Annotated in this window: 207 protein-coding genes, 4 tRNA genes, 1 other RNA gene and 2 pseudogenes (1 of these 214 running past the window's edge); 84 read left to right on the forward strand and 130 right to left on the reverse strand. The window is 64.5% G+C overall.

Going from position 1 to position 226181, the window contains the following annotated elements:
• Positions 1–254: 254 nt before the first annotated feature.
• The 5 genes from NJG22_RS10760 to colR form a co-directional block, all read right to left on the reverse strand.
• Entirely contained in the window at positions 255–485 is a 231-nt protein-coding gene (locus tag NJG22_RS10760) for a hypothetical protein (protein WP_217853062.1), read from the reverse strand.
• A complete protein-coding gene (locus tag NJG22_RS10765; protein ID WP_253094454.1) occupies positions 482–1183 on the reverse strand; it encodes a lipopolysaccharide kinase InaA family protein in 702 nt (233 codons plus the stop codon). The genes NJG22_RS10760 and NJG22_RS10765 overlap by 4 nt, the downstream gene beginning before the upstream one ends.
• 6 nt (positions 1184–1189) lie before the next feature.
• Positions 1190–1870, reverse strand: coding sequence for a class I SAM-dependent methyltransferase (locus tag NJG22_RS10770; protein ID WP_253094456.1), 681 nt, complete (start codon positions 1868–1870; stop codon positions 1190–1192).
• Between the two features lie 108 nt (positions 1871–1978).
• Positions 1979–3307, reverse strand: coding sequence for a HAMP domain-containing sensor histidine kinase (locus tag NJG22_RS10775; RefSeq protein ID WP_253094458.1), 1329 nt, complete (start codon positions 3305–3307; stop codon positions 1979–1981).
• Positions 3297–3980 carry a two-component system response regulator ColR gene (colR, locus tag NJG22_RS10780; protein ID WP_003255215.1) on the reverse strand — a complete coding sequence of 228 codons (684 nt, stop codon included), beginning with the start codon at positions 3978–3980 and terminating at the stop codon, positions 3297–3299. Before colR ends, NJG22_RS10775 begins: the two co-directional genes overlap by 11 nt.
• A 191-nt stretch (positions 3981–4171) precedes the next feature.
• Here colR and NJG22_RS10785 point away from each other — a divergent pair, with 191 nt between their 5' ends.
• Positions 4172–4900 carry a phosphatase PAP2 family protein gene (locus NJG22_RS10785; protein WP_253094461.1) on the forward strand — a complete coding sequence of 243 codons (729 nt, stop codon included), beginning with the start codon at positions 4172–4174 and terminating at the stop codon, positions 4898–4900.
• Positions 4901–5048: 148 nt separating this feature from the next.
• Here NJG22_RS10785 and groL read toward each other — a convergent pair whose 3' ends face one another.
• The 5 genes from groL to NJG22_RS10810 all read right to left on the reverse strand — a co-directional run bounded on the left by groL (position 5049) and on the right by NJG22_RS10810 (position 9794).
• Positions 5049–6692: a chaperonin GroEL gene (gene groL, locus NJG22_RS10790; RefSeq protein WP_253094463.1), complete on the reverse strand. Its 1644-nt coding sequence runs from the start codon at positions 6690–6692 to the stop codon at positions 5049–5051.
• 49 nt (positions 6693–6741) lie between these two features.
• The gene (locus NJG22_RS10795; RefSeq protein WP_003260750.1) at positions 6742–7035 is read right to left on the reverse strand and encodes a co-chaperone GroES; all 294 of its coding nucleotides are present in this window, start codon (positions 7033–7035) and stop codon (positions 6742–6744) included.
• Between the two features lie 249 nt (positions 7036–7284).
• Entirely contained in the window at positions 7285–7746 is a 462-nt protein-coding gene (locus tag NJG22_RS10800) for an FxsA family protein (RefSeq protein ID WP_253094465.1), read from the reverse strand.
• A 66-nt stretch (positions 7747–7812) separates the two neighbouring features.
• Positions 7813–8544: a DUF2470 domain-containing protein gene (locus NJG22_RS10805; protein WP_253094467.1), complete on the reverse strand. Its 732-nt coding sequence runs from the start codon at positions 8542–8544 to the stop codon at positions 7813–7815.
• Positions 8545–8786: 242 nt separating this feature from the next.
• Entirely contained in the window at positions 8787–9794 is a 1008-nt protein-coding gene (locus NJG22_RS10810; RefSeq protein WP_253094468.1) for a DUF481 domain-containing protein, read from the reverse strand.
• 152 nt (positions 9795–9946) lie between these two features.
• On the opposite strand from NJG22_RS10810, the gene NJG22_RS10815 reads away from it, so the two are divergent.
• The gene (locus NJG22_RS10815; RefSeq protein ID WP_253094470.1) at positions 9947–10300 is read left to right on the forward strand and encodes an MGMT family protein; all 354 of its coding nucleotides are present in this window, start codon (positions 9947–9949) and stop codon (positions 10298–10300) included.
• Between the two features lie 44 nt (positions 10301–10344).
• Complete coding sequence (locus tag NJG22_RS10820; RefSeq protein WP_253094472.1) at positions 10345–11892, forward strand: AmpG family muropeptide MFS transporter; 1548 nt, start codon at positions 10345–10347, stop codon at positions 11890–11892.
• Between the two features lie 81 nt (positions 11893–11973).
• On the opposite strand, the gene NJG22_RS10825 is transcribed toward NJG22_RS10820, so the two are convergent.
• From NJG22_RS10825 to NJG22_RS10835, 3 genes are all read right to left on the reverse strand, one after another.
• Positions 11974–13218 carry an MFS transporter gene (locus NJG22_RS10825; RefSeq protein ID WP_253094474.1) on the reverse strand — a complete coding sequence of 415 codons (1245 nt, stop codon included), beginning with the start codon at positions 13216–13218 and terminating at the stop codon, positions 11974–11976.
• A 167-nt stretch (positions 13219–13385) separates the two neighbouring features.
• A complete protein-coding gene (locus NJG22_RS10830) occupies positions 13386–14225 on the reverse strand; it encodes a mechanosensitive ion channel family protein (RefSeq protein ID WP_253094476.1) in 840 nt (279 codons plus the stop codon).
• A 111-nt stretch (positions 14226–14336) separates the two neighbouring features.
• Entirely contained in the window at positions 14337–14822 is a 486-nt protein-coding gene (locus tag NJG22_RS10835; protein WP_011535522.1) for a YajQ family cyclic di-GMP-binding protein, read from the reverse strand.
• Positions 14823–14922: 100 nt separating this feature from the next.
• On the opposite strand from NJG22_RS10835, the gene NJG22_RS10840 reads away from it, so the two are divergent.
• The 3 genes from NJG22_RS10840 to NJG22_RS10850 are packed head-to-tail and all read left to right on the forward strand — an operon-like array spanning position 14923 to position 18472.
• Positions 14923–15840, forward strand: a complete 918-nt coding sequence (locus NJG22_RS10840; RefSeq protein ID WP_253094478.1) for a putative 2-dehydropantoate 2-reductase — start codon at positions 14923–14925, stop codon at positions 15838–15840.
• Between the two features lie 36 nt (positions 15841–15876).
• Entirely contained in the window at positions 15877–17904 is a 2028-nt protein-coding gene (locus NJG22_RS10845) for an ATP-binding protein (protein ID WP_253094480.1), read from the forward strand.
• A 1-nt stretch (position 17905) separates the two neighbouring features.
• A complete protein-coding gene (locus NJG22_RS10850; RefSeq protein WP_253094481.1) occupies positions 17906–18472 on the forward strand; it encodes a cob(I)yrinic acid a,c-diamide adenosyltransferase in 567 nt (188 codons plus the stop codon).
• Positions 18473–18574: 102 nt separating this feature from the next.
• On the opposite strand, the gene NJG22_RS10855 is transcribed toward NJG22_RS10850, so the two are convergent.
• The 4 genes from NJG22_RS10855 to secA all read right to left on the reverse strand — a co-directional run bounded on the left by NJG22_RS10855 (position 18575) and on the right by secA (position 24380).
• Positions 18575–19519 carry a Nudix family hydrolase gene (locus NJG22_RS10855; protein ID WP_253094482.1) on the reverse strand — a complete coding sequence of 315 codons (945 nt, stop codon included), beginning with the start codon at positions 19517–19519 and terminating at the stop codon, positions 18575–18577.
• The gene (locus NJG22_RS10860; RefSeq protein ID WP_253094483.1) at positions 19516–20148 is read right to left on the reverse strand and encodes a glutathione S-transferase family protein; all 633 of its coding nucleotides are present in this window, start codon (positions 20146–20148) and stop codon (positions 19516–19518) included. Before NJG22_RS10860 ends, NJG22_RS10855 begins: the two co-directional genes overlap by 4 nt.
• A gap of 91 nt (positions 20149–20239) precedes the next feature.
• Positions 20240–21457 carry a bifunctional glutamate N-acetyltransferase/amino-acid acetyltransferase ArgJ gene (gene argJ / locus NJG22_RS10865; protein ID WP_217853022.1) on the reverse strand — a complete coding sequence of 406 codons (1218 nt, stop codon included), beginning with the start codon at positions 21455–21457 and terminating at the stop codon, positions 20240–20242.
• A gap of 187 nt (positions 21458–21644) precedes the next feature.
• Positions 21645–24380: a preprotein translocase subunit SecA gene (gene secA, locus NJG22_RS10870; protein WP_253094484.1), complete on the reverse strand. Its 2736-nt coding sequence runs from the start codon at positions 24378–24380 to the stop codon at positions 21645–21647.
• 315 nt (positions 24381–24695) lie between these two features.
• Here secA and NJG22_RS10875 point away from each other — a divergent pair, with 315 nt between their 5' ends.
• On the forward strand, positions 24696–25151 hold the full coding sequence (locus tag NJG22_RS10875) for a DciA family protein (RefSeq protein ID WP_217853018.1): 456 nt from the start codon (positions 24696–24698) through the stop codon (positions 25149–25151).
• Between the two features lie 210 nt (positions 25152–25361).
• Here the strand turns inward: NJG22_RS10875 and lpxC are convergent, their stop codons facing one another.
• The 18 genes from lpxC to rsmI all read right to left on the reverse strand — a co-directional run bounded on the left by lpxC (position 25362) and on the right by rsmI (position 44760).
• Positions 25362–26273, reverse strand: a complete 912-nt coding sequence (gene lpxC, locus NJG22_RS10880) for a UDP-3-O-acyl-N-acetylglucosamine deacetylase (protein WP_217853016.1) — start codon at positions 26271–26273, stop codon at positions 25362–25364.
• Positions 26274–26385: 112 nt separating this feature from the next.
• Positions 26386–27582, reverse strand: coding sequence for a cell division protein FtsZ (gene ftsZ, locus NJG22_RS10885; protein ID WP_134691050.1), 1197 nt, complete (start codon positions 27580–27582; stop codon positions 26386–26388).
• A gap of 55 nt (positions 27583–27637) precedes the next feature.
• Positions 27638–28906 (reverse strand): cell division protein FtsA, encoded by a 1269-nt coding sequence (gene ftsA, locus NJG22_RS10890; RefSeq protein WP_134691051.1) that lies wholly within the window; start codon positions 28904–28906, stop codon positions 27638–27640.
• 14 nt (positions 28907–28920) lie between these two features.
• Positions 28921–29790: a cell division protein FtsQ/DivIB gene (locus NJG22_RS10895; protein ID WP_253094487.1), complete on the reverse strand. Its 870-nt coding sequence runs from the start codon at positions 29788–29790 to the stop codon at positions 28921–28923.
• Positions 29791–29796: 6 nt separating this feature from the next.
• Positions 29797–30753, reverse strand: a complete 957-nt coding sequence (locus NJG22_RS10900; protein WP_253094492.1) for a D-alanine--D-alanine ligase — start codon at positions 30751–30753, stop codon at positions 29797–29799.
• The gene (gene murC / locus NJG22_RS10905) at positions 30750–32198 is read right to left on the reverse strand and encodes a UDP-N-acetylmuramate--L-alanine ligase (protein WP_134691057.1); all 1449 of its coding nucleotides are present in this window, start codon (positions 32196–32198) and stop codon (positions 30750–30752) included. Before murC ends, NJG22_RS10900 begins: the two co-directional genes overlap by 4 nt.
• Positions 32191–33270, reverse strand: a complete 1080-nt coding sequence (gene murG / locus NJG22_RS10910) for an undecaprenyldiphospho-muramoylpentapeptide beta-N-acetylglucosaminyltransferase (RefSeq protein ID WP_253094493.1) — start codon at positions 33268–33270, stop codon at positions 32191–32193. Before murG ends, murC begins: the two co-directional genes overlap by 8 nt.
• Positions 33260–34471 (reverse strand): putative lipid II flippase FtsW, encoded by a 1212-nt coding sequence (gene ftsW / locus NJG22_RS10915; RefSeq protein ID WP_177414214.1) that lies wholly within the window; start codon positions 34469–34471, stop codon positions 33260–33262. Before ftsW ends, murG begins: the two co-directional genes overlap by 11 nt.
• A complete protein-coding gene (gene murD / locus NJG22_RS10920) occupies positions 34471–35817 on the reverse strand; it encodes a UDP-N-acetylmuramoyl-L-alanine--D-glutamate ligase (RefSeq protein ID WP_253094495.1) in 1347 nt (448 codons plus the stop codon). The genes ftsW and murD overlap by 1 nt, the downstream gene beginning before the upstream one ends.
• Before the next feature lie 6 nt (positions 35818–35823).
• Positions 35824–36906 carry a phospho-N-acetylmuramoyl-pentapeptide-transferase gene (mraY, locus tag NJG22_RS10925; RefSeq protein WP_134691063.1) on the reverse strand — a complete coding sequence of 361 codons (1083 nt, stop codon included), beginning with the start codon at positions 36904–36906 and terminating at the stop codon, positions 35824–35826.
• On the reverse strand, positions 36906–38273 hold the full coding sequence (murF, locus tag NJG22_RS10930) for a UDP-N-acetylmuramoyl-tripeptide--D-alanyl-D-alanine ligase (protein WP_253094497.1): 1368 nt from the start codon (positions 38271–38273) through the stop codon (positions 36906–36908). The genes mraY and murF overlap by 1 nt, the downstream gene beginning before the upstream one ends.
• On the reverse strand, positions 38266–39729 hold the full coding sequence (locus NJG22_RS10935) for a UDP-N-acetylmuramoyl-L-alanyl-D-glutamate--2,6-diaminopimelate ligase (RefSeq protein WP_253094498.1): 1464 nt from the start codon (positions 39727–39729) through the stop codon (positions 38266–38268). Before NJG22_RS10935 ends, murF begins: the two co-directional genes overlap by 8 nt.
• Positions 39729–41459: a penicillin-binding protein 2 gene (locus NJG22_RS10940; protein WP_253094730.1), complete on the reverse strand. Its 1731-nt coding sequence runs from the start codon at positions 41457–41459 to the stop codon at positions 39729–39731. Before NJG22_RS10940 ends, NJG22_RS10935 begins: the two co-directional genes overlap by 1 nt.
• Positions 41459–41752 carry a cell division protein FtsL gene (ftsL, locus tag NJG22_RS10945; protein WP_134691069.1) on the reverse strand — a complete coding sequence of 98 codons (294 nt, stop codon included), beginning with the start codon at positions 41750–41752 and terminating at the stop codon, positions 41459–41461. Before ftsL ends, NJG22_RS10940 begins: the two co-directional genes overlap by 1 nt.
• Positions 41749–42690: a 16S rRNA (cytosine(1402)-N(4))-methyltransferase RsmH gene (rsmH, locus tag NJG22_RS10950; protein ID WP_253094732.1), complete on the reverse strand. Its 942-nt coding sequence runs from the start codon at positions 42688–42690 to the stop codon at positions 41749–41751. Before rsmH ends, ftsL begins: the two co-directional genes overlap by 4 nt.
• A gap of 2 nt (positions 42691–42692) precedes the next feature.
• Complete coding sequence (gene mraZ / locus NJG22_RS10955) at positions 42693–43148, reverse strand: division/cell wall cluster transcriptional repressor MraZ (protein WP_011535546.1); 456 nt, start codon at positions 43146–43148, stop codon at positions 42693–42695.
• Positions 43149–43457: 309 nt separating this feature from the next.
• Positions 43458–43817: RNase P RNA component class A (gene rnpB / locus NJG22_RS10960), an RNA gene on the reverse strand.
• A 67-nt stretch (positions 43818–43884) separates the two neighbouring features.
• Positions 43885–44760, reverse strand: coding sequence for a 16S rRNA (cytidine(1402)-2'-O)-methyltransferase (gene rsmI / locus NJG22_RS10965; RefSeq protein WP_366518794.1), 876 nt, complete (start codon positions 44758–44760; stop codon positions 43885–43887).
• A gap of 189 nt (positions 44761–44949) precedes the next feature.
• On the opposite strand from rsmI, the gene NJG22_RS10970 reads away from it, so the two are divergent.
• From NJG22_RS10970 to NJG22_RS10990, 5 genes are all read left to right on the forward strand, one after another.
• Positions 44950–46767, forward strand: a complete 1818-nt coding sequence (locus NJG22_RS10970; protein ID WP_253094499.1) for a penicillin-binding protein activator — start codon at positions 44950–44952, stop codon at positions 46765–46767.
• On the forward strand, positions 46767–47138 hold the full coding sequence (locus NJG22_RS10975; protein ID WP_253094500.1) for a YraN family protein: 372 nt from the start codon (positions 46767–46769) through the stop codon (positions 47136–47138). Before NJG22_RS10970 ends, NJG22_RS10975 begins: the two co-directional genes overlap by 1 nt.
• Positions 47139–47226: 88 nt before the next feature.
• On the forward strand, positions 47227–47820 hold the full coding sequence (locus NJG22_RS10980) for a phosphoheptose isomerase (RefSeq protein ID WP_134691079.1): 594 nt from the start codon (positions 47227–47229) through the stop codon (positions 47818–47820).
• Entirely contained in the window at positions 47817–48395 is a 579-nt protein-coding gene (locus NJG22_RS10985; RefSeq protein ID WP_134691081.1) for a BON domain-containing protein, read from the forward strand. The genes NJG22_RS10980 and NJG22_RS10985 overlap by 4 nt, the downstream gene beginning before the upstream one ends.
• A gap of 46 nt (positions 48396–48441) precedes the next feature.
• A complete protein-coding gene (locus tag NJG22_RS10990) occupies positions 48442–48660 on the forward strand; it encodes a YgdI/YgdR family lipoprotein (RefSeq protein ID WP_253094502.1) in 219 nt (72 codons plus the stop codon).
• 48 nt (positions 48661–48708) lie between these two features.
• Here NJG22_RS10990 and NJG22_RS10995 read toward each other — a convergent pair whose 3' ends face one another.
• The 7 genes from NJG22_RS10995 to rplM form a co-directional block, all read right to left on the reverse strand.
• Positions 48709–49143, reverse strand: a complete 435-nt coding sequence (locus tag NJG22_RS10995) for a ClpXP protease specificity-enhancing factor (protein WP_253094503.1) — start codon at positions 49141–49143, stop codon at positions 48709–48711.
• Positions 49144–49155: 12 nt separating this feature from the next.
• The gene (locus NJG22_RS11000; protein ID WP_253094505.1) at positions 49156–49779 is read right to left on the reverse strand and encodes a glutathione S-transferase N-terminal domain-containing protein; all 624 of its coding nucleotides are present in this window, start codon (positions 49777–49779) and stop codon (positions 49156–49158) included.
• Between the two features lie 117 nt (positions 49780–49896).
• The gene (locus NJG22_RS11005; RefSeq protein ID WP_253094507.1) at positions 49897–50676 is read right to left on the reverse strand and encodes a cytochrome c1; all 780 of its coding nucleotides are present in this window, start codon (positions 50674–50676) and stop codon (positions 49897–49899) included.
• Positions 50676–51887, reverse strand: coding sequence for a cytochrome bc complex cytochrome b subunit (locus tag NJG22_RS11010; RefSeq protein ID WP_046857021.1), 1212 nt, complete (start codon positions 51885–51887; stop codon positions 50676–50678). The genes NJG22_RS11005 and NJG22_RS11010 overlap by 1 nt, the downstream gene beginning before the upstream one ends.
• Positions 51887–52480, reverse strand: coding sequence for a ubiquinol-cytochrome c reductase iron-sulfur subunit (gene petA, locus NJG22_RS11015; protein WP_134691091.1), 594 nt, complete (start codon positions 52478–52480; stop codon positions 51887–51889). Before petA ends, NJG22_RS11010 begins: the two co-directional genes overlap by 1 nt.
• Positions 52481–52746: 266 nt before the next feature.
• Positions 52747–53139, reverse strand: a complete 393-nt coding sequence (rpsI, locus tag NJG22_RS11020) for a 30S ribosomal protein S9 (protein ID WP_003260797.1) — start codon at positions 53137–53139, stop codon at positions 52747–52749.
• Positions 53140–53153: 14 nt separating this feature from the next.
• Positions 53154–53582: a 50S ribosomal protein L13 gene (gene rplM, locus NJG22_RS11025; protein ID WP_008097538.1), complete on the reverse strand. Its 429-nt coding sequence runs from the start codon at positions 53580–53582 to the stop codon at positions 53154–53156.
• A 257-nt stretch (positions 53583–53839) separates the two neighbouring features.
• On the opposite strand from rplM, the gene NJG22_RS11030 reads away from it, so the two are divergent.
• A complete protein-coding gene (locus NJG22_RS11030) occupies positions 53840–54880 on the forward strand; it encodes an NADP(H)-dependent aldo-keto reductase (RefSeq protein ID WP_217852988.1) in 1041 nt (346 codons plus the stop codon).
• Between the two features lie 234 nt (positions 54881–55114).
• The gene (locus tag NJG22_RS11035) at positions 55115–56011 is read left to right on the forward strand and encodes a GlxA family transcriptional regulator (protein WP_167659464.1); all 897 of its coding nucleotides are present in this window, start codon (positions 55115–55117) and stop codon (positions 56009–56011) included.
• 116 nt (positions 56012–56127) lie between these two features.
• Here NJG22_RS11035 and zapE read toward each other — a convergent pair whose 3' ends face one another.
• The 3 genes from zapE to NJG22_RS11050 form a co-directional block, all read right to left on the reverse strand.
• A complete protein-coding gene (gene zapE, locus NJG22_RS11040) occupies positions 56128–57222 on the reverse strand; it encodes a cell division protein ZapE (RefSeq protein ID WP_253094509.1) in 1095 nt (364 codons plus the stop codon).
• 244 nt (positions 57223–57466) lie between these two features.
• Positions 57467–58816, reverse strand: a complete 1350-nt coding sequence (locus NJG22_RS11045) for a tryptophan--tRNA ligase (RefSeq protein ID WP_253094511.1) — start codon at positions 58814–58816, stop codon at positions 57467–57469.
• A gap of 24 nt (positions 58817–58840) precedes the next feature.
• Positions 58841–59476, reverse strand: coding sequence for an alpha/beta fold hydrolase (locus tag NJG22_RS11050; RefSeq protein ID WP_253094513.1), 636 nt, complete (start codon positions 59474–59476; stop codon positions 58841–58843).
• Positions 59477–59611: 135 nt separating this feature from the next.
• Here NJG22_RS11050 and NJG22_RS11055 point away from each other — a divergent pair, with 135 nt between their 5' ends.
• The gene (locus NJG22_RS11055) at positions 59612–60049 is read left to right on the forward strand and encodes a DUF1043 family protein (RefSeq protein WP_217852980.1); all 438 of its coding nucleotides are present in this window, start codon (positions 59612–59614) and stop codon (positions 60047–60049) included.
• Positions 60050–60108: 59 nt separating this feature from the next.
• Here the strand turns inward: NJG22_RS11055 and mdeB are convergent, their stop codons facing one another.
• Together mdeB and NJG22_RS11065 are read right to left on the reverse strand one after the other, a co-directional pair.
• The gene (gene mdeB / locus NJG22_RS11060) at positions 60109–62790 is read right to left on the reverse strand and encodes an alpha-ketoglutarate dehydrogenase (RefSeq protein WP_253094515.1); all 2682 of its coding nucleotides are present in this window, start codon (positions 62788–62790) and stop codon (positions 60109–60111) included.
• A gap of 33 nt (positions 62791–62823) precedes the next feature.
• Positions 62824–64020, reverse strand: a complete 1197-nt coding sequence (locus NJG22_RS11065; protein WP_253094517.1) for a methionine gamma-lyase — start codon at positions 64018–64020, stop codon at positions 62824–62826.
• A 127-nt stretch (positions 64021–64147) separates the two neighbouring features.
• Between NJG22_RS11065 and NJG22_RS11070 the strand changes: the two genes are divergently transcribed.
• Positions 64148–64627 (forward strand): Lrp/AsnC family transcriptional regulator, encoded by a 480-nt coding sequence (locus NJG22_RS11070; protein WP_253094519.1) that lies wholly within the window; start codon positions 64148–64150, stop codon positions 64625–64627.
• A gap of 171 nt (positions 64628–64798) precedes the next feature.
• On the opposite strand, the gene cysN is transcribed toward NJG22_RS11070, so the two are convergent.
• The 3 genes from cysN to NJG22_RS11085 form a co-directional block, all read right to left on the reverse strand.
• Complete coding sequence (gene cysN, locus NJG22_RS11075) at positions 64799–66700, reverse strand: sulfate adenylyltransferase subunit CysN (protein WP_253094525.1); 1902 nt, start codon at positions 66698–66700, stop codon at positions 64799–64801.
• 16 nt (positions 66701–66716) lie between these two features.
• Positions 66717–67634, reverse strand: coding sequence for a sulfate adenylyltransferase subunit CysD (gene cysD / locus NJG22_RS11080; RefSeq protein WP_134691113.1), 918 nt, complete (start codon positions 67632–67634; stop codon positions 66717–66719).
• A gap of 282 nt (positions 67635–67916) precedes the next feature.
• Positions 67917–68675 (reverse strand): Nif3-like dinuclear metal center hexameric protein, encoded by a 759-nt coding sequence (locus tag NJG22_RS11085; protein WP_134691115.1) that lies wholly within the window; start codon positions 68673–68675, stop codon positions 67917–67919.
• Between the two features lie 270 nt (positions 68676–68945).
• Between NJG22_RS11085 and algW the strand changes: the two genes are divergently transcribed.
• Entirely contained in the window at positions 68946–70106 is a 1161-nt protein-coding gene (gene algW / locus NJG22_RS11090; RefSeq protein ID WP_253094527.1) for a Do family serine endopeptidase AlgW, read from the forward strand.
• 164 nt (positions 70107–70270) lie between these two features.
• Here algW and NJG22_RS11095 read toward each other — a convergent pair whose 3' ends face one another.
• The 4 genes from NJG22_RS11095 to NJG22_RS11110 form a co-directional block, all read right to left on the reverse strand.
• Positions 70271–71035, reverse strand: coding sequence for an amino acid ABC transporter ATP-binding protein (locus NJG22_RS11095; RefSeq protein ID WP_253094529.1), 765 nt, complete (start codon positions 71033–71035; stop codon positions 70271–70273).
• 10 nt (positions 71036–71045) lie between these two features.
• Complete coding sequence (locus NJG22_RS11100) at positions 71046–72143, reverse strand: amino acid ABC transporter permease (RefSeq protein WP_253094531.1); 1098 nt, start codon at positions 72141–72143, stop codon at positions 71046–71048.
• Between the two features lie 10 nt (positions 72144–72153).
• Positions 72154–73332 (reverse strand): amino acid ABC transporter permease, encoded by a 1179-nt coding sequence (locus NJG22_RS11105; protein ID WP_253094533.1) that lies wholly within the window; start codon positions 73330–73332, stop codon positions 72154–72156.
• A gap of 67 nt (positions 73333–73399) precedes the next feature.
• Entirely contained in the window at positions 73400–74428 is a 1029-nt protein-coding gene (locus NJG22_RS11110; RefSeq protein ID WP_253094535.1) for an amino acid ABC transporter substrate-binding protein, read from the reverse strand.
• 334 nt (positions 74429–74762) lie between these two features.
• On the opposite strand from NJG22_RS11110, the gene NJG22_RS11115 reads away from it, so the two are divergent.
• Both NJG22_RS11115 and rhlB read left to right on the forward strand, forming a co-directional pair.
• Positions 74763–75419 (forward strand): alpha/beta fold hydrolase, encoded by a 657-nt coding sequence (locus NJG22_RS11115; protein WP_253094537.1) that lies wholly within the window; start codon positions 74763–74765, stop codon positions 75417–75419.
• A gap of 92 nt (positions 75420–75511) precedes the next feature.
• Entirely contained in the window at positions 75512–76987 is a 1476-nt protein-coding gene (gene rhlB, locus NJG22_RS11120) for an ATP-dependent RNA helicase RhlB (protein WP_253094539.1), read from the forward strand.
• A 153-nt stretch (positions 76988–77140) separates the two neighbouring features.
• On the opposite strand, the gene moaE is transcribed toward rhlB, so the two are convergent.
• From moaE to NJG22_RS11145, 5 genes are all read right to left on the reverse strand, one after another.
• Positions 77141–77593, reverse strand: coding sequence for a molybdopterin synthase catalytic subunit MoaE (moaE, locus tag NJG22_RS11125; protein WP_253094541.1), 453 nt, complete (start codon positions 77591–77593; stop codon positions 77141–77143).
• 2 nt (positions 77594–77595) lie between these two features.
• Positions 77596–77841: a MoaD/ThiS family protein gene (locus NJG22_RS11130; protein WP_217852955.1), complete on the reverse strand. Its 246-nt coding sequence runs from the start codon at positions 77839–77841 to the stop codon at positions 77596–77598.
• Complete coding sequence (gene moaC, locus NJG22_RS11135; protein WP_253094543.1) at positions 77841–78311, reverse strand: cyclic pyranopterin monophosphate synthase MoaC; 471 nt, start codon at positions 78309–78311, stop codon at positions 77841–77843. The genes NJG22_RS11130 and moaC overlap by 1 nt, the downstream gene beginning before the upstream one ends.
• Positions 78312–78464: 153 nt before the next feature.
• Positions 78465–79859, reverse strand: coding sequence for a PhoH family protein (locus tag NJG22_RS11140; protein ID WP_217852951.1), 1395 nt, complete (start codon positions 79857–79859; stop codon positions 78465–78467).
• Positions 79860–80158: 299 nt separating this feature from the next.
• Positions 80159–81277, reverse strand: coding sequence for a polysaccharide deacetylase family protein (locus NJG22_RS11145; RefSeq protein WP_253094545.1), 1119 nt, complete (start codon positions 81275–81277; stop codon positions 80159–80161).
• Between the two features lie 137 nt (positions 81278–81414).
• On the opposite strand from NJG22_RS11145, the gene yaaA reads away from it, so the two are divergent.
• The 16 genes from yaaA to NJG22_RS11225 all read left to right on the forward strand — a co-directional run bounded on the left by yaaA (position 81415) and on the right by NJG22_RS11225 (position 101714).
• Positions 81415–82194 carry a peroxide stress protein YaaA gene (gene yaaA, locus NJG22_RS11150; RefSeq protein WP_253094547.1) on the forward strand — a complete coding sequence of 260 codons (780 nt, stop codon included), beginning with the start codon at positions 81415–81417 and terminating at the stop codon, positions 82192–82194.
• 784 nt (positions 82195–82978) lie between these two features.
• A complete protein-coding gene (locus NJG22_RS11155) occupies positions 82979–84295 on the forward strand; it encodes a UDP-glucose/GDP-mannose dehydrogenase family protein (protein WP_253094549.1) in 1317 nt (438 codons plus the stop codon).
• Between the two features lie 71 nt (positions 84296–84366).
• Complete coding sequence (locus NJG22_RS11160) at positions 84367–85848, forward strand: glycosyltransferase family 2 protein (RefSeq protein WP_253094550.1); 1482 nt, start codon at positions 84367–84369, stop codon at positions 85846–85848.
• Positions 85849–85882: 34 nt separating this feature from the next.
• Positions 85883–87049, forward strand: a complete 1167-nt coding sequence (locus NJG22_RS11165) for an alginate biosynthesis protein Alg44 (RefSeq protein WP_253094553.1) — start codon at positions 85883–85885, stop codon at positions 87047–87049.
• A gap of 10 nt (positions 87050–87059) precedes the next feature.
• Positions 87060–88571 carry an alginate biosynthesis TPR repeat lipoprotein AlgK gene (gene algK / locus NJG22_RS11170; RefSeq protein WP_253094554.1) on the forward strand — a complete coding sequence of 504 codons (1512 nt, stop codon included), beginning with the start codon at positions 87060–87062 and terminating at the stop codon, positions 88569–88571.
• Entirely contained in the window at positions 88568–90046 is a 1479-nt protein-coding gene (locus NJG22_RS11175) for an alginate export family protein (RefSeq protein ID WP_253094556.1), read from the forward strand. Before algK ends, NJG22_RS11175 begins: the two co-directional genes overlap by 4 nt.
• Positions 90047–90064: 18 nt before the next feature.
• On the forward strand, positions 90065–91624 hold the full coding sequence (gene algG / locus NJG22_RS11180) for a mannuronan 5-epimerase AlgG (protein WP_217852937.1): 1560 nt from the start codon (positions 90065–90067) through the stop codon (positions 91622–91624).
• 13 nt (positions 91625–91637) lie between these two features.
• A complete protein-coding gene (locus NJG22_RS11185) occupies positions 91638–93080 on the forward strand; it encodes an alginate O-acetyltransferase (protein WP_253094558.1) in 1443 nt (480 codons plus the stop codon).
• A gap of 7 nt (positions 93081–93087) precedes the next feature.
• Positions 93088–94191, forward strand: a complete 1104-nt coding sequence (locus NJG22_RS11190) for a mannuronate-specific alginate lyase (protein WP_253094559.1) — start codon at positions 93088–93090, stop codon at positions 94189–94191.
• Positions 94192–94405: 214 nt separating this feature from the next.
• Positions 94406–95863, forward strand: coding sequence for an MBOAT family protein (locus NJG22_RS11195; protein WP_253094560.1), 1458 nt, complete (start codon positions 94406–94408; stop codon positions 95861–95863).
• Between the two features lie 10 nt (positions 95864–95873).
• Positions 95874–97031 carry an alginate O-acetyltransferase gene (locus tag NJG22_RS11200; protein WP_253094561.1) on the forward strand — a complete coding sequence of 386 codons (1158 nt, stop codon included), beginning with the start codon at positions 95874–95876 and terminating at the stop codon, positions 97029–97031.
• Between the two features lie 20 nt (positions 97032–97051).
• On the forward strand, positions 97052–97699 hold the full coding sequence (locus NJG22_RS11205) for an alginate O-acetyltransferase AlgF (RefSeq protein ID WP_253094562.1): 648 nt from the start codon (positions 97052–97054) through the stop codon (positions 97697–97699).
• 36 nt (positions 97700–97735) lie between these two features.
• Complete coding sequence (locus NJG22_RS11210; protein WP_253094564.1) at positions 97736–99190, forward strand: mannose-1-phosphate guanylyltransferase/mannose-6-phosphate isomerase; 1455 nt, start codon at positions 97736–97738, stop codon at positions 99188–99190.
• Positions 99191–99333: 143 nt separating this feature from the next.
• Complete coding sequence (locus NJG22_RS11215) at positions 99334–99798, forward strand: multidrug transporter (protein WP_253094566.1); 465 nt, start codon at positions 99334–99336, stop codon at positions 99796–99798.
• A 129-nt stretch (positions 99799–99927) separates the two neighbouring features.
• Positions 99928–100740, forward strand: a complete 813-nt coding sequence (locus NJG22_RS11220; RefSeq protein WP_253094568.1) for an SDR family oxidoreductase — start codon at positions 99928–99930, stop codon at positions 100738–100740.
• Between the two features lie 296 nt (positions 100741–101036).
• A complete protein-coding gene (locus NJG22_RS11225; RefSeq protein ID WP_253094570.1) occupies positions 101037–101714 on the forward strand; it encodes a TetR/AcrR family transcriptional regulator in 678 nt (225 codons plus the stop codon).
• Here NJG22_RS11225 and NJG22_RS11230 read toward each other — a convergent pair.
• Entirely contained in the window at positions 101694–102608 is a 915-nt protein-coding gene (locus tag NJG22_RS11230) for a CoA ester lyase (RefSeq protein WP_217852921.1), read from the reverse strand. The genes NJG22_RS11225 and NJG22_RS11230 overlap by 21 nt on opposite strands.
• A gap of 46 nt (positions 102609–102654) precedes the next feature.
• On the reverse strand, positions 102655–103395 hold the full coding sequence (locus NJG22_RS11235; protein WP_253094572.1) for an SDR family NAD(P)-dependent oxidoreductase: 741 nt from the start codon (positions 103393–103395) through the stop codon (positions 102655–102657).
• 504 nt (positions 103396–103899) lie between these two features.
• Between NJG22_RS11235 and NJG22_RS11240 the strand changes: the two genes are divergently transcribed.
• The 4 genes from NJG22_RS11240 (at position 103900) to NJG22_RS11255 (ending at position 108750) form a co-directional block, all read left to right on the forward strand.
• Entirely contained in the window at positions 103900–104313 is a 414-nt protein-coding gene (locus NJG22_RS11240) for an acyl-CoA thioesterase (protein ID WP_253094574.1), read from the forward strand.
• Positions 104314–104385: 72 nt separating this feature from the next.
• Positions 104386–105528: an acyl-CoA dehydrogenase family protein gene (locus NJG22_RS11245; RefSeq protein WP_253094575.1), complete on the forward strand. Its 1143-nt coding sequence runs from the start codon at positions 104386–104388 to the stop codon at positions 105526–105528.
• 153 nt (positions 105529–105681) lie between these two features.
• Entirely contained in the window at positions 105682–107013 is a 1332-nt protein-coding gene (gene paaK / locus NJG22_RS11250; RefSeq protein ID WP_253094736.1) for a phenylacetate--CoA ligase PaaK, read from the forward strand.
• 45 nt (positions 107014–107058) lie between these two features.
• The gene (locus tag NJG22_RS11255; protein ID WP_253094576.1) at positions 107059–108750 is read left to right on the forward strand and encodes a thiamine pyrophosphate-binding protein; all 1692 of its coding nucleotides are present in this window, start codon (positions 107059–107061) and stop codon (positions 108748–108750) included.
• Positions 108751–108883: 133 nt separating this feature from the next.
• Here NJG22_RS11255 and NJG22_RS11260 read toward each other — a convergent pair whose 3' ends face one another.
• The 5 genes from NJG22_RS11260 to NJG22_RS11280 all read right to left on the reverse strand — a co-directional run bounded on the left by NJG22_RS11260 (position 108884) and on the right by NJG22_RS11280 (position 115055).
• The gene (locus tag NJG22_RS11260) at positions 108884–109678 is read right to left on the reverse strand and encodes an SDR family oxidoreductase (protein WP_253094577.1); all 795 of its coding nucleotides are present in this window, start codon (positions 109676–109678) and stop codon (positions 108884–108886) included.
• 103 nt (positions 109679–109781) lie between these two features.
• Positions 109782–111248, reverse strand: coding sequence for an efflux transporter outer membrane subunit (locus NJG22_RS11265; RefSeq protein WP_217852912.1), 1467 nt, complete (start codon positions 111246–111248; stop codon positions 109782–109784).
• Complete coding sequence (locus tag NJG22_RS11270; RefSeq protein ID WP_253094578.1) at positions 111245–112333, reverse strand: HlyD family secretion protein; 1089 nt, start codon at positions 112331–112333, stop codon at positions 111245–111247. The genes NJG22_RS11265 and NJG22_RS11270 overlap by 4 nt, the downstream gene beginning before the upstream one ends.
• A 26-nt stretch (positions 112334–112359) precedes the next feature.
• A complete protein-coding gene (locus NJG22_RS11275; protein WP_253094579.1) occupies positions 112360–113916 on the reverse strand; it encodes an MFS transporter in 1557 nt (518 codons plus the stop codon).
• A gap of 233 nt (positions 113917–114149) precedes the next feature.
• Entirely contained in the window at positions 114150–115055 is a 906-nt protein-coding gene (locus NJG22_RS11280) for a LysR family transcriptional regulator (RefSeq protein ID WP_134691164.1), read from the reverse strand.
• 170 nt (positions 115056–115225) lie between these two features.
• On the opposite strand from NJG22_RS11280, the gene NJG22_RS11285 reads away from it, so the two are divergent.
• Both NJG22_RS11285 and NJG22_RS11290 read left to right on the forward strand, forming a co-directional pair.
• A complete protein-coding gene (locus NJG22_RS11285) occupies positions 115226–115690 on the forward strand; it encodes a universal stress protein (protein WP_217852906.1) in 465 nt (154 codons plus the stop codon).
• Between the two features lie 15 nt (positions 115691–115705).
• On the forward strand, positions 115706–116482 hold the full coding sequence (locus NJG22_RS11290; protein ID WP_253094580.1) for an enoyl-CoA hydratase: 777 nt from the start codon (positions 115706–115708) through the stop codon (positions 116480–116482).
• A 93-nt stretch (positions 116483–116575) separates the two neighbouring features.
• On the opposite strand, the gene NJG22_RS11295 is transcribed toward NJG22_RS11290, so the two are convergent.
• The 4 genes from NJG22_RS11295 to NJG22_RS11310 are packed head-to-tail and all read right to left on the reverse strand — an operon-like array spanning position 116576 to position 121337.
• Positions 116576–117436 (reverse strand): HlyD family secretion protein, encoded by an 861-nt coding sequence (locus NJG22_RS11295; RefSeq protein WP_253094581.1) that lies wholly within the window; start codon positions 117434–117436, stop codon positions 116576–116578.
• A 10-nt stretch (positions 117437–117446) separates the two neighbouring features.
• Positions 117447–117647 (reverse strand): DUF1656 domain-containing protein, encoded by a 201-nt coding sequence (locus NJG22_RS11300; RefSeq protein ID WP_253094582.1) that lies wholly within the window; start codon positions 117645–117647, stop codon positions 117447–117449.
• On the reverse strand, positions 117637–119814 hold the full coding sequence (locus NJG22_RS11305) for an FUSC family protein (protein ID WP_253094583.1): 2178 nt from the start codon (positions 119812–119814) through the stop codon (positions 117637–117639). The genes NJG22_RS11300 and NJG22_RS11305 overlap by 11 nt, the downstream gene beginning before the upstream one ends.
• Entirely contained in the window at positions 119811–121337 is a 1527-nt protein-coding gene (locus NJG22_RS11310) for an efflux transporter outer membrane subunit (protein ID WP_253094585.1), read from the reverse strand. The genes NJG22_RS11305 and NJG22_RS11310 overlap by 4 nt, the downstream gene beginning before the upstream one ends.
• Before the next feature lie 180 nt (positions 121338–121517).
• On the opposite strand from NJG22_RS11310, the gene NJG22_RS11315 reads away from it, so the two are divergent.
• Complete coding sequence (locus NJG22_RS11315) at positions 121518–122465, forward strand: LysR family transcriptional regulator (protein WP_253094587.1); 948 nt, start codon at positions 121518–121520, stop codon at positions 122463–122465.
• Between the two features lie 115 nt (positions 122466–122580).
• On the forward strand, positions 122581–123555 hold the full coding sequence (locus NJG22_RS11320; protein ID WP_253094589.1) for a D-glycerate dehydrogenase: 975 nt from the start codon (positions 122581–122583) through the stop codon (positions 123553–123555).
• 165 nt (positions 123556–123720) lie between these two features.
• On the opposite strand, the gene NJG22_RS11325 is transcribed toward NJG22_RS11320, so the two are convergent.
• Positions 123721–124620, reverse strand: coding sequence for an EamA family transporter (locus tag NJG22_RS11325; RefSeq protein WP_253094591.1), 900 nt, complete (start codon positions 124618–124620; stop codon positions 123721–123723).
• Positions 124621–124850: 230 nt separating this feature from the next.
• On the opposite strand from NJG22_RS11325, the gene NJG22_RS11330 reads away from it, so the two are divergent.
• The gene (locus NJG22_RS11330; RefSeq protein ID WP_253094592.1) at positions 124851–125726 is read left to right on the forward strand and encodes an AraC family transcriptional regulator; all 876 of its coding nucleotides are present in this window, start codon (positions 124851–124853) and stop codon (positions 125724–125726) included.
• A gap of 85 nt (positions 125727–125811) precedes the next feature.
• On the opposite strand, the gene NJG22_RS11335 is transcribed toward NJG22_RS11330, so the two are convergent.
• The 6 genes from NJG22_RS11335 to NJG22_RS11360 form a co-directional block, all read right to left on the reverse strand.
• Entirely contained in the window at positions 125812–128202 is a 2391-nt protein-coding gene (locus NJG22_RS11335) for a TonB-dependent receptor (RefSeq protein ID WP_253094593.1), read from the reverse strand.
• A 200-nt stretch (positions 128203–128402) separates the two neighbouring features.
• Positions 128403–129374: a FecR domain-containing protein gene (locus tag NJG22_RS11340; RefSeq protein WP_253094594.1), complete on the reverse strand. Its 972-nt coding sequence runs from the start codon at positions 129372–129374 to the stop codon at positions 128403–128405.
• Positions 129371–129943, reverse strand: coding sequence for a sigma-70 family RNA polymerase sigma factor (locus tag NJG22_RS11345; RefSeq protein ID WP_253094596.1), 573 nt, complete (start codon positions 129941–129943; stop codon positions 129371–129373). Before NJG22_RS11345 ends, NJG22_RS11340 begins: the two co-directional genes overlap by 4 nt.
• 4 nt (positions 129944–129947) lie before the next feature.
• Positions 129948–130274: a DUF3325 domain-containing protein gene (locus NJG22_RS11350; protein ID WP_253094598.1), complete on the reverse strand. Its 327-nt coding sequence runs from the start codon at positions 130272–130274 to the stop codon at positions 129948–129950.
• Complete coding sequence (locus NJG22_RS11355) at positions 130268–131836, reverse strand: PepSY-associated TM helix domain-containing protein (RefSeq protein WP_253094600.1); 1569 nt, start codon at positions 131834–131836, stop codon at positions 130268–130270. Before NJG22_RS11355 ends, NJG22_RS11350 begins: the two co-directional genes overlap by 7 nt.
• Positions 131833–132138, reverse strand: a complete 306-nt coding sequence (locus tag NJG22_RS11360) for a DUF3649 domain-containing protein (RefSeq protein WP_253094602.1) — start codon at positions 132136–132138, stop codon at positions 131833–131835. Before NJG22_RS11360 ends, NJG22_RS11355 begins: the two co-directional genes overlap by 4 nt.
• A 182-nt stretch (positions 132139–132320) precedes the next feature.
• On the opposite strand from NJG22_RS11360, the gene NJG22_RS11365 reads away from it, so the two are divergent.
• The 5 genes from NJG22_RS11365 to NJG22_RS11385 all read left to right on the forward strand — a co-directional run bounded on the left by NJG22_RS11365 (position 132321) and on the right by NJG22_RS11385 (position 137201).
• Complete coding sequence (locus NJG22_RS11365) at positions 132321–132815, forward strand: sigma-70 family RNA polymerase sigma factor (RefSeq protein WP_217852879.1); 495 nt, start codon at positions 132321–132323, stop codon at positions 132813–132815.
• Positions 132812–133741, forward strand: a complete 930-nt coding sequence (locus NJG22_RS11370) for a FecR family protein (protein ID WP_253094604.1) — start codon at positions 132812–132814, stop codon at positions 133739–133741. Before NJG22_RS11365 ends, NJG22_RS11370 begins: the two co-directional genes overlap by 4 nt.
• A gap of 201 nt (positions 133742–133942) precedes the next feature.
• Complete coding sequence (gene fecA, locus NJG22_RS11375) at positions 133943–136246, forward strand: TonB-dependent Fe(3+) dicitrate receptor FecA (protein ID WP_253094606.1); 2304 nt, start codon at positions 133943–133945, stop codon at positions 136244–136246.
• A 177-nt stretch (positions 136247–136423) separates the two neighbouring features.
• Positions 136424–136771 (forward strand): HPF/RaiA family ribosome-associated protein, encoded by a 348-nt coding sequence (locus NJG22_RS11380; protein ID WP_253094608.1) that lies wholly within the window; start codon positions 136424–136426, stop codon positions 136769–136771.
• A 130-nt stretch (positions 136772–136901) separates the two neighbouring features.
• The gene (locus NJG22_RS11385) at positions 136902–137201 is read left to right on the forward strand and encodes a DUF3509 domain-containing protein (RefSeq protein ID WP_253094609.1); all 300 of its coding nucleotides are present in this window, start codon (positions 136902–136904) and stop codon (positions 137199–137201) included.
• A gap of 3 nt (positions 137202–137204) precedes the next feature.
• On the opposite strand, the gene NJG22_RS11390 is transcribed toward NJG22_RS11385, so the two are convergent.
• A complete protein-coding gene (locus NJG22_RS11390) occupies positions 137205–137675 on the reverse strand; it encodes a phosphate-starvation-inducible PsiE family protein (protein WP_031315617.1) in 471 nt (156 codons plus the stop codon).
• Positions 137676–137895: 220 nt separating this feature from the next.
• Between NJG22_RS11390 and NJG22_RS11395 the strand changes: the two genes are divergently transcribed.
• Positions 137896–138159: a YebG family protein gene (locus NJG22_RS11395; protein ID WP_217852871.1), complete on the forward strand. Its 264-nt coding sequence runs from the start codon at positions 137896–137898 to the stop codon at positions 138157–138159.
• Positions 138160–138240: 81 nt separating this feature from the next.
• Here the strand turns inward: NJG22_RS11395 and NJG22_RS11400 are convergent, their stop codons facing one another.
• The gene (locus NJG22_RS11400) at positions 138241–139260 is read right to left on the reverse strand and encodes a Glu/Leu/Phe/Val dehydrogenase dimerization domain-containing protein (RefSeq protein WP_217852869.1); all 1020 of its coding nucleotides are present in this window, start codon (positions 139258–139260) and stop codon (positions 138241–138243) included.
• A 123-nt stretch (positions 139261–139383) separates the two neighbouring features.
• Between NJG22_RS11400 and NJG22_RS11405 the strand changes: the two genes are divergently transcribed.
• Entirely contained in the window at positions 139384–140190 is an 807-nt protein-coding gene (locus tag NJG22_RS11405) for a tetratricopeptide repeat protein (RefSeq protein ID WP_253094610.1), read from the forward strand.
• Here the strand turns inward: NJG22_RS11405 and NJG22_RS11410 are convergent.
• From NJG22_RS11410 to hmgA, 4 genes are all read right to left on the reverse strand, one after another.
• Entirely contained in the window at positions 140179–141528 is a 1350-nt protein-coding gene (locus tag NJG22_RS11410) for an aromatic acid/H+ symport family MFS transporter (RefSeq protein ID WP_253094611.1), read from the reverse strand. The two genes, NJG22_RS11405 and NJG22_RS11410, sit on opposite strands and share 12 nt — an antisense overlap.
• A gap of 176 nt (positions 141529–141704) precedes the next feature.
• The gene (gene maiA / locus NJG22_RS11415; protein ID WP_253094612.1) at positions 141705–142334 is read right to left on the reverse strand and encodes a maleylacetoacetate isomerase; all 630 of its coding nucleotides are present in this window, start codon (positions 142332–142334) and stop codon (positions 141705–141707) included.
• A gap of 13 nt (positions 142335–142347) precedes the next feature.
• Positions 142348–143640 carry a fumarylacetoacetase gene (fahA, locus tag NJG22_RS11420; protein ID WP_253094613.1) on the reverse strand — a complete coding sequence of 431 codons (1293 nt, stop codon included), beginning with the start codon at positions 143638–143640 and terminating at the stop codon, positions 142348–142350.
• A 3-nt stretch (positions 143641–143643) separates the two neighbouring features.
• Positions 143644–144945 (reverse strand): homogentisate 1,2-dioxygenase, encoded by a 1302-nt coding sequence (hmgA, locus tag NJG22_RS11425; RefSeq protein WP_253094614.1) that lies wholly within the window; start codon positions 144943–144945, stop codon positions 143644–143646.
• A gap of 189 nt (positions 144946–145134) precedes the next feature.
• Between hmgA and NJG22_RS11430 the strand changes: the two genes are divergently transcribed.
• The gene (locus NJG22_RS11430) at positions 145135–145917 is read left to right on the forward strand and encodes an IclR family transcriptional regulator (RefSeq protein WP_253094616.1); all 783 of its coding nucleotides are present in this window, start codon (positions 145135–145137) and stop codon (positions 145915–145917) included.
• A gap of 14 nt (positions 145918–145931) precedes the next feature.
• Here the strand turns inward: NJG22_RS11430 and NJG22_RS11435 are convergent, their stop codons facing one another.
• The 5 genes from NJG22_RS11435 to NJG22_RS11455 form a co-directional block, all read right to left on the reverse strand.
• Positions 145932–149090, reverse strand: a complete 3159-nt coding sequence (locus tag NJG22_RS11435; protein WP_253094618.1) for a DUF6543 domain-containing protein — start codon at positions 149088–149090, stop codon at positions 145932–145934.
• 385 nt (positions 149091–149475) lie between these two features.
• Positions 149476–150390 (reverse strand): SDR family oxidoreductase, encoded by a 915-nt coding sequence (locus tag NJG22_RS11440; RefSeq protein WP_253094619.1) that lies wholly within the window; start codon positions 150388–150390, stop codon positions 149476–149478.
• Between the two features lie 117 nt (positions 150391–150507).
• Positions 150508–151413, reverse strand: coding sequence for an alpha/beta hydrolase (locus NJG22_RS11445; RefSeq protein WP_253094622.1), 906 nt, complete (start codon positions 151411–151413; stop codon positions 150508–150510).
• A gap of 171 nt (positions 151414–151584) precedes the next feature.
• Positions 151585–152271, reverse strand: coding sequence for an LrgB family protein (locus tag NJG22_RS11450; RefSeq protein WP_253094624.1), 687 nt, complete (start codon positions 152269–152271; stop codon positions 151585–151587).
• Entirely contained in the window at positions 152261–152647 is a 387-nt protein-coding gene (locus tag NJG22_RS11455) for a CidA/LrgA family protein (RefSeq protein ID WP_253094626.1), read from the reverse strand. The genes NJG22_RS11450 and NJG22_RS11455 overlap by 11 nt, the downstream gene beginning before the upstream one ends.
• 102 nt (positions 152648–152749) lie before the next feature.
• On the opposite strand from NJG22_RS11455, the gene NJG22_RS11460 reads away from it, so the two are divergent.
• Complete coding sequence (locus NJG22_RS11460; protein WP_253094628.1) at positions 152750–153637, forward strand: LysR family transcriptional regulator; 888 nt, start codon at positions 152750–152752, stop codon at positions 153635–153637.
• Between the two features lie 290 nt (positions 153638–153927).
• Here NJG22_RS11460 and NJG22_RS11465 read toward each other — a convergent pair whose 3' ends face one another.
• A complete protein-coding gene (locus tag NJG22_RS11465; protein WP_253094630.1) occupies positions 153928–154383 on the reverse strand; it encodes a flavodoxin in 456 nt (151 codons plus the stop codon).
• A gap of 194 nt (positions 154384–154577) precedes the next feature.
• Between NJG22_RS11465 and NJG22_RS11470 the strand changes: the two genes are divergently transcribed.
• The 5 genes from NJG22_RS11470 (at position 154578) to NJG22_RS11490 (ending at position 157330) form a co-directional block, all read left to right on the forward strand.
• Positions 154578–155201 carry a hypothetical protein gene (locus NJG22_RS11470; RefSeq protein ID WP_217852842.1) on the forward strand — a complete coding sequence of 208 codons (624 nt, stop codon included), beginning with the start codon at positions 154578–154580 and terminating at the stop codon, positions 155199–155201.
• A 148-nt stretch (positions 155202–155349) separates the two neighbouring features.
• Complete coding sequence (locus tag NJG22_RS11475) at positions 155350–155919, forward strand: antibiotic biosynthesis monooxygenase (protein ID WP_253094631.1); 570 nt, start codon at positions 155350–155352, stop codon at positions 155917–155919.
• Positions 155920–155995: 76 nt separating this feature from the next.
• Positions 155996–156688: a dihydromonapterin reductase gene (gene folM, locus NJG22_RS11480; RefSeq protein WP_253094633.1), complete on the forward strand. Its 693-nt coding sequence runs from the start codon at positions 155996–155998 to the stop codon at positions 156686–156688.
• Positions 156689–156699: 11 nt separating this feature from the next.
• Positions 156700–156996: a DUF1244 domain-containing protein gene (locus tag NJG22_RS11485; RefSeq protein WP_050706872.1), complete on the forward strand. Its 297-nt coding sequence runs from the start codon at positions 156700–156702 to the stop codon at positions 156994–156996.
• Positions 156989–157330 carry a HopJ type III effector protein gene (locus NJG22_RS11490; RefSeq protein ID WP_253094634.1) on the forward strand — a complete coding sequence of 114 codons (342 nt, stop codon included), beginning with the start codon at positions 156989–156991 and terminating at the stop codon, positions 157328–157330. Before NJG22_RS11485 ends, NJG22_RS11490 begins: the two co-directional genes overlap by 8 nt.
• A gap of 58 nt (positions 157331–157388) precedes the next feature.
• On the opposite strand, the gene NJG22_RS11495 is transcribed toward NJG22_RS11490, so the two are convergent.
• From NJG22_RS11495 to NJG22_RS11510, 4 genes are all read right to left on the reverse strand, one after another.
• Entirely contained in the window at positions 157389–158297 is a 909-nt protein-coding gene (locus NJG22_RS11495) for an alpha/beta fold hydrolase (protein WP_253094635.1), read from the reverse strand.
• Positions 158298–158451: 154 nt separating this feature from the next.
• Complete coding sequence (locus NJG22_RS11500; protein WP_253094636.1) at positions 158452–159138, reverse strand: N-acetyltransferase; 687 nt, start codon at positions 159136–159138, stop codon at positions 158452–158454.
• A gap of 165 nt (positions 159139–159303) precedes the next feature.
• On the reverse strand, positions 159304–160503 hold the full coding sequence (gene fabV, locus NJG22_RS11505; protein ID WP_217852830.1) for an enoyl-ACP reductase FabV: 1200 nt from the start codon (positions 160501–160503) through the stop codon (positions 159304–159306).
• Between the two features lie 110 nt (positions 160504–160613).
• On the reverse strand, positions 160614–161513 hold the full coding sequence (locus NJG22_RS11510; RefSeq protein ID WP_253094637.1) for a LysR substrate-binding domain-containing protein: 900 nt from the start codon (positions 161511–161513) through the stop codon (positions 160614–160616).
• 133 nt (positions 161514–161646) lie between these two features.
• Here NJG22_RS11510 and NJG22_RS11515 point away from each other — a divergent pair, with 133 nt between their 5' ends.
• From NJG22_RS11515 to NJG22_RS11530, 4 genes are read left to right on the forward strand one after another with little or no spacing between them, the layout of a single operon-like run.
• Entirely contained in the window at positions 161647–162702 is a 1056-nt protein-coding gene (locus NJG22_RS11515; protein WP_253094638.1) for an agmatine/peptidylarginine deiminase, read from the forward strand.
• Complete coding sequence (gene aguB, locus NJG22_RS11520; RefSeq protein ID WP_253094639.1) at positions 162699–163595, forward strand: N-carbamoylputrescine amidase; 897 nt, start codon at positions 162699–162701, stop codon at positions 163593–163595. The genes NJG22_RS11515 and aguB overlap by 4 nt, the downstream gene beginning before the upstream one ends.
• Positions 163596–163598: 3 nt before the next feature.
• Positions 163599–164693 carry an extracellular solute-binding protein gene (locus NJG22_RS11525; RefSeq protein ID WP_253094641.1) on the forward strand — a complete coding sequence of 365 codons (1095 nt, stop codon included), beginning with the start codon at positions 163599–163601 and terminating at the stop codon, positions 164691–164693.
• A gap of 5 nt (positions 164694–164698) precedes the next feature.
• On the forward strand, positions 164699–165823 hold the full coding sequence (locus tag NJG22_RS11530) for an agmatine/peptidylarginine deiminase (RefSeq protein WP_253094643.1): 1125 nt from the start codon (positions 164699–164701) through the stop codon (positions 165821–165823).
• Between the two features lie 101 nt (positions 165824–165924).
• Here NJG22_RS11530 and NJG22_RS11535 read toward each other — a convergent pair whose 3' ends face one another.
• Both NJG22_RS11535 and NJG22_RS11540 read right to left on the reverse strand, forming a co-directional pair.
• Positions 165925–166458 (reverse strand): cytochrome b/b6 domain-containing protein, encoded by a 534-nt coding sequence (locus tag NJG22_RS11535; protein WP_217852819.1) that lies wholly within the window; start codon positions 166456–166458, stop codon positions 165925–165927.
• Complete coding sequence (locus NJG22_RS11540; RefSeq protein WP_253094645.1) at positions 166455–166727, reverse strand: PepSY domain-containing protein; 273 nt, start codon at positions 166725–166727, stop codon at positions 166455–166457. Before NJG22_RS11540 ends, NJG22_RS11535 begins: the two co-directional genes overlap by 4 nt.
• A gap of 273 nt (positions 166728–167000) precedes the next feature.
• On the opposite strand from NJG22_RS11540, the gene NJG22_RS11545 reads away from it, so the two are divergent.
• On the forward strand, positions 167001–168182 hold the full coding sequence (locus NJG22_RS11545) for an acetyl-CoA C-acetyltransferase (protein WP_253094647.1): 1182 nt from the start codon (positions 167001–167003) through the stop codon (positions 168180–168182).
• Between the two features lie 93 nt (positions 168183–168275).
• On the opposite strand, the gene NJG22_RS11550 is transcribed toward NJG22_RS11545, so the two are convergent.
• Positions 168276–168983, reverse strand: a complete 708-nt coding sequence (locus NJG22_RS11550) for an SDR family oxidoreductase (RefSeq protein WP_253094648.1) — start codon at positions 168981–168983, stop codon at positions 168276–168278.
• A gap of 76 nt (positions 168984–169059) precedes the next feature.
• Between NJG22_RS11550 and NJG22_RS11555 the strand changes: the two genes are divergently transcribed.
• The gene (locus tag NJG22_RS11555) at positions 169060–170016 is read left to right on the forward strand and encodes a bile acid:sodium symporter (protein WP_253094649.1); all 957 of its coding nucleotides are present in this window, start codon (positions 169060–169062) and stop codon (positions 170014–170016) included.
• A gap of 145 nt (positions 170017–170161) precedes the next feature.
• Here NJG22_RS11555 and NJG22_RS11560 read toward each other — a convergent pair whose 3' ends face one another.
• Positions 170162–170686 carry a histidine phosphatase family protein gene (locus NJG22_RS11560; protein WP_253094650.1) on the reverse strand — a complete coding sequence of 175 codons (525 nt, stop codon included), beginning with the start codon at positions 170684–170686 and terminating at the stop codon, positions 170162–170164.
• Between the two features lie 141 nt (positions 170687–170827).
• Positions 170828–173116 (reverse strand): 5-methyltetrahydropteroyltriglutamate--homocysteine S-methyltransferase, encoded by a 2289-nt coding sequence (gene metE, locus NJG22_RS11565; RefSeq protein ID WP_253094651.1) that lies wholly within the window; start codon positions 173114–173116, stop codon positions 170828–170830.
• A 371-nt stretch (positions 173117–173487) separates the two neighbouring features.
• Here metE and NJG22_RS11570 point away from each other — a divergent pair.
• A pseudogene (locus NJG22_RS11570) lies at positions 173488–174912 on the forward strand (methylenetetrahydrofolate reductase C-terminal domain-containing protein); the annotation flags it as partial.
• An 81-nt stretch (positions 174913–174993) separates the two neighbouring features.
• Here NJG22_RS11570 and NJG22_RS11575 read toward each other — a convergent pair.
• Positions 174994–175500 (reverse strand): hypothetical protein, encoded by a 507-nt coding sequence (locus NJG22_RS11575; protein WP_253094653.1) that lies wholly within the window; start codon positions 175498–175500, stop codon positions 174994–174996.
• 468 nt (positions 175501–175968) lie between these two features.
• Between NJG22_RS11575 and NJG22_RS11580 the strand changes: the two genes are divergently transcribed.
• On the forward strand, positions 175969–176634 hold the full coding sequence (locus NJG22_RS11580; protein WP_253094654.1) for a TIGR02466 family protein: 666 nt from the start codon (positions 175969–175971) through the stop codon (positions 176632–176634).
• A gap of 62 nt (positions 176635–176696) precedes the next feature.
• On the opposite strand, the gene NJG22_RS11585 is transcribed toward NJG22_RS11580, so the two are convergent.
• Both NJG22_RS11585 and NJG22_RS11590 read right to left on the reverse strand, forming a co-directional pair.
• Entirely contained in the window at positions 176697–179768 is a 3072-nt protein-coding gene (locus NJG22_RS11585; protein ID WP_253094656.1) for an autotransporter serine protease, read from the reverse strand.
• Positions 179769–179839: 71 nt separating this feature from the next.
• Positions 179840–182830 carry an autotransporter serine protease gene (locus NJG22_RS11590; RefSeq protein ID WP_253094658.1) on the reverse strand — a complete coding sequence of 997 codons (2991 nt, stop codon included), beginning with the start codon at positions 182828–182830 and terminating at the stop codon, positions 179840–179842.
• A 331-nt stretch (positions 182831–183161) separates the two neighbouring features.
• Here NJG22_RS11590 and NJG22_RS11595 point away from each other — a divergent pair, with 331 nt between their 5' ends.
• The 4 genes from NJG22_RS11595 to NJG22_RS11610 all read left to right on the forward strand — a co-directional run bounded on the left by NJG22_RS11595 (position 183162) and on the right by NJG22_RS11610 (position 185413).
• On the forward strand, positions 183162–183470 hold the full coding sequence (locus NJG22_RS11595) for a hypothetical protein (RefSeq protein WP_253094660.1): 309 nt from the start codon (positions 183162–183164) through the stop codon (positions 183468–183470).
• An 11-nt stretch (positions 183471–183481) separates the two neighbouring features.
• Positions 183482–183724 carry a hypothetical protein gene (locus NJG22_RS11600; RefSeq protein WP_253094662.1) on the forward strand — a complete coding sequence of 81 codons (243 nt, stop codon included), beginning with the start codon at positions 183482–183484 and terminating at the stop codon, positions 183722–183724.
• Positions 183725–183802: 78 nt separating this feature from the next.
• A complete protein-coding gene (locus NJG22_RS11605) occupies positions 183803–184585 on the forward strand; it encodes a hypothetical protein (RefSeq protein ID WP_253094664.1) in 783 nt (260 codons plus the stop codon).
• A 231-nt stretch (positions 184586–184816) separates the two neighbouring features.
• Positions 184817–185413: a hypothetical protein gene (locus NJG22_RS11610; protein WP_290444777.1), complete on the forward strand. Its 597-nt coding sequence runs from the start codon at positions 184817–184819 to the stop codon at positions 185411–185413.
• A gap of 247 nt (positions 185414–185660) precedes the next feature.
• On the opposite strand, the gene NJG22_RS11615 is transcribed toward NJG22_RS11610, so the two are convergent.
• The 3 genes from NJG22_RS11615 to NJG22_RS11625 form a co-directional block, all read right to left on the reverse strand.
• Positions 185661–186674 carry an alpha/beta hydrolase gene (locus NJG22_RS11615; protein WP_253094666.1) on the reverse strand — a complete coding sequence of 338 codons (1014 nt, stop codon included), beginning with the start codon at positions 186672–186674 and terminating at the stop codon, positions 185661–185663.
• Positions 186675–186713: 39 nt separating this feature from the next.
• Positions 186714–187100, reverse strand: coding sequence for an AraC family transcriptional regulator (locus NJG22_RS11620; protein ID WP_253094668.1), 387 nt, complete (start codon positions 187098–187100; stop codon positions 186714–186716).
• Positions 187101–187263: 163 nt separating this feature from the next.
• Positions 187264–187947 (reverse strand): hydrolase, encoded by a 684-nt coding sequence (locus NJG22_RS11625; protein WP_028689876.1) that lies wholly within the window; start codon positions 187945–187947, stop codon positions 187264–187266.
• A 244-nt stretch (positions 187948–188191) separates the two neighbouring features.
• On the opposite strand from NJG22_RS11625, the gene NJG22_RS11630 reads away from it, so the two are divergent.
• On the forward strand, positions 188192–188653 hold the full coding sequence (locus tag NJG22_RS11630) for a Rid family hydrolase (RefSeq protein WP_253094669.1): 462 nt from the start codon (positions 188192–188194) through the stop codon (positions 188651–188653).
• Positions 188654–188672: 19 nt separating this feature from the next.
• On the opposite strand, the gene NJG22_RS11635 is transcribed toward NJG22_RS11630, so the two are convergent.
• Positions 188673–189641 (reverse strand): LysR family transcriptional regulator, encoded by a 969-nt coding sequence (locus NJG22_RS11635; RefSeq protein WP_253094672.1) that lies wholly within the window; start codon positions 189639–189641, stop codon positions 188673–188675.
• Between the two features lie 161 nt (positions 189642–189802).
• Complete coding sequence (locus NJG22_RS11640; protein WP_253094674.1) at positions 189803–190033, reverse strand: hypothetical protein; 231 nt, start codon at positions 190031–190033, stop codon at positions 189803–189805.
• Positions 190034–190983: 950 nt separating this feature from the next.
• On the opposite strand from NJG22_RS11640, the gene NJG22_RS11645 reads away from it, so the two are divergent.
• Together NJG22_RS11645 and NJG22_RS11650 are read left to right on the forward strand one after the other, a co-directional pair.
• Positions 190984–195087 carry a HigA family addiction module antitoxin gene (locus NJG22_RS11645; protein ID WP_253094676.1) on the forward strand — a complete coding sequence of 1368 codons (4104 nt, stop codon included), beginning with the start codon at positions 190984–190986 and terminating at the stop codon, positions 195085–195087.
• Positions 195088–195615: 528 nt separating this feature from the next.
• Positions 195616–196173: a hypothetical protein gene (locus NJG22_RS11650; protein ID WP_253094678.1), complete on the forward strand. Its 558-nt coding sequence runs from the start codon at positions 195616–195618 to the stop codon at positions 196171–196173.
• A gap of 923 nt (positions 196174–197096) precedes the next feature.
• On the opposite strand, the gene NJG22_RS11655 is transcribed toward NJG22_RS11650, so the two are convergent.
• The 6 genes and pseudogenes from NJG22_RS11655 to NJG22_RS11680 form a co-directional block, all read right to left on the reverse strand.
• Complete coding sequence (locus NJG22_RS11655) at positions 197097–198008, reverse strand: hypothetical protein (protein ID WP_253094680.1); 912 nt, start codon at positions 198006–198008, stop codon at positions 197097–197099.
• 113 nt (positions 198009–198121) lie between these two features.
• Positions 198122–199714: an AAA family ATPase gene (locus tag NJG22_RS11660; RefSeq protein WP_253094682.1), complete on the reverse strand. Its 1593-nt coding sequence runs from the start codon at positions 199712–199714 to the stop codon at positions 198122–198124.
• 302 nt (positions 199715–200016) lie between these two features.
• Positions 200017–200476, reverse strand: a pseudogene (locus NJG22_RS11665) (integrase); the annotation flags it as partial.
• Between the two features lie 893 nt (positions 200477–201369).
• A complete protein-coding gene (locus tag NJG22_RS11670) occupies positions 201370–202698 on the reverse strand; it encodes an integrase arm-type DNA-binding domain-containing protein (protein ID WP_253094684.1) in 1329 nt (442 codons plus the stop codon).
• Between the two features lie 164 nt (positions 202699–202862).
• A tRNA-Thr gene (locus NJG22_RS11675) sits at positions 202863–202938 on the reverse strand.
• Positions 202939–202996: 58 nt separating this feature from the next.
• A complete protein-coding gene (locus tag NJG22_RS11680) occupies positions 202997–203407 on the reverse strand; it encodes a pilin (RefSeq protein WP_088852781.1) in 411 nt (136 codons plus the stop codon).
• Positions 203408–203634: 227 nt separating this feature from the next.
• On the opposite strand from NJG22_RS11680, the gene NJG22_RS11685 reads away from it, so the two are divergent.
• Genes NJG22_RS11685 through yacG form a run of 4 tightly spaced genes read left to right on the forward strand, consistent with a single transcriptional unit; the run spans position 203635 to position 206532 of the window.
• Positions 203635–204843 carry a type II secretion system F family protein gene (locus NJG22_RS11685; protein WP_253094686.1) on the forward strand — a complete coding sequence of 403 codons (1209 nt, stop codon included), beginning with the start codon at positions 203635–203637 and terminating at the stop codon, positions 204841–204843.
• A gap of 2 nt (positions 204844–204845) precedes the next feature.
• On the forward strand, positions 204846–205712 hold the full coding sequence (locus NJG22_RS11690) for an A24 family peptidase (protein WP_253094688.1): 867 nt from the start codon (positions 204846–204848) through the stop codon (positions 205710–205712).
• Positions 205712–206335 (forward strand): dephospho-CoA kinase, encoded by a 624-nt coding sequence (coaE, locus tag NJG22_RS11695; RefSeq protein WP_253094690.1) that lies wholly within the window; start codon positions 205712–205714, stop codon positions 206333–206335. The genes NJG22_RS11690 and coaE overlap by 1 nt, the downstream gene beginning before the upstream one ends.
• A complete protein-coding gene (yacG, locus tag NJG22_RS11700; RefSeq protein WP_011535705.1) occupies positions 206332–206532 on the forward strand; it encodes a DNA gyrase inhibitor YacG in 201 nt (66 codons plus the stop codon). Before coaE ends, yacG begins: the two co-directional genes overlap by 4 nt.
• A 151-nt stretch (positions 206533–206683) precedes the next feature.
• Here yacG and NJG22_RS11705 read toward each other — a convergent pair whose 3' ends face one another.
• Complete coding sequence (locus NJG22_RS11705) at positions 206684–207391, reverse strand: energy-coupling factor ABC transporter permease (protein WP_253094692.1); 708 nt, start codon at positions 207389–207391, stop codon at positions 206684–206686.
• Between the two features lie 86 nt (positions 207392–207477).
• Between NJG22_RS11705 and NJG22_RS11710 the strand changes: the two genes are divergently transcribed.
• From NJG22_RS11710 to NJG22_RS11725, 4 genes are all read left to right on the forward strand, one after another.
• Complete coding sequence (locus tag NJG22_RS11710; protein ID WP_253094694.1) at positions 207478–207909, forward strand: hypothetical protein; 432 nt, start codon at positions 207478–207480, stop codon at positions 207907–207909.
• A 55-nt stretch (positions 207910–207964) separates the two neighbouring features.
• The gene (locus tag NJG22_RS11715) at positions 207965–208594 is read left to right on the forward strand and encodes a DUF1780 domain-containing protein (protein WP_186662695.1); all 630 of its coding nucleotides are present in this window, start codon (positions 207965–207967) and stop codon (positions 208592–208594) included.
• 132 nt (positions 208595–208726) lie between these two features.
• The gene (locus NJG22_RS11720; RefSeq protein ID WP_023631877.1) at positions 208727–208900 is read left to right on the forward strand and encodes a DUF3094 family protein; all 174 of its coding nucleotides are present in this window, start codon (positions 208727–208729) and stop codon (positions 208898–208900) included.
• Between the two features lie 84 nt (positions 208901–208984).
• Complete coding sequence (locus NJG22_RS11725) at positions 208985–210280, forward strand: NAD(P)/FAD-dependent oxidoreductase (protein WP_253094696.1); 1296 nt, start codon at positions 208985–208987, stop codon at positions 210278–210280.
• A gap of 124 nt (positions 210281–210404) precedes the next feature.
• On the opposite strand, the gene NJG22_RS11730 is transcribed toward NJG22_RS11725, so the two are convergent.
• From NJG22_RS11730 to rluD, 7 genes are all read right to left on the reverse strand, one after another.
• On the reverse strand, positions 210405–210941 hold the full coding sequence (locus NJG22_RS11730; protein WP_253094698.1) for a dihydrofolate reductase family protein: 537 nt from the start codon (positions 210939–210941) through the stop codon (positions 210405–210407).
• A gap of 103 nt (positions 210942–211044) precedes the next feature.
• Positions 211045–211120 (reverse strand) — tRNA-Lys (locus tag NJG22_RS11735).
• A 6-nt stretch (positions 211121–211126) separates the two neighbouring features.
• Positions 211127–211203 (reverse strand) — tRNA-Pro (locus NJG22_RS11740).
• A 4-nt stretch (positions 211204–211207) separates the two neighbouring features.
• Positions 211208–211283: transfer RNA gene (locus NJG22_RS11745), tRNA-Asn, on the reverse strand.
• 381 nt (positions 211284–211664) lie between these two features.
• The gene (clpB, locus tag NJG22_RS11750; RefSeq protein ID WP_253094699.1) at positions 211665–214229 is read right to left on the reverse strand and encodes an ATP-dependent chaperone ClpB; all 2565 of its coding nucleotides are present in this window, start codon (positions 214227–214229) and stop codon (positions 211665–211667) included.
• Positions 214230–214479: 250 nt separating this feature from the next.
• The gene (gene pgeF / locus NJG22_RS11755) at positions 214480–215217 is read right to left on the reverse strand and encodes a peptidoglycan editing factor PgeF (RefSeq protein ID WP_253094701.1); all 738 of its coding nucleotides are present in this window, start codon (positions 215215–215217) and stop codon (positions 214480–214482) included.
• On the reverse strand, positions 215214–216176 hold the full coding sequence (rluD, locus tag NJG22_RS11760; RefSeq protein WP_253094702.1) for a 23S rRNA pseudouridine(1911/1915/1917) synthase RluD: 963 nt from the start codon (positions 216174–216176) through the stop codon (positions 215214–215216). The genes pgeF and rluD overlap by 4 nt, the downstream gene beginning before the upstream one ends.
• 148 nt (positions 216177–216324) lie before the next feature.
• On the opposite strand from rluD, the gene NJG22_RS11765 reads away from it, so the two are divergent.
• The gene (locus tag NJG22_RS11765; RefSeq protein WP_253094704.1) at positions 216325–217344 is read left to right on the forward strand and encodes an outer membrane protein assembly factor BamD; all 1020 of its coding nucleotides are present in this window, start codon (positions 216325–216327) and stop codon (positions 217342–217344) included.
• A gap of 96 nt (positions 217345–217440) precedes the next feature.
• Positions 217441–217671 carry a PP0621 family protein gene (locus tag NJG22_RS11770; RefSeq protein ID WP_217852745.1) on the forward strand — a complete coding sequence of 77 codons (231 nt, stop codon included), beginning with the start codon at positions 217441–217443 and terminating at the stop codon, positions 217669–217671.
• A 165-nt stretch (positions 217672–217836) separates the two neighbouring features.
• Here the strand turns inward: NJG22_RS11770 and thiO are convergent, their stop codons facing one another.
• The 5 genes from thiO to pilV are packed head-to-tail and all read right to left on the reverse strand — an operon-like array spanning position 217837 to position 220846.
• Positions 217837–218934: a glycine oxidase ThiO gene (gene thiO / locus NJG22_RS11775; protein ID WP_253094706.1), complete on the reverse strand. Its 1098-nt coding sequence runs from the start codon at positions 218932–218934 to the stop codon at positions 217837–217839.
• A gap of 53 nt (positions 218935–218987) precedes the next feature.
• Positions 218988–219386 (reverse strand): type IV pilin protein, encoded by a 399-nt coding sequence (locus NJG22_RS11780; protein ID WP_253094708.1) that lies wholly within the window; start codon positions 219384–219386, stop codon positions 218988–218990.
• Between the two features lies 1 nt (position 219387).
• The gene (locus NJG22_RS11785) at positions 219388–219858 is read right to left on the reverse strand and encodes a hypothetical protein (protein ID WP_253094711.1); all 471 of its coding nucleotides are present in this window, start codon (positions 219856–219858) and stop codon (positions 219388–219390) included.
• On the reverse strand, positions 219855–220490 hold the full coding sequence (locus NJG22_RS11790; protein WP_253094713.1) for a prepilin-type N-terminal cleavage/methylation domain-containing protein: 636 nt from the start codon (positions 220488–220490) through the stop codon (positions 219855–219857). Before NJG22_RS11790 ends, NJG22_RS11785 begins: the two co-directional genes overlap by 4 nt.
• Complete coding sequence (gene pilV / locus NJG22_RS24565) at positions 220487–220846, reverse strand: type IV pilus modification protein PilV (protein ID WP_290444796.1); 360 nt, start codon at positions 220844–220846, stop codon at positions 220487–220489. Before pilV ends, NJG22_RS11790 begins: the two co-directional genes overlap by 4 nt.
• 108 nt (positions 220847–220954) lie before the next feature.
• Here pilV and NJG22_RS11800 point away from each other — a divergent pair, with 108 nt between their 5' ends.
• Entirely contained in the window at positions 220955–221434 is a 480-nt protein-coding gene (locus tag NJG22_RS11800) for a GspH/FimT family pseudopilin (protein ID WP_253094715.1), read from the forward strand.
• A gap of 1 nt (position 221435) precedes the next feature.
• Here NJG22_RS11800 and ispH read toward each other — a convergent pair whose 3' ends face one another.
• The 5 genes in view from ispH to ribF are tightly spaced (at most 14 nt apart) and all read right to left on the reverse strand, a layout consistent with a single transcriptional unit that may run on beyond the window.
• On the reverse strand, positions 221436–222383 hold the full coding sequence (ispH, locus tag NJG22_RS11805) for a 4-hydroxy-3-methylbut-2-enyl diphosphate reductase (RefSeq protein WP_253094717.1): 948 nt from the start codon (positions 222381–222383) through the stop codon (positions 221436–221438).
• A 14-nt stretch (positions 222384–222397) separates the two neighbouring features.
• A complete protein-coding gene (locus NJG22_RS11810; protein WP_253094719.1) occupies positions 222398–222835 on the reverse strand; it encodes a peptidylprolyl isomerase in 438 nt (145 codons plus the stop codon).
• Positions 222828–223343: a signal peptidase II gene (lspA, locus tag NJG22_RS11815; protein WP_253094721.1), complete on the reverse strand. Its 516-nt coding sequence runs from the start codon at positions 223341–223343 to the stop codon at positions 222828–222830. Before lspA ends, NJG22_RS11810 begins: the two co-directional genes overlap by 8 nt.
• Entirely contained in the window at positions 223336–226167 is a 2832-nt protein-coding gene (gene ileS / locus NJG22_RS11820) for an isoleucine--tRNA ligase (protein ID WP_253094723.1), read from the reverse strand. The genes lspA and ileS overlap by 8 nt, the downstream gene beginning before the upstream one ends.
• Positions 226164–226181 carry the 3' end of a bifunctional riboflavin kinase/FAD synthetase gene (gene ribF / locus NJG22_RS11825; protein ID WP_253094725.1) on the reverse strand. 933 nt of this gene lie beyond the right edge of the window, so only the last 18 of its 951 coding nucleotides appear in the window; its start codon lies off the right edge, out of view; its stop codon occupies positions 226164–226166. The genes ileS and ribF overlap by 4 nt, the downstream gene beginning before the upstream one ends.

Below are 226181 nucleotides of genomic sequence, written 5' to 3' on the forward strand. Positions count from 1 at the left end.
ACATCAGCCCACATCGCTCGGGTCTTCCTGACTGGATTTCAGCGGATTCTACCGAAGACCTTGAAAGGGATGGCCGTAAGGGCGGAAAGGTGATTATGCGTCGACATCACAAATGAATGCGCATACAACTACCAAAACCAACCAACTAACCAACTAACCAACTAACCAACTAACCAACTAACCAACTAACCAAAACATGATCGCCAAAACCAAAACGCCAGGAACTTCCTGAAGCCCCTGGCGCCAGCCAGCATTTAGCCAAACGGCCGCAACCCCTGCCTCATCCCAAACAGAAACAACAACAAATCGTGATCCGGCTGCGCCCGCGCCTGGTCAGCCTTGGCCACCCGCGGCAGCGGGCACAACCCACCGACCTCGGCCTTGCTGAATACCGTAGGCCGAGGCTGCTCCCAGGCCGCCGCCGCCGCGGTGGTCACCGCCAACGCCGCCACCAGGAACAAAGCTCGAGCGATTTCTAGTTTCATTGCTCTAACCCTTTGACAGCGCTGCCAAACGCCATCTGGTAAAAATAGAGCAACGTCTGCCATTCCGCCTCATTGAACGACGAATGGCGGCGCAGTTGGCGCAAATCGTTATACGCCGCGCGCTGGCAACTGATCCGCCGCCGGCATTTCTCCAGGTCGAGCAACGCCACCTCGACCCGCGCCAGCTCCCCGTCGCCCGACACCTTGACGAACACATGCTTGCCGTACAGGCAGCCATGCTGCCAATGGCCCAGGTGCATACGCGCTAGATTGTCCGCCAGGTCCTTGAGCATGCGCTCGTGAACCGCCTGCGGATATCGATCGCGAGCGCCCTCGGCATGCCAGGTATCAAGGTCGACGAAACCCTCGAGCGCCTCGCTCACCAGCAATGCGCGCCATTGATGATCAGCATCGCGCTCGGCGCCGGCGTAAACGATGCGCGGCACCCTCACACCCAACTGCTCGAAGCTGTTCAATGCATCCAGTTCACGCAACACCGTGGGCCGGCCGAACGGGTGCAGCAGGCTGCGATAGATATGCCCGACCTGACGCTTGGCATACAGCATATGGCCGCGCTCATCGCTCAGGCGCTGTACACCACTCTCGCCACCGCGGCGCTGGTTAGGCTCCTCGACCCACTCCCCCTGCTGCTGCCAGTAATACTCGAACTGCCTGGATTCTTTCTGGGCTACCGCCATCAATTTCTACCCCTTGCGCAATACATACACTCGCCACATGGCATAGAACGGCAGGAAGTCGAGACGTTCCTGAATCCTGAAGCCAGCAGAGGAAAATTCTTCTTCAACTGTAGCCGCTGGTAACACAAACCGGTTCTGGTAGCTGTCCTGCGCTGCCCCGGCACCACGGCGAACCTCCAGCTTGCGACGTCGCCAAGCCTTGAAATTACCATCCACCCACAATGAAAGAATCACACTGTCACGGCTAACTCTTTGAAATTCTGAAAGAATTTTTTTCCGATGCGCGGGGTCACCAATGTGATGGAACAGCCGCATGCAAAAAATGCTGTCCACCGCGTTATCCGGCAGGTCAATCGCGAAGGCAGAAGTTTGCAAAGGGCGTACCCGCGCCACCACCTCTGGCGGTTGTGCCGCACAGGCTGTCTCGATCATCGCGGCAGAATTGTCCGCGCCAATGATTACCCGGTTGGGCTTTTCCGCCAGCAGCGGCCAAAAACGCCCGGCACCACAGGGCAGGTCGAGCACCAGGCCCGGTTCGCCGACAAGCGCCAGGGCACGCCGGGCCAATTGCTCGTCGCGCTGGTGGGAAAGGCGACGGGCCAGGCCATCCTGGTGCTTGAGGAAGTACTCACGGGCATGGTCCCGGTCGTATTTCTCCGAGAACGCAAGTTTGATGGGGCTACGCATTGAACATCTCCTGACTCCAGTGCGCCCCACCTTAGGCAGGCAAGCGTTGGTGTCAGGTCATGTCGATGTGAAAAATCTGTCAGAACAAGCCGCAGATGTTACCGAACGTTAATCCGGATCCAAGATGCCGTCACGCCCTTCGCTGTCCTGCACCACCGGCTTGCCTTGGCTCAGGTCTACCTGGAAGCGGCAGCCATGGGGCAGCGTCGCGGTGAGGGTCACTCGCCAGCCCTGGTCGTCACAGATCCGCTGCACCAGCGACAGGCCAAGGCCCAGGCCTTCGCCACGGCGCTCGTCACCGCGCACGAAGGGCCGGAACATGGCCTCGCGCTGTTCCTCGGGAATACCCACGCCGCTGTCCTCGACACTGAAACCATTGGCCTCCAGGCTCAGGCGGATGTAACCACCGTCGGTATAGTGGGCGGCGTTGCGCAGCAGGTTGCCCATCACCGATTGCAGGAAGGTGGCGTTGTACAACACCGGGCTGGCATTCGCTCGACCGTCGTAGTGCAGCACCAGCCCCTTCTGTTCGATGGTGTCGCGCCACACGCCGATCAAATCGTCGCCCACCTCGCGCAGGGTTGCCCGCGAGGCCACCGCGCCCTCGTCGCGCTGGGCCCGTGCCAGCATCAGGAAGGTCTTGACCAGCTCGCGCATCTCCTCGGTCGCCCGGGCAATCCGCTCGACCTGGCTACGCGCGCGGCGCTCGAGGTTGGGGTTCTCCATCAACAGCTCGCACGAGGTGGCCAGCACCATCAAGGGCGTGCGCAGTTCGTGGCTGACGTCGCTGGTGAACAGGCGCTCGCGGGTCAGGGCATCACGCAGGCGCCCTAAGGTATCGTCGAAGGCCACCGCCAGCTGGCCAACCTCGTCGGCGGCGTAGTCCGGCGCCAGCGGCGGCGCCAGGCCCAGCAACTGGTCGCGATGGCGCACCTGGCGCGCCAGGCGAATCACCGGTGCCATCACCCGCCGCGCCAGCAACCATCCGAGGATCACCGCCAGGGCCAGGCTGAGCACGAAGCCCACCACCACCACGGCGAACAGCACCCGCTCGCGCTCCTCGAAGTCGCTCTGGTCTTGCAACAGCACATAGCGCCGGCCATCGACGATCTCGACCATGGCGTGGTACGACAGCTGGTCGCGGAACACCTCGTGAAAACCGACGTCCAGGTGGCGCAGGTCCTTGGGCAGTTCGAAGTCGTCGCGCCCGCCGCTGAAGTAGAACAGCTGGTCGGGGCGCGGCCGGTGGCTCCAGTCGCTGACGCTGTCCATGCGCAGCAGGCGCTGCAGGTCACCGCCCAGTACCGACGAAATCAGGCGCTCCTCGACCAGGTGCACCGTGGCGACGATGCCGAAGGCGAAGGCCCCGGCGACCAGCGCGCTCATCAGCGCAAAGGCGATGATGATGCGCTGGGCAAGGCTCTGTCTAAACTCCATCGCGGCCCTCGGCGAGGCGATAGCCGACGCCATGGACGGTATGCAGCAAGGGCTTTTCGAACGGCTTGTCGATCACCTGGCGCAACTGGTGGACATGGCTGCGCAGGCTGTCGCTGTCCGGGCAGTCGTCGCCCCACAGGGCCTCTTCCAACACTTCGCGGCGCAGCACGTGGGGGCTTTTCTGCATCAACACGGCAAGCAGCTTGAGGCCGACCGGGTTGAGTTTGAGCAGGCGGCCCTGGCGGGTGACTTCCAGGGTATCGAGGTCGTAGCTCAGGTCGGCGACCTGCAGCGTGCGCCGCCCGCCGCCCTGGGCCCGGCGCAGCACCGCTTCGATGCGCGCGGCCAGCTCCGAGAGCGCGAATGGCTTGAGCAGGTAGTCGTCAGCCCCGGAACGGAAGCCCTGCAGACGGTCATCCAGTTGGTCGCGGGCGGTGAGCATGATCACCGGGGTATCGCGACGGGCGTCCTCGCGCAGGCGCTTGCACAGCGTGTAGCCATCGATGCCCGGGAGCATGATGTCGAGCACGATCAGGTCGTAGTGCTCGGTAGCGGCCAGGTGCAGGCCGGACAGGCCGTCCTGGGCACAATCGACGGTATAGCCCTTCATGCCGAGATAATCGGCCAGGTTGGCGAGGATATCGCGGTTGTCTTCAACCAAAAGAATGCGCATCGGGGTCTCCTGTGCGGCGCTTCGCAGGGCGCGGCAGGCGCAGCTTACGACCATCGCCCGCGGGGTGCCAGCCCTGCGCCGAATTCAGCGTACTTGACAGATTTTTCACTGATCCTTCACGGACACAGGATAGCGGGCGCACGACAATGCCCGGTCATTTTCACACCCTCCCCTCATCCACTGGAGTCACCATGCAGGCATCTGTCCGCCCTCGCCCGATCAATCCGTGGCTGTACCTGGGCATCCCTTTCGTCACCGTCGTGGCGTTGGTTCTGCTGGAATGGACCTCGCTGGACATGGACCTGGCCAAGCTGTTCTACGACCCGCTGGCCGGCGAGTTCATCGGCCGCCACAGCTACCTGCTGGAAACCATCCTGCATGACCGGGTCAAGCAAGGCGTGATCCTGCTCGGCGTGCTGAGCATCGGCGCCTTCGCCTTGAGTTTCCTGTGGTCAGGGTTGTTCAGCTGGCGCCGCGAGCTGGGCTGCCTGGTGCTGGCCCTGGCGCTGTCCACCGCCTTCGTCACCCCGCTCAAGCAGCTGACCCAGGTGCAATGCCCGTGGAGCCTGACTCAGTTCGGCGGCAAGGAAACCTACAGCAAGTTGCTCGAGCCACGGCCACCTACCGACAAACCGGGGCTGTGCTGGCCCGGTGGCCATGCGACGACCGGGTTCTGCCTGTTCGCGCTGTTCTTCGTGCTGCGCGACCGCAAGCCGCGGCTGGCGCGGGCAGCGTTGTTGCTGGCGTTTGTCGCAGGTTCAGTGTTGTCGTTGGGACGGATGATGCAAGGGGCGCACTTCTTGTCGCACAACGTGTGGACGGCGGTGTTCTGCTGGTTGATCGGCCTGGGGTCGTATTACCTGGTGCTGTATCGCCGGGCAAGACAAGACGCCCCAGTACCTCAAGGCAGCGCGGTGTAGCGGATGCCTGTGCGCTTGCGTTGCCTGCTTCGCCAGCAAGGCTGGCTACGCTGGGGCGTTTAGCGGCAACGCCAAGCCGTTGCGCGATGCTACAAACGAAAAAGCCCCGGCTCTCGCGAGCCGGGGCTTTTTCAGGGTACAGGCTGGCTTACATCATGCCGCCCATGCCACCCATGCCGCCCATGTCAGGCATGCCACCAGCAGCTGGCTTGTCTTCCGGCAGGTCGGCAACCATCGCTTCGGTGGTGATCATCAGACCGCCGATCGAAGCAGCCGCTTGCAGGGCCGAACGGGTGACCTTGGCTGGGTCCAGGATACCCATCTCGATCATGTCGCCGTATTCGCCGGTAGCGGCGTTGTAGCCGTAGTTGCCCGAACCTTGCTTGACCTTGTCAGCGACAACGCTTGGCTCGTCGCCGGCGTTGGCAGTGATCTGGCGCAGCGGGGCTTCGACAGCGCGACGCAGCAGGGCGATACCGACGTTCTGGTCTTCGTTGTCGCCTTTGAGGTCGGCAATAGCGGCCAGGGCGCGAACCAGGGCAACACCACCGCCAGGCACCACGCCTTCTTCGACGGCTGCACGGGTAGCGTGCAGGGCGTCTTCAACGCGGGCCTTCTTCTCTTTCATTTCAACTTCGGTGCCGGCACCGACCTTGATCACGGCAACACCGCCAGCCAGCTTGGCCAGGCGCTCTTGCAGCTTCTCGCGGTCGTAGTCCGAGGAAGTCTCTTCGATCTGGGCACGGATCTGCTTGACGCGTGCTTCGATGTCGGCGTCGACGCCAGCACCGTCGATGATGGTGGTGTTTTCCTTGGACAGGATGACGCGCTTGGCGTTACCCAGGTGCTCCAGGGTGGTGGTTTCCAGGGTCAGGCCGATTTCTTCGGAGATGACCTGGCCGCCGGTCAGGACAGCGATGTCCTGCAGCATGGCCTTGCGGCGGTCGCCGAAGCCCGGGGCCTTGACCGCGGCAACCTTGACGATGCCGCGCATGTTGTTGACCACCAGGGTCGCCAGGGCTTCGCCTTCGACGTCTTCAGCCACGATCAGCAGCGGACGGCCAGACTTGGCAACCGCTTCCAGCACCGGCAGCAGTTCGCGGATGTTGGAGATCTTCTTGTCGACCAGCAGCAGCAGCGGGCCTTCCAGCTCGGCAACCATGGTGTCCGGCTTGTTGACGAAGTACGGCGACAGGTAGCCACGGTCGAACTGCATGCCTTCGACGACCGACAGTTCGTTTTCCAGGCCCGAGCCTTCTTCGACGGTGATCACGCCTTCTTTACCGACTTTTTCCATGGCTTCGGCGATGATTTCACCGATGGAGTTGTCGGAGTTGGCGGAGATGGTACCTACCTGAGCGATGGCCTTGGAGTCGGCGCATGGCTTGGACAGGTTCTTCAGCTCGGCGACGACGGCGGCGGTGGCCTTGTCGATGCCGCGCTTGAGGTCCATTGGGTTCATGCCGGCAGCGACGGCTTTCAGGCCTTCGTTGACGATGGCCTGGGCCAGGACGGTAGCGGTGGTGGTGCCGTCACCGGCAGCGTCGTTGGCCTTGGAAGCGACTTCCTTGACCAGCTGGGCGCCCATGTTTTCGAAGGCGTCCTTGAGCTCGATTTCCTTGGCGACGGAAACGCCGTCCTTGGTGATGGTCGGCGCGCCGAAGCTCTTGGCCAGCACCACGTTACGGCCTTTCGGGCCCAGGGTCGCTTTTACTGCGTCAGCCAGAACGTTGACACCAACCAGCATTTTCTTACGAGCGGAATCGCCGAATTTTACGTCTTTAGCAGCCATGATCGTTTAATCCTTGAAAAATCTTTGGAGTAACGGGAAGTCGGGGAAATCAGCCTTCGATAACGGCGAGGATTTCGTTCTCGGCCATGACCAGCAGGTCTTCGCCATCGACTTTCACGGTGTTGCTGCCCGAGTAAGGGCCGAAAACCACTTTGTCACCCACTTTGACGGCCAGCGCGCGCACTTCGCCGTTGTCCAGGATGCGACCCGTGCCGACGGCGACGACTTCGCCGCGGTTCGGCTTTTCAGCGGCCGAGCCCGGCAGGACGATACCGCCAGCGGTTTTCGATTCTTCTTCGCTGCGACGGATGACGACGCGGTCATGCAGAGGACGAAGCTTCATTGTCGATCTCTCCTAAAGTGTGGTTTTCATCGGCCGGTGTCGACACCGGCGGGTTGAGGCAATCCGGCGTTGCCGGGAGTGGCCCGCCACGGGCGAACCACTTGAGTCATGTCTGGTGTCGCCACCAGAAACCTTGCGGTGACCACATACATGAGGCCGACAAAATTGATTACAAGGCTTGATAGGGAAATTTTTTCGTTCGGCCGCACTGCCGACAAAAAGCGGGGCCGCTTGGCGGCCCCTGAGGTGTCATTTATCGCGACGTTCGTACTCGCCCTCGATCACGTTCGGACGGTGGCCGCCCTCACGTGGCCGGGCCTGCGACGGATCATCCTGGAATGCCCGCTGGCGCAGGGCCTGCTCCTCGGCGCGACGACGCATCTTCGTGGCCACCAGGCGGCGGGTGAACGGCAGCAGGCAAAGCAGGCCCAGCACATCGCTGATAAAGCCCGGCAACAACAGCAAGCCACCACCGACCGCCAGCATCAGGCCCTGGAACATGTCCTCGGCGGGCAATTCGCCACGCTGCAGGCTCTCGCGGGCACGCAGGGCGGTGGCCAGGCCCGCCACGCGCATCACCAGCACACCCAGGGCGGAACCGGCGATGATCAGCAACAGCGCTGGGAAAAAACCAATGGCGGCGCTGACCTTGACGAAGACGAACAGCTCCAGCACAGGGAAGAGTAGAAACAGCAGTAGAAAAGCACGCATCAAGCATTCCTCGATGGAAGAGAATCTTCCTGTAAGACCATCAAATGGATGCCCTGCTGCCGCTTTTCAACCCTCGACCGCCACCGCCACCGGCCACTGGTCGGCGCGGGCCAGCAGTACCAAGGCCTCGCGGACTTGTGTCGGGGTATTGCAAGTTTCTGGAAACGCCAGCCAGTGGACCCCCTGGCCGATGCGCAGGTGCATGCCTTCGCTGTCGATGCCGACCATCTCGGCTGGCGCACTGCGTGGCAGGCCGCTCAGCTCGACATAATGAGCGATGGCATTGGCGTGGTCGCTGTTCATGTGCGCGATCATGCTGGCCTCGGCGGAGCCGGCAAACGGATTGCCCAGGGTCACCTGGTCGAGCCAGTGGATCGCGCCGAACCCGCCGATGTAGCGGTGACGCACCGGTTGCAGCACCCAGAAGTCGAAATCGTGGGCCTTGTGGTAATTCGCCGACTCGGGGAAGTAGCGGTAGTAGCGCGCCGCGGCCGCTTCGATGGCCGCCTCGTCGCTGAGCTTGTGGGCCTCGGCCATCACCGTCAGGCGCCCGACGGCCTGCACATCCTCTGCTTCGCGCTCGCCCACCAGCATCGAGCACTTGGGGTCCTTGAGCAGGTTGTGGGTGTGCTGGGCGATGCGGCTGATGAGGATCAGCGGATGGCCCTCGGCATCCAGGCAGTAGGGCACCACCGAGCCAAAAGGGAAGCCGGGCATCGACTTGGAATGGGTCGAGAGGACGCCGCGGTACTCCTTGAGCAGCAGTTCCCGGGCGGGACGAAGGGCGTTGGTACTCACGGGCGTGGGCTCCTGGCGGCAGACTGGATGAGTGACAAGATAAGCATTATCACCCGCCGCTGCCAGGCTCACCTATGGGATCTACGCACATCCTTGTAGGAGCGGCCTTGTGTCGCGAAAGGGCTGCGCAGCAGCCCCAGGATCTCAGCGACGAGGCAGCCATCGCCGGGGCCGCCTTGCGGCCCTATCGCGACACAAGGCCGCTCCTACAAAGAGCATGCACAGTGTTTTACCGGCTCGCCTTACCAGGTTACCCCGAACCCGGCGGTATACCGCGTCTTGTCCAGGTCGCTGTCACGCGTGCCCCTGATCACGTCCTTCTCGGCCTTGAGGTTCAACGAGGCCCATTCGGTCACCTTGTAGCGCAGCCCCATCTCGGCATCCAGCGAGTAGTCGGCGACACCGCCGAACGGCTTGCCGAACTCGCCATTGGTGAAGAACTCGACCTTCTTGCCGATCAGGTAGCGGTTGTAATCCCACTTCACCGCGGCGGAATAGAAATTGTCCTTGCCACCATCGCGGTATTCGAAATCGGTACGGTTGATCAGCGAGCCCAGGGAGAACGCGCCCAGCTCGTCATCCCAGAACTGATAACCCGGGCCGGTACCGACGGTGCGCTGGCGGGCCAGGTCCTCGATATGGTCGCGCTTGTACTCCAGGCGCCCCTGCCAGAACCACTTCTCGGTGATGAAACGGTCCAGAGCGTACTCGGCGCTCCAGTTGTTGGTGGTGGTGACGTCGTCCTTGGTCTCGCGGTTGTACTCGCCTTCGGCGTTGTGCCGCCAGCGCCCGTGGCGGGCGGTGGTCTTGAAGCTGACGTCATAGTCGTCGGTATCGTTCTCGGCGCGCTTGTAGTCCATCGCCACATCGACATTGCCTTTCCACAGAAAGTCCTCCAGCAGCGGCCGCGGCTTCATGATCTGCTCGATGCTGGCCAACTCGACGGTCTTCGGCGCCTCGCCGTTGGCCAGGGTCACCTTGCCCGGCTCGGCGGCCTTGAGCGACTTGGCCTTTTCGCCACTGTAGGCATCCTGCTTGACCAGCAGCTCCTGGTCGCTCTCCAGGGTCTGCACCTGCTTCCAGTCCAGGGCGATGGAGCCACCGTACGGGGTTTCCAACAGCAACTTGCCACCATCGAAGACTTTGATCTTGCCGCTCAGGCGGTCACCGTTCTTCATCCACACGGTGTCGGCGAACGCCGGGGCGCACAGGGAAACGGCAACGAGGCATAGCAGGGTTCTAGAATACATAAATGCAATACGGGTTCGATTCGACGAAAAAGCCGGGCATTATCCAGATACCCCGGCCCTGAGCAAGGACAGACCCACCCCATGCCGATGAGTTCCACTCGCATTTACCCAAACCGCCTGTCCGGTTTCATCCACAGGCCAGGGGCGCCGTGATGCCCACGCCGCACGCACCGCCGCCAGAAGACGCACAGGCCCGACGAATGGCGCTGTACTCGGTGCTGGGCCAGGTCCCCAGCGGCAAGGTGGTGAGCTACGGCCAACTGGCCGAGCTGGCCGGCCTTGGCCGCGCAGCGCGCTGGGTTGGCCGCACCTTGGGACAACTGCCTGGCGACACCCGCCTGCCCTGGCACCGCGTGCTCGGTGCCGGTGGCCGGCTGAGCCTGGCCTTGGGCACCCCCTCGGGCGACGAACAGCGTGCCCGCCTGCGCGCAGAAGGCGTGAATGTGGCCAATAATCGTGTGGATATGGCGCGCCATGGCTGGCGCCCGATGGAGCACAGCGGTTAGAGTGCGCGCTTTGTTTTCGCAAACCTTGAGGCAGATGTTGGCCCATGCCCCGTAAAACCTGGCGCGCTGCGCTCGCTGCCTATGCCAGCCCGTCAACCCTGGTGCTTTTGCTGCTCGGATTCGCCGCCGGCATGCCGTACATGCTGGTGTTCTCGACCCTCTCGGTGTGGCTGCGCGAGGCGGGTGTGGCGCGTGAAACCATCGGTTATGCCAGCCTGATCGGCCTGGCGTACGCCTTCAAGTGGGTGTGGTCGCCGCTGCTCGACCAGTGGCGCCTGCCGCTGCTGGGCGGCATGGGCCGGCGCCGCTCCTGGTTGCTGCTGTCGCAAGTGCTGGTGGTACTCGGGCTGATCGGCATGGGCTTCTGCGACCCGCAAAAGCACCTGTCGTGGCTGATCGCCCTGGCGGTGCTGGTGGCCTTCGCCTCGGCGACCCAGGATATCGCCGTCGACGCCTACCGCCTGGAGATCGCCGACGATCAGCGCCAGGCCGCCCTGGCCGCCAGCTACATGGCCGGTTACCGGGTCGCCGCCCTGCTCGCCACAGCCGGTGCACTGTTCTTTGCCGAATGGTTCGGTTCCACCGGTTTCAGCTACCTGCATGAAGCCTGGACCGGCACCTACGTGCTGTTTGGCGTGTTGATGCTGCCCGCCGTGTTCACCACCCTGGTGATGCGCGAACCGCCAGTGCCCCTGCGCACCCAACTGTCGGCCGCCCGCTACGGGCTGACGCACCAGCTGGCCTCGGTGTTCGTGCTGATCATCCTGCTGGTGTCGGTACCGGCCAGCTTCACCCAGATGTTCAACACCGACTGGGCCAGCGTGGTCTTCGGCGACGCGACCATGCTCGACCTGCTGCTGGAGGATCGCGCCTTCCTGCGCCTGATCCTCTACGTGCTGCTGACCTGGGCCTGCCTGTCGTCCCTGGGCCGTCGCGGCCTGGCGCCGGTGCTGACGCCGGTCAACGACTTCATCATGCGCTACCGCTGGCAGGCCCTGCTGCTGCTCGGGCTGATCGCCACCTACCGGATGTCCGACACGGTGATGGGGGTGATGGCCAACGTGTTCTACATCGACATGGGCTTCACCAAGGACCAGATCGCCAGCGTCAGCAAGATCTTCGGCCTGATCATGACCCTGGTCGGCGCCGGCGCCGGCGGCCTGCTGATCGTGCGCTTCGGTATTTTGCCGATCCTGTTCATCGGCGGCGCGGCCTCGGCGGCCACCAACATCCTGTTCCTGATGCTGGCCGACATGGGACCGAACCTGGAAATGCTGGTGGTGACCATTTCCCTGGACAACTTCAGCTCAGGCCTGGCCACCTCGGCATTCGTCGCCTACCTGTCGAGCCTGACCAACCTGAAGTTCTCGGCCACCCAATACGCCCTGCTCAGCTCGATCATGCTGCTGTTGCCGCGCCTGATCGGCGGCTACTCAGGGGTGATGGTGGAAAAGTTCGGCTATCACGATTTCTTCCTGATCACCGCCCTGCTGGGCGTGCCGACATTGATCCTGATCGCCCTGCACTGGCGCCAGGAGGCCGGCCGGGGAAAGCCGGTGCCGGTGCAGAGCCCGGCGGCTGAAACCCATTAAGCCATCGCCGGCCTCATCGCGGGGCAAGCCCGCTGCCACCCACACCTCCTGTGGACGCTGGGTGGCAGCAGTCTTGCCATGCTAACCTGCAACCACCCCTTCCCCGGAACGACCACCCACCACGAACCACAGCGGCAACAGCGCCAGCGCCCCGGCCACACCTGCGGCGACGGCAAAGTGCAGCAGGCTCGCGCCGGCGCCCAGCATCGCCAGCACCACGCCACCCAGCCCCAGCAACGCGATGGTGATCATGCCCAGCATGGCCGATACCAGGCCCTTGCTCTGTTCGCTGGAGAACAACGTCATGCGGTACAGCACGGCGTTGGCCACGCCCAGGCCCAGGGCATACAGCGACATGCCGGCCACCACGCTGGGCACCGACGACCAGCACCAAGTGGCCAGGACCATCAGCCCCAAGCCTGCCAGGTACGGCCATAACGCGCCGCGTACCAGTGCCGGCAACGGATAGCGATCGGCGATGCGGTTGATGATCAGGTTGCCGAGGATCAGCCCGGCGAATACGGGCAACTGCCACAACGCGTAGTCCATCGTGCTCAGGCCTTCGTCGTGGATCAGCAGCACCGGCGACAGGCCGATCCAGCCAATCAGCGGCAGCCCCACCAACCCCAGCGCCGCGCTGCCGGCAACGAAACGCCGGTTACCCAGCAAACGCGCATAACCGGCCAGCAGCGGCATCAGCTGAATCGGCGTGAACGGCAGGCGCGAGCCATCGCGGCGCTCCACGCCGAGGGTCTCCGGCATCAGGCGGTACAGCAGCACCCAGCACAGCACAGCGCCCAGGGCGAAGGCGACGAACAGCCAGCGCCAGTCCAGCCATTGCAGCATCAGGGTCCCCACCAGCGGGCCGAGCAACGGCGACAGCAGCGCGATATTGGCCAGCAGGGCCATCATGCGCACGGCGTCGGCCTCGCTGAAGGCTTCGTTGAGCGCCGGATAGCTGACCGTGACCACAAAGCCCAGGCCGATGCCTTGCAGCAGGCGCAGCAGGTTGAACAGGCCGATGTCCTGGACCCAGAACGTCGCCAGGCAGGCCAGGCCGAAGAACAGGCAACCCACCAGCAACATCGGGCGCCGGCCGAAACGATCGGCCAGGGGGCCGATCAGCCATTGCAGCACCACGCCACCGAGCAGGTACAGGTTCAGTGCGTGGGGGATGTATTCGGGGCTGGCCTGCAGGTCACCGACCACCACCGGCATGGCGGGCATCACGGCGTCACTGGCCAGGTAGGTCAGCAGTTCGAACAGCGCCAGGGTCAAGCCGAACAGCAAGGCGCGCAGGGGGGTGATATACAACAGAGGTTTCATGGCGGACATCAGGTATCGAGGGCGGGGTCAGGCTATATGCCAGATTTGGCAGTGCCTGTGCTGTGAACAAGTGTAAGGGCAGGAAAAGCAACATGGGGTAAGCCCATCCCCACAAGGTTGTAGGAACAGACTTACCCCACGTTGAACAGCGAGGGTGAAGGCGCGGCTTACTGCACCGCGTTCTCCTGCACCACGCGGATGACCCGCTGCGGGAACGGGATATCGATCCCTTCCGCCCTCAGGCGATCACGGGCATGCTCGTTGAGCATGAACAGCACATCCCAGTAGTCCGCGGTCTTGGTCCAAAGACGCAGCGACACGGTGATCGAGCTGTCGCCCAGGGTCGAGATCACCGCCTGCGGCGCCGGGTCCTGCAGCACCCGCGGGTCTTGCGCCAGCTCCAGCAACACGTTGCGCGCCTTCTGCAGGTCGGCGTCGTAGTCCACGCCCACGTCGAACACCACCTTGCGGGTCGGCTGGCGGTTGGTGTTGGTGATGATGCCGTTGGACAGGCTGCCATTGGGCATGATCACGGTCTTGTTGTCACCGGTACGCACCACGGTGTGGAAGATCTGGATGCTGTCCACGGTACCGCTGATGCCCTGGGCTTCGATCCAGTCACCGATACGGAACGGGCGGAACATCAGGATCAGCACGCCACCGGCAAAGTTGGCCAGGCTGCCCTGCAAGGCCAGGCCGATGGCCAGCGTGGCACCACCGATGGCGGCGACGAACGAGGTGGTTTCGATACCGATCATCGACGCCACGCTGACCATCAGCAGAATCTTCAGCACGATGTTTGCCAGGGTGCTGATGAACCCCTGCAGCGCCGCATCGGCACGCAGCCCCACCAGCTTGCCCAGCCGGGCACTGAGCTTGTTGATGATCCACCAGCCGATGGCCAGTGTCAGCAGCGCCAGCAACAGGCGGCTGCCGTATTCCATGATCAACGGAATCCAGGTTTGCGATTGGCGGACCAGCTGATCGACTTCAGCGTTCAAATCCATGTTCATCTCCTGATGCCGAACGGCAAGTGCACAGTAAAGCAGGCCGCTGAACCCTCAGCGGCCACGGGCCCCGATGGACATCAGTAGGCCATCAAGGTTCCAACGCCGTGATCAGTCGCGGAAGTTGTTGAACTGCAGCGGCATGTCGAATTCCTTGGTGCGCAGCAAGGCAATGGCTTCCTGCAAGTCGTCGCGCTTCTTGCCGGTCACGCGCACCTGCTCGCCCTGGATGGCGGCCTGGACCTTGAGCTTGCCATCCTTGATGGTGGCGACGATTTTCTTGGCCAGGTCCTTGTCGATACCCTCGCGGAACTTGGCTTCCTGCTTCTTTTCCTTGCCCGAGGCGTAGGGGTCCTTGGTTTCCAGGCATTTAACGTCGATCTTGCGCTTGACCAGCGCCAGGCGCAGGATTTCCAGCATCGCCTCGAGCTGGAACTCCTCCTCGGCGGTCAGCAGCACGGTCTGCTCCTTGTCCTTGAACTCGAAGGTGCCCTTGCCCTTCAAGTCGTAACGGCGGTCGAGGTCCTTGATGGCATTGTCGACGGCGTTCTGCACTTCGTGCTTGTCCAGTTCCGATACCACGTCGAACGAAGGCATGGTTGATCTCCAGAAAAAAAAGCGCGCTCGGCCTGAAGATGGAGCGCGTCGGGTTTGATGGTTAAAATGCGGACTCATTATAACGGGTTGCGAAACGCAGATGAGCAGCACCTGGCATATTCTCGGCGCCGGTAGCCTCGGCAGCCTCTGGGCCTGCCGGCTGGCCCGCGCCGGCAAACCGGTACGTCTGATCCTGCGCGACCCGCAGCGCCTGGCCGCCTACCAGCGCGGCGGCGGGCTGACCCTGGTCGAGCACGATGGCCAGCGCCACTATGCGATCCCTGCCGAGACCGCCAGTGCCCCCGGCCCGATCCACCGCCTGCTGGTGGCCTGCAAGGCCTACGATGCCGCCCCCGCCGTGGCGCAGCTGGCGCCGCGCCTGGCCCAGGGCGGCGAACTGGTGCTGTTGCAAAACGGCCTGGGCAGCCAGGATGAAGTCGCCGAACAGGTGCCCCACGCCCGCTGCGTGTTCGCCTCCAGCACCGAAGGCGCCTTCCGCGAGGACGACTGGCAGGTGCGCTTCGCCGGCCACGGCTTCAATTGGCTGGGCGACCCAGGCAACCCCAGCGTGCCGCACTGGTTCGACGACCTGCTCGATGCCGGCATCCCCGGCCAATGGACGCCGGACATCGCCACCCGGTTGTGGCGCAAGCTGGCGCTGAACTGCGCGATCAACCCGCTGACCGTGCTTCACGGCTGCCACAACGGCGGCTTGCTCGGCCACCTGGGCGAGGTCGACCAACTGTGCGACGAGCTCGCCGGCCTGCTGCGACGTTGCGGCCAGCCCGAGGCTGCCGAGGGCCTGCACGAAGACGTGCAACGGGTGATCGTCGCCACCGCGGCCAACTACTCTTCGATGTACCAGGACGTTCGCCATGGCCGGCGCACCGAGGTCCACTACCTGCTCGGCCATGCCTGCCGCAGTGCCGCCCGCCATGGCGCCGCGGTGCCACAGCTGGAACGCCTGTTGCGGCGCCTGGTCGATAACCTCGAGGCGCGCGGCCTGCGCAGCGACTGACGCCCCCATCCACCGATTATGGACACGCCCTGACCCATGACCCTGCGCCAACGCCTGGAAAACCTCCCGGTCGGGCAAAAGCTGCTGGCGGCCCTGCTGGTGCTGCTGGTGACCATCCTGCTGGTGGCCAACCTGGCGTTCATCAGCGCCGCCTACTGGATCACCCAGGAAAGCATGGCGCCCCAGGCCCTGCAGACCATCGGCAAGCTGGTGGCCAACCCGCAACTGTCGGCCCGCGCCGGCGAATCGCCCGACACCGCCACGGCGCTGCTCAAGGAGCTCGACAGCTACACGCCGTTGCGCGCCGCGGCCATCTACGGCGGCGACGGGCGCCTGCTGGCGCAGTTGCAGCACGGCGAGGCGCTGACCCTGCCCAAGCGCTTTCGCAACATCGACGGCTGGCGCCTCATGGAGTTTCGCAGCACCCAGCTGATCCGCCTGCCACGCAACGCCAACCCGCCTGCGCACCTGCTACTGGTGGCCAGCAGCGAGCTGCCCACCGCGTTCTATACCGGCACGCTGTCGGCCAGCCTGGCGATCCTGGTGTTCAGCGTGCTGCTGTGGCTGGTCATCGCCCGGCAGATCAAGCGCCTGATCACCCTGCCGATCAACAACCTCGAGGAGTTGTCGCGCCAGGTCACCCGCGAGGAGAGCTACGCGCTGCGCGCCCAGCGCGGCAACGACGACGAAATCGGCAGCCTGGCCGAGGCGTTCAACACCATGCTGTCGCGCATCGAGGCCCGTGAGCAGCAACTCAAGCGCACCCGTGACGAGTTCCAGGACGCCTACGACCAGGCCCAGGGCCTGGCCGAGGAAACCCGCCACACCAACCGCAAGCTGGAGCTGGAAGTCCAGGTGCGCAGCAAGATCGAGAAGAAACTCACGGGCTTTCAGAACTACCTCAACAGTATCATCGACTCTATGCCCTCGGCGCTGATCGCCCTCGACGAACAGCTCTACGTCACCCAGTGGAACCACGAAGCCACGGTGCTCTCCGGCACGCCGCTGGACGAGGCGCTGAACCAGCCGATCTTCCTCGCCTTCGAACCGCTCAAGCCGTTCCTGGCGCAGCTCAAGGAGAGCGTGGAGAAGCACCGGGTGGCCAAGATCGAGCGGGTCACCTGGCCCAAGGGCGACGAACTGCGCCATTACGCCCTGACCTTCTACCCGCTGATGGGCGGTGGCGGGCGCGGCGTGGTGATCCGCATCGACGACATCACCCAGCGCCTGTCCCTGGAAGAAATGATGGTGCAGTCGGAGAAGATGCTCTCGGTCGGCGGCCTGGCCGCCGGCATGGCCCATGAGATCAACAACCCGCTGGGGGCGATCCTGCACAACGTGCAGAACATCCGCCGGCGCCTGTCGCCAGAGCTGCCACGCAACCAGGAACAGGCCAGCGAACTAGGCATCGACCTGCCGATGGTCAACCGCTACCTGGACAGCCGCGACGTGCCGCAACTGCTCGATGGCATCCAGCAGGCCGGCGCCAGGGCGGCGAAGATCGTCACCCACATGCTCAGTTTCAGCCGCCGCAGCAATCGCCAGCTGGCACCGTGCGACCTGCCGGCACTGATCGACCAGGCGGTGGAGATCGCTGGCAACGACTTCGACCTGACCATCGGCTTCGACTTCAAGGGCCAGGCCATCGTCCGCCAGTTCGACCCCGAACTGGGCCCGGTGCCCTGCACCGCCAACGAACTGGAGCAGGTATTGCTCAACCTGCTGAAGAACGCCGCCCAGGCCATCCACCTGCGCCCGCAACCCAGCGAGCCGGGGCGCATCACCTTGCGTACCCGGCACAGCCCACCCTGGGCAGAGATCCAGGTCGAGGACAATGGCATCGGCATGCCCGAGGCGGTGCGCAAGCGCACCTTCGAGCCGTTCTTCACCACCAAGGAGATCGGCCAGGGCACCGGCCTTGGCTTGTCGGTCTCGTACTTCATCATCACCAACAACCACAAGGGGCAGATGGAAGTGCAGTCCACGCCCGGCCAGGGCACCTGCTTCACCCTGCGCCTGCCCCTGAACCCGGCCCCGCAGGCCACCACCCACACGGAGGCATGACATGGGCTATCGCCTGTCGAAGATCTACACTCGCACCGGCGACCAGGGCGAGACGGGCCTGGGCGACGGCCGTCGGGTACCCAAGGATCACCCGCGCATCGAGGCGATCGGCGAGGTGGACAGCCTCAACAGCCAGCTGGGGGTGTTGCTCGCCGGGCTGGCCGATGCCGGGCTTGGCGAGCTGATCGAGGTGCTGGCGCCTTGTCAGCATCGTTTGTTCGACCTGGGAGGCGAGCTGGCGATGCCCAGTTACCAGGCGTTGAACATTGCCGAGGTGGAGCGCCTGGAGGCGGCCATCGACCACTGGAACGAAGAATTGGGGCCACTGAAGAACTTCATTCTACCCAGCGGCTCGATGCTGGTGGCCCAGGCCCATGTCTGCCGCAGCCTGGCGCGCAGCGCGGAGCGCCGCTGCCAGCAGTTGAATGCGCTGGAGCCGTTGGCGGGGGTGGGGTTGGCGTATATCAACAGGCTTTCCGACCTGCTGTTCGTCGCAGCCCGGATCATTGGGCGGCGCCAGGGAATTGCAGAGGTATTGTGGCAGCCTGCGCCTAAACCTGAGGCTTGATATGGCCGGGGCTGCTGCGCAGCCCATCGCGACACAAGGCCGCTCCTACACGGATCCCGCGGCCTTGTGTATCGCGATGGGCCGCAAAGCGGCCCTAATGGCTCAGATCTCGGGCCAGAACGCCCGAATCCCCGCCACACCCTGCGCCCCAACCTCCCAGGCCCGCTCCCGCTCACCAGGCCCGACCCCGCCCAGCAGAAACACCGGATGGTTGATCCCGCCGATCAATCGCTGCGCCTCATCCCACCCCAGCGGCAGCGCCTCGGGATGGGTCTGGGTGGCCTGCAGCGGCGACAGGGTGACGAAATCCACGCCCATCTGCTGGGCCAGAGCCAGCTCCTCGGCGTCATGGCACGAGGCCGCCAGCCAACGCGCCCTGGGGAACGGCCGGCCCTTGGCGGCGTACTTGCGCAACTGCGCGGCGGTCAAGTGCCAGCCAGCCGACGGGAAGTCGCCCAGCCATTCCAGCGGCCCCTTGAGCATCAACTGCGCCTTGCCCGCGCACAGGCCCACCGCATCTACCGCCACATCGCGGTACTTGGGGTCGTACATGTCCGGCGCGCGCAACTGGATCAGGCGGATACCATTGGCCACGGCCTTCTGGATGCCCTTGAGCATCTGCGGTACCTCCAGCCCGTCCGGGGTGATCAGGTACTGGTCAGGCAGACGCGCGGCGGCGACGATCGGCTTGTTGGCCTCGGGGAATTCGTACTGGCCAAGGTCACGCGGCGCCACCCAGGCCAGGGGCTGGCCTTCGGCGCCATGGGGCTCGCCGGCAAAGGCGTGCACTTCACGCACATCCAGCAGCACCTGCTTGTCCGGATAATCGTGGCTGACCTTGATCAATGGTCGCGAACCCGCGACCTCGATACCCAGTTCCTCGCGCAGCTCGCGGGCCAGCGCCGCCTCGACGCCCTCGCCCACCTCCACCTTGCCACCGGGAAACTCCCACAGGCCACCCTGGTGCTGGGTGTCGGCACGCCGGGCGATCAGGATACGACCGTCGGCGCCGCGAATGACCGCAGCCACTACATGAATACGCTTCACCCTTCACGCTCCGCCAGGCCGGCCTGCTGCCAGGCCTGGAAGGCCGGCCACTGGTAGATGGTCTCGATATAGGCGGCGGCCTCGGCCGGCACCTCGACCCGATAAGTGCGCAGGCGCACGGCCACTGGGGCGAAGAAGGCATCGGCCAAGGTCGGCCGGCCGAACAGGAACGGGCCGCTATCCTTGGCCGCCAAGCGACATTCGGACCACAGCGCGACGATGCGGTCGATGTCCACCTGCACGTCCAGAGGAATATGTTCCAGGGCTTCGTCGCGTGCAAGGTCGAACGGCATGGCGCCGCGCAGGGCGAAGAAGCCGCTGTGCATCTGCGCGCAGGCCGAGCGGGCCTGGGCACGGGCGGCGACCTCCTCGGGCCAGAGCCGGGCCGCGGGGTGCTGTTCGTTGAGGTATTCGGCAATCGCCAGGGAGTCGGCGATCACGCCGTGCTCGCTCTTGAGCAGCGGCACCTTGCCGGTGGCGGAGAAGGCCAGCAGGCGCTGGCGGGTGTCGGGCTGGTTGAGTTTGACCAAGGTTTCTTCATAGCGCACGCCGGCCAGCTCGAGGGCCAGGGCGCCGCGTAGCGACCAGGAGGAATACAGCTTGTCGCCGATGATCAGGTGATAGCTCATGGTTCGGCTCCATGTTGCGGACAGTGTGCAGGAGTCGCGGGGCAAGCCCGCTCCCACGACAGTCGTGGGAGCGGGCTTGCCCCGCGATGAATCAGGTACGGTATTCGGCGTTGATCTTCACGTACTCGTGGGACAGATCGGTGGTCCAGATGGTTTCGCTGCACTGGCCACGACCCAGTTCGATACGGATGGTGATCTCCTCCTGGGCCATCACCTTCGAACCCTGCTCCTCGGTGTAGCTCGGGCTGCGTCCGCCCTTGCTGGCGATGCAGACGCTGTCCAGGTACACATCGATCAGGCTGACATCCAGCGCTGGCACGCCGGCACGGCCTACCGCGGCGAGGATACGCCCCCAGTTGGGATCGGAAGCGAACAGCGCGGTCTTGATCAGCGGCGAATGGGCGACGGCGTAGCCCACGTCCAGGCATTCCTGGTGGTTGCCACCGCCGTTGACCTGCACGGTGACGAACTTGGTGGCACCTTCGCCGTCGCGGACGATGGCCTGGGCCACCTCCATGCACACCTCGAATACGGCTTTCTTCAGGGCCTCGAACAGCTCGCCACGCGCTTCGGTCACCTCCGGCACGTCAGCCTTGCCGGTGGCGATCAGCATGCAGCAGTCGTTGGTCGAGGTGTCGCCGTCGATGGTGATGCGGTTGAACGACTTGTTGGCGCCGTCGAGCATCAGGTCTTTCAGCACCTGGGGCGCGACCTTGGCGTCGGTGGCGATGTAGCCGAGCATGGTGGCCATGTTCGGGCGGATCATCCCCGCGCCCTTGCTGATACCGGTGACGGTGATGGTCTTGCCGTCGAACTGGAACTGGCGGCTGGCGCCCTTGGGCAAGGTGTCGGTGGTCATGATGCCGGTGGCGGCTTCGGCCCAGTTGTGCTCGGACAGGTTGTCCAGGGCAGCCTGCAGCGCGCCTTCGATCTTCTCGACCGGCAGCGGCTCGCCGATCACGCCGGTGGAAAACGGCAGCACCGACTCAGCCGCTACCCCAGCCAGCTCGGCCAGCTTGGCACAGGTGCGCTCGGCGGCGGCCAGGCCCGGGGCGCCGGTGCCGGCGTTGGCATTGCCGGTGTTGGTCAGCAGGTAGCGCACGGTGCCCTGCACGCGTTGCTTGGAGAGGATCACCGGGGCTGCGCAGAAGGCGTTGAGGGTGAACACGCCAGCCACGCTGGAGCCTTCGGCGCAACGCATCACCACCACATCCTTGCGCCCAGGGCGCTTGATGCCCGCCGAGGCGATACCGAGTTCGAAACCGGGAACCGGGTGCAGGGTGGGCAGGGGACCAAGACCAACAGCCATTAGAGCGCTCCTAGATAAATCGGTTGATAGCAAAAAGCGGGGCCGCTTCGCGCCCCATCGCGACACAAGGCCGCTCCTACAGGCTTACTGCGATACCTGTAGGAGCGGCCTTGCCGAGGCGTCGGACCGGTCGGAAAGGGCCGCAAAGCGGCCCCCGGATATGTCACGTTACTGCAGGTGGTTCAGATCATTCAATCTGCCCATGGCAATGCTTGAACTTCTTGCCCGAACCACACCAGCACGGCTCGTTGCGGCCCAGCTTCATGTCGTTGCGTACAGGAGCCGAGGCAACGGCGACTTCGGCGCCCTCTTCAGCCGACTGCTCGCCTTCCAGGCCAGGCGCGGCGGCGTGCTGGAACTGCATGCGGCTGGCCAGCTCCTCGGCCTCGCGGCGCAGACGGGCTTCTTCCTCGGCCGGATCTTCGCGGCGTACCTGCACGTGCGACAGCACACGGATGGTATCGCGCTTGATCGACTCCAGCAGTTCCTGGAACAGGGTGAACGACTCGCGCTTGTACTCCTGCTTCGGGTTCTTCTGCGCATAGCCGCGCAGGTGAATACCATGGCGCAGGTGATCCATGGTCGACAGGTGGTCTTTCCACAGGTCGTCCAGCACCCGCAGCAGGATCTGCTTCTCGAAGGTGCGCAGGGCGTCGAGGCCGGCCTGGTCTTCCTTCTCGTGGTAGGCGTCGGTGATTTCCTTGAGCAGCTTCTCGCGCAGGGTCTCCTCGTAGAGGTGATCGTCCTCGTCGAGCCACTGCTGGATCGGCAGCTTGATGGCGAAGTCGCTGGACAGCGAGGCTTCCAGGCCCGCCACGTCCCACTGCTCGGGCAGCGACTGCGGTGGGATGTGCTGGCTGATGGTGGCGTCGAGCACTTCCTGGCGGAACTCGGCGATGGTGTCGCCAATGTTCTCGGCGGCCAGCAGGCTGTTGCGCATGTGGTAGATCACCTTGCGCTGTTCGTTGGCCACGTCGTCGTATTCGAGCAGCTGCTTGCGGATGTCGAAGTTGCGGCCTTCGACCTTGCGCTGGGCCTTCTCGATGGCGTTGGTGACCATGCGATGCTCGATGGCCTCGCCGGATTGCATGCCCAGGGCCTTCATGAAGTTCTTCACCCGGTCGGAGGCGAAGATACGCATCAGGCTGTCTTCCAGCGACAGGTAGAAGCGGCTGGAGCCGGCGTCGCCCTGACGGCCGGCACGGCCACGCAGCTGGTTGTCGATACGGCGCGACTCGTGGCGCTCGGAGGCGATCACGTGCAGGCCGCCGGCCTCCAGCACCTGCTGGTGACGCTTCTGCCAGTCGGCCTTGATCTGGGCGATCTGTTCGGCGCTGGGGTTGTCCAGGGCGGCGACTTCGGCCTCCCAGTTACCGCCCAGCAGGATGTCGGTACCGCGACCGGCCATGTTGGTGGCGATGGTCAGGGCGCCCGGCGCACCGGCTTGCGCGATGATCTCGGCTTCTTTCTCGTGGTACTTGGCGTTGAGGACCTTGTGGTCGATACCTTCCTTCTTGAGCAGGTTGGACATGTGCTCGGAGGTTTCGATGGTCGCGGTACCGACCAGGACCGGACGGCCCTGAGCCATGCTTTGCTTGATGTCGGCGATGATCGCGGCGTATTTCTCGTCGGCGGTCAGGTACACCAGGTCGTTGAAGTCCTTGCGCGCCAGCGGCTTGTTCGGCGGGATCACCATCACGTTGAGGGCGTAGATCGACTGGAACTCGAACGCCTCGGTGTCGGCGGTACCGGTCATGCCGGACAGCTTGGTGTACAGGCGGAAGTAGTTCTGGAAGGTGGTCGAGGCCAGGGTCTGGCTCTCGGCCTGGATGTTCAGGTTTTCCTTGGCCTCGATGGCCTGGTGCAGGCCTTCGGACAGGCGGCGGCCCGGCATGGTGCGGCCGGTGTGCTCGTCGATCAGGAGGATCTGGCCTTCCTGGACGATGTACTCGATGTTGCGGTGGAACAGCTTGTGCGCGCGCAGGCCGGCGTAGACGTGGGTTAGCAGGCCCAGGTTGTGCGCCGAGTACAGGCTCTCGCCCTCGGCCAGCAGGCCGGACTGGGTGAGCATGTCCTCGATGAACTGGTGTCCGGCTTCGTTGAGCTCGACCTGGCGGCTCTTCTCGTCGATGGTGTAGTGGCCCTCTTGGGTCACCTGGCCTTCGACTTCCTCGATGTGCTGGGTCAGGCGCGGGATCAGGCGGTTGATCTCGATGTACAGCTTGGAGCTGTCCTCGGCCTGGCCGGAAATGATCAGCGGGGTACGCGCCTCGTCGATGAGGATCGAGTCGACTTCGTCGATCACCGCGAAGTTCAGCTCACGCTGGAACTTCTCGTCCTGGCTGAAGGCCATGTTGTCGCGCAGGTAGTCGAAACCGAATTCGTTGTTGGTGCCGTAGGTGATGTCGGCGGCGTAGGCAGCGCGCTTTTCTTCAGGCGGCTGGAAGGCCGAGACGATACCCACGGTGAGGCCGAGGAACTCGTACAGCGGGCGCATCCAGTTGGCGTCGCGGCGGGCCAGGTAGTCGTTGACCGTGACCACGTGCACGCCTTTGCCGGACAGCGCGTTGAGGTAGACGGCCAGGGTACCGACCAAGGTCTTGCCTTCACCGGTGCGCATTTCTGCGATCATGCCTTCGTGCAAGGTCATGCCGCCGATCAGCTGGACATCGAAGTGACGCATGCCCATCACGCGCTTGCCGGCCTCACGGGCCACGGCGAAGGCTTCAGGCAGCAGCTGGTCGAGGGTCTCGCCTTTGGCCAGGCGCTCTTTGAACTCTGCGGTCTTGCCCCGCAGTTGCTCGTCAGAGAGGGCCACCATTTTCTCTTCGAAGGCGTTGACGGCGCTCACCGTCTTGAGCATGCGCTTGATTTCACGCTCGTTCTTGCTTCCAAAAAGTTTCTTTAACAAAGGCGCAAACATATCGGCAGGATCTTCCACACGTAGGGATGGAGGGCGGCCCCGTGAAGTCGCCCGTGCAGCCCATAGGCCGCATGCGAACGAGCATTCTACCCGGAAACGATGGTGAGGAAAGTGGTGGATTTCCACGATGCTGGCACAGCGCTTTTTGGGGGCCTGTCTAACATAGGGGCTTTTTTCACAAGTTCAAGGTACGCCGACATGAAACGTATCGCGAATGACTTGCATCAAGATCCCCCTCGTCGACCGACCTGGGCCCAGCGCACGATCAATGCCCAACTGTTAAACTGTCGAACTAGCAACCTGCCGCGTGCCCCCATGGCCTACAAACCCACCCCCGCCCGCCCCCCCGCCGCCTTGCTGCGCCAGGCCCGTCCACTGCGCCTGCTGCTGAACCAGGCCGAGCGCCTGGAGCATTTGCAGCGCCTGCTGGAAAGCCAGCTGCAACCGGCGGCGCGCGAGCACTGCCATGTGGCCTCGTGGAAAGAAGGCACCTTGTTGCTGGTGGTGACCGATGGCCACTGGGCCACGCGCCTGCGTTACCAGCAGAAACGCCTGCAGCGCCAGCTGCTGGCACTGGAAGCCTTCGCCAACCTGACGCGTATCCTGTTCAAGGTGCAGCCGCCGCTGGTGCCGGCCAAGCGCGAGGGCCAAGGGCCGGAATTGTCGGAAAACGCCGCCCAGAGCATTCGCGGCTCGGCCGAGGGCATCAGCGACCCGAAGCTGCGCGCAGCCCTGGAACGCCTGGCTGCGCATGCGCAGGGCAAGAACTGAAGGCCCGGAACAGCATTCTGTAGGAGCGGCCTTGTGTCGCGAACGGGCCGCAAGGCGGCCCCGGCGATTTCTGGAAAAACACTGGAATCCTGGTGCCGCTTTGCGGCCCTTTCGCGACACAAGGCCGCTCCTACAGGGATCGCGCAAAGCTAAAGAGTTATAAAAAAGGCCACCCGAAGGTGGCCTCAATGAACTAGAGAGTGTTCGAACTTACACGGCCGCGACAGGGCGCATGTACGAGATCGGTGCCGTGCTGGCATCTTCGAAAGTCACCACTTCCCAGGCATCGGTTTCGGCGATCAGCTTGCGCAGCAGCTGGTTGTTCAGCGCGTGGCCGGACTTGTAGCCCTTGAACTCGCCGATCAGGCTGTTGCCCAGCAGGTAGAGGTCGCCGATGGCATCGAGGATCTTGTGCTTGACGAATTCGTCTTCGGAGCGAAGGCCGTCTTCGTTGAGCACGCCGGTCTCGTCGACCACGATGGCGTTCTCGACACTGCCGCCAAGCGCAAGGTTGTGCTTGCGCAGGTACTCGATGTCACGCATGAACCCGAAGGTCCGGGCGCGGCTGACTTCCTTCACGAACGAAGTGCTCGAGAAGTCGACCGAGGCGCTCTGGGTCTGGCCCTTGAGAACCGGGTGATCGAAGTCGATCTCGAAGCTCACCTTGAACCCGTCGAACGGCAGGAAGGTAGCGCGCTTGTCGCCCTCCTCCACTGTCACTTCGCGCAAGATGCGGATGAACTTCTTCGGTGCGTCCTGCTCTTCCAGGCCGGCCGATTGAATCAGGAATACGAAGGGTCCGGCGCTGCCATCCATGATCGGCACTTCCGAGGCGGAGAGCTCGACGTAGGCGTTATCGATGCCCAGGCCCGCCATGGCGGAGAGCAGGTGCTCGACCGTATCGACTTTGACGTCACCGTTGACCAATGTCGTGGACATGGTGGTCTCACCGACGTTGGCCGCGCGCGCCGGGATTTCGACCACAGGGTCGAGGTCGGCGCGACGGAAGACGATGCCGGTGTCGACAGGCGCAGGCTTGAGGGTCAGGTAGACCTTCTCCCCGGAGTGCAGGCCGACACCTGTGGCACGGATGGTATTCTTCAGGGTGCGTTGTCTAATCATGGCATTGGCCGCTTCAGCGCAAATTGCGAACAGGTATCAACAAAGGCTGGGGATGATAACAGACCCGGCCTTTGCTGAACACCAATCACCCTTATACCCCTGATAAATTCCATTAATCGGCCTGGCGACGCAGGAAGGCCGGGATATCCAGGTAGTCCAAGTCATCCTGAGGGTTGAGTTTAGCGGCTGCCGCGGCACCTGCGTGGGCCTGGTTGCGCATCACGGTCGGACGCTCCAGGTCACGGTAGTTGACGGCTGGCTGCTCCTGGCGAACCGGCGCCGGGTTGGACGACTCGTACACCTGCTGGGCGGTCTGCAAGGTGTTGTCGACGACCTTGACCGGCTTCTCGATGCGCGCGCCCAGGCCAGTGGCCACCACGGTCACGTGCAGTTCGTCGCGCATGTCCGGGTCGATCACGGTGCCGACCTTGACCATCGCGTGGTCGGAGGCGAAGGCCTCGATGATGCTACCCACGTCGGAGTACTCACCCAGCGACAGGTCGGGACCTGCGGTGATGTTCACCAGGATGCCGCGGGCGCCCTGCAGGTTGACGTCTTCGAGCAGGGGGTTGCGGATCGCCGCCTCGGTGGCTTCGCGCGCACGGTTCGGGCCGCTGGCGCAGCCAGTACCCATCATCGCCATGCCCATCTCGCCCATCACGGTGCGCACGTCGGCGAAGTCGACGTTGATCATGCCCGGACGCTTGATGATGTCGGAGATACCGCGCACGGCACCGGCCAGCACGTCGTCGGCCTTGGCGAAGGCGGACAGCAGGCTGGCATCCTTGCCCAGGATGGTCAGCAGCTTCTCGTTGGGGATGGTGATCAACGAGTCGACGCTCTCGGCCAACATGCGGATGCCTTCATCGGCGATCTGCATGCGCTTGCGGCCTTCGAACGGGAACGGACGGGTCACCACCGCAACGGTGAGGATGCCCATTTCCTTGGCCACTTCGGCGATGATCGGCGCAGCACCGGTGCCGGTACCGCCGCCCATGCCGGTGGTGATGAACACCATGTTGGTGCCCTGCAGCACCTCGGCGATGCGCTCACGGTCTTCCAGCGCGGCCTGGCGGCCGACTTCCGGATTGGCACCGGCACCCAGGCCCTTGGTCACGCCAGTGCCCAATTGCAGGATGGTGCGCGCGCCGATGTTCTTCAGCGCCTGGGCATCGGTGTTGGCGCAGATGAACTCGACGCCTTCGATGTTGCTTTTGACCATGTGGTTGACGGCGTTGCCGCCACCACCGCCGACGCCGATCACCTTGATGACCGGACTTTGCGGGACGTTGTCTACGAGCTCGAACATTTTCCCTCTCCTTACAGTTCTCTAGTTGTCGCGCCTACCACTACTGCTTTGAAACTCAGAAGTTGCTCTGGACCCAACGCTTGAGTCGCTCAAGCACTGGCCCCTTGGGTTCATCGCCATAGCTGTTGTTGCTGTTGCTGCTGTTGCTGATACCGGTCAGGGACGGGTCCTCGGACTGCTTCTGCAGGCCGTAGGTGAGCAAGCCCACGCCGGTGGAATAGATCGGGTTGCGCACCACGTCGCTCAAGCCCCGAACGCTGTGCGGCACGCCCAGGCGTACCGGCATGTGGAAGATTTCCTCGGCCAGTTCCACGGCGCCTTCCATCTTCGCGGTACCGCCGGTGAGGACGATGCCGGCCGGCACCAGGTCCTCGAAGCCGCTGCGACGCAGCTCGGCCTGGATCAGGGTGAACAGTTCGTCGTAACGCGGCTCGACCACCTCGGCCAGGGCCTGGCGCGACAGTTCGCGCGGTGGGCGGTCGCCGACGCTCGGCACCTTGATGGTCTCGCCGGCACCGGCCAGCTTGGCCAGGGCGCAGGCGTAGCGGATCTTGATCTCCTCGGCATACTGCGTCGGGGTGCGCAGGGCCATGGCGATGTCGTTGGTGACCTGGTCGCCGGCGATCGGGATCACCGCGGTGTGGCGGATCGCGCCTTCGGTGAAGATGGCGATGTCGGTGGTGCCACCACCGATGTCCACCAGGCACACGCCCAGCTCTTTCTCGTCGTCGGTCAGCACCGAGTAGGCCGAGGCCAGTTGCTCGAGGATGATGTCGTCGATTTCCAGGCCGCAGCGACGCACGCACTTCTCGATGTTCTGCGCCGCGTTGACCGCGCAGGTGACCACGTGGACCTTGGCCTCCAGGCGCACGCCCGACATGCCCAGCGGCTCGCGCACGCCTTCCTGGTTGTCGATCACGTAGTCCTGCGGCAGGGTGTGCAGCACCCGCTGGTCGGCCGGGATGGCCACGGCCTGGGCGGCGTCGAGCACGCGCTCGAGGTCGGCGGTGCTGACTTCGCGATCACGGATGGCGACGATGCCGTGGGAGTTCAGGCTGCGGATGTGGTTGCCGGCCACGCCGACGAACGCCGAGTGGATGCGGCAGCCCGCCATCAGCTGGGCCTCTTCGACGGCGCGCTGGATCGACTGCACGGTCGACTCGATGTTCACCACCACGCCCTTCTTCAGGCCGCGCGAAGGGTGGGTGCCGATGCCCACGATCTCCAGGGTACCGTCCTCGCCGACTTCACCCACCAGCGCCACCACCTTGGAGGTGCCGATGTCCAGCCCGACAATCATTTTGCCGCTATGCGCGTTTGCCATGGTCCTGCCTCTCTCTAATTCTTCGCAACGGCGGGTTGGGCCGTCGTCGGTGCATTCGGTTCCCGCCAACCAACGGCAAGTCCGTTGGAATAACGCAGATCGATGCGGGCGATATTGGTGATCTGGTCTTTAAGCGTCTTGTCGTAAATGGCAATGAAACGGCGCATCTTCTCCACCAGGTGGTCGCGCCCCAGCAGCAACTCGATGCCTGGGCCGGCGCTACCCGCGCCAGTGGTCAGGAACCAGCTGCCTCGCTCGCGCAGCTCCAGGCGAGCGATGGAAAAGCCCATGGGGCGCAGCATCTGGCTCAATACCTGATACTGCTGCATGACTTGTTGCTGAGCGCGCTGTGGCCCGAACAGCTGCGGCAGGTGCTCATAGTTGGCCAGCTCGCGCGGGGTAAAGGCCTGGCCCTGGTTGTTGAGCAAGGCCTCGTCGCCCCAGCGCGCCACCGGCAACTGTTCTTCCAGGCGGATCACCACTTCGTCCGGCCACACCCGGCGCACTTCGGCGTGGGCGATCCAGGGCATCTGCTCGAGCTCGACACGCATGGCCGCAAGGTCCACGGTGAAGAAGCTCGCCGCCACGTAGGGCGCAATGCGCTGTTGCACCGACTGCTGGCTGATGTAGCTGAGGTCGCCCTGCACGTCGATCTTGGTGATCGGCCGGTCGGCATAGGGCATCAGGCGGATGGCGCCTTCATAGGCGCCAAAGCCTGCGGCCACCAGCAGCACCGGCCACAGCAGGCGCTTGAGGCCGCCGAAGTTCGGCCGCGGCAGGCGCGCCGATACGGGCTCGTCGGCCACCAGTCGGCTGGCACCGCGCGGCACCGGCTTGCTACGGCCGGTGACGGGTTGCTGCTGACGTATCATCGCGCCTTGCATGATTGCTTAACCTCGCGTCGCTACGCTGTCGGCCAGGATCGCCAGCACCAGTTGCTGGAAGTCCAGGCCGGCCGCGCGGGCCGCCATGGGCACCAGGCTATGGTCGGTCATGCCCGGTGCGGTGTTGACTTCGAGCAGCCAGAAGCGGCCCTGCTCGTCCTGCATCACGTCCAGCCGGCCCCAGCCTTCGATGCCGATGGCATCGCAGGCGCGCGCGGTCAGGTCGATCAGTTCCTGTTCCTTGGCACTGTCCAGGCCGCACGGGATGCGGTACTGGGTGTCATTGGCGATGTACTTGGCGTCGTAGTCGTAGAATACGTGCGGGGTGCCCAGCGCGATCGGCGGCAACACCTGGCCACGCAGCACGGCGATGGTGAATTCCGGGCCGTGGATCCATTGCTCGACCAGCACTTGCGAATCGTAGTTGGCGGCGTCTTTCCAGGCGGCGACCAGCTCTTGCTCGCTGTTCACCTTGGCCATGCCGATGCTTGAACCTTCATGGGCTGGTTTGACGATCAACGGGAAGCCCAGTTCCGCACTGGCGGCCACGCAATCCTGCTCGCTGGCCAGCACGGCGTGACGCGGCGTGGGGATACCCAGGCTCTGCCACACCTGCTTGGTGCGCAGCTTGTCCATGGCCAGCGCCGAGGCGAGGATGCCACTGCCGGTATAGGGAATCCCCAGGCACTCGAGCAGGCCCTGCATGCTGCCGTCTTCGCCGCCACGACCGTGGAGGATGATGAAGGCGCGGTCGATCTTCTCGCTCTGCAGACGGGTCAGCAGGTCGTCGCCGACGTCGATGGCGACTACGTCGACACCAGCGTTGGTCAGCGCCTCGATCACTGCCTTGCCCGACTTCAGGGAAACCTCACGCTCGGCACTCTTGCCACCGTACAGCACGGCGACGCGGCCAAAGGCCTTGACGTCGAGGGTGGAGTGCAACTTGTCGTAGGCGCTGGTCATTTCGACTTCTCCTGCTTGGCGCCTGCGAACAGCGGGCTTTTCATCAATTGCGGGGCCAGGCCGCCGACATCGCCGGCACCCTGGCAGATCAGGATGTCGCCGGCGCGCAGCAGCGGCTTGACCAGCGGCGCGAGCTCGGCACCGCGTTCGATGTAGATCGGGTCGAGCTTGCCGCGCTGGCGGATGCTGTGGCACAGCTGGCGGCTGTCGGCGCCGGGGATCGGCTCTTCGCCGGCCGGGTAGACCTCCATCAGCAACAGCACGTTGGCATCGCCCAGCACCTGCACGAAGTCGTCGTACAGATCGCGCGTGCGGCTATAGCGGTGCGGCTGGTAGACGATCACCAGGCGCCGGCTCGGCCAGCCGCCACGCACCGCCTTGATCACCGCGGCGACCTCGGTCGGGTGGTGGCCGTAGTCGTCGACCAGCATCACGCTGCCGCCGTCGACCGGCAGTTCGCCGTACACCTGGAAGCGTCGACCGACGCCCTGGAAGCCCGACAGGCCCTGGACGATGGCCTCGTCGCTGATGCCTTCGTCGGTGGCGATGGCGATGGTCGCCAAGGCATTGAGCACGTTGTGGTTGCCGGGCATGTTCACCGACACCTCCAGCGGCTCGCAGTCACGGCGCAGCACGGTGAAGTGGGTCTGCATGCCCTGCTGGCGCACGTTGATGGCGCGGATGTCGGCCTCTTCGCTGAAGCCATAGGTCACGGTCGGACGCTTGACCTGCGGCAGGATCTCGCGCACCACCGGGTCGTCCAGGCACATCACCGCCAGCCCGTAGAACGGCAGGTTGTGCAGGAACTCGACGAAGGTCTTCTTCAGCTTGTTGAAGTCGCCTTCGTAGGTCGCCATGTGGTCGGCGTCGATGTTGGTGACCACGGCCACCATCGGCTGCAGGTGCAGGAAGCTGGCGTCGCTTTCATCGGCTTCGGCGATCAGGTAGCGGCTGGTGCCCAGCTGGGCATTGGTGCCGGCCGCGGTCAGGCGCCCGCCGATGACGAAGGTCGGGTCCAGGCCGCCGGCGGCGAACACCGAGGCCAGCAGGCTGGTGGTGGTGGTCTTGCCGTGGGTGCCGGCCACCGCCACGCCGTGGCGATAGCGCATCAGTTCGGCGAGCATCTCGGCACGCGGCACCACGGGGATGCGCCGCTCCAGGGCGGTGGCGACTTCCGGGTTGGCCGGATTGATCGCGCTGGACACCACCAGCACATCGGCGGTGGCGGCGTTCTCGGCACGGTGGCCGACGAAGATCTGCGCGCCGAACGACTGCAGGCGCTCGGTGACCGGCGACTCCTTGAGGTCGGAGCCGGACACTTCATAGCCCAGGTTCAGCAGCACTTCGGCGATGCCGCACATGCCCACGCCGCCGATACCGACGAAGTGGATGCGACGGATGCGGCCCATCTTCGGTTGCGGCATGGCTTTCTGGCTTTCAACCATGGGCCACCTCCAGGCAGATATCGACCACGGTGCTGGTTGCATCAGGCTTGGCCAGGCGTCGTGCGGTGCCAGCCATGGTGTTGAGTTTCTCGGGTTGCATCAGCACCTCGTTCAGGCGTTCAGCGAGCTGCGCTGCGCCAGTTGTCGCTTGTGGCATCAGGAAGGCGGCGCCTTCACGAGCCAGGTATTGGGCGTTGTGGGTCTGGTGGTCGTCGATCGCGTGGGGCAAGGGCACCAGCATCGAGGGCAGCCCCGCCGCCGCGAGTTCGCTGACGGTCAGGGCACCGGCCCGGCACACCACCATATCGGCCCAGCCATAGGCGTGGGCCATGTCCTTGATGAACGGTTCGACCTGGGCCTCGACGCCTGCCTCGCGATAACGCTCGGCGGTGATCGGCGCGTGGTTTTTCCCGGCCTGGTGGAATACCTCCGGGCGCAGGTTCGCCGCCACTTCGGACAGGGCCTTAGGCAACAATTTGTTCAATGGTTCCGCCCCCAGGCTGCCACCCATCACCAGCAGGCGCGCGCGGCGCTCGGCCAGGGGCGCGCGGGCCGCGTCCATGAACAGCTCGGGGCGCACCGGATTGCCGGTGGTGCGCAGCTTTTCGCTGGCGGCGAAGGTGTCGGGGAAGGCCTGGCAGACCCGCGCCGCCATCGGCAGCAGCAGGCGGTTGCTGGTCCCCGCGCGGGCGTTCTGCTCGTGGATCACCAGCGGCACGCCGCACAGCCGCGCGGCCAGGCCGCCGGGGCCGGTCACGTAGCCACCGAAGCCGACCACGCACACTGGCTTGAGCTCACGCACGATGCGCCGCGCCTGGAGCACCGCCTTGACCAGGGTGAACGGCGCCTTGAGCAAGGACAGCTTGCCCTTGCCACGCAGGCCCGTCACCTGGATCAGGTGCAGCGGCAACCCGGCCTGGGGCACCAGTTCGTTCTCGATGCCGCGCGGGGTACCCAGCCAGTGCACGCGGTAGCCACGTGCCTGGAACTCGCGGGCGCAGGCCAGGGCCGGGAACACGTGGCCACCGGTACCGCCGGCCATGATCAGGACATTTTTGCCATCAGCGGCCATGGCTGGTCTCCTCGGCAAAATCGCTCTCGTTGAATTCGTGCTCTTCGCTGCCCAGGTGCGTGCGGCTCTCCCACTCGATCCGCAGCAACAGCCCCACGCAGGCGCAGCAGATCACCAGCGAGCTGCCGCCATAGCTGAGGAACGGCAGGGTCAGGCCCTTGGTCGGCAGCAGGCCGACGTTCACCCCGATGTTGATCAGGAACTGGCCGATCCACAGGAACGACAGGCCGAACGCCATGTAGGCGGCGAAGAACTGCTTGGCCTTCTCGGCCCACAGGCCGATGTACAGCGCGCGCACGGTGATGAACACGAACAGCGCGATGGTCAGCAGCGAGCCGATCACCCCCAGCTCTTCGGCCAGTACCGAGAACACGAAGTCGGTGTGCGCCTCGGGCAGGTAGAACTGCTTCTGCACGCTGTTGCCCAGGCCCACGCCCAGCCACTCGCCGCGACCGAAGGCGATCAGCGCCTGGGTCAACTGGTAGCCTGAGCCGAACTGGTCGGACCAGGGGTCGGTGAAGGTGATCAGGCGTGCCATCCGGTACGGCTGGGCCTGCACCAGCACCACCACCGATATCACCGCCAGCACCACCATCAGCGAGAAGCGGAACAAGCCCACCCCACCGAGGAACAGCATGGCCGCCGCGGCGCCCATCATCACCACCGTGGCGCCGAAGTCCGGCTCCATCAGCAGCAGCCCGGCCATCGGCAACAGCACGATGAACGGCTTGAAGAAGCCCATCCAGCTCTCGCGCACCTCGGTCTGCCGGCGCACCAGGTAGCCGGCGAGGTAGATCACCACGAAGACCTTGGCGATCTCCGAAGGCTGGACGTTGAAGAAACTGAAGCCGATCCAGCGCATCGAGCCGTTCACTTCGCGGCCGATGCCGGGCACCAGCACCATCACCAGCAGGCCGAAGGCGCCGATCAGCATCATGAAGCCCATGCGTTGCCAGGTGGCGATCGGCACCAGGATGGTCAGCACCCCGGCGCCAAGGCCCAGGGCGACGTACACCAGGTGGCGGAACATGTGGTACAGCGGGTTGCCCGACTGCACCGCGGCCACTTCCGAGGAGGCCGAGGTGATCATCACCAGGCCCAGGCCCAGCAGCGCCAGGCAACCGGCCAGTAGCGGGAAGTCGAGGTCGATGCCACGGCCGCTGATCAGCGGCGACGGGTACGGCTTGAGGATGCCGAAGATCATGCCAGCGCCTCCGCCGCCTGGGCGAACAGGCGCCCGCGTTGTTCGAAGTTCTTGAACATGTCGAGGCTGGCGCAGGCCGGCGACAGCAGCACCGCGTCCCCCGGCTGGGCCAGTTCGGCGCAGCGCTGCACGGCTTCCTCCAGGCTCTGCACGCGCACCAGCGGCACGGCATCCTTGAGCGTTTCGGCCAGGCGCTCGGCATCACGGCCCAGCAGCACCACAGCGCGGCAATGCTGCGCCACCGGTGCGCGCAGGGCGGCAAAGTCGGCACCCTTGCCGTCGCCGCCGGCAATCAGCAGCAACTGGCCGTCGATATCGGCGCCCAGGCCTTCGATGGCAGCCAGGGCAGCGCCGACGTTGGTGGCCTTGGAATCGTCGTACCAGTTCACCCCGTTGCGCTCACGGACCCACTGGCAGCGGTGCGCCAGGCCCTTGAACTCACGCAAGGCCTCGAGCATCGGCGCGAACGGCAATCCGGCGGCATGGCCAAGGGCCAGGGCGGCCAAGGCGTTGCTCTGGTTATGGGCGCCACGAATCTTCAGCTCACGCACGGGCATGAGGGTCTGGAATTCGAATGCCAGGTGTTTCTCACCATCGACTTCGCGCAGGCCAAAAGCCTTGAAATCCGGGGCATTGAGGCCAAAGGTCCAGCACGGCCGACCTTCGACCGGCAGCGGCCGGCTGAGGGCGTCCTGGCGGTTCACCACCACCTGGCGCGCCCCGCGGAAGATCCGGTGCTTGGCCAGGTGATAGGCCGGCAGGCCGCTGTAGCGGTCCATGTGGTCTTCGCTGACGTTGAGCACGGTGGCCACTTCGGCATTGAGCTGGTCGGTGGTCTCCAGCTGGAAACTCGACAGCTCCAGCACATAGAGCGCGACGCTGTCGTCGAGCAGGTCCAGTGCCGGGGTGCCGAGGTTGCCGCCCACTGCCACACGCTTGCCTGCCTTGGCGGCCATCTCGCCGACCAGGGTGGTCACGGTGCTCTTGGCGTTGGAACCACTGATCGCCACGATCGGCGCCTTGGCATGACGGGCGAACAGCTCGATATCGCCAGACAGCTTCACGCCGCGCGCGGCGGCCTGCTGCAGGGCCGGTGTGGCCAGGGCCAGGCCGGGGCTCACGTACAGCTCGTTGGCGCGGCAGAGGAACTCGACGTCCAGCTCGCCACAGCGCACTTCCACCTGCGGGTATTCACGGCGCAGGGTGTCCAGTTCCGGCGGTTGCTCGCGGGTGTCGGCGACCGCAAAGGCAATGCCCCGGTTCGCCAGGAAGCGAACCAGGGACATGCCGCTCTTGCCGAGGCCGACAACGATGCGGAATTGGTCGGAAGCGATCAGTGACACGCTCGTTTACCTCAGTTTCAGGGTGGCAAGGCCGATCAGCACCAGGATCACGGTGATGATCCAGAAGCGGACGATCACCCGAGGCTCGGGCCAGCCCTTGAGTTCAAAGTGGTGGTGAATCGGCGCCATGCGGAACACGCGCTTGCCGGTCAGCTTGAAGGAGGCCACCTGGATGACCACCGACAGGGTTTCCATGACGAACACGCCGCCCATGATGAACAGCACGATTTCCTGGCGCACGATCACCGCGATGGTGCCCAGCGCGGCGCCCAGCGCCAGGGCGCCGACATCGCCCATGAACACCTGGGCCGGGTAGGTGTTGAACCACAGGAAGCCCAGGCCGGCGCCGATCAGCGCGCCGCAGAACACGATCAGCTCGCCGGCGCCCGGCACGTAGGGGATCAGCAGGTATTCGGCGAACTTCACGTTGCCCGACAGGTAGCAGAAGATGCCCAGCGCGCCGCCGACCATCACCGTCGGCATGATCGCCAGGCCATCGAGGCCGTCGGTGAGGTTGACCGCGTTGCTCGAGCCGACGATGACGAAATAGGTGAGCACGATGAACCCGGCACCCAGCGGAATGGCCAGGTCCTTGACCATCGGGATGATCAGCGTGGTTTCGACGCTGGTCGGCGCGGTCTGGTAGAGGAAGATCGCCGCCGCCAGGCCAAATACCGATTGCCAGAAGTACTTCCAGCGGCTCGGCAGGCCACGGGAGTTCTTCTCGATCACCTTGCGGTAGTCGTCGACCCAGCCGATGGCGCCGAACGCCAGGGTGACGATCAGCACCACCCACACATAGCGGTTGCTCAGGTCGGCCCACAGCAGGGTGCTGATGGCGATGGCCGACAGGATCAGCGCGCCGCCCATGGTCGGGGTGCCGGACTTGGACAGATGCGATTGCGGGCCGTCGTTACGCACGGCCTGGCCGATCTGGCGGATCTGCAGGGTACGGATCATCCACGGGCCCAGCCACAGGGCCAGGGACAGCGCGGTCAGTACACCCAGAATCCCACGCAGGGTCAGGTACTGGAAGACCGCGAAGCCCTTGTGGAACTGTTGCAGATACTCGGCCAACAGCAGCAGCATTAATGTTTCTCCCCGCGAGCTTCGCACAATGCCGCCACGACGTTTTCCATCGCAGCGCTGCGCGAGCCCTTGATCAAGATAGTGGTATCGCTGGCGGTCTCGGCGCTAACGGCATCGATCAGCTCAGCTTGAGTAGCGAAATGGCGGGCATTGTTGCCGAACGCCTGAACAGCATGGGCCATGTTGGTGCCCACCGCGTACAGCGCGTCGACCTTGCCGCGGGCGTAGCCGCCCACCTGCCGGTGACCTTCCTCGGCCCATTGCCCCAGTTCGCCGATATCCCCGAGCACCAGGACGGTGCGGCCGGAAAAGCCGGCGAGTATATCAATGGCGGCGCACATCGAGGTGGGATTTGCGTTGTAGCTGTCGTCGATCACGCGCACGCCGTTCGCGGCTATCTGCGCCACGGTGCGGCCCTTGACCGGTTGCACGGCGCCGAGCCCGGCGGCGATACCGTTCAGGCTCAGACCGACGGCGTGAGCGGCAGCGGCAGCGGCCAGGGCGTTGCTGACATTGTGGGTGCCGAGCAGGTTCAACTGCACCGGGACGCTGCCGTCCGGGCCGTGCAGGGTGAACGACGGGCAGCCACGGGCATCGCGGCCAATGTCACTGGCATGGAAGTCGGCCTGCGGGTTGTCCAGGGCGAAGCTGACTACGCGGTGACTGCCGGCACGCTTGCGCCAGATATCGAACGCCTTGTCGGCCAGGTTGAGAATGGCCGTGCCGCCCTCGCCCAGGCCCTCGAGGATCTCGCCCTTGGCCTCGACGATCTTTTCCGGGCCGCCGAATTCGCCAACGTGGGCGGTTCCAGCGTTATTGATGATGACCACCTGCGGCCGGGTGAGGCCGACGGTGTAGCGGATCTCGCCAATGCGCGACGCGCCCAGTTCAATGACCGCGGCGCTGTGCTCCGGGGCGATCTCCAGCAGGGTCAGCGGTGCGCCAAGGTCGTTGTTCAGGTTACCCCGGGTGGCATGCACCGGGCCGCGGGTACGCAGGATCGCGGCAAGCATTTCCTTGACCGTGGTCTTGCCGCTGGAGCCGGTGATGGCCACCACCGGTTTGTCGAACGCGGCGCGGTTCAGCGCGCCTAGCTGTCCGAGGGCGACGCGGCAGTCGGCGACCACCAGCTGCGGCAGGTCGACACCGACGACCTCACGCTCGACCAGCGCGGCGACGGCGCCTTTGGCCTTCACGTCGGCCAGGTAGTCGTGGCCATCGAAGCGCGGCCCGGTCAGGGCAACGAACAGTTGGCCGGCAGCGACGCTGCGGCTGTCGATGCTGACGCCGGTGAAACTGGCATCGGCGCCTGCCAGGCGCGCACTCAGGGCGCCAGCCAGCTGGCTGAGTGTCATGGGCTTAAGCATGTGGTGCCTCCCAGGCGGCAAGGGCCTTGTCGGCTTCGACCAGGTCGGAGAAATCATGGCGCTGGCCATTGATCTCCTGGTAATCCTCGTGCCCCTTGCCGGCCAGGACGATCACGTCGTCGGCCTGGGCGCTGGCGATCAGCTGGGCAATGGCTGCACCACGACCGGCGACGAACTCGACAGCGGCAGGCTTGGCGAACCCGGGGCGAATGTCGTCGAAGATCCGCTGGGGGTCTTCGCTACGCGGGTTGTCGTCGGTGACCAGCACGCGATCGGCCAGGCGCTCGGCCACTTCGGCCATCAGCGGGCGCTTGCCGGCGTCACGGTCGCCGCCGCAGCCGAACAGGCACAGCAGCTTGCCGTGGGCGTGCGGGCGCAAGGCCTCGAGTACCTTTTCAAGGGCATCCGGGGTGTGCGCGTAATCGACCACCACCAGCGGTTTGTCGCCGCCCCCCAGGCGCTGCATGCGGCCGATCGGCCCTTGCAACTGCGGGATGACCTTGAGAATTTCATCCAGCGGGTAGTCCAGCGCCATCAACGTGGCCACCGCGGCGAGCATGTTGCTCAGGTTGAAGCGGCCCAGCAGGCGGCTGCGCAAGGCATGTTCGCCCTGGGCGGTGACGACCACCGCGCGCACGCCATCGTCATTGAAGCTGGCTTGCTTGCAGAACAGCGTCGCGCTGCGGTCCAGCAGGCTGTAGCTGATCAGCCGTGACGAGGCAGGGCTGTCGGCCAGGCGGCGACCGAACTCATCGTCCAGGTTGACCACCCGGGCGCGCAGGCTTGGCCAGGCGAACAGCTTGGCCTTGGCGGCCTCGTAGGCCTCCATGCTGCCGTGGTAGTCCAGGTGGTCGCGGGACAGGTTGGTCATCACCGCGATATCGAAGTCGAGCGCAGCCACCCGGCCCTGCTCCAGGGCGTGGGACGACACTTCCATGGCCACGGCCTTGGCGCCGGCGCTCTTCAGGTCGGCCAGGGTCGACTGCACGGCAATCGGGTCCGGGGTGGTCAGGCGACCGCTTTGCAGCTCGCCATGGAAGCCGGTGCCCAGGGTGCCGATCAGGCCGCAACGCTGACCAAGGGCATCGAGTGCCTGGGCCAACAGCTGGGTCACGCTGGTCTTGCCGTTGGTCCCGGTCACGCCGACCAGGTCGAGCTGGCGGCTGGGTTCGCCATAGAAGCGCCCGGCGATCTGCGACAACTGACCGATCAGGCCCCTGACCGGAATCAGCGGCGCATCGGTGATCGGCAGCACGCTGGCACCCTGCTCTTCATAGGCCACCGCAGCGGCACCGCGGGCCAGGGCGTCGACAACATGGTCACGACCATCGACCTTGGCGCCCGGCACGGCCAGGAACAGGTCGCCCGGTCGCACGGCGCGGCTGTCCAGGGTCAGCTCGCGGATCAACGGATCGCGGCTGGCATAGGCGAACAGCTTGCTCAATGGCATTGTCATCAACCACGCCCTCCCTTGGCGGGTACTGCGCTGGCTTGCTGCGTCGAGGACGGCGGCAGGTTGTCCGGCGGTACATTCATCAGGCGCAGGGTGCCCGACATCACTTTGCTGAAGACCGGGGCCGAGACCAGGCCGCCGAAGTAGCCGCCCTTGCTCGGCTCGTCGATGACCACGACGATCGCGTAGCGCGGGTCGCTCATCGGGCCGAAGCCGGCGAACAGCGAGCGGTAGGCGTTCTCGGTGTAGCCCTTGGAACCCACAGTGGCTTTACGCGCCGTACCCGACTTGCCGCCTACGTGGTAGAACGGCACCTGCGCGCGGAACACCCCGCGCGGCGCCTCGATCACTTGCTGGAGCATGCCCTGAACGGTCTCGGCGGTTTCCTTGGGGATCGCCTGGACTGCTTCCGGGGTCTTGTCGACCTTGAGGATCGACAGCGGCACCATCTTGCCGTCGTTGGCCAGGGCGGCGTAGGCATGCACCAGTTGCAGGGCGGTCACCGACACGCCGTAGCCATAGGACAGCGTGGCGGTCTCGGCCTTGCGCCACTCGCGGTGGTTGGGCAGGTTGCCGACGCGCTCGCCGGGAAAGCCAAGGCCGGTGTACTGGCCCAGGCCGACCTGGGACATGACCCGGTAGATGGCTTCGCCACCGATATCGAAGGCGATCTTGCTCATGCCGACGTTGGACGAGTTGATCAGGATGCCGGTCAGGTCGAGGATCGGCCCTTCGCTGCGCGACACGTCCTTGATGGTGTAGCGGCCGATCTGCAGGCTGCCCGGGTACACCTCGACCTTGTCGGTGACCTTCCAGCGGCCGCTTTGCAAGGCGGCGCTCATGGAAATCGGCTTGACCGTCGAGCCTGGCTCGAACACGTCGATGATCGCCCGGTTGCGCATTGCGGCAGGGAACATGCTGCGGCGGTTGTTCGGGTTGTAGGTCGGCTGGTTGACCATGGCCAGGACTTCGCCGGTCTTGACGTCCATGATCACCAGGCTGCCGGCCTTGGCTTCCTGCTCGGCGATGGCGTTGCGCAGCTCGCGGGTGGCCAGGTACTGCAGGCGCAGGTCTATCGACAACGCCAAGGTCTTTCCGGCCTTGGCGTTCTTGGTAACCTGGATGTCCTTGATCAGCCGGCCGCGCCGGTCCTTGATCACCTGGCGCTTGCCAGGCACCCCGGCGAGCCATTCGTCATAGGCCAGCTCCACACCCTCGCGGCCGTGGTCGTCAAGGTCGGTGAAGCCGACCATGTGGGCGGTGACATCACCGGCCGGGTAGAAGCGGCGGAACTCCTCCAGGCCATAGACGCCCGGCACCTTGAGGTCGAGCACGTGCTGGCCCTGTTCCGGGGTCAGGCCACGGACCAGGTAGATGAATTCCTTGTTGGCCTGCTGGGTGAGGCGCTCGACCAGCTGCTGCGGGTTCTGCCCCAGGGCGGCGGCCAGTTGCGGCCAGCGCTCTTTCGAGGCCTGCATTTCCTTGGGGTTGGCCCACAGGGTGGTGACTGGGGTACTGACGGCCAGGGGCTCGCCGTTGCGGTCGGTGATCAGGCCGCGGTGCGCAGGGATCGGAATGTGCCGCAGGCTGCGGGCATCGCCCTGGCCCTTGAGGAAGTCGCGGTCGACCACCTGCAGGTCGATGATGCGCCAGCAGATGGCACCGACCATCAACGCCAGCAAGCCGATCACCACCCGGAAGCGCCAGGGGTAGAGTGCGCCTTCGAGCTTCATCATGGCGCCACCATCCGCACTTCGTCAGCCGCCGGCACGCGCATCTTGAGCTGCTCGGAGGCCAGGCTCTCGATGCGGCTGGCCGCGGTCCAGGTGCTTTGCTCGAGGATCAGCCGGCCCCATTCGGCCTGGGCTTTGTCGCGCTCGCTCAGCTCGCCGTAAAGGGTGTTGAGCAACTGACGGTTCCAGTGCGCGCTGTAGGACACGGCGATAGCCGAAATCAGCACGCCGACGAACAGCAGAAGCATCAGGAAGCTTCCGCCTGGCAATGGCTTGGCGAACAGCCGGCTCACCGCAACTTCTCCGCCACCCGCATCACGGCGCTGCGCGACCGCGGGTTGGCCTTGAGCTCGGCATCGGAGGCGAACTGCGCCTTGCCGATGAGCTTGATCTTCGGCTCGAAGACCTTGTGCTGCACCGGCAGGTTGCGCGGCAGGTTGTCCGCCTCGCCCTTGACCAGCTTGCGCATGAACAGCTTGACGATACGGTCTTCCAGCGAGTGGAAACTGATCACCGCCAGGCGGCCACCGACTTCAAGGGCATCGAGCGCGGCCTCAAGGCCGGCCTCGAGGTCGCCCAGTTCGTTGTTGACGTGGATTCGCAGGCCCTGGAAGGCGCGGGTCGCCGGGTTCTTGCCCTTTTCCCAGGCCGGGTTGGCGACCTTGAGCACCTCGGCCAGATCGGCGGTACGGGTGAACGGCTGCTTCTCGCGGCGCTCGACCACGGCGCGCGCCATGCGGCCGGCAAAACGCTCCTCGCCGTATTCCTTGAACACCCGGGCAATTTCTTCGACGGTGGCGGTGGCGATGAACTCGGCGGCGCTGACGCCCTGGGCAGGGTTCATGCGCATGTCCAGCGGGCCGTCGTTGAGGAAGCTGAAGCCGCGCTCGGGGTCATCCAGCTGCGGCGAGGACACACCCAGGTCGAGCAGCACGCCACTGACCTTGCCGTCCAGGCCGCGGGCGCGCACTTCGTCGCCGAGCTCGGCAAAGCTGCGCTGCACAATGACAAAGCGGCCGTCTTCGGCCGCCAGCGCTTGCCCGGTGGCAATCGCCTGAGGATCCTTGTCGAACCCCAGCAGCCGCCCCTGGGGCCCGAGCTTGCTGAGGATCAGGCGGCTGTGGCCGCCACGCCCGAAGGTGCCGTCCAGATAGCAACCGTCGGCGCGCAAGGCCAATGCCTCGACAGCTTCGTCGAGCAGGACGGTGATGTGGTTGAAGCCGCTATCTATGGTCACAGGATCAGGTCACGCAAATCATCGGGCATGGCGCCCGGTTGTTGAATAGCTGCGAGGTCGGCTGCCGAAACCGCGTTCCAGGCATCCTCATCCCACAGCTGGAATTTGTTCAGCTGCCCCACCAGCATCGCCTTCTTGTCCAGCTTGGCGTACTCACGCAGGCGTGGCGGCACCAGGAAACGCCCACTGCCATCGAGCTCCAGGTCCACCGCATTACCGATCAGCAAACGCTGCAGGCGGCGGTTTTCCTCACGCAACGATGGCAAGGCGCGCAACTTGGCTTCTATCTGTTCCCACTCATCGAGGGGATAAACACACAAGCAGGGGTCAACGGCGTCGATGGTCACGATCAGTTGACCATTGCAACGCGAATCGAGCTCGTCACGGTACCGGCTCGGCATGGCGAGACGGCCCTTGGCATCGAGACTGACGGCGTTGGCTCCGCGGAACACGGTTGTGATTCCCCACAATGTTAGCTTTTTTGTGTCAGAAAACCCACTTCATCCCACTTTCTGCCACTTGCGCACACTATAGGAATCCGCCCGCCACACCGTCAAGGCACGTTCATAAGGAAATCCCTTACAGGACGGCGATTTAGCGCAACAAAGGAAGGCCGAAGGAATACTGGAGAGGAAAAATGACGGGAAAAATCAAACACACTCAAGCGGATAGAGTGCGAAGTTAAAGTGATTTATTAAGAATAAGATTTTTTTGGTATTACCAGGACACATCTGCTATCGATTCAAGCAGGGAAGGAAGAGGTGGAGAGTCGATCTGTAAGCCGGGTTTTGTCGAGGACAGTCATTCCTCTACGACGGCCATCACTGGACGCCTCTAGCAACCTACCCGGTTCCGACGCGGGCCACGCCGTATGGAACCCTATTTGGTCTTGCTCCGAGTGGGGTTTACCTAGCCACGGACTGTTGCCAGCCGTGCGGTGCGCTCTTACCGCACCTTTTCACCCTTACCGGCACCGAAGTGCTTAGGCGGTTGTTTTCTGTGGCACTTTCCGTAGGCTCGCGCCTCCCAGGCGTTACCTGGCACTCTGCCCTATGGAGCCCGGACTTTCCTCCCCCGCCCCTTGCGGAACAAAAGACGGCAGCGACTGTCCGATCGACTCTCCGCCGCCAAGGTTACCGGGACACGCGCTCGAGAACAAGCGAGACGACAACTAATGTCACTACGCCATTATTCGGCTTTCTGTTTCTCCAAGGCCAATTGGTAGAGCAGGTTCTTGCGCACACCGGTAATTTCCGCCGCCAATGCCGCCGCTTTCTTCAGCGGCATCTCGGCCAGCAGCAAATCCAGCACGCGCTGGGCTTCGGCACTGATTGCCTGCTCCCCCTCCGGGGCGCTCCAGCCAGCCACCAGCACCACGCACTCGCCACGCTGCTGGTTGCTGTCGCCCTGCACGAACCCGCGCAACTCAGCCAACGGCAAGCCCTTGAGGGTCTCGAAGGTCTTGCTGATCTCGCGCGCCAGCACAGCCGGGCGCCCACCACCGAACACCGCCTCCATGTCTTCCAGGCACTCCAGGATACGGTGCGGCGCCTCATAGAAGATCAAGGTCCGCGGCTCTTCCTTGACCTGCTCCAGGCGCGCCCGACGCCCGGCCGCCTTGGCCGGCAGGAAGCCCTCGAAGATGAAGCGGTCCGAGGGCAACCCCGCCGCCGACAATGCGGCGATCAACGCGCAGGCACCCGGCACCGGCACCACCTGCACCCCGGCGGCGCGCGCCTGACGCACCAGGTGATAGCCCGGGTCGGAAATCAGCGGCGTGCCGGCATCGGACACCAGCGCCACATCGTCACCCGCCAGCAAGCGGGTAATGAAGCGCCCGCCCTCGTCGCGCTCGTTGTGCTCATGGCAGGCCGCCAGCGGCGTATCGATGCCAAAGTGCTGCAGCAGGCGCACCGAGTGGCGGGTGTCCTCGGCGGCGATCAGGCTGACCTGGGCCAGCACCTTCAGCGCCCGCGCGCTCATGTCGTCGAGGTTGCCGATGGGCGTGGCCACCACATACAACTTGCCCAACGCGGAATTCGAAACCCCTGCACCATCAGTCACTGCGCACACCTGCTTTCACGGATCAAAGGCCGCCATTGTAGCCCGAGCACCGGCAACAGGGCGCAAAGAACTTCGTCCTGCGCCACGCGCCAGCCACCTATAGTGAAGGTTCACCGTCGGCAACATCGCGCCGGGCGCGAGGCTTGGGTACAATTGCCGGCCAACTTGATCGAGTAACAGGACCTTTACATGATCGCTTGCCTGCGGCTGCTCACAGCCCTCTGCCTCGCTGCCCTGCTGGCAGCCTGCGCCAGCTCGCCCTCATCCAACCTGGGCGAACTGCCGCGCACCCCGGACGCCAGCATCGAGCAACTGCTCGACAAGGCGGCTTCCAGCAAGTCTGCCGAGGACGCGGCCCTGCTGCGCCTGAGCGCCGCCGACCTGGCCTACAAGCAGAAGGACTTCCCGCGCGCGGCTCGCATCCTCGAGCAAGTGCAACTGGAGCCACTCAAGCCTGCCCAGCAAGTGTTCGCCTCGACCCTGGCCGCTGAGCTCGCCATGAGCCGCAACCAGCCCAAGGCCGCCTTGACCGCCCTCGCCCACCCCAGCCTGCAACGGCTCGGCGAACTGCCGGACGAGCAGCAGGTGCGCACCTACAGCGTGCACGCCGCCGCCCTCGAGGCCGACGGCCAGGCCCTGGCCGCCGCCCAGCAGCGCGTGGCACTGAGCCCGCTGCTCAGCGGCCAGGCCGCCGCCAGCAACCAAGACGCGATCTGGGCCCTGGTCGCCGCGCTGCCCGCCGACCAGCTGCAGCAGCCGACCACCAACGAAACCCTGGCCGGCTGGACCAGCCTGGCCTTCGCCGTGAAAAGCGCCGGCACCCTCGAGCAGCAACAAGCCGCCATCGATACCTGGCGCAACCAGCATCCGCAGCATCCGGCCGCCAAGCAACTGCCCACGGCGCTGGTCAAGCTCAAGGAACTGGCCAGCCAGCCGCTGACCAAGATTGCCCTGCTGCTGCCCCAGGAAGGCCCGCTGGCCGGTGTCGCCCGCGCCCTGCGCGACGGCTTCATGGCCGCCCACTTCCAGGCCCAGCAAGGTGGCCAGCCGGCGCCGGCGGTGCAGGTGTTCGACAGCTCGCGCATCACCTCCCTCGACGACTTCTACCGCCAGGCCCAGGCCGCCGGCGTGCAACTGGTGGTCGGCCCGCTGGAAAAACCGCTGGTGAAGAAACTCGCCGCCTACCCGCAGTTGCCGATCACCACCCTGGCGCTGAACTACGCCGATGCCGGGCAGAAAGCCCCGCCGCAGCTGTTCCAGTTCGGCCTGGCCGCCGAGGACGAAGCCCGCGAAGTGGCTCGCCGCGCCCGCGCCGACGGCATGGTCCGCGCCGTGGCCCTGGTGCCGAGCGGCGAATGGGGCGACCGCGTGCTGGCCGCCTTCCGCCAGGACTGGGAAAGCAACGGCGGCACCCTGCTCGCCGCCGAGCGCATTGCCCAGCCCGTCGCCCTGGCCCAGCAGATTGCCCAGCTGTTCCAGCTGCGCCAGAGCGAAGCCCGGGCCAAGAGCCTGCAGAGCACCGTGGGCGGCAACATCGCCGCGCAACCGTCGCGCCGCCAGGACATCGACTTCATCTTCCTCGCCTCGACCCCGCAGCAGGCCCAGCAGATCAAGCCGACCCTGAACTTCCAGTACGCCGGCGACGTGCCGGTCTACGCCACCTCCAACCTGTACAGCGCCAGCGGTGACGTGAACCAGTACAACGACATGAACGGCATCCGCTTCTGCGAAACGCCATGGCTGCTCGACACCAGCAACAGCCTGCGCCAGCAGGTGGTCCAACAGTGGCCGCAGGCCGCCGGCAGCCTCGGCCGCCTGTACGCCATGGGCGTCGACGCCTACAGCCTGGCGCCACGCCTGGGCCAGCTCAAGGCCCTGCCAGACAATCGCGTCGAAGGCCTGTCCGGCAGCCTGAGCATGAACCCCAGCCAACGCGTGGAACGCCAGCTGCCGTGGGCCGAGTTCGCCGGCGGCCAGGTCAAACGCCTGCCGGACACCCCGCGCTGATGCCCAGCGCATCGCCCGGTTGCGCCGGCCAAGCGGCTGAAGACCAGGCCCTTGCCTTTCTGCAAGGGCATGGCCTGCAGCTGCTGACGCGCAACTGGCGATGCACCGGTGGCGAGCTCGATCTGGTCATGCTCGATGCCGATACAGTAGTATTCGTCGAAGTCCGCTACCGGTGGCACGCGCAGTTCGGCGGAGCGCTCGGCAGCATCGATGGGCGCAAGCAGCAGCGACTGGCGCTTGCCGCCAACCTTTTCCTGCAGCACGAGCCCCGCTGGGCCGATCAACCCTGCCGCTTCGACGTCGTCGCGCTGCAGGGCCAGGGCCATGCCGGGCAACCGCTTCAATGGCTGAAAAACGCCTTCGAATGCTGAACCCTATTCGATTTTTTTGCTCTATGTTTCGCGGGCTGGTCACTGTTGCGCGCCGCGCCAGCCACCGCCCCACTTAAGGTCACACCAGATGGACATGCAATCCCGAATTCGCCGGCTGTTCCAGGCCAGCATCGACACCAAGCAACAGGCAATGGACATCCTGGCACCCCACATCGAGCAGGCCAGCCTGGTCATGGTCAACGCCCTGCTCAGCGACGGCAAGATGCTGGCCTGCGGCAACGGCGGTTCGGCCGGCGACGCCCAGCACTTTTCGTCGGAACTGCTCAACCGCTTCGAGCGCGAGCGCCCGAGCCTGCCGGCCATTGCCCTGACCACCGACAGCTCCACGCTCACCTCGATCGCCAACGACTACAGCTACAACGAAGTGTTCTCCAAGCAGATCCGCGCCCTGGGCCAGCCCGGTGACGTGCTGCTGGCGATCTCCACCAGCGGTAACTCGGCCAACGTGATCCAGGCGATCCAGGCCGCGCACGACCGCGAAATGATTGTCGTCGCCCTGACCGGCCGTGACGGCGGCGGCATGGCCTCGCTGTTGCTGCCCGAGGACGTGGAAATCCGCGTCCCCTCGAGCGTCACCGCGCGCATCCAGGAAGTCCACCTGCTGGCGATCCACTGCCTGTGCGACCTGATCGACAGCCAACTGTTCGGGAGTGAAGAATGATCCCCAAGCGTCTCGGCCTGATGGCCCTCACTTTGTGCCTGGGCCTGTCCGGCTGCAGCTCGGTCCTGACCTCGGCACGCAACTCGCCGATCGAGGATGACCGCGGCACCCGCACCATCGGCAGCAAGATCGACGACTCGCTGATCGAGACCAAGGTCTCGGTCAACATCGCCAAGGCCAACCCGGACCTGGACAAGGGCTCGCACATCGTCGTCAGCAGCTACAACGGCGTTGTCCTGCTGGCCGGCCAGACCCCGCGCGCCGACCTCAAGTCCCTCGCCGAGCAGACCGCCGGCCAGGTACAACGGGTCAAGAAAGTGCACAACGAGCTGCAGGTGATGCAACCCTCGTCGATTCTGGCGCGCAACAACGACGCCTGGCTGACCACCAAGATCAAGACCCAGATGCTGACCGACGAAAACGTCCCCAGCTCGCGGATCAAGGTGATCACCGAAAACGGTATCGTCTACCTGCTCGGCCTGGTGCGCCAGCAAGAGGCCAACGCCGCCACCAACGTGGTGCAGGGCGTGTCGGGCGTGCAGAAGATCGTCAAGCTGTTCGAATACATCGATTGACCCTCTCGCCGGCTTGCCGGCGAACCTACCCCACCAGGAAACACCCATGAAGAAGTTGTTGCTGCCCACCCTGCTGATCGGCGCCTTCGCCACCCTCGCCGGCTGCTCGACCCCGAGCGTCATCGTCCTCAACGACGGCCGCGAACTGCAGACCACCGACACCCCGCACTACGACCGCGACTCCGGCTTCTACGAATTCAAGCAACTCGACGGCAAGCCGACCCGCATCAACAAGGACCAGGTTCAGACCATCAAGGACCTGTAATCGGCACCGCGGCAAAAAAAAGGCGATCCATCCGGATCGCCTTTTTTGTTACTTGACCACCTTCAAACTGGGTCGACCGCTCGGACGCGGCGGCTGCCCACCACCTGGCGGCGGCCCCTGGTCATCCGGCTCGACGCTGTCGTCGGCGAGGTCGTCCTCATCGTCGTCCAGCGGCGGCTCCAGCTCGAAGACCATGCCCTGGCCGTTCTCCCGGGCATAGATGCCCAGGATTGCGCTGGCGGGCACATAGAGCGAGTGGGCGACACCACCGAAGCGCCCTTCGAAGCTCACCGCCTCGTTGTCCATGTGCAGGTTACGCACGGCACTGGGCGAGATGTTCAGGACGATCTGGCCATCGCTGGCGAAACCTTGTGGCACCTGGACCGCCGGGTATTCGGCATTGACCAGCATGTGGGGCGTGCAATCGTTGTCGACGATCCACTCGTACAGCGCGCGAACCAGATAGGGGCGACTGGAGTTCATCAACGGCTCCTCTTAAACCTTGCGCATTTCACGTTCGGCAGCGGACAGGCTCGCCTGGAAAGGCTCGCGGGCGAACTGTCGCTCCATGTATTCCAGCAGCGGCTTGGCCTGCCGCGGCAATTCGATCCCCATCACCGGCAATCGCCAGAGGATAGGCAGTAGACAACAATCGACCAGGCTTTGCTCCTCGCTCATGAAGCACGGCATCTCGCCGAACAACGGTGCCACGCCGGTCAAGCTTTCACGCAGCTCCTTGCGCGCCTGGGCCCGGGCCGCATCGCTGTTGCGCGTATCGAGCGCGGTATCGGCCAGGCTGCACCAGTCGCGCTGGATGCGGTGCATCAGCAGGCGGCTGTTGCCGCGCGCCACCGGGTAGACCGGCATCAACGCGGGGTGCGGGTAACGCTCCTCGAGGTACTCCATGACCACGGTCGACTCGTACAGCGCCAGGTCGCGGTCGACCAGGGTCGGCAGGCTGCCATAAGGGTTGACCTCGACCAGCTTGGGCGGCAGGCGATCGGCGGTGACATCGATGATCTGCACGGCAACGCCTTTTTCGGCGAGCACCAGGCGAACCCGATGGGAGTAATGATCAGCGGGGTCGGAATAGCAGGCTAACCTGTTGGTTGCGCCCATGTAGCGCCTCCTCGCACGGGATGCTTGTAAAACTGTAAATGAAAACGCGCCCGGGGCGGCCCAGCACTCATGCTGGGCCGCCCCGGGCGCGTTCAACTACCAGAAACTACTGCGTGATCAGTGCACGTCCTTCCAGTATTCGCGCTTGAGCAAGTAGGCGAACACGAAGAAGAAAGCCAGGAACAGCAACACGTAGGTACCGATGCGCTGGCTTTCCAGTTTGACCGGGTTGGCCGAATAGGCCAGGAAGGTCACCAGGTTCTTGACCTTCTCGTCGAACTGCTCAGGCGTCAGGGTACCGGATTTCTCCTCCACGGTCAGCTGGTCGCACGCCTCATGGGTCAGCGGGCTACCGGTGAGCGGGTCGAACTGCTTCTTGCCATCGACCACGCTCTGCACCTGCTTGCAACCGATCACCTGGTTGCCCTGCAGGCCCACCAGCACGTTCGGCATGCCGACGTTGGGGAACACCTTGTTGTTCACCCCGTATGGCCGCGCCTTGTCTTCATAGAAGCTGCGCAGGTAGGTGTACAGCCAATCGTTGCCGCGTACACGGGCGACCAGGGTCAGGTCGGGCGGTGCCGCCCCGAACCAGGTCTTGGCATCGTTGGGCTGCATGCCGATCTTCATGTGGTCGCCAATCTTGGCGCCGGTGAACACCAGGTTATCGAGCATCAGCTCATGGGGAATGCCCAGGTCGTCGGCCACGCGCTCGTAGCGCTGGAACTTGGCACTGTGGCAACCCATGCAATAGTTGGCGAAGGTGCGCGCGCCATCCTGCATCGCGGCCTTGTCGGTCAGGTCGATGTCGACCTTGTCCAACTCCAGGCCATGTTCGGCGGCGAACGACAGGCTAGGCATCAGTGCCAGCAAGCATACTGCAATCAACTTTTTCATCAGCCAGTCACCCTTTCCGGAACCGGTTTGGTCTTCTCGAGCCTTGTGTAGAACGGCATCAGCAGGAAGTAGGCGAAGTACAACACCGTGCACACCTGCGACAGCAAGGTACGCCCCGGGGTTGGCGCCAGTACGCCCAGCACGCCAAGGATGACGAAGGACACGCAGAACACCAGCAACCAGATCTTGCTCAGCCAACCCTTGTAGCGCATGGAGCGCACGGGGCTGCGGTCGAGCCAGGGCAGCACGAACAGCACGGCGATGGCGGCGCCCATGGCGATGACCCCGAACAGCTTGTCGGGCACCGCCCGCAGGATCGCGTAGAACGGCGTGAAGTACCACACCGGGGCGATGTGCTCAGGCGTCTTGAAGGCGTTGGCCTGTTCGAAGTTCGGTTTTTCCAGGAAATATCCACCCATTTCCGGGAAGAAGAACACCACGGCGCAGAACACGAAGAGGAACACCACCACCCCGGCGATATCCTTCACGGTGTAGTACGGGTGGAACGGAATGCCATCCAGCGGAATGCCGTTCTCGTCCTTTTTCTTCTTGATGTCCACGCCATCGGGGTTGTTCGAACCCACTTCGTGCAGGGCCAGGATGTGCAGCACCACCAGGCCGAGGATCACGATCGGCAGAGCCACCACGTGCAGGGCGAAGAAGCGGTTCAAGGTGATGCCCGAGATCAGGTAGTCACCGCGGATCCACTGGGTCAGGTCGTCGCCGATCACCGGGATGGCGCCGAACAGCGAGATGATCACCTGGGCACCCCAGTACGACATCTGGCCCCATGGCAGCAGGTAGCCCATGAAGGCCTCGGCCATCAGCGCCAGGTAGATCAGCATGCCGAACAGCCAGACCAGCTCGCGGGGTTTCTGGTAGGAGCCGTAGAGCAGCCCGCGGAACATGTGCAGGTAAACCACGATGAAGAACGCCGAGGCGCCGGTGGAGTGAAGGTAGCGCAGGATCCAGCCGTATTCGACGTCGCGCATGATGTACTCGACCGAGGCGAAGGCCTCTTCCGCCGAGGGGGTGAAACTCATGGTCAGCCACACGCCGGTGACGATCTGGTTGACCAGCACCAGCAGTGCCAGGGAGCCGAAGAAATACAGGAAGTTGAAGTTCTTGGGCGCGTAATACTTGCTCAGATGGTCTTCCCACATCTTGGTCGCGGGGAAGCGCGCATCGATCCACTCCATGAACTTGCTCATCATGCGTTCTCCTGGTCGACGCCGATGACGATGATGTCGTCCGACTCGTACGAGTGCGGTGGCACTGGCAGGTTGAGAGGCGCCGGCTGGGACTTGTAGACGCGGCCGGCGAGGTCGTAGTGCGAGCCGTGGCAAGGGCAGAAGTAGCCGCCCACCCATTTCGGCCCCAGGTCGGCAGGCGCGACTTCCGGACGGAACGTCGGCGAGCAGCCCAGGTGGGTGCACAGGCCAACCAGGATGAGGATCTCCGGCTTGATCGAGCGGACTTGCGGGTCAACGTAGGTCGGTTGCACCGACGCCTTGGATTCCGGGTCGGACAGCTCGCCGGTGATCTTTTTCAGATTACCGAGGATCTCCTCCGTTCGCCGCACGATGAATACAGGTTGCCCGCGCCATTCAGCTACCATCTGCTGACCGGGCTCGACCTTGGCGATATTGACCTTCACCGGTGCCCCTGCGGCTTTCGCCTTGGCACTGGGAAACCATGACCCCACGAACGGTACCGCTGCCCCCACTGCCCCCGCTGCCCCGACCACGGATGTCGCGGCTACGAGGAAGCGGCGCCGGCCTGCGTTGACGCCGTCATTGCTCATTCAGTCCTCTCCCATCAGCTTGCTTGGCCTGTTTTGAACAGGCATCTACTTAGGTACGTCTGTGGCACTAAAAATTGGCCGCAATGGTAAGGAACAAATCCACACGCTGACAAGGTGATTACCCGCTCGTCGGGCCACAACCCTCGCTTTGCTTGATCTGCGTCTATGCGACAAACGGCCACGGACTAGCAAAGAGGGTAGTTCAAGACATAAAAAAAGCCCGGCTCCAAACTGGAACCGGGCTTTTTTCGACTGCCGAAGCGCTATTAACGCTTGGAGTACTGAGGACGCTTACGCGCTTTACGCAGACCCACTTTCTTACGCTCGACTTCACGAGCGTCGCGGGTGACGTAGCCAGCACGACGCAGGGCGCCACGCAGGGTTTCGTCGTATTCCATCAGGGCGCGGGTGATACCGTGGCGGATCGCACCGGCCTGACCGCTGACACCACCACCGGAAACGGTGACGTAGATGTCGAACTTCTCAACGGTCTCGGTCAGTTCCAGCGGCTGGCGAACAACCATGCGAGCGGTTTCGCGGCCGAAGAACACGTCCAGGGAACGGTTGTTGATGGAGATGTTACCGGTACCAGGACGCAGGAAAACGCGAGCGGTTGCGGTCTTGCGACGGCCAGTGCCGTAGTTTTGAGTCGCCGACATAATGAACTATCCCGTTAGATCTTCAGTTCTTGAGGCTGCTGAGCAGTGTGTGGGTGAGCAGCACCCGCGTACACTTTCAGCTTGCGGTACATGTCGCGACCCAGCGGGTTCTTCGGCAGCATGCCTTTGACCGCGGTTTCGATGACACGCTCAGGGGCCTTGGCGATCAACTTCTCGAAGTTGATTTCCTTGATACCGCCCGGGAAGCCGGAGTGGGAGTAGTACATCTTGTCGGAAGACTTGGCACCAGTCACACGGATTTGCTCGGCGTTGATGACGACGATGTAGTCGCCGGTGTCAACGTGAGGGGTGTATTCTGGCTTGTGCTTGCCACGCAGGCGGCTAGCGATTTCGGTAGCCAGACGACCCAGGGTCTGACCAGCGGCGTCGACTACGAACCACTCGCGCTTTACTGTTTCCGGTTTAGCAGTAAAAGTTTTCATTCTCTAAAGCCTCAGAGGCCGCCCAGCGAAAAATAGACGGCGAATCTTACTGGATAGTGCACAGCTTGCCAAGGGCAAGCGCGCAGCCGAACGCTGACGCTTTTGGGGGCTCGGGTCGGGCACGCCAATGTTCGACAAAGGTTCTTCAGTCATGGTGGTGCATCACTTCCGCCACGCGAAGAGCTGCCGAATTATCCAGATTGCACAAGAAATTTCAACCTGCTTTTATGGGCTTCTTTGCCTGGAGCGCTTTTTTGATGGAATACCGCAAGCTCGGTCGCACCGACCTCAACGTCAGCGCCCTGTGCCTGGGCACCATGACCTGGGGCGAACAGAACACCCAGGAACAGGCTTTCGCCCAGATCGCCCTAGCCAAGGCCTGCGGCATCAACTTCATCGACACCGCCGAGATGTACCCGGTGCCGCCCCGCCCGGAAACCTACGCCGCCACCGAGCGCATCATCGGCAACTGGTTCGCCGCCAACGGCGACCGCGACGACTGGTTCCTGGCCAGCAAGGTCGCCGGCCCCGGCAACGGCATCAGCCATATCCGCGACGGCCAGCTCAAGCACAATCGCCAGCACATCGTCGCGGCACTGGAGCAAAGCCTGAAGCGCCTGCAGACCGACCGCATCGACCTGTACCAACTGCACTGGCCCGAGCGCAGCACCAACTTCTTCGGCAAGCTCGGCTACCAGCACCTGCCCCACGACCTGTTCACGCCGCTGGAAGAAACCCTGGAGGTGCTCGACGAACAGGTGCGCGCCGGCAAGATCCGCCATATCGGCCTGTCCAACGAAACCCCGTGGGGCACGATGAAGTTCCTGCACCTGGCCGAAACCCGCGGCTGGCCACGCGCGGTGTCGATCCAGAACCCCTACAACCTGCTCAACCGCAGCTTCGAGGTGGGCCTGGCCGAGGTGGCGATTCGTGAACAGTGCGGGCTGCTGGCCTACTCGCCGCTGGCCTTCGGCATGCTGTCGGGCAAGTACGAGAACGGCGCCCGCCCGGCGCAAGGCCGCCTGACCCTGTTCAGCCGCTTCGCCCGCTATTCCAACCCGCAGACCGTGGCGGCCTGCAGCCGCTACGTGCAACTGGCCCGCGAGCACGGGCTGGACCCGGCGCAGATGGCCCTGGCGTTCGTCACCCGCCAGCCGTTCGTCACCAGCAACATCATCGGCGCCACCAGCATCGAGCAGTTGCAGAGCAATATCGACAGCCAGGCACTGAACCTGGGCGACGAGCTGCTGGCGGCGATCGAGGCGCTGCATCAGGAGCAGCCGAACCCGGCGCCCTGAGCCGAGGCCCGCTCCTGCACGGTCGCGGCAGCGGGCTTGCCCCGCGATGGGGAATACAGGGTAGACACAATCGCCAAAAAATAAGACGATCCAGCCGGTGATTGACCACTCTACCCTATAAGAACAATGACAATGATGTTTACCCAACCCTCCGCGTCCTTGCGGCGCGTCAGCATCCTGGCCATTGATAAAGTGTTCGCCTCGACACTGATGCAGGCCAAGGACTTCTTCCACCTGGCCAGCCTGCGCTACAGCAAGCAGCTGGGCCTGGGCCTGCAGCCGATGTTCGAGATCGGCCTGGTGAGCCCGGACGGCCTGCCCGTGGACAGTTTCAGCAACGTGCAGCTACCGGTCGACGGCGGCCTGGACGATGCCGACGTGATCATTCTCCCGGCGTTCTGGGACGACTTCGACAACCTCCTGCAACGTTACCCGCAGGTACTGCCCTGGCTGCGCGAGCAGCATGCCCGTGGCGCGGTGCTGTGCGCCGAGGCCAGTGGCGTGCTGTGGCTGGCCGAGTCGGGCCTGCTCGACGGCAAGGAGGCGACCACCTACTGGCGCTTCTTCGCCAGCTTCGCCGAGCGCTACCCGAAGATCCGCCTCAACCAGGACAAGCACCTGACCGACGCCGACAACCTGTACTGCGCCGGCGGCACCACCTCGGCCTGCGACCTGTACATCTACCTGATCGAGCGCTTCTGCGGGGCGAACGTCGCCCGGGCGGTGGCCCGCGACATCCTCTATGAAGTACAGCGCAGCTACACGCCCGGACGCATGGGCTTCGGCGGCCAGAAGCTGCACCAGGACCTGATCATCCTGCAGATCCAGCACTGGCTCGAGGAGCACTTCGCCGACAAGTTCCGCTTCGAGGACGTGGCGCGCAACCACGGCATGAGCATCCGCAACTTCATGCGCAGGTTCCAGAGCGCCACCGGCGACAAGCCGCTGCACTATTTGCAGCGCCTGCGCATCGAGACCGCCAAGGGCCTGCTGTCGAGCACACGCAAGAGCATCAAGACCATCAGCTACGAGGTCGGCTACGACGACGCGAGCTTCTTCGCCCGGTTGTTCCGCCAGCACACGGAGTTGTCGCCGAACCAGTATCGGCAGCAGTTCATGCAGGAAGCTTGAGGCATTGGGGCTGCTTTGCAGCCCTTTCGCGACACAAGGCCGCGCCTACAGGAGTCACGCGATCCCTGTAGGAGCGGCCTTGTGTCGCGAAAGGGCCGCAAAGCGGCCCCAGATTCTTAAGGTTTGTGCGCCCGCGACAGGAACTCGTGGGACTGCATCTCCAGCAACCGGCTGAGCGTGCGCTGGAACTCGAAGCTCAGGCGACCACCGGTATACAGGTCCTTGAGCTCCACCTCGGCCGAGATGATCAGCTTCACGTTACGGTCGTAGAACTCATCGACCATGTTGATGAAGCGCCGGGCGATGTCGTCGGTGGTCACGCCCATCTGCTCGACGTTGCTCAGCAGCACGGCGTGGAAGATCTTGCCCAGCTCGATGTAGTCGTTCTGGCTGCGCGGTCCGTCGCACAGGGCGCGGAAGTCGAACCAGGCGACGTCGTCACAGGTGCGCAGGGCGTGGATCGGACGGTTTTCGATCATCAGCACGTCGTTGTCGACGGCCTGGGTGCACTCGGGGGTCAGTGCCTTGAAGCTGGCACGCATGCTTTCGTGCGCCGCCTCGTTGAGCGGGAAGTGGAACAGCTCGGCCTGCTCCAGGTGGCGCAGGCGATAATCCACGCCGCTGTCGACGTTCACCACGTCGGTGTACTGCTTGATCATGGCGATGGCAGGCAGGAAGCGCGCACGCTGCAGGCCGTCCTTGTACAGGCCGTCCGGCACGATGTTGGAAGTTGCCACCAGCGACACGCCGTTCTTGAACAGCTCTTCCATCAGGGTGCCGAGGATCATGGCGTCGGTGATGTCGGAGACGAAGAACTCGTCGAAGCAGATCACCTTGGCCTCGTCGCTGAAGCGCTTGGCAATGATGGTCAGCGGGTTCTTCTCGCCCTTGAGGGTCTTCATTTCCTCGTGGACACGCTTCATGAAGCGGTGGAAGTGCGTGCGCATCTTCTGCTTGAACGGCAGCGCTTCGTAGAAGGTATCGACCAGGTAGGTCTTGCCTCGCCCTACCCCGCCCCAGAAGTACAGGCCCTTGACCGGCGTCTGTTCCTTCTTGCCGAACAGCTTGCCGAACACGCCCGGCTTGTTGTTCTGCGCGCGCACCAGGTCGTCGTACAGGCGCTGCAGGTGGCGCACCGCAGTTTCCTGCGCCGCGTCATGGAAGAAGTCGGGACGTTTCAGATCTGCTTGATAGCGTTCTAGAGGAGTCATGATTTCGTTAGCGAGGCAACAAAAAACGGGCCGTCACTGTAGCGACAGGCCCGCCTGATGGCAATGATACATGCGACCACTTGCCTCATTACCAGAGAAGGCAAGCACTCCACGTCGCCTGTAGGAGCGGCCTTGTGTCGCGAAAGGGCCGCAAAGCGGCCCCGACAGTTGCGCATGAAACAAAAATCCCGGGGCCGCTACGCGCCCCTTTCGCGACACAAGGCCGCTCCTACAGGGCAGGCGCTCAGTCCTGCTGCGGCGCCAGGGCCTCGCGCAAGCTCGCGATGGCCGCGTCACGGGCTTCGGCGCTCTCGAGCCGCGGCCCTTCGGCCACCTGCTCGCCTTCCAGCCACAGGCTGAAGCTCAAGCCCTCGACCCGTACATCGGCCTCGCCAGCTTGTTGCAGTTGCTTGCTCACGGCACCGGCGCTCTTGCCATCGGCGAAGCTGCGCGACAGCAGCAGTTGCTCGCCATCGGCAGCCAGCAGGCGGAAGCGGAAACTGCCGTCCTCGTCACGGAAACTGACGAAACGGGCGCTCTTGGCGGCCTTCTTCTTCACTTCAGCGCTGGCCTGCACGGCCGTGCGGAACGAACGCAGGCCCACCGCCTCGCGCAATTGCTCGAGGAACGGCGTGGCGATCTTGCGCGCCTTGGCAGCGCCGGCCAGGAGGATGTCTTCCAGGTCCGAGGGGCGTGCAATCAACTGATGGTAGTGCTCGCGCTTTTCGGCCAGCTGGCCGTCGAGCAACTGGAACAGGCGTTGCTTGGCCTCGCCCCAGCCCAGCCCCTGCAGCAGCTCGTCGCGGAACGCGGCCGACTGCGCTGGCGTCGAGAACGCCTGGAACAGGGTGAACAGGTGCGAATTGTCCGGGTCCTTCGCCTCGCCCGGGGCGCGGGAGTCGGTGACGATGCGCGAGATCGCGTCCTTCATGTCCTTGGCGCTGGTGAACAACGGAATGGTGTTGTCATAGCTCTTGGACATCTTGCGACCGTCCAGGCCCGGCAGGGTGGCCACGGTTTCCTCGATGACCGCCTCGGGCAGGGCGAAGAAGTCCTTGCCCTGGCCGAACAAGTGGTTGAAGCGCTGGCCGATGTCGCGGGCCATTTCCACGTGCTGGATCTGGTCGCGACCGACCGGCACCTTGTGCGCGTTGAACATCAGGATGTCGGCGGCCATCAGCACCGGGTAGCTGAACAGGCCCATGCTCACGCCGGCGTCCGGGTCTTCGCCGGCCTCGACGTTCTTGTCCACCGAGGCCTTGTAGGCGTGGGCGCGGTTGAGCAGGCCCTTGGCCGCGACACAGGTCAGCAGCCAGGTCAGCTCGGGGATCTCGGGGATGTCGGACTGCCGGTAGAAGGTCACCTTGTCCGGGTCCAGGCCACCGGCCAGCCAGGTGGCGGCGATTTCCAGGCGCGAGCGCTGGATGCGCAGCGGGTCGTCGCACTTGATCAGGGCGTGGTAGTCGGCCAGGAAGTAGAACGAGTCGGCACCGGGCTGCTGGCTGGCGAGGATGGCCGGGCGGATGGCGCCGGCGTAGTTGCCCAGGTGCGGGGTGCCGGTGGTGGTGATACCGGTGAGAATGCGCGTGGTCATGGTGTTCGCTTATTCAGGCTTGGCTCAGTTCGAAAGGCGCGGCAGCAGCAGATCCTTCAGATCGGTCAGCTTGCCATGGAAGAAGTGTCCGCATTCTGCCACTTTCAGCAGCTCATGGGGACGCGACAGGGCGTCGGACCAGTCGTAGACCAGCTGCGGGGCGACCACTTCGTCGCTGTCCGGCTGGATGATAGTGAGCGTGACGCGCTCGGGCAGAGGGAACTGTTCGGTCAGGCGCATCACCGCCGGGGCGATCATGAACAGTTGTTGCAATTCGCTGCCCTCGCCCTCCAGGCGCCCGGCCAGGCTGGTGGCGACGAAGCCGCCGAAGGAGAAGCCCATCAGCACCAGGGGCAGCTCGGGATGCTGTTCGCGCAGCCAGGTCGCCACGGCTTCGGCGTCGTCTACCTCGCCGGCGCCCATGTCATGGCTGCCAGCGCTCTGGCCGACGCCCCGGTAGTTGAAGCGCAAGGTGACGTAGCCGGCATCGCGGGCGGTGCGCTGCAGGGTCGAGACCACCTTGTTGAGCATGGTGCCGCCCTGGACCGGGTTGGGGTGGCAGATCAGCACCGCGCCGCGGGCGTCGGCCACGTCCAGGTACAAGGCTTCCAGCTGACCGCACGGGCCATCGATGAACAAGGGGGTTTCGCGGATAAGCAAGGCACTACTCCGTGACCTCGGGAAGGGTCGACTCGTCTAGCTGAGGAATTCTGTTCTGATTTGCGATCGCTCGCGGTATACAGCGCAGGTCTGAGCCGTTAACGTAAAGCAAAGCCGTTTATAGAGGAAGGACTCGTGGAACACTCGCTCCTTGTTTGGTTGCTGCCGACCCTGGCCCTGGTTGTCGGCGTGGTCGTCGGTTTCGCGCTGGCCCGCCTGCTGCCCAATGCGGCACCGAGCAACACCCAACGCCAGCTGGATGACATCCAGCAGCGTTTCGACAATTACCAGAACGAAGTGGTGACCCACTTCAACAGCACCGCTTCGCTGGTCAAGAAGCTGACCCAGAGCTACCAGGACGTCCAGGATCACCTGGCCGATGGCGCCAACCGCCTGGCCCTGGACGAGCTGACCCGCCAGCGCCTGCTGGCCGCGCTGCATTCGGACGCCGCGCAAGGTCCGCGCGACCGCCTGACGCCGCCCAAGGACACCGCCGAAGTGCCACGCGACTATGCGCCCAAAGCGCCGAACTCGCCGGGTATGCTCGACGAGAGCTACGGGCTCAAGCGTTAAATCAAAAGGCCTCGCAAGAGGCCTTTTTTTGTACCCGCTGTGCGCCGGCAAGCCGGCGCCTACAGATACCAAGGCGCGACGCTGTCCTCCAGCTGGTAAAGCGCCCGGGCGTCGGCCAGCACATGCGGCGCCAGGCGCGCCTGGCGAACCAGGCTGTACAGCGCCGCCAGCACCACGGCGTGCCGGTCGACCTCGAAGAACCGCCGCAACTGCTGACGGGTATCGCTGCGCCCGAAACCATCGGTCCCCAGGGACATGAAGGGCGCCTGCACATACTCGGCGATCAATTGCGGCCAGGCCCGCACATAGTCGCTCGCCGCGATCACCGGTGCGTCGCCGGGCAGGCAGCCACGCAGATGGCAGTCTTGCTCGCCGCCCGCCAGCGCAACCCGTCGCGCATCCCGGGCGTCGCGCGCCAGTTCGCTGAAGCTGGTGACGCTGAACACCTCGCAATCGACCTGCCAGTCGTTCGCCAGCAACTCGCCCGCCGCGATCACCTCGCGCAGGATCGTGCCCGAGCCCAACAAACGCACCTGGCCGAGCGGGCGCTGCGCCTGCTGCCGGGTGTACAGATACATGCCACGCAACACGGCCTCCCGCGCGCCATCGGGCAACGATGGCTGTGCATAGTTTTCGTTCATCACCGCCACATAGTGGAATTCATCGCACTGCTCCACCAGCATGCGCCGCGCGGCATGGTCGAGGATCACCGCCAGCTCGCCGGCGAAACAGGGGTCCCAGGCCCGGCAGTTGGGCACCATCGAGGCCATCACCAGGCTGGAGCCGTCCTGGTGCTGCAGCCCTTCCCCACCCAGGGTGGTGCGCCCGGCGGTGGCGCCCAGCAACAGCCCGCGGGCACGCTGGTCGGCGGCGGCCCAGATCAGGTCGCCGACCCGCTGGAAACCGAACATCGAGTAATAGATGTACACCGGCAACATCGGTTCGCCATGCACCGCGTAGGCGGTGGCCGCCGCGATCCAGGAAGACAGCGCCCCGGCCTCGGTGATGCCCTCCTCCAGCAGCTGGCCGTCGCGCGCCTCCTTGTAGACCAGCAACGAGCCGGCGTCCTCGGGTTCGTAGCGCTGCCCCTGGGGGGCATAGATGCCGATCTGGCGGAACAGGCTGGCCATGCCGAAGGTGCGCGCCTCGTCGGCGACGATCGGCACCACCCGCGGCCCCAGGCCCGGCGCCTTCAGCCAGTTGCCCAACAGGCGCACGGCAGCCATGGTGGTGGACATCTGCTTGCCGTCGGCGTGCAAGGCAAAGCCGGCGAAGGCATGCAGCTCCGGCAAGGGCAGTGTCTCGCAGTCGGTGCGCCGCCTTGGCAGTGGCCCGCCCAGGGCTGCGCGGCGCTGGCGCAGGTAGCGCATTTCCGGGCTGTCCTCGGCCGGGCGATAGAACTGCAACTGCTCCACCGCCTGGTCCGACAGCGGCAGGCGAAAACGATCGCGGAACGCCAGCAACGCCTGCACGTCGAGCTTCTTGGCCTGATGCGCGGTCATCCGCGATTCACCGGCACTGCTCATGCCGTAGCCCTTCTTGGTCTTGGCCAGGATCACCGTCGGCCGGCCCTTGCACGCCTTGGCGGCGGCATAGGCGGCGTGCAGCTTGCGAAAATCATGGCCGCCGCGCTTGAGCGCGTTGATTTCGTCGGTGCTCATGTGCGCCACCAGGCGCTGCAAGGCCGGGTGCTGCTTGAAGAAATGCTCGAGGTTGTAGCTGCCGTCCTTGGCGCCAAGGGTCTGGAACTGGCCGTCCGGGGTCGCCGCCAGCTGACGCAGCAGCGCATGCTCGTGGTCGCGGGCGAACAGCGGGTCCCATTCCGAGCCCCACAGCACCTTGATCACATTCCAGCCGGCGCCACTGAACAGCGCTTCCAGCTCCTGGATGATCTGGCCATTGCCGCGCACCGGGCCGTCCAGCCGTTGCAGGTTGCAGTTGACGATGAACGTCAGGTTGTCCAGCCCTTCGCGCGCAGCCAGGGTCAGGCCGGCGATGGATTCGGGCTCGTCCATCTCGCCGTCGCCGAACACGCCCCACACATGCCGCCGCGAGGTGTCGAGCAGGCCACGGTGCTGCAGGTAGCGCATGAAGCGCGCCTGGTAGATCGCATTGAGCGGGCCGATGCCCATGGAGCCGGTGGGGAACTGCCAGAAGTCGGGCATCAGCCAGGGGTGTGGATAAGAGCACAGGCCGTTGCCGGCGACTTCCTGGCGGTAGTTGGCCAGTTGCGCCTCGCCCAGGCGCCCCTCGAGAAACGCCCTGGCATAAATGCCCGGCGCCGAATGCGGCTGGAAGAACACCAGGTCGGCGCTGCGCCCCGGCCCGTCGCCTTCGCCGCGAAAGAAATGCTGGAAGCCGACCTCGAAGAGCTCCGCCGCCGAGGCGTAGCTGGCAATGTGTCCGCCCAGCTCGCCATAGGCGTGGTTGGCGCGCACCACCATGGCCAGGGCGTTCCAGCGCAGGATGCTGGTAATGCGCTGGTCCAGCTCCAGGTCACCGGGGTAGGCGCCCTGCTGCTCCACCGCCAGGGTGTTGCGATAGGCCGAGAAGGCCTGGGCCTCGCGCGCCAGGCCCAACTCCAGGGCGTGGGCCTGCAAACGCTGCAACAGATACCGCGCGCGCGTCGGCCCGCAGTGGACCAGGGTCGATTCCAACGCCTGGCACCATTCCGCCGTTTCCCCGGGGTCACTGTCCAGGGCCTCGTCCAGGGCCGTCAGCGGCTCGTTCGGATTCATCATCGCTACCATCGCTCAAGCCTCGTGCGTGGCGGTTCAGGCACAGGCCTTCAGGGCCTGGGCAATGTCGGCCAGCAAGTCGTCGATGTCCTCCAGGCCCACCGAAAGCCGTACCAAGCCTTCCGAGATGCCATGCGCGGCGCGCTCTGCCTGGGTATAGCTGGAATGGGTCATGCTCGCCGGGTGCTGGGCCAGCGATTCGGCGTCGCCCAGGCTGACCGCACGGCTGAACAGTTGCAGGGCGTTCATGAAGCGGCGCCCAGCCTCGATGCCACCCTTGAGTTCGAAAGCGATCATCCCGCCTGGCAGGCGCATCTGCCGCTGCGCCAAGGCGTACTGGGCGAACGACGGCAGGCCTGGGTAGTGGATCAGTTCCACCTGGGGCTGGCGCGCCAGGTACTCGGCCACCTGGCGCGCGTTGGCGCAGTGCCGGTCCATGCGCAGGGCCAGGGTCTTGATGCCGCGCATCAGCAAGGCGGCATCATGCGGCGAGAGCACCGCGCCGGTCATGTCCTTGAGCCCTTCCAGGCGAATCCGCTCGACCAGCGCCTGACGCCCGACCACCAGGCCGGCGGTGATATCGCCATGGCCAGATAGGTACTTGGTGGCCGAGTGCACCACCAGGTCGGCACCCAGCTCCAGCGGCCGCTGCAGGTACGGCGTGCAGTAGGTGTTGTCGACCACGATGCTCAGGTCATGGCCGCGGGCCGCCTCGGCCACCGCGGCGATATCCACCAGCTGCATGTTGGGGTTGGCCGGGGTCTCGAAGTAGATCATGCGCGTCCTGGCGCTGAGCGCGGCCTTGAGCGCGGCGCTGTCGTTAAGGTCGACATGGCGGATCTTCACCCCGAATTCGCCGATGCCATGGTGCAGGTAGGCGAAGGTACAGCCGTACAGGGTGCTGCCAACGATCAGCTCGTCCCCCGGGCGTAGCAGGGTCCATAGCGTGGCGGTGATGGCGCCCATGCCCGAGGCCAGCGCCAGCCCGGCCTCGCCGCCTTCGAGCGAGGCCATGCGCTGCTCCAGCAACGCCAGGGTCGGGTTGGAAATGCGGCTGTAGAAATGCCCGGGCTGCTCGCCGGCAAAGCAGGCGGCGCCGTATTCGACCGTGGGGAAGGCGTAGGTGGCGGTCTGGTAGACCGGCGGCACCAGCGCGCCGCCGTGGGACAGCGGGTCATAGCCGTGGTGGATGGCCCGCGTGGAAAAACCGGTGTTGTTATTGGAGTCGCGCATGGCAACAGCCTCTTGTGGTTTGCTATAAGCTTATGCCACCGGGCCGCGACGTTTTTTCCAAAGTTGCCCACGCTTACCGGCCATTGCTGAAATAAAAACAATAAAAATCAACCTGGGAGGGCAAGATATGCCTTCGTCGCTGGACCGCACCGACCGCGCCCTGCTCGCGGCCCTGCAAGACAACGCGCGCCTGACCGTTTCCGAACTCGCCGACCAGGTCGCCCTGACCACCTCGCCTTGCTGGCGACGGGTCAAGCTGCTCGAGGACAACGGCTACATCACCGGCTACCAGGCCATCCTCTCGCCCAAGTCGCTGGGTTTCGGCGTGACCGCCTTCGTCAGCATCATGATGGACTCGCACACCAAGGACATGGCCCTGGCGTTCGAGCAGCGGCTGATGGAAATCCCCGAGATCGTCGCCTGCCACAATATTTCCGGGCGCTATGACTTCCTGCTGGAGATCCTCGCCCGCGACCTTGAGTCGTTTGGCGAGTTCACCCGCGAGGTGCTGCAGCGCTTGCCGGGGGTGAAGGAGATCTATTCGAGTTTTTCGTACAAGGCGGTGAAGGAGCGGCGGGTGATTCCGGTGTCCGAGAAACATATCTAGCCTCCTGGGGGCGCTCCGCGCCCCTTTCGCGACGCAAGGCCGCTCCTACAGGGGAACGCGATCGCCTGTAGGAGCGGCCTTGCGTCGCGAAAGGGCTGCAAAGCAGCCCCAGCGCTACCGAAGCGAACAAAAAACCCCGCCGAAGCGGGGTTTCTCAGGTCACGCGGATACTCAGATCGCGCCGCGCTGGCGCAACATATCCAGCACCTGCTTCACGCCTTCATCGACGCTGACCGACTGGGTGTCGATCACCAGGTCGGCATCCAGCGGCACATCGAACGGGAAGCTCTCGCCCGGGATGTTGTCGCCGCCAGCGGCATACAGGCCCTGCGGATCACGCTCGCGGCAGACCAGCGGCGAGGCCTGCACATAGACAGTCACCAGACGCTCCTTGCCGATCAGCGCCTTGGCCTGTTCGCGGCCTTCGGCATCCGGGGCGACGAACGCGGCCAGGGTCAGCATGCCGGCTTCGTTGAACTGGCGCGCCACATGGGCGGCGCGGCGCCAGTTCTCGGTGCGCCCGGCACGGTCCTGCGCCAAGCCCTTGTTCAGGTCGTGGCGCAGGTTCTGGCCATCGAGCACATACACCGCACGGCCCATGTCGAACAGCTTGCGCTCCACGGCATAGGCCAGGGTGCTCTTGCCCGCGCCAGACAGGCCGCTGAACAGCACGGTGGCCGGCTGCTGGCCGAAGCGCAGGGCACGCTCCTCGGTGGACACATGGGCCAGCTTGCCGTGCTGCCCGGCACTGCCATGGGGCAGTACCGGCGGGGCGATGATCATACCGGCGCCGACGGTGCCATTGGTCAGGCGGTCGATGACGATGAACGCACCGGTGGTGCGGTTGCTGTCGTAGCCGTCCAGGGCGATGGCACTGTCCAGCGCCACTTTCACCCGGCCGATCTCGTTCAGTTGCAGCGCGCTGGCGGCGCCCTGCTCGAGGGTGTTCACATCGACCTTGTGGCTGATGCTGGCGATCGAGCCCGGCACATAGCTGGTGGCGCGCTTGATGTCGTACTTCTTGCCCGGGAGCATCGGCTCCTCGGCCATCCATACCAGCATGGCGTCGAACTGGTCGGCCACCTGCGGCACGTTGTCGGCATGCACCAGCAGGTCGCCGCGGGAGATGTCGATCTCGTCTTCCATGGTCAGGGTCACCGCCTGGCCTGGGCCGGCGTTTTCCAGCTCACCTTCGAAGGTGACGATGGACTTGACCCGGCTGCTCTTGCCCGACGGCAGCACGACGATCTCGTCGCCCTTGTGCACCACGCCCCCGGCGATGGTGCCGGCAAAGCCGCGGAAGTTCAGGTTCGGGCGGTTGACGTACTGCACCGGGAAACGCAGGTCGGTGACATTGCGGTCGCCGGCGATCTCGACAGTTTCGAGGATTTCCATCAGTGCCGGGCCCGTGTACCACGGCGAGCGCTCGCTGCGGTTGACCACGTTGTCGCCCTTGAGCGCCGACATCGGCACGAAGTGCAGGCTCGATGGCTTGAGGTCGATGCCCTCGGCGAACTTCAGGTAGTCGGCCTTGATCGACTCGAACACCTGCTCGTCGAAGCCCTTGAGGTCCATCTTGTTGACCGCGACGACGATGTGCTTGATACCCAGCAGGGAGGCGATGTAGCTGTGCCGGCGGGTCTGGGTCTGCACGCCGTAGCGGGCATCGACCAGGATGATCGCCAGGTCGCAGGTGGACGCGCCGGTGGCCATGTTGCGGGTGTACTGCTCGTGGCCCGGGGTGTCGGCGATGATGAACTTGCGCTTGGCGGTGGAGAAGTAGCGGTAGGCGACATCGATGGTGATGCCCTGCTCGCGCTCGGCCTGCAGGCCGTCGACCAGCAACGCCAGGTCGACTTCCTCACCCGTGGTGCCGGACTTCTTCGAATCGCGGGTGATGGCCTCGAGGTGGTCCTCGTAGATCATCTTCGAGTCGTGCAGCAGGCGCCCGATCAGGGTGCTCTTGCCGTCGTCCACGTTGCCGCAGGTGAGGAAACGCAGCAGTTCTTTGCGCTCATGCTGAGCCAGATAAGCGAGGATGTCTTCGCTGATCAAATCGGATTGGTGCGACATGGAGTAACCCTGAAAATTAGAAGTAGCCCTGACGTTTCTTGTCTTCCATGGAACCGGCGCCATCGTGGTCGATGACCCGGCCCTGGCGCTCGGAGGTGCGCGTCAGGAGCATTTCCTGAATGATGTCGGTCAGCGTCTCGGCTTCGGACTCGACCGCCCCGGTCAACGGGTAGCAGCCGAGGGTACGGAAACGCACCTTCTTCTTGACGATCCGCGCTTTCTCTTCCTCGGAGAGGTGCTCGAGGATGCGCGCGTCGTCGATCATGATCAGGGTGCCGTTCTTCTCGATCACTTCGCGCTCGGCGGCGAAGTACAGCGGCACGATCGGGATGCCTTCGAGGTAGATGTACTGCCAGATGTCCAGCTCGGTCCAGTTCGACAAGGGGAACACGCGGATCGACTCGCCCTTGTTGACCTTGCCGTTGTAGATGTTCCACAGCTCCGGGCGCTGGTTCTTCGGGTCCCAGCGGTGCTTGCTGTCGCGGAACGAGTAGACGCGCTCCTTGGCCCGCGACTTCTCTTCGTCGCGGCGCGCGCCACCGAAGGCGGCGTCGAAGCCATGCTTGTCCAGTGCCTGCTTCAGGCCCTGGGTCTTCATGATGTCGGTGTGCTTGGAGCTGCCATGGGTGAACGGGTTGATGCCCTGCGCCACACCCTCGGGGTTGACGTGGGTGATCAGCTCCAGGCCCATCTCTTCGACCATCTTGTCGCGGAAGCGGTACATCTCCTGGAACTTCCACTGGGTGTCGACGTGCATCACCGGGAACGGCAGCTTGCCCGGGAAGAACGCCTTGCGCGCCAGGTGCAGCATGACCGCGGAATCCTTGCCGATCGAGTACAGCATCACCGGGTTGTCGAACTCGGCGGCCACCTCGCGGATGATGTGGATGCTCTCCGCCTCCAGCTGTTTCAAGTGCGTCAGATTGTCGACCATGGCTACTCACGAAAAACGATCTTATGGACGGCCTGCGGGCCGTGTTCGAGCGAGCCACTTTATCACAGCGCCCTGTTCTATTTAGGAGGCTGCCTAGATCGAAACAATCTAACGATATGACTGGGGGTTTGGGACCTGCGAGGCCCCTGTAGGAGCGGCCTTGTGTCGCGAAAGGGCTGCAAAGCAGCCCCGGCGATCTATGCATCAACGCTGAAATCCTGGGGCCGCTTTGCGCCCCTTTCGCGACACAAGGCCGCTCCTACAGGAACGCCATCTGCATCATCAGATCGGATTCGGGCAATCGATGAACAGGTGCTCCAGGGCAAAACGCCGCGCCAGGTAATCGCCCAGCGCCTGCACGCCGTAGCGCTCGGTGGCGTGGTGCCCGGCGGCGATGAAGCTGATGCCGTTTTCCCGGGCACTGTGGAAGGTCTGCTCGGAAGCCTCGCCACTGATGAACAGGTCGACCCCGGCGGCAATGGCATTGTCGATGTAGCCCTGCCCACCGCCGGTGCACCAGCCGACCCGGCGGATCATCTGCTCGCCCTCGACCACCAGCGGCTCGCGGCCCAGGGCCTCCTGCACACGCCGGGCAAAGTCACGTACCGACAGCGGCTCGGCCAGCGAGCCGACCAGGCCGACCACCTTGGGGTTGTTCGGGTCCAGCGGGCCTTCGACGGTGATGTCCAGCTGGCGCGCCAGCTGCACGTTGTTGCCCACCTCCGGGTGCACATCCAGCGGCAGGTGGAAGGTCAGCAGGCTGATGTCGTGCTTGAGCAGGGTTTTCAGGCGGCGCTGCTTGATGCCGGTGATGCACGGATTCTCGCCTTTCCAGAAATAGCCATGGTGGACCAGCACCAGGTCGGCCTCGGCTTCGACCGCGGCGTCCAGCAGCGCCTGGCTGGCGGTCACGCCGCTGACGATGCGGCTGACCTGCGGGCGGCCCTCGACCTGCAGGCCGTTGGGGCAATAGTCCGGGATCCTGGCGCTGCCCAGGTAGCGCTCGGCTTCCTCGACCAGGGTATTGAGGGCGACGGCCATGAAAAATCTCCTCGAATTCGGCGTTGCGGCAGGGCCCCAGGCCCTATAATGGCCGCCATTATGGGCCGTCGCCGGTTTCGGGGGAACCGCTGTCAGGGTACTCCCCCCTCGTGGGGCCAGCCGGCTGCCACACCGTACACACACGGCGTGGCAGCGGGCTTGCCCGGCGATACAGCAACCATCGCCAGCCGTTTTTTTCACGTGTATGATCGCGCGCGCTCGCCCCGGGCCGAACTGACATGGCCCCCGCCCTACTCCCAGGATTCATTCATGTTCAAGGCTCTGCGTTACTTCGGCTGGCCCCTGCTCACCGGCGTGCTGATCGCCCTGCTGATCATCCAGCGCTTCCCGCAATGGGTCGGCCTGCCCAGCCAGGACGTCAACCTGCAGCAGGCACCGCAAACCACCAAGATCATGCAGGGCCCGGTATCCTATGCCGATGCGGTGACCCTCGCCGCGCCCGCCGTGGTCAACCTGTACACCACCAAGGTGGTGAACAAGAGCGCCCACCCGCTGTTCGAAGACCCGCAGTTCCGCCGTTTCTTCGGCGACAACCTGCCCAAGCAGCGGCGCTGGGAATCGAGCCTGGGCTCGGCGGTGATCATGAGCCCCGAGGGCTACCTGCTGACCAACAACCACGTCACCAGCGGTGCCGACCAGATCGTCGTGGCCCTCAAGGACGGCCGCGAGACCCTGGCCCGGGTCATCGGCAACGACCCGGAAACCGACCTGGCGGTGCTGAAGATAGACCTGAAGAATTTGCCGGCGATCACCATCGGCCGCTCCGACAGCATCCACATCGGCGACGTCACCCTGGCCATCGGCAACCCGTTCGGCGTCGGCCAGACCGTGACCATGGGCATCATCAGCGCCACCGGCCGCAACCAGCTGGGCCTGAACAACTACGAAGACTTCATCCAGACTGACGCGGCGATCAACCCGGGCAACTCCGGCGGCGCGCTGGTGGACGCCAACGGCAACCTGGTGGGTATCAACACGGCGATCTTCTCCAAGTCCGGCGGCTCCCAGGGCATTGGCTTCGCCATCCCGGTCAAGCTGGCGCTGGAGGTGATGAAGTCGATCGTCGAGCATGGCCAGGTGATCCGTGGCTGGCTGGGCATCGAAGTGCAGCCGCTGAGCCAGGAACTGGCCGAGTCGTTCGGCATGCAGGGCCGCCCGGGCATCGTCGTGGCGGGGATCTTCCGCGATGGCCCGGCGGCGCGGGCCGGGTTGCAGCTGGGCGACGTGATTTTGAGCATCAATGGCGAGCCGGCCGGCGACGGGCGCAAGTCGATGAACCAGGTGGCGCGGATCAAGCCCAACGAGAAGATCACCATCGAGGTGGTGCGCAACGGGCAGCAACTGAAGCTGGTGGCCGAGGTGGGGCTGCGCCCGCCACCGGCGCCGGTGGCCGCCAAAGAAGAGAAGTAAGAATCGCACCAGGGGCCCTGTAGGAGCGGCCTTGCGTCGCGATGGGCTGCGTAAGCGGCCCCAGGTTTTCAGCTTCGCAGCACATCTCCCCGGGGCCGCTGCGCAGCCCATCGCGACACAAGGCCGCTCCTACAGCAGCGACCGCGCCAGCAGCCCCAGGTGCATCAATGCAGGATCTGGCTGAGGAACAGCCTGGTCCGATCACTGCGCGGCCGGTCGAAGAAGTCGTCCGGCGCGGCCTGCTCGACGATCTCGCCCTTGTCCATGAAGATCACCCGGTTCGCCACGGTGCGGGCAAAGCCCATCTCGTGGGTCACGCAGAGCATGGTCATGCCGTCTTCGGCCAGGCTGACCATGGTGTCGAGCACCTCCTTGACCATTTCCGGGTCGAGCGCCGAGGTCGGCTCGTCGAACAGCATGATCTTCGGCTTCATGCACAACGCCCGGGCAATCGCCACGCGCTGCTGCTGACCGCCGGACAACTGCCCCGGGTACTTGTGCGCCTGCTCGGGAATGCGCACGCGCTCAAGGAAGTGCATGGCAATTTCCTCGGCCTTGCGCCGGGGCATCTTGCGCACCCACATCGGTGCCAGGGTGCAGTTCTCGAGGATGCTCAGGTGCGGGAACAGGTTGAAGTGCTGGAACACCATGCCCACCTCGCGGCGGATCGCCTCGATCTGCTTGAGGTCGTTGGTCAGCTCGACGCCATCGACGACGATACGCCCCTGCTGGTGTTCCTCCAGACGGTTGAGGCAACGGATGGTGGTCGACTTGCCCGAGCCGGACGGCCCGCACAAGACGATGCGCTCGCCCTGGCGCACGTTCAGGTTGATGTCCTTGAGCACATGGAACTGGCCGTACCACTTGTTCACGCCCTGCATCTGGATGATGCCTTCGGGGCCGGCAGGCTGCTTGATCGCTTCACTCATTTCGAAACTCCTAACGCTTGTGGCCAGTGTCCAGCTTGCGCTCCAGGTGCATGGAGTAGCGGGACATACCGAAACAGAAAATCCAGAACACCAGGGCAGCGAACACATAGCCCTCGGTCGCCATGCCCAGCCAGGTCGGGTCGGCCGCGGCCTGCTTGACGCTGTTGAGCAGGTCGAACAGGCCGATGATGATCACCAGGCTTGTGTCCTTGAACAGGGCAATGAAGGTGTTGACGATGCCGGGGATCACCAGCTTGAGCGCCTGGGGCAGGATCACCAGGCCCATCGCCCGCCAGTAGCCCAGGCCCATGGCCGCGGCGGCTTCGTACTGGCCCTTGGGTATGGCCTGCAGGCCGCCGCGCACCACTTCGGCGATATAGGCCGACTGGAACAGGATCACGCCGATCATCGCCCGCAGCAGCTTGTCGAAGCTCATGCCCTCGGGCAGGAACAGCGGCAGCATCACCGAGGACATGAACAGCACGGTGATCAGCGGCACGCCGCGCCAGAACTCGATGAAGGTCACGCAGACCACCTTCACCGCCGGCATGTTCGAGCGCCGCCCCAACGCCAGCAGGATGCCCAGGGGCAAGGCACCGACGATGCCGACGGTGGCGATCACCAGGGTCAGCATCAGGCCGCCCCACTGGCTGGTGGGCACCGTGTCCAGGCCCAGCACGCCGCCGTGCAGCAAGGTGTAGGCGATGATCGGGTACAGCACCAGGAAGCCCAGGCCGTACACCGCCTTGCGCGGGAAGCGCTTGATGAACAGCGGCGCGGCGCCAAGCACGGCCAGCCACACGGTCAGGTCGACCCGCCAACGCAGCTGCGTCGGGTAGTAGCCGTACATGAACTGGCCGAACCGCTGCTGGATGAACACCCAGCAGGCGCCCTCCTTGGTGCAGTCGGCGCGGGTGCTGCCGACCCAGTTGGCGTCGATGAACGCCCACTGCACCAGCGGCGGCACGATCAGCCATACCAGGTACAGGGCGAACAGGGTCAGCAGGGTGTTGAGCCAGCTGGAAAACAGGTTGGCCCGCATCCAGGCGAGCACGCCGACGGTCTTCACCGGTGGCGGCATGTCAGGTTTGAAAACATGGGCTGTCACGGTTGGACCCTCACCGTTCGATCAGCGCGATGCGCTTGTTGTACCAGTTCATCAGCAGCGAAATGCTGATGCTGATGGCGAGATAGACGCTCATGGTGATGGCGATCACCTCGATGGCCTGGCCGGTCTGGTTGAGCACGGTACCGGCGAACAGCGAGACCATCTCCGGGTAGCCGATACCGGCTGCCAGCGACGAGTTCTTCGCCAGGTTCAGGTACTGGCTGGTCAGCGGCGGAATGATCACCCGCAGCGCCTGGGGGATGATCACCTTGCGCAGGGTCGGGCCCTCGCGCAGGCCCAGCGAACGGGCCGCCTCGGTCTGGCCGTGGCTGACCGAGCGGATACCCGAGCGCACGATCTCGGCGATGAACGCCGCGGTGTAGATGGTCAGCGCCAGGGTCAGGGCCAGCAGCTCGGGAATCAGCACCCAGCCACCGACGAAGTTGAAGCCCTTGAGCTGCGGCACTTCCCAGAGCACCGGGCTGCCGAACAGCAGCGCGCAGACACCGGGGATGCCGACCAGCAGCAACAGGCCGACCCAGAACTTGTGGAACGGCTGGCCGGTTTCGTCGAAGCGCTTGTTGGCCATGCGCACCATCGACACGATGGCGACGATCGCCAGCCCCAGCGCCAGCACGAACGGCCAGAAGCCCTCGGCCATCGAGGCGCCGGGCATGTTCAGGCCGCGGTTGCTGATGAAGAAGGTGTCTTCGATATTGATGCTGCCCCGCGGCCCCGGCAGGGTCAGGAACACCGCGAAGTACCAGAACAGGATCTGCAGCAGCGGCGGGATGTTGCGGAAGGTTTCCACGTACACCGTCGCCAGCTTGTTGATCATCCAGTTCGGCGACAGCCGCGCCACGCCGATGACGAAGCCCAGCAAGGTGGCCAGGATGATGCCGATGAAGGTCACCAGCAGGGTGTTGAGCAAGCCGATGACGAACACCCGGGCGTAGCTGTCCGATTCCACGTAGGGGATCAGGTGCTGGGCAATGCCGAAGCCGGCGCTGCGCTCGAGGAAGTCGAAGCCCGAGGTGATGCCCCGGTGCTGCAGGTTGGTCTGGGTGTTGTGGAACAGGTACCAGCCAAGGCCCGCCACGAACACCACCGTGACGATCTGGAACAGCCACGCGCGCACACGTGGATCGCTCAGGGAAACCCCTTTCTGTGCGCCGATTTGATTTTGCATGAAGTGCCCCGAAAAGAAGGGATTCGAACGACCCGCGGCGGCAGGATGCCGCCGCGGGGTGCAGCCATCAGCGCACCGGTGGCGCGTACTGGATGCCGCCGTTGTTCCACAGGGCGTTCATGCCACGATCGATCTTCAGGTCGGTGCTCTGGCCCAGGTTCTTCTCGAACACTTCGCCATAGTTGCCGACTTGCTTGACGATCTGCACCACCCAGTCCTTGGGCAGCTTGAGGTCCTTGCCGTACTCGCCGTCGGCACCCAGCAGGCGCGCGTTGTCCGGGTTCTTGGTGGCCTTGGCCTCGGCCTCGACGTTCTTCGAGGTGATGCCGGCCTCCTCGGCGTTGAGCATGGCGAACAAGGTCCACTTGACGATGCTGAACCACTCCTCGTCGCCCTTGCGCACCACCGGGCCCAGAGGCTCCTTGGAGATGGTTTCCGGCAGTACCACGTAGTCGGTCGGCGCGGCCAGCTTGGAGCGCTGGGCGAACAGCTGCGACTTGTCCGAGGTGAGCACGTCGCAGCGGCCGGACTCCAGCGACTTGGCGCTCTCGTCGGAGGTGTCGAAGGTGATCGGGGTGTACTTGAGGTTGTTGGCGCGGAAGAAGTCCGAGACGTTCAGCTCGGTGGTGGTACCGGCCTGGATGCAGATGGTCGCGCCATCGAGCTCCTTGGCGCTGGAGACGCCGAGCTTCTTGTTGACCAGGAAACCGACGCCGTCGTAGTAGGTGACACCGGCGAACACCAGGCCCATGCCGGCGTCGCGCGAGCTGGTCCAGGTGGTGTTGCGCGACAGCACGTCGACTTCGCCGGACTGCAGCGCGGTGAAGCGTTCCTTGGCGTTGAGCTGGCTGAACTTGACCTTGGTGGCGTCGCCGAACACCGCGGCGGCCACGGCGCGGCAGACATCGGCGTCGATGCCGACGATCTTGCCCTGGGCGTCAGGCACCGAGAAGCCTGGGAGGCCGTCGCTCACGCCACACTGGACGAAGCCCTTCTTCTTCACCGCATCGAGGGTGGCGCCGGCCTGGGCGAAACTGGTGGCGCCCAGCGCGGCGGCGGCGGTCAGGACTGCCAGCGTGGTTTTCAACATCTTCATCAACAACCTCCAAATCGCTCTTGTTGTATGAGCCGGAATTGCACCGCACCCTTATGAGGCGCATCCGACCCCTGGTTGGCTTGTTTTTGGGTCAATGGCGCAATGGGCTGTTCTGTGACAGCCTTCAATCCATACGAAGGGTGTTACCGCGAAGGTCCACCTCTGCGCATGCCAAGGACATAGCAAAGCCCGTACCACAGTCCTACAACAAAACGAGAAAACGGCCGTCAAGTCTCAAAAGTTGTAGAGTTGCGACATCCTTTTGCTGGCATCGCCTACCAGCGTCTGTTTTTTACGCACGCTCTCAGTACACACGCCCTTTTTCGGAGCAGTCATGACCCAACCGCTGATTCTCGAACCGCAGAAAACCGCCGACGCCTGTGTGATCTGGTTGCACGGCCTGGGGGCCGACCGTTACGACTTCCTACCGGTAGCGGAATTCATGCAGGAACGCCTGCTCAGCACGCGCTTCATCATGCCCCAGGCACCGACCCGCCCGGTGACCATCAACGGCGGCTACCCGATGCCCAGCTGGTACGACATCAAGGCCATGACCCCGGCGCGGGCCATCGACGAGGCGCAGCTGGAAGAATCCGCCGACCAGGTGATCGCCCTGATCAAGGCCGAACAGGCCAAGGGCATCAACCTGGCGCGCATCTTCCTCGCCGGGTTCTCCCAGGGCGGCGCGGTGGTGCTGCACACCGCCTATATAAAGTGGCAGGAAGCGCTGGGCGGGGTCATCGCCCTGTCCACCTACGCCCCGACCTTCAGCGACGCCCAGCAACTGAGCGCCTGCCAGCAACGCACCCCGGCGCTGTGCCTGCATGGCGTGCACGACCCGGTGGTGATCCCGTCCATGGGCCGTACCGCGTTCGAGTACCTCAATACCTGGGGCGTGGCCGCGCGCTGGCACGAGTACCCGATGGAACACGAGGTGGTGGTCGAGGAACTCAACGACATCCACGACTGGCTGAGCCGCCAGTTGCAATGAGCCTGTAGCCCAGCGCGCATTCCACTACGCCGCGCCCGATTCTTGCATTACACTGCCCGGCGTACATTCCTTAACCAGTTGACGAGACGATCGTGCTCAAGGCACTCAAGAAAATATTCGCCAAAGCTGACGCCGCGCCGTCCATCGCCGCGCCCCAGCCCGCGCCGGCCCCACAGCCGGCCGCCGCCCAGGCGCCGCAGCGCCCTGCCGGCAAACCCAGGTCCAAACCTGCGCCCAAGGCCAAGGCCGAGCCCCAGGCCGTCGCGGCCCCGGTCGCCGAACAGCCGCGCGCCGAGCAGCCTGCCAAGGAAAAACCACGCCGCGAGCGCAAGCCCAAGCCCCAGGCCAGCCTGTGGAAGCCCGAGGACTTCGTGGTCGAGCCGCAGGAAGGCAAGACCCGCTTCCACGACTTCAAGCTCACCAACGAGCTGATGCATGCCATCCACGACCTGGGCTTCCCCTACTGCACGCCGATCCAGGCCCAGGTGCTCGGCTACACGCTGCGCGGCCAGGACGCCATCGGCCGGGCCCAGACCGGCACCGGCAAGACCGCCGCGTTCCTGATCTCGATCATTTCCCAGCTGCAGCAGACGCCACCGCCCAAGGAACGCTACATGGGCGAGCCGCGGGCGCTGATCATCGCCCCGACCCGCGAGCTGGTGGTGCAGATCGCCAAGGATGCCCAGGCCCTGACCAAGTACACCGGCCTGAACGTGATGAGCTTCGTCGGCGGCATGGACTTCGACAAGCAGCTCAAGGCCCTCGAGGCACGCCACTGCGACATCCTGGTGGCCACCCCGGGCCGCCTGCTGGACTTCAACCAGCGCGGCGAGGTGCACCTGGACATGGTCGAGGTGATGGTGCTGGACGAGGCTGACCGCATGCTCGACATGGGCTTCATTCCCCAGGTCCGGCAGATCATCCGCCAGACCCCGCCCAAGAGCGAACGCCAGACCCTGCTGTTCTCCGCCACCTTCACCGACGATGTGATGAACCTGGCCAAGCAGTGGACCACCAACCCGGCCATCGTCGAGATCGAGCCAGAGAACGTCGCCAGCGAGACCGTCGAGCAGCACGTCTACGCCGTGGCCGGCAGCGACAAGTACAAGTTGCTGTACAACCTGGTCACGCAGAACAAGTGGGAACGGGTGATGGTGTTCGCCAACCGCAAGGACGAGGTACGGCGCATCGAGGAAAAACTGGTGCGCGACGGCATCAACGCCGCGCAACTGTCGGGCGACGTGCCGCAGCACAAGCGTATCCGCACCCTGGAGAGCTTCCGCGAGGGGCGCATCACCGTGCTGGTGGCCACCGACGTGGCCGGCCGTGGCATCCACATCGACGGCATCAGCCACGTGATCAACTTCACCCTGCCGGAAGACCCGGACGACTACGTGCACCGTATCGGCCGTACCGGCCGCGCGGGCACCAGCGGCGTGTCGATCAGCTTTGCCGGTGAGGACGACTCCTACCAGTTGCCGGCGATCGAGGAGCTGCTGGGACGCAAGATCAAGTGCGAGATGCCGCCGGACGAGCTGTTGAAGCCGGTGCCACGCAAGCATCACTGAGCTTCAAGGCCGCCCACCTCCCTGGAGGAGCGGCCTCGTGTCGCGAAAGGGCCGCAAAGCGGCCCCTGCAATATCTGCATCGATGCTCAGATCCGGGGCCGCGAGGCGGCCCTATCGCGACACAAGGCCGCTCCTACAGGAAGCGGCCTTAGCCTAGGACTCCCAGCGCCCCGCCGCATCCTGGTCGCTCTGCTTGCCTTCCACCCAGCGCTGCCCCTGCTGGGTGTTTTCCTTCTTCCAGAACGGCGCCCGGGTCTTCAGGTAATCCATGATGAAGTTGCAGGCGTCGAACGCCGCCTGCCGGTGCGCGCTGGCCACGCCGACGAAGACGATCGGCTCGCCTGGCTCCAGCGCACCCACACGGTGCAGCACTTCGACCTTGAGCAGCGGCCAGCGCGCCTGGGCCTCGACCACGATCTTGTGCAAGGCCTTCTCGGTCATGCCCGGGTAGTGCTCGAGGAACATCCCCGCCACCTCCAAGCCATCGTTGAAGTCGCGCACATAACCGACGAAGCTGGCCACCGCGCCCACGCCGACATTGGCAGCGTGCATGGCGTTGACCTCAAGACCTGGGTCGAACGCCGCTTCCTGTACCCGTACGCTCATGCTCAACCTCCAGTGACCGGCGGGAAGAACGCGACCTCGTCGCCTTCCTCCAGCGCTTCGTCGAGCCGGCACAGCTCTTCGTTGCGCGCGCACATCAGGTTCTGCTCGGCCAGCACCGCGTACTGCCCGCCCTTGCCCAACAAGGCCTGGCGCACATCGGCCAGCACCTTGAAATCGCCCTCCAGGGGCTCGCCATCGACGCCCAGGCATTCACGGTAGCGGGCGAAATACATGACCTTGACCTTCATCAGCCCTGCACCTTGTAGTGGCCACTCTTGCCGCCGGTCTTCTCCAGCAGGCGTACCTGCTCGATAACCATGCCCTTGTCCACCGCCTTGCACATGTCGTAGAGGGTCAGCGCGGCAACACTGGCGGCGGTCAGGGCTTCCATCTCGACGCCAGTCTGCCCGGCCAGCTTGCAACGGGCGACGATATGCACCACGTCCTCGCCTTCGGCGGCGAGTTCGACCTTGACGCTGGTGAGCATCAGCGGGTGGCACAGCGGGATCAGCTCGCTGGTCTTCTTCGCCGCCTGGATACCGGCGATGCGCGCCACGGCGAACACATCGCCCTTGGGGTGCTCGCCGTCGACGATCATGCGCAGCGTGGCAGGCAGCATGCGCACCCGCGCCTCGGCCAGCGCCTCGCGGGCGGTCACGGCTTTTTCGGTGACGTCGACCATGTTGGCGCGCCCCTGGGAATCAAGATGAGTCAGCACAGCTCTGCTCCTGTGAAGGGAAAGCAGAGTGTAAACCTGTGGGTCAGGTTTGAGCAGAGGGGTCATTCGACGCACCGGGCCCATTCGCCGCCAAGGCCGGCTCCTACGCGGTTCTGTAGGAGCCGGCCTTGCCGGCGCACAAGCGACTTATTGTTACAGATGCGACTCGGCGTACTCGGCCAGTACCGAGCGTGGCACGCCCTGCAAGGTGATATGAACGCCGTGGGGGAAGTCCTTGAAGCGTTCGGTGAGGTAGGTCAACCCGGAACTGGTGGCCGACAGGTACGGGGTGTCGATCTGCGCCAGGTTGCCCAGGCAAACCACCTTCGAGCCGGCCCCGGCACGGGTGATGATGGTTTTCATCTGGTGCGGCGTGAGGTTCTGGCACTCGTCGATCAGGATCAGGCTCTGCTGGAAGCTGCGCCCGCGAATGTAGTTCAGCGACTTGAACTGCAGCGGCACCCTTTCGAGGATGTACTCGACGCTGCCGTGGGTGCTCTCGTCATCCATGTGCAAGGCTTCGAGGTTGTCGGTGATCGCCCCCAGCCAAGGCTCCATCTTCTCCGCCTCGGTGCCTGGCAGGAAGCCGATCTCCTGGTCCAGCCCCTGTACGCTGCGGGTGGCGATGATGCGCCGGTAGCGCTTGCTGACCATGGTCTGCTCGATGGCCGCGGCCAGCGCCAGGATGGTCTTGCCGGAACCGGCGGCGCCGGTCAGGTTGACCAGGTGGATATCCGGGTCGAGCAAGGCGAACAGCGCCAGGCTCTGGTGGATGTCACGCGGCTTCAGGCCCCAGGCCTCCTGGTGCAGCAGCGGCTCCTGGTGCAGGTCGAGCAGCAGCAGTTCGTTGTCGCGAATACCCTTGATCCAGCCGACGAAGCCCTGTTCGTCGATGATGAACTCGTTGATGTGCACCGCCGGCAGGTTGTCGATCATCTGCACCCGATGCCAGGTACGACCGCGCTCCTGGCGGGTGTCGACCTTGCTGACCCGGTCCCAGAACGAACCGGTTACCGAGTGGTAGCCCTTGGACAGCAAGGAAACATCATCGACCAGTTGGTCGGTGCTGTAGTCCTCGGCGGCGATCCCACACGCGCGCGCCTTCAGGCGCATGTTGATGTCTTTGGTAACCAGCACCACGTCCAGGTCCGGGCGCTTGCCGCGCAGGTCCAGCAACTGGTTGATGATGATGTTGTCGGCGAGGTTCTCGGGGAGCAGGCGGTTGGGTTCGTTGCGCGTGCTCATGAGGATGGACAGGAAGCCCTTGGGCCCGCTCTTGCCACGCTGGATCGGCACGCCCTGCTCGACATCGCTGGGCGAGGCATCACCGAGGGTCTGGTCGATCAGGCGGATGGCCTGGCGACATTCGGCGGCGATGGTGTGTTTACCCGTCTTGAGCTTGTCGAGTTCCTCCAGCACCGTCATCGGTATGGCGACGTGGTGCTCCTCGAAGTTGAGCAGGGCGTTGGGGTCGTGAATCAGGACGTTGGTATCGAGCACATACAGGATTGGCTGGTTGGAGGAAGGGGTGCGTCCTTGGTCATCCATACTCGGTCACCTTATGTGAAAGCCACACGGCGCATACGGCTGCGCCGCAGAGTGACTGCCGTTCTCCCCGTATCCGCGTTGTTACGGGCGGGGAGCGCACCTGGCAAGGAGGGCCTGGATGACGCCACCTGTGCTGCAGGATTCGGCTGTCTGGTTCCTTGATACCGCAAAAACCATGACCGAAAAAAGACTTTTTACGCTTGGGTGAAGTTTATTTTTCGGAATGACGAACAGGGCTTGGCGCAGGGGGCGCAGGGGACTACGCTCAGGGATCAGGTGACTGTGATTGGGTCACCCGGCTACTCCCCTCGCCCATACTCCCGGCAATGCTCCCAGCCAATCCCGCTCTGCGCCGTGTGTTGCAACAACCACTCCAGCGCCGGCTGCGCCTTGGGCTGGTTGTCGCGAAACTGGATCACCCCCTTGCGCCACAGCAGCATCAAGGTCAGTACCCGCTGCGCCGAGGCTTCTGCCGTCAGCGGGCCATCGTCCTGGGCATCGATATCCCACAACGATACCTGCAACTGCTGGCTGGCCATGAACCCCTCGCCATCGGCCCGGCGTTGCCCATAAGGCGGCCGGAACAGCGCCACATACTGTTCCGGCAAGTCCGCCTGGACCCGTGCCTGGCTGCGCCGCAACGAATCCTGCCAGCCCTGCCACTGGGCATGGGAGCGGTATTCCCAGCCCTGGATCCCCACGCATTGCCCGCCATACAGCGCTGCCACCGGCCCGGTGTCCCGCCGCTGCTGCAGGCGGTTGCCCAGCACGAAGAAGATTGCGTCGAGCTTCTGCCGGCGCAGGTAATCGGTCATCTGGTCGGTGCTGCCACCCTCGGGCCCTGGGCCGCCAACGAAGGTCAGCAGGAACATCCGGTCATTGAGTTCCTCGCCATTGCGCTCGCGCCCGGAGAGCTTTTCCACCTCGCTGGTGGTCTGTGGAAACAGCGCGGCCTTGCGGAGCTGCTCGTCCAGGTAGCGACTATGGAACTGGTGGCTCGGCTCGACCCATTCGGCATAGAACGTGCCGACATCAGTGGCGAACGTGGCGGCCTGGGTACGCAAATCGGCCATCGACGCCACTGGATAGCAGAACGACGCGTCCTGTTCGCAGCTCTGTTGCGCCTGCTGGTAGCTGGTCCACAAGCGCTGCCACATCCGCGCGCGCACGGCGCGGACCACCGCCAGGTTGACCTGGCGTAGCCCCAGGCGAGCGGTCAGCGCCTGCTCGTCGAGCATCTCGCTTTCATGCAGCACCCGGGCAAACGACAGGATTTCGGCCCGCGACGCCACATCGAACAGCGTCGGGCTGTCCAGCTGTTCCGGCCACAGGCTGCGGTCGAAGCTGACGAAGTCCGCCGGGGCCGCCTGCGCGCCCAGGCTCAACAATCCGGCGAACAGGGCAAACGCGATACGCACGGTGGGCATTCTCCTTGAAAGCATGGCGCGCACTATAGCGCGAGCCCAGGCGATGTTCCGCGACTATCGTCGCCATAGTTTGGACTTGCCCGGCCAGCCCCGTAGAATCCCCCCCAACGATTCCAGGAGCCGACCCGATGCTGACGGTGATTTCCCCCGCCAAGACCCTCGACTACGAGACCCCGCCAGTCACCCAACGCCACACCCTGCCGCAGTACCTGGACGACGCCCAGGAACTGATCGTGCAACTGCGTGAGCTGACACCTGCGCAGATCGCCGAGCTGATGCACCTGTCCGACAAGCTCGCCGGGCTCAACGCCGCGCGCTTCGGTAGCTGGACCCCAGACTTCACCCCGGCCAACGCCAAACAGGCGCTGCTGGCGTTCAAGGGCGACGTGTATACCGGGTTGAACGCCGAGACCCTCGGCGAAGACGACTTCAGCTACGCCCAGGAGCACCTGCGCATGCTCTCCGGCCTGTACGGCCTGCTGCGCCCGCTGGACCTGATGCAACCCTATCGCCTGGAAATGGGCACCAAGCTGGCCAACGCCCGCGGCAAGGACCTGTATGCCTTCTGGGGCACGCGCATCAGCCAATGGCTGAACCAGGCCCTGGCCGACCAGGGCGACGACGTGCTGCTCAACCTGGCCAGCAACGAGTACTTCAGCGCGGTGAAAAAGAGCGCGCTGAAGGCCCGGGTGATCGATGTCGACTTCAAGGACCTGAAGAACGGCCAGTACAAGATCATCAGCTTCTACGCCAAGAAGGCCCGCGGGATGATGAGCCGCTTCGTGATCCAGGAGCGCATCAACGACCCCGAGCAGCTCAAGCGCTTCGACGTGCAGGGCTACTACTACAGCGCCGAGCAGTCGAAGCCGGACCACCTGGTGTTCCTGCGCGATCACGCTGAGGGCTGAGGGCCCTGGGGGGCGCCTTGCGCCCCTTTCGCGGCCCATCCCACCTCTGCCCTGCAACGGGGCGCGTTTTCCCCCTGAAAACGCCAGATAACAGACGCCAAAAAAACAGCGCTTATTGCCTTATCGCAAAACGCCATAAGACCGTTCGTAGTTTTTTGACGAATTTTGAAAAAAATTTTTCCATGCTGGCATATAACCATCCCACCTCGTTTTCGCCCTTTATAGACGGGCGTGCCACTGCGCGGTGCTATCAATATGAAAGTATTTTCCACTGAAAAAATATTTAGAAATCTTTCATCGACAGCGAACCCACGCTGGAACTTCTACTACAGCCCATGGCTCATAGCACCCGTAACGAGTTTCAAGCGCGGGTCGTGAGAAATGACTTACAGATGACAGCTGAACGGTATCCACCCTCAGCCCTAACAAGTCAGGCAGCGCAACGGTGACCGCCGAAGGCCCTGCCCCGAAGGAGAGACGCGCCCCTTACAAATCGTCCTAGTGGTTGATTTCAAAAGGTTTTTTCCAATTGAAAGAACAAGCACAGCAATTCACCAAGTTTGAATTGCAATAAAGACGGCTGCATTTCAGGGCACGCCTTTTAAATATTGGCCTTTGACTGCCAACTTTGAGTGCATAACTTTTTGCGCTCCGGATTTATTCATGCCTGCGTTCGGTGAAGTGTCAATTCGCCACGGATCCGTACGCCCGAATACTGCTGGTCAATCAACCCGGTCGGCTCTTCGCTGAAGGGCTGGCGTGATAAACACACGAGGTGAATGCGATGCGTATCAGCATCTTTGGTTTGGGTTATGTGGGTGCAGTCTGTGCCGGTTGCTTGTCGGCACGAGGCCATGACGTGATTGGGGTGGACGTGTCCAGCACCAAGATCGACCTGATCAACAAGGGCAAGTCGCCCATCGTCGAACCGGGTCTGGAAGAGTTGCTGCAGCAAGGCATCGCCAATGGCCGTCTGCGCGGCACCACCGACTTCGCCGAAGCCATCCGCGCCAGCGACGTGTCGATGATCTGCGTCGGCACGCCGAGCAAGAAGAACGGCGACCTGGGCCTGGAGTACATCGAGTCGGTGTGCCGCGAGATCGGCTACGTGCTGCGCGACACCACCCGCCGTCACACCATCGTGGTGCGCAGCACCGTGCTGCCGGGCACCGTCAAGAACGTGGTGATCCCGATCCTCGAAGACTGCTCGGGCAAGAAGGCCGGTGTCGATTTCGGCGTGGCGGTCAACCCTGAGTTTCTGCGCGAAAGCACGGCGATCAAGGACTACGACCACCCACCGATGACCGTCATCGGCGAACTGGACAGCGCCAGCGGCGACGTCCTGCAAGCCCTGTACGAAGAGCTCGATGCGCCGGTGATCCGCAAGCCGATCGAAGTGGCCGAGATGATCAAGTACACCTGCAACGTCTGGCACGCGACCAAGGTCACCTTCGCCAACGAGATCGGCAACATCGCCAAGGCGGTCGGTGTCGATGGCCGCGACGTGATGGACGTGGTCTGCCAGGACAAGGTGCTGAACCTGTCGCAGTACTACATGCGCCCGGGCTTCGCCTTCGGTGGCTCGTGCCTGCCCAAGGACGTGCGCGCCCTTACCTATCGCGCCTCGAGCCTGGACGTGAAGGCGCCGCTGCTCGACTCGTTGATGCGCAGCAACGAGTCCCAGGTGCAGAACGCCTTCGACATCATCGAAAGCCACGACAAGCGCAAGGTCGCCCTGCTGGGCCTTTCGTTCAAGGCCGGTACCGACGACCTGCGCGAGAGCCCGCTGGTGGAACTGGCCGAGCGCCTGATCGGCAAGGGCTACCAACTGGACATCTACGACCAGAACGTCGAGTACGCCCGGGTGCACGGCGCCAACAAGGAATACATCGAATCGAAGATTCCGCATGTCTCCTCCTTGCTCAACGCCAACTTCGAGCAGGTGGTGAACGACGCGGACATCATCGTGCTGGGCAACCGTGACGAGAAATTCCGTGCCCTGGCCCAACAGGCGCCGGCCGGCAAGCAAGTGATCGACCTGGTCGGTTTCATGAGCAAGCCGACCTGCACCACCAGCCGCACCGAAGGCATCTGCTGGTAAACCCGGTCGGGCGGCGCGTCCCTCCCCAGCGCGCCGCCCTCCCCACCCCGAATTCTCGACGGATGCCGAACATGCAAAGGTTCCAGACAGTGCTGTTGCAGTGCGCCGGCTGGCTGCTCTACATGAGCCTGCTCATGCTGATCGCCCTGGCCCTGCCCAGCGATATCTTCGATTCGCAGTCGAAGCACTTCATCTTCCTGGTCGGCGCTGTCGGCATCTGGCGCTATTCCATGGGCGCCACCCATTTCATCCGCGGCATGATCTTCCTCTACCTGGTCTACCCGTACCTGCGCCGCAAGGTGCAGAAGCTCGGCAAGGCCGCCGACCCGTCGCATGTGTACCTGATGGTCACCAGCTTCCGCATCGATGCGCTGACCACCGCCCAGGTCTACAGCTCGGTGATCCGCGAGGCGATCGAGTGTGGCTTCCCCACCACCGTGGTCTGCTCGCTGGTGGAGAAGTCCGACGAGCTGCTGGTCAAGAGCCTGTGGGCCAAGTACAACCCGCCCGGGCACGTCACCCTGGACATCGTGCGCATCGCCGGCACCGGCAAGCGCGACGGCCTGGCCTATGGTTTCCGCGCCATCTCGCGGATGCTCCCGGACGAGAACGCGGTGGTCGCGGTGATCGACGGCGACACCGTGCTCGCCGAGGGCGTGGTCAGCAAGACCGTGCCGTGGTTCAAGCTCTACCCCAACGTCGGTGGCCTGACCACCAACGAATTCTGCGAAGTGCGCGGCGGCTACATCATGAGCGAGTGGCACAAGCTGCGCTTCGCCCAGCGCCACATCAACATGTGCTCGATGGCCCTGAGCAAGCGTGTGCTGACCATGACCGGGCGCATGTCGATGTTCCGCGCAAGCGTGGTGACCAACCCCGAATTCATCGCCGATGTGGAAAGCGACTCGCTGATGCACTGGCGCCTGGGCCGCTTCAAGTTCCTCACCGGCGACGACAAGTCCAGCTGGTTCAGCTTGATGCGCCTGGGCTACGACACCTTCTACGTGCCGGACGCGGCGATCAACACCGTCGAGCACCCGCCGGAGAAGAGCTTCGTCAAGGCCAGCCGCAAGCTGATGTACCGCTGGTACGGCAACAACCTGCGGCAGAACTCCCGGGCCCTGGGCCTGGGCCTCAAGCGCCTGGGGCTGTTCACCAGCATCGTGCTGCTCGACCAGCGCGTGTCGATGTGGACCAGCCTGCTGGGCCTGACCGTGGCGGTGATCGCCAGCTTCAAGTTCGGCCTGCAGTTCCTGCTGGTGTACCTGCTGTGGATCGGCATCACCCGCCTGATCCTCACCATCATGCTGCTGTGCTCGGGGCACAACGTCGGCCCCGCCTACCCGCTGATTCTCTATTACAACCAGATCGTCGGCGCGCTGATGAAGATCTACGTGTTCTTCCGTCTCGACAAGCAGTCCTGGACCCGCCAGCCCACTGCCCTCAAGCGCGACCTCGCCAGCTTTCAACAATGGTTCAACACCTGGTCCTCGCGGACCATGACCTTCTCGGCCGCGAGCATCTTCGTCGCCGTGCTGTTCATGGTCGTGTGAGCCCCCCGGATCGGATAACAGGAACGAAATCGCCATGAATACCGCCGTGAACGTCAATGTCGTGCATGAATCCGAGGCGCAGCGCCAGCACGCCCGGGTGCGCATCCCTGCCAAGCTGCGCTACCTGGACGGCAACCGCGAGCCGCACGATGTGAAGGTGGACGATCTTTCCGCCGGGGGCCTGTCCTTCCATGCCAGCCAACCCCTGGCCGAGGGCGAGGTACTGCGTGGCCGCCTGCAGTTCGTGGTCGACAACCTTGGTCTGTCGATGGACGTCGAGCTGCTGGTGCGCACCTGCGATGCCAAGAGCGGGCGCATCGGCACCGAGTTCCAGAACCTCGAGCCGCGCGACATCGCCACCCTGCGCCATATCATCACCAGCCACCTGTCCGGCGAGCTGATCAGCGTCGGCGACGTGCTCAGCACCCTGCAGCGCGACAACTTCACCAAGGCGCGCAAGCAGAAGGACAACGGCTCCGGCCTGTCGGCGTTCGGCCGCCTGCGCGCGGTCACCGTCACCGCCGGGGTGTTCGCCATCGGCCTGCTGGCCTTCGGCTTCGTCGCCAAGTCGCTGTACGGCCTGTACTTCGTCAGCCATGCCGAAGCCGGCGTGGTGGCGGTGCCCACCACCAACGTCACCATGCCCCGCGACGGCAGCCTGCAAAGCCTGGTGCACAGCGGCGCCACGGTGGCCAAGGGCGCGCCGCTGGCGACCTTCAACACCAGCATGCTCGACCTGCTCAAGGGGCACCTGGACGACTCGCAGCTGGAACCGGCCAAGGTCGAGGAGCTGTTCGGCAAGCAGCTCTCCGGCACCCTCACCAGCCCCTGCGATTGCGTGGTCTCGCGCCAGCTGGTGGACGACGGCCAGTACGCCAGCAAGGGCCAGCCGGTGTTCGCCCTGATCCCGCGCACCACCACCCCGACCGTCGAGGCGCGCTTCAGCTACCGCCAGTTCGATGAAGTGAAGCCCGGCACCCGGGTCAACTTCCAGGTCGCCGGCGAGGACGACGTGCGCAGCGGCAAGATCGTCGGCAGTTCGAGCCTGGACACCGATAACCTGGCCGCCGACATCCGCGTGCAGATCCAGCCCGACGAAGGCCTGCCGGCCGAACTCGCCGGGCGCCCGGCCGCGGTCAACAGCGAACGTGGCCCGTCGCTGAACTGGCTGATCGACAAGGCCGTGGCCCGCGGGCTGTGAGGAACGGATCATGAACGACAACACGATCCCTGTAGGAGCCAGCCTTGCTGGCGAAAGGCCGCAGCACAGTGCTCGCCCCCTTGTTCGCCAGCAACGCTGGCTACTACAGAAAACCCAAGGCACACCGCTTTGCGCGCTGGCCCTGGCCATCACCCTGGCCGGCTGCGCCGGCCTGCCCGACCAGCGCCTGGCCAACGAAGCGCTAAAGCGCGGCGACACCGCCACCGCCGAGCGCAACTACAAGGCCCTGGCCGACCTGGGTTACAGCGAGGCGCAAGTCGGCCTGGCCGATATCCAGGTCGCCACCCGCGACCCGGCCCAGCTCAAACAGGCCGAAGCCACCTACCGCGCCGCCGCCGCCACCTCGCCCCGCGCCCAGGCCCGCCTCGGCCGCCTGCTGGTGGCCAAGCCCGACAGCACCCAGGCCGAGCGCGAAGAGGCCGAATCGCTGCTCAAGCTCGCGGCCCGGCAAGGCGAAGGCAATACCCTGATCCCCCTGGCGATGCTCTACCTGCAGTACCCGCAGAGCTTCCCCAACATCAACGCCCAGCAGCAGATCGACCAGTGGCGCGCCGCCGGCAACCCCGAGGCGGGCCTGGCCCAGGTGCTGCTGTACCGCACCCAGGGCACCTACGACCAACACCTGGGCGAGGTGGAAAAGATCTGCAAGGCGGCCCTGGCCAGCACCGACATCTGCTACGTCGAACTGGCCAGCGTCTACCAGAAGCGCGCCCAGCCCGAGCAGCAGGCCGCCCTGCTGGAGCAGCTCAAGGCCGCCTACGCCCGCGGCACTGTACCGGCCACCCGGGTCGACAGCGTCGCCCGGGTGCTGGCCGACCGCAGCCTGGGCCAGACCGACGAAAAAACCGCCAAGGACCTGCTCGAGCAAGTCGCCCCCGCCAACCCAGCCTCCTGGGTGAGCCTGGCACAACTGCTCTACGACTTCCCCGAGCTGGGCGATACCGACCAGCTCATGGCCTACATCGACAAGGGCCGCGCTGCCGAGCAACCCCGCGCCGAGCTGCTGCTGGGCCGCCTGTACTACGAAGGCAAGACCGTGCCGGCCGACGCGGCGAAGGCCGAACAGCACCTGCAGGCCGCCGCCGACGCTGGCGAAGTCAGCGCCCACTACTACCTGGGCCAGCTGTACCGCCGCGGCTACCTGGGCAACGTCGAGCCGCAGAAGGCCGTCGACCACCTGCTGGCCGCCGCCCGTGGTGGCCAGAACAGCGCCGACTACGCCCTCGCCCAGCTGTTCAGCGAAGGCCACGGCATCCGCAGCGAGCCGACCAACGCCTGGGTGTTCGCCCAGCTGTCGCAGGTCAACCCGACGCCGCAATCGGCCGAACTGCTGCAGCAACTCGACCAGCAACTCACGCCCGACCAGCGCAGCCAGGCGCAAAACCTGCTGGCGCAGGAGAAGCAGGCTCGCGGCAGCATGAACCAAGGCGCCCACAGCACCTTGGCCATCGAAGCGCTGCAAGACGAGCACGATGAAGTAGACGCCGAGGATTCGCTATGACGCTCAACCCCTTCGTGAAAGCCGGCATTGGCCTGAGCTTCGCCCTGCTGTGGTCGATGCCGACCCTGGCGGCGCAAACCGCGCAGAAGAACTTCGGCCTGGACGTGAAGATCACCGGCCAGTCCGAAGACGACCGCGACCTCGGCACCCGCTCCGGCGGCGACGTCAACGGCCTGGGCCTGGACCTGCGCCCCTGGGTGTATGGCGAGCGCGGCAACTGGAGCGCCTTCGCCATGGGCCAGGCGGTCACCGCCACCGACACCATCGAGACCGACACCCTGCGCCAGAACGACGACGGCAGCACCACCGACACCGCCGCCGACGAGCGCAAGCAGGACAAGAGCTACCTGGCCATGCGTGAATTCTGGGTCGGCTACAGCGGCCTCACCGCCTACCCTGGCGAGCAACTGCGCTTCGGCCGCCAGCGCCTGCGCAGCGACGACGGCATGTGGCGCGACACCAACATCGAGGCGCTGAACTGGACCTTCGACACCACCTTGCTCAAGGCCGACCTGGGCGTGGCCCAGCGTTTCAGCGAGTACCGCACCGACCTGACCGAGCTGGCCCCCGAGGACAAGGACCGCACCCACCTCTACGGCAACATCGCCACGCAGTGGACCCCCGGCCACTGGGTCGGCGTGCGCGCCCACCACACCCATGACGGCGGCAGCCTGAAGAACCCCGGCGAGACCGTCGACGCCCTCGACAAGACCCGCACCGGCGACCTCACCTGGCTGGGCCTGGAAGCCAACAGCGACGCCTACAACTGGCGCAACGACCATACCGTCAACTACTGGGGCAGCGTCACCTGGCTGACCGGCGACCGCGACAAGCTGACCACCAGCACCCTGGGCAACGACCAGGTCGCCACCGGCAAGCAAAGTGGCGACGTCAACGCCTGGGCCACCGACCTTGGCATCCGCCTGCGCCTCGACCCGCAGTGGCAGGTCGGCGCGGCCTATGCCCGTGGCAGCGGCGGCGGTGGCGACGACGGCTCGAGCAACTTCGAACAGACCGGCCTGGAAAGCAACCGCTCCAACTTCACCGGCACCCGCTCGCGCGTGCACCGCTTCGGCGAGGCCTTCCGCGGCGAGTTGGGCAACCTGCAGGCGGCCACCCTGTTCGCCTCCTGGCAACTGCGCGACGACTACGACGCCAGCTTCATCTACCACAAGTTCTGGCGCGTCGATGACAAGCAGAACATCGGCGCCAGCGGCATCAACGCGGTGGTCGACGACGGCGGCGTGAGCCGCCCGCTGGTCAACGGCGAGAAGGACCTGGGCCAGGAGATGGACGTGGTCGTCACCAAGTACTTCAAGCAGGGCCTGCTGCCGGCCTCCATCAGCCAGTCGATCGACGAGCCCTCGGCCCTGGTGCGCCTGCGCGCCGGTGTGTTCAAGCCGGGCGACGCCTATGGCAAGGAAGCGGACTCGTACATGCACCGTGCCTTCGTCGACGTGATCTGGCGCTTCTGAGGCCGGGAGAGGAAAGCCATGAACCTGCACCCCAACCTTCGCCACAGCCTCCTCGCCAGCGCCTTGCTGCTGGCCAGCGGCCTGGTCGCCGCCGCAGAACCGGCAGTGATCGCCAAGGAGCTGCAGCAGGCCAAGACCTACACCGTCTCCAGCGCGCCGATCGCGCCGCTGCAGATGGACCCGCCCAAGCTGCCCGACCTGTCCGGCTACACCGCCGCGGCGGTGCAAAAGAAGATCGACCGCCAGCACAAGGGCAAGGTCAGCGTGCGCCGCATGCTCCAGGAGGACACCCTCAAGGAGTTCATCGGCGGCGACAACAAAGGCGCCGAGTGGGTCCGCCGCCAGCACGGCATTCCCCAGGCGATCTTCGTCGACGACGGCCATGTCGACCTGGTCGAGCTGAGCCGGAAAGTCCCCAGCCAGTACCTGCGCGAGACCGCCCCCGGCGTGTACCTGGCGCGCCTGCCGATCGTGGTCGGGCGCAAGGGCGTGCTGGAGATCGACGGCAAGGTCAAGGAGCTGCGCCTGTCCGAGGAAGGCGGCTCGTTCATCGTCAACGACGGCAAGCTGTTCGTCAGCGATACCCAGGTGACCGGCTGGCGCGAACAGGCCAACGGCCCGGCGACCTTTCGCAAGCCCGATGAATTCCGCCCGTTCCTGCTCAGCTGGGGCGGTACCGAGACCTACATCGTCAACAGCAAGATGGCCAGCTTCGGCTACGCCAAGTCCAAGTCCTACGGCGTGAGCATCTCGCAGTACACGCCGAACATGGCCAAGCAGATGGGCCGCCCGGAACCCACCGGCTGGATCATCGGCTCCGAGTTCAGCGACATGTGGTACGGCTTCTACTGCTACGAAACCCAGGACTTCGTGATCAAGGACTCGACCTACCGCGACAACATCGTCTACGGCATCGACCCCCACGACCGCTCGCACCGCCTGATCATCGCCGGCAACACCGTGCACGGCACCAAGAAAAAGCACGGGATCATCGTCTCGCGCGAGGTCAACGACAGCTGGATCATCAACAACAAGAGCTACGACAACAAGCTCTCGGGCGTGGTGATCGACCGTAACAGCGTCAACAACCTGATCGCCTACAACGAGATCTACCGCAACCACACCGACGGCATCACCCTGTACGAAAGCGGCGACAACCTGATCTGGGGCAACAAGCTGATCAACAACCGCCGCCACGGCATCCGCGTGCGCAACAGCGTGAACATCCGCCTGTACGAGAACGTCGCCATGGCCAACGGCCTGGTGGGCGTGTACGGGCACATCAAGGACCTGTCCGACACCGACCGCGACATCGCCCTCGACCCGTTCGACACCAAGGTGTCGCTGATCGTGGTCGGTGGCGAGCTGGCGGCCAATGGCTCGGGCCCCTTGTCGATCGACTCGCCGCTGTCGGTGGAGCTGTACAAGGTGTCGATGCTGATGCCGCGCAAGGCCAATGGCATCAGCTTCAACGGCGTGCTGGGCGAGCGCCAGGACGAAATCCTCGACCTGCTGGTGCGCCAGCAGAAGGCCGTGCTGATCGACCCGGTCGAACGCCAGACCGAAATGATCGACTAAGGAAGCCCAGACCATGACTCCACTCCTGATGAAACTGCTGGGCCTGTCCGCCGCCCTCCTGGCGATCAGCCAGGGCGTGCGCGCCGAAGACGTCAAGGCACCGACCTTCAGCGCCGAACCGTGCTGCCAGCTGTGCCCCGAGGCCCACGACGCCAGCCGCTACACCACCCGCTACCAGCAGAACTTCACCACCCTGGTGCAAGCCCAGGGCGACTGGCTGTTCCGTACCCGCGAGGACCTGCGCACCGAGTTCGACACCACCCCAGGCGGCTACAAGCGCCTGCAGCAGGTGCACGACGCCTTCAAGAAGCGCGGCGTGGAACTGGTGGTGGTGTACCAGCCGACCCGCGGCCTGGTGAACCGCAACATGCTCAAGCCTGAAGAAAAGGCCGCGTTCGACTACCAGAAGGCCCTGCGCAACTACCAGGCCATGCTCCAGCGCTTTGCCAAGATGGGCTACAACGTGCCCGACCTGTCGCCGCTGACCAACGAGCAACTGGCCGCCGCCGACCAGGGCAAGGATTTCTACTTCCGCGGCGACCAGCACTGGACCCCCTACGGTGCCGAGCGCGCGGCGAAGATCGTCGCCGACACCGTGCACCGGATGCCGGCCTTCGAAGGTATCCCGCGCAAGGAATTCGAGACCAGGAAGTCCGGGCGCATGGGCAAGACCGGCACCCTGCACAACGTCGCCGGGCAATTGTGCGGCACCAGCTATGCGGTGCAGTACATGGACCAGTTCGCCACCGAACCGAAGGGTGCCGCCGGCGGCGACGACCTGTTCGGCGACTCGGGCAACGCGCAGATCACCCTGGTCGGCACCAGCCACAGCGGCAAGAACTACAACTTCTCGGGCTTCCTCGAGCAGTACATCGGCGCCGACGTGCTCAACGTCGCCTTCCCCGGCGGCGGCCTGGAAGGCTCGATGATCCAGTACCTGGGCAGCGAGGAGTTCCAGAACAACCCACCGAAGATCCTGGTGTGGGAGTTCTCGCCACTGTACCGCCTGGACCAGGAAACCATCTGGCGGCAGATCCTCGCCCTGCTCGACGACGGCTGCGACGCCCGCCCGGCGCAGATGAGCGCCAGCGCCACCCTCAAGCCCGGCAAGAACGAGCTGATGGTCAACGGCAAGAACGGCGTGATCAAGGACCTGGTCAATCGCAACCACCAGCTCGACATCAAGTTCGAGGACAGCTCGGTGAAGGTGCTGCAGGCCACCTTGTGGTACCTCAACGGCCGCCACGAGGACATCAAGATCGAGAAGCCCACCACCTCCGACACCGATGGGCGCTTCGTCTTCCAGATGCGCGAGGACGAAGACTGGGCAGGCCAGAACCTGCTTGCCCTGGAGGTCCAGGGGCCAGAAAGCGGCACGCAGAAGGTCGAAGCCAAACTCTGCAAACGCAACAACTTCGCCAGCCCCGCGCAGCACACCGCGCAAGCTGGCCAGTGAGGCGACCATGACAGCCATCCATCGCAACACCGCACCGGCCCTGCTCGTTCTCGCCCTGTTCGGCGGCGCGGCGCAGGCCGCGCTGGTGCCGCCCCAGGGCTACTACGAGGGCATCGAGAAACTCAAGACCGGCGACGGCAACTTCCGCTGTGAAGCGCCGCCCAAGCCGTTCACCGGCGCGCTGCAGTTTCGCAGCAAGTACGAAGGCTCCGACAAGGCCCGGGCCACGCTCAATGTCGCCTCGGAAAAAGCCTTCCACAAATCCACCGAGGACATCACCCGCCTCGAACGAGGCATCAGCAAGATGGTCGGCCAGTACCTGCGCGACGGCCGCCCGGCCCAGCTCGACTGCGCGCTGGGCTGGCTGCAGGCCTGGGCCCAGGCCGACGCCCTGGAATCCACCGACTTCAACCACACCGGCAAGTCGATGCGCAAATGGGCGCTGGGCAGCATGAGCGGCTCGTGGCTGCGGCTGAAGTTCTCCAATTCCCAGCCGCTGGCCGCGCACCAGGCCCAGGCCGAGCAGATCGAGAAGTGGCTGGCGCGCCTGGCCGAACAGACCGTGCGCGACTGGAGCGACCTGCCCCTGGAGAAGATCAACAACCACAGCTACTGGGCGGCCTGGTCGGTGATGGCCACCGCCGTGGCCACCGACCGCCGCGACCTGTTCGACTGGGCGGTGAAGGAATACAAGGTCGGCGTCAACCAGGTGGACGAGCAAGGCTTTTTGCCCAACGAGGTCAAGCGCAAGCAACGCGCCCTGGCCTACCACAACTACGCCTTGCCGCCGCTGGCGATGATCGCCAGCTTCGCCCAGGCCAACGGCGTGGACCTGCGCAAGGAGAACAACTTCGCCTTGCAACGGCTTGGCGAAGGCGTGCTCGCCGGTGCCCGCGACCCTGTTCATTTCAACACCCGCGCCGGCGTGAAGCAGGACCTCAAGGACCTGAAGGTCGACAGCAAGTACGCCTGGCTCGAGCCGTGGTGCGCGCTGTACCAGTGCGTCGGCGACACCCTCGAGCGCAAGCATGACATGCAGCCGTTCAACAACTTCCGGCTGGGTGGCGATATGACCCGGGTCTATGACCCGGGGGCAGAGAGCAAGAAATAGGTGTCGCCTGTATTGGGGCCGCTTCGCGGCCCATCGCGACACAAGGCCGCTCCTACAGGGACGGCGCTAATCCTGTAGGAGCGGCCTTGTGTCGCGAAACGAGGGCGAAGCCCTCGCCAGCAATGGTTGAGGCAACAAAGGTTTCCCCTGCGTGTTCGTGGGGGGTTTGGGGGGCGCTGTGCCCCAGGTGCTGTGCATAACAAGGAGAACCGGGATGGTCTTCTCGTCCAATGTGTTCCTGTTCCTGTTCCTGCCGGTTTTCCTCGGCTTGTACTACATAAGCGGGAACCGCTACCGCAACCTGCTGCTGCTGGTTGCCAGCTACATCTTCTACGCCTGGTGGCGGGTGGACTTCCTCGCCCTGTTCGCCGGGGTCACCCTGTGGAACTACTGGATCGGCCTGAAAGTCGGCGCCGCCGGCGTGCGCACCAAGCCCGCGCAACGCTGGCTGCTGCTCGGCGTGGGGGTCGACCTGTGCATCCTCGGCTACTTCAAGTACGCCAACTTCGGGGTCGACAGCCTCAACGCGATCATGACCTCGATGGGCCTGGAGCCGTTCATCCTCACCCACGTGCTGCTGCCGATCGGCATCTCGTTCTACATCTTCGAGTCGATCAGCTACATCATCGACGTGTACCGCGGCGACACCCCCGCCACGCGCAACCTGATCGACTTCGCCGCGTTCGTGGCGATCTTCCCGCACCTGATCGCCGGCCCCGTGCTGCGCTTCAAGGACCTGGTCGACCAGTTCAACAACCGCACCCACACCCTGGACAAGTTCTCCGAAGGCTGCACCCGCTTCATGCAAGGGTTCATCAAGAAGGTGTTCATCGCCGACACCCTGGCGGTGGTCGCCGACCACTGCTTCGCCCTGCAGAACCCGACCACCGGTGACGCCTGGCTGGGCGCCCTGGCCTACACCGCGCAGCTGTACTTCGACTTCTCCGGCTACAGCGACATGGCCATCGGCCTGGGCCTGATGATGGGCTTTCGCTTCATGGAAAACTTCAAGCAGCCCTACATCAGCCAATCGATCACCGAGTTCTGGCGGCGCTGGCACATCAGCCTGTCGACCTGGCTGCGCGACTACCTGTACATCACCCTGGGCGGCAATCGCAAAGGCACCTTCAACACCTACCGCAACCTGTTCCTGACCATGCTGCTGGGTGGCCTGTGGCACGGCGCCAACTTCACCTACATCATCTGGGGCGCCTGGCACGGCCTGTGGCTGGCCATCGAGCGCGCGCTGGGGCTGGACACCAACCCGCAGCGTTTCAACCCGGTGAAATGGGCGTTCACCTTCCTGCTGGTGGTGGTCGGCTGGGTGATCTTCCGCGCCGAGAACCTGCACGTGGCCGCGCGCATGTACGGCGCCATGTTCAGCTTCGGCGACTGGCAGCTGTCGGAACTCAACCGGGCCCAGCTCACCGGCCTGCAAGTGGCCACGCTGATCGTCGCCTACCTCACCCTGGCGTTCTTCGGCCTGCGCGACTTCTACCGCAACGCCAGGCCCACGCCCAGGGCCACGCCGGTGCACGTCAACGCCGACGGCTCGCTGGGCCTGGACTGGACCCGGGTCATGACCCGCGCCCTGGTCCTGCTGCTGTTCGCCGCCTCGGTGCTCAAGCTCTCGGCGCAGAGCTACTCACCGTTCCTGTACTTCCAGTTCTGAGGCCTGAATCATGAACCGGACACTTCGCATTACCTATTCGCTGTCGTTCATGGGCCTGCTGGTCGGGCTGGGCGCATGGTCGGTCGGCGGGCTGGAAAGTTTCAACCGCACCGGGCAGATGACCCTGCTCGACGGCAAGCTGGCCAAGGCCGCCGAGACCCACTACGACGAGCAGTTCCCGATCAAGCGCCTGGGTACCAACCTGTGGGCCGCGCTGGACTTCAAGCTGTTCAACGAAGGCCGCCCCGGCGTGGTGCTGGGCCGCGAGCAGTGGCTGTTCAGCGACGAGGAGTTCAAGCCCACCGCCGACGCCGAACAACTGATGCAGGACAACCTGGCGCTGGTGCGCGGCATCCGCGACACCCTGCAACGCCACGGCAGCCAGCTGGTGCTGGCGATCGTCCCGGCCAAGGCGCGGTTGTATTCGGAGTACATCGGCAAGCAAACCCCGGCCAGCCTGCACGACGAGCTGTTCAACCGCTTCCATGCCCAGGTGCGTCAGGCCGGGGTGTTCGCCCCCGACCTGCTGGCCCCGCTGGAGCAGGCCAAGGCCCGCGGCCAGGTGTTCCTGCGCACCGACACCCACTGGACGCCGCTGGGCGCCGAGGTGGTCGCCCAGGCCCTGGCCGAGGCGGTCAACCGCCAGAGCCTGCTCAGCGGCGCGCCGCAGCAGTACATCACCGAGGCCGGCGCCAGCGCGCCGTACAAGGGCGACCTGACCAACTTCCTGCCGCTCGACCCGCTGTTCAGCAACCTGTTGCCAAGCCCGGACACCCTGCAGCAGCGCAAGACCTTGCCGGTGCAGGCCGACGACGAAGGTGGCGACGCGCTGTTCGCCGACAGCCAGATCCCGGTGGCGCTGGTGGGCACCAGCTACAGCGCCAACCCCCACTGGAACTTCCTCGGCGCCCTGCAGCAGGCGCTGCGCAGCGACGTCGCCAACTACGCCGAGGATGGCCACGGCCCGCTCCTGCCGATGCTCAAGTACCTGCAAAGCGATGCCTTCAAGAACGCACCGCCACAGGTCGTGGTGTGGGAATTCCCCGAACGTTATCTGCCAATGAAGAACGACCTCAGCAGCTTCGACCCGCAGTGGATCGCGCAGCTGAAGCAGCCCCGTCAATCCGAAGCAAACCTGGCCCTGTCGTCCAACCGGACGGACCACTGAAGATAGAGAGGAACACGCACATGACCACCAAGACTCGCATTGCCAAAGCCCTCACCCTCGCCGCCGGCCTGAGCCTCGCCTCGATGCAGGCCTTCGCCGGCGCCGACGCCGCCCTGTATGGCCCCAGCGCGCCGAAGGGCTCGACCTTCGTGCGCCTGTACAACGCCACCAGCGCGCCGACCGCCGCCTCGGTCGGCAACACCCAGATCAAGCAGGTCGGCGCCCAGGCCAGCAGCGACTTCAGCTTCCTGCCCGGTGGCGACTACACCGCCCAAGTCGGCGGCAAGAGCGTCCCGGTGAAGCTCGCCGCAGACAAGTACTACACCCTGGTCAACAACAGCGGCGGCAACCCGCAGCTGATCGAGGAGCCGCCGTTCAAGAACAAGCAGAAGGCCCTGGTGCGGGTGCAGAACCTGAGCGACCAGGCGCTGACCCTGAAGACCGCCGACGGCAAGACCGAAGTGGTCAAGCCAGTGGCCGCCAAGGGCCGTGGCGAGCGCGAAATCAATCCGGTCAAGGTCAACCTTGCCCTCTATGCAGGCGACAAGAAAGTCGGCGACGTCAAGCCCGTCGCCCTCGAGCGCGGCGAAGCCGCCGTGCTGTACGTCACCGGTTCCGGCAACAGCCTGGCGCCGGTGTGGGTCACCCGTCCCGTAGCCACTAACTGATTCCAGCCCCTATACGACCTTTATTGGAGAAACGACATGATCCCGGTAATTCTTTCTGGTGGTAGCGGTTCGCGTCTGTGGCCTCTGTCGCGCAAGCAGTTCCCCAAGCAGTTCCTGGCCCTGACCGGCGAACACACCCTGTTCCAGCAGACCATCGAACGCCTGGTGTTCGATGGCATGGACACCCCCATCGTGGTCTGCAACAAGGACCACAAGTTCATCGTCCAGGAGCAGCTGGCCGCGCTGAAGCTGGAAACCCAGGCCATCCTCATGGAGCCGTTCGGCCGCAACACCGCGCCGGCGGTGGCCATCACCGCGATGAAGCTGGTCAACGAAGGCCGTGACGAGCTGATGCTGGTGCTCCCGGCCGACCACGTGATCGAGGACCAGAAGGCCCTGCAGCGCGCCCTGGCCCTGGCCACCGTGGCCGCCGAGCGCGGCGAGATGGTGCTGTTCGGGGTGCCGGCGACCAAGCCAGAGACGGGCTACGGCTACATCCGCTCCAGCCAGGATTCGCTGCTGCCCGAGGGCGTGGCGCGGGTCGCGCAGTTCGTCGAGAAACCGGACGAGAAACGCGCCAACGAGTTCGTCCGCGCCGGCGGCTATTTCTGGAACAGCGGCATGTTCCTGTTCCGCGCCAGCCGCTTCCTCGAGGAACTGAAAAAGCACGATCCGGACATCTACGACACCTGCCTGCTGGCCCTGGAGCGCAGCGACGCAGACGCCGATGTGCTGAGCATCGACGAAGCCACCTTTGCCTGCTGCCCGGACAACTCCATCGACTACGCGGTGATGGAGAAGACCCAGCGCGCCTGCGTGGTGCCGCTGTCGGCCGGCTGGAGCGACGTGGGCTGCTGGTCGTCGCTGTGGGACGTGCACGAGAAGGACGACAACGGCAACGTCACCAAGGGCGACGTGGTGGTGCAGGACAGCCACAACTGCATGATCCACGGCAATGGCAAGCTGGTCTCGGTGATCGGCCTGGAGAACATCGTGGTGGTCGAGACCAAGGACGCCATGATGATCGCTCACAAGGACAAGGTTCAGGGGGTCAAGCAACTGGTCAACACCCTCGACGCGCAAGGCCGCAGCGAGACCCAGAACCATCTCGAGGTGTACCGCCCGTGGGGCTCGTACGACTCGGTGGACATGGGCGGGCGATTCCAGGTCAAGCACATCACCGTAAAGCCTGGCGCCAGCCTGTCGCTGCAGATGCACCACCACCGCGCCGAGCACTGGATCGTGGTGTCCGGCACCGCCGAGGTGACCTGCGACGAGAACGTGTTCCTGCTCACCGAGAACCAGTCCACCTACATCCCCATCGCCTCGGTGCACCGCCTGCGCAACCCAGGCAAGATCCCGCTGGAGATCATCGAGGTGCAGTCCGGCAGCTACCTGGGCGAAGATGACATCGAGCGCTTCGAGGACGTCTATGGCCGTAGCTCGACGCCGCTCGAGCGTGGGGTGTCGGTGAAGACCATCGCGCAGTAACAGCTGCAAGCTGCAAGAAAAAGCGGGGGCGCGGTGAATCGAAATGCTCGATTCGTCGCGCCCCTGCTTTTTTCTTGTGGCTTGCAGCTTGCAGCCTGGCGCTCCAAGATGATCAAACCCCCGCCACCAAGGCCTGTCCCACCATGATCATCGGCGCCCTGCTCGTCCTCACCTGGCTGGTCCTGCTGCTGCGCTATCCCGCCAAGGCCCTGCCGATTTCCCTGGCCGCGGTCTGCGGCCTGGCCCTGGTGGCGCTGTGGGTAGCCTGGCAAGACAGCCGCGAAGCCGCGCAACTGGCCCGCCTGGACATCCGCCTGAGCTACGCCCCGGAACAGTGCCCCGCCGACCGGGCCCTGCAGGTGCACATGAAGAACGCCAACCAGGTCCCGCTCACCGAACTGCGCTGGCGCGTCGGCGCCTATGCCCCGGGCGATACCGTCAACCTTGCCGAGAACACCTACAACGCGCCCCGCTACCGCGGCCCGGGTGAATTGCAAGCGGGAGCGCAATGGCAAGACTGCCTGCCCCTTCCACCATTGCGCTCCGGGTACCGGCCGCAAACCCTCGAATTCCGTGCAGAACACCTGCAAGGTAGCTTCGCCAACTGACCTATCGCCTGTGCCGGCCTCTGCGCGGGCAAGCCCGCGCCTACAGGACGTACGCTGTAGAAGCGGGCCTGGCCTGCGCAGAGGCCAAGGCAGGTCACACTCATTCCATCAGACAACAGGCCCCCAACCATGCCCACCGCCCTGATCACCGGTTGTTCCAGCGGCATCGGCCGCGCCCTGGCCGACGCCTTGCGCGCGGCCGGCCATGACGTCTGGGCGACCGCCCGCAAGCCCGAGGATGTCGAGTGCCTGGCCGCCGCCGGCTTCCATGCCCGGCAACTGGACGTCAACGATGCCGAGGCCATCGCCCGCCTGGCCAGCGAACTGCAGCAACTGGACATCCTGATCAACAACGCCGGCTACGGGGCCATGGGGCCCTTGCTCGACGGCGGCAGCGAGGCCCTGCGCCGACAGTTCGAGACCAACGTCTTCGCCCCAGTGGCTGTCACCCGTGCATTGTTCCCCTTACTGCGCCGCAACCGCGGCGTGGTGGTGAACATCGGCAGCGTCTCCGGCGTGCTGGTCACCCCCTTCGCCGGCGCCTACTGCGCCTCCAAGGCCGCGGTGCACGCCCTCAGCCAGGCGCTGCGCCTGGAGCTGGCACCGTTCGGGATCCGGGTCATGGAAGTGCAGCCGGGGGCAATCGCCTCGCAGTTCGCCAGCAACGCCGGGCGCGAGGCCGAGCTGTTGATCAGCGAGGGTTCGCCCTGGTGGCCGCTGCGCGAAGGCATCCGCGCCCGGGCCCGGGCCTCGCAGGATCGGCCGACCCCGGCCGAGGATTTTGCCCGCCAAGTGCTCAAGGCACTGCAACGCAATCGCGTGCCGCAGCTGATACGCCTGGGCAATGGCAGCCGCGCGTTGCCTTGGCTGGCCCGCTGGCTGCCCGGCGGTATGCTGGAAAAAGTCTTGATGAAGCGTTTCGGCCTCGACGTAAGGCTTTGATCTTCCCGGTTTTACGGGGTTTGAGCGAGCGATAGCTGACCCTATCGCTAACTATAAAGTGCACACCAGAGCATTTTCCAATGTTGCGCCAGGGCCAAGAATCCCTATCGCATTTGAACGGTCACACCAGACATTAGTGTCCTCTCCCGCTGAAATTTGCCCTGCGGGGCCCATTTTGCGGGGGAGAGACACTGCCGGCTCAAAGGCAATCAGGGAGAAACCTCCAGGATCGGAGCCCCATGGTCTGGCTGGCAGTCTTTCTCACAAATGCATACAGGTAAACTCTGGAGTCATTCGTGAAACACGCTCAACTTCCTCGCAAAGTCCCCACGCAAGCCCGCTCCAGGATGATGGTCGAGACCATCCTGAAGACCACCGCCACGGTGGTGGTCAAGCATGGCTATGCGGGAACCAACACCAACCTGGTGGCCGAACGCGCCGGCGTCAGTGTCGGTTCGGTCTACCAGTATTTCCCCAACAAGGATGCCCTGATCGCCGCCCTGTACGAGCGCCACGCCCAGGCGGTGAACCAGATCATCCTCGACGTCGCCGGCCGCCAGGACGTGGCCGACCTGCCCAGCCACATCACCCTGCTGGTACGCGGCTTGCTGCAACTGCACCTGCAGGAGCCCGAGCTGCACCGCATGCTGGACAAGGACTTCGCCTTCCTCAGCAACGGCAGCGGCGAGCACCAGGCACGCATCACCCATTCGATGGAATGCCTGCTGCAACGCTGGCGCCACCGGCTGGCCCACGGCAACCTGCAATCAGCCGCGTGGCTGACCGCGCAGATGATCACCTCGATGGTCAAGGCCTACACCCTGGAAGCACCGCAGATCAGCCAGGCCGGTATCGAAGAGGCGATCTGCTGCTCGGTGACCGGGCTGCTGTGCGCCAGTCCGCACAGCAGCTTCGGCCAGGCCGGTTACCTGGCCAGCGGCATCGTCAGCCACTCACACCTGGGCGCCGCGTGATGCCTGAACCTGCAGCAGTTGCTGGTAGCGCTCGAGCAAACGGCGCGACTGCAGGTAGCTAGGCACCTCGACCACCAGGCCATCGACCTCGGCGCGCACGCTGCCCGAACGGGTAGCGTGTTCGAAGGCGTCGATCTGGCGCTGCGCCAGCTCGGCCTCGGCCGCGGTCGGGGTCAGGTAGCGGTTGGCCACGGCGACGTGCGCCGGGTTGACCACACCCTTGGCCTGGTAGCCGATGGAGCGGGCGAACTGCATGTCCGCCTCGGCGCCTTCGTCGTCGGCGAAGGTATACGGCGAGTCGATCGCCAGCACGCCCGCCGCCGCGCATTCGAGCAGAAAGCGCGAACGCGGGTAGAACAGCTCGGTTCCGGCGCGGCTGCGACCGGCGCCCAGGTCGGCGACCATGTCCTCGGTGGCCACCAGCATCGCCTTGATGCGCGGGGTCGAGTGGGCGATGTCGATAGCCCGGACCACACCCAGCGCGGTCTCGATATTCGGCACGATCAGCGTGGAACCCGCGGCGATGCCGTACTGCCCTTCCAGGCGAGTGATGTGCCAGTCCAGCAGGGCCATCTGCTCGCGCGACTCGACCTTGGACATCATCACCACTTGCGGGCGCGCCGCCATCACCGCCTCGAGGTCCTCCAGGCCGCAGGTCTCGAACGGGTTGATGCGCACCGAGCTGATGCGCCCGCATTCGCGCCAGTGCTGCATGACCCGCGCGGCCAGTTGCCGCGCCTCGGCCCGCCGCTCGGGCGGGGTGAAATCTTCCAGCTCCTGGACCAGCACGTCGCCGTCACCGTTCAGCGCGTCGAGCAATGCCGCCTCGTCGGCGCCGGGAATGAAGAGGAAGGTGCGGCAAAGCGCCAGGGGATTGTCCTTGGAAACAGCCATGTAGACGTCCTGTAGTGAAGGGGAAAAAAGAAAGCGCGCCAGGGCGCTAGAGCATCGCCAAGCCGCCGTCGACGGCAATGGTGGTGCCACTGACGAACGAGGCCTTGCCCGACAACAGCCAGGCGATCACCTCGGCGGCCTCCTCGGCACTGCCCTCGCGACGCAAAGCGGTCATGCCATGCAGTTGCTCGAGCTTGCCGGCGACCCGGGTGGTGTCGTCGAGCATCGGCGTGCGGATCACCGCCGGGGCCACGCAGTTGACATTGATGCCGCGCGGGCCCAGCTCTCGGGCCAGGCCCTTGCTCAGGGTGATCACCGCGCCCTTGCTGGTGGCATAGCCCAAGGTGCCGGCCAGGCCGCCACCGCGAATGCCGGCGACACTGGCCACGGTGCAGATGCGCCCGCCGTGGGGCATCAGCCGCACAGCCTGCTGGACCACACTGAAGGTGCCGATCAGGTTGATGTCCAGCAGTTGACGCAGGCGTGCCACGCTCAAGGCGTCGAAAGCGCTGGTATCGACCACGCCGGCGCAGGTGGCCAGGGCATCGACCTGGCCGAACGCGCCTTCGATCTCGCTGAACACCTGCGCCACCGCCTGCTCGTCGCACAGATCCAGGCAATACGGCCGATGCGCCGCGCCGATGGCGTCGAGGGTTGCGGCCAGGCCGTGGCCATTCAGGTCCAGGCAGGCTACCCGGTAGCCTTCAGCGGCCAGCAGGCGGGCTGTCGCCGCGCCAATGCCGCTGGCGGCACCGGTCACCACCGCCACCTTGGTTCGTTCCAACATATCGAAAGTACTCCTTGCGACAACAGTGCCCATTCAGCACAGGGCACGCTCTTCGACATGCTAAAAGAATGTATACAACTCAACTACTCGCATTCAGAAAAGCGTAATAACGGGGCGCAAGCCCCCACCCATCGCAAATAAACTCGCGTTCTCCAGCCCGGCTAAATAAACAGTCATGGCGTTCGTCGTTACCGGCAAAACGCGAGCTTTTCCCAGTTCAATTTTAATTTCCCTGCGAGCGATCGCCCCCGCGCCTCCCAACGCCGCCAAGAGCGTCGAAAAAACCTAGCAAGACCGCGTATTTCGTGGCCCACAGCTTGTACATAACAGAGCGCAATAGTCAGTTATAAGAATGCGAGTAGCTATCGTTGGACAAGCTGCTTAGGATTAAAACCACTTTGAAACTTTATATTTCAGTCGCACTTCAAGCGCACTGACATGAGACAAAAAAGTTTCAAGATAATGACATTCCTCTCTCCACCCTCATATAAAAGGACGTTCATAATGAGCACCAAGGGTTTCGACACCGTCATTGAAATCAAATACCGCGACACCGACTCCATGGGCCATGTCAGCAGCCCGATTTACTACGACTACATGCAGCACGCCTACCTCTGCTACATGCACGACCTGCTGAAACTGCCAAAGCGCGAAAAACTGCCGCACATCATGGTGCGCAGCGAGTGCGACTACGTGGCCCAGGCCATGTACGGCGAAACCCTGGTAGTCACCAGCTCGGTGGTCAAGTTCGGCACCAAGAGCTTCGAGATCGAGCACATCATGCGCCGCTCGGACGACAGCAAGGAAATCGTCGCCAAGGCCAAGTCGTACCACGTGATGTTCGACTACGACAAACAAGCCACCGTGCCGGTCCCGCAAGCGTTCAAGGACCAGGTCCTGGCATTCCAGGAAGGCTGAGCCCGGGCTCAGGGATGATGGTTTCGCCGGGCGCCTGGCGGCCGGCGAGCAGACTGCAAAGGAACTCTCGCGATGAATTTTTCCTGGACGCCCCAGCAGCATGAACTGCTGGTGAAATACCGGGCCATCGGCGCCGAGCTGGCACACGCCCGCCGCAGCGCCGAACCGGGTTTCGACCATTACGGCTGGCAACGCCTGTGCGATGCCGGCCTCTGGCAATTGGTCATCCCCGCCAGCCACGGTGGCCTGGGCGAGGACTGGTGGGGCTTCACCGCCGCCCTCGAAGGCCTGGCCTCGTCGATCCGCACCCCTGAGCTGCTGCTCTCGGTGATCGCCCAGGCCGGCATGGTCCGTGCCCTGATGCTGTACGGCAACGACGAGCAGAAAGATCGCTACCTCACCGCGATCCTCAATGGCGCGCTGAGCGCCACCGGCATCGCCGAACCTGGCACCGGCACCGACGTGCGCAGCATCCACAGCCTGCTGACCCCGGTCGATGGCGGCTACCGCCTCAACGGCAGCAAGTTCAACATCGCCCACGCCCCCGTGGCCGACTTCATGCTGATCGTCACCAAGCTGGACACCGACGCCAAGGCCAATATCGCCCTGGTGATGATCGACAAGGACACCCCGGGCCTGACCCGCGGCCAGCCTGACGACAAGCTCGGCAACAAGCACCTGCCGACCGGCCCGCTGCACTTCGACAACCTGCACGTGCCGACTGCCCAGGTGCTCGGCGAGCCAGGCCGCGGCCTGCAGCAGCTGATCAAGATCATCTCCCTGGGCCGCCTGTACTACGGCCTGGTGGCGGCCAACCTGCCTACCCCGTTCCTCGCCGAAGCCATGCAGTACGCGGCCAAGCGCGAAAGCTTCAACAGCACCATCGACAACCACCAGTACGTGCAGAAGCGCCTGGTGGACCTGGCCATGGGCATCGAACGCAACCGCTGGATGGCCTATGCCGCCCTCGACCAGTTGCTCAACGACCAGCCCCAGGCCCTGATGAACTGCTCGATCGCCAAGCTCGGCGCCGCGCAGGACTTCATCAACAGCGCCATCAGCCTGCTCAAGCTGTACGGCAGCCTGGGCTACCACGAAGGCGACGTCGCCAACCTGGTCAAGGATGCCCTGGGCTTCGCCAGCGTCGGCGGCACCGAAGAGATGCACCAGAAGAACATCTTCAACCAGCTGCTGCGCCTGACACAGGCCGTCTGAACGGTCGAGCCCGCAGCTCGCAAGCCCTGCCATGCCCTGCCGGCACGCCAGGCCAACCCTTCGGGGTCGGCCTGGGGTGAGCCGGCAGTGGGGCTTTGCCTGCCTTCCATTGCGCCCTACACAAAGAGAGCAGATCCGATGCCCATCCCATCGATGCCCTTGCACAGCACAACGTCCACCGCCTTCGCCGACCCGGTCGACGATCGTTTCGAACAAGCCAGCGTCGACGCCCTGCGCGCCCACCAGCTGCAGCGCCTGCGTGTCACCCTGGAACATGCCTACGCCAACGTGCCCTGGTACCGCGAGCAGTTCCAGGCCCTGGGGGTGCACCCACAGGACATGACCCAGCTGGAGGACCTGGCCCGTTTCCCCCTGACTAGCAAGGCCGAACTGCGCGAACACTACCCGTTCGGCCTGTTCGCCGTGCCCATGGACCAGGTGGTGCGCCTGCACGCCTCCAGCGGCACCACCGGCAAGCCCACCGTGGTCGGCTACACCCGGCATGACATCGATGTCTGGTCGTCGCTGGTGGCCCGTTCGATCCGCGCCGCCGGTGGCCAGCGCGGCGACCGGATCCACATCGCCTACGGCTACGGCCTGTTCACCGGCGGCCTGGGCGCGCACTACGGCGCCGAGAAGCTTGGCTGCACGGTGATCCCGATGTCCGGCGGCCAGACCGAGAAACAGGTCCAGCTGATCCGCGACTTCCAGCCCGACATCATCATGGTCACGCCGTCGTACATGCTCAACATCGCCGAAGAGATCGAGCGCCAGGGCCTGGACCCGCGCGCGCTGTCGCTGCGGGTCGGGATCTTCGGCGCCGAGCCGTGGGGCCAGCAGATGCGCGCCGAGCTGGAACAGCGCCTGGGCATCCAGGCCCTGGACATCTACGGCCTGTCGGAAGTGATGGGCCCGGGCGTGGCCATGGAGCACCTGGACACCAAGGACGGCCCGACCCTCTGGGAAGACCACTTCTACCCGGAGATCATCGACCCGGTGACCGGCCAAGTGCTGCCCGAGGGCGAGTTCGGCGAACTGGTGCTGACCACCCTGAGCAAGGAAGCGCTGCCGATGGTGCGCTACCGCACCCGCGACCTGACCCGCCTGCTGCCGGGCAACGGCCGCGCCATGCGCCGCCTGGACAAGATCACCGGGCGCAGCGACGACATGCTGATCATCCGCGGGGTCAACGTGTTCCCCAGCCAGATCGAGGAACAGCTGCTGAACCTGTTCATCTTCAGCCCCGTGCACGAACTGCACGTCAGCCGCGAAGGCAACCTCGACGCCCTCACCATCCAGGTCGAGCTGCGCCCGGAGCACAGCCGGCTGAGCAACGAGGAACAACAGGCGGCCTGCCAGCAGCTCAGCCACCGGATCAAGGTGCATGTCGGCATCAGCACCCGCATCGTGCTCAACCCCTGCCACTCCCTGAAGCGCTCCGAAGGCAAGGCCGGCAAGGTCATCGACCTGCGCGGTACACGCTGACGACGCGCCATCCCTCCTCAACGGACTCACGAGGTTGACTCCAACATGGACATGACCATCGGCGACTTTCTCCTGCGTCGCCTGCAGGAATTCGGTATCCGCCATCTGTTCGGCGTGCCCGGCGACTACAACCTGACCTTGCTCGAACAGGTCGAGGTCATGCCGGACCTGCAGTTCATCGGCAACTGCAACGAGCTCAACGCCGCCTACGCCGCCGACGGCTACGCCCGCGCCCAAGGCTTCGGCGCGGTGCTGACCACCTATGGCGTGGGCGACCTCAGTGCCCTGAACGGCATTGCCGGGGCCTATGCCGAGCGGGTGCCGGTGGTCATGATCTCCGGCATGCCGCCGCTGCACGCGATCATCGACCGGGCGCTGATGCACCACACCCTGGCCGACGGCAACTACGACAACATCATGGTTGCCGTGCGCCAGTTCACCGTGGCCCAGGCGCGTATCACCGTGGAAAACGCCGCGCAGGAGATCGACCGGGTGCTGCAGACCTGCCTGCGCGAACGCCGCCCGGTGTACCTGCAACTGCCCTCCGACCTCGCCTACCTGCACATCGAGGTGCCCGACACCCCGCTGCAACGCTGCGAAAGCCGCAGCGAGCCGGGCCAACTGCAGCACGTGGTGACCCAGTTGCGCGAACGCCTGGCCAAGGCCAGTCGCCCGGTGGTACTGGTGGACATCGACGTCGAACGTTTCGGCCTGACCGAGCAGGTGCTGGAGCTGATCGAGCGCCTCGACCTGCCGTTCGCCAACCTGCCGCCGGCCAAGGCCATGCTGCCGGAGACCCACCACCTGTTCCTTGGCACCTACGCCGGTGCCGGCAGCGCCCCGGCGGTGCGCGAGGCGATCGAACAGGCCGACTGCGTGCTGAGCATCGGCGCGCGCTTCACCGACGTCAGCACCGCGCTGTTCTCGCAGAAATTCCAGGACGGCGCGCTGATCCAGCTGCAGCCCTACGCCGCGTCGATGGCCAAGGTGCACTACAACGCGGTGAGCATGCGCCAGGTGCTGGAAACCCTGGTCCAGCAACCGCCGGTGATGCAGGCCGTGGCGCGCCAGGTCCCGCCGTTCAGCGGCCCGGCGGCGTTCCGCGCGCTGCCCGAGCACCCGCTGAGCCAGCTACGCTTCTGGCAGCGCATCGCCCACCTGATTCGCGGCGACGAGTTGATCATCGCCGAGAGCGGCACCTCCTCGGCCGGGCTCAACGGCCTGCGCATGCCGCGGGGGGTGACCTACCTGACCCAGCCGATCTGGGGCTCGATCGGCTACACTCTGCCGGCCCTGCTCGGCACCCTGCTGGCCCAGCCGCAGCGCCGGCAAATGCTGTTCATCGGCGACGGTTCGTTGCAGATGACCGTGCAGGAGCTGTCGACCCTGCTGGCCCATGACCTCAAGCCGATCATCTTCCTGATCAACAACGATGGCTACACCATCGAGCGGCTGATCCTCGGCGAGAACTCCAGCTACAACGACATCAACCCGTGGCGTTATGCGCAACTGCCCAAGGTGCTCGACACCCGCGACCGCGCCCGGCACTTCACGGTGCACACCGAGGACCAGCTGGAGGTGGCGCTGATCGAGGCCGAGGCCTGCGACGCGCTGGTGTTCATCGAGGTGGTGATGGAGCGCATGGATGCGCCGGAGTCGCTCAAGCGCTTCGCCCGGCTGTTCGCCGAATTCGACTACGGGCTGCCGGCGCTGAGCCAGCCGACCTTGGCGCATTGACCCAAAGCCGGCTCCTACACAGATGCCAACCTGTAGGAGCCAGCCTTGCTGGCGAACCAGGCAACACCGTGTTCACCAGTGATCGCGACCCCAGCAAAGCCCGGACGGCATGGCCGCCCGGGCTTTTTTTGCATCAGGCGATCGAGCGCACCACCCCGCCATCCACGCGCATGGCCGCGCCGGTGGTGGCACTGGCCTGGCGCGAAGCCAGGTAGACCACCAGGTTGGCCACCTCTTCCACCGTGGCCAGGCGCTTGATGATCGAGCTGGAACGGTGCTCGGCGATGAAGCTGGCCTCCAGTTCCTCCACCGGCTTGCCGGCCTCGTCGGCCATCTTCTCGAAGTAACCGCCCACCCCTTCGGAACGGGTTGGCCCCGGCAGCACGGCGTTGACCGTCACCCCGGTACCGGCCAGGGTCTCGGCCAACCCACGGGAAACCGCCAGCAACGCGGTCTTGGTGGTGCCGTAGTGGATCATCTCGGTCGGGATCTGCAACGCCGACTCGCTGGACATGAACAGCACCCGCCCCCAATTGCGCACTTTCATGCCCTGGGCGTAGTGACGCGACAGGCGCACCGCGCTCATCACGTTGACCTCGAAGAAGTGCTGCCAGTCCTCGTCGCTGATCTCGAAGAAGCCCTTGGGCTCGAAGATGCCCAGGTTGTTCACCAGGATGTCGGCTTCCGGCTCCTTGGCGATCAGCTTCTTCACGCCCTCGAGCGTACCCAGGTCGGCGACCACGCCGGACACCTTGGCGCCGGGCAGCTTGTCGGTGATTTTCTTGATGGCGCGTTTGACCCGGCCTTCATCGCGGCCGTTGATCACCACATTCGCACCCGCCTCGGCCAAGCCGAAAGCGACGGCGAACCCTATGCCGGCCGTGGAACCGCTGACGATTGCACTTTTGCCGTGCAAGGAAATATTCATACCTGCGTCCTTTTTCTGGATGATATCTGTTCCCAAAAACGACACGCCGCCAACAACGCAAGCATTGTTGGCGGCGTGCCTCATGGCTCTTTGACCGCGGCTTTCAATCGCGTTCAACCTTGGCTTGCAACACTGGCGCAAACGATTGCCAGCCACCGCCCAGGGACTTGTACAGCCCGACCATGGACAACGACGTGGCAGCGCTGCTTTCCACCCACTGTTCCTGGTTGGCCAGCAACGCGCTCTGCACCGTCAACACGTTGAGGAAGTCCACCGCGCCTTCCACGTACTGGCGCTTGGCGTTGTCCAGGGCCACCCGGCTCTGGCGCACCGCTTCCTCGAGCAGGTCGCGGCGCAACTGGCTGGCGTTGTACTGGCGCAACACATCGTCCACTTCGTGCCAGGCCCGCAGCACCGTCTGCTGGTACTGCAGCGCCGCTTCCTGCTGCTGCGCCTCGCGCAGTTCGAGCACGCCCTTGAGGCGCCCGCCTTCGAAAATCGGCAGGTTCAACTGTGGCCCGATGGCGAAGCGCCGCGCGTCCCAGTTGCCGAAGTCGGACAGCTGCATCGACTGGAAGCCGGCGCTGCCAGACAGGCGAATACTGGGGTAGAAGTTGGCCTTGGCCACGCCGATGCTGGCGGTGGCCGCATGCAGCCGCGCCTCGGCCTGGCGGATGTCGGGACGGCGCTCGGCCAGCTCCGACGGCAGGCCCATGGCGAAGCGCTGGGCGGTGCGTGGCAGTTCGCCTGGTGTCAGCAGCTCTTGCTGCAAGCTGCGCGGCGGCTCGGCCAGCAGCAGGCTCAGGGCGTTGATCAACTGCGCCTGGCGCTCTTCGAGGGTCGGCAGGCGCGCCTCGACCGCGGCCACCTGGGCGGCAGCCTGGGCGACATCGAGGTTGGTCGCCACGCCGTCGCTCAGGCGCATCTGCGACAGGCGCAGCGAGTGGCGGGACACGTCCAGGTTCTCGCGCACCACGCCCAAGGTGCTCTGCACCGAGCGCAACTGAATATAGGTGCTGGCGGTTTCTGCCAACAGCGACAACAGCACGCCCTGGCGATCGTTTTCGGCGACCTCGACACTGGCGTCGGCCGCTTCCACTTCACGGCGCACGCGGCCCCACAGGTCGAGCTCCCAGGCCGCGACGAAGTCGCCCTGCCACAGGTTGAACGCCGACTTGCCATTTTTGCCAGACGGGTCGGCGAGGCCTTCGGCGCTGTTGCGCGCACGGCTGTAGCCGGCGTCCAGGTCCACCGACGGGTACTGCTCGGAGGCGATGCTCATGCGCAGCGCACGGCTTTGCAGCAGGCGCGAGGTGGCGATCTGCAGGTCCAGGTTGCGCTCTACCGCGCGCTGGATTAGCGCCGTGAGTTGCGCATCATGGAACGTCTCCCACCAGCGGGCCTCCAGCGGCGTGCTCTGCGGCTGGCTGGGCGCGGCCTTTTCCTGCAACGCCGGCCAGGCCGCCGGGGCGCTCGAGGCGGGCTTGTGAAAGTCCGGGCCGAGGGTGCAGGCGCTCAAGGCCAGGGTGGCGCCCAACAGCAAGGGCGTGCCGGTACGTGCAAGCTTCATCGGGCGCTGACCTCCTGGTGGGGCTTGGCCCGGGCGTCCTGGCCACCTTCGCTGCCGGTGTCGATATCGGCGATCACCGACATGCCCACGCGCAGGCGCTGCAACAGTGGCTGGTCGGCGTCGAAGACGATCTTCACCGGAATGCGCTGCACCACCTTGGTGAAGTTGCCGGTGGCGTTGTCGGGCTTGACCGCCGCGAAGGTCAGGCCGGTGGCCGGCGCGACGCTCTGCACCACACCGCGCAGGCGCTCGCCGGGGAAGGTATCGACGCTCACCTCGACGCGCTGGCCAGGCAGCACGTGGGTCAGCTGGGTTTCGCGGAAGTTGCCGATCACGTAGGCGCGCTGCAACGGCACCACCGAGAGCATCTTCGCCCCGGGCTGAACATAGGAGCCGATGCGCACCGCGCGCTCGCCGACCATGCCGTCGATGGGCGCGACGATGGTGGTGTACGACAGGTCCAGGCGTGCCCGGTCCAGGGCCGCGTCGGCATGCTTGCGCCCGGCCTCGGCGGCCTGCAGCTGCGCGCTGAGGATGTCGGTCTGCTTGCGCGCCGCCGCCAGGGCGGCGCTGGAGTTGGTCAGCCGCGCCTGGGCCTGGTCGACCCGGCTGCGCGCCTGCTGGGCGTTCTGCACGGTGCCGGCACCCTGCTCGGCCAGGCGCGTGTGGCGGGTCAGTTCATGGCTGGCGAAGGCCAGTTCGGCCTTGTCGGCAGCCACTGCGGCCTCGGCCTGGGAGATCAGCGAGGCCTGGCGCTCCAACGTTGCCTTGGCGTTCTGCAACTGTGCCCGGGACATCTGCGCCTGGGCCTCGGCCGCCGCCAGGGCGGCCTGGAAATCGCGGTCGTCGATGCGTGCCAGGGTCTGCCCGGCCTTGACCTGCTGGTTGTCTTCCACCAGCACCTGGGTGATGAAGCCGGCCACTTTCGGCGCCACCACGGTGTAGTCCGCCGACACGTAGGCGTCGTTGGTCGATTGCACGCCACCGCCGCCGAACAGCGACGGCAAGGCCGTGAAGGCGATGCCGCCAACGACGATGACCGCCGCCGCAATCAAGGCCAGTTTGTGGTTTTTGCTTATGCTCATGATGTCTTTCTCTCTCAACAAGAACGCTATGCCACCGCCCGCGGTGGATAGATCCGGGTAGGCACGAAGGGAATCAGCACGATCAGCGCCAGCGCCAGCAGCGCCATGCACAGGTAGAGGTCAGCCGAGGTCAGCACCACGGCCTGCTCGTGAATACGCTTGGCCAGGCCCGCGGCATTGCCGTCGACCAGCGGCGAGTTGCCCAGGTTGTCCACCAGCATGTTCGAATGGAAATGCCGGCGGCTGGTGGTCAGCGCGTCGAGCACCCCGGCGGCGACCACCGAGGCCAGGCCCTTGACGGTGTTGAACCAGGCCGAGGCGAACGGGCCGTCCTGCGGGGTCATGCCGCCGGTGGCGAGCATCAGCAGCGGGATCACCGCCATGGGCTGGCCGAAAATCTGGAACAATTGCAACACGTAGAAGTTGTCGCGGATCCACTGCGAGGTGACGAAGGTGCCGCCGAAGCAAGAGATCGCCAGCATGCCCAGGCCGATGGCCAGCACCCAGCGGCAGTCCACCGCGCGGATGTTGCACAGCGCCGCGGTCAGCGGCAGCGCCAGCAACTGCGGCAAGGCCACCAGCAGCATCACCGGGCCCGTCTGCGCCGGGCGGTAGCCCTGGATCTGGGCGAGGAAGCTGGACGGAATGATGATCACCGCCGACAGCACCACCAGCACGCCGCCCAGGGTGATCAGGGCATGGGTGAGGTTGCGGTTGGTGAGCATCTGCAACTTGAAGAACGGCAGCGGGTGGGACCACTCGTTGATCATGAACAGCACCAGCAGCGCCAGGCCACCGCCCAGCAACCAGCAGATCATCGGCGAGTTGAACCAGCCGTAACGGTCGCCCTGGGACAGGCCGATGACGATCGAGCAGATCGCCGGCAGCCCCAGCAGCAGGCCGCGCCAGTCGAACTGCTTGAAACGCTCCAGGCGCAGCGGGTCCTGCGGCAGGCCCCAGGCCACGCAGGCCATGGCCAGCAGCGAGGGCACGATGATCTGCCAGAAGGCCCACTGCCAGCCGACGTATTCGGTCCACAGGCCGGCCAGTGGCAGGCCCAGGCTGGGGCCGAAAGTGGCGGTCAGGGCATAGCCGGCCAGGCCGTAGAGCTTGATGCCCGGCGGCAGGAAACGCAGCGCCACGCTCATCAGCATCGGCGGCAAGGCGCCGCCGGCGAAGCCTTGCAGGGTGCGCAGCAGCATCAGGCTTTCCTGGTTGGGCGCGAACGGGCACAACAGGCCAAGCACGGCGAAGGCGCCGATGGCGCACAGGGTGAAACGGCGCAGGGAAAAGGTCACCGAGCACCAGGGCGCGAAGGCCATGGCCGACACCGAAGTGGCCGAGTACAGCGCCACCAGCCACGAGCCTTCGTCGGCGCCGATGCCCATGCCGCCACGGATGTCGGCCAGGGCCATCTTGGTGACCATCTCGTTGAGGCCGGCGCACAGCACCGCCAGCAGCACACCGACCAGGCCGACCACGATGCGCGGGCCGAACGCCGGTGGCGCGGCCGGCTTGGCCGGTGCCGGCGCTGCGGCGCTCGCGGGGGCGGCCACGGAAGCCGTGGCGGCCAGCGAAGTCATGGCCTGGCCCCGGTGGCGCGGGCTGGGGCGGGACGAGGCAGATAGGCACGCATGGCTTTAGAACTCCGGGAAAAGTAGATACCCGGCAAGTCTAGGGAGGCACAATGCTGTCGAAAACTGACATATTCGCAGCTTTATGCTGCATGCAACACAACTATGAAGTCACATAATCATAAGTACGACAGGGGGAGGTAGCGCTCGATCACACAGGCGCCAAACCTCCCACGCCGAACTCAATGCTTGCTGCAACATTCCTTGAGCGTCTGGCGCAGCCAGCGGTGTGCCGGGTCGTTGTCGTAACGCGGGTGCCAGGCCTGCATGATGGCCACCGATTCCAGCGCCATCGGAATGCGGAACGAGCGCAGCGGCAAGCCCAGCCGGGCGACACTGAGCAACACATGTTGCGGCAGCGGCAGCAGCAGGTCCGATTCGGGCAGCGAGAACATCGCCGAGTGGAAGCTCGGCGTGATCAACGCCACCCGCCGGCTCAGGCCCATGCCCGCCAGGGCCTGGTCGATCGGCCCGGTGGCGCGGCCCCGCCGCGACACGCTGATCTGCTCGTAGGCGGCGAAGCGCTCCGGGGTGATCTCGTCGTTGAAGATCGGATGGTCGACCCGCGCCAGGCCGACGAAGGTGGTGGAGAACAGGCTCTGCACCTTGATCTCCGGGCCCAGGTTGCGGGTGGCGCTGATATACAGGTCCAGGCGCCCATCGCGCAGGCTTTCGTCCTCGTCGCCGCCCTCGCCTTCGGGGACGAAGCGCAGCACGGTGCGCGGCGCCTGCTTGCGCATGGTTTCCAGCAACGGCGTGGCGAACGGCGCGATGAACACGTCGTTGGCGCGCAGGTTGAAGGAGCGCTCCAGGGTGGGCAGGTCGACCTCGTCGCTGGAGCTGAAGACCTGCCCGGCCTGCTCGACCACGCTGCGGACCTGGCTGCGCAAGGCCATGGCCTTGGGCGTGGGCACCAGGCCGCGGCCGGCACGTACCAGGATCGGGTCGCCGACGGCATGACGGATCCGCGTCAGGGTGCGGCTCATGGCCGCCGGGCTGAGGTTCATGCGGCGTGCCGCCCCGACCACGCTGCCCTCGTCGAGCAGGGCGTCCAGTGCGACCAGCAAGTTCATATCCGGAAAGTGCATGGTAAGCATCCATTCAAGAATTTCGGTGAATCCGCTGCAATATTACCAGTCTTTGCCGGTTTTCCTGCCTTTGCATACGACGCAACTTGTGATTGCGCCGCACACCATTTACCCCGATGCAAGCATTCCCAAGAATACCTGCCTTCTGCATAACCAATGGACCCGTAACCATGTTCCGGTCGGTACTGATCGCCATCGATGGCACCCCGCGCAGCCTAGGCATCCTCGACACCGTCAAACGCTTCTGCGACACCGAGCAGCACTTGCTGCATGTGTTGCTGGCGGTCGACAGCGCCTATGCCCTGGAGGAATTCGACCAGCGCCTGAGCCGCTTCGACCAGACCGAATACCCGGCCGCCGCCCAGGAGCAATTGCACGCGGACAAGATCGTGCAAGAGGCCATCCAGGCCTTCACCCAGGCGGGCTTCTCGACCACCGGCAGCCAGGAGGTCGGCGAGCCGGCCGAGGTCATCATCAAGGTGGCCAAGGCCCGCAACAGCGACCTGGTGGTGATGGGCCACCGCCACCTGTCACGCCTCAAACGCATGCTCGATCCTTCGATCGCCAGCAAGGTCATCGACGAAGCCGGCTGCCCGGTGCTGGTCGATGCCCGCCACCAACCCCCACGCCACTGAAGCGAGACGACACCGATGAAACTCGACTACCTGCAACTGGAACAGTTCGGCGCCGTCGCGCTGGTTCGCCTGAGCCGCCCCGAGGCCCTCAACGCGCTGTGCAGCGAGCTGATGGAGGAACTGGCCGGGCTGCTCGAGCGCCTGGAGCAGGATCGCAGCGTGCGTGCCCTGGTGCTGACCGGCGGCGACACGGTGTTCGCCGCCGGCGCCGACATCAAGGCCATGCGTGACCGCAGCTACATGGAGGTCTACACCAGCGACTTCGTGACGGTGAACTGGGAACGCCTGGCGAGTTTCCGCAAGCCCACCATTGCCGCGGTGGCCGGTTACGCCCTGGGCGGCGGCTGCGAGCTGGCGCTGATGTGCGACATGATCATCGCCGCCGAAAGCGCCCGGTTCGGCCAGCCGGAAATCAAGATCGGCACCATCCCCGGCGCCGGCGGCAGCCAGCGCCTGGCCCGCTCGATCGGCAAGGCCAAGGCCATGGACCTGGTGCTGACCGGGCGCACCATGGACGCCGAGGAAGCCGAGCGTTGCGGCCTGGTCAGCCGTCGGGTCAGCGATGCCACGTTGCTCGACGAGGCGCTGCAGGCCGCCGCGCGCATCGCCAGCTATTCCGGCCCGGTGACCATGATGGCCAAGGAGGCGGTCAACCACGCCTTCGAAACCAGCCTGAACGAAGGCGTGCGGGTCGAACGCCGGTTGTTCCACTCCACCTTCGCCATCGACGACCAGAAGGAAGGCATGGCCGCCTTCGCCGAGAAGCGCGCCCCGCAGTTCATGCACCGCTGAGCCACGGCGCCAAACCGTAGGCGTCAGCCTTGCTGGCGAACCAGACGACGCGCTGTTCGCCCGCAAGGCCGGCCTAGGCTGATCGAGTCAAGGTCAATCGCTATCTGGCGTGACCACCACGGTGCAGGTGGTGCCGGCCGCCAGCAGGAAGCCCTCCGGCACCTCGTCGATCTGGATGCGCACCGGCACCCGCTGCGCCAGGCGCACCCAGTTGAAGGTCGGGTTGACATCGGCGATCAGCTCGCGGCTCTGCGGGTTGTCACGGTCATAGATACCCCGGGCGATGCTCTGCACATGGCCCTTGAGACGCTCGCCGCTCATCATCTGCAACTCGGCCTGGTTACCCACCTTCACATGCGGCAGCTTGGTCTCCTCGAAGAAGCCGTAGACCCAGAACGAATGCTCGTCCACCACCGCCATCAACGCCTCGCCGGTGCGCGCGTAGTCGCCGCGGTGGATGTTCAGGTTGGTCACGTAGCCATCGACGGTGGCGACGATCTGCGTGCGCTTGAGGTTCAACTCGGCCGCGGCCAACTGCGCCTGGGCGTGCTGGTAGTCGGCCAGCGCGGCGCTGGCGATGTTGCTGGCATCGTCGCGGTTCTCCTTGGAGATCACCAGGTTGTCCATGTCGGCCCGGCGCTTGGCGTTGGCCTTGCGCATCTCCCAGGTGGCCTTGCGCGCGGCGACCAGGGCCTTGGCCTGCTCCACCGCCAGCTGGTAGTGCTCCGGGTCGATGCGCATCAGCACATCGCCCTTCTTCACCCGCTGGTTGTCCAGCACCGGCACGTCGACCACATAGCCCGGCACATCGGCGGCGACGTTGATGATGTCGGCGCGCACCCGGCCGTCACGGGTCCACGGCGTGGTCATGTAGTGCAGCCATAACTGGCGGCCGATCACCACGGCAGCGGCCAGCACCAGCAGGGTGGCGATCAGGCTGAAGAACTTTTTCATCGAGGGATTCTCACCAGTAGAGCGACAGCGCCAGGGCGCCGAACAGGCAGACGAACAGGCTCAGGCGCAGCAGCGCCGGGTGCCAGAAGAAACGGTAGCCATCCAGGCTGGCGATGAACCGGTCCAGGCCCCAGGCCAGGCCCAGGGCGAACAGGAACATCAAGGTCATGGTGGGCATGTACACGCCATGGAAGGCGATCTCACGGGGCATGAGGCAGTCCTTTCGCCGGTGCCAGCGGCGACTGTGGGTCGAGCAGGGAGGAACGGATGAAGTGCAGGTAGCTCTGCGCGCGGCGCAGCACCGAGGTGTCGAAGTGCCGGGCGAAAGGTTCGTCGGTGGCCTGCACGCGGCTGATGGCGTGGTCCACCGCCACCAGGGCGCGCTCGTGGTTGCTGGCGCTGGGTTGCAGGAACAAGCGCGCCAGGGCGCGGCCCATCACGCGGATGGCCTGGCGCCAGGGCTGCGACTCGGCATAGGCCGGGTGGATCGGCGCCCGCGCCTGCTCCTTGCGCAGCTCGATGATGGCGTGGCCGATCTCCAGCACCGTGAACATCCAGCCCATCAGCTCGCTCTGCACCTGCGGCTTGCCGGCGGCCAGGCCATAGGCCTGGTGCAGCAGGTCGCGGGTGCGGCTCTCGAACGCCGAGCCCAGGCCACGCAGGCGCCCGCCGATGGCGAACAGCACCTGCTCGCGCAACGCCTGCTCCAGGCGGCTCCACAACCAGCGGCTGTTGGGCGGCAGGATGATCGCCCCGGCTGCAGCGCAGGCGAACATGCCGATGACCATGCCGATGTAGTCGTTGATGAAGGTGTAGGGGTTGTAGACGGTCAGGTTGTTGGGCACCGAGCCGATGGCGAAGAACACCAGCAGGCCCAGGCCGTAACCGGCATAGGCCGGGCGCGAGGCGAGGAAGGCGCCGAGCACGAAGACCGGCGCCAGGACCATGCACAGCAGCGCGAAGCCATCGATCCAGGGGAACACGAAGAAGGTTTCGAAGAAGCCGACGAAGGCGCCGAACGCCGTGCCGCAGGCCATCTGGAACGACATGCGCTTGGGGTTCGGCGAGGCGGCCGACAGGCACACGGTGACAGTGGCGATCAGCGTCATCATGCCGCCGCTGGGCCAGTCGCTGAGCAGCCAGTAGCTGCCCAGCAGCAACAGCACCGCCGAGGCCCGCACCCCGGCGGCCAACGACACCAGCCAGCTGGTCTGGGCCACATAGGGCTCGTCCCAGTGCTCGCGCTCATGCTTGTGCACGGCCAGCGAGGCGTGGGTCTCGGCGTAGCTGTACATCTCGTCGACGAAGCGGTACAGCAGCTCGAACGCCGTGTGGAAATCGAGCAGGTCGGACTCGCTGGGGCCGGTCTCCAGATAGTCGGCGCGCAGGCCGCGCACCTGGGCCTGCAAGCCTTCCTTGTAGGTGCCCAGCTCCAGAGCCAGGCGCAGCGCGTCGGCGTCGGTGAGGGCGCGGCCAACGTAGGGCTGGAGCAATTGCGCGAGGGTTTCGATACCCGGTTCGATCGCGCCGACGATCTGCAGCGGGCCGCGCGCGCGCAGGCGTTCGAGCAGCCGGTGCAGGGCGTTGAAGCGGGTGGTGATGGCCATGAACTCGCTGTTCATGCGCACCAATCGGCCAGAGCGCCGGCGCATGTGCGGGTCTTCGAAGGCCGTGACGTTGCGCAGGCTCTCCAGGCCCACCGCCTCGGCGACGAAACGCACGTTGCTGGTTTCATAGCGGTCGCGCTGGCTGTCGCCGCGCAGGGCCTCGACCACCACCGCGGCGAAGGTGCCGAAGCGCTGGTACAAGGCATTGCGCATGGCGGCGCTGGCCGACTGCGGCAGAATCGCGGCGCTGACGAAGGTCGACACCAGGATGCCCAGGGCGATTTCCAGCACCCGCCACACCGCCGCCATGAACGCCTGGTCGGGGTGCTCCAGCACCGGCAGGCCGATCATCGCCGCGGTGTAGCCTGCCAGCACGAAGCCATAGGCGCGGAAGGTGCGGTAGCGCATGGCGCCGGCCGAGCACAGGCCGACCCACAGGGCCAGGCTGGGCAGGAACAGTTCGGTGTTCTGCGGGAAGATCGCGATCAGCGCGATCATCATCGCCGAGCCGGCCAGGGTGCCGAGCACCCGGTAGAAGCTCTTGGCGAACACGTGGCCGCTTTGCGGCTGCATGACGATGAACACGGTGATCATCGCCGTGCGCGGCTGCGGCAGCTCCAGGCGCATGGCCAGCCACAGGGTAATGAAGGCGGCGGCCAGGACCTTGAAGATATACACCCAGGTGACACCGTCGGTGCGCGCCCAGGCAAAGAAGCCGCGGCGCCACTCCAGGCTCTGCAGCCAGCGCAGGAGCAAGCTCGGTGTGCTCATTCGGCGTGCTCCGGCGTGTCGAAGATAGCCAGGGTGGCCGGGGTTTTCGGCGCGGCCTGGCGCTGTTCGTCCGGCACGTCGCGGCCTGCCTCCAGGCCCCCGCCCAGGGCGGTGACCAGTTCGGCGTGGGCCATCAGGCGCGCGGCCTGGACCTGCTGTTGCACTTGCTGCTGACGGAACAGCAGGGTCTGCGCGTTGAGCACGTTGAGGTAGTCGGTCAGGCCGCGCTCGAAGGCGACGGTGGCAATGTCGTAGGTTTTCTGCGCGGCGGCCACGCTCTGTGCGGCGAAGTGCGCCTGCTCCTTCATCGACTCGCGGCGGATCAACTGGTCGGAGATGTGCTTCAACGCACCGATCACCGTCTGGTTGTAGCGTGCCACGGCCACGTCGTAGCCAGCCGAGGCCACGCCCAGCTGCGAACGCAGGCGGCCACCGTCGAAGATCGGCAGGCTGATGGCCGGGCCGACGTTGTAGTTGAACTTGCGCCCGGTGAGGAACTCCAGCGGGCCACCGCCGGTGGCCATGAAGCCGAGGCTGCCGACCAAATCGACATTGGGGAAGAAGCCGGCGTGGGCGACGTCGATGCCCCGGGCCTGGGCCGCCACCTGCCAGCGGCTGGCGACCACGTCGGGGCGCTGGCCGACCAGTTCGGCGGGCAGGTTCGACGGTAGCTGCAACGGCGCGCCCAGGGTCAGGCTCGGGCGCTGCAGTCGTGCGCCCTCCCCCGGGCCCTTGCCGGCCAGGGCCGCAAGCTGGTTGCGGGTCAGGGCGATGTCCTCGTTGAGGCTGTCGAGCTGGCGATGGGTCTCAGGCAGTGGCGCCTCGGCCTGGCTGACTTCGAAATGCGTGCCGATGCCGGCGTCGAGGCGGCGCTGGGCCAGGGCCAGGATCTGTTCCTGCTGGGCCAGTTCGGCCTGGACGATGTCGCGCCGGGCGAAGTGCAGGCTGAGCTGGATGTAGCTGCGCACCACGTTGTTTTCCAGCTCCAGCTGGGCCTGGCGCGCTTCGGCGACACGCATGTGCGCCTGGTCCACGGCCTGCTCGCTGGCATTGCGCTCGCGGCCCCACAGGTCCAGCGCGTAGCTCAAGCCGATGCTGGCATTGTTGTCCCAGGTATTGGCGCCAGACAGCGCGCCGGGGCCGTAGAACTGATCTTCCGGCCAGTTGTGCCGCTTGAGCGTGGCGTTGCCGTTGGCCTGGAGTTTTTCCGCCGACTCGACCACCCCGGCCATGGCCTTGGCTTCACGCACCCGGGCGGCCGCCATGGCCAGGCTCGGACTGCCGGCCAGGGCCTGGGCGACCCAGCTGTCAAGCTGCGGGTCGGCATAGGCGCGCCACCACTGCTGGGCCGGCCAGTGGGCGTCACGCGCGGCCTCGCGGATCGCCTCGTCGGTGGTCAGTTGGTTGGCTTGAAGGGTCTTGCTTTGCGGGGCGATGCCCCAGGTTCCGATACAGCCGCTCAAGGTGAGACAAAGGGCACAGGCACTGAACGCATGGAGCGCTCTGATGTGGCGACGCGGCACAGCTGCGATTTCCCGAGGAAGAGGTGGAGGGGCCGAGCAATTCTAGGGGGCGCATGGATTGGCGATAAGCGTATATTCCTGCGAATCTTTGTTACCAAAACAGCGATAATCCGGCTTTAGTCGGAAGCGACATCACGTTACTTCATGTCACAATTTTGTCCTCTAAACCGAGAGTGACCCATGGACACCCTGCAAAACATGCGTGCTTTCAGTTGCGTGGCCCAACTCGGCAGCTTCACCGCTGCCGCGGCGCAACTGGATACGACCACCGCGAACGTGTCGCGGGCGGTCTCCAACCTGGAAGCCCATCTGCAAACCCGCCTGCTCAACCGCACCACCCGGCGCATCGCGCTGACCGAGGCCGGCAAGCGCTACCTGATGCGCTGCGAGCAGATTCTGACCTTTGTGGAAGAAGCCGAGGCCGAGGCCAGCGATGCCCACGCCCGCCCCGCCGGGCAGTTGAAGGTGCACTCGATGACCGGGGTCGGCCAGCACTTCGTGGTCGACGCCATCGCCCGCTACCGCGAGTCGCACCCGGACGTCACCTTCGACCTGACCATGGCCAACCGCGTGCCCGACCTGCTCGACGAGGGCTACGACGTGTCCATCGTCCTGGCCAGCGAGCTGCCGGACTCCGGCTTCGTCTCCCAGCGCCTGGGCATCACCTACAGCATCGTCTGCGCCTCGCCCGACTACGTGGCGCGCCACGGCTTCGCCCACAAGCCCGCCGATTTGCTCAAGCACGCCTGCCTGCGCATGGTCAGCCCGGTGATTCCGCTGGAGAAATGGCTGTTCGACGGGCCCGAAGGCCAGGAGGTGGTCAACATCACGACCTCGCCGTTCCAGGTGAACTCGGCCGATGCGATGAAAACCGCGATCCGCAGCGGCATGGGCGTGGGCGTGCTGCCGATCTACACCGCCATCGACGGCCTGCGCGACGGCAGCCTGGTGCGGATCCTGCCGCAGTACCGCCTGCAGGAGCTTAACCTGTACGCGATCTACCCATCGCGCCAGTACCTGGATGCCAAGATCAAGACCTGGGTCGAGTACCTGCGCAACTCGCTGCCGGAGATTCTCGCCGCGCACGAGGCCGACCTGAAGACCCATGAGCTGTTGATCGCCAACTGAAAAAGCCGGTGCATTCGGGCGGGGGACAATGCTAGGTTGCCAAGCCATGACGCCGTCATCGCGGGGCAAGCCCGCGATGAGGCAGCCCCCAGCCGCCTTGCAGAGAAGCAGTCCGATGAAAAAGACCGTCCTGGCCTTCAGCCGCATCACCCAGGCCATGACCGAGCGCCTGCAACACGACTTCAACGTGATCGTGCCCAACCCCAAGCTGGGCGACATCGCCGCCCAGTTCAACGAAGCCCTGCCCGAGGCTCACGGCCTGATCGGCGTAGGCCGCAAGCTCGGTCGCGCGCAGCTCGAAGGCGCCGGTAAGCTGGAGGTGGTGTCCAGCGTCTCGGTCGGCTACGACAACTACGACCTGGACTACTTCAACGAACGCGGCATCGCCCTGACCAACACCCCCGACGTGCTCACCGAGAGCACCGCCGACCTGGGCTTCGCCCTGGTCATGGGCTGCGCCCGGCGCACCGCCGAGCTGGACGCCTGGACCAAGGCCGGCCAGTGGCAGGCTACCGTGGGCCCGGCGCACTTCGGCAGCGATGTGCACGGCAAGACACTGGGCATCGTCGGCCTGGGCAACATCGGCGCCGCCATCGCCCGGCGCGGGCGCTTCGGTTTCAACATGCAGGTGCTGTACGCCGGCAACAGCCGCAAGGCCGCGCTGGAGCAGGAGCTCGGCGCGCAGTACCGCAGCCTGGACGCGCTGCTGGCCGAGGCGGATTTCGTCTGCATCGTGGTGCCGCTGTCCGAGGCCACCCGCAAGCTGATCGGGGCCCGCGAGCTGAAACGGATGAAGCCCAGCGCGTTCCTGATCAACATCGCCCGCGGCCCGGTGGTGGACGAGGCGGCGCTGGTCGAGGCGCTGCAAAACGGCACGATCCGCGGCGCCGGGCTGGACGTGTACGAGAAAGAGCCGCTCGCCGACTCGCCGCTGTTCAAGCTGCCCAACGCCCTGACCCTGCCCCACATAGGCTCGGCCACCGCCGAAACCCGCGAGGCCATGGCCAACCGGGCGGTGGACAACCTGCGCGCGGCGCTACGGGGCGAACGCCCGCGCGACCTGGTGAATCCGCAGGTGTGGAAGCACTGAAGCGCGCTACCTTGTAGGCGCCAGCCTGGCTGGCGACCAGGGCAACGGCAGGCCTTGGCGCCGGGCGCGGAGCTGTTCGCCAGCAAGGCTGGCTCCTACAGGGGGCGGTTGACGGGAAGATAGCGATCACCGCCCGATGTACTCCCCCAGGGTGCCATCCGTCATTCAACGTGCCAACGCCACGACCTCAGTGCTGGCCTTGGGCTTGCGAAACACCAGCACGTTACCCGCCATCACCGCCACCAGCCCCAGCAACGCCGGCGCCGTCCACTGGTAGCCCTCGGCGAACGCCGAGACATTCAGCGCCACCAGCGGGAACAGCACCGTGCAATACGCCGCCCGCTCCGGCCCCATGCGCCCGACCAGGGTCAGGTAGGCGGTGAAGGCGATCACCGAGCCTGGGATCACCAGGTACAGCAACGCGCCGACATAGCGGGTATTCCACTCCATGGTGAAGGGAATGCCGCTGAGCACGCAGTACAGCGCCAGCATCGAGGCGCCATAGAGCATGCCCCAGGCATTGGTGGTCATGGGCCTGAGCCCGGCCTTCTGCTGCACGCTGGACAGCATGTTGCCCGCCGAGAAGCACAAGGTGCCGAGCAGGCCCAGCCCCAAGCCGTACAGGGTTTCACGGCTGGCGGCGTGGTGCGACAGCTCCGGCCAGAACAGCAAGCCCAGGCCGAGCAGGCCCAAGGCGCCGCCGCCCAAGACGTTGGCGGCGATCTTCTGGCCGAAGAACAGCCGCGCATTGATGGCGTTCCACAAGGTGGCGGTGGAGAACACCACGGCGATCAGGCCGCTGGCGACCCACTGGCTGGCGGTGAGAAAACACAGGAAGTTGACGCAGAACAGGCAAAAGCCCTGGGCCAGGCACACCAGGTGAGCGCGCCGGTTCATCGCTTGCAGGCGCCGGGTGAGCAGCAGGAAGGCGAACAGGACCAGCCCGGCCAGGGCGAAGCGGTAGACGATCGACACCGGGATGGCGACCGTGCCCAGCTGCCATTTCAGGGCGATCCAGGTAGTGCCCCAGATCAGGACGGTGAGCAGGTACAGCGACAGGTTCATGGCGGTCCTCCGGGTGTTGAGCCAAGGGCCGCGTGGCGGCCTTCGCCGGCAAGCCGGCTCCTACGGGGACGCTGTAGGAGCCGGCTTGCCGGCGAACACCCGAGACGACATGCCCACTGTCAGTTTCCAACGCCCTGTTTGTTCCGGCTTGCACAAACTTGCGCTTTTCCACCCCGGGTAGCTGCCAGCGCGCCCCGCGCGCAGTACGATGGGCGCCAGAGGAACCGCCCATGCCCGCACTCGACCACCTGCAGGTCTTCAACGCCCTGAACGCCTCGCCCCACGCCCGCCTGGAGCTGAGCGCGCACCTGGGCGACGGGCTGGCGGCGGCGCTGTGGAGCAACCGCCACGACGCCCGCGACTACCAGGCCCCCAGCCACCACACCCTGTCCTGCTACATCGCCGACGGCACCGGCACCTTCCGCCGCCAGCGCCCGGCCGACAAAGGCGCGCCGGACAAACTGTGCGTCATGCCCGCCGGCCACGAGTCGAACTGGGTGATCAACGGCTCGATCCGCCTGGCCCACCTGTACATCAGCGAGGAACAGTTCGCCCTCGGCTGCGCTCGCCTGCTCGACCGCGAGCCCCGGGAGATGCAACTGCGCGAGGAAACCTTTCTCGACGACCCGCAACAGGCCTGGCGCTTCCACCAGCTGATCCACCTGGACTGGGCCGAGCCCGGCGAACGCCTGCTGGCCAGCAGCCTGGCCCACGCCATCATCGACCATGCCGTGCTGCACCAGGCCGGGTTGCGCGAAGGGCTGAAGCTCAAGGGCGGGCTGGCGCCCCATCTGCGCCGGCAGTTGGTGGAGTACATCGAGACCCACCTCGACCAGCCGCTGACCCTCGGCGAGCTGGCGTTGCGCTGCAACCTGTCCGAATACCACTTCGCGCGGATGTTCCGCGCCAGTTTCGGCCTGCCGCCGCATCAGTACCTGTTGGCCAGGCGCCTGCACCGGGCCTGCGAGCTGCTGCGCCTGGGCGACCTGCCGCTGGGGCAGGTGGCGCTGCTGTGCGGGTTCGCCAGCGCCAGCCATTTCAGCAACCGATTCCGGCAGGCGCTGGGGGCGACGCCGGGGGAATACCGGGCAGCGTTCGCCGGTTGATCCTGCAGCCGCTCCCACAAAAGACGGCGATCTCCTGTAGGAGCGGCCTTGTGTCGCGAAAGGACCGCAGAGCGGTCCCAGCGATCTAAAACTCGAAGGTACTCGACAGGCTCACCTGCCGCGCATCGCCGATCGCCACGAAATACCGATTCACCGCCGAGCTGTAGTACACCTTGTCGAACAGGTTCTTCACATTCAGCTGCAAACGCACCTTGTGCTCGTCGAGCTGGGTCTCGTAGCTGGCGAAGGCGTCGGCAACGGTATAGGCCGGCAGGTCGAAGTCGTTGGTCGCATTCCCCGCCCGCTCCCCTACATAACGGGCACCCGCCCCCAGGCGCAGTCGATCACCGCCGAACAAACTGCCGTAGTCGTACACCGCCGACAGCGAGCCGCTGTGGCGGGCGACGTTCTGCAAGCGGTTGCCTTTCAGGTCCGGGTCCTGGGTCACCTGGGCATCGGTGAACGCATAGGCGCCGATCAGGCTCCAGCGCTCGCTGAGCTGGCCGGCCAGGTCCAGCTCGAGGCCACGGGAGCTGACCTCGCCGGCATTGCTGTACAAGGTTTCGCCCGTGCGGCTGTCGAAGTTGGACACCAGCACATTACGCTTGGTGATGTCGAACAGCGCCAGCGTACCGGAGAGCCGCCCAGGCATGTCGAGCTTGGCCCCCAGTTCCCAGGACTTGCCCTCTTCCGGGGCAATCGACGAGTCCAGCACCCGCCCGCCGGTCAATGGCGCGATGCTGGAGTTGGGCTTGAACGACTCGCTGTAGCTGCCATAGAACGACAGCTGCTCGTCCACCTTGTACACGACCCCCGCATGGGGCACCGAAGCACGATCACGGGTATCGGTGTTGGCGCTGAACGGGCGACCGCGGCCAGCGTATTGGTCGTACTGCTGCAAGCGTGCCCCCCCCACCAGGATCCAGTGCTCGTCCAGGTGCAGGGCATCCTGGAAGAACAGCGCGTCGGTACGCAGCTTGTCGGTCTGGTCGCTGTCGCTGGCGCGCACGGCGCTGCCTTCGATTTCGCGGCCGTACACCGGGTCGAGGTAGCTGAAGGTCGAGCGGCTGGCCTGGCGGATCAGGTCGGCGCGGTAGACCTTGCGGTCCTCATGGTCGACCCCCACCAGCAGGTCGTGCTGCAGCCCCGCCAGTTGCACGCTGCCGTTGAGGCTGAAGGTGGCGAACTGGTCGCGGCTCATGGCGCCGTGGGTGCCGTCGATGCTGCGGGTAAGGGTGCCACGGGCGTCGTTGACGCCCGTCACGCGCACCTGGCTGGCATCGTAGGTTTCACGGTTGAAGCTGTAGCCGACGTGCAGTTTCCAGTCGTCGGCGAGCTGGTGATCGACCTCCAGGCGGTACAGGTCGGAGCGCCCTTGCATGTCGTTGAACGGCTCGTCCAGGCGGCGCGTGGCGGGGATGTCCAGCGGGTGGTTGGTGCGGTTGCTGATGGCCGTGCCACGGTCGAACGGCGAGAGGAATTCGCGGTGCTCGTAGGCCAGCACCACTTGCGTGTCCTCGCCGTACCAGGCCAGCGACGGCGCCAGCAGCGACTCGCGGTGCACGCCATAGTTGCGCCAGTAGTCTTCGTCCTCATGGTCGACGATCAGCCGGTAGGCGAACGGGCTGTCGCCCAGCGACCCGGTGCTGTCGAAGCCGCCACCGCTGCCGTTCTTGCCACTGCCGTAGGTCGAGCCCCGTAGGGTGAGGGCGTTGTACTGCTGCAATTGCGGGCGCTTGCTGACCACGTTGATCACCCCGCCTGGGTCCTGGATGCCATACAACAGCGACGCCGGGCCCTTGAGCACTTCCACCCGCTCGCTGCTGGCATTGAGCGCGCGGCCCTGCACCAGCGGCATGCCGTCGCGCATGATCGAGCCGTCGCGGTTGTCACCGAAGCCGCGCTTCATCACGGTGTCGGCGGTGCCACCGAAGTTGTTGCCCTGGGTGATGCCGCTGACGTTGTACAGGGCGTCGTCCAGGTTGCGTGGCGCCTGGTCGCGGATCACCTGGGCCGGCACCACGTTGATCGCCTGGGGAATCTCCAGGGTCGAACCCTGGCCACGCATGATCGAGGCGCTGGCCGGCGGCTGGTAGCTGTAGTCATCCATCTGCGAGTTGATGGTGGTGGCCTGCAGGTTCAGCGCGCCGGACGTGTCGATGGGCTCCAGGGTCAGGGTGCGGGGGTCGAGGCGGCGCCAGGCCAGGCCGGAATTGCCCAGCAGTTGCTGCAACGCCTGCTCGGCGCTGAACGAGCCATTGAGCGCCGGCGCCTGTTGCAGCGGCAGTTCCAGGGTGTAGACGACGCTTTGCCCGGTGGCCCGGCTGAAGGCGTTGAGCGCCTGGGCCAGCGGCTGGCTCGGCTGGGCGAAGGCATAGGCCTGGCGCTGCTCGGCCAGGGCCTGGGGGGCCAGGACCAGGACAGGCAAGGTGCAAAGGCCGAACCAGAGAGGGACGCAACGCGGGGTGAACTTCATGGACGCTGACCTGTGAGAGGGATGACCGTTTGCGAATGAATCGCACTTCCACTCACTACACGGATGCCGTGATGAAGTACCTCATCCCCTGCCCAACATTTTTTGCGCCACTGCGCGATCAGCGTACGAGCCGGCCTTGCCGGCGAACACCGGCACAGCCGGTGCCATCCACCGCGTCGCCTGCGTTTGGGGGCTGAATATCAGCGCAACACCGTCAGCCGCCCCAGCAGCGTCTGCCGCGAAAAGCCCAGCACCTTGCCCAGTGAATCCAGCGCCGCCAGCGGCTGGGCCACCGGAAAACTGCCACTGACCTTGCGCTGCGCCAACTCGCCATCGAGCAACAGGATCCGCCCAGGGTAGTAACGCCCCAGGTCCTCGACCACCTGCCCCAGCGGCACCTGGTAGTAATTCAACCACCCCTGGCGCCAGGCCAGCCGCCCTTCACTGTCCACCGCCTCGACAGCACCTGCCACACCCTCGGCATAGGCCAACTGCTGGTTGGCGGTCAGCTCCCGGGCCTGCTGCCCTGCGGCCGCCGTCACCGCCACCCGACCGCTGCGCACGGTCACCTGGGCCCCGGCGCCCCGCTCGCGCACCGCGAACTGCGTCCCCAGCACCCGCACCTCACCGCCAGCGGCCTCGACCAGGAACGGCTGCCCGGTATGGGTCACGTCGAAGAACGCCGCGCCCCTGAGCAGCCGCACCCGCCGCTCGCCATGGTCGAAGTCCACGGCCACCGCGCTGCCGGCATCCAGGGTCAGCTGCGAGCGATCCGCCAGGGTCACCTGGCGCACCTGTTCAGCGCTGCTGTAGTCGGCGCGCAGGTCCTGCAGCCAGGCCTGTGGATGCCAACCCGCCACGCTGCCCAGCCCAAGCACCAGGCAAGCCGCAACCGCGAAACGCCGCCAATGCCTGGGGCGACGGGGACGCCGCATCGCCTCCAGGTACTGGCGCAGGCTGGCCTGCTCTTCGGCGGCCAGGCGCGCCGCCGGGGCTTCGCTCAGGCGCCACAGGGCCTCGGCCTGGGCATAGGCACGGCGATGAGCGGGGTCCTCCAGCAGCCAGCGCTTGAACGCCGCGCCATGCGCTTGCTCGCCCTGCTGGTTGATGCGCCCCAGCCAACCCAGGGCGGCGCGGGACTGTTCGGCAGTGATCGGCGGCTCAACACTCATCGACGGGCACTCCCTGGCCGGCGCAGTGGGGACGCGGGCTCGGCGACACTCGCCTTGCACGCTTCGAGGGCGCGCATCATATGCTTTTCCACCGCGCTCTGGGACAGCTGCATGGCCCGGGCGATCTCGCCGTAGGTACAGCCGTGGATACGGTTGAGCAGGAAGATCTGCCGGGTACGCTCGGGCAAGGCGCGCAACGCCGACTCGATGCGTTGCAGGTCGTGGGCAACTTCCAGCGCCTGCTCGGGCGCCTGGCTGCCGGGCTCATCGTCGTTGCCATGCAGGCCTTCGGTGGCACGATCACGCGAACCTTCGCTGCGCAGGTAATCGATGGCCAGGTTGCCGGCGCTGCGCAGCAGGTAGGTGTCGAGGGCCTCGACCTTGACCTCGGGGCGGCGCCAGAAGCGCAGGAACAGATCCTGAACCAGGTCCGAGGCGGTGGCTCGGCACCCGATGCGCCGGCTCACCAGCGCCTCCATGCGCGCCCGCTGGGCCAGGAACACCTGGACGAAGCGCGCCCGGCCGGCGTTGTCGGCCTCGGCGTCGATCACCTCTCCCGGCTCGCTCAAGCGGTCACAGCGCCAGCAAGGCCAGCAGCGGCCCGAGCAGCAGGCTCGCCGCCGCCAACCCCAGCAACAGGCGAGGTCGATACGGCAGGCCGAACACCCACAGGGTGACCCCGGCCATCAACACGGCGCTCCACTGCACCAACCCCAACGCCCAACCGCGCCCTTGCACGGCCAATACCAACGACAACAGCAGCAAGGCCCAGCCAGCCGCGCGCAAGGCACGCAACTGAACCGCCGTTGGCTTGCGCCCGAGCAGCTCGTTGAAATGCTTTTCCATCGCCAGGCACAGCCCGGCAAAACCGGCGAAACCGATCAGGGCGACACTCAGCATCCGCTCGCCTCCACAGTTTTTGCGGCGCGCGGCGCCCGCTTGACCACCGGCTTGGGCGCGCGCAGCATCTTGCCGGCGGCCCAGGCCAGGAACAGCCCGGTGCCCAACGCGGTCAGGTCGAAACCGGCCATGGCCCAATCGCCCACGGCGATGGCGTGGTTCAGGCCCTGCCCGGTGGTCAGCGCGTTGAGCACGGGCAACAGCGCGAATGCCAGCGCGCCCAGCGCCAGTTGTTCACCCCAGGCGCGGCGCCCAGGGCGCAGCAGCGCATGCAGCAACGACAGCCCCCAGGCCAGGAAGAACCCGTTGATCTCCCAGTCGGCGCGCCCAGCCTGGGTCGCCGGTAGCAAACGGTTGACCCAGAAGAACGCCGCCACGGCCAGCATCAGGCCGCTCATGCTGGCAATATTGAGCACCTCCACCAGGCGCAGCTCGCCCGGCATGCGTGCGCTCTTGGCGTGCTTGAGCTGGCGCTTGCCCAGCCACATCACCAGGCCCGTGCCGATCACCGCGGTGCCGGCCACGCCAAAGACGAAGTACAGCCAGCGCAACCAGGGCCCGGCGAAGTTGCCCATGTGCAGGCCGACGAAAGTGAACGAGGTCAACATCGCCGCGCTTTCCGCCGCGCCCTGGGTGAGCAGCGCGCCGCTGGCGCCGTCGAAGGTCCAGTTGGCGCTGCGCCGGTAGGCCACGCTGTCGGACGACGCGCGGTTGAAGGTGACGCGGGCGTTGCGGTCGCCGGGATTCTGCACCTGGATGAAGCCCAGCCGCGCGCCCGGCGCCTGGGCCTGCAACTTGCCGTACAGCTCGGCCAACGGCACCACCGGCGCGGCCTGGGCCGCCGCCTTGGGTACCTGGTCGCGGCCGAACACATCGCTGAAGTAGCGGTTGCTGTCGCCATAGCTGGCCATGATGCTGGCCGGCATCACCATGTACATGAAGATCACCAGGCTGCTGTAGCTGATCATCAAGTGGAACGGCAGCACCAGCACGCCGATGGCGTTGTGCCCGTCGAGCCAGGAGCGCTGGCCCTTGCCTGGGCGGAAGGTGAAGAACTCCTTGAAGATCTTCTTGTGGGTGATGATCCCGGTCACCAGCCCGAGCAGCATGATGAACGCGCAGAAGGTCGCCAGCCAGCGGCCCCAGGGGTGGGGCATCTGCAGTTGGAAGTGGAAGCGATAGAAGAACTCGCCGCCGCGGCTGTCGCGGGCCTCGACTTCCTGGCCGCTGCGCGCATCCAGCGTCTTGCTGACGAAGCCCCGTCGCCCGCCGGCCTCGGGGTCGCGCCAGCCGACGCTCAACGCCGCCTCGCGCTCGCTGGGCAGGCGGATGAACCAGCCGCTGGCGTGCCCGGCGTTGGCCTCCAGGTAGCGTTGCGCCGCCGTCAGGCTGGCCGCGGGATCGAGCGCGTGGCTGCGGATTTCCGGTTGGGTCCAGTGGCTGATCTCGTCCTTGAAGTACGACAGCGTCCCGGTCAGGAAGATCGCGAACAGCAGCCAGCCGAAGATCAGGCCGGTCCAGGTGTGCAACCAGGCCATCGCCTGGCGGAAGCCCTCTTTCATGGCTGTTTCATCCAGTAGGCCAGGCCGTTGATCGCCCCCAGCAGCACGCTCGGCAGCAGCACCCCCAGCCAGGCGCGCCAGGCGCTGCGGCAGGCGAAGCACCAGAGGAAGGCCAGCAGGTAGAACACGAACGACAGCATCATGCCGGTCATGGTCGCGTCCACCGGGCTCATGGGCGCCAGCAGGGTGATGCAGACACTGGCCATGGACGCCAGCAGGTACCCGCCCAGCAGCGCGGCCAGGCTGCGTGAGGTCACGGCCAGGCGATAGCTCAGGGGAAGGCCGGTGGCTTTGCGGTTCATGGCGAAAGTCCGAGGAATGGGGCTGCAATAGTAATGATTTCAATTCTCATAAGCAAAACCCCGTCGACCTGCCGGAGCGCAACCCCCCTGGCGTCGCCAGCAATTGCCGAACAGCGGCCGCATGAATACAATGCGAACAATTCTTACTTCCAGTTGCGCTAACCAGCGCCGGAGTCGCATCGGTGCCCAGCGCCCTCTCTTCCACCGTCGAAGGCCTCTATGTCGCCCACCACAGCTGGTTGACCGGCTGGCTGCGCCGGCGCCTGGGCTGCCCGCAGAGCGCCGCCGACCTGGCCCAGGACACCTACGTGCGCCTGCTCCAGGCCCGCGAGGCGCCACAACTGATCGAGCCCCGCGCGTTCCTCGCCACCGTGGCCAAGCGCGTGCTGTGCAACCACTTGCGCCGCCAGGAACTGGAGCGCGCCTACCTCGAGGCCCTGGCCCAGGTGCCCGAGCAACTGGCGCCGAGCGAAGAGGACAAGGCGATCATCTTCGCCACCCTGCTTGAACTCGACCGCCTGCTCGACGGCCTGGCGCCGCTGGTCAAGCGCGCCTTCCTGCTGGCCCAGGTCGATGGCCTGGGCCAGGGCGAGATCGCCCGTGAGCTGGGCATCTCGCTGGCCACCGTCAAGCGCTACCTGAACAAGGCAGCCCTGCGCTGCTACTTCGCCCTGTGAACACCCGCTTCTCGCCACAGATCGCCGAGCAGGCGGTGCACTGGCTGATCGAATCCCAAGGCGAGGCCTTCGACCAGCAGCAGCGCCAGGCCCTGGAGCGCTGGCTGCAGGCCGACAGCGAGCACCAGCGCGCCTGGGCGCATATCCAGCAGGTCAACCAGCGCCTGCGCGGGGTCGCCTCGCCGGTGGTGCACGCCACCTTGCAGGCACCGCCCTCGCCGGCCCGGCGCCGGGCGCTCAAGGCCCTGCTGCTGGTGGGCGTGGCCAGCGCCACCGGGCTGGGCCTGCAACAACACAATCCACTGCCCGGGCTGATGGCCGACTACCGTAGCCCGGTGGGCCAACGCCGACGCCTGAGCCTCGAGGACGGCAGCCAGTTGCACCTGAACACCCGCAGCGCCGCCGACGTGCGCTTCGATACCCAACAGCGCCGGGTGCGCCTGCAGGAAGGCGAGTTGCTGCTGGACGTGGCCAAGGACCCACGCCCCCTCTTCCTGCGCACCGGCCAAGGCGAGCTGCACCTGGACAGCGGCCGGTTCGACGTGCGCCAGTTCGACGGTTTCAGCCTGGTATCGGTGTTCAGCGGCAGCGCCAGCCTGGGCGGACAGTCGTTGCTGGCCGGGCACCAGGCGCGCTTTGGCGCCGGCGGTTGGCAGGCCATCGCGCCGCTGGAGCCGAACCGCGCGGCGTGGGTGGACGGCATGCTGGTGGTGTCGCAGATGCGCCTGACGGACTTTCTCGCCGAGCTGTCGCGCTACCGCCTCGGGCAGCTCGCTTGCAGCGAGCGAGTGGCCGACTTGCGGATCTCCGGCTCGTATCCGCTGGAAGACAGCGAGCGGATCCTCGACCTGCTCGAAGTGGCGTTGCCGGTACGGGTGCGGCGCTTCACCCGCTACTGGGTCAACGTGGACGCCGCCACCAGTTGAAAAAACGCTGCCTCCCCCTGTAGGAAGCCAGCCTTGCTGGCGAACAGCCCCACGCACGGATCTCTGTGCTGGCCCGGTTCGCCAGCAAAGCTGGCTCCTACCGAGCGCGTGACGCGGAAAAATTTTTTCATCCGCCTGAGCCATTTGCCGACCCTCGCGTGACAGAGAAGGCAGAACCCCTTGTCACAGGACTTGCGCCACATGCACCCCAGCTCCCTCGCCTACGCCCTGATCCTCGCCGCGCCGTTCGCCCTGGCCGCTCCCCGCGACTACCACATCGCCCCCGGCACCCTGGAGCAGGCCCTGAACCAGTTCGGTCGCGAAAGCGGCGCGCTGATCTCGTTCAGCCCGGCCATCACCCAGGGCCTGAACAGCCCGGGCCTGGAGGGGCAATACGAAGTCGGCCAGGGCCTCGATACCCTGCTGCGTGGCAGCGGCCTGCAAGCCCGCCAGGAAACCGGCAACGCCTACAGCCTGCAACCGCAGCCCACTGGCGGCAACGGCGCCGCCGTCGAGCTGGGCGCCTCGACCGTGGTCGGCGACTGGCTGGGCGAGGCGCGCCAGGACAATGTCTTCGACCACCCCGGCGCCCGCGACGTGGTGCGCCGCGAAGACTTCGAGCGCAGCGGCGCCAGCAGCGCCCGCGAAGTGCTCAACCGCATCCCCGGGGTCAACGCCCCCGAGAACAACGGCACCGGCAGCCACGACCTGGCACTGAACTTCGGCATCCGCGGCCTCAACCCGCGCCTGGCCTCGCGCTCCACCGTGCTGATGGACGGCATCCCGGTGCCCTTCGCCCCCTACGGCCAGCCGCAGTTGTCGTTGGCGCCGATCAGCCTGGGCAACATGGACGCGGTGGACGTGGTGCGCGGCGGCGGCGCGGTACGCTATGGCCCGCAGAACGTCGGCGGCATCGTCAACTTCGTCACCCGCGCCATCCCCGAACAGGCCACCTTCAAGGCGGCGATGCAGAACCAGATCAGCCCATCGTCCAGCCAGGATGGCCTGAAGAACAGCGCCAACCTGCTGATCGGCGGCACCCACGCCAACGGCCTGGGCGGTGCCCTGCTCTACTCCGGCACCCGTGGCAGCGACTGGCGCGAGCACAGCGCCACGCAGATCGACGACCTGATGCTCAAGGGCAAGCTGCAACTGGACGAAGCCAACAGCCTGCACGCCATGACCCAGTACTACGAGGGCGAAGCCGAAATGCCTGGTGGCCTGAGCACGGCCGACTTCGACGCCGACCCGTACCAGTCGACCCGCCTGAAAGACAAGTTCTGGGGCCGCCGCACGCTGTTCAACTTCGGCTACGACTACAAGCAGGACGACCGCCAGTTCAGCGTCAACAGCTTCTTCACCAAGACCCTGCGCAGTGGTTACCTCGACCAGGGCAGCTTCGTCTCGCTGTCGCCGCGCGAGTACTGGGTGCGCGGCATCGAGACCCGCTTCTCGCAAGGCCTGGCCCTGGGCGACAGCTGGCACGAGCTGGGCATCGGCTACCGCTATGTCAACGAAGCCGGCCACGAGCTGCGCTACCGCGAGCCGAGCAACGCCAACCGGCTGCCCACCACCAACAGCCGCAACGACCGCGACACCCGCGGCAGCACCGAGGCCCACGCCCTCTACCTGGACGATCGCATCGACATTGGCCGCTGGACCATCACCCCGGGCGTGCGCTACGAGATGATCGACTCCGAGCAGAGCAACAAGCTCAGCGGCCAGCGCTACCAGGGCAGCTACAACACCGCGCTGCCGGCGCTGAACGTGCTGTACCACCTGACCGACAGCTGGAACCTGTACGCCAACACCGAAGGCTCGTTCGGCAGCGTGCAGTACAGCCAGATGCCCAACCGCGTCAGCAGCGGCGAAGTGAAGCCGGAGAAGGCGCGCACCTGGGAAGTCGGCACCCGCTATGACAATGGCGACCTGCAGGCCGAGATCGGCGCCTTCCTGATCAACTTCGACAACCAGTACGAAAGCAACCAGACCAACGACTCGGTGATCGCCCGCGGCGAAACCCGCCACCAGGGCATCGAGACCAGCGTGCGCTACGCCCTCGACGGCCTGAGCCCGGCCCTGGCCGGGTTCGACGTGCACGCCGGCTACGCCTTCGTCGATGCCAGCATCCGCGAGGATGGGCCGAACAAGGGCAACCAGGTGCCGTTCTCGTCGCGCCACAAGGGCACCCTGGGGCTCGGCTACACCCAGGGCCCCTGGCAGTTGAACCTGGACAGCAGCTTCCAGAGCAGCCAGTACGCCGACAACGCCAACACCGCCAGCGAGAGCGCCGACGGCAGCACCGGGCGCATCCCTGGCTACATGCTGGTCAGCACCCGCGCCGGCTACGACTTCGGCCCGCAGCTTTCGAACTTGAAGGTGGCGGTGGGGGTGAAGAACCTGTTCAACCGCGAGTACTACACCCGCTCGTTCGACGACAACAACAAGGGCAAGTACGTGGGGGAACCTCGCACTTTATACCTGCAAACCTCGGTCGAGTTCTGATCGACGACAAGAAAAGCCCGGCGATCGCCGGGCTTTTTGCAACAGGAAATTTTTCTTCGACAGGGGCTTGAATTCGGTGCGCCGATGCCTGACCTTAGAGTCAAGAGGCGCAGAAAACCCAACGCCCTCAGTGGCCTAGGCACGCCTCTGGCGAGCAAGCTGAATAAGGATTGAATCATGCAAATCCAGGTCAACAGCAGCAACCACATCGAAGGCAACATCCGTCTCGACCAATGGGTGCGCAGCACCCTGCAAAGCAGCCTCGAACGCTACGAGGACGACCTCACCCGCATCGAGGTCCACCTGCGCGACGAGAACGGCGCCAAGCCCGGCCCGCATGACAAACGCTGCCAGATGGAGGCTCGCCCCAAAGGCCACCAACCGATTTCCGTGACCCACACCGCCGCCTCGCTCGACCAGGCGGTCGACGGCGCCGCCAGCAAGCTGAGCCACGCCCTGGAACACTTCTACGGCAAGCTGCGCAGCAAGCGCGGCGCCCTGGAACTGAGTGATCCGGACGCCTGAGCCAAGCAGCTGTCACACACCAACGCCCGGCCTTGCGCCGGGCGTTTTCGCAACACGCCGATCAACGGACCTGAACCAACCTCGAACGCGTCCGGTCAATTTCTGCAGTCATTCAAGGCAGAACCCGACCATGAACAATCCTTTCGACCAGATCAGCGCCGCCTTCGCGCCTGAGTACCGCGTCAACCTCAGCATCGAGCGCCTGGACGGCAGCATCATGCTGACCCTGTCGGACGACAGCGGCGTGGTCGCCAAGCGCTTGATCAGCCAAGCCCAGCGCAACGATCCGGCGCGCCTTGGCCGGGTCATCGACAGCATCCGCCTGGGGCTGGCCATCGAGCTTGGCCAGAACCCCGTGCAAGTGCTGGCCGCAATGACCCGCAGCCAGTCCGACGAACGCCGCTTCCCCGCCGCCGGCCTGGCCAACTGAGGGTTACTTGCCCTCGTCCACTTCCTTGCCACTGGCATCCAGCGCCTTGGTCGACGGATAGCGGTACGAGGCGTAGCGCACCACCAGGATGGCGAAGGCCAGCAACAGGATGCCACCGCACACGTACAGCAAGCCGACATCCGGCGCCTTGTGGTGCGACACGTCGCCGATCAGCAACCGGGTCAGCGCGGTGATCGCCACGTACAGCAAGAAGCGGATCGGCATGTGGTTGGTCTTGAAGTAGATCCCCACCATCGCCCCCAGCTCCAGGTAGATGAACAGCAGCAGGATGTCGTCGACGCTGACCCCGCCCTTGCCCAGCATGTCCAGGAAAGTCACCACCGCCGCATAGGCGGTGATCGCGCCAATGCCGAACAGCGCCAGGTAGTGGAAGGCCTCCACGCACAGGTTGCCCAGCGAGTCGGCCGAGCCATGCAGGCCCTTGCGCAGTTTTTCTGCCCATTTGATGTTCACGATGTTCGATATCCCCGATACGGCTGAAGGTCTTGTGGCATGCAGTTAAAGGGCCAGGCCCTTGCCTTGGAAGGCGGCCGATTGCCGCAGGGCACCTGTGGGCTACGCTGTTTTTCAGCATAAAAGGCCATCATTGCGGTTGCAGGACGATGGCTTGTACCTGTACTGTATAAAAATACAGTTGTTAGCCAACCCAACCAAAAAGGCACAGAGGTGATGAATGGCCGTCGAAGTGGTGTACCGCAGCAGCCGCGATCCGGAGCGCCTGTTCATGGATAAGGCCGAAGCAGACCGTCACGACAAGATGCTCGAGCTGGCCGAGCGCCTGGCCGAGGTGCTGCACAAGGCGGTGCCGTCGCTGAGCGAGCAGCAGGTCGAGGAGGCCGGTATCTACATGGCCAAGAACCGCGATGTCTTCGCCCGTGCGTTCAAGAGCCAGCCCGATGCACTGTCGGAGCTGCTCGAAGGCGCCGCGGCCGAGTAAATCGCCAAGCAAGCCCACTGCCACGCCCCGCGTTCATCGAGCCGACCAGCGTGGCAGCGGGCTTGCCCGGCGATTGGGCCATCAGCCATACAACAATCGTTCCGCCAGCATCTGCGCCACCCTGGCCGGCGAGCGCTTTTCCGCCTGGGCATGGGCGAATACCTCGGTCAGCCGCGTGGGGATCCGCGCCAGGTGCGCGGTGATGGTGCCCACGGCTTCCCCACGGTGGGTCAACGCCACATAGATCAACCCACCCGCGTTGATCACGTAGTCCGGCGCGTACAGGATCCCCCGGCTCTCCAACTGATCGGCCACCTGCAAGGTGGTCAACTGGTTGTTCGCCGAGCCCGCCACCGCCGCACAGCGTAATTGCATCACACTCTGGCCGTTCAACACCGGCCCCACGCCGCAGGGCGCGAAAATATCGCAGGGCGTGCTGACCAAGGCCTCATGGGCCACGGGCTGGGCATTGAACTGCTCCACCGCCAGGCGCACCTTGCCCGGGTCCAGGTCGCTGACCAGCAATTCGGCCCCCGCCGCATGCAACTGCTCAGCCAGCGCATAGCCGACATTCCCCAACCCCTGCACCGCCACCCGCAAGCCTTCCAGGTTGTCGCTGCCCAGGCGCGCCATCGACGTCGCGCGGATTCCGGCGAACACGCCCAGCGCCGCGTGGGGCGAAGGGTCGCCCGAGGCGGTGGTGCTGGTGACATGAGGGGTGGACTGGGCGATGCAGTCCATGTCGAGCGTCGAGGTGCCACTGTCCACGGCCGTGATGAAACGCCCTTGCAACGTGTCGACGAAGCGACCGAAGGCCTCGAACAGCGCCGCGCGGTTTTCCACATGCGGGTTGCGCACGATCACCGCCTTGCCGCCGCCCATCGGCAGCCCGGCCAGGGCGGCCTTGTAGCTCATGCCCTGGGCCAGGTGGATGGCATCGGTCATGGCGCTTTCGTCATCGGCATACGGCAGGTAGCGGCAGCCGCCCATGGCCGGGCCCAGCTGCTCGCTGTGGATCACCACCACCGCCTTCAGCCCCGTGGGCGGGTCGATGAACAGGTGCAATGATTGGGCACGGGTACTTTGCATGAGCGCGAACATCGACGGGCTCCCCCGACAGGTGCTGCTACCAGTATAAACAGGCCAGGCCCGCCCGCCGCGCCAGCGGACCACTGGACGAAAAGCCGCGCCAGGGCTACAAGTTAAGCGTGATGGAGAGGTCCCATGAACCCACGCCAAGCCTGCCTGGCCTGCCTGGAACGCGAGCCGGTCGCCCTGCTGGAAGCCGCCCTGTGGATCGCCGCCGAGCACGACCGCGAGGTCGAGCCCGCGCTCGGCCTGGCCCACCTGCACGCGCTGCAGCGCGAGGTCAGCGCCCAGTTGCCGATGCTGCCGCTCAACGAACTGGCCCAGCCGCTGCTGCGCCAGCTCAACGCCCTGGGCTTCCAGCAGGATGAGTACCACCCGCTGCGCCCACAAGCCGCGCTGATGGACAAGGTGCTGCAACGCCGGCGTGGACAACCGCTGCTGCTGGCCATTCTCGCCCTGGAGCTGGCACGGCGCCTGTCGATCCCGCTGGAGGGGGTCAACTTTCCCGGCCATTTCCTGTTGCGCGTGCCCGGCGCCGACCACCTGCTCGACCCCTGCGGCGGCCGTCGCCTGTACCCTGCCGATTGCCGCGAGCTGCTCGCCCGCCAGTTCGGCCCGCAGCTGCCGCTGAACGCCGAGCACCTGCGCGCGGCCACGCCCATGCAGATGCTCCAGCGCCTGTCGCGCAACCTGCGCCAATTGCACAGCAGCAACGACAACGACCTCGCCGCGCTGATCGACGCCGAGCGGGTGATGCAGCTGGGGCCGGTACAGGTCAACGACTACCTGGCCCGAGCCGCCCTGTACCAGCACCTGGACTGCCCCCAGGCCGAACGCTTCGACCTGGAGCACGCCCTGCTGCTCAGCGACGACCCGCTGCAGCGCCTCAAGCTCAGCGAACGCCTTGCCCAGTTGCCCAGCGGCAAACGCTCAATCCATTAGCGCCTGGCCCTTGACCACCACTTCGCGCGGCCGTGGCGCACGCACCTGGCTGACCAGCAGGGCGCCGAGCAGCGCCGGCACGGCGCAGAAGTAGAAAATCTGCTCCACCGGCATGTGCAAGGTCAGCAGCAGGCTGCCCAGCAGCGGCCCGAGGATCGAGCCGAAGCGCCCGACGCCCAGCGCCCACCCGGTGCCGGTGGCACGCACCTGGGCCGGGTAGAAGTTGCTGACGAAGGCATTGAGGGTCAGTTGCCCGCCGATGATGCAGAAGCCGGCGGCGAACACGCAGGGCACCAGCCAGCGCGGATCGTCGTGGTTCAACCCTACCAGCACGCTGAACAACGCCGCCCCCAGCAGCACGCCGGCCAACAGGCGCGCCTTGTTGGCCATGCGGTCGGCGCACCAGGCCATGCACACCGCGCCCAAGGTACCGGCGAACAGGAACAGCGAGGTGACCAGATTGGCCTGGTTCAACGCCAGGCCACTGTCCTGCAACAGCGACGGCAACCAGCTGATCATGAAATACAGCAGGATCAGGCTGACGAAGAAGGTGCTCCACAGCAGCAAGGTCGGCCGGGCGAAGCCACCCCGGAACAGCGCCACCACGGTCAGCTTGCTGCCCAGCGGTTCGTCGCTGCCAATCTGCGCGGTCGGCACCTGCCAGCCCGGCAACAGGCGGTCGGCGATGCGCAGCAACCGAGCATACGGCGGCGCATCGCGCAGCAGGCGCGACAGCGACTCGGGCAGCAACAGCAACAAGAACGGGAACAACAGCAAGGGCGCCACGCCGCCGGCGAGGAACACCGCCTGCCAGCCGTGCTGCTCGATGAAGCCGGCCGCGACGAAACCGCCCGCCGCGCCGCCCAGCGAGAAACCGCACGCCGCCAGGGTGACCATCAGGGTGCGCAGCCGTGGTGGTGCGTAGTCGGCCATCAGCGCCATGGCGCTGGGCATCGCGCCGCCCATGCCGATGCCGCAGAGAAAGCGCGCCAGCATCAGGCTGTCGAGGGAAGAGGCGAACACCATCAGCAGCGTCAGGCTGGCGTACAGCAGCACGCAGCACAGCAGCACCCGACGCACACCGAAGCGGTCGGCCAGGGGCGTCACCGCCAGCGAGCCAACGGTCAGGCCCAGCAGGTTGGCGCTGAACACCGGCCCGAAGGCGGCCTTTTCCAGGCCCCAGTCCTGGGCCAGCGCGGGGATCACATAGCCCAGCACCTGGGCGTCATAACCATCGGTGACCAACAGCAGGATCAACAGCAGCAGCAGGCGCCACTGGTAGGGTGACACCGGGCGCGCGTCGAGCGCCGCGCGAAAGCTGGCTATCTGGTTGTGCATCGCAAGGTACCTGTCTGTTGTTTTTATTGTTGTGCCGGGTTCGCCAGCAAGGCTGGCTCCTACACATCGCAACCTGCGAATCCCCGTAGGAGCCGGCGTTGCCGGCGAACACCGGCAGCGCCGGTGCCATCCACCGCGCCGCCGGGTTCGCCAGCAAGCTGGCCGCAACCTGCCGGTTAACTCGGCGTATCGGGCTGCCTGGCTGGGTGGGCCTTGGCAAAGGCCGGGTGCTGTTCGGCCAGGGCGGCCACGCGGCGAATGCGCGGGTAGCCATCCAGGTCGATGCCGAAACGCTCGGCCGCATACAGCTGCGGGATCAGGTAGACATCGGCCAGCCCTGGCGTGGCGCCGAAGCAGAAGCCCTCGGCGCCGATCAATTGCTCCACCGCCGCCAGGCCCTGGCCAATCCAGTGGCCGATCCACTGGTTGACCTGCTCCTCACCCTGCCCCAACTGGCGCAACTGGTTGAGCACGCTGACGTTGTGCAATGGATGGACATCGCAACCGATGATCGCCGCCACCCCACGCACCTGGGCCCGTGCCGCAAGGGCGCGGGGCAGCAGCGGGGTATCGGGGAAGGCCTCTTCGAGGTACTCGATGATCGCCGGCGACTGCACCAGCAGCTCGCCACTGTCCAGGCGCAAGGCCGGCACCCGCCCTTGCGGGTTGAGCGCCAGGTAGTCCTCGCCGCGCTGCTCGCCCTTGAGCAGGTTCACAGGCAGGGCCTGGTAATCCAGGCCCTTGAGTGCCAGGGCGATGCGTACCCGATACGACGAGGTGGAACGGTAGTAGGTGAACAGTTCCATCGCCCTGCCCTCCTCAGCTGGCGGCGACGACGGTGCCACGGCACTCGCCGAAGCCGATGCTGGCCACGCCGTCACGCACGCAACGGGCGCGCAGGATCAGCTCGTCGCCGTCCTCGAGGAACTTGCGCACCTCGCCGCTGGCCAGTTCCACCGGGTGCTTGCCGCCCTCGGTGATCTCCAGCAGGCTGCCGAACGAGCCCGGCGCCGCGCCCGACAGGGTGCCCGAGCCGAACAGGTCGCCCGGTTGCAGCTGGCAGCCGTTGACGCTGTGGTGGGCGACCATCTGTGCCACGGTCCAGTACATGCTGCGCGTGTTACTCAGCGTGAGCCGATGCGCCGGCAGGTTCTGCTCGCGCATGCGCGCGGTCAGCAACAGCACTTCCAGCTCGATATCGAAGGCGCCGCCAGCCTGGTCGCGCGGGTCCAGCAGGTACGACAGCGGCTGCGGGTCGCCTTCCGGGCGCGCCGGCTGGGCGCAGCGGAACGGCTCCAAGGCCTCGGCGGTCACCACCCACGGCGACACCGTGGTGATGAAGCTCTTGGACAGGAACGGACCCAGCGGCTGGTATTCCCAAGCCTGGATATCCCGCGCCGACCAGTCGTTGAGCAGGCAGTAGCCGGCCACGTGCTCGGCGGCGTCGCCGATCGCGATCGGCTGGCCCATCTCGTTGCCCTGGCCGATCCAGATGCCCAGCTCCAGCTCGTAGTCCAGGCGCGCGCAAGGACCGAAGCTCGGTTCGCTCTGCCCCGCCGGCAAGGTCTGGCCCTTGGGGCGGCGCACATCGGTGCCGGACGGACGGATGGTCGAGGCGCGGCCGTGGTAGCCGATCGGCACGTACTTGTAGTTGGGCAGCAGCGGGTTGTCCGGGCGGAACAGCTTGCCGACGTTCTTGGCGTGCTCGATGCCGACGTAGAAGTCGGTGTAGTCACCGATCTTCGCCGGCAGGTGCAGCTGGCACTCGGCGGCAGGATGCAGGGCGGCTTTGAGCGAGCTCTGGTGCTCGCTGCCCTCGCCCAGCAGCGCCAGCAGGCGCTCGCGCAGGGCCACGCGGGCCGTGCGGCCAAGGGCGAAGAAGGCGTTCAGCGCGCCACCGGCGGTGGCCTCGACGGCGGCCTTGGCCGCGCCATCGAACAGGCCCGCGGCCAGCACCGCCTCAAGGTCGAGGATGGACTCGCCGATGGCCACGCCGCAACGCGGGGCCTGGCCTGGCCGGCTGAAGATGCCCAGCGGCAGGTTCTGCAGCGGGAAGTCGCGGTGCCCGTTGGCGTGCTCGACCCAGCTACGGGCAATGGCGGTGTGGTTCATCGGTTATCTCCGGTTCGGGTTGAAGGTGCTCGGCAAGGTGGCCCAGCAACTATCGTAGTCGGCCTGCAATTGCGGGCTTTCGAGGGCCTGCAGGCTCGGGCGCAGCACCTGGCTGGTCTCGAACATGAAGGCCATGGTGTTGTCGATCTTGTGCGGCGCCAGGTCGGCGGCGATGGCCTTGTCGCAGGTCTCGGCGTCCGGGCCATGGGCGCTCATCACCCCGTGCAGCGAGGCGCCACCGGGCAGGAAGCCTTCGGCCTTGGCGTCGTAGGCACCCTGGATCAGGCCCATGAACTCGTTCATCAGGTTGCGGTGGAACCAAGGTGGACGGAAGGTGTTCTCGGCCACCATCCAGCGCGGCGGGAAGATCACGAAGTCCATGTTGGCCATGCCGTGCACGCTGGTCGGCGAGGTCAGCACGGTGAAGATCGACGGATCGGGATGGTCGAAGCTGACCGTGCCGATGGTGTTGAAACGGCGCAGGTCGTATTTGTACGGCACGTTGCTGCCGTGCCAGGCGACCACATCCAACGGCGAATGCTGCAGCTCGCAGCCCCAGTGTTCGCCCAGGAACTTCTGCACCAGCTGGACCGGGCCTGTGGCTTCTTCGTAATGCGCTACCGGGGTGAGGAAGTCCCGCGGGTTGGCCAGGCCGTTGCTGCCGATCGGGCCAAGGTCAGGGATACGCAGCGGCGCGCCGTGGTTCTCGGCGATATAGCCGCGGGCCTGGGCGTCGAGCAGCTCGACGCGGAACTTCATGCCGCGCGGAATCACCGCGATTTCCAGTGGCTCTACCTCGAGCACGCCCAGCTCGGTGGCGATGCGCAGGCGGCCCTGTTCGGGCACCAGCAACAGCTCGCCGTCGGCGTTGAAGAACACCCGCTCCATGGAGCGGTTGGCGCGGTAGATATAGATGCTCACCCCGACCGGTTTCTCGGCAGCCGAGTTGGCCACCATCGGCAGCCAGCCTTCGATGAAGTCGGTAGGCTCGGCCGGCATCGGCTGGGGGCTCCAGCGCAGGCGGTTGGGGTTGACCGGGCCCAGGGCGCCGTTCAGCGGCTGGCGCGCCAGGCGCTCGAAGCGCGGGTGCAGTGCCGAGGGGCGGATGCGGTACAGCCAGGTGCGGCGCAGTTCGCTGCGGGTCATGGTGAACGCGGTGCCCGACAGCAGCTCGGCATACAGCCCATAGGGCGCCTTCTGCGGCGAGTTCTGCCCCACCGGCAACGCGCCAGGCAGGGCTTCGCTGGCGAATTCGTTGCCGAAGCCGCTCAGGTACTGGAGTTCAAGGGATGTAGCGCGGGTCATCGGTGCCTCCGGGCTGCTGGAGCCGTTGCGGGCAGCTGGCTGCGTAGCCCGATCCTGAAACCGGCACCAAGGGCGGCAGCGCGTCTGCATTGTTTTTATCGTAATCAGATTACGAATAACGTAATTTGCTCCTACGCAGGCGTCAAGCTATAAAGGCGCCACCTCGTAAAATCTGCATAGAAGCCCCCCATGGCCAAAGCCAGCAGCAACACCGACAACGGCAAACAGAAGGTCCGTTCGGCGGAAGTCGGCACCGACATTCTCAAGGCCCTGGCCGAGCTCTCGCCCTCCACCTCGCTGTCGCGCCTGGCCGAGCATGTCGACATGCCCGCGAGCAAGGTGCACCGCTACCTGCAAGCGCTGATCGCCAGCGGCTTCGCCGAGCAGGACCCGGCCACCAACCATTACGGCCTGGGGCGCGAGGCACTGCGTGTGGGCATGGCGGCGCTGGGCAGCATCGATGTGCTGAAGGTGGCGGCCCTGCCGCTGTCACAGCTGCGTGACGCGTTGAACGAGAGCTGCTTCATCGCGGTGTGGGGCAACCAGGGCGCCACGGTGGTAAGCATCGAACCGGCGGTGCGCGCGGTGACGGTGGTGACCCAGATCGGCTCGGTGCTGCCGCTGCTCAGCTCTTCCACCGGGCTGGTGTTCGCCGCGCACCTGCCGGAGCGCGAGACCGTGGAGCTGCGCGACCGCGAACTGACCGCGCTCAATCACAGTGCCGAAGACTATGCACCGTTGCTGGCGCAGATCCGCCAGCGTGGCCTGCATCATATCCATGGTCTGCTGATGCCCGGGGTGGACGCATTGTCCGCCCCGGTGTTCAACGCCATGGGCCAGGTTGTCGCGGTGATGACCGTGGTCGGGCCGACCTCGATCTTCCATGCCGACGAGCAGGGGCCGGCGGCGCAACGCCTGCTGGCGGCCGCGGGGGCCGTCAGCAGGCGGATGGGGTATGACGCGGTATCCTGATCGCTGCTTGCAGCTTATTTCAGAGGATCAACGACACCCGGCTCCTGCTGGCCAACGGACATTTGGGTAAACCACGTCAGCTCTTGCTCGAATGAGCCATACAGCTGCTTGGTCGGGAGCCGTCCGGCATCCAGGAGCACTGCATACTTCTCGTACCAGGTCTTGAGCGCCTGGTATTGCTGCTTGAGCCACAGACTCAACGCGGATGACGGCCCAGGGAACAGGTATGACCAGAGTTTGCTGCCCTGGTCGAACAGCCGGGTACCAAAGACCTTCAGGACATCGGTAAACCCTGGCAGGTCGATGATGCCTTTGAGCAAGGCGAACAGTGCCGCGGTCCGGTCGCCATCACGCAACGCCACGATGCTTTTGTAGAAGCCAATGCCAGCCTTGATGAAGCCCAGCACGATACGCGCGGGCGGGAACGCCAAGGCAATGACATCCGCCACAAGGCCGACCAGCCAGAATACTTCCTGGGTAATGCGCCGTGCCACGCTGTAGGCGTCCCGCGCCGCTTCGGCCAGCAGGCGCTTGATGCGCTGGCGTAGCGCGACCGACAGGTCGCGAATGTTGTACAACACCTGCAACGACTCAGCGATCCTGGCATTCCCTGTATCGCCCGAATCATCATCGAAGTCGTCGTTGTGCACATCCTCGTTCAACTCGCGAAGCAGCAATTCATCGTCGACCGCGACGTGTTCGTAGACCCAATCCTGCATCGCCTCGCCTCGCCATTGCGCGACGAAATCATCGACGCTGTAAAGGTAGCGACCCTCGGGGCCGTCACTGAGATAGATCAAAGTACCTTGCGCCTGCGGCGACTGCAGCAGGTACCCACCGGACACCGCGGCGCCATTGATCTTCAGCTCGGCCAGCTTGCAATCGTCGACGAAACTGCCCGGATGAAAGCGCATGCAAACCGGTGTCAGCCAACGCTCATGAGCCTCCCCGAGGTGTCCGCTTTGCAGCTCCACCAGGCAATCGCGTTGAATCTTCATGCCTATGATATGGCGATGCAGCGCCAAAGGCCTGGACTCGCCCCCCCCCTCCGGGTCCAGGTAGCTGCTACGGATTTCAGCACAGTAGCCCTCGCCCAGCCTGGCGGCCCGGATGTAGCCATCAAGGGCCTCTTTGTTCAGGTGCGATAGATCCTGGCCAACAGTGGAGGTGATCCGGGCAAAATCCTTGAAGTTGAAGTCCGCGGGGTAGCCACCTGCCACCACTTGGGTCAGGGACTGACGAACATCATTCTCCAGCTCGACCAGCACGGTATCCGCGTCGATCCAGCCGCCTGGGTTGCCTGGGTAACGGTTGATTCGCTCGCTCACTTGCTGTCGGGCATAGGCCGTGAAGGTCGGTACTTCGGCAACCGCCTGGTAGTCCGTCATGAGCACGCGTAGCTCGTGATCGATATCTACCACGCGCCGGTGCAGCGCCTGGTCAGGCTTGGCAAACGCCGGCAGCCTGAGCGCCTCCAGATCATCGAGGATCTTCAGCACCCTCAGGTCAGCCCAGTGCTGGATCATCTGGTCGCGTCCGTCGATGTCTTGCACATGCGCGTTGATAGTCTCGCGGGACCACTCCTGAGGCAGCCTGGCAATCAACTTCAGATACCGAGCCAACGCAGGGCGCTGGGCATGCTGGACATGCTCGACAAGGTAGTCACGCCCTTGTGGCGTGGCCGTCAGCGCACCCAGCGCGAAACTCATCTGCCCGACGGAGGTGAACGCCTGCAGGTCGCCCGCCGGCGAGCCGGGCGCATAAAGCACATGGATATCGTCGTCGTACAGATACAGGTGATCGGTCAACAGCATTTCACCGTTGATCGATAACACGGCTACATTGAACGTGTCCGCGCCGGAAGGCCGCATGACTTTCTCGAACAACCCTACCGCCCTGCGATCGATCCCCTGGAAGTCCGCGGCCTGCATGGCCAGTTGCAACCGGGCCTCCAGCGCCTTGCTCAGCAGATGGCGAATCCAGTCGCTGTCATAAAGGTGCTCGACCTGCGCGACGTAGCCTTGATGGAGTTGCAGTTCATCGGCGACAGTCCAGACCCCCGCCTGGCCCAAGACCTTGCGCAAGCCTTCATGCTGGATCGTCACCACCAGGCGCTCACCGTGGTAGGCACCGCCACAGATCCACTCGAGCAGCGTCACCACCTGTGCCGGCGCATCCTCGGTGAAGTCATGCCGGATGTGCAGTTGCACCTCCTGTGCTTGCAAGCCGGGGAAACCTCTATCGGTCAGCCAGAGACCGATGCGATGCGCGGCATAAGCATAGAAGTCGCTGTGCCCAGATTGTTGGGCCAGCTTGAGCTCCGCTTCGATCACCGCCTTGTTGAGCGTGTCCAGGCGCGCGGCCTCTGTTGGCGACAGCTTACGCAACCATTCAGGCGACAAGTCCCGGCGCAAGGTACCCATGGTTTCTACCATCTCCCCCTGCAGTTGCTCGAACAAGGGCTCCAGCGCTATGGCGGCCGCCGCCGTACCATCGTCGGCAGCAAGCGCCTTGAGGAGCAATTGCCGTTGCAGCAGGCGCATCTGCGCCAGCAGGTAGGCCTCGAGCGATTCGTCCAGTGGCGTCCATGTCAGCGTGACGGATGCCGCATGGGCCAAAGCCTCGCGCGCTTGTTCGCCGATCAGTTGCTGCCAGCAGCCCTCGGCACGCAGGTAGCCCAGCAGGGCATCTGCCATGACTTGACGCGTGTCGAACCAGACCGCGGCGCCCAAACCGCAGAGCACGAGCGGCTCCTCGTCATCGAACGGATTATGGCTAAGCGCGACAAAGCCGGGGATGCCTACCTGCTCCCCGGTTTCCGTCGTCAGCGAGACAGACATCGACACCGGGTCCGCCTCTGGCAGCAGCGCCTCGATGTCCTTCCTGGGAGCACCACGGCGCAAAGCGCGAGCACGAACCTGCAACGCCAGCAAGCCGCGCAGTTGCTCACCCAGCCCTGCCGACTGCTGCTCCCACCACTGGTCAGCATCCGCCTGCCAGTGTTCATCCAGCCACCGCTCAGGCTCGTCGACAGGCGCATCTTGTGGAGGAAGGCCGGGTGCCAGGGCCAGGTGCGCCTGCAGCATCATGCTCAAGGCAACCAAGGCGCTCAGGGTTTCCTGGTCAGCGTCCGGCGAAACCGAGGTAATGGTATCGGGGAAATGCAGGCTCATGACTTCTATCTCAATGCGATGTAGGAAATTGCACAGTGAAGAAATCAGAAAAAACAAAGCGGAGGGAAAGGCTGGTACAGGAGACTACATTCCCCTAAGAAATACTGCCTGAAAGCGCTTCAATACCCACCGGAAACACGGGGGATTATCGCAGATGATGTAACAGAGAATGTCAAAAGCAGGTATTTTTCCCACGAATCAATGTGCCTATTCTTACTCCATTGGTTCGGCACGAAGGGCTCTCCCCCCTGCCTTTCGGGCCACCAAGGTTCACCGACGTTGATTTTGAAGCTCCTTGATCTAACGTCTCGATTGGCCGCTGCGGATGCAGCGGCCTTTTTTATTTGTGCACGATGCGCAATATCGGCGCGAGACTCAACGCACCTCAGTCCAGCGGATACTTGTGCAAATTCGCCATCATCTGCTGCATGGCCTGCAAGCTGTCCTGCGGATGCCCCGCGCCCTCGAAGTCGCCGATCCGCGCCCAATTGTCCGCCACCTGTTCTGGCGTGAAGCCTGCGCGCGGGTCGAAGCCCACGCCCTGGCTGCGCTCCCAGCGCACCTTGCCGATCCAGCCCCCACCCACTTCGTACAGCTCGCCGCTGTCCTGGCACTGCTCGCTGCCCAGATACACCACCAACGGGCTGATCAGCTCGGGACGCAGCCGCTCGAACACCTGTGGCGGAATCAGCCCCTCGGTCATGCGCGTGCCGCCAGTGGGCGCGATGGCATTGACCAGCACCCCGTACTTGCGCCCCTCGATCGCCAGGGTGCGGGTCAGCCCATACAGGCCAAGCTTGGCCATGCCATAGTTGGCCTGGCCAAAATTGCCGTAGATGCCCGAAGTGGACGAGGTGAAGATCACCCGCCCCCAGTTTTGCTCGCGCAAGTGCGGCCAGGCAGCATGGGTGACCTTGTAGGCGCCCTCCACATGTACCCGATAGACCCGCTCCCAGTCGCTGTCGTCCATCTTGTGGAACGTCTTGTCGCGCAGGATGCCGGCATTGTTCACCAGCACATCGACCCGGCCGAAGCTGTCCAGGGCCTGCTCGACGATACGCGCACCGTCGGTGACCGAGTCGTGGTTGGCAACCGCCGTGCCGCCGGCGGCGCGGATTTCCTCCACCACCCGGTCGGCGGCCGAGGCGTTGGCGCCTTCACCATGGGTGGTACCGCCCAGGTCGTTGACCACCACCCGCGCCCCGTGGGCGGCGAACAGCAGCGCATGGGCCCGGCCCAGGCCACCGCCGGCCCCCGTGACGATCACCACTCGGTCTTGCAGGTTCACCGGCTCGCTCATGCTCAAGGCTCCAGGCAAAGAAACAATGCAGCACAGTCTCCGCCCGCCGCCCAGGCTGGGCAATCAAGCCTGCCCCTGGCGAATGCCGGGCGATAACGCCCAACGATGATCACCCGCTCAGGACCAGGCGACCTTCAGCGGCACATAACTCATGGGTTGCTCACGAAAGGCCAGGTAGTGCCGCAGCACCTGCACCGGCGCCTCGGTATGCGGGTAATGGCCGATACCCTGCAGCAGCACGGTATCCGGGGCCGGCACCACTTGGCGGTAGCGCTCGACCATGTGCGCCCCGGACAGCGGGTCGACCGCACCATTGATGAAGCGCAGCGGCACCCCGGCGCATTGCATCGCCGCCACCCAGCGCTCGCGCTGTGCCCGACGCTCGGGCAAGAAGGCAATCAGCTTGTGCAGGATGCGCGGGCCGCGGTTCGAGGCGATCAGGCTCCAGTAGTCGTCCAGGGCGCTTTCGCTGGGGTGGGTGCAGGGGCCATAGACCTGGGTGACGTTGCGCACCAGGTCGTCGCGGCCGAACGAGCGCCCCACCAGCCAGCCGACACGGCTGAGCAGCAGTTTCTGGATCAGCAGCACCCGGCAGCTTTCGGGGAACAGCCCGCTGTTGAGGAACACGCAACTGGCCACGGCCAGGCGTTGTTCATGGTGGCGGGCCAGCAATTCCTGGGCGACGCTGCCGCCATAATCATGGGCCAGCACGTGAACCGGCTGGTCGATGCACAGGTGCGCCAGCAACGCCTGCTGCAGGTCGGCCTGCTCCAGCAGGCTGTAGTCGTGGTCAGCCGGTTTCGCCGAGTCGCCGAAGCCAAGCATGTCGCAGGCGATCACGCGAAACCGCTGGGAGAGCGGTCCCCACAGGTAGTGCCAATCCCAACTGGCGGTGGGGAAACCGTGCAGTAATAGCAGGGGCTCTCCTTGCCCTGCCGTCCAGTAACGGATGCTCTGGCCGCGGAAGGTGAAACCTTGGCTGCGGGTGCGCCAGACGCACAATGGAATCTCGGCCAGTGGCATCACGGTCGTCCCGGTGAAGAGTGTTCGATACAGGGCAAGGTTGCGTTCATGGTTGGCACCTCGGCACATGCATGTGCTCTCATGTCGAGGCTGAGTCTAGAAGCCAATACCAAGGTGATAGGTCGCCTTGGCAGCCAGCCTGATGACCGAGCGAGTCAGTGGCACGAACGGTCAGAGCAGCATCACCAGCAGGGGCGCGGCGAACAAGTTGAGCAATCCGGTCAGAACCATCACCAGCCCGGCCACCGAACCCTCCTCGCGGCCGACCTCCCGCGCCCGGCTGACGCCCGCGCCGTGGGCGCCAACACCAAACAGCGCGCCCCGCGCCAGCGGCGTGCGCAGCGGCAACCAACGCAGCAGGATGCCGCCGAACATCGCCCCGAGCACGCCGGTGAACATCACGAACACCGCGGTCAGTTCCGGCACGCCGCCCAGGTCCTGGGCCACCGGCATGGCGAATGGCGTGGTGATCGAGCGCGGCACCAGCGACAGGCTGACCGCCTCGTCCAGCGCCAGCAGGTGAGCCAGGGCCCAGGAACTGCCGACCGACACCACGCTGCCGGCCAGCATGCCCACCAGCAGCGCTGGCCAATGCCGCGCCAGCAATGCCCGCTGCTGCCAGATCGGCACGGCGAAGGCGACCGTCACCGGGCCCAGTACGCCCATCAGCCAGTGGGTGTTGCGGGCGTATTCGGCGTAGGCAGTATGCAGCGGCAGCGCCACCGCCAACAGCAGCGCCGGTACCAGGATCAACGGCGACAGCAGGTAGCGCCCGCTGCGCCGGTACAGCCAGCGGCTGCCCAGGTAAGCGACCAGGGTCAGCGCCAGCCAGAACAGCGGCATCGGCTCAAGGCTCATGGCGCAACCTCCAGCGGCACACCAGTTCGACCGTGACGGCCGTGACCACCATCACCAGCAAGGTGCTCACGGCAATCACCAACAGGATGCGCCAGCCTTCGCTGCGCAGCAGGCTACCGTAGTCCAGCAGGCTCATCAGCGCGGGAATGAAAAACAGCAGCATCTCGGCCATCAGCCAACCGGCGCCAAGCTGCAGCGTGGCCGGCTTGAGCACGCCGCTGGCGAACAGCAGCAGCAACAGCGCCAGGCCCATCACTCCACCGGGGATCGGCCAGCCAAGCCAGGCGGCCAGTTGGCCGCCAATCAAGAATAGCGCCATCAATACCGCCAGCTCAGCGAGCAGGCGCAGGGTTTTCTTCAGTAATGCAGGATTCATGGGCGGGGGTTCCTCGACAACGCGGCCATTGTAAAAGTCGCCCACCTAGGCCAGAAGCGAATTGTTAGACTGGCAGCCATTCCATAACGGAATCGAACAAGCATGGAATTCAAACAACTGCGCAGCTTCATCGAAGTGGTCCACCGCGGCGGCTTCACCCAGGCGGCGGGCACCCTGCACATCAGCCAGTCGGCGGTGAGCAAGCAGGTGGCCCAGCTGGAACAGGCCATCGGCCAACCCTTGCTGGAGCGCCAAGGCTCGCAGCTGCACCTGACCGCGGCCGGGCGCATCGTGCTGGAGCGCGGCGAAGCCTTGCTGCGCCAGCGCCAGGAGCTGCAGAGCGAACTCGACGACCTCAGCCAGATGGCCCGCGGCGAGCTGCGCCTGGGCCTGCCGCTGCTGGGCAGCGACGCACTGTTTGCCGGGTTGTTCGCCGAGTATCGCCGCCGGCATCCGAACATTTCGATTCAACTGCTCGAAGGCGGCAGCCGGATGGTCGAGCAGGCGGTGAAAAGCGGCGAGCTCGAGCTCGGAGGCAGCCTGACCCCAAGCGACCCGGCCTTCGACTACCAGCCGTTTTGCAACGAGCCGCTGGAAGTTCTACTGCCGGCGGCGCATGCCTTTGCCGGGCAGGCCGAGGTGGCGCTGGCGCAACTGGCCGACACGCCGTTTCTGCTCTATCAGCGCAGTTTCGTGCTCAACGACCGGTTGCTCAGTGCCTGCCAGCAGGTGGGGTTCACGCCCAAGGAAGGCGGGCGCAGCGGCCAGGCGGACTTCCTCGCCGCGCTAGTGGCGGCCGGGCAAGGCGTGGTGCTGTTGCCGGCCATCGTCGCCCGCGCGCTGGAGCGCCCCGGGGTGGTGCGCCTGCCGCTGCGGGCGCCGGATTACCTGCGCTGGGACATCGCCTTCATCTGGCGGCGCGGGGCCTATCTGTCACGGGCGGCGCAGGCCTGGCTGGCGCTCTTGAGTGAAACACGCCCCTCCCGGTAGGCGCCGGCTTGCCGGCGAACCAGGCGAGGCGGGGGATGGCACCGGCTGCGCCGGTGTTCGCCGGCAACCCGGCTCCTACGGGACGCACGCCGGCCTCGCCCGTGTAGGAGCCGGCCTTGCCGGCGAACCAGGCGCTGCGGTGTTTGGAATCTAACGGTTTGAATTCAAGCGTGCCGGGGCTGCTTTGCAGCCCGTTCGCGACACAAGGCCGCTCCTACAGGCCACCGCGCGCCCCTGTAGGAGCCGGCTTGCCGGCGAACCAGGCAACGCGGTGGGTGATCAAACCAGCCTCAGCCTTTAAGCGCCGCCACGAACTCGCCCAACCAGGGCTCGGCATCGGTCTCCGGGGTCACGGTCTCGCTGGCGTCCAGGCGCAACATCGGCAGCACCTCCTTCACCCCCAGCTCGGCAAACAGTTCGCGCATCTGCTCGCCACCGCCGCAGTAGGTGTCGCCATAGCTCGAATCGCCCAGGCCGATCACCGCCCCCGGCAACCCGCGCCAAGCTGCCGGCAGCACGTCGCGAATGGCGCTGTACAACGGCATCAGGTTGTCGGGCAATTCGCCCATGCCGGTGGTCGAAGTCACCGCCAGCAAGGCGTCCGGGGCGAAACCCTCGAGGTCCTGCAGGGTGGCGCGGGCGGCATGCCAGGCCTCCAGGCCAGCGGCCTCGAGTTGCGATTGGGCATGGCGGGCGACTTCTTCGGCGGTGCCATACACCGAACCGGAAATAATGGCGACTTTCATCGAGCGGGATTCCGAAACTGAGTGAAAACGTAGGATACTAGCACTCGACAGTGGCAAAAGGCCGCCTACGGCCAAAGTCACAGGCATTCGTCCGGATGCATCGCCCGCCGACGAATGGCCGGAACGAAGCGTATTGGCCACTGTCCATCGCCGTGAAGAAATCGCCCTTATCGATCGCCCCTTCGAGTTCGACCATGCAAGCAGACGCCCTCCTCTCCCAGGACGAGCTGGACTTCATCCAGGACATGCAGCATTCGCCCCAGTTGAACCTGGCCGACCCGATGTCGAGCTTGCTGGTCAACGGCGATCGCCGCCTCAAGGACTTGCTCACCCGCCTGGTGGCCAACGAGCAGGTGACGCTGCAGGCCAGCTTCAACAACCAGCAGCTGAGCTTCCCGCTGCAACTGGTCGAGGACGAATTCCACGCCCTGCACCTGCAACTGGGCTCGCCGGACATCTACGAGGACGGCCCGATGCTGCGGCCCTGGCGCCTGTCGCTGGAGCAGCCGGCGGCGCTGCTGGACGACCACGGCCAGGCCAGCGACCTGTGGGTACGCGACATTTCCTTCAAGGGCGTACTGCTGGAGGTGCGCGGCGGCGCCAAGGCGCCTGCGCAATTCGACCTGCGTTTCGCCGCCGAGGACATCCCGCCCATCGGCCTGCACGGCACCCTGCGCCGGCGCATCGGCCCGCGCCTGGCCGCCTACGACCTGACCCAGACCCCGGCCGAAGAGGTCGAGCGCCTGCGCGAGTACATTCTCCAGGCCCACCGCAGGGCCCATCCCGAACTGCACGCCCAGGCCCCCAGCGTGCTCTGACGACCACCTGGCAGCTGAAACTGACCGGTCATGATCGATCGGCGATAATCCGCGCCCGATTCTTGCATGCATGCCTGCGCCGCCCACCACCCCGGGCCGCACGCCAAGGGGCCGGCTACCCGCCAGCCCCGTCGCCAGGAGATACACGATGTCTACCCCCGTCACCCTCATGGTGTCGCGCCGCGCCGCCCATGGCCGCTACCAGGACCTGCTGGCCTGGCTGCACGAAGGCGAGCAACTGGCCACCGACTTCCCCGGCTACCTCGGCTCGGGCATCCTCGCGCCACCGGCTGAGGGCGATGAATTCCAGATCATCTTCCGCTTCACCAACGAACACACCCTGCACGCCTGGGAACATTCCGCCTCCCGCCGCACCTGGCTGCAACGTGGCGACGGCTTGTTCGAGCGCCCCAAAGAGAGGCGCGTCAGCGGTATCGACGACTGGTTTGGCACCGAAACGGTGCAAAAACCGCCGCGCTGGAAGCAGGCCACGGCCATCTGGCTGGCGTTCTTCCCGGTGTCGCTGCTGTTCAACCTGCTGTTCGGCCAGTGGCTGGCGCCGCTCGGCCTGGTGCCACGGGTACTGCTCAGCACCCTGGCCCTGACCCCATTGATGGTGTACCTGTTCATCCCGCTGTCCACGCGCGTGCTGGCACCTTGGCTGAATGCCGCGCCAGGCCCCGCCGACGAACGCCCGCAGGGCCTGCGCAGCCGCTGAGGGCAGGGCTCGCAAGGCGGTTGAGTTCGGGTATGCTGGGGCATCACGCACGGACAGACGAACAGACCGCCCGAACATGAACAGCCCAATCCTCATCACCGGCGCCAGCCAGCGCGTCGGCCTGGCCCTGGCCCTGGAACTGGCCGAGGCCGGCCATGCGGTGGTCAGCGCCAGCCGGACCGTGCTGGCGCAGGCGGCCCACCCGAATATCCGCCAGTTCCAGGCCGACCTTACCTGCGCCGACGCGCGCCAGGCCCTGATCGAGCACCTGCAAAGTGAGTACGACGGCCTGCGCGCGATCATCCACAACGCCTCGCTGTGGCTCGACGACGGCCTGGACAACCTCGACACCATGTTCCGCCTGCACGTCGAGGCGCCCTACCACCTCAACCTGGCCCTGGGCGAGCTGTTGAACAAGGTCGACAAGGCCGACATCATCCACATCTGCGACGAAACCTCGTCGCGCGGCAGCAAGAGCCACATCGGCTATGCCGCGACCAAGGCGGCGTTGCAGAACATGGTGCTGTCGTTCGCCGAAAAGTACGCGCCCAAGGTGCGCGTCAACGGTATCCTGCCCGGCCTGCTGATCCTCAAGGAAGGCGGCGACGAGCAGTACCGCCAGCAAACGCTGAAAAAAGCCCTGCTCGAATTCGAGCCCGGCGCCCGCCCGTTGATCGACGCCGTGCAGTTCCTGTTGCACAGCCAGTACAGTACCGGCAGCCAGGTGGTCATCAACGGTGGCCGCCATCTGAAGAACCGCATGACCTGAAGAGACGACCCATGACCCCGCAACAACAGCTCGAACTCGAAGCCGCCGCGTTCCGGCGCCTGGTCGACCACCTGCAAAAGCGCACCGACGTGCAGAACATCGACCTGATGAACCTCTCCGGCTTCTGCCGCAACTGCCTGTCGAAATGGCTCAAGGCCGCCGCCGACGATCGCCAGATCGAGCTGAGCCTGGACGACGCCCGCGAGCAGGTGTACGGCATGCCCTACGCCGAGTGGAAAGCCCAGCACCAGAAAGAAGCCAGCGCCGAGCAACAGGCGGCGTTCGAACAAGGAAAACCCCGTGACTGACCTGAACAACCTGCGCAGCAGCCTCGCCAGCGGCGAACATGCCTTTGCCGATACCCTGGCATTCGTTGCCGCGAACTACAGCTACCAGCCCCAGGCTTTCGACAACGGCGAGGTGCACAACGCCGCCGGGCAGAACGAAGGCTCGTGCAAGACCCTGGGCCTGGCGCTGCTCGAGGGGCTGAGCGACCAGGAGGCGCTGCTGGCCTTCGGCGAGCACTACCGCAGCGTGGTGGCCACGCCCGAGGGCAGCGACCACGGCAACATCCGGGCGCTGATCAAGCACGGCCTGGCCGGGGTGAAGTTCACCGCGCAGCCGCTGACGCGCCTGGGCTGATAGCAGATGGGGCCGCTGTGCGGCCCCAAGATCCCACAGGCCTTTGCAGAACCGGACTTCAACTGATGAAGTGGCCTGGTGTTCCAGCCTCAAGGCGCCCCTTGTGCAACCACGCCAGCGCAATCGGCCACAGAGTTTCACGGAACCGGTCGTGAAAGAACGCGAAGTGCCCGATCTCTTCGACCGATATATCCACAGGCGCCACCCGCAGATGCCGCCGTTCGCCCGTTTGCAGGTACCCCAACAATCGTTCAGTGGCCGCCACCGTGCCGAACGGATCGTCAGTCAGGCTGATGGCCAGGGTCGCCGCCTGTACCTGGGTAAATGGCGTCGCCGGCAGTAAACGCCCACTGGGCCGCTGCTCGTAACGCGGTGTACGGGCAACCCAATCGCGCACCACGCCGGCCGGGGTGTCTTCCAGCCAGCCCAGGCGCTTGCCGGGAAAGTAGCCGAACATCCGGGTCAACAGTGGCATCACTACGTGCCATTTGCCGAACAGCTGCCAACGCTGCTCCGGCGCATAGTCGCGCCAGTAGGCGAACTGGGCGCCCACCAGCACCGCGTGGCGCACCTGCGCCGCTGAAGGCGCCAGGCCCAGCGCCCAGCCACCGAAGCTGTGCCCGACCACATGCACTGGCTGGCCAGGGTGTTCGGCGGCGGCCAGTTGCAGCATCGCCTCGAAATCCAGGCGGCCCCAGTCGCTCCACGATGCCTTGAACCCGCGCAACGAGGCCGGGCGCGATTCGCCAATGCCGCGGTAGTCGTAGGTGAGCACATCGAAGCCCTGGGCGAACAGGTAGTCGGCGAACCGAGAATAATAGCGGCAGCGCACCGAGGTGGCGGCATTGATGATTACCAGCGGGCGCTGGGCATCGGGCTGGGCGTGGCGCCAACGGAAACCGCCGAGGCTGTAGCCGTCGGCGGCCAGGTGGCGAAAGGCACAGGCGGGTTGGGTGAGGCTGCTCATGGCGCGCTCCCTGCGTGGTCCGCCAACGCTAGCAAAGATGCCCCCGTGTTATCCAGGCAAACGCCACCACGTCGCCCGGTTCGCCAGCAAGGCTGGCTCCTACGGGCCGGATGCGCGCCTGGTGCGCCTAGGGGCAACGAGCAGTGCGCATTGGCTAGGTCGTAGGCAGCACGCCGACCACGCCCGGCTTGTGCAGCACCGCCAGGCGCGAGCCGTGGTAACGGGTCTCGCGGAACAGCTTCCAGCGCCCGAACAGACCATACACGTGCATCACCCGACCCTGCTCGTGGTAGCCCATGCGCAGGTGCAGCTTCATCGCCGGCACGTTGTGGGTCTCGACCACGTCCACCACCTTGTGGCAGCCCTTCTCGCGCATCGCGTTCCACAGCGCCACCTGGGCAGTCACCGACAGCTCGCTGCCGAAGAAACTGCGGATCATCTCACCGCCAAACTCGAAGAACTCGCCTGGTTTCACCGGGAAGGTGCAGCCGTAGTAGTGCCTGTCGTGGTAATCCACCACGCTGGCCCAGATGAACGCCACGGCATCGCCCTGCTGGTCCAGGTACATGTGCCCGGTGTGGCCTTCGCCGGCCAGCTCGCGCATGGTCTGGACGCGGTCGCCGAAATGGCGAGCGAAGGCATCGGCATTGCTGGGGGTGATCTGCACCAGGGTGACCGGTGGGTGGGGCTTGAGACTGTAGGGCGGTACCGGGCTGACCAGGTCGCGCTCCATCCACAACAACTCCCAGTGGAAGAACACGTAACGCTCGAACAAAGTCTTGCAGGTACGCTTGAAGCCCTTCTGGCGGATTCGTTCTTGTAGTTTTTGCACAACGCCCATGCTGCCTCCCCGGCCCCGGCGGAATTACCAGGCCAATAGCTGGGGTATAGATCAGGCGTGCAGGGGCCATGGCCAAGGGCCATCGGGGGATTTGTTGCAGAATGTTACAAGTCGTCGGCGGGAACCGTGCAGCCGTCATCAACGGCTGCACGGTCAAGGACTTGCTTACAGCTCGACGCAGTCGAACCGTACGTCGGTGGCCACGTCTTCGTCGTAGTTGACGTCGGCGCGTTCGAAACCGAACAGGTTGAGGAACTGCTTCTTGTAACCGGCATAGTCGGTCAGTTCGAACAGGTTCTCGGTGGTGACCTTCGGCCACATGGCACGGCAGGCGTCCTGCACATCATCGCGCAGTTCCCAGTCGTCCAGACGCAGGCGGCCTTCGTCGTCCAGTGCCGCCGGCGCACCGTCCGCACGGTACATGCGGTCACGGAACATGCGGTCCAGCTGGTGCTGGGTACCTTCGTGGATACCCTTCTCCTGCATGATCTTGAACACCATCGACAGGTACAGCGGCATCACCGGGATCGCCGAGCTGGCCTGGGTAACCACCGACTTGAGCACCGCAACGTTGGCACTGCCACCGACTTTGCCGGCCAGGCGCTGGGCGGTTTCGTCCAGGTCCTGCTTGGCCTTGCCCAGGGCGCCGTCCCAATAGATCGGCCAGGTGATGTCGGAGCCGATGTAGCTGAAGGCCACGGTGCGGGCCTGTGGCGCCAGCACGCCGGCAGCGTTCAGGGCGTCGATCCACAGTTCCCAGTCCTGGCCGCCCATCACGGTGACGGTATCGGCGATTTCCTGCTCGGTGGCCGGCTCGATGCTGGCCTCGATGATGGTGTCCTTGTTGGTGTCGATGGCGGTCGACTTGTACGGCTGGCCGATCGGCTTGAGCGCCGAGCGGATCACTTCACCGGTCTGCGGCAGCTTGCGCACCGGCGAGGCCAGCGAGTAGACGACCAGGTCGACCTGGCCGCCCATTTCGTTCTTGATCAGCTCGATGACCTTGGCACGGGCTTCGTCGGAGAAGGCGTCACCGTTGATCGACTTGCTGTACAAACCTTCGGCCTTGGCGAACTTGTCGAAGGCGGCGGCGTTGTACCAGCCGGCGGTGCCGGCCTTGGTCTCGGTGCCTGGCTTTTCGAAGAACACCCCCAGGGTGTCGGCCTTGAAGCCGAACGCCGCGGTGATGCGCGCTGCCAGGCCGTAGCCGCTGGAGGCGCCGATCACCAGGACTTTCTTCGGACCATCCTCGCGCACGCCCAGCTTGCGGGTGGCTTCGATCTGGTCACGGACGTTGAGCTCGCAGCCCTTTGGGTGAGTCGTGGTGCAGATGAAACCGCGAACCTTGGGATGAATGATGGCCAATGTCTGTACCTCGTCAGGTTTAGGCTGGGGCAGCGCCCGGATTCGGGGCGCTGCCGTTTGATCTAGAGGGTGAGACTACCCTCGCGGGATATCCGACACATATTACGGGGTCATTGAGATTGCTGCATGGTCTGTACAGCCCGATTCGGCTCTGAGCGTAACGCCGGCGACAGGGCTTCGCGCAACCATGCCAGGAACTGCCGCGCCAGCGGATCCTCCTGGCTTTCCCAGTGCACCAGGCAGCTCCACACCGGGCCGCGCACACGCTGCTCAGACAAGGGCCGCAAGCGCCCCTCATCGACCATCCGCCGCGCCAGCAACTGGCTGACCAGGGCGATCCCCAACCCCTCGCCCGCCGCCTCCAGCAGCAACCCCGGGTCGGAAAAGTTCAGCCCCTTGCCCTGCTGCCCGACATCCTCGCCGCCTTCGACCTGCCAGTGGCTCCAGTCCATCTCGCGCTCGCCGTGCAAGGTCGTGCGCCCGGCCTCGGGCAACGCCGGGTGACAGGCCGGGTACAGCTGGTCCTGATGCAGCACGGTGAAGCTGCATTCGGCCTGCGGGCCAAGATCATCGCGAATGGCCAGGTCGATGGTCTCGCTGGCCATGTCCGGCGCCTCGAAGCTGGTGAACAGCCACAGGTCCACATCCGGGTGACGCTGATGGAAATCCGCCAGGCGCGGCAGCAGCCAGTGGCGGGCGAACGCCGGGGTGGTGTTGACCACCAGCTGGTTGGGCTTGCGGTACTGGTCCAGCCGGCGAATGCCCACCGCCAGCTGCTGCAGCAACGTCTGGGTGGTGCTGAGCAAGTCATGGCCGGCATCGGTGAGGCTGACGCTGCGCCCATTGCGGTGGAACAGCGGCTGCTCCAGGTAGCTTTCCAGGCTGCGGATCTGCTGGCTGATCGCCGACTGGGTGAGGTTCAGGGCCTCGGCGGCCTTGTGGAAACTGCCCAGGCGGGCGGCGGCTTCGAAGCCGCGCAGGGCATTGAGCGGGGGCCAGTGTTTGAGCATGCTGATAAGCCTGACTGATCAGAAATACGCTAAATCTATCGTTTGTCGCCCCGCCTGCCCAGCCATAACATGGGCCCCACACCCGCAACGGCGGGCTTCGTTGATAAAAATTCCTAATAGATCGGAGTTCACTATGACCCTGCCCCACGACAGCGGCTGGCGCATGCCTGCCGAATGGGCCCGCCACGCCGCCACTTGGATGATCTGGCCGCACAACCAGCCGTTGTGGGAATCGGGCTGGGGCGTGACCCTGGCCGATGTGCAGCGCGACTACGCCCGGGTGGCCGGCGCCATCGCCCGCTTCGAGCCGGTAAAAATGGTCGTCGACCCCAGCGCCCTGGCCACCGCCCGCGACCTCTGCGGCGCTGGCATCGAGCTGGTGGAACTGGCGGTGGACGACAGTTGGTGCCGTGACAGCGGGCCGAGCTTTCTGGTCCACCCGCAACAGGGCGTGGCCGGCCTGAGCTGGCGCTTCAACGCCTGGGGCAACAAGTCCGAGCACGGCAAGGACCGCAGCCTGGCCCGGCGCATCCTCGACCACCTTGGCTTCGAAGGCCTGAGCACCCCGCTGTGCAACGAAGGCGGCGCCATCCACGTGGACGGCGAAGGCACCCTGATCACCACCGAATCTGTGCTGCTCAACCCCAACCGCAACCCGGGCCTGAGCAAGGCCGAGGTCGAGGACTGCTTCGCCCGCCTGCTGGGCATCCGCAAGACCATCTGGCTGCCGGGCGACCCGCAGTACGTCACCGGCGACATGACCGACGGCCATGTCGATGGCGTGTGCGCCTTCGCCCGCCCCGGCGTGCTGCTGGTGGACGCCACCCACGAACACGACTCGGTGTACGCCGAGGTGGTGCGCGAGAACCGCCGCGCCCTGGCGCTGGCCAGCGACGCCCAGGGTCGCTCGTTCGAACTGCTCGACCTGTTCGAGGCCAGCGCGGCCGTGGACACCGATGCCGAGGTGTTCTGCGCCTCGTACACCAACTTCTACCTGGCCAACGGCGCGGTGATCATGCCGGCCTACGGCATCGATGCCGACCAGGCCGCCGCCGAGCAACTGGCCCGGGCCTTCCCCGATCGCGAAGTGGTGCCGGTGCGCATCGACCATATCGCCCACGGCGGTGGTGGCATCCACTGCATCACCCAGCAGCAGCCGGCCTGGCCGCTGCAAGGAGAGCGACCATGAGCGTGCTGCGCATCGCCACCACGCAGATGGCCTGCAGCTGGGACCTGCCGGGCAACCTCGCGCGCGCCGAGCAACTGGTGCGCCAGGCCGCGGCCCAGGGCGCCCAGGTGATCCTGCTGCAGGAACTGTTCGCCACCCCCTACTTCTGCATCGAGCAGTGCCACAGCCACCAGGCCCTGGCCGAGGACTACCAGGCCAGCCCGCTGCTGCGCCGCTTCGCCGCGCTGGCCAGGGAACTCGGCGTGGTGTTGCCGCTGAGCTGGTACGAACGGGCCGGCAACGCCTTCTTCAACTCGCTGACCGTGGCCGACGCCGACGGCCGCTTGCTCGGCGTGTACCGCAAGAGCCATATCCCCAACGCCATCGGCTACCAGGAGAAGGAGTACTTCAGCCCCGGCGACACCGGTTTCAAGGTCTGGGACACCGCCTTCGGCCGCCTGGGCATCGGCATCTGCTGGGACCAGTGGTTCCCCGAGACCGCCCGCTGCCTGGCCCTGCTGGGCGCCGAGGTGCTGCTGTTCCCCACCGCCATCGGCTCGGAGCCCGGTGCCGCCGAGCTGGACTCCCGCGATCACTGGCAGATAGCCATGCGCGGCCACGCTGCCGCCAACCTGCTGCCGGTGGTGGCCGCCAACCGCGTCGGCCATGAGGTGGCGCGCAGCGACGACAGCCTGAACATGCGCTTCTACGGCTCGTCGTTCATCTGCGACCACAAGGGCGCGATGCTGCAAGAGGCCGACCGCGACAGCAGTGGCGTCTGGCTGCACGACCTGGACCTGGCGCGCATGCGCGAGGATCGCCTGAGCTGGGGTATCTATCGCGACCGCCGCCCCGACCTGTATGCGCCGTTGCTGACCCTTGACGGCCGTGCCCGCCAGCCCACGGAGGCCTGATCCATGCCCAGCCGCCCCTCGAAACTGCTCGCCCTCGCCGCCCTGCTGGCCGGCGCCAGCATCGCCCACGCCGAGCAGGAGGCCCTGCGCCTGTACAACTGGGCCGACTACTTCGCCGAGGACACCCTCAAGCGCTTCACCGCCGAAACCGGCATCCCGGTGATCTACGACGTCATGGACGGCAGCGAAGTGCTCGAGGCCAAGCTGATGTCCGGGCGCAGCGGCTACGACTTGATCTTCCCTGGGGACACCGTGGCCGAACGGCTGATGCGCGCCGGCAGCCTGCAAGCGCTGGACCGCAAGCAGTTGACCGCGATCGACGACATCGAGCCCGGCCTGCGCCAGTTGCACGAGCGCTACCCCAAGGCCAGCCAGGCCACCGTGCCCTACACCTGGGGCACCATCGGCCTGACCATGGATGCGCAGAAGATCCGCGAGCGCATGCCCGACGCGCCGCTGGACAGCCTCGACCTGCTGTTCAAGCCGGAACTGGCGGCCAAGTTCGCCGACTGCGGCATCTCGATGATCGACTCGCCCGACGAGGTGCTGGCCGTGGTGCTCCACTACCTGGGCCGCGAACCGCGCAGCGCCAAACACGAGGACCTGGCCGCCGCCAGCGAGCTGCTCAAGGGCATCCGCCCCTATGTGCGCAAGCTGCAATCGCAGCCGGTCACCGAACTGGTCAATGGCAACACTTGCCTGTCGCTGGGCTACAGCGGTGACGTAATCCAAGCCCAGCGCACTGCCGAGGCCGCCGGCAAGGCCATCGACTTCCAGTATCGCGTGCCCCGCGAAGGCACCACAGTGTGGATGGATACCATGGCCATCCCCGCCGATGCCAAGCACCCGGAATACGCCTATCGTTTCATCAACTTCGTCATGCGCCCGCAGCACATGGCGGCGATCAGCAACTTCACCGGCTACCCCACCGCCAGCGCCAAGGCCCGCCCCCTGGTGGACGCGCGCCTGCGCGACAACCCGGACATCTACCTCGCCGAGGCCACCTATACCCGGCTGATCCCGGGCAAGGACATCCCCCAGGCCGACATGCGTGCGCGCATGCGCGTCTGGACCCGCTTCAAGACCGCACAGGACTGACCCCCATGCCTACTCGCCGTACCTTCCTCCAGCACATGAGCGTCGTCGCCGGCCTCGGCGCCGCCGCCAGCTTCGGCCTGCCATTCGCTAGCAACAGCGCCCGCGCCGCCGAGGCGGGCCGCTGGTTCATGCCCGACGAAGGGGAAAAGCACGCGCGCGCCTACATCGCCTTCGGCGCCCAGGACGCCATCTGGGAAGACTTCACCGAAGACGTCCAGGCCGCGCTCGGGCGTATCGCCCGCGCCATCGCCGCCTACCAGCCGCTGACGGTGTTCTGCCGCGCCAGCGAACGCGATATCGCCGAGCAAGAGTGCGGCAGCCACAACATCACCTACGTCGAAACCGAACTGGACGACATCTGGATGCGCGACATCGGCGCCAACTTCGTGGTCGACGACGATGGCGAGCTGGCGGCGGTGGACTTCAACTTCAACGGCTGGGGCGGCAAGCAGCAGCACCGCTACGACGCCAAGCTGGCGGCCCGCGTCGCCAAATTGGCCGGTGCCCAGTACCAACGGAGCGAGCTGGTGGGCGAAGGCGGCGGCATCGAGGTGGATGGCCATGGCACCGGGATCATGACCGAGAGCAGCTGGATCAACGGCAACCGCAACCCAGGCTGGAGCAAGGCCCAGGTCGAGGAGGAACTCAAAGCACGGCTGGGCCTGCGCAAGATCATCTGGCTGCCGGGCATCAAGGGCAAGGACATCACCGACGCCCACGTCGACTTCTACGCGCGCTTCGCGGCGCCCGGCGTGGTGGTGGCGAACCTGGACAACGATCCGGATTCTTACGACCACGAGGTGACGCGCGAGCACCTGGAGATCTTGCAGGGCGCTACCGACGCTAATGGGCGCAAGCTGCAGATCCACACGATGTCGCCGCCGCTGAAGCCGCGCCGCAACACGTTCAGCAAGGGCAACCCGGATTTTGCCGCGGGGTATATCAACTACTTCGTGATCAATGGCGCAGTGATCGCCCCGCAGTTCGGCGATCGCCGTGCCGACGAAAAGGCCCGGGCGTTGCTGGAGCAGCTGTATCCAGGGCGGGAGGTGGTGCAACTGGACATCGACGCGATCGCGGCGGGAGGGGGCGGGATTCACTGCGTGACCAACCAGTGCCCGGCGGTGTGAGTACCAGGGGCTGCTGTGCAGCCCATTCGCCGGCAAGGCCGGCTCCTACAGGATTGCGCAGGCCTTGTAGGAGCCGGCCTTGCCGGCGAATGGCCCCGTGCTCATGGGTCGTCAGGCGACCGCCTGCGCCCCGTCACCATCGACAACGGCAGGTTCTCGCGCAGCCGCACGCTCTCCACCACCGCCGCCAGCAGGTGCACGCAGACCAGCGCCAGCAGCCCATCGGCCAGCCAGCTGTGCAACGTATCCAGCCACTCGGCGCCCCATAACGCATCCACTTCCAGCATCATCCAGCCGGTCACCCCCAGGCTGGCAATGCCGGTCATCATCAGCAGCATCACCAGCGCGCCGATCGGCGTGTGCCCCAGGCGGTGATAACGCTCGCCACGCCACAAAGCCCGGCCATGCACCATCAGCCGCGCCGGCGTCGGCCAGAAATCCGCCCAGCGTGCGCTGCGCGGCCCGACGAACCCCCAGGCCACGCGCAATAGCAGGCACGCACAGGCGTAGTAGCCCAGCCACTGGTGCCAGTCGTCACCCACCTCGTTGAAAAAGTAATCGGCGAAGAACACCCCAGCGAGCGACCAGTGGCACACCCGCAGCAACGGGTCCCACAGCCGCACGCTGGCGGTCATTTATGAATCTCGGTCTTCACCGCCTTGCCGCTCACCGGGTCGTGGTAGATCTCGACCTTGCGGCCGTCCTTGTCGAAGCCATAGATCTCGTAGCAGTTGCCTTTGGTGACCTTGAACTTGTTGATCTTGTAGCCCTCGTCCTTGAGCTTGGCCTGGAACTGCTCGGCGTCCTGCCAGGTGGCCTTGTCGGCGCTGGTGCACTTCGGTTCGGCGGCAAAGGTAGCGGTACTGGCGAGCAGCAGGGTTGGAAGGATCAGGGTTTGGCGCATGGTCGGGATTCCTTGCGGGTTAGGAAGAGGGGCCGCAGCGCGGCCCATTCGCCGGCAAAGCCGGCTCCTACACGATCAACATCATCCATCAGGTTGACGTTGTCCCTGTAGGAGCCGGCCTTGCCGGCGAATGGCTGCCAGCAAGCTTAGTTGCCCCCCGCCAACACCACCCATTCATTTGAAATTCGGATCAATGGCAAAGAAAAACAAACTTCCCAAATAAGCGCCCAGCACCGATGCTGTGCCGATCACGCCCGTATTCGGAGAACAACAATGAACGAAGTCGTCATCGTCGCCGCCACCCGCACTGCCATCGGCAGCTTCCAGGGGGCGCTGGCCACTGTGTCCGCCGTCGAGCTGGGCGCCGCGGTGATCCGCCAGCTGCTGGCCCAGACCCAGCTGGACCCGGCCCAGGTCGACGAAGTGATCCTCGGCCAGGTGCTCACCGCCGGCGCCGGGCAGAACCCCGCCCGCCAGGCCGCCGTGAAGGCCGGCCTGCCCTTTGAGGTCCCGGCCCTGACCCTGAACAAGGTCTGCGGCTCGGGCCTCAAGGCCCTGCACCTGGCGGCCCAGGCCATCCGCTGCGGCGACGCCGAGGTGGTGATCGCCGGTGGCCAGGAGAGCATGAGCCTGGCGCCCTACGTGATGCCCTCGGCACGCACCGGCCAGCGCATGGGCCACGGCCAACTGGTCGACAGCATGATCAGCGACGGCCTGTGGGATGCCTTCAACGACTACCACATGGGCATCACCGCCGAGAACCTGGTGGACAAGTACAACCTCACCCGCGAGCAGCAGGACGCCTTCGCCGCCGAGTCGCAGCGCAAGGCCGTGGCCGCCATCGAGGCCGGGCGCTTCAAGGACGAGATCACCCCGATCCACATCCCGCAGAAAAAAGGCGAGCCGCTGGTGTTCGACACCGACGAGCAACCCCGCCCCGACACCAGCGCCGAGTCCCTGGGCAAACTGCGCGCCGCGTTCAAGAAAGACGGCAGCGTCACCGCCGGCAACGCCTCCAGCCTCAACGACGGCGCCGCCGCGGTGCTGCTGATGAGCGCCAGCAAGGCCAAGGCCCTCGGCCTGCCGGTGCTGGCGAAGATCGCCAGCTACGCCAGCGCCGGCGTGGACCCGGCGATCATGGGCATCGGCCCGGTGTCGGCGACCCAGCGCTGCCTGGCCAAGGCCGGTTGGCAGCTCGGCGAGCTGGACCTGATCGAGGCCAACGAAGCCTTCGCCGCCCAGGCGCTGGCGGTGGGCAAGCAGCTGGAATGGGACGCCGCCAAGGTCAACGTCAACGGCGGCGCGATCGCCCTGGGCCACCCGATCGGTGCCTCGGGCTGCCGGGTGCTGGTGACCTTGCTGCACGAGATGATCAAGCGTGATGCCAAGAAAGGCCTGGCAACCCTGTGCATCGGCGGCGGCCAGGGCGTGGCGCTGGCGCTCGAGCGCGGCTGATCCGCTTCGCCGGCTCCTACGGGGGGTCTACACGATACCTGTAGGAGCCGGCCTTGCCGGCGAATGGGCCACCCGCAGCGCCATCAGCGCCTGTCAGAAGCGCTCATCCCGCAGCGCCGGCAGGGTGATGTCACGTACGTAGCTGGCCGCAGACAGGCGCAACATCATCCGGCACACCTGCACTACATCATGCAGCGGGATCAACGACCCCTCGCCGCGCTGCTCGGCCTCGGCCAGCGGCACCTCCAGGCCGTCCTCGGTGTTCAGGTAGCCAAGGTTCAGGCAGCTCACCGCCAACCCCTGCTCGCGGAAGCCTTCGCGCAGTGTCTCGGCGATGCCGCGCAGGCCGAACTTGCTGGCGCCGAAGGCCACTTCAGGCCGACCACTGCCAGGCAGGCCCGAGGTGGAGCCGGTGAGGATGATCCGTGGCCGCTCGCTCCTGAGCAGCACCGGCAGCAGGCGCTTGATCAACAGCAGCGGTGCGGTGAGGTTGGTGGCGACCATGCGTTCGATCTGCCCGTCGTCATCGTCGAGGAAGCTGTAGTCCTCCTCGAAGGCCCGCGCTTCCCAGATGCCGACGTTGTACACCAGCACATCCAGCCCTGCGCTGGCCACCGCCTCGTGGATGGCCAGCGCAGCCTGGCGCGGCTGGCCGAGGTCGGCCTCGATCCAGTGCACAGCGCCCGGCAACGACGCCGGCCGGGTACGCGACACGCCGATCAGCGTATCGCCTGCCTCACCCAGGCCCTCGACCAATGCCTTGCCCAATCCCTTGCTTGCACCCACCACTAGAATTCGCATCGAATCACTCCCTATGGACTGCGCCAGATAGTACCCTGCCCCACCCAGTCATTCAGTCGGAAATGCCAGGCTAGCCGTGGACAGAGCGCAACTCGAACACAACCAGATCCCCCTGTACTTCATCGCCGTGCTACTCGCCGCCGCCGTCGGCCTGCTGGCACCCGGCGTGGCCCAACCGCTGGAGGCGCTGGTGACCCCGGCCATCGCCGTGCTGATGTACGCGATGTTCCTGCAGATCCCCTTCCTCGACCTGCGCGCAGGCCTGGGCAACCGCCGCTTTATCGGCGCGCTGCTGCTGGCCAACTTCGTACTGGTGCCCGTGCTGGTGTGGGCCATTACCCGCGGGCTGGTCGAGCACCCCGCGGTGCTGGTCGGCGCCTTGCTGGTGCTGCTGACGCCGTGCATCGACTACGTGGTGGTGTTCACCCACATCGGCAAGGGCGACGCGCGCCTGACCCTGGCCGCCACGCCGCTGCTGTTGCTGATGCAACTGGCGCTGCTGCCGCTGTACCTGGCGCTGATGCTCGGTGGCGCGGCTGAGGTCGAGATTGCCGTGGCGCCGTTCATCGAAGCCTTCGTGCTGCTGATCATGCTGCCGCTGTTGCTGGCGGTCGCCAGCAGTGCCGGCGCGCGGCGCTCGGCGCGGGTGGCGAAGTGGAACGAGGCCTGGGCCTGGCTGCCGGTGCCGGCCATGGCGCTGGTGCTGGTCGCGGTGATCGGTTCGCAGATCGGCGTGCTGGCCAGCCGCCTGGACGACCTGTTGCCGGTGCTGCCGGTGTATGTCGGCTTCGCGTTGCTGGCGCCGCTGCTTGGGTTGGTCGCGGCGCGGCTGTTGAAGTTGTCCACAGGCGAGACCCGGGCCGTGACCTTCAGCGCCGCCACGCGCAATTCGCTGGTGGTGCTGCCATTGGCGTTGGCGCTGCCGGAGTCGGTCCGCACGCTGGCGGCGGCGGCGGTGATTACCCAGACGTTGGTGGAACTGGTGAGTGAACTGGTCTATGTGCGCGCGGTGCCGGCGCTGGTAAGGCGCTAGGCAAGCCCCGGGGCCGCTGCGCGCCCCTATCGCGACACAAGGCCGCTCCTACAGGTACAGCACGACCCTCATGGGCACTGCTGTACCTGTGGGAGCGGCCTTGTGTCGCGAAAGGGCTGCGGCAATAGCGGCCAATGCACAGTCGTCAGCCCAGTTGCAGCCGCCATTGGCCGTAATGGCTGAAGCAGACACGCGCCAGCGGCGGCACATCGATGCGATGGAATGCCTCGAAAGGCGCCCCCAGCGCATGCAGCATCGCGGCGCGGATGACCAAGGGATGGCTGACAGCGATCCATTCCCCCTCGCCCAGGGCGCTGTCCATCCAACGCCCGACCCGCTGGCACAGGGCGGCAATCGATTCGCCGCCATGGGGCGTGGCCTGCGGGTCGGCCAGCCAGGCCTGGAGCTCGCGCGCGTCCAGTTGCTTGAGCGGCAGGCCTTTCCAGGTGCCCAGGTCACAATCGCGCAGGCCTTCATCGAGGGTCGCGGCCAGGCCCTCGGCGGTCTCGCGGGCGCGCAGCTCTGGTGCGCAAAGGCAACGGGGGGTTGTGGCCAGCTCGATGGGAGGGGACGGTGGATCGCGAAGCGGATCGTCGTCGAGTGCAAAGCGCCCCACCCGTTGCGCCTCGGTGCGGGCGTGACAGATGAGGGTGAGGTGGATGGATTTCATGGCCGAGGCTCTGGTCACAGTCGAAAGTACGATGGTGCCTGAACGATCCTGGGGCTGCCATGCAGCCCTTTCGCGACACAAGGCCGCTCCTACAGACGACCGCGATCCCCTGTAGGAGCGGCCTTGTGCCGCGAAAGGTCATCAAGCCGTGGCGCGCAGTTCGCGGGCGGCGGCGACCATGTTCACCAAGGCTGCCTCGGTTTCCGGCCAGCCGCGGGTCTTCAAGCCGCAGTCCGGGTTCACCCACAGCCGCTCGGCCGGAATCCGCCGGGACGCCTTGCGCAGCAGCTTGACCATCTCCTCCTTGGCCGGCACCCGCGGCGAGTGGATGTCGTACACCCCCGGCCCGATCTCGTTCGGGTAGTCGAACTTCTCGAACGCCTCCAACAGCTCCATGTCCGAACGCGAGGTCTCGATGGTGATCACATCGGCATCCATCGCCGCGATCGACTCGATCACATCGTTGAATTCGCTGTAGCACATGTGGGTGTGGATCTGCGTTTCATCCCGCACCTCCGAGGCGCACAGGCGGAAGGCCTCGGTGGCCCACTCCAGGTAATGCGGCCAGGCACTGCGACGCAGCGGCAAGCCTTCGCGGAAGGCGGCCTCGTCGATCTGCACGATCTTGATGCCGGCGGCTTCCAGGTCCACCACCTCGTCGCGGATCGCCAGCGCCAGCTGGCGCGCCTGCACCTCGCGGGTCACGTCCTCGCGCGGGAACGACCACATCAGCATGGTCACCGGGCCCGTCAGCATGCCCTTCATCACCTTGTGGGTCAGGCCCTGGGCGTATTTGCTCCAGGCCACGGTCATGGCGCGCGGGCGGCTCAGGTCAGCGAAGATCACCGCCGGTTTGACGCAGCGCGAACCGTAGCTCTGCACCCAACCGAAGCGGGTGAAGGCATAGCCGTCCAGTTGCTCGGCGAAGTACTCGACCATGTCGTTGCGCTCGGCCTCGCCGTGCACCAGCACATCCAGGCCAAGGTTTTCCTGGATTTGCACCGCATGGCGGATCTCGCTGTGCATGGCCTCGACGTAGTCCGCTTCGGTCAGTTTGCCCTGCTTGAACGACTGACGCGCCAGGCGGATCGCCGAGGTCTGCGGGAACGAACCGATGGTGGTGGTCGGAAACGCCGGCAGGTTCAGGCCGGCGCGCTGCTTGGCGATGCGCTGCTCGAACGCGGACACGCGCTGGCTGTCGGCGGGCTTGATCGCCGCGACACGGGCCTGCACCGCCGGCTTGTGAATGCGCGGCGAGGTGGCGCGGGCATGCTGCACGGCGCGGCTCTGCGCCAGCGCCTCGACGACATCGGCCGTCTCGGGCTGGTTGAGCGCCTTGGCCAGCAGCGCCACTTCCTGGCACTTCTGCACGGCAAAGGCCAGCCAGCTTTTCAGTTCGTCGTCGAGCTGGTCTTCACGGGCCAGGTCCACCGGGCTGTGCAACAGCGAGCACGAGGGCGCCACCCACAGCCGCTCGCCCAGGCGCTCGTGGGCATGGCGCAGCACCTCCAGGGCCTTGTCCAGGTCGCAACGCCAGACGTTGCGGCCGTTGACCACGCCCAGCGACAGCACCTTGTAGGCCGGCAGGCGGTCGAGGATGGTCGGGTACTGCTCCGGGGCGCGCACCAGGTCGATGTGCAGGCCATCCACCGGCAGGTTGGCGGCCAGGCCCAGGTTGTCTTCCAGGCCGCCGAAATAGGTGGCGACCAGCTTCTTCAGCGGCGCGCGCTGAAGGATGTTGTAGACCCGCTCGTAGGCGTTTTTCCAAGCCTGGGGCAGGTCGAGGGCGAGGATCGGCTCGTCGATCTGCACCCACTCCACACCTTGGCCAGCCAGGCGGTTGAGGATCTGGTCATACAGCGGCAGCAGGCGGTCGAGCAGCTCGAGCTTGTCGAACTCGGCGCCCTTGGTCTTGCCCAGCCACAGGTAGGTCAGCGGGCCGATCAGCACCGGCTTGACCGCGTGGCCCAGGGCCTTGGCTTCCTCGACCTCTTCGAACAGTTGCTCCCAACTCAGGGCGAACTGCTGATCGACGCTGAATTCGGGGACCAGGTAGTGGTAGTTGCTGTCGAACCACTTGGTCATCTCCTGGGCGTGGGCGCCACCGCAGCAGCTGTCACTTACGCCCCGGGCCATGGCGAACAAGGTTTGCAGGGTCGGCCGGGCACCGTCCTTGGCGCGGAAGCGCTCGGGGATCACGCCGAAGGTCAGCGAGTGAGTGAGGACCTGGTCGTACCAGGCGAAGTCGCCCACCGGCAGCAGCTCGATGCCGGCGGCCTTCTGCGCCTGCCAATGGGCGGCGCGCAGGCCACGGCCCACGGCACGCAGGCCGGCTTCATCGAGTTCGCCCTTCCAGAAAGCCTCCTGGGCTTTCTTCAGCTCACGGTCGCGACCGATGCGCGGAAACCCCAGGTTGTGTGCCAGTGCCATGTCGTCGTCCCTCGAACCTTGAATGTGAATGAGGGGATTCTGGGTTGCGAATCAATGTGAGACAAACTCATTAAATTTGAGATCAACTCAAGATTTACTCATGATGATTGGCAAAGATGAAGCCCTTGTAGGAGCGGCCTTGTGTCGCGAAAGGGCCGCAACGCGGCCCCGGCGATTTATGCACCAACACTGAAATCCTGGGGCTGCTTCGCAGCCCTTTCGCGACACAAGGCCGCTCCTACAGGGATCTGGGTCGCCTGACAGAACGTTGAGAATGTCTCAACCAGCACAGTACTCCGCGCAATCAGACATGCCCCACCCCACCCGCTGGTGCACACTGCCACCCTGCCCCAACCCGGTAGCCAGCCCCCATGAGCCTGCTGAAAACCACCCTGGACGCCAACGCCTTCGCCTGCATCCTGGAGTTCGTGCCCAAGCCCAGCGCCGAGCGTTTCGCCACCCTCGACACCCTCATGGCCCGCACCCAACTGTGCGGCTGGCCGCTGACCGTGGCCATCGGCGACCGCGTTGGCAGCGCCCTGGACATGTCGCCGCTGGACGCCTTCGCCAGCCTCGCCCAGCCCGTTCCCGCCCTGCTGCACTTCTCCGGCAAGGACCGCGAACGCCGCGACCTGCTCGCCCAGTTGCAGCGCATGGACGCCGCCGGCCTCGACCAGGTGCTGCTGCTCAGCGGCGACCGCCTGCCCGGCCACATCCCCGGCCAACGCCCGGTGCGCTACCTCGAATCGGTCGCGGCCTTGCAGATTGTCCGCCAGGCCCGCCCGCACTGGCTGCTGGCCGCCGCGCTCAACCCGTTCAAGTACCAGGAGGCCGAAGGCGGCGCGCAGTACTGCAAGGCCGAAAAGAAACTCGCCGCCGGCGCCGACCTGTTCATCCTGCAGCTGGGTTTCGATATCGACAAACACCAGGAAGCCTTCGACTGGATGCAGCGCCAACCCCGGCCCAAGCCGCTGATGGCCTGCATCATGGCCCTGAGCGAAGGTCGCGCCGGGATGCTCGAGCACGTTGCCGGGGTGACCGTCACGCCGTCGATGCGGGCGCTGCTGGCCGCCGAAACGGCGGTGTCCAAGGCCTACGCCAAGGCCCGCGCCAACCACCGCCTGGCCTTGCAGGTGATCGGCCTGAAGTTGATGGGTTATGCCGGCGTGCATTTGTCCGGCATTCACGAGGTGGCGCAGTTCGATGCACTGGAGCAGGCCATCGCGCACTTGCAGCCGCAGTTCACCTCGCTGAAGGCGTGGACACCGGCGTGGCAGGCCGCCTGGCAGGAACCTGGCGTGGCCCCGGTCACGTTCAATCCCCCAGGACACAGCTGGCGCCCTGGACAACGGCAGGTCAGCGCCTCGTACAAGGAAAAGGCCCGCTACCAACTGCTCGGGGCGATGCACCACCAGCTGTTCAGCCGCACCACGGCTTTGAGCAAGGCCTTCGGCTGGGCCGTGACCCGACCGCTATGGGCCAACCCCACGGCGGCGCAGTGGCTGCACCAACTGGAGCGGCGCCTCAAGCGCCCGCTGGTGGGCTGTGACACCTGTGGCAGCTGCCGGCTGCAGGACACCCTCTACATCTGCCCCGAGACCTGCCCCAAGGGCCTGGCGAACGGGCCCTGCGGCGGCACACGCCTGGACCGTTGCGAGTTCGGCGACCGGGAGTGCGTGCACAGTGCCAAGTATCGGCTGGCGGTCAGCGTGGGCAGCACCGCCATGCTGAGCGAGCGATTGATCCCCTGCGTGCAGGTGGAACAGCGCCAGCGCAGTTCGTGGCCGCTATGGTTCGAGGCGGCGACGGCCACTCATGCCAGCCAGGGCCTTGCAAGCGACAGCGCCCTGGCACAGGGCGCCGCCGTGGGCGATCAGTCAGCCGACTTGGATGATCGGGCCCGGGGCAGGGGTTTTCGAGTCCCCTGGCGAGTAGGTCAGTGAAACCAGCTTGACACTATTGCTGAACACTTCGGTGGCGTGCCCACTCGACACCGTGGCATTCCAACGCACGTTGGTGAATTCAGGGGATTTCGGCTTGCACGTCACCGAACCGCCGCTTGCGACCTTTTCACAGACGAAGGTCATTGTCTGCTCGCCCGTGTACGTGGTGGGGGCCCACCAACGGACGTTGGCAATGACATTGCTCGAAGGGTCGATCACATCGTTGAGGAAGATCGAGAACTCCGCCCCGGTAATATCGAACGGGGTTTTGTTGTGCAAGATCGGCGCCGTGGCGAAGAGTTCCTGGCGGTTCTGATTGATCTGCAGCGCAGCGGGTAATTCCAAGGTAATCAGGATTTGATTGCTATTGAAAATATTGAAGGGCTTCGGCGGTTGTTGGTCTCTTTGTACTTTATCCTTGAGCGCAGCTGATGAAGACATTTTTAATTTCCTTATTGCCTATGTCGTATGCATTGAAACTTTACCTGAAAGTTTCACCCTGTCGCGCAGCCCAAGCAGGGTGCGCGCTTAGCAGTTTTGTTTAGCCCCCGCGCCCTGTCAACAAAGGCAAACAGCATAATTGGCTATTACTCCAGGAAACTTTATTGCGACCGCAGCCTTCCTCGCCCAGCCACTTAAGTAGCGTGTCGCCAGGCATTACCACGCCCTCTATAATTATTTGCAACTACCACAAACTTTAAAACTAACGCGAACTTACCAACCACAAAAAATTGTGGTGCGCGTGTTCGGCAACCTCGGGCCTGCGCGCCAGCGCAGCCTCAAAGATGAGGAAAGCGCCCGCACGCCGTTGAAACTTTTTAACAATCCTTAGCAATGTTCATGAAGTTGGCTGGCGAGCAGCGTTGCTAGGGTGCCGCTCCCGTTCGCCGCGCGCCACCTGGAGACACCATGCAGCCGAGCAGCCCCCTGCCAGCCCCCGAGCACATCCACATCCGCCGCCTGTTCGCAACCCCACTGGCCAGCATCCAGTACCCCGACCCTGGCCGGCTCAATGCCGAGCTCAAAGCGCTGATTCTTGAGCGCATGGCGGCCGACCCCAAGGGCACCCGGCACAGCAACCAGGGCGGCTGGCAATCGACCAGCGACTTCGCCCACTGGGGCGGCGCCGCCTGCGATGCCCTGGTGCGTTTCGCCACCGCCTTCGCCAGCCAATTGACCGCCGTCCACAGCGAGCAGCACGGGCTGATCGAGCCCAGTTTCGCCTGGACCCTCAATGCCTGGGCCAACGTCAACCGGCGCGGCGACAGCAACGCGCTGCATGGCCACCCGGGGGCATTCTGGTCTGGCGTGTACTGGGTCGACGCGGGCGGGCGCGAGGATGACCCCGCCGTGGGCGGTGATCTGGAGTTCATCGACCCTCGCGGCATGGTCGCCTCCACCTACAACCCAGCGCTGCGCATGCGCGTGGAAGATTGCCTGGCGGCAGGGTTCAGCAGCACTTGCGCGGCGAGCAGCGGCACATTGGTGATGTTTCCGTCCTGGCTGATGCATGCGGTGCGGCGCTTCGAAGGCCACCGGCCACGCATCTCCATCGCCTTCAACTTTGGTCTGTGAGCAGCCCCCCCACGAACCTGTTGCCAGGTCCGCAGGGTTGAGCCGCCACCGTCAGCGCTGCCTCAGAACGCCCAATCCAGGGTCAGGCCGACCCCGTGGCTCTTGTCGCGACTGCCCAGCAGCCCGTTGTAGTCCAGGTTGACCCGCGCCTCGCGGCTCAGGGCGATGCCCGCCCGGGCACCGACCACCGCGGCGTCCCGGTCCAGCGACAGCGCCTGGACCTTGTAGGTGTCGCCCTGCCCGGCAAAGGCCAGGTGCTGGTCGGCCCCGGTGGAACTCAGGTTGTGCTGCCAGCCCAAGGTGGCGGACAGTTCCACCGCCTGGCCGCTGGACAATTGCAGCTGCTTGCCGGCGCGCATGCCCAGGGTCGAGAGCCAGGCATCGCGGTTATCCTCGCCACCCTTGAGCGCGGCGGCGCCGCCGTGCTCGGTGAAGCTGTCGCTGGCGATGTGCACATAGGCCAGGTTGGCGAACGGCTCCAGCGCCACGCTCGGCAGGTCGAGCTTCCACGCCGCCTCGCCGAACACCTGGGTGCTCTGCGCATCGCGCTTGCTCTTCTGGCGGTCGGCAACCTCGTTGTAGTGCAGCTCGCGCTTGGTCTCGATGCGGTGCCAGCTGTGGCTGACGCCCGCGCTCAAGCGCATCTGCTCCAGCTCCTTGCCGGCATAGGCGCCCAGGTGGTAGCTGTCGACGCTGGCCGAAGAGTGCCGACCATCGCCCATGCTCAACGAGCTGTCGCTGTAGCCGGTGAATACGCCGACGCGGGTGTCCTCGCTCATCTGCCCTTCGATGCCCAACAGCATGCCGCCAATGGAGCTGCTGTAGCGCGCCCGGCCGGAGTCACCCTCGGCCTTGCCCCAGGCGCCCAGGGCCTTGATCCACAGGCCGTTGTCCTGGCCGTCCAGGCGCTGCTGGCGGGTGCGCTCGGTCACGGCATCGCGCACCTGGCGGCTGTCGTTGAGCAGCAGGTTGGCCACCGCCGGGTGGATTTCCCCGGACAACTGGTCGAACGCCTGCTGGGCGCTGGCGACATCAGCCGAGAGCAGCAGGCTCTCGTAGACCGGGTTGCCCGCGCCCAGGCGATCGGCTGCCGCGGCCACCGAACGCTGGTTGGCGGTCAAGCCGACACTGGCGAAGGAGGTGGCGTTACGCTGCACCGCCAGTTGCACCCCGTTGCCGCTGTAGGCCAAGCCACCGCCAAGGAACAACGAGTTGGCCTGCACAGCGGCGAAACTGCCCTGCACCCCGCCCGCGGCACTGAGGATGTCGAACTGCCGCCCCACCAGGCTGGTGGCCTGCTGCGATTGCAGCGAAACCCCAGGGTTCTGTAGGTCTAGGGCCAGGTTGGCACCGCCCACGGCCACCTGGCCATCGCTGACCAGGCGGTCGCTGCCGGCAGCCGCCACCTCCACGGCATAGGTCGAGCCCGGCTGGAAGGTCACGTCGTTAGTCACGCGCAAGGTGCCGATCGAGTTGCCTGGCGCCACCACGCCGCCACGGCTGACCACCAGCGCGCCGATCCGGCCATTGCCGCCGAGCACGCCGCCGTCGTTGACCGTCACCGTCGATTGCAGCGAACCATTGACCGCCAGCCGCCCCTGGTTGACCAGGGTCGGGCCGGAGTAGGTGTTGTTGCCGCTGAGCACCAGGGTGCCGATGCCCTGCTTGGTCAGGCCGCCATGGCCGGAAATGTCGTTGCTCCACAGGTCCCAGCCGCAGCTCAGGCCATTGCACTGGCGCTGCGTCGGCCTGCCGGCGTCCACCAGCGCGCCGATACCGGGCAAATCAGCCACGAACTGGCTCGGGCCGTAGCCACCGGCGATGCGAAATTCCTCGGGAATATCCTGCTCGGTGACCAACATCCCCGGGCCACGAATCCCTTTGTCCAGGTTGATCATGCCCCAGCCGTACAAGCTGTCGATGCCCGGCGCGCCCATGTCGGTGGCGGTGGTGCGCAGCACGCTGGCGATCTGCGCGCCGCTCATGTACGGGAAGCGCTCCATCAGCACCGCCGCCGCGCCCGCGGCATGGGGCGCGGCCATGGAGGTGCCGTTCTTGTTGGCGTAGCCCTGGGTCAGGTCGGCCAGGCTGGTGCCGCCAATCACCGCGCTGTAGATGCGCGTGCCGGGGGCCGAGACGCAGAAGCTTGCGGTATAGCCGCAACGGGACGAGAAAGTGCTGATGACGTAAGGGTTGGCGCTGCTGGTGTCGGGGTTTTGCTGCAACGCCGCCACGGTCATCCAGTTGGGCGTGATCTCAGGGACGAAATAGCCCAGCCCGGCAATCGCATCGGGGTTGTTCAGGTTGTAGTCGTTGCCGGCGGCGAAAATGGTCAGCACCCCGCTGCGGGCCGCGGCGATGGCGCCGTCATAGGCACCGCCGGGCAAGGTGCCCAGCAGCGGCTGGATCTGCGCGAACTGCGCCCGGGCATCGTCCAGGGTGAAATGCGGGAAGTCCGGATTGCGCCCGCCCTTGGCGAAGCGATCGGTGATACCGATGCCCCAGCTGTTGTTGATGATCCGCGCGCCGCTGTTCACCAGGCTGTCCCAGCCGGCCTTGTACACCGCGCCGTCGTTGCCCAGGACAATGCCGTCCTCGGGGCCGGGGTCGCCGTTGTCGGCGCTGATGATCTGCGCGGCGTAGGCCACGCCGTGCATCTCGACGCCATCACGGTTGCCGGCGGCGATGCCGCCGACGTGGGTGCCATGGGAGCCGAGCTTGCCATCGGAGCCCACCGACGGGCTGCCGTCATAGCGGAACGCATCGCCGGCCTTCACCGGGATGTAGGGGTCGGTGTACTGGCGGATGCCGCTGGTGACCAAGGTGACGATCTTGTCCTTGCCGGCGAACTCGGGGTGCGCGGCGTAGACCGGCTGGTCGAAGATCCCCAGCTTCACGCCCTTGCCGCTGTAGCCGGCGGCATAGGCGCTGTCGGCGTTGATCGCCCCCAGCCCCCAGTCGGCCTTGAACTCGCTGCTGCGCCAGCTGCTGGCATCCCCCAGGCGCCCGCTCTCGACATAGGGCGCCGCCTGGGCCGTGCCCAGCAACGCCGCCGAGCCCAGCAACGCCCACCCCAGTGGGGCCAGCGCCCCGCCCTGCCCACGTGCACCGTCATCCTTTCTGATTTGCTTCACTACAACCTTCCTTAGCTGCATGGATGGAAAACTGCGTTGGTCAAACTCCGTCTTGCCAGGCGCGCGACGCGTCAGAAGCGCCATTGCAGGCTCAGCCCTGCGCCATGTTGTTGTTCACGGCTGGCCAGGCGCCCCTGATAGTCCAGGCTCAGGTCCAGGTCGCGGGCCAAGCCCAGCCGTGCCTGCAGCCCCACCAGCGCGGCATCGCGCAGGGCCGGCGCGGTGTGCACCCGGAACGCCTGGTCGCTGCCGGCAAAGGCCAGGTGCTCGCTGTCCTGGGTGCCGCTCAGGCGGTGTTGCCAGCCTATGCTGGCCGCCAGTTGCAGGTCTTGCTGCGGGCCCAGTTGCCATTGCTGGCGGCCACGCAGGCCCAAGGTGCTGAGCCAGGCATCGCGCTGCTCATCGCCGGCATGCAGCGCCGCGGCGTCGCCCTTTTCATGGAAGCCGTCGCGCTGCAGGTGCTGGTAGGTCAGGTTGGCGAAGGGCTCCAACTGCACCGCCGGTAACGCCAGGCGATAGGCCGCCTCGGCGAACAACTGCTGGCTGCGCGCATCGACCCGCGCGCGCTGGCGGCCCGAGACCTCGGCGTAGGCCAGGTCGCGGCGCACCTCGGCGCGGTGCCAGCTGTAGCTGCCGCCCAGGCTCAGGCGCAGTTGGTCGATGTCGTGGCGCACATAGCCGCCCAGGTGGTAGCTGTCGACCGTGGCCCGCGAGTGGCTGGCGCCCATGCCCAGGGAGCTGTCGCTGTAGCCGGCGGCCAGGCCAGCGCGGGTTTGCGCGTCGAGGTCACGGTCCAGGCCCAGCAGCAGGCCGCCGAGGGAACTGGTGTAGGACTCGGTGCCCTGCACGCCCTCGATGCGCCCCCAGCTGCCCAGGCCCTTGAGCCAGAGCTGCGACGCCCCCGTCTCGCTCGATGTTGTGTTGGCTTGCAAGGCATCCGCTTGCACACGCTCGCCCAAGGCCTCGCGCAGCACCGCGCCCTGGCTGAGCAGCATCGAGTCCAGCGCCGGGTAGATCTCCCCGGCCAACTGCCGCAGGCCGTCCCGGGCCTGGTCCAGCGAGGTCGACAGCAGCAGGCTTTCGTACACCGGGTTGCCCGGCCCCAGCCGCTCCACAGCGCCGCCGCTGGCGCGCTGGTTGGCCGTGGCGCCGACACTGTCGAAGGTCGCGGCGCTGCGGGCCAGGCCCAGTTGCACGCCGTTGGCCGAGTAATCGAGCACGGTGCCGAGGAACAGGTAGCCGGGCTGCACCTGGGCGAAGCGGCCATCGACGCCACCCGCCGCCTGCAGGATGTCGAACTGGCGCCCCACCAGGCTGGCGACCGGGCCTGCGGCCAACAGGTTCGGGCGCGCCTCGGCAACCAGGCTCAGGTTGGCGCCAGCGACACGGGCCTGGCCGCCCACCAGCAGGCGGTCGCTGGCCGTGGGCGAGAGCTCCACCCGGTAGGTCGAGCCCGGCTGCAAGTCCAGGTTGCCGGCGACATTCAGGGTGCCGATGGAATTGCCCGGGGCCACCACGCCGCCGGCGCTGGCGGTCAGGGCCGCCACCCGGCCGCTGCCGCCCAGGGTGCCCGCGGCGTTGACCGTCACCGCCGATTGCAGGCTGCCGTTGACCACCAGCAAGCCACCGTCGACCCGGGTCGGGCCGCGGTAGCTGCTGTCGCCGCTCAGCTCCAGCCAGCCGGCCCCGGCCTTGACCAGGCTGCCCTGGTAGACCCGCTGCGCGGCCGCCGCGTCGCGGGCCATGCCCAACGCATAGTCGCTGCGATCCTGCTGGCTGGCCCCCGCGCCCAGGCCCTGCTCCCAGCCACGCGCCTTGAGGGTCTGCTGCCAGGCCTGGCGCTCGGCGGCGTCCTCGGCCTGGCGCTGCGCCAGGGCCTGGTCGGAGATGCCGTTGCTCCAGCTATCGCCCTGCCCGCGCTCCAGGTTGACGTTGAATTCGCCCAGCAACTGCCCCGGGCCGTGCAATGCCCGGCCCAGGTCCGGAACGCCCCAGCCCACCCGCTCGCTGGGCCCCTGGGTGGGCGCGCCATCGAGCTGGCGCGCGGTGGTCAGCAGCACCTCCAGGGCCTGCTGGTTGTTCAGGTAGGGATAACGCTGCATGACCAGGGCCAAGGCGCCCGTGGCATGAGGCGCGGCCATCGAGGTGCCGTTGTAGGTGGCGTAGCCGCCACCGGGCACGGTACTGGTGATCGCCGCGCCTGGCGTGGCCAGGCACCAGTACTTGGCGATGCCGCACTGGTTGTATTTTTGCTGGTTGTTCTTGTCCAGGCCCGACACCGCCAGCCAATGGCCTTCCAGCTCCGGCTGGAAGTACGGCAGCGCCGAGCGCACGCTGGCATTGGCATAGCCACTGTTGCCGGCGCTGAACACATTGATCACGCCCCGGCGCGCCACATCGCCGGCGGCGTCGAGCCAGGTGTGTTGCTGGTAATGCTGGGCGTAGGCCGCGCGCAGGCCCTCGAGGGTCTGGTAGCTGACATCCTTGGGCTGGCTGCCCCAACTGTTGTTGATCGCCCGCGCGCCGGCATCCACCAGGGCGTCGTAGGCCGCCTTGAAATAGCGCGGATCCGGGTCGATGCCGAACAGGAACTTGTCGTTCTTGTTGGTGTTGCCGACATACACCTGGGCCTCGAAGGCCACGCCATGCATGCCCACGCCATCGCGCGCCGCGCCCATGGTGCCGGTGACATGGGTGCCATGGCTGTCGTTGGCGCCATTGAGCACCCCAGACACCGTGAACGGCGTGCCGTCCAGGTGCTGGCCGGTGGCGGTGACAGGGTGAAAGCGCCCGGGGCTGGCCTCGGGATGGGCGGCATCGAACCCAGAGTCCAGGGCGCCGATGCGAACCCCGGCGCCCGTGATGCCGGCGGCATAGGCCTGGCTGGCCTGCATGCGCTCCAGGCCCCAGTCCTGCTGGTATTCGGCCGAGCGCCAGCTGGCAGGGTCGCCGGCACGGCCGGTTTCTTGATAGGCCGCCACAGCCGCCAGCGGCAATGCGGGGATGGACGCCAGGCACAGGGTGGCCGTCAGCGTCTTGAGCCGATTACATCTCACATCCATGTCGATGACTTCTCTTGTTTTTGTTGTGGGGCCGAGCGTTCCTGTTCGACCTGTTGTCACGGCCTTGCCCGGCCACACATTGGCGGGCCATCGAGCAAGGGACGGTCGCCCGCCACCGCGCAGGGTACTTCGGCGTCAGGCGAAAGGGATAGACATATTTTTTCGCAATTCAGCGGCAAAAAAATCGCTTCGGGATGAAGTCGCGCCCGCCGGTATGCGCAGCCCCCAGAAGATAAATCGGCCAGACAACGAAATAGCCAGATGCCACCATTTGCCGGCCTACCGTTCGTCATGGAAAATCGCCATTTGCCTCGTAAGGATGCGTGCAAAGATGTTGGCCAAAGGCTTGCCCTGCGTGATGAAGGTCGGCATCTCCAAGCCGCTGACCCGCCAGCAGGGCGACACCCTCAATGCCCAGCGCACCAAGGTCGCCAACCTGGCCGCCTCGGCGTTCGCCGCCGCCACCAGTGCCGTGGCCACCTCCTACGTGGGGGTGCCGGTGGGCGCGGGGGTGCGGGCCTATGCCAATGAAATCCTGCCCACCTACCATGCCGGCGACGTGCTGGTCAGTATCGAGGCGCAGGTCAACGGCGGCATTGGCCCGCAGCACTCCACCTCGACCCTGATCATCAAGTCCTGAGGACACTGCCTGTGACCGAATTGATTTATGCGCTGCTGGCCTTGGTGCTGTATGCCCTGCTGGATCGCTTGCTCAAGCCCTACCCACTGCGCAAGTGGCTCGGCGTGGGGCTGATGCTGGCCGGTGTGGTCGGTTGCCTGGTGCTCAGCCAAACCCGGTTGTTCGTGCTGGACCTGGGCCTGCTGTCGGTCTTTGCCACGGCGCTGGGCGTGGGCTTGTTCGTGAGGCGCCGGCGATTCCATTCGCAGGGGTAAAACCAGGGTTTAGCCAAGGTATACTGCCGCCCCCGCCGCGCCCAGAGTGGCGCGTTGTCTTCACGTGCAGGATGCCCCATGCCCCTTCAACACGCCGTTGCCACCCCCGATACCACCCTCACCGCCACCCCACCCGCGCTCAGCCAAGCCCTTGACCAGGTGCAGCAGGCCGAAGCCCGCCTGCACCAGCGCAGACGCCAGGTCACCCTGGCCTTCATGGGCATCCAGACGGCCTACTGCGGCTACCTGATGCTCAAGTGGATGTGGCAGGGCCATTACATCGGCGGGCCGATCTATGCGGTGTTGCTCTGGTGCCTGCTGTGGCTGCTGTATTACCCGGTGGCGGTGCTGTGGTACCCCCGCCAACGCGCGCTGGACAAGGCCTGGCGCACCCTCGATGCGACGCGCATGGAGCAAGGCAAGGCGTTTCTGGCCAGCCAGGCCCTGGGGCCGTATCGCTGGGTCTGCCGCGGCGGGCGCATGCTGGCGGTGTTCCCCGACAGCCGCGTGCTGTATGTGCTGGCCCCCGAAACCGGCGAGCGCCACGCCCTGATGGATGCACCGCAGGTGGTCAAGCAGGTGCGCGTGGACGAGCAGGCCGTCACCAGCAGCACCACCAAGACCACCACCAAGCACGGCTGGCGCAACGTCTACGCGTTCAGCAACCATTTCGGCATGATCGGCGGCGGCAAGTCCCGCTCCACCTCGACCACCACCCACAACACCGTGCGCAGCTTTACCCTGCACGTTCAGTTGCAAAGCGCCGGCCAGCATCCGTACTGGCTGCAACTGCCCTTCGCCGCCGACTGGCAGGAAGCCCGCAACTGGCAATTGCTGATCGAGCAGGCGAGCACCCGCTGACAGCGTTGCATCGCCCCCTGTAGGAGCGGCCTTGTGTCGCGAAAGGGCCGCAAAGCGGCCCCGGGGATCCGAAGTTGTGAACCCGCTTTGTGACCCGCAATCCCCCAAGCCCACAGCCCAGAAAATCACCTGACCACAATCGCACTGCGCCACAACCGCTGATTCATCTGCGCCTGAAAAGACGGTATAAAGCGCCAGCGCCCCCGACGTTCGCAAAAGGAACTCCCCGTCATGCTTCGGCCCTTGCTGCCAGCCCTGCTCCTGGCCCTTGCCGGCTGCGCCACCAAGCCGCCCGCCAACCCCGAAAACCTCTGCGAGATCTTCCGCGAGAAGCCAAAGTGGCACGAGGCGGCGCTGAAGATGCAGGCGCGCTGGGGCGCCCCGGTGCAGGTGCCGATGGCGATGATGTACCAGGAGTCGTCGTTCAAGCACGATGCCCTGCCGCCGCGCTACTACTTCCTCGGTTTCATCCCCTGGGGCCGGGTGAGCACCGCCTACGGCTATGCCCAAGCCAAGGACGAGACCTGGGCCGACTACAAGCGCGAAGCCGGCGGCTGGGGCGCCGCCCGCGACGACTTCGCCGACGCCCTCAACTTCATGGGCTGGTACATGCAGAAGAGCCAGCAGGTGAATGGCACGTCCAAGTGGGACGCCTATGGCCAGTACCTGAATTACCACGAAGGCTGGGGCGGCTACCGCAACCGTAGCTACGACGCCAAGCCGTGGCTGAAGAACGTTTCGCAGAAGGTGCAGGCCCGGGCTTCGGTGTTCGGTGCGCAGTACCGCAGTTGCGAGCAGGAGCTCGCGCGGGGTGGGTGGTTCTGGTAGGGCCGCCTGGCGATAGGTTGTCGACCCAAAAGCCGGCTGCCAGTCCGTTATCGCTCTGCGGGTAAACCCGCTCCAACAGGATTGCGCAAACGCTGAATCGAACGCTGTACGTGTAGGAGCGGGTTTACCCGCGAAGGGCTGCAAAGCAGCCCCCAATAAGTGCGATGAAGCGCTAACTGAATGGCAGTTTTATCGCTGCCCGCATTGATCGCCCTTTCAGGGCATCCACCTGCGGGCTTGGGTGGGCTCACTGCAAATGCACTTTCAGCGCCTCGCCTGCCTGCAGCATTGCAGCGCGCACCGCCGGCACCTGGCTGACCACGTTCAGCAAGCCGTAGTCATGGATCATGCCGTTGTAGCGCACCGCCGTGACTGGCACGCCGGCTTGGTCCAGCTTGCGCGCGTAGGCTTCGCCTTCATCACGCAGCACATCGGCACTCGCGGTCTGCACCAGCGCTGGCGGCAAGCCTTGCAACTGCTCGGTGGTCGCGCGCAGCGGCGAGGCGTAGATCTCGGCACGTTGCTTGGGGTCGGTGGTGTAGTTGTCCCAGAACCACTTCATCATGTTGCGGGTGAGGAAGTGCCCCTCGGCGTACTGGTTGTAAGACGCTGTCTCGAAGTTGGCGTCGGTCACCGGCCACAGCAGCACCTGGTACTTGATGGCCGGGGTGCCTTTGTCCTTGGCCATCAAGCTGACCACCGCCGCCATGTTGCCGCCGACACTGTTGCCCGCTACCGCCAGGCGCTTGCCGTCGACATCGATGTCCTTGCCGTGCTCGGCCACCCATCGGGTGGCCGCGTAGGCCTGGTTGATCGCCGTCGGGTAGTGCGCCTCTGGGGACGGGGTGTAGTTGACGAACACCGCCACCGCCCCAGACCCGACGACCAGGTCGCGCACCAGGCGCTCATGGGTCGGGAAGTCGCCGAGCACCCAGCCGCCGCCGTGGAAGTACATGAACACCGGCAAGGTCCCCTTCACCCCCGCCGGGCGCACGATGGTCAAGCGGATGGCCTGGCCATCGACGCTGATGGTCTTGTCGCTGACATCCGCCTTGGGCAGTGTCAGTTTCACCCCGGCCTGGGCGCCGCTCAGCACCGCACGGGCGTCCTTCGGCGAAAGCTGCTCGATGGGTGTGCCCCCGCCCGCGTTCAAGGCATCGAGGAATGCCTGGGTGTTGTGCTCGACGCCAGCGCCGGCGAATGCGTTACCGATCGACAAGGCAAGCAGCGAGCCCGCGAGTGTTTTGGTCAAAACGTTCAATTCATTTCCCCTGTTTCTGTTGAGGCGGTAGTCAGATGGTCACGTGCAGACAACTTGTTGCTGCCAAGCCTTTGGTGTCATGCCTTCAGCCTTCACGAAGGTGCGGCAGAAGTGCGATTGATCGCAGAAGCCGCATTCCAGGGCGATCTCTGCGAGCAACATCGTGGACGTCTTCAATAGCTCCCTGCTCTTCATCACCCGTTGTTCACGCAACCATTGTTGCGGCGACATCCGGGTACTTTCCTTGAACATGCGTGAGAAGTGACTGCGCGACAATGCACACGCCTTGGCGATTTCAGTCACCGATAGGCAGGTATCCAGCCTCTCCAGCATCAGCTGTGTGGCCGTTCTCAACTGCCAGGATTTGAGCTGCCCTGTCGAAGCCAGTGTCAGCGTCGCCAGCACGGTAGAGTTGTCCTTGTTCATACACACCCATCAATCCAGGTAGCAGGATGCGAGTGCCTGACCCGAGCAGCGCTGGCCGCTGGAAACCCCAGAGGTTCCAGGCCAGGCTCGTTGATTCGGATCAGCCCACTGCGCACCCTTCGCACGTCAGTGAACAGCCCCCAGGGCAGGGGCTGGCGATGGCTCAGACAGCAGCGACAGGCGCCAAGGTGGGGCCATGCTGAACGCGCTCAGGCGCCTTGTGCACCATGGTGTAGGCGTAGTCGACGCCCATGCCATAGGCGCCGGAATGTTCCTTGACCAGCTCCATCACGGCGTCGTAGGTGTCGCGGTTCTTCCAGTCCCGCTGCCATTCCAGCAGCACCTGCTGCCAGGTCACCGGCACCACGCCGGCCTGGATCATGCGCTGCATGGCGTAATCGTGGGCTTCCTTGGTGGTGCCACCGGAGGCGTCGGCGACCATGTAGATTTCATAGCCGGCGTCGTTCATGGCCGACAGGGCGAAGGTGGCGTTGCAGACCTCGGTCCACAAGCCGGAGACGATGATCTTGTTGCGGCCATTGCGCTTGAGGGCGTCGCGCACCTTCTGGTCATCCCAGGAGTTCATCGAGGTGCGTTCCAGCAGCGGCGCGTCGGGGAACACCGCGAGCAGCTCGGGGTAGGTGTGGCCCGAGAAGCTTTGTGTCTCGACCGTGGTGAAGGTGGTGGGGATATTGAAAATCTTCGCGGCCTTGGCCAGGCCAACGGTGTTGTTCTTCAGTGTTTGCCGGTCGATGCTTTGCACGCCAAAGGCCATCTGCGGCTGCTGGTCGATGAAGATCAGTTGGCTGTTGAACGGGGTCAGGACTTCAGTCTTAGGATTGCTCATTGTTGTTTCCTTTCAATTGGATGAAGTTCGATCGCACCCGTTGCAGGCATTACCGTCGCCACGGAGTGCTCGCCTCAGCGTCGTTGCTTGAGGACGAGCAAAAGATAACGAAACAAAGCGCCTGCCGGTGGCGCACTTTTGCGCCCCTACCGGCTCATTTTTGCGCCATTGAATACACAGCCGCGCTGCTAGCATTCGCCCTTCCATTCGGACTAAGCCGGTCCGTCATGTGCAGGAGAATGCAATGGCAGCTTCACAACCGTTCAACAAGCAGACCGCCTACTGGGGCGTTGCCTGGGAGGAGGCGTATGGCTATCCGCAGGCACGGCGGGTAGGCAACGAGATCTACGTATCAGGCCAGTTCAACCATGACGAGGCCGGCAACCTGGTAGCCCCGGCGCCACTGAACGCCGACGGCAAGCCCAGTGATTTCTCGTCGATGGGCGAGCAGATGCAGGTCGCCTACGACAACATCTCAAAGCTGCTCGCCTTGTATGGCGCCACGCTGCAAGACGTTGTCGAGGAAACGCTCTATGTACTGGACATGGACGCTGCCTTCGCCGTGGTCGGCAAAGTGCGCAAGACGGCCTATGGCACTGAGCGGCCTCAGTGCGCGAGCAATATCATTGGGGTATCGAGGCTTGCCCAGCGCCCGCAATTGATCGAGATCGCCTGCAAGGCCGTGATTGGCGCCCGGGACATCTAAGCTGAACTCCCGGTTGCGATCAGCTGGCCGGGAGTACCGACAGCCCCTCGACCAAGGGCTTTTGACTGGCCACGGCAGCGGCGCAGAAGGTCATGAATGCTTTGACGCGCCACGACTTGCGAATGTCCTGGTGCGTCAACAGCCACAACTCGTCCTGAAGCTCTGGCACCACCGGGCCTGCGCGTACCAACCCCGGGGTGATGTCGCCCAGCATGCAGGGCAAAAATCCAAACCCCAGGCCCGCCGCGATGGCGACGCTTGCGGCTGCAACCGAGTCGGTGCGGTAGGCAATGCGCTCAGCGGCAACCCTGCTTTCGACATAGCGTGTCGCCCTCAACCCGCTGAGCGCTGCCGAGTAGGACACCCATGCCTGCCCCTCTGCGAACAGGGGCTCGTCAGTCACCTGCTTGGCGCTGCAGTAAGGTGCCCAGGCAATATTCGCCAGCTTACGGCCCACCAGGCTCTCCGCAGGTTTTCTCGTCGCCCGAATGGCGATATCCGACTCGTCCCGGGCGAGGCTGAGGGTTTCATTGCCCACCAGCACCTCGAGGCTGATCCCCTCGTTCAGGGCTTTGAAGTCCGCGATGATGGGGGTGAAGAAGTACAGCAGCAGCGAGTCGCTGGTGGTAATGCGCAGTTTTCCCAGGGGGCCTTGGCCTGAACGTGAAACACGCCGCGTGACGCTGACGATATCCAGCTCCACGCGCTCGGCGAGTGCTCGCAATTCGGCGCCCTCGGCGGTGAGCAGGTAGCCTGACTTGCGGTGGTCGAACAGCGCGATGCCGAGCGTTCGCTCGACCTGGGCCACCCGGCGCGAAACGGTGGAGACATTGATGCCAAGCTTCTTGGCCGTCGCCGCGCGATTGCCGCAATCACTGAGCGTCTTGATGATGCGCAAGTCGTCCCACGAGAGCTGATTGACAGCCTCGGCGACGTCCCACCTCGGCCCATCAGCGGCAGTTGGCGCTTTTCCAGTTGGCGATTTCACACAGTTCGTTCCGGATGCGAAGGCGCTGATGATACGAGATGGGGGTGGGTGAAGCAGCCATATTGTTTATGGCGATTGGTTGAAACCGGGCGGTGCAAGTAGCGCCCGACCGGGGTACGCCACGCAACAGGGCCGCAATGCGGCCCCGATGATGCGCGGCATCAGTCTTCGGAGACACCCTCGTTTTTCATCGCCTCCAGCTTGCCGAACTGCTCGCTGGCCAACCGGCTGATGATCCGGATTGCCTGGTGAATCCCCGCCGTGTTGCGGAAGCTCAGCTGCGGGTTGTGCTCGCACTCCAGCACTTCGTCATGCTGGACCAGCGCCTCGCCGAGCAGTTCGAGGGTCCAGACGTAGCTCTGGAGGGTAGATAGGCGTTCATGGTCAGGCATGGGGCACCTCCCGGTTGGCGCGTTCGGCGAGGGACTGGCTGTCGATTGGGTAGAAGGCGGGGGACGGGGTGGCCGCGGGGGTTGGGCGGCGGAGAGCGGATGCGAGGATCCTGTACAGACGTGTGATGGTCATGCATGAGACTCCAAGTTAGGTTGGAACCACCACGCATTGTCGCCAAACAATGGGTGGCAGCTGTACGCAGGTTGGCGAACCGGGAACTTGGAACCCGGCAGACCCGAAGGTCTCCCGCGCACAGCCGCCATGGCACGAGGCTGCGGACGCAAAAAAAGCGCCTGCAATCGTGTGGGGCGCTGCTGCGCCAAGTTTATCCGGGTCGCCAAACCCGGTCGCGGAATTTGCCGCGACTGGTAGGGAATTTATTCCTTGGGGGCTTCTAGTGCAAGGTTCTTGGGGCTAGGAAATGGCAATGGGAAACGTAGGAAATGGCTTGCACGGAGGGGGCTGGGTGGCAACAGTACGTGGGTTGGCCGACCGGGACGAAAGGAACCGGCACACCTGAGGTGTCCCACGTACTGCTGCCATGGTGAAAACGTGCTCTTTATAGATAGCGCTCTGGGTGGTGAGGGTGGCAGCTGTACGCCGATTGGCGAACCGAGGAAAAGATAACCCGGCAGACCAGATGGTCTTCTGCGTACAGCAGCCATGTCACAGCAGACGCGTGCAGGTTAGCTACATCTGGTCATTGGTGAGGCATGCTGAGATAGCCAGAAACAAAACGCCCGCATTGGTACGGAGACAGGAACGGAACCTACCCACCTAAACCCTCTAATTTCAGTAGACACCTCTGTTTATGGCAATCAAAGGGTACTCATTTAGGTACTCAGCCGCTTCTCCCCCTGCGCTCCACTGATACAGACGGGGGCTTGCTTAACTGCGAGCGATAGGCGTAAGGTGTAACCTTACACTTTACAATTTGCGGACCCAGACCATGGAAAAGAAAAATACCTCCCCGCACCCGGGTCACTGGGTCCGAGATAATATCCTCAAACCTCGAAAGCTGACGGTGACCGAAGCGGCCAAACTCATCGGCATAAGCCGTCCCGGAGTGTCAAACTTCCTCAACGCGAAGGTGTCAGCGACACCTGATATGGCCGCCCGGTTGGAGCGAGTTTTTGGTGTACCAGCCACAGATATACTTAACCTACAGAATTCTTTTGATTCACACGCCGCGAAGGCAGGTGCTGCAACTGCGAGCGCGCGCGCCTATGTAGCGCCGTTTCTCAGTATTACGGGCAATGACATAAGCGATTGGTTTTCAAAAACAATCGCGGCCCGTACGCAGCTTTCGGTTCTGCTTCGCACGCTTGTCAATTCGACTGGCGATAATTTGGAGAAGGTTGACTTTCCCGGTAATGATGATGCGGAACGCCCAGGTTGGGATGGGTTCATCAAAGCCTCTTCAGGTACGCCTTGGATTCCTGAAGGAGTGTCAGGATGGGAGTTCGGGGTCAATGTTGACATCAAAGGAAAAGCTGACGGCGATTTCTCGAAAAGCGTAAAGGCGATTGAGAAGGCGGATCGAGAAAATACGACATTTGTATTTGTCACACCGCGGCGATGGCCAGGAAAGACAGCATGGATTACCGCCATGCAGGCAAAGAGGCTTTGGAAGGACGTCCGAGCCTACGACGTCAGCGATCTAGAGCAATGGATGGAAACATCCATTGCGGCACAAACATGGTTTGCCAATCAAACTGAACGCCCCTCGAAAGGCGTTCGAACTCTCGAGAAGTGTTGGACCGATTGGGCCAATGTCGCAAATCCCCCCCTTCACCCGTCACTCTTCAGCACCCCGATTGATGTCTGGCGCAGCCGCATAAAATCATTTCTTTCGAAGTGCGACTCAGAGCCACTCATTATAACGGCCGACTCGGTTGAGGAGGCAATTGCATTCTTGAGCCAGATGTTCAACGAGCTGGAGTTCCACACTCACAAAGACCGAGTACTTGTGTTTGACGACTGTGGAGTTCTACCAAATCTTGCGCAAAGCACGACTAATTTCATTGCCGTTGCCCATACTCGAAACGTCGAGCGTGAATTCGGGCCTTATAGTGGAAGCCTGCGTACTATCGTGGTGTACCCGCGCAACGCTGCGAATGCTAACCCAAATATTATCCTAGAGCCATTAGGTTATGAGGCCTTCAACAAAGCTCTTGAGGCGATGAACAAAGGGCGCGACGACATCAATAGATTAACCAACGCTTCTGGCCGCTCGTTGACTGTGCTGCGACGGGCACTTTCTACAATCCCAGCGATAAGAAATCCTACTTGGGCAGCCAATCATCAGACCGCCTCTAACCTCGTCCCGCTCGTACTTTTAGGAACTTGGGATACGCGCAATGATGCAGACCAAACGGCTCTATCACTGCTAGCGAATGACCTCTCCTTTGACGCACTGGAAAGACGTGTGCAGGAACTACTTTCGCTTAACGATTCACCCATGTGGTCCTTAGGAAACTATCGCGGCGTCATTTCCAAAATTGACTCTCTTTTTGCGATTGCCGGAGCGGTAACCCTTGGTGACCTCAATCACTTTTTCGAAATCGCGAAAATCGTTTTAGGTGAAGACGACCCTGCCCTTGACCTCCCAGAGAAAGATCGCTGGGCAGCGGCAATTCATGGAAAGAAACGAGAGTTCTCCTCAGCTCTGCGCGAAGGCATTTCTGAAACCTTAGTTTTGCTAGCTGTGAATGGAAAGCACCTATTTGGGCAACGTCTCGGTTTTGATGGGGAAACAGCGGCCGCCAGACTGGTATCGGAACTTCTTGAGCCGCTTGAAACCCGTAAATTAGAAGCGAATGATCGCGATCTCCCACTATATGCAGAAGCTGCCCCGAAGGAGTTCTTGAGCATTATAGAGCGCGACCTCAGATCAGATATGCCCTGCACAATGGACTTGCTACACCCTGTCGCACCAGGTCCCTTTGCATCACCTAAACGCACAGGTCTTCTCTGGGCGCTTGAGGGGCTGGCTTGGAATCCCACAACCTTTCCTAGAGTAGTCAAAATTTTAGGGCGGCTCGCCGAGGTTAAAATTCATGACAATTGGGGGAATAAGCCAATCAGCTCGCTGGGGTCGATATTTAGAGCATGGATGCCGCAGACAGTAGCTGATCACGCCTTACGGTTGAAGGCAATGCATATGCTGATGGAGAAACACCCTTCAGTAGGCTGGGAAATTTGCCTCCAGCAGTTCGGTGATTTCGGTAGTCGGGTTGGAGACTACACCCACAAACCCAAATGGAGGCCAGATGGATATGGCTTCGGTGAGCCATTCAGCACCTGGGAGCCTATCAATAATTTTGTCCGCGAAATGGTCAATATAGCGCTGAGCAGGCCGTTCTACACAGTTGACATGATCTGTGACCTCATCGCGAGACTCCACGCGCTATCGGTCGAGGACCAAGAGAAGGTCTGGAAACTAATTGGCGAATGGCGAGTAGCTGGAGCTACAGATGCCGATATCGCCCGCGTACGTGAAAAAATCCGCGTGACGGTGCTGTCAAGACGCAAGCGGAAGACCGCTCACGACGAAGCTGCTCAGGCAATGCTTACGAAAATCGCGAAGGATGTTTACGCCTCGATGGAGCCAACTGACGTCGTCAATAAGCACGAATGGCTGTTCAGGCAGGGCTGGGTAGAGGAGTCAGCAGATGAACTCTCAAGTGAGGAGCTTGATTTTGAGGCTCGCGAACGTCGCATCGAAAAACTTCGCCATGAAGCCTTGAGCAAGATTGTTTCCACCAATGGTTTAGATGGAGTTTTTGATCTTGCTGCTAAGGGAAACTCTCATCGGCAAATCGGCTGGCACCTAGCGCGCGGAATCTTGCAGGCTGAGCAGATTGGAGAACTAGTACTGCAGTCCATAGGCAAGGGGGATGAAAACCCTAGCTATTACTCCATCGCAAGTGGCGTTTTGAGGGGCCTTGATCAAGAACAGCACACCAATCTTTTCATGAATTTACTAAATGAGATTTCTGAAAATGATGCCCTTCACATATTACTTCTTTCACGTTATTGCAGAGCAACTTGGTCTCTCTTAGATCAACTCTCAGCTGATGCTCAGGGTCGCTACTGGCGCGATGTAACTCCGGAGTATGTGTTTGATGCGCCAGATCAGAACAACGAAGGCATCGTGAATCTTCTCAGTGCGGGAAGACCTCGCGCGGCCTTCTCCTCAGTTCACTTCAAGCTTGATGAAGTACGTCCGGAGCTACTCGTCCAGATGCTTTCCGGAATCTCAAAAGAAAGCAACGACAAAGGCGGTGAGTACCAGCTTCAAAGCTATGAGATCCAACAAGCCTTTAAACTCTTAGATCGAAATCCCGATGTGCCGATTGAGGAAAAAGCCGGTCTTGAGTTTATGTTTATTGATGTATTGGCTTCCTCGCTCCGAGGTGGTGATGGACATCAAATTCCTAATCTAGAACGCTATGTCGAGGACCATCCTGAAATATTCGTCCAGGCTATAACCTGGATGTACAAGCGCAATACTCCTGGGAGTGATCCTTCAGAGTCAAGCTCCGAAGAAGGAAGGCAGCGCTTGGCTAAACAAGGATATCGCTTGCTGACAGCCTTGGAGCGGATACCTGGCGAGGATGAAGCCACAGAGAAACTCGCCCGTGAAAAGCTATCTGAATGGATAGCGACAGTCCGCCAAAGCTGCTTCGAACTCGACCGAAGTGAAATAGCCGATATTTGCCTTGGTAAGCTTCTATCCCATGCCCCAGTGGGGAAGGATGGGGTGTGGCCAAATGAAGTTGTTCGCGATGTCATGGAGGAGCTGGGTTCCGAAGAGATTTCGCAAGGAGCTCATACCGGGCTCTACAACTCCCGAGGCGCGCATTGGCGTGGCGAAGGAGGAGCCCAAGAGAGAGAGCTAGCTGCGAAGTATCATAAATGGGCCGAGGCTCTAAACTTCTCCCATCCGTTCGTGTCTTCATCACTTTTAACATCAATGGTGGAGACTTACGAACATGAGGCGGAGAGGCAGGATACGGAGGCAGGCATTCGGCGACGCCTCAGACATTAAGCTCGCCTAATCCGCCCATATCCATTGCCAGCTGTTCGCGGCGGCCGACTACCAGCCAACTGACCCCTTGAAGGTTTAGAAAGTCGGCGCCGCTTTAGCAAGTTTCTGACGCGTCATCAAAGATAAAGCTTTACGGCCCAAGGTAGCGAGAGTCACCGATCATAAAGCTGATGCCGTAGATTTTTTTAGACAAGCTCCCACCCTTCCGATCTGAATAGCTTGCCGTAAGTTTTTAAGAAGATCAGCTTCGCTGACCTTTCCATTCTTCACGCTTGTGAGCTCTGCCTTTTTGAGCCAAAGGTGACCCTCCTTACTCTTGTTGGGGATGACAGTGATGACGATATCCACTGCGGAATGGAAAACGGGACGGATTTATTTTCTCGCTCTGCAATACATAGGCAAGTGAATCGCACTGGTTGATCAGATGCACATTGGCGAGGAAGCACCACAGGGAAAAACTCGGCAAATGTTCTCCGAGGAACCCTCTTCCCAATTTTCCTTACCATAGCGGCAAGCAAAGGAGCCGCCGTGGTCACCACCCCCTCCCCCATTTTCAAGATGAAACCAGCCGACCTCGTGGAGCACCCCACGGGCGGCATCGTCTTTGGCGTGATCCCCCCGATTTCAGCCATGAGCCTCAACCTCGCCGAGGGCAGGGTTTACGTCAAAGTCGGCCAGCACCACCAGGGCAAAGGCGGTCGAGCAAGTGGTCATGGGCTCCTGCACATCTGGCATGGCAAGAAAGCGTTTTTACGCAAAAGGGGGATCAAAAGCCCGGATCAGCTGGCGGCTTTCATCGCCTCACTCTTTGCAAGGGGCACCGAGATCTACCACGACGCCAATCATCCTCTAGCGGCTAAAAAACGCATCACACTGCTGCGAACGATAGACGGGACGCTGACGCTGGAACCACGCGAGGGAGATCGCGTACTCGGATTCCATTACTCGGTAGTGACCTGGACGCCCCAGCCCACCCCACGAGGAACCAAAGTCGGTGAAATCATGATCGATTGGGCAAAAGAAAAGGCGACCCTTCTGGGGTCGCCTTCGGATGTGAATGAGGCTGTAGTCGCAGCGATTCTTTAGTTTCCGGATCTACGATCCTTAAGGTCAGAACCCAGTCAAATCAACGGCCATATGGTGGGGCCTATCGACTGTCCCTACGTCAGTGAGCGCCAGCTTCACTGCTGCCGGATTCGGGGGGCCAATTACTGGCAAGCCATGCCCAAACATGCGCGGTTGCAGTCCTCGGTGCTCATTCTCGAAGATTTGCCTGGATAGGTCAAACCACCGGGACTCGGTAATTTGTTTCAGCGGGCGACTCGATTGCCCTGGGTCCATCACTTTCTTCGGGGCACAAAAAAGGCCTGCATCGCTGCAAGCCTTCTTGATTTCTGGTGCCGGAGACAGACGGACGGTTGTTGGCCGTGAGGGCCCATTGCTCGCGGCGCTGGAATTAGGTGGATTTCTTGGCGTACCCCATAGGGTATCTATAAAAAATTCAGCTAGTTATGGCTTTCAGTGGAATCGAATTGGGAATTTTTCACTTACTTTGATTGGGTTTGAAAAACTGGAAATAGATGATGTGCATATGAAACACTGAAAAGCCTTATCGAAATCTGCCACAGCCAAGAGACTTACCCACAGATACTCAAAAAACAGAAGCGCCTGCCAGTTTACTTGCAAACTAAAACTTACAAGACCCCGTCCCCCTGAAACTTTTCGCAGATGACACCAATGTAAATCTTAACATCACCCTGCGACAAAAGCAGGTTGTTAGGCGACTTCTATGACATCAGCAGACTGGTAAAAATAATTCTGAAGAAAGCAGATCAAGCATCTAATACTCCAGCGTACCTGAAGTTATGAAGTACAATATTCCAGGCTGAAACTGAACTACAAGCCCACACCAAAAGCCAACGACTTCACTGATGATTTCTAGGTATATTCCGATAGCGACTCTTACTACCCCCAATTAGACATTGGGGGCAATAAATTTTTCATTCCTTTCAAGGGATAGTGCGTCTGAGCCCAACTCCAAAATCAGTTATTATCTTTGAGATCTGGTGTAGAGAAGAGTCCTTTAGCTCGCAAATTTTCTCTTTAGCCTTATGAGGCGTATTTGAGTCCAGATACTTTTTAAATTTAGGCAAAATATCTTTCAATGCGTTACATATAATCGTATCATCGGTCAATCCATAGAACTCTTTCCAAAAATCATCCTGATGAGTTTCGTCTAATGATCTAGCAGAAGCTACAGTAAGGCCATTCTTGTGATCTGGATAAGGCTTATATTTTTCAATATTTTCCGATGCATACATTACCCCCAGATCCACAGCCGGAAAAATTTCCTGAAGCACTTTTGTTGGGACGATATTTTCAATCTCGTGACAATCAAGAATCTCTAGATAATAATTCTCATTTAACCCAAGCTTTAAATCTTTAAAATGCTTAGCCGTTTCACCAAGCCGTCCCTTTGGGTGCTTTTTATCACTGTCAAGGACGCACATAAACGGTCGTTTCTCAGATCTGTATCGCTCAAATTTTTTTATAGTATCTGACCCTCCACCACCCTGGGGGTCAACGGATACCTTAAATGCCTTGTTTAGAAGTTTTCGAGACGTAAGAAATGAATCAGTGACCAGACTGAAAACTCTTGCATCTAGCTCGTTTTCAGCTAGCAAGATAGGCTCAAGCAAGAATTTTTCATCATTTAATAGCTCATGCCCGATTATCAAACTACCTCTTTCAAAGCAAATCTTGTGCTTCTCATTAAAATCCACGACAGCTTTAAATGAAAACTCACTCTCAATAAGATTCCTGGATTCAATCGAGAACTTTTTCAATGCTAGCAGTGAACGCTCGGCATATTTACTGAAGCAATTTAACGTTAGTAACTCTTCTACAGTTTGTACTGGCATCCACACAACGTGGGTACCCCGACCAAAACACCAAAGAAGTCGTTCCAGAGCGCTTTCTTGAGTGTTTGTAAGCTCAGTAACCTTCGGGAGGTTTGTTAATGTTATTATCATGATTATGCCGACAAGAACCCAGTAGGCCAGTTAGTAAGATAACCTTCCGGATCAAACCCAGATTGCGCAACCTCAGTACAATCTGAGCTATTCTTCTCAAATAATGAAATATTGATATCTTGATCAGTAAGCACGCCGTTTCTTATGCTGTCACCGAGAGCTTCAATTAGTTGACTACTGTGAGTTTCCATCACAATCTTAAAGCCTCGCTCAGATGCCAGCTTACAAACTTTAGCGATTGCAATACCGAACTTATACTGCAGAGCAGGATGCAAGTGCAGTTCAGGTTGTTCAATGACCAGCGTCCGATTACTCTTCATTGCGAACGGGAAATGATTTCTATGATTTTTGGTTTGAGTTTCAAGCCAAATCGACACTATCACCGGCAGGATTTGCGAGTAACCGAAGCCCATATCGCTAATATTATGGAATTTACTGTCATTCTCTTCTTTAATTTTTAGCTCATAGTGCAACCCGGAAGTTTCAAGATCAAGTTCAAACCCGAAATTCTCAAACACCCATTGGCTGAGTTGCTTTTTCATACGAGACTCTAGCGAGTTAATGACCATAGGTAAATTTTCACCCTTATGATCAATTTCACCGATCTCAAGATCTTGGTGTCGATAAAAGCGCTCGGCAGAAGCTCTCACCGGCCCAAGATACCGGACACTGCTAAACAAATCTTTCAAGCACTTATCCGCGGCCAACAAAATATCGTCCAACTGGATAACCGTCAAATAAAACAAAGTACCGCTTATAATTTCCGCCTGGTCATTCTGATACTTCTCGCCAAAAACCTTATCGTTCTTAAACGTCTTCTTTAGCTGCTCGTCGAGCTGATCTTTATTACTTAAAGAAAGCTTTTCAAGCTTTGCAGAAAGAGTTTTTCCCGCTGTCTGACAGTAGGGCTTAAATAAAGCTGCGAGCTCTTTCAATGCAGCGTCCTTTAGGTAATCCCTTACTATAGTTTTGAAAGTTTTTGACCCTTCTTTTATATCTTTTGTCCCCATAACCCTAAGAGGCATTATGCTACTTCTCCCCATAAGATACAGGTCTGTAAACCTCATGGACAAAGACTTGCCTTTACTTCCATTTTCAGGGACATGTGTAAAAGTTACATGCTCTACGGTATTGCCGACATAGCAAATAGAGATATCAGTGTCATTAACCGTGATATCCGTAGTCGACTCGACGCGCTTGTCTTTTGGCTTCAAACCAATTGACAAAAGTGCCGGAAACTTGCTAACCCCGTTCCTTCTGCGCGGATCAATATCCAGCGCATGCTCTATGATCACTTCATCAGAAGTCTTTTGAGCTATATCAAGCGACACATCGAAATCAAAATATACCTTATCAGCATTATCATTGATTGCCGTAGATATATTCCCAAAATCCACATATGACCCGTACCAAAGTATAGGTGATCGTGTATTCGACTCAACTGACTGCCTAAGAAGAGGATATGTACGAAGAAAGGTACTTTTCCCGCAACTATTCCGACCAACCAATACGTTAATTTTCTTAAGAGGGATAAATTGCTTTTCGCTTCCAAAACTTCGGAGATTTCGAACTCCGAAAGCATTTACCTTAGACATACAGTCTTCCTTTACTCATGTGGTGCCTTATAACTTAATAGTTAAGACTTCTAAAAGCGATCATTTCCCCATAGACCGCACCTATACGAAGGGAGGGCAGACAGTCAGCAGAGAACACCTCTAAACCCCAAATAGTGACATTTTGCCATCAGCTGTCAAGATCAAAACGCTTTACAAGCTAGAAATCTCACTTACTGCCATTTGACACCCAAGTTTGGCTTCCGGCAGCTAAATTGGCGCCGAGGCACCGGCGCGGCCGCTTTGGTCCTGTCCTAGAATTTTATCTTCTCGATGACTTCACCCTCACGACTTAGCCGTGAAAGGTCAGCCAAGTTGGCCTACGCATGCGCATGCCGATGGCTCGCGCCAACAGAACGATCGCAGCGGCCCGTTGCAGATGACCGCTGCAAAGCACATCGTCGATCCGATTCACCTATTCACGGTCTTGGCCCTGTTGCATCGACTGGCGAAGTACAGTGGTGTTCATGCCCAACGCCTTGCTCGGACTTGGCAATCTCACGTATTGATCACCGCGAAGCGCCGCCATGGTCCTGTTAACGCTGGATAGCCGGTTTTGTGCGGTGCTGACGGCGAGGTCACCGCGCCTAACCACGTCACGAATGCCTGCCACCGATCACAGTGCGCCTTGACCGTGCCGTAATGACCGCCGCCGAACATGTCTTTCAGCGCCTGCGGCCCTGCGTAGCTCAATTGCCTGCCATAGCCGAAATTACGACCATCGCGCCTACCCACCAGTGCCATGTCGGTCACCTCTTCTGCTGTTCTCCGATCCTCGCCCCACGTCATCCCGCCAAGAATGTTTAGTGTTATCAGGGATCAAGGCCCCTGCGACCTGTGGGGAATGTCCTCTTCGCGGGACTGGCGGCTCCGTACGTCCGGGAGCAAGGGCATCTCATGATCTGGCCTCCTGAGCACCGTTACCGGTGGGCGGGTGGAGGCAGCGCTGGCTGACTAAACCAGCGCCTGAAGATCCTGAGCCGGGTGAACGCAGCAATGCGATGACCGGGGCATGCCTGACTGTCAGTCAGGTGCAGTCCATTCCTTGGTCTGCGGCACCATCATCGACATCGCTGTTGCTGGTGACATCGACGTTTGTCACGCCGATTGTCACGAGGGGGAATGACGCAAAGCCAAGTGCGATAAGGGCTGCAGCAGTGGTAGAAGTGCCCGTCTCTTTCCACAGAAAGAGACGGGCACAGGTTGGCGCAATAGTCGGCCAAGCGGATAGGTTGCTGCAGGACAGCGAGGTACGGTGTAGCTGGCGCACGAGCGCCATATGTGTAAGAGCATCCATCACCTGGGAGGTGACCGGGCGAGCTGCCGGATGCGAATCGCCCTTGGGGAGAACCACCGCGGGAGCGGCGTGACCTTGAAGGTTCGGGCCACCTGGGATGCTGTCATCGACAGCCTTTGCACGGCCAGTTCTACGCCTGTGGATAAACCCGGTCAAGGGCAGAAATTCAGCGCTCTTGGGGACGTGAAAAGCGGTTATCCACCGGTGGAATTCCGTGGTAAATCCCGGACAACGTCGTGGCTTTTAGCTCTTCAAAGTGAGGTCCATCCAAACAGGGCGGCTTTGCAGCCCTGTTTGAATGGACCCGCGTGAAAGAGCATCCAGCACCGATCTTGCAGGCTCACCCGCGATTGAATGCGCCATGACCATTTGGCAAGGCGGTGACGTTGTCGCCTACCGGATGGGCAAACTCATGCGGAGTGACATGGCCCGATCTGTTGGCATCGATGTAGTTACTCCACCACGCCATGATCAACCGACGCTGCTCCAGAAACTGGGCCTTGTGGATGTACGCAGCGCGCACGCGGTTACGCTCCTGATGGCTCATCTGCCGCTCAATCGCCGCGTCCGTCCACAGCCCTGATTCGAGCAAGGCACTACAAGCCATGGTCCTGAAACCATGCCCGCACACGTCCTTGGTGGTGTCGTACCCCATATTGCGCAGCACCTGGTTAACCGTATTCTCCGACAAGGGTTTCCAGTACCTGTGGTCACCGGGCAACACCAGTTCAGAGAACCGATTCAAGCTGCGTAGCCGTTCAAGGATCTCGATGACTTGAGGCGATAGCGGCACTATCTGAATGTCTCCACTCATCTTGGTCCCTCGTGTGGAATAGCGGACCCCTTCAATCGGCTTACGGGTATCGGGGATCTCCCACATTGCACGTTGCAGGTCGAATTCATCCCACCGTGCAAAGCGCAGTTCGCTGGAGCGCACGAACACATGCAGCGTCAGTAGCACTGCGAGCCGGGTCAGCTCGCGACCGGTGTAGCTGTCGATTCGGCTCAACAGTTCAGGAAGGCGATTCAGCGAGAGTGCAGGACGATGCACCGTACGCGGTGCTTGAATCGAGCCGGCCAAGTCGAGAGCAGGATTTTGAGTGATCTGCCGCGCCCGCTTCGCCCCTCGCATGATTGTGGATAGATAGTTCTGCACACGCAGCGCGACATCCATGGTGCCGCGATCCTTGACTCGCTGAGTGACCTCAAGAAGATCGTGGGTGTCGAGTTCAGCAATAGGCCGCTGACCGATCAAAGGAAAAACATGGGTACGCAACCTGCTCAGGACCGTCTTGGCGTGGCCCTCAGTCCAGCGCCGAGACATTTCAACATGCCATTCCAGGGCGACGGTCTCGAAGAGAAGGCTCGCGCGCTGGGCAGCGATCTTTGACTTCTGCTTTTCCTCCATCGGATCTAGGTTTTCGAGCAACAGCGCCTTGGCCTCATCGCGCTTGGTCCTCGCAACGGCCAACGAAACGATGGGGTATTTGCCGATGATCAGCGTGCCTTCCTTGCCGTTGGGTTTGAAATACCGCAGCCGCCAAGTCTTCGAGCCGCAGGGCGTGACGTACAGGTACATGCCCCCGCCGTCGAACAGTTTATAAGCACGATCACGCGGTTTGGCCGTGCGGCATTTGAGGTCGCTGAGCGGAATGGCTAGACGTGGCATAGGGGTACGTTCTCCATTCAGGAAAGACGCTGTACCCCAAAAATACCCCCGGTTATTGGGGATTTTGTTGGTTCCCGACGGAGGGTCGCGGAAACGAAAAACCGGCCAGAATGCCGGTTTAGAGGGCTTCCAAAGCATTCAGCGGAATGCAATGGAGCTGGATGTGGTGCCGGAGACAGGAATCGAACCTGCGACCTTCGCGTTACGAGTGCGCTGCTCTACCGACTGAGCTACACCGGCGTGTTGCGCAACGTACCATTGCCGTGTCCGTTACGCAAACCCCTGTTTCACCTCACTTTCACGGCGCCTTGCAGCCATTCGGCGCGAGGTCTTCCTCCACCGTGGTCACGCAGCTCCACCCCGCCTGGGTGCGGGCCAGGGTCACGGTCTTGCCCAGCACATTGGCCGGTGCGTCGGCCAGGGTGCAGGCGATGCTGGCGCTGCCGTCGGCGGCCGTACCGCTGGCGGTGATCGCGCAATGGGCGGTGGCGGGCTGGCCGCCGAGGCTGGCGACGTCGGGCACGTCCTTGCCTTCGTTCAGGCGGATGTCCATCGGCGTTTTCAGCGCGGAGATTTCCAGCAGCGCCGCAGCGGCTTTGGCGCGGGCCTGGTGGTTGGTGTACATGGGGATGGCGATGGTCGCCAGGATGCCGATGATCGCGACGACGATCATCAGTTCGATCAGGGTGATACCTCGTTGCCCTTTCATGAACGGTCTTCCTTCGTAATACATGGAGGCGCGGTCGGCGCATTTCCTCTTGGGTTGCGCCCCGGCCGGCAGGCGCGCAGTAGGCCTGAACCGACACCTTTTGTCACCCCTGCACGGCAGGGCGTCATCTTCGCTGAACTACTCTAGTGAGCGTCATGGAAACGCGCCCGCCCTCGGGCCCGGCAAGCTGTTACGGGGCTTGTCGCCGCACTGCAAAGGACCTTCGCATGCCACCGTCTACCCGCCTCTACGCCTGGGAGGGCATCGATGCCTCCGGCGCTCGTCAACACGGCCAGCAACCGGGGCGCAGCCCGGCATTCGTGCAGGCTTGGCTGCAACGCCAGGGCATCCGGGCCACGCGGGTGCGGCTGGCGGGTGGGTTGCAGTGGCGTTGGCCGCAGCGGGCGGGCAAGGCGGATGCGCCGGGGTTCAGCCGGCAGCTGGCGACCTTGCTGACGGCGGGGGTGCCGTTGCTGCAGGCGTTCGAGGTGATGGCGCGCAGCACGGTGGACAGCGGCATGGCGGCGTTGCTTGGGCGGTTGAAACAGGATGTGGCGGCGGGGCTGGGGCTGGCGGAGGCGTTGCAGCGGCATCCGGCGTGGTTCGATGCGCTGTACTGCAACCTGGTGCGGGTGGGCGAGCAGTCGGGCACGCTGGACCGGCAGCTGGAGCAGATGGCGAGGATGCTGGAGAAGCGCCAGGCGCTGCGGCAGAAGGTGCGCAAGGCGATGCTGTATCCGGCGCTGTTGCTGCTGACCGGGCTCGGGGTGGCGGCGTTGTTGCTGCTGGAGGTGGTGCCGCGGTTTCAGGGGCTGTTTGCCAGTTTCGACAAGGCGCTGCCGGCATTTACCCAGTGGGTGATCGATTTATCCACAGGGCTGGGCAATCACATGGGGTGGCTGGTGCTGTTGATAACTGTGTTGGGGTTTGGTGGGCGGGAGGTTTATCGGCGGTATCTGCCGGCGCGACTGTGGATAGTGCGCTGGGGGTTGCGGGTGCCGGTGGTCGGCACCTTGCTCGGGCAGGCGGCGTTGGCGCGGTTTGCGCGCAGCCTGGCGACGTCCTATAGCGCAGGGGTGGCGTTGCTGGATGCGCTGGCAACGGTGGCGCCGGTCAGTGGCAACTGCCTGCATGAGCGGGCGATCCTGGCGTTGCGCCAGGGCGTGGCCAATGGCGCGAGCCTGCAACAGGCGATGGAGGCGGACGGGCTGTTCCCGCCGCTGCTGCGCCAGCTGGTGGCGGTCGGCGAGGCCAGCGGCACCCTCGACACCATGCTGGACAAGGCCGCGCTACATTACGAAGAGCAGGTGAGCCAGGCGCTGGAGCAGTTGACCACGCTGCTGGAGCCGGCCATCGTGCTGATCCTCGGGCTGCTGGTGGGGGGCCTTGTCGTGGCGATGTACTTGCCGATCTTTCAGTTGGGTAGCCTGATCTGAACATGAATGCCTGGGCCGTAATCGTCGATCATCCGCCGTTCTTCTATGCCCTGGCCGCTGTGCTGGGGTTGCTGGTGGGCAGTTTTCTCAATGTGCTTGTGTACCGGCTGCCGCTGATGCTCGAGCGCCAGTGGCAGCGGGAGGCGCAGGAGGTGCTGGGGCTGCCCCAGGCCGAGCACGAGCGTTTCGACCTGTGTTTGCCGGCGTCGCGCTGCCCGCATTGCCAGCGCCCGATCCGGGCGTGGGAAAACATTCCGCTGTTGAGTTACCTGGCCTTGCGCGGGCGTTGCGCGGGGTGCAAGGCGCGGATCAGTGTGCGTTATCCACTGGTGGAGCTGGCCACTGCCCTGCTGTCGCTGTTGGTGGCCTGGCATTTCGGGCCGGGCGTGCAGGCGCTGGCGGTGATGCTGCTGACCTGGGGGCTGATCGGCTTGAGCCTGATCGATGCCGAGCACCAGTTGCTGCCGGATGTGCTGGTGCTGCCGCTGTTGTGGCTGGGGTTGGTGGTCAACGCCTTCGGGCTGCTGGTGCCGCTGGCCGATGCGGTGTGGGGCGCGGTGGCGGGTTACCTGAGCCTGTGGACGGTGTACTGGGTGTTCAAGCTGGTGACCGGCAAGGAGGGCATGGGCTTTGGCGACTTCAAGCTGCTGGCCATGCTCGGGGCCTGGGGCGGTTGGCAGGTTTTGCCGCTGACCTTGATGCTGGCCTCCCTGGTGGGGGCGCTGGTCGGGCTGACGTTGGTGCGGCTTAAGCGCACGCAAATGGGCGCTGCGCTGCCTTTCGGGCCTTATCTGGCCATTGCGGGGTGGATCGCCGTGCTCTGGGGTGATGAAATAGTCGCCTCATACCTGCAACTGCTTGGAACCTGATGAGCACAGCGCCCTTCACCCCCTGGATTCTTGGCCTGACCGGCGGCATCGGCAGCGGCAAGAGCGCCGCCGCCGAGCGTTTCGTCGAGCTGGGCGTGCACCTGGTCGATGCCGACCAGGCCGCGCGCTGGGTTGTCGAGCCTGGGCGCCCTGCCCTGGCCAGCATCGTCGAGCGCTTTGGCCCGGGCGTATTGCTCGACGACGGCCAGCTCGACCGTGGCGCCCTGCGCCAGCTGATCTTCGCCGACCCTGCGCACCGGCAATGGCTGGAGCAGCTGCTGCACCCGCTGATCGGCCAGGAGATCTTCAGCTACCTGGCCAAGGCCGAGACGCCCTACGCGGTGTATGTGTCGCCGCTGTTGATCGAGTCGGGGCAGCACCAGAAGACCCAGCGCATCCTGGTGATCGATGCCCCTGCCGAGCTGCAGGTGCAACGCACCCTGGCGCGCGACAACACCAGCCCGGAACAGGTGCAGGCGATTCTCAAGGCCCAGCTGGCCCGGGAAGAGCGCCTGCGCCATGCCGATGACGTGGTGGTCAACGACCGTGACCTGCAATCGCTGCACGACGACATCGACCGCCTGCACCACTTTTACCTGACTTTGCGAGGAGGCCAGCCATGAGCCAGCCGATGACCGTTGATTGCCCGACCTGTGGCGCGCCTGTGGAATGGGGGGAGAAGAGCCCGTTCCGGCCGTTCTGCTCGGACCGCTGCAAGCTGATCGACCTGGGGGCCTGGGCGGCCGAGGAGCACAAGATCGCGGGGGCGGAAGAGTCCGAGGATGAGCTGTATTCGGGGGACCTGGAGCCGCGGCATTGAGGCAGGCGTTTTTGCAGCGCTGATGGGGGCGGCATTGCTGGGGCTGCTCTGCAGCCCTTTCGCGACACAAGGCCGCTCCTACAGGGGAACGCGATCACTTGTAGGAGCGGCCTTGTGTCGCGAAAGGGCCGCAGAGCGGCCCCAGAAAGCATCACCGCTCTTCATCCTTCCACGGCGCTTGCAGATAGCGGCTGCGGTTAAAGGTCTCCAGCCACTCGGGACAGAACACCACCAACGCACTGATCACCGTGCCGTTGATGAACGCCTCGGGGAACATCATCAGCCATAGATAACCAACGAAGTCGCTGAGCCACTCGGGCATGGCAAACCGCTCGTCCATCCACAACACCCCCAGCCCGGCCCCCAGGCACACCAGCACAGTCAACGCCGCGGGGAAGAACCCGCAACAGAAGATATACACAAACAGGTTACGCGGCTGCGCGCGTTCGACCAGGATCGCGCACACCTCGGTGACCAGCACCGGCAAGCCAACGATCAACAGGCCGTTGACGCCAATCGCGGCGAGGTCCTGGCGGCCCATCAGCAACAGGCCAAGCTGGGCGAGAAAGCCGCCAAGCACTGCCAGCGGCCAGTCCAGCAGCAAGGTCACGGCGGTCATGCCGATGAAGTGATACGACACGCCAGTATCGAAATCGCGCCGCACCAGCCAGAGAATGAACAGGCAGAACACCGTGCCAAACAGCAGATGCTGACGGCGGGTATCGGTGAACAGCTCCACCCAGCGGGTGCGGCTGGCGGCCCAGACCAGCAGGGGCACGTAACCTATCCAGCCAAGGGTAAGGCTGGTACTGGACAAGACCTGTGCGCTGATCACCTGAACACTATCCCTGTCGGCCATGTGGACAAGCCTGAGTCTACACCCATTCTCCCTTTTGGCCGGTTGCTATAGGCTTGCACCTCCCTTCGCTGCAGGATGCATCCGCTATGCCTGAAGGACTTAACCTGCCACTGCTGCTCGGCGCGGCGTTCAGCGCCATCGCCGGCGTGCTGCACCTGGCGGTGATCGCCGTTGGCCCGCGCTGGTACCGCTTGTTCGGTGCCGGCGAGCGCATGGCCAGGGCCGCAGAGCAAGGGCGCGCCTACCCGGCCCTGGTCACCGCGGCAATCGCGGCGATACTGCTCGTCTGGTCGGCCTATGCGTTGTCGGCGGCCGGGCTGATCCGACCGTTACCTTTACTCTTGCCGGTGATCTGCCTGATTACCTCGGTGTACCTGGCCCGGGGCCTGCTGGGGCCGCTGGCGCTGGCCGGCACCGGGCGCAGCCGGCGTTTCATCGCGGTCAGTTCGGCGATCTGCCTGGGCGGTGGGCTGCTGCATCTGTTCGGCGTGGTCCAGCAATGGCTGGTGCTGGGCTGATTCCCACGCACAAACAGCATCTTACCGTCATCAATTAGCGACTAAGCTTGTCCCCATGGATGACTCAGACTACCTGCGCCTGCTCACCATCCAGGCCGAGCAAGCCAATGCGTTCCTGTCCAATGCCCGCAAATGGGAGCGCGAGCGTTGGGTCTGCCAGCGCCTGCTGCAAGGCTTGAACATCCCCTACCGCAGCGAGGACTTCACCCCGGCCGGGCAAGAGCCGCCGGACGTGCTGTTCCGCGACGCGGCGTTCGAGGTGTTTTTCGTGCTCGACGAGGGCCGCCGGCTCAACGACGAATGGCGCGAGGAACTGCAACGGCGGCGCAGCGCGTTTTCCCTGGCCCAGCTGGTGCGCCGCGAGCAGCGGCCCCGGCGCATCAGCGCCCAGGAGCTGCTCGGGCGCCTGGCGCCGACCTTGCGCAAGAAGTCGCACAACTACCGCGAGCGCGGACTCGACCTGGGCGAGCTGGACATCATCGCCTTCGCCAGCCTCAAGCGCGAGGTGCTCGACCTCAACAGCCATTTCCCACCGCCCACCGAGTACCTGCGCCAGGGCTGGCGCTCCTTGTCGCTGGTGGGGCCGACCTTTGCCCGGGTGCTGTTCGCCCACCCGGACGCGCCGGACTTCCTGCGCGGCAACCTGGGGCGCAGCATCGTGTTCGACGTAGGCATCAGTCTTTGATCCAGTGCCGGGTGTCTTTGCGATCACGTACACTCGGCGCCAGGGATAGAAAGCATTATCATTCGACCCATGCGTTTGCGTGAACGCTGTGGCGTACACGCAGTCACAAACGTCTATCTGACGAGGCCCACCATGACCAGCCGCCTGAATCCTGAAGATCAGCGTCGCGTCGATGAGTATCTGAGCGCCCCCCAGCATCAAGTCGAGCGCCGGCCCTTCCGGCCATGGCTGCTCCTGTTGCTGGTGGTGGCCGTGACCATCGGTCTGGGCCTGTTGAGCCGCCTGCTGAGTGGACTGGTGCTATGAGCTGCCTTGCGCTCGCCCACCCCTCGTGCCGGATGCGGCCGGACCTTGTGTCCACGAATTCCGTAAAACTTGTGAGATATCCCCATGACTCATCGCATCGTGATTGTCGGCGGCGGCGCCGGCGGCCTGGAACTGGCGACCCGCCTGGGTAAAAGCCTGGGCAAGCGCAAACAGGCCGAGATCACCCTGGTTGATGCCAACCTGACGCACATCTGGAAGCCGCTGCTGCACGAAGTGGCGGCCGGCTCGCTGAACTCCTCGGAAGACGAACTGAACTACGTGGCCCAGGCCAAGTGGAACCACTTCAACTTCCAGATGGGGCGCATGAGTGGCCTGGACCGCGAGAGCAAACTGATCCAGCTGGCCGCGACCCTCGACGACGAGGGCCGCGAGCTGCTCCCTGCGCGCACCCTCGGCTACGACACCCTGGTGATCGCCGTGGGCAGCAACACCAACGACTTCGGCACCCTGGGCGCGGCGCAGCACTGCCTGTTCCTCGACAGCCGCAAGCAGGCCGAGCGCTTCCACCAGCAGCTGCTCAACCACTACCTGCGTGCCCACGCGGGCGACGTGGCCAGCGAGCAGATCAGCGTGGCCATCGTCGGCGCTGGCGCCACCGGCGTGGAGCTGGCGGCCGAGCTGCACAACGCCGCCCATGAGCTGGCAGCCTATGGCCTGGACAAAATCCAGCCCAAAGACATGCACATCACCCTCATCGAAGCCGGCCCACGGGTGTTGCCGGCGCTGCCGGAGCGCATCAGCGTGCCGGTGCACAAGACCCTGGAAAAGCTCGGGGTGACGGTGATGACCAACGCCGCGGTCAGCGAAGTGACGGCCGATGGCCTGAAGACCGCCTCGGGCGAAGTGATCCAGGCCAGCCTCAAGGTATGGGCGGCGGGCATTCGCGCGCCGGGCTTCCTCAAGGACATCGACGGCCTGGAAACCAACCGCATCAACCAGCTGGTGGTGCGCCCGACCTTGCAGACCACCCTGGACGACAACATCTTCGCCTTCGGCGACTGCGCCGCCTGCCCGCAGCCGGGCAGCGACCGCAACGTGCCGCCACGGGCCCAGGCCGCGCACCAGCAGGCGTCCTTGCTGGCCAAGAGCCTGAAGGCGCGCCTGGAGAACAAGGCGCTGCCGAGCTACGAGTACAAGGACTACGGCTCGCTGGTGTCGCTGTCGCGCTTCTCGGCGGTGGGTAATTTGATGGGTAATTTGATGGGCAGTGTGAAGCTGGAGGGCTGGTTGGCGCGGATGTTCTATGTGTCGCTGTACCGCATGCACCAGATGGCGCTGTATGGGTTCTTCCGCACGGCGATGATGATGCTGGGTAGCAAGATTGGCCGGGGCACCGAGCCGCGTCTGAAGCTGCACTGAGATCTTGAGATTCTGGGGCTGCTGCGCAGCCCTTTCGCGACACAAGGCCGCTCCTACAGGGGGCTGCGATCGCCTGTAGGAGCGGCCTTGTGTCGCGAAAGGGCCGCAAAGCGGCCCCAGCGATTCAACGGACCACGCGATACGTGCTCTGCACGAACCCGCTCTCGTAACTGGTCGTCCTCATGTGCTGCAACGGCACATCCCTCGCCAAATCACCGAACAACGGTATCCCCTGCCCCAGCAGCACGGGAATGCGGGTGATGGTCAGCTCGTCCACCAACCCCTCGCGCAAGAACCCCTGAATCAGCTTGCCGCCATCCAGGTACAGGCTCTTCGCGCCCGTGGCCTGCAGGTGCTCGAGCAACACCGGGATCGGCCCCGGATGCAACTCGACGCGCTCTGGCACACCCCTGGGCAGCGCCTCGAGGGTACTGCTGACCACCACCACCCGCGTATCCGGATACGGCCACTCGCCAAAGGTCATGACCTTGTCGAAAGTCCCGCGCCCCATTACCAGCGTATCGACACCCGCCATGAACCCGGCGTAGCCATGGTCGTCAGCAGACTGGGTGGCGCCCATCAACCAATCGAGGCCGCCATCTTCACGGGCGATGTAGCCATCCAGGCTGGTGGCGATGAAAACACTGGCTTTGAGTGGCATGCGCGGGCGCTCCTGCAGGCAGAGGCAACAGGGTAGCAAAGGGCGGGGAGATAAATCGCGGGCAAAAGAAAAAGGGCATCTCAGTCGAGATGCCCTTTTTACATGGTGGGTCGTGTAGGATTCGAACCTACGACCAATTGGTTAAAAGCCAACTGCTCTACCAACTGAGCTAACGACCCGGAAAATGGTCGGGGTGAGGGGATTCGAACTCCTGACATCCTGCTCCCAAAGCAGGCGCGCTACCGGACTGCGCTACACCCCGAGATTGGCTCCGCGACCTGGACTCGAACCAGGGACCCAATGATTAACAGTCATTTGCTCTACCGACTGAGCTATCGCGGAACTGAACTTCGGTACATCTTTACTGCTTCGAAGCCTGTGTTAGCTTCGAACTCTTTAGCTGCTTCGCTTTCGCGTTGTCGCTGCTGAGGCCGGCTATTCTACATTCTTCGTTTTGCTTGTCAACCACTTTTTTTCGTTCAACTTACTGATTTGTAAGTTGTTTTGCGATCCCCGATGTTGCTGGTGATTCGCTCAGTGCCTGACAGCGGGGCGAATATTAGGGGCACTCCGAATTTTGTGCAAGCACTTTTTTCAAAATTTTCAGCAAGTTAGCTTGGAAGCCGGAAAATCAGGGGTTTGCGCTGCATGCCCCGCGATGGCGTCGGGACAACCTACATAAAAAAGCCCCGCTTTCGCGGGGCTCTTCAACTACCGCCGTGATCAGGCGAAGACGATTTCCTCGCCCTGCACCTTCGCAGTGATCGCCGCGCCAGGCAAAAACTCGCCAGACAGAATCAGCTGCGCCAGCGGGTTCTCGATCCAACGCTGGATCGCGCGCTTGAGTGGCCGTGCGCCGTACACCGGGTCGTAACCCACGGCGATCAGCTTGTCCAACGCCTCCGGGCTCAGGCTCAGCGACAACTCGCGCTCGGCCAGGCGACCCCGCAGGCGGCCAAGCTGGATTTCGGTGATGCCGGCAATCTGCTCGCGGCCCAGCGGTTCGAACACCACCACTTCGTCGATGCGGTTGATGAACTCCGGACGGAAGTGCGCGCCCACCGCGTCCATCACCGCCGCACGCTGTGCCTCGCGGTCACCGGCCAGTTCCTGGATCTGCGCCGAGCCCAGGTTGGAGGTCATCACGATCACAGTGTTGCGGAAGTCCACGGTACGGCCGTGACTGTCGGTCAGGCGTCCATCCTCGAGCACCTGCAGCAGCACGTTGAACACATCCGGGTGGGCTTTCTCCACCTCGTCGAGCAGCACCACCGAGTACGGCTTGCGGCGCACGGCCTCGGTCAGGTAGCCACCCTCTTCATAGCCCACATAGCCTGGTGGAGCGCCGATCAGCCGCGCCACGGAGTGTTTCTCCATGAACTCGGACATGTCGATGCGCACCATGGCCTCTTCGGTGTCGAACAAGAACTCGGCCAATGCCTTGCACAGCTCGGTCTTGCCCACCCCGGTGGGCCCAAGGAACAGGAACGAGCCACTCGGGCGGTTCGGGTCGGACAGCCCGGCGCGGGAACGGCGCACGGCGTTGGCCACGGCGGTCACCGCCTCGTCCTGGCCGATCACCCGCTCATGCAGCAAGCTCTCCATCTTCAGCAGCTTCTCGCGCTCGCCTTCGAGCATCTTGGCCACCGGGATGCCGGTCCACTTGGACACCACTTCGGCGATTTCTTCCTCGGTCACCTTGTTGCGCAGCAACTGGTTTTCGCTCTTGCCGTGCTGGTCGACCATCTGCAGGCTGCGCTCCAGGTCCGGGATCACCCCGTACTGCAGCTCGGCCATGCGGCTGAGGTCGCCCTTGCGGCGGGCGGCCTCCAGCTCCTGGCGGGCCTGCTCGATCTTCTGCTGGATCTGCGCCGAGCCTTGTACCTCGGCCTTTTCCGAGGCCCAGATTTCTTCGAGGTCGGAATACTCGCGCTCCAGGCGCTCGATTTCCTCGGTGAGTTTTTCCAGGCGCTTCTTCGCCGCTTCGTCTTCTTCCTTCTTCAGCGCCTGGGATTCCACCTTCAGCTGGATCAGGCGACGGTCGAGGCGGTCGAGCACCTCGGGCTTGGAATCGATCTCCATGCGGATGCGGCTGGCGGCTTCGTCGATCAGGTCGATGGCCTTGTCCGGCAGTTGGCGGTCAGAGATGTAGCGGTGGCTGAGCTTGGCCGCGGCGATGATCGCGCCGTCGGTGATGGCCACCTTGTGGTGCACTTCATAGCGTTCTTTCAGGCCGCGCAGGATGGCGATGGTGTCTTCCTCGCTCGGCTCCTCCACCAGCACCTTCTGGAAGCGGCGCTCGAGGGCGGCGTCCTTCTCGATGAACTGGCGGTACTCGTTGAGCGTGGTGGCGCCGACGCAGTGCAGCTCGCCACGGGCCAGGGCCGGCTTGAGCATGTTGCCGGCGTCCATGGCGCCCTCGCCCTTGCCGGCGCCGACCATGGTGTGCAGCTCGTCGATGAACAGGATGATCTGGCCTTCCTGCTTGCTCAGTTCGTTGAGCAGGCCTTTAAGGCGCTCTTCGAACTCACCGCGGTACTTGGCGCCGGCGATCAGCGCGCCCATGTCCAGCGCCAGCAGGCGCTTGCCTTTGAGGCCATCGGGCACTTCGCCGTTGATGATGCGCTGGGCCAGGCCTTCGGCGATGGCGGTCTTGCCCACGCCTGGCTCGCCGATCAGCACCGGGTTGTTCTTGGTACGGCGCTGCAGCACCTGCACGGTGCGGCGGATCTCGTCGTCACGGCCGATCACCGGGTCCAGCTTGCCTTCCTCGGCGCGCTTGGTCAGGTCGACGGTGTACTTGTCCAGGGCCTGGCGCGATTCCTCGGCGTTGGCGTCGTTCACCGCCGCGCCGCCGCGCAGGTTGTTGATGGCGTTCTCCAGGGCCTTCTTGCTCACGCCCTGGCCGAGCAGCAGCTTGCCGACCTTGCTGTTCTCGTCCATGGCGGCGAGCAGCACCAGCTCGCTGGAGATGAACTGGTCGCCCTTCTGCTGGGCCAGGCGATCGGCCTGGTTGAGCAGGCGCGCCAGGTCCTGGGACATGTTCACGTCGCCCGTGGGGTTCTGGATTTTCGGCAGCTGGTCGAGCTCTTTGGTCAGCGCCTTGCGCAGGCTGTTGACGTCGAAGCCGACCTGCATCAGCAGCGGCTTGATCGAGCCGCCCTGCTGGTCGATCAGCGCCTGCAGCAGGTGCAGGGGCTCGATGGCCGGGTGGTCCATGCCCACGGCCAGGGATTGGGAATCGGATAACGCCAGTTGCAGCTTGCTGGTCAGTCGGTCTATTCGCATGGGGGATACCTTCCTTTAAAGGGCAGGCGGAGCGATGGACAGCACCTGTAGTGAAGAACCTGCCTGAGATGACCAATAGATAAGGGTGATTCTGGAAGATTCAAGCGTAGCGGGGTTGACGCGGGTCAGCAGGCGGGGAGATGGCTGGGGGCTGCTTTGCAGCCCTTTCGCGACACAAGGCCGCTCCTACACGATTCCCTGTAGGAGCGGCCTTGTGTCGCGAAAGGGGCGCAAAGCGCCCCCAGCATCATTACGGCTGCAACCAGACCAGCGAAGCGAAGCGCCCACCCTGCGGGGTGCGCCGATAAGAGAAGAACCGCGCATCGCCGACCGTGCACAAGCCACCGCCATACACCGCGGTGACCCCACGCGCCGCCAGGCGGATCCGCGCCAGCTGGTAGATGTCGGCCATCAACTTGCCAGGGCGCTCGCCGTCGACAAAGGCTGCGGCGGCCTCGGGATGCACGGCGGTAAAGGCATCGCGCACCTCCAGGCCCACCTCGAACGCCTGCGGCCCAATGGCCGGGCCCAGCCACACCAGCACCTCTTCAGGTGGCAGGGCCAGACGATCGAGGGTGGCTTCCAGCACGCCCCCGGCCAGCCCGCGCCAGCCGGCATGGGCGGCGGCCACGCGAGTACCGGCACGGTCGCAGAACAGTGCGGGCAGGCAATCGGCGGTCATCACGGTGCAGGCGATACCGGGCTGGTCGGTCCAGCTGGCATCGGCCTCGGCCACCACGGCCGGATCGGCATCGGCCACCGCCAAGCCGTGCACCTGCTTGAGCCAGGCGGGCTGGATGGCGAACTCGGCGCTGAGGCGATGGCGGTTCTCGGCGACCGCGGCGGGGTCGTCGCCCACGTGGTCACCGAGATTGAAGGATGCGTAGGGCGGCAAGCTGACGCCGCCCTCGCGGGTGGTGACACAGGCGCGAACCGAGGCCGGGGCTGGCCAGTCGGGAAAGAGCAGCGCCTGGGTCAGACCGTTCATCCGATAAAGCTCTCGCGGTCCTGGTCGAGCAGCGACAGCAGCCACTGGAAGTCATCCGGCAGCTCCGACTTCCACTCCATGCGCTCGCCGGTGGTCGGGTGGTCCAGCGCCAGGAAGCGCGCGTGCAGGGCCTGACGCGGGAAGTGCTTGACCGCCTCGACCATGGCCACGCTGGCCGCCGGCGGAATGCGAAAGCGCACGCCGTAGGTCTGGTCGCCGACCAGCGGATAACCGACATGCGCCATGTGCACGCGGATCTGGTGGGTACGGCCGGTTTCCAGCTTGACCCGCACATGGGTGTGCGCCCGGAAGCGCTTGAGCACGCGGTAGTGGCTGATCGCCGGCTTGCCGCCCTCGGTCACCGCCATGCGCTGGCGCTCGCCGCCGTGGCGGCCGATCGGGGCGTCGATCTTGCCGCCGGCGATCACCACGCCCACCACAATGCATTCATAAACGCGGCTGACCGAGCGTTTTTGCAATTGGTCGACCAGGTTGGTCTGGGCCTGCAGGGTCTTGGCCACCACCATCAGGCCGGTGGTGTCCTTGTCCAGGCGGTGCACGATACCGGCGCGCGGTACATTGACGATGTCCGGCACATGGTGCAGCAGGGCATTGAGCAGGGTGCCATCGGGGTGGCCAGCCGCCGGGTGGACCACCAGCCCGGCGGGCTTGTTGATCACCAGGATCTGGTCGTCTTCATAGACGATGTCCAGCTCGATGTCCTGAGCCACCCATTCGCCCTGGGCCTCCTGCTCGGCCTCGAGGGCCAGGATGGAGCCACTGTGGACGGTGTCGCGCGGTCGCAGCACCGCGCCATCGACGGTCAGGCGGCCATCTTTGATCCACGAGGACAGGCGCGAACGCGAGTACTCGGCGAACAATTGGGCGGCGACCTGGTCGAGGCGTTGGCCGCCCAGTTCGGACGGGACCTCTGCGCTAAGTTGAATGATCTCGGACATGCTCGAATCGACGGGCGTTCAGCCTTTGGTTTCGGCTGCGCGCTTGTGGTTAAATACGGCTTCTTTTGCCCCGGGGTTGCCCGGGGGTGCTCATCATAACAGGACGGCACCGCCCAAGACAGCGGCCGTCAAAGGGACGCAAGCCGCCATGCAAGTGAAACACCTGCTGCTGATCGCCATCCTCGGGCTCACCGCGGCCTGTTCCTCCAACAAGGAAGTCATTGACGAGAACCTCAGCGAAGCCGAGCTGTATCAACAAGCTCAGGCCGACCTGGACAACTCCAGCTACACCAGCGCCGTGAACAAGCTCAAGGCCCTGGAGTCGCGCTATCCGTTCGGCCGCTACGCCGACCAGGCGCAGCTCGAGCTGATCTACGCCAACTACAAGAACTCCGAGCCCGAGGCTGCCAAGTCGGCTGCCGAGCGCTTCATCCGCCTGCATCCGCAGCACCCGAACGTCGACTACGCCTACTACCTGAAGGGCCTGACCTCGTTCGACCAGGACCGCGGCCTGCTGGCGCGCTTCCTGCCGCTGGACATGACCAAGCGTGACCCGGGCGCCGCCCGCGACTCGTACAACGAGTTCGCCCAGCTGACCAGCCGCTTCCCCAACAGCCGTTACTCGCCGGACGCCAAGCAGCGCATGATCTACCTGCGCAACCTGCTGGCCTCCTACGAGATCCACGTGGCCAACTACTACCTGAGCCGCGAAGCCTATGTCGCCGCCGCCAACCGTGGCCGCTACGTGGTGGAGAACTTCCAGGAAACCCCGTCGGTGGGTGACGGCCTGGCGGTGATGGTCGAGTCGTACCAGCGCATGCACCTGGACGAACTGGCCGCCACCAGCCTCGAGACCCTCAAGCTCAACTACCCGGACCACCCGAGCCTGGTCGATGGCCAGTTCGTCACCAAGGTGGACGAAAACGGCAACCGCTCGTGGCTGTCCAAGGCCACCCTGGGCCTGATCGAGACCAAGACCCCGCTGCCGCCAGGCGAGACCCGCGCCAACCAGGACGTGGTCAAGCAGTTCCAGGATGCCCGTTCGGAGATCCCGCAAGAGCTGCTGCCCAAGGACGAGAACGGCGATGTGATCCTGCCGGAAGGTCCGAAGGAAGCCGAGAAGGACCGCTCCTGGTTCAGCTACATGACCTTCGGTCTGTTCGACTGAGCCACGCGCAAGCGAAACAAAGGGAGGCCTGGGGCCTCCCTTTTTTGTTGGCCGCGCCCTAGACTGTCGCCTTCTTCATTCGACAAGCTGGACACCATGGTTCGCCTACTTTTCTGGATCGCCCTGATCGCTGCCGCGTTCTGGCTGTGGCGCAAGTTCAAGAGCAGTCAGCAGTCGCCGGCCGAGCCCCGGCTGCAAGACCCGCTGAAGATGGTGCGCTGCGCCCATTGCGGCGTGCACCTGCCCAACGACCGGGCGTTGCAGCTGGGCAAGGAGTGGTATTGCAGCCAGCAACATCTGGAACAAGGGCCAGGCCAGCAACGCTAACCAACGCGCCTTACACGATTCGTGTAGGAGCGGCCTTGTGTCGCGAAAGGGCCGCAAAGCGGCCCCGGCGATCTTTGCGTCAACACTGAAATCCTGGGGCTGCTACGCAGCCCTTTCCGACCGGTCCGACGCCTCGGCAAGGCCGCTCCTACAGTGGTTATGCGCTCAGCTCAACCGCCCCGCAGGGGCATACGGCGCCGGATCAATGATCGGCTCGCGCCCCAGCAGCAAATCACCAAACAGCTGGCACGACGCCGGCGCCAGCACCAGCCCGTTGCGGTAATGCCCGCAGTTCAGCCATAGCCCTTCATGCCCCGGCACCGCGCCGATATACGGGATACCTTCGGGCGAGCCAGGGCGCAAACCAGCCCAGTGCCCCACCACCTCGGCCTCCGCCAGGGCCGGCAGCAACTCCACCGCCGAGGCCTTCAGACTCTCCAATGCATCCCCGGTCGGGGTCTTGTCGTAGCCGGCATGCTCCAGCGTGCTGCCCACCAGGATATGCCCGTCGCGGCGTGGGATCGCGTAGCGCCCCTTGGCCAGGACCATGCTCGGCAAGAAGTCCTCGGCGCACTTGAACAGGATCATCTGCCCCTTCACCGGCTCCACCGGCAGCGTCAGCCCGAGGGTCTGCAGCAGGTCGCCGCTCCAGGCTCCGGCGCTGAGCACCACATCGTCTGCGGCGATCACACCGTCCTCGGTCTGCACACCGGTAACGCGGCCACCTTCCTGGACGAACCCGGTGATCTGGCAATGCTCGCGCAGGGTCACGTTCGGCAACGCCTCTAGCGCGGCCTTCAGCGACTTCACCAGCCGCGGGTTGCGCACGTTGGCCACGCCCGCCATGTAGATGGCATGGCGGTAACCCGGGCCAAGCACCGGCACCGCGTCGTAGGCCGCCGAGATATCCACCGCGCTGAGCGGGCGATGCTCGAGCGCAGCCCAGGCCAGGGCCTCGGCTTCGTCGTCCAGGTCGAGCCAGTACAGCCCGGTGGTGTGAACCTCGGGGTCGACCCCGGTGCTGGCGAACAGGCGCTCGCCCAGCTGTGGATAAAAATCCTGCGACCAATGCGCCAGCGCGGTCACCGCTGGGCTGTAGCGCCACGGGTACAGCGGCGAGACGATGCCGCCCCCGGCCCAGGACGACTCCCGGCCCACCTCGCCCTGGTCGCACACCACCACCTGGTCGACCTCTGCCGCCAGGTTGAACGCTGTCAGCAGGCCAATTACCCCGCCACCGACAATCACTACTTGCTTGCTCATGGTTCGATCCAACACCTGAAGAAATTCCACGGTGCCCAGGCACCCAATGCGCTTCAGCTTCCCCAGCAGGTTTCAGCACCTTCGCTGCCGCCTGGATTGTCACGCACGCCGGCCTGATCGAGGCGAAAATCGCCACAGGGGTCGTGCGCCATCAACGCACCGGGCACGCGCCGGGCAAGCAGCGTGAAGGCCTCTGCGTCACGTTGGGCTTGCAGCTGGTAGTAACGGCTGCCCGACGGCAGCAGCGTCTGCAACTGTTCGCTGTCGGCATAGCCACCGACGTGCGCGCGGTGTTGTTCCAGGCGCAACGCGGCGTCGTGCAGCAGGCCGACCACCTCGCTGCGCGCGGCGCGGCGCAGCTGGTCGCTGTAACTGGGGTAGGCAATGGCTGCCAGCATGCCGATCAGCGCCACGACAATCAATAATTCGATCAGACCAAGGCCGCGCTGCATGTCAGCCCTCCTCCAGGCGTTGGCGCCAGCTGACCCGCCGCACCTGGGCCTGGTCGTCCACCGCATACACCGCCTCCAGGTACTGCCGGCCGCGCGCCTCGCGGCCCAGCGCCGTTACCCGCACCAGGCTCACCTGCTCGCCTACGGGCAGGCCGGCGGCGCGGCTGGTGGCCCCCAGTGCCTGCAACAGCACGAAGCCGCTCTCGGTGGCTTGCCAAGGCTCACCCGGCCTGGCAGTGGGCAGGTCCGGCGGCAGGCACGGCCCGCATTCGCTCGCCAGCCCCGCATCGAGCAATGCCGCGCCCTCCACCAGGCTCGCTTCGGCCAGCTCGAACGCCTGGGCACGCCGCACTTGCTCGCCCACCTGCCGCGCCTGCTGCAAGGCATCGCGCATGCCCAGCGCCGCCAACAGGCCGAGCAGCAGGCTGAGGTTCAACGCCAGCAGCAGCACCACGCCACGCTGGCGGCTCACGCGCCATCACCGGGGTTGCGCAGCGCCACGCTCAGCGCGTGACGCTGCTGCAGTTGATGATCACGGTCGTGCATGAGCAGTTCGATATCCACACGGTCCTCGACCCGCTGCACCTGCATGGCCCGCACATTGTCGATCAGCGCGGCATGCTGGGCGTTGCTGGTGAACAGCAGGCTGCCGTTGCGCACCCGGTAGCTCACCCGGCGCACCGGCAGGGCCAGCAGGGTATCGCCCGGCACATGCTGGCCCCGCTGGACCCGCGCCCAGCTGCGACAGTCGCTGAGCACGGTCCAGTCCGGCGCGCCGAGCAGGCCCGGCAGCTCGGCGCCCACCAGCGTCAGGCTGTCGCCTGTGGCCTCGATGGGCCTGGCGAACGCCTGGGCGGCTGCGGGGTCGTCGAAGTCTGCCGGCGCCAGCCGCAGGCAGCCGAACATCCCGGCCATGCGGATATCCTCGGCCATGCGTTGCAGGGCCAGGCGCGCGTCGTCCTGCAAGCGCGCCGCCGCGCCTTGCAGGCGCCAGGCCTGGTAGGCCTGGACGAACACCTGGCCCGCCGCCGCCAGCAGCAAAACGCCCAGTGCCACGGCCAGCAACACCTCGATCAGGCCGAAGGCACGTTGCCCACGCTTCATGGCAACACCCGGCCCTGTAGCTGCAACGCCGGCCTCCGATCCGCCATGCCGGGCCAGTGCACCTCCAGCGCCAGCATGCCGGGCGCGCGCCGCACCCGCCCTTGCGCCGAAGCGCCCAAGGCCTGCGTGACCCGTGCCCGCCAGGCGCCCTCCTCGCCTGCATCGAGCGCGCCGCGTGCCCTCACCTGCTCGAGCATGCCCTGGGCCAATTGCAAGGCCACGCCATCGCGCCTGGCGCTGTCGGCAGCCTGCATGCCGCGTACCTGCAAGGCCGCCGCGGCGAATACACCCAGCGCCAGCACGGTCATGGCCAGCAGCACCTCCAGCAACGTCATCCCGCCTTCCTTCGCCTGCATCCTCACCCTCCTGGGACCTTTCCTCGCGCCCTGCCCGAAGCGGCTGACTGGCGCCCTGCACGGCCAAGCCGGAAGCTATAGCGAAGCACTTCCAGGGAGGAATGCACGGTGAAGCAACAAGGCGTAACACTGCTACAAATGATGTGCGCGCTGGCCATTGGCAGCCTGCTGACGCACCTGGGTATCACGGCCTACAGCCGGCTGGGCGAAACCCTGCAACTAGCCGCCGTGGCCCGGGACCTGGCGCAAACGCTGCGCGCCGCGCGCAACCAGGCCGCGCTGCAGCAACAGGCGCTGACGGTGCATCCACTGGAGGGTGACTGGGGCAAGGGCTGGCGGGTGATGCAGGAGCGCGACGGCCAATTGCTGCGCGAACACCGCCTGGCCAGGCCGGCGAGAGTGCTGGCGAGCTCTACCCGGGAGGTGCGCTTCAGTCGGCGGGGGGCGCCCGTGGGCGTCGGCTTCGTCGGGATCACGCTGGAGATCTGCCAGCGCAGCGGGCCGGGGAGCCAGCACCAGGTGGTGCTGGGCCCCAGTGGCCGGGTCAGCCTGCGCAGCGACGAGGGTCGCCGCTGTGCAGGAGACTGAGTCAGATCAGCGAGCGTACCCGCAGTTCCTTGGGCATGGAGAAGGTGATGTTCTCCTCGCGGCCATCGAGCTCTTCGGCGCCGGTCGCGCCCCAGGCCTTGAGTTGATCGATCACACCACGCACCAGCACCTCCGGGGCCGAGGCCCCCGCGGTGATGCCGATCCGCTGTACGCCGTCGAACCAGCCGCGTTGCAGGTCCTCGGCGCCGTCGATCAGGTAGGCCGGGGTGCTCATGCGCTCGGCCAGCTCGCGCAGGCGGTTGGAGTTGGAGCTGTTGGGGCTGCCTACCACCAGCACCACGTCACACTCGTCGGCCAGTTGCTTGACGGCATCCTGGCGGTTCTGGGTGGCGTAGCAGATGTCGTCCTTGCGCGGGCCGCCGATGTTCGGGAAGCGTGCTCGCAGGGCGTCGATCACCCGGCTGGTATCGTCCATCGACAGCGTGGTCTGGGTGACGAAGGCCAGGTGGTCGGGGTCGTTGACCTGCAACCTGGCGACATCGTCCTCGTCCTCGACCAGGTAGATGGCGCCGCCGTTGCTGGCGTCGTATTGCCCCATGGTGCCTTCGACTTCCGGGTGCCCTTCGTGGCCGATGAGAATGGTCTCGCGGCCGTCGCGGCTGTACTTGGCCACTTCGATATGCACCTTGGTGACCAGCGGGCAGGTCGCGTCGAACACCTTCAGGCCACGCCCGGCGGCCTCCTGGCGCACCGCCTGGGACACGCCATGGGCGCTGAAGATGACGATGACGTCATCCGGCACCTGGTCCAGCTCTTCGACGAACACCGCGCCACGGTTGCGCAGGTCTTCGACCACGAACTTGTTGTGCACCACTTCATGGCGCACATAGATCGGCGGGCCGAAGACTTCCAGGGCGCGGTTGACGATCTCGATCGCCCGGTCGACCCCCGCGCAGAAACCGCGCGGGTTGGCGAGTTTGATTTGCATGCTCGGCTCCCGGCTTACAAGGCCTTGACGTCGAGGATCTGCACCTCGAAGTTCAACGTCTTGCCCGCCAGTGGATGGTTGAAGTCGATGGTCACCTGGTGCTCGTCGAACGCTTTCACCACACCGGGCAGTTCGGTGTTGGCGGCATCGTTGAAGATCACCAGCAACCCTTCGGACAGCTCCATGCCGTCGAACTGCGAACGTGGCATCACCTGTACGTTCTGCGGGTTGTGCTGGCCGAAGGCGTTCTCCGGGGCGATGCTCAGCTTGCGCTGGTCACCGGCCTTGAAGCCGAACAGGGCGTTCTCGAAACCCGGCAGCAGGTTGCCGTCGCCGACCTTGAACGTGGCCGGGGCCTTGTCGAAGGTGCTGTCGACGGTGTCGCCGTTTTCCAGGTGCAGCGCGAAGTGCAGGGTGACTTCGGTGTTCTGGCCGATACGGGTCTCAGTCATGGACGGCTTCCTCGGGCTTCTTGCTCTTGAACATATCCAGCGCCAGCATCACCGCGCCCACGGTAATGGCGCTGTCGGCCAGGTTGAAGGCCGGGAAATAGTGGCGGTTCTGCCAGTGCACCAGGATGAAGTCGACCACATGGCCCAACACCACGCGGTCGTACAGGTTGCCCAATGCACCGCCCAGCACCAGGGCCAGGGCCACGGCCAGCCAGGTCTCGTTGCGCCCCAGGCGCTTGAGCCAGACCACCAGCACGGCGCTGACCACCACGGCGATCACGGCGAACAGCCAGCGCTGCCAGCCGGAACTGTCGGCCAGGAAGCTGAAGGCCGCACCGGTGTTGTAGGCCAGGGTCCAGCTGAAGTAGTCGGGGATGACCACGATCTGCTGGTACAGGCTCAGCGCGCCCTCGAAGTAGACCTTGGTGGCCTGGTCGAGGACCAGCACCACCAGGCTCAGCCAGAGCCAGGCAAGGCGCCCGAAGCGCCCTGCGGACGCATTAGGCATAGTGGCGCACCTCACCGGAGCCGCTCAGGTTGTCGACGCAACGGCCACAGATTTCCGGGTGCTCCGGGTGGCTGCCGACGTCGGCGCGGAAGTGCCAGCAACGGCCGCACTTGGCATGGCCAGACTTGACCACCTTCAGCTTGAGCCCGTCGACCTCGGTTGTCACGGCATCGGCCGGCGCCTGGACGAATGGCACCACGCTGGCCGCGGAGGTGATCAGCACGAAGCGCAGCTCGTCACCGAGCTTGTTCAGGTCGGCGGTCAGGCCTTCCTCGGCGAACAGGGTGACCTCAGCCTGCAGGTTGCCGCCGATGACCTTGGCGGTCCGCTGGTTTTCCAGCTCCTTGTTGACCGCGGCCTTGACCGCCATCACGCGGTCCCAGTAGGCGCGGTCCAGCTCGGCGTCGGCCGGCAGTTCGCTCAGGCCCTGGTACCAGGTATTGAGCATCACCGACTCGTTGCGCTCGCCCGGCAGGTACTGCCAGATCTCGTCGGCGGTGAACGCCAGGATCGGCGCGATCCAGCGCACCAGGGCCTCGCTGATGTGATACAGCGCGGTCTGGCAGGAACGTCGGGCGACACTGTTGGCGCCGGTGGTGTACTGGCGGTCCTTGATGATGTCGAGGTAGAAGCCGCCCAGCTCCTGCACGCAGAAGTTGTGCACCTTGGAATAGACGTTCCAGAACCGGTACTCGCCGTAGTGCTCTTCCAGCTCGCGTTGCAGCAGCAGGGCACGGTCGACCGCCCAGCGGTCCAGGGCCAGCATGTCTTCGGCCGGCAGCAGGTCGCGCGCCGGGTCGAAGCCGGACAGGTTGGACAGCAGGAAGCGCGCGGTATTGCGGATACGCCGGTAGGCGTCGGCGCTGCGCTGCAGGATCTGCTCGGAAACGGCCATCTCGCCGGAGTAGTCGGTGGCCGAGACCCAAAGGCGCAGGATATCGGCCCCCAGGGTGTCGTTGACCTTCTGCGGCTCGATGGTGTTGCCCAGCGACTTGGACATCTTGCGGCCGTTCTCGTCCACGGTGAAGCCGTGGGTCAGCAGCTCGCGGTACGGCGCGTGGCCGTCGATGGCGCAACCGGTCAGCAACGAGGAGTGGAACCAGCCGCGGTGCTGGTCGGAGCCTTCCAGGTACAGGTCGGCGCGCGGGCCAGTGGCGTGGCCGATGTCGTGGGAGCCACGCAGCACGTGCCAGTGGGTGGTGCCGGAGTCGAACCACACGTCCAGGGTGTCGCTGATCTTGTCGTACTGGCCGGCCTCGTCACCGAGCAGTTCAGCGGCGTCGAGCTTGAACCAGGCCTCGATGCCTTCTTTTTCGACGCGCTTGGCCACTTCTTCCATCAGCTCGACGGTGCGCGGGTGCAGCTCGCCGGTTTGCTTGTCGAGGAAGAATGGGATCGGCACGCCCCAGTTGCGCTGACGCGAGATGCACCAGTCCGGGCGGTTGGCGATCATCGAGTGCAGGCGCGCCTGGCCCCAGGCCGGGACGAACCGGGTGTCCTCGATGGCCTTCAGGGCGCGCTCGCGCAGCGGCTCGCCGGTGGAAGGCTGCTTGTCCATGCCGACGAACCACTGCGCGGTGGCGCGGTAGATCAGCGGGGTCTTGTGGCGCCAGCAGTGCATGTAGCTGTGGCTGATGGTCTCGGTGTGCATCAGCGCACCGACTTCGCTGAGCTTGTCGACGATCGCCGGGTTGGCTTTCCAGATGAACTGGCCGCCGAAGAACGGCAGCGACTCGACGTACACGCCGTTGCTCTGCACCGGGGTGAGGATGTCGTCGTTGACCATGCCGTAGCGCTTGCAGGTGACGAAGTCGTCTTCACCGTAGGCTGGCGAGGAGTGCACCACGCCGGTACCGGCGCCCAGCTCGACGTAGTCGGCCAGGTACACCGGCGACAGGCGGTCGTAGAACGGGTGGCGGAAGTTGATCAGCTCCAGTGCCGAACCCGCTGCGGTGGCGATGATCGAGCCTTCGAGGTCGTAGCGCTTCAGGCACGCCTCGACCAGCTCTTCGGCCAGCACCAGCAGACGCTCGCCGGTGTCGACCAGCGCGTACTTGAACTCCGGGTGGATGTTCAGCGCCTGGTTGGCCGGGATGGTCCACGGGGTGGTGGTCCAGATCACGATGGCGGCGGGCTTGCCCAGCTCGGCCAGGCCGAAGGCGGCGGCCAGCTTGGCCTCGTCGGCGACCGGGAAGGCCACGTCGATGGTCTGGGATTTCTTGTCGGCGTACTCGACCTCGGCCTCGGCCAGGGCAGAGCCGCAATCGAAGCACCAGTTCACAGGCTTGAGGCCCTTGAACACGAAGCCTTGCTTGACCATCTCGGCCAGGGCGCGGATCTCGCCGGCCTCGTTGGCGAAGTTCATGGTCTTGTAGGGGTTGTCCCAGTCACCCAGCACGCCCAGGCGGATGAACTCGGTCTTCTGCCCTTCGATTTGTTCGGCGGCGTACTCGCGGCACAGCTCGCGGGTGCGGTCGGCGCTCAGGTGCTTGCCATGGGTGACCTCGACCTTGTGCTCGATCGGCAGGCCGTGGCAGTCCCAGCCCGGCACGTACGGGGCATCGAAGCCCGACAGGGTCTTGGAGCGGACGATCATGTCCTTGAGAATCTTGTTCAGCGCATGACCGATATGAATCTTGCCGTTGGCGTAGGGCGGGCCGTCGTGTAGGACGAACTTCGGACGATCCTTGCCAATCTCGCGCAGCTTCTGGTACAGGCCAATGCTGTCCCAGCGCTGCAGGATCTGCGGTTCGCGCTGAGGCAGGCCGGCCTTCATGGGGAAGGCGGTGTCCGGAAGGTTAAGCGTGGCTTTGTAGTCGGTCATTTCAGGCTCTTCGT

Source organism: Pseudomonas sp. VA159-2 (assembly GCF_024126635.1).
Classification (GTDB): domain Bacteria; phylum Pseudomonadota; class Gammaproteobacteria; order Pseudomonadales; family Pseudomonadaceae; genus Aquipseudomonas; species Aquipseudomonas muyukensis.

Coding starts and splice junctions, on each gene's coding strand:
- NJG22_RS10760 (WP_217853062.1), bottom strand. CDS start 485: ATGAAACTAGAAATCGCTCGAGCTTTGTTCCTGGTGGCGGCGTTGGCG.
- NJG22_RS10765 (WP_253094454.1), bottom strand. CDS start 1,183: ATGGCGGTAGCCCAGAAAGAATCCAGGCAGTTCGAGTATTACTGGCAG.
- NJG22_RS10770 (WP_253094456.1), bottom strand. CDS start 1,870: ATGCGTAGCCCCATCAAACTTGCGTTCTCGGAGAAATACGACCGGGAC.
- NJG22_RS10775 (WP_253094458.1), bottom strand. CDS start 3,307: ATGGAGTTTAGACAGAGCCTTGCCCAGCGCATCATCATCGCCTTTGCG.
- colR (WP_003255215.1), bottom strand. CDS start 3,980: ATGCGCATTCTTTTGGTTGAAGACAACCGCGATATCCTCGCCAACCTG.
- NJG22_RS10785 (WP_253094461.1), top strand. CDS start 4,172: ATGCAGGCATCTGTCCGCCCTCGCCCGATCAATCCGTGGCTGTACCTG.
- groL (WP_253094463.1), bottom strand. CDS start 6,692: ATGGCTGCTAAAGACGTAAAATTCGGCGATTCCGCTCGTAAGAAAATG.
- NJG22_RS10795 (WP_003260750.1), bottom strand. CDS start 7,035: ATGAAGCTTCGTCCTCTGCATGACCGCGTCGTCATCCGTCGCAGCGAA.
- NJG22_RS10800 (WP_253094465.1), bottom strand. CDS start 7,746: ATGCGTGCTTTTCTACTGCTGTTTCTACTCTTCCCTGTGCTGGAGCTG.
- NJG22_RS10810 (WP_253094468.1), bottom strand. CDS start 9,794: ATGTATTCTAGAACCCTGCTATGCCTCGTTGCCGTTTCCCTGTGCGCC.
- NJG22_RS10815 (WP_253094470.1), top strand. CDS start 9,947: ATGCCCACGCCGCACGCACCGCCGCCAGAAGACGCACAGGCCCGACGA.
- NJG22_RS10820 (WP_253094472.1), top strand. CDS start 10,345: ATGCCCCGTAAAACCTGGCGCGCTGCGCTCGCTGCCTATGCCAGCCCG.
- NJG22_RS10825 (WP_253094474.1), bottom strand. CDS start 13,218: ATGAAACCTCTGTTGTATATCACCCCCCTGCGCGCCTTGCTGTTCGGC.
- NJG22_RS10830 (WP_253094476.1), bottom strand. CDS start 14,225: ATGGATTTGAACGCTGAAGTCGATCAGCTGGTCCGCCAATCGCAAACC.
- NJG22_RS10835 (WP_011535522.1), bottom strand. CDS start 14,822: ATGCCTTCGTTCGACGTGGTATCGGAACTGGACAAGCACGAAGTGCAG.
- NJG22_RS10840 (WP_253094478.1), top strand. CDS start 14,923: ATGAGCAGCACCTGGCATATTCTCGGCGCCGGTAGCCTCGGCAGCCTC.
- NJG22_RS10845 (WP_253094480.1), top strand. CDS start 15,877: ATGACCCTGCGCCAACGCCTGGAAAACCTCCCGGTCGGGCAAAAGCTG.
- NJG22_RS10850 (WP_253094481.1), top strand. CDS start 17,906: ATGGGCTATCGCCTGTCGAAGATCTACACTCGCACCGGCGACCAGGGC.
- NJG22_RS10860 (WP_253094483.1), bottom strand. CDS start 20,148: ATGAGCTATCACCTGATCATCGGCGACAAGCTGTATTCCTCCTGGTCG.
- argJ (WP_217853022.1), bottom strand. CDS start 21,457: ATGGCTGTTGGTCTTGGTCCCCTGCCCACCCTGCACCCGGTTCCCGGT.
- secA (WP_253094484.1), bottom strand. CDS start 24,380: ATGTTTGCGCCTTTGTTAAAGAAACTTTTTGGAAGCAAGAACGAGCGT.
- NJG22_RS10875 (WP_217853018.1), top strand. CDS start 24,696: ATGGCCTACAAACCCACCCCCGCCCGCCCCCCCGCCGCCTTGCTGCGC.
- lpxC (WP_217853016.1), bottom strand. CDS start 26,273: ATGATTAGACAACGCACCCTGAAGAATACCATCCGTGCCACAGGTGTC.
- ftsZ (WP_134691050.1), bottom strand. CDS start 27,582: ATGTTCGAGCTCGTAGACAACGTCCCGCAAAGTCCGGTCATCAAGGTG.
- ftsA (WP_134691051.1), bottom strand. CDS start 28,906: ATGGCAAACGCGCATAGCGGCAAAATGATTGTCGGGCTGGACATCGGC.
- NJG22_RS10895 (WP_253094487.1), bottom strand. CDS start 29,790: ATGCAAGGCGCGATGATACGTCAGCAGCAACCCGTCACCGGCCGTAGC.
- NJG22_RS10900 (WP_253094492.1), bottom strand. CDS start 30,753: ATGACCAGCGCCTACGACAAGTTGCACTCCACCCTCGACGTCAAGGCC.
- murC (WP_134691057.1), bottom strand. CDS start 32,198: ATGGTTGAAAGCCAGAAAGCCATGCCGCAACCGAAGATGGGCCGCATC.
- murG (WP_253094493.1), bottom strand. CDS start 33,270: ATGGCCGCTGATGGCAAAAATGTCCTGATCATGGCCGGCGGTACCGGT.
- mraY (WP_134691063.1), bottom strand. CDS start 36,906: ATGCTGCTGCTGTTGGCCGAGTATCTGCAACAGTTCCACAAGGGCTTC.
- murF (WP_253094497.1), bottom strand. CDS start 38,273: ATGCTTAAGCCCATGACACTCAGCCAGCTGGCTGGCGCCCTGAGTGCG.
- NJG22_RS10935 (WP_253094498.1), bottom strand. CDS start 39,729: ATGACAATGCCATTGAGCAAGCTGTTCGCCTATGCCAGCCGCGATCCG.
- NJG22_RS10940 (WP_253094730.1), bottom strand. CDS start 41,459: ATGAAGCTCGAAGGCGCACTCTACCCCTGGCGCTTCCGGGTGGTGATC.
- NJG22_RS10970 (WP_253094499.1), top strand. CDS start 44,950: ATGATCGCTTGCCTGCGGCTGCTCACAGCCCTCTGCCTCGCTGCCCTG.
- NJG22_RS10975 (WP_253094500.1), top strand. CDS start 46,767: ATGCCCAGCGCATCGCCCGGTTGCGCCGGCCAAGCGGCTGAAGACCAG.
- NJG22_RS10980 (WP_134691079.1), top strand. CDS start 47,227: ATGGACATGCAATCCCGAATTCGCCGGCTGTTCCAGGCCAGCATCGAC.
- NJG22_RS10985 (WP_134691081.1), top strand. CDS start 47,817: ATGATCCCCAAGCGTCTCGGCCTGATGGCCCTCACTTTGTGCCTGGGC.
- NJG22_RS10990 (WP_253094502.1), top strand. CDS start 48,442: ATGAAGAAGTTGTTGCTGCCCACCCTGCTGATCGGCGCCTTCGCCACC.
- NJG22_RS10995 (WP_253094503.1), bottom strand. CDS start 49,143: ATGAACTCCAGTCGCCCCTATCTGGTTCGCGCGCTGTACGAGTGGATC.
- NJG22_RS11000 (WP_253094505.1), bottom strand. CDS start 49,779: ATGGGCGCAACCAACAGGTTAGCCTGCTATTCCGACCCCGCTGATCAT.
- NJG22_RS11005 (WP_253094507.1), bottom strand. CDS start 50,676: ATGAAAAAGTTGATTGCAGTATGCTTGCTGGCACTGATGCCTAGCCTG.
- NJG22_RS11010 (WP_046857021.1), bottom strand. CDS start 51,887: ATGAGCAAGTTCATGGAGTGGATCGATGCGCGCTTCCCCGCGACCAAG.
- petA (WP_134691091.1), bottom strand. CDS start 52,480: ATGAGCAATGACGGCGTCAACGCAGGCCGGCGCCGCTTCCTCGTAGCC.
- rpsI (WP_003260797.1), bottom strand. CDS start 53,139: ATGTCGGCGACTCAAAACTACGGCACTGGCCGTCGCAAGACCGCAACC.
- rplM (WP_008097538.1), bottom strand. CDS start 53,582: ATGAAAACTTTTACTGCTAAACCGGAAACAGTAAAGCGCGAGTGGTTC.
- NJG22_RS11030 (WP_217852988.1), top strand. CDS start 53,840: ATGGAATACCGCAAGCTCGGTCGCACCGACCTCAACGTCAGCGCCCTG.
- zapE (WP_253094509.1), bottom strand. CDS start 57,222: ATGACTCCTCTAGAACGCTATCAAGCAGATCTGAAACGTCCCGACTTC.
- NJG22_RS11045 (WP_253094511.1), bottom strand. CDS start 58,816: ATGACCACGCGCATTCTCACCGGTATCACCACCACCGGCACCCCGCAC.
- mdeB (WP_253094515.1), bottom strand. CDS start 62,790: ATGATGAATCCGAACGAGCCGCTGACGGCCCTGGACGAGGCCCTGGAC.
- NJG22_RS11065 (WP_253094517.1), bottom strand. CDS start 64,020: ATGCGCGACTCCAATAACAACACCGGTTTTTCCACGCGGGCCATCCAC.
- NJG22_RS11070 (WP_253094519.1), top strand. CDS start 64,148: ATGCCTTCGTCGCTGGACCGCACCGACCGCGCCCTGCTCGCGGCCCTG.
- cysN (WP_253094525.1), bottom strand. CDS start 66,700: ATGTCGCACCAATCCGATTTGATCAGCGAAGACATCCTCGCTTATCTG.
- cysD (WP_134691113.1), bottom strand. CDS start 67,634: ATGGTCGACAATCTGACGCACTTGAAACAGCTGGAGGCGGAGAGCATC.
- NJG22_RS11085 (WP_134691115.1), bottom strand. CDS start 68,675: ATGGCCGTCGCCCTCAATACCCTGGTCGAGGAAGCCGAGCGCTACCTG.
- algW (WP_253094527.1), top strand. CDS start 68,946: ATGTTCAAGGCTCTGCGTTACTTCGGCTGGCCCCTGCTCACCGGCGTG.
- NJG22_RS11095 (WP_253094529.1), bottom strand. CDS start 71,035: ATGAGTGAAGCGATCAAGCAGCCTGCCGGCCCCGAAGGCATCATCCAG.
- NJG22_RS11105 (WP_253094533.1), bottom strand. CDS start 73,332: ATGCAAAATCAAATCGGCGCACAGAAAGGGGTTTCCCTGAGCGATCCA.
- NJG22_RS11110 (WP_253094535.1), bottom strand. CDS start 74,428: ATGAAGATGTTGAAAACCACGCTGGCAGTCCTGACCGCCGCCGCCGCG.
- NJG22_RS11115 (WP_253094537.1), top strand. CDS start 74,763: ATGACCCAACCGCTGATTCTCGAACCGCAGAAAACCGCCGACGCCTGT.
- moaE (WP_253094541.1), bottom strand. CDS start 77,593: ATGAGCGTACGGGTACAGGAAGCGGCGTTCGACCCAGGTCTTGAGGTC.
- NJG22_RS11130 (WP_217852955.1), bottom strand. CDS start 77,841: ATGAAGGTCAAGGTCATGTATTTCGCCCGCTACCGTGAATGCCTGGGC.
- NJG22_RS11140 (WP_217852951.1), bottom strand. CDS start 79,859: ATGGATGACCAAGGACGCACCCCTTCCTCCAACCAGCCAATCCTGTAT.
- yaaA (WP_253094547.1), top strand. CDS start 81,415: ATGCTGACGGTGATTTCCCCCGCCAAGACCCTCGACTACGAGACCCCG.
- NJG22_RS11155 (WP_253094549.1), top strand. CDS start 82,979: ATGCGTATCAGCATCTTTGGTTTGGGTTATGTGGGTGCAGTCTGTGCC.
- NJG22_RS11160 (WP_253094550.1), top strand. CDS start 84,367: ATGCAAAGGTTCCAGACAGTGCTGTTGCAGTGCGCCGGCTGGCTGCTC.
- NJG22_RS11165 (WP_253094553.1), top strand. CDS start 85,883: ATGAATACCGCCGTGAACGTCAATGTCGTGCATGAATCCGAGGCGCAG.
- algK (WP_253094554.1), top strand. CDS start 87,060: ATGAACGACAACACGATCCCTGTAGGAGCCAGCCTTGCTGGCGAAAGG.
- NJG22_RS11175 (WP_253094556.1), top strand. CDS start 88,568: ATGACGCTCAACCCCTTCGTGAAAGCCGGCATTGGCCTGAGCTTCGCC.
- algG (WP_217852937.1), top strand. CDS start 90,065: ATGAACCTGCACCCCAACCTTCGCCACAGCCTCCTCGCCAGCGCCTTG.
- NJG22_RS11185 (WP_253094558.1), top strand. CDS start 91,638: ATGACTCCACTCCTGATGAAACTGCTGGGCCTGTCCGCCGCCCTCCTG.
- NJG22_RS11190 (WP_253094559.1), top strand. CDS start 93,088: ATGACAGCCATCCATCGCAACACCGCACCGGCCCTGCTCGTTCTCGCC.
- NJG22_RS11195 (WP_253094560.1), top strand. CDS start 94,406: ATGGTCTTCTCGTCCAATGTGTTCCTGTTCCTGTTCCTGCCGGTTTTC.
- NJG22_RS11200 (WP_253094561.1), top strand. CDS start 95,874: ATGAACCGGACACTTCGCATTACCTATTCGCTGTCGTTCATGGGCCTG.
- NJG22_RS11205 (WP_253094562.1), top strand. CDS start 97,052: ATGACCACCAAGACTCGCATTGCCAAAGCCCTCACCCTCGCCGCCGGC.
- NJG22_RS11210 (WP_253094564.1), top strand. CDS start 97,736: ATGATCCCGGTAATTCTTTCTGGTGGTAGCGGTTCGCGTCTGTGGCCT.
- NJG22_RS11215 (WP_253094566.1), top strand. CDS start 99,334: ATGATCATCGGCGCCCTGCTCGTCCTCACCTGGCTGGTCCTGCTGCTG.
- NJG22_RS11220 (WP_253094568.1), top strand. CDS start 99,928: ATGCCCACCGCCCTGATCACCGGTTGTTCCAGCGGCATCGGCCGCGCC.
- NJG22_RS11230 (WP_217852921.1), bottom strand. CDS start 102,608: ATGGCTGTTTCCAAGGACAATCCCCTGGCGCTTTGCCGCACCTTCCTC.
- NJG22_RS11235 (WP_253094572.1), bottom strand. CDS start 103,395: ATGTTGGAACGAACCAAGGTGGCGGTGGTGACCGGTGCCGCCAGCGGC.
- NJG22_RS11240 (WP_253094574.1), top strand. CDS start 103,900: ATGAGCACCAAGGGTTTCGACACCGTCATTGAAATCAAATACCGCGAC.
- NJG22_RS11245 (WP_253094575.1), top strand. CDS start 104,386: ATGAATTTTTCCTGGACGCCCCAGCAGCATGAACTGCTGGTGAAATAC.
- paaK (WP_253094736.1), top strand. CDS start 105,682: ATGCCCTTGCACAGCACAACGTCCACCGCCTTCGCCGACCCGGTCGAC.
- NJG22_RS11255 (WP_253094576.1), top strand. CDS start 107,059: ATGGACATGACCATCGGCGACTTTCTCCTGCGTCGCCTGCAGGAATTC.
- NJG22_RS11260 (WP_253094577.1), bottom strand. CDS start 109,678: ATGAATATTTCCTTGCACGGCAAAAGTGCAATCGTCAGCGGTTCCACG.
- NJG22_RS11265 (WP_217852912.1), bottom strand. CDS start 111,248: ATGAAGCTTGCACGTACCGGCACGCCCTTGCTGTTGGGCGCCACCCTG.
- NJG22_RS11270 (WP_253094578.1), bottom strand. CDS start 112,333: ATGAGCATAAGCAAAAACCACAAACTGGCCTTGATTGCGGCGGCGGTC.
- NJG22_RS11275 (WP_253094579.1), bottom strand. CDS start 113,916: ATGACTTCGCTGGCCGCCACGGCTTCCGTGGCCGCCCCCGCGAGCGCC.
- NJG22_RS11280 (WP_134691164.1), bottom strand. CDS start 115,055: ATGCACTTTCCGGATATGAACTTGCTGGTCGCACTGGACGCCCTGCTC.
- NJG22_RS11285 (WP_217852906.1), top strand. CDS start 115,226: ATGTTCCGGTCGGTACTGATCGCCATCGATGGCACCCCGCGCAGCCTA.
- NJG22_RS11290 (WP_253094580.1), top strand. CDS start 115,706: ATGAAACTCGACTACCTGCAACTGGAACAGTTCGGCGCCGTCGCGCTG.
- NJG22_RS11295 (WP_253094581.1), bottom strand. CDS start 117,436: ATGAAAAAGTTCTTCAGCCTGATCGCCACCCTGCTGGTGCTGGCCGCT.
- NJG22_RS11300 (WP_253094582.1), bottom strand. CDS start 117,647: ATGCCCCGTGAGATCGCCTTCCATGGCGTGTACATGCCCACCATGACC.
- NJG22_RS11305 (WP_253094583.1), bottom strand. CDS start 119,814: ATGAGCACACCGAGCTTGCTCCTGCGCTGGCTGCAGAGCCTGGAGTGG.
- NJG22_RS11315 (WP_253094587.1), top strand. CDS start 121,518: ATGGACACCCTGCAAAACATGCGTGCTTTCAGTTGCGTGGCCCAACTC.
- NJG22_RS11320 (WP_253094589.1), top strand. CDS start 122,581: ATGAAAAAGACCGTCCTGGCCTTCAGCCGCATCACCCAGGCCATGACC.
- NJG22_RS11325 (WP_253094591.1), bottom strand. CDS start 124,620: ATGAACCTGTCGCTGTACCTGCTCACCGTCCTGATCTGGGGCACTACC.
- NJG22_RS11330 (WP_253094592.1), top strand. CDS start 124,851: ATGCCCGCACTCGACCACCTGCAGGTCTTCAACGCCCTGAACGCCTCG.
- NJG22_RS11335 (WP_253094593.1), bottom strand. CDS start 128,202: ATGAAGTTCACCCCGCGTTGCGTCCCTCTCTGGTTCGGCCTTTGCACC.
- NJG22_RS11340 (WP_253094594.1), bottom strand. CDS start 129,374: ATGAGTGTTGAGCCGCCGATCACTGCCGAACAGTCCCGCGCCGCCCTG.
- NJG22_RS11350 (WP_253094598.1), bottom strand. CDS start 130,274: ATGCTGAGTGTCGCCCTGATCGGTTTCGCCGGTTTTGCCGGGCTGTGC.
- NJG22_RS11355 (WP_253094600.1), bottom strand. CDS start 131,836: ATGAAAGAGGGCTTCCGCCAGGCGATGGCCTGGTTGCACACCTGGACC.
- NJG22_RS11360 (WP_253094602.1), bottom strand. CDS start 132,138: ATGAACCGCAAAGCCACCGGCCTTCCCCTGAGCTATCGCCTGGCCGTG.
- fecA (WP_253094606.1), top strand. CDS start 133,943: ATGCACCCCAGCTCCCTCGCCTACGCCCTGATCCTCGCCGCGCCGTTC.
- NJG22_RS11380 (WP_253094608.1), top strand. CDS start 136,424: ATGCAAATCCAGGTCAACAGCAGCAACCACATCGAAGGCAACATCCGT.
- NJG22_RS11385 (WP_253094609.1), top strand. CDS start 136,902: ATGAACAATCCTTTCGACCAGATCAGCGCCGCCTTCGCGCCTGAGTAC.
- NJG22_RS11395 (WP_217852871.1), top strand. CDS start 137,896: ATGGCCGTCGAAGTGGTGTACCGCAGCAGCCGCGATCCGGAGCGCCTG.
- NJG22_RS11400 (WP_217852869.1), bottom strand. CDS start 139,260: ATGTTCGCGCTCATGCAAAGTACCCGTGCCCAATCATTGCACCTGTTC.
- NJG22_RS11405 (WP_253094610.1), top strand. CDS start 139,384: ATGAACCCACGCCAAGCCTGCCTGGCCTGCCTGGAACGCGAGCCGGTC.
- NJG22_RS11410 (WP_253094611.1), bottom strand. CDS start 141,528: ATGCACAACCAGATAGCCAGCTTTCGCGCGGCGCTCGACGCGCGCCCG.
- maiA (WP_253094612.1), bottom strand. CDS start 142,334: ATGGAACTGTTCACCTACTACCGTTCCACCTCGTCGTATCGGGTACGC.
- fahA (WP_253094613.1), bottom strand. CDS start 143,640: ATGAACCACACCGCCATTGCCCGTAGCTGGGTCGAGCACGCCAACGGG.
- hmgA (WP_253094614.1), bottom strand. CDS start 144,945: ATGACCCGCGCTACATCCCTTGAACTCCAGTACCTGAGCGGCTTCGGC.
- NJG22_RS11430 (WP_253094616.1), top strand. CDS start 145,135: ATGGCCAAAGCCAGCAGCAACACCGACAACGGCAAACAGAAGGTCCGT.
- NJG22_RS11435 (WP_253094618.1), bottom strand. CDS start 149,090: ATGAGCCTGCATTTCCCCGATACCATTACCTCGGTTTCGCCGGACGCT.
- NJG22_RS11440 (WP_253094619.1), bottom strand. CDS start 150,390: ATGAGCGAGCCGGTGAACCTGCAAGACCGAGTGGTGATCGTCACGGGG.
- NJG22_RS11445 (WP_253094622.1), bottom strand. CDS start 151,413: ATGCCACTGGCCGAGATTCCATTGTGCGTCTGGCGCACCCGCAGCCAA.
- NJG22_RS11450 (WP_253094624.1), bottom strand. CDS start 152,271: ATGAGCCTTGAGCCGATGCCGCTGTTCTGGCTGGCGCTGACCCTGGTC.
- NJG22_RS11455 (WP_253094626.1), bottom strand. CDS start 152,647: ATGAATCCTGCATTACTGAAGAAAACCCTGCGCCTGCTCGCTGAGCTG.
- NJG22_RS11460 (WP_253094628.1), top strand. CDS start 152,750: ATGGAATTCAAACAACTGCGCAGCTTCATCGAAGTGGTCCACCGCGGC.
- NJG22_RS11465 (WP_253094630.1), bottom strand. CDS start 154,383: ATGAAAGTCGCCATTATTTCCGGTTCGGTGTATGGCACCGCCGAAGAA.
- NJG22_RS11470 (WP_217852842.1), top strand. CDS start 154,578: ATGCAAGCAGACGCCCTCCTCTCCCAGGACGAGCTGGACTTCATCCAG.
- NJG22_RS11475 (WP_253094631.1), top strand. CDS start 155,350: ATGTCTACCCCCGTCACCCTCATGGTGTCGCGCCGCGCCGCCCATGGC.
- folM (WP_253094633.1), top strand. CDS start 155,996: ATGAACAGCCCAATCCTCATCACCGGCGCCAGCCAGCGCGTCGGCCTG.
- NJG22_RS11485 (WP_050706872.1), top strand. CDS start 156,700: ATGACCCCGCAACAACAGCTCGAACTCGAAGCCGCCGCGTTCCGGCGC.
- NJG22_RS11495 (WP_253094635.1), bottom strand. CDS start 158,297: ATGAGCAGCCTCACCCAACCCGCCTGTGCCTTTCGCCACCTGGCCGCC.
- NJG22_RS11500 (WP_253094636.1), bottom strand. CDS start 159,138: ATGGGCGTTGTGCAAAAACTACAAGAACGAATCCGCCAGAAGGGCTTC.
- NJG22_RS11510 (WP_253094637.1), bottom strand. CDS start 161,513: ATGCTCAAACACTGGCCCCCGCTCAATGCCCTGCGCGGCTTCGAAGCC.
- NJG22_RS11515 (WP_253094638.1), top strand. CDS start 161,647: ATGACCCTGCCCCACGACAGCGGCTGGCGCATGCCTGCCGAATGGGCC.
- aguB (WP_253094639.1), top strand. CDS start 162,699: ATGAGCGTGCTGCGCATCGCCACCACGCAGATGGCCTGCAGCTGGGAC.
- NJG22_RS11525 (WP_253094641.1), top strand. CDS start 163,599: ATGCCCAGCCGCCCCTCGAAACTGCTCGCCCTCGCCGCCCTGCTGGCC.
- NJG22_RS11530 (WP_253094643.1), top strand. CDS start 164,699: ATGCCTACTCGCCGTACCTTCCTCCAGCACATGAGCGTCGTCGCCGGC.
- NJG22_RS11535 (WP_217852819.1), bottom strand. CDS start 166,458: ATGACCGCCAGCGTGCGGCTGTGGGACCCGTTGCTGCGGGTGTGCCAC.
- NJG22_RS11540 (WP_253094645.1), bottom strand. CDS start 166,727: ATGCGCCAAACCCTGATCCTTCCAACCCTGCTGCTCGCCAGTACCGCT.
- NJG22_RS11545 (WP_253094647.1), top strand. CDS start 167,001: ATGAACGAAGTCGTCATCGTCGCCGCCACCCGCACTGCCATCGGCAGC.
- NJG22_RS11550 (WP_253094648.1), bottom strand. CDS start 168,983: ATGCGAATTCTAGTGGTGGGTGCAAGCAAGGGATTGGGCAAGGCATTG.
- NJG22_RS11560 (WP_253094650.1), bottom strand. CDS start 170,686: ATGAAATCCATCCACCTCACCCTCATCTGTCACGCCCGCACCGAGGCG.
- metE (WP_253094651.1), bottom strand. CDS start 173,116: ATGGCACTGGCACACAACCTGGGGTTTCCGCGCATCGGTCGCGACCGT.
- NJG22_RS11575 (WP_253094653.1), bottom strand. CDS start 175,500: ATGTCTTCATCAGCTGCGCTCAAGGATAAAGTACAAAGAGACCAACAA.
- NJG22_RS11580 (WP_253094654.1), top strand. CDS start 175,969: ATGCAGCCGAGCAGCCCCCTGCCAGCCCCCGAGCACATCCACATCCGC.
- NJG22_RS11590 (WP_253094658.1), bottom strand. CDS start 182,830: ATGGATGTGAGATGTAATCGGCTCAAGACGCTGACGGCCACCCTGTGC.
- NJG22_RS11595 (WP_253094660.1), top strand. CDS start 183,162: ATGTTGGCCAAAGGCTTGCCCTGCGTGATGAAGGTCGGCATCTCCAAG.
- NJG22_RS11605 (WP_253094664.1), top strand. CDS start 183,803: ATGCCCCTTCAACACGCCGTTGCCACCCCCGATACCACCCTCACCGCC.
- NJG22_RS11610 (WP_290444777.1), top strand. CDS start 184,817: ATGCTTCGGCCCTTGCTGCCAGCCCTGCTCCTGGCCCTTGCCGGCTGC.
- NJG22_RS11620 (WP_253094668.1), bottom strand. CDS start 187,100: ATGAACAAGGACAACTCTACCGTGCTGGCGACGCTGACACTGGCTTCG.
- NJG22_RS11625 (WP_028689876.1), bottom strand. CDS start 187,947: ATGAGCAATCCTAAGACTGAAGTCCTGACCCCGTTCAACAGCCAACTG.
- NJG22_RS11630 (WP_253094669.1), top strand. CDS start 188,192: ATGGCAGCTTCACAACCGTTCAACAAGCAGACCGCCTACTGGGGCGTT.
- NJG22_RS11640 (WP_253094674.1), bottom strand. CDS start 190,033: ATGCCTGACCATGAACGCCTATCTACCCTCCAGAGCTACGTCTGGACC.
- NJG22_RS11645 (WP_253094676.1), top strand. CDS start 190,984: ATGGAAAAGAAAAATACCTCCCCGCACCCGGGTCACTGGGTCCGAGAT.
- NJG22_RS11655 (WP_253094680.1), bottom strand. CDS start 198,008: ATGCCAGTACAAACTGTAGAAGAGTTACTAACGTTAAATTGCTTCAGT.
- NJG22_RS11660 (WP_253094682.1), bottom strand. CDS start 199,714: ATGTCTAAGGTAAATGCTTTCGGAGTTCGAAATCTCCGAAGTTTTGGA.
- NJG22_RS11670 (WP_253094684.1), bottom strand. CDS start 202,698: ATGCCACGTCTAGCCATTCCGCTCAGCGACCTCAAATGCCGCACGGCC.
- NJG22_RS11680 (WP_088852781.1), bottom strand. CDS start 203,407: ATGAAAGGGCAACGAGGTATCACCCTGATCGAACTGATGATCGTCGTC.
- NJG22_RS11685 (WP_253094686.1), top strand. CDS start 203,635: ATGCCACCGTCTACCCGCCTCTACGCCTGGGAGGGCATCGATGCCTCC.
- NJG22_RS11690 (WP_253094688.1), top strand. CDS start 204,846: ATGAATGCCTGGGCCGTAATCGTCGATCATCCGCCGTTCTTCTATGCC.
- coaE (WP_253094690.1), top strand. CDS start 205,712: ATGAGCACAGCGCCCTTCACCCCCTGGATTCTTGGCCTGACCGGCGGC.
- yacG (WP_011535705.1), top strand. CDS start 206,332: ATGAGCCAGCCGATGACCGTTGATTGCCCGACCTGTGGCGCGCCTGTG.
- NJG22_RS11705 (WP_253094692.1), bottom strand. CDS start 207,391: ATGGCCGACAGGGATAGTGTTCAGGTGATCAGCGCACAGGTCTTGTCC.
- NJG22_RS11710 (WP_253094694.1), top strand. CDS start 207,478: ATGCCTGAAGGACTTAACCTGCCACTGCTGCTCGGCGCGGCGTTCAGC.
- NJG22_RS11715 (WP_186662695.1), top strand. CDS start 207,965: ATGGATGACTCAGACTACCTGCGCCTGCTCACCATCCAGGCCGAGCAA.
- NJG22_RS11720 (WP_023631877.1), top strand. CDS start 208,727: ATGACCAGCCGCCTGAATCCTGAAGATCAGCGTCGCGTCGATGAGTAT.
- NJG22_RS11725 (WP_253094696.1), top strand. CDS start 208,985: ATGACTCATCGCATCGTGATTGTCGGCGGCGGCGCCGGCGGCCTGGAA.
- NJG22_RS11730 (WP_253094698.1), bottom strand. CDS start 210,941: ATGCCACTCAAAGCCAGTGTTTTCATCGCCACCAGCCTGGATGGCTAC.
- clpB (WP_253094699.1), bottom strand. CDS start 214,229: ATGCGAATAGACCGACTGACCAGCAAGCTGCAACTGGCGTTATCCGAT.
- pgeF (WP_253094701.1), bottom strand. CDS start 215,217: ATGAACGGTCTGACCCAGGCGCTGCTCTTTCCCGACTGGCCAGCCCCG.
- rluD (WP_253094702.1), bottom strand. CDS start 216,176: ATGTCCGAGATCATTCAACTTAGCGCAGAGGTCCCGTCCGAACTGGGC.
- NJG22_RS11765 (WP_253094704.1), top strand. CDS start 216,325: ATGCAAGTGAAACACCTGCTGCTGATCGCCATCCTCGGGCTCACCGCG.
- NJG22_RS11770 (WP_217852745.1), top strand. CDS start 217,441: ATGGTTCGCCTACTTTTCTGGATCGCCCTGATCGCTGCCGCGTTCTGG.
- thiO (WP_253094706.1), bottom strand. CDS start 218,934: ATGAGCAAGCAAGTAGTGATTGTCGGTGGCGGGGTAATTGGCCTGCTG.
- NJG22_RS11780 (WP_253094708.1), bottom strand. CDS start 219,386: ATGCAGCGCGGCCTTGGTCTGATCGAATTATTGATTGTCGTGGCGCTG.
- NJG22_RS11790 (WP_253094713.1), bottom strand. CDS start 220,490: ATGAAGCGTGGGCAACGTGCCTTCGGCCTGATCGAGGTGTTGCTGGCC.
- pilV (WP_290444796.1), bottom strand. CDS start 220,846: ATGCAGGCGAAGGAAGGCGGGATGACGTTGCTGGAGGTGCTGCTGGCC.
- ispH (WP_253094717.1), bottom strand. CDS start 222,383: ATGCAAATCAAACTCGCCAACCCGCGCGGTTTCTGCGCGGGGGTCGAC.
- NJG22_RS11810 (WP_253094719.1), bottom strand. CDS start 222,835: ATGACTGAGACCCGTATCGGCCAGAACACCGAAGTCACCCTGCACTTC.
- lspA (WP_253094721.1), bottom strand. CDS start 223,343: ATGCCTAATGCGTCCGCAGGGCGCTTCGGGCGCCTTGCCTGGCTCTGG.
- ileS (WP_253094723.1), bottom strand. CDS start 226,167: ATGACCGACTACAAAGCCACGCTTAACCTTCCGGACACCGCCTTCCCC.